General features: G+C 39.9%; 196 protein-coding genes, 5 tRNA genes and 1 other RNA gene (1 of these 202 cut by a window edge). 104 read left to right on the top strand and 98 right to left on the bottom strand.

Features of this window, described 5'->3' with window-relative positions; genetic code table 11:
- From HX021_RS12015 to HX021_RS11985, 7 genes are all read left to right on the top strand, one after another.
- Positions 1 to 502 carry the 3' portion of an RNA polymerase sigma factor gene (locus tag HX021_RS12015; protein ID WP_286590600.1) on the top strand. The gene continues 68 nt to the left of window position 1, outside the view, so only the last 502 of its 570 coding nucleotides appear in the window; its start codon lies off the left edge, out of view; its stop codon occupies positions 500 to 502.
- A 79-nt stretch (positions 503 to 581) separates the two neighbouring features.
- On the top strand, positions 582 to 1,739 hold the full coding sequence (locus tag HX021_RS12010; RefSeq protein ID WP_286590599.1) for a FecR family protein: 1,158 nt from the start codon (positions 582 to 584) through the stop codon (positions 1,737 to 1,739).
- A gap of 218 nt (positions 1,740 to 1,957) precedes the next feature.
- The gene (locus HX021_RS12005) at positions 1,958 to 5,269 is read left to right on the top strand and encodes a SusC/RagA family TonB-linked outer membrane protein (RefSeq protein WP_286590598.1); all 3,312 of its coding nucleotides are present in this window, start codon (positions 1,958 to 1,960) and stop codon (positions 5,267 to 5,269) included.
- A gap of 11 nt (positions 5,270 to 5,280) precedes the next feature.
- Complete coding sequence (locus HX021_RS12000) at positions 5,281 to 6,846, top strand: RagB/SusD family nutrient uptake outer membrane protein (RefSeq protein WP_286590597.1); 1,566 nt, start codon at positions 5,281 to 5,283, stop codon at positions 6,844 to 6,846.
- A 6-nt stretch (positions 6,847 to 6,852) separates the two neighbouring features.
- Entirely contained in the window at positions 6,853 to 9,432 is a 2,580-nt protein-coding gene (locus HX021_RS11995; protein ID WP_286590596.1) for a glycosyl hydrolase family 95 catalytic domain-containing protein, read from the top strand.
- A complete protein-coding gene (locus HX021_RS11990; RefSeq protein WP_286590595.1) occupies positions 9,429 to 10,826 on the top strand; it encodes a sialate O-acetylesterase in 1,398 nt (465 codons plus the stop codon). The genes HX021_RS11995 and HX021_RS11990 overlap by 4 nt, the downstream gene beginning before the upstream one ends.
- A gap of 35 nt (positions 10,827 to 10,861) precedes the next feature.
- Positions 10,862 to 12,676: an alpha-L-fucosidase gene (locus tag HX021_RS11985; protein ID WP_286590594.1), complete on the top strand. Its 1,815-nt coding sequence runs from the start codon at positions 10,862 to 10,864 to the stop codon at positions 12,674 to 12,676.
- Between the two features lie 82 nt (positions 12,677 to 12,758).
- Here HX021_RS11985 and HX021_RS11980 read toward each other — a convergent pair whose 3' ends face one another.
- Both HX021_RS11980 and HX021_RS11975 read right to left on the bottom strand, forming a co-directional pair.
- Complete coding sequence (locus HX021_RS11980; protein ID WP_286590593.1) at positions 12,759 to 13,085, bottom strand: DUF493 domain-containing protein; 327 nt, start codon at positions 13,083 to 13,085, stop codon at positions 12,759 to 12,761.
- A gap of 126 nt (positions 13,086 to 13,211) precedes the next feature.
- Entirely contained in the window at positions 13,212 to 15,494 is a 2,283-nt protein-coding gene (locus HX021_RS11975; RefSeq protein WP_286590592.1) for a GH92 family glycosyl hydrolase, read from the bottom strand.
- Between the two features lie 142 nt (positions 15,495 to 15,636).
- On the opposite strand from HX021_RS11975, the gene HX021_RS11970 reads away from it, so the two are divergent.
- Positions 15,637 to 16,647 carry a LacI family DNA-binding transcriptional regulator gene (locus tag HX021_RS11970; RefSeq protein ID WP_286590591.1) on the top strand — a complete coding sequence of 337 codons (1,011 nt, stop codon included), beginning with the start codon at positions 15,637 to 15,639 and terminating at the stop codon, positions 16,645 to 16,647.
- Here the strand turns inward: HX021_RS11970 and HX021_RS11965 are convergent.
- On the bottom strand, positions 16,637 to 17,017 hold the full coding sequence (locus HX021_RS11965; RefSeq protein ID WP_286590590.1) for a methionine-R-sulfoxide reductase: 381 nt from the start codon (positions 17,015 to 17,017) through the stop codon (positions 16,637 to 16,639). The genes HX021_RS11970 and HX021_RS11965 overlap by 11 nt on opposite strands.
- Before the next feature lie 426 nt (positions 17,018 to 17,443).
- Between HX021_RS11965 and HX021_RS11960 the strand changes: the two genes are divergently transcribed.
- The 16 genes from HX021_RS11960 to HX021_RS11885 all read left to right on the top strand — a co-directional run bounded on the left by HX021_RS11960 (position 17,444) and on the right by HX021_RS11885 (position 34,589).
- Positions 17,444 to 18,706 carry a cytochrome c3 family protein gene (locus HX021_RS11960; protein WP_286590589.1) on the top strand — a complete coding sequence of 421 codons (1,263 nt, stop codon included), beginning with the start codon at positions 17,444 to 17,446 and terminating at the stop codon, positions 18,704 to 18,706.
- 37 nt (positions 18,707 to 18,743) lie between these two features.
- The gene (locus HX021_RS11955) at positions 18,744 to 21,758 is read left to right on the top strand and encodes a TAT-variant-translocated molybdopterin oxidoreductase (RefSeq protein ID WP_286590588.1); all 3,015 of its coding nucleotides are present in this window, start codon (positions 18,744 to 18,746) and stop codon (positions 21,756 to 21,758) included.
- A 29-nt stretch (positions 21,759 to 21,787) separates the two neighbouring features.
- Entirely contained in the window at positions 21,788 to 23,272 is a 1,485-nt protein-coding gene (gene nrfD, locus HX021_RS11950) for an NrfD/PsrC family molybdoenzyme membrane anchor subunit (protein ID WP_286590587.1), read from the top strand.
- Positions 23,273 to 23,278: 6 nt separating this feature from the next.
- The gene (locus HX021_RS11945; RefSeq protein WP_286590586.1) at positions 23,279 to 23,815 is read left to right on the top strand and encodes a DUF3341 domain-containing protein; all 537 of its coding nucleotides are present in this window, start codon (positions 23,279 to 23,281) and stop codon (positions 23,813 to 23,815) included.
- Complete coding sequence (locus tag HX021_RS11940) at positions 23,799 to 24,437, top strand: c-type cytochrome (RefSeq protein ID WP_502959004.1); 639 nt, start codon at positions 23,799 to 23,801, stop codon at positions 24,435 to 24,437. The genes HX021_RS11945 and HX021_RS11940 overlap by 17 nt, the downstream gene beginning before the upstream one ends.
- 19 nt (positions 24,438 to 24,456) lie before the next feature.
- Entirely contained in the window at positions 24,457 to 25,692 is a 1,236-nt protein-coding gene (locus HX021_RS11935) for a quinol:cytochrome C oxidoreductase (RefSeq protein WP_286590584.1), read from the top strand.
- A 43-nt stretch (positions 25,693 to 25,735) separates the two neighbouring features.
- Positions 25,736 to 27,073, top strand: a complete 1,338-nt coding sequence (locus tag HX021_RS11930) for a cytochrome c oxidase subunit II (protein WP_286590583.1) — start codon at positions 25,736 to 25,738, stop codon at positions 27,071 to 27,073.
- Positions 27,074 to 27,101: 28 nt separating this feature from the next.
- Entirely contained in the window at positions 27,102 to 28,973 is a 1,872-nt protein-coding gene (locus HX021_RS11925; RefSeq protein WP_286590582.1) for a cytochrome c oxidase subunit I, read from the top strand.
- Positions 28,974 to 29,048: 75 nt separating this feature from the next.
- Positions 29,049 to 30,098, top strand: a complete 1,050-nt coding sequence (locus HX021_RS11920) for a COX15/CtaA family protein (protein ID WP_286590581.1) — start codon at positions 29,049 to 29,051, stop codon at positions 30,096 to 30,098.
- Between the two features lie 73 nt (positions 30,099 to 30,171).
- Complete coding sequence (gene cyoE / locus HX021_RS11915; RefSeq protein ID WP_286590580.1) at positions 30,172 to 31,077, top strand: heme o synthase; 906 nt, start codon at positions 30,172 to 30,174, stop codon at positions 31,075 to 31,077.
- On the top strand, positions 31,077 to 31,658 hold the full coding sequence (locus HX021_RS11910) for a cytochrome c oxidase subunit 3 (RefSeq protein ID WP_286590579.1): 582 nt from the start codon (positions 31,077 to 31,079) through the stop codon (positions 31,656 to 31,658). The genes cyoE and HX021_RS11910 overlap by 1 nt, the downstream gene beginning before the upstream one ends.
- A gap of 9 nt (positions 31,659 to 31,667) precedes the next feature.
- Positions 31,668 to 32,414 carry a cytochrome c oxidase subunit 3 gene (locus HX021_RS11905; protein ID WP_286590578.1) on the top strand — a complete coding sequence of 249 codons (747 nt, stop codon included), beginning with the start codon at positions 31,668 to 31,670 and terminating at the stop codon, positions 32,412 to 32,414.
- Between the two features lie 26 nt (positions 32,415 to 32,440).
- Positions 32,441 to 32,818, top strand: a complete 378-nt coding sequence (locus tag HX021_RS11900; RefSeq protein ID WP_286590577.1) for a cytochrome C oxidase subunit IV family protein — start codon at positions 32,441 to 32,443, stop codon at positions 32,816 to 32,818.
- 5 nt (positions 32,819 to 32,823) lie between these two features.
- Positions 32,824 to 33,552 (top strand): SCO family protein, encoded by a 729-nt coding sequence (locus tag HX021_RS11895; RefSeq protein WP_286590576.1) that lies wholly within the window; start codon positions 32,824 to 32,826, stop codon positions 33,550 to 33,552.
- A gap of 9 nt (positions 33,553 to 33,561) precedes the next feature.
- The gene (locus HX021_RS11890; RefSeq protein WP_286590575.1) at positions 33,562 to 34,107 is read left to right on the top strand and encodes a DUF420 domain-containing protein; all 546 of its coding nucleotides are present in this window, start codon (positions 33,562 to 33,564) and stop codon (positions 34,105 to 34,107) included.
- A 26-nt stretch (positions 34,108 to 34,133) separates the two neighbouring features.
- A complete protein-coding gene (locus HX021_RS11885; RefSeq protein WP_286590574.1) occupies positions 34,134 to 34,589 on the top strand; it encodes an ABC transporter ATPase in 456 nt (151 codons plus the stop codon).
- Between the two features lie 104 nt (positions 34,590 to 34,693).
- On the opposite strand, the gene mtgA is transcribed toward HX021_RS11885, so the two are convergent.
- Positions 34,694 to 35,458, bottom strand: a complete 765-nt coding sequence (gene mtgA / locus HX021_RS11880) for a monofunctional biosynthetic peptidoglycan transglycosylase (protein WP_286590573.1) — start codon at positions 35,456 to 35,458, stop codon at positions 34,694 to 34,696.
- A gap of 93 nt (positions 35,459 to 35,551) precedes the next feature.
- Between mtgA and mutS the strand changes: the two genes are divergently transcribed.
- Genes mutS through HX021_RS11865 form a run of 3 tightly spaced genes read left to right on the top strand, consistent with a single transcriptional unit; the run spans position 35,552 to position 39,391 of the window.
- Entirely contained in the window at positions 35,552 to 38,158 is a 2,607-nt protein-coding gene (mutS, locus tag HX021_RS11875; protein ID WP_286590572.1) for a DNA mismatch repair protein MutS, read from the top strand.
- A gap of 27 nt (positions 38,159 to 38,185) precedes the next feature.
- Positions 38,186 to 38,893 carry a tRNA1(Val) (adenine(37)-N6)-methyltransferase gene (locus tag HX021_RS11870; protein WP_286590571.1) on the top strand — a complete coding sequence of 236 codons (708 nt, stop codon included), beginning with the start codon at positions 38,186 to 38,188 and terminating at the stop codon, positions 38,891 to 38,893.
- A 3-nt stretch (positions 38,894 to 38,896) separates the two neighbouring features.
- Positions 38,897 to 39,391 carry a metallophosphoesterase family protein gene (locus tag HX021_RS11865; RefSeq protein WP_286590570.1) on the top strand — a complete coding sequence of 165 codons (495 nt, stop codon included), beginning with the start codon at positions 38,897 to 38,899 and terminating at the stop codon, positions 39,389 to 39,391.
- 3 nt (positions 39,392 to 39,394) lie between these two features.
- Here the strand turns inward: HX021_RS11865 and HX021_RS11860 are convergent, their stop codons facing one another.
- Both HX021_RS11860 and HX021_RS11855 read right to left on the bottom strand, forming a co-directional pair.
- The gene (locus HX021_RS11860) at positions 39,395 to 39,706 is read right to left on the bottom strand and encodes a cupin domain-containing protein (RefSeq protein ID WP_286590569.1); all 312 of its coding nucleotides are present in this window, start codon (positions 39,704 to 39,706) and stop codon (positions 39,395 to 39,397) included.
- A gap of 19 nt (positions 39,707 to 39,725) precedes the next feature.
- Positions 39,726 to 40,088: a DUF488 domain-containing protein gene (locus HX021_RS11855; RefSeq protein ID WP_286590568.1), complete on the bottom strand. Its 363-nt coding sequence runs from the start codon at positions 40,086 to 40,088 to the stop codon at positions 39,726 to 39,728.
- Positions 40,089 to 40,317: 229 nt separating this feature from the next.
- Between HX021_RS11855 and HX021_RS11850 the strand changes: the two genes are divergently transcribed.
- The 6 genes from HX021_RS11850 (at position 40,318) to HX021_RS11825 (ending at position 43,840) form a co-directional block, all read left to right on the top strand.
- Complete coding sequence (locus HX021_RS11850; protein ID WP_286590567.1) at positions 40,318 to 40,836, top strand: DUF488 domain-containing protein; 519 nt, start codon at positions 40,318 to 40,320, stop codon at positions 40,834 to 40,836.
- 19 nt (positions 40,837 to 40,855) lie between these two features.
- Positions 40,856 to 41,128 carry a hypervirulence associated TUDOR domain-containing protein gene (locus HX021_RS11845; RefSeq protein ID WP_286590565.1) on the top strand — a complete coding sequence of 91 codons (273 nt, stop codon included), beginning with the start codon at positions 40,856 to 40,858 and terminating at the stop codon, positions 41,126 to 41,128.
- A gap of 22 nt (positions 41,129 to 41,150) precedes the next feature.
- Positions 41,151 to 41,531, top strand: a complete 381-nt coding sequence (locus tag HX021_RS11840; protein WP_286590563.1) for a group III truncated hemoglobin — start codon at positions 41,151 to 41,153, stop codon at positions 41,529 to 41,531.
- Between the two features lie 17 nt (positions 41,532 to 41,548).
- Positions 41,549 to 41,986 (top strand): RrF2 family transcriptional regulator, encoded by a 438-nt coding sequence (locus tag HX021_RS11835; protein WP_286590562.1) that lies wholly within the window; start codon positions 41,549 to 41,551, stop codon positions 41,984 to 41,986.
- Between the two features lie 56 nt (positions 41,987 to 42,042).
- The gene (hmpA, locus tag HX021_RS11830) at positions 42,043 to 43,251 is read left to right on the top strand and encodes an NO-inducible flavohemoprotein (protein WP_286590560.1); all 1,209 of its coding nucleotides are present in this window, start codon (positions 42,043 to 42,045) and stop codon (positions 43,249 to 43,251) included.
- Positions 43,252 to 43,429: 178 nt separating this feature from the next.
- Positions 43,430 to 43,840, top strand: coding sequence for a 2-amino-4-hydroxy-6-hydroxymethyldihydropteridine diphosphokinase (locus HX021_RS11825; RefSeq protein WP_286590559.1), 411 nt, complete (start codon positions 43,430 to 43,432; stop codon positions 43,838 to 43,840).
- A 294-nt stretch (positions 43,841 to 44,134) separates the two neighbouring features.
- Here the strand turns inward: HX021_RS11825 and HX021_RS11820 are convergent, their stop codons facing one another.
- Entirely contained in the window at positions 44,135 to 44,740 is a 606-nt protein-coding gene (locus HX021_RS11820; protein WP_286590557.1) for a hypothetical protein, read from the bottom strand.
- Between the two features lie 373 nt (positions 44,741 to 45,113).
- On the opposite strand from HX021_RS11820, the gene HX021_RS11815 reads away from it, so the two are divergent.
- Together HX021_RS11815 and HX021_RS11810 are read left to right on the top strand one after the other, a co-directional pair.
- On the top strand, positions 45,114 to 45,656 hold the full coding sequence (locus HX021_RS11815; RefSeq protein WP_286590556.1) for a DUF4142 domain-containing protein: 543 nt from the start codon (positions 45,114 to 45,116) through the stop codon (positions 45,654 to 45,656).
- 6 nt (positions 45,657 to 45,662) lie between these two features.
- A complete protein-coding gene (locus HX021_RS11810) occupies positions 45,663 to 46,016 on the top strand; it encodes a plastocyanin/azurin family copper-binding protein (RefSeq protein WP_286590555.1) in 354 nt (117 codons plus the stop codon).
- Between the two features lie 75 nt (positions 46,017 to 46,091).
- Here the strand turns inward: HX021_RS11810 and HX021_RS11805 are convergent, their stop codons facing one another.
- The 5 genes from HX021_RS11805 to HX021_RS11785 form a co-directional block, all read right to left on the bottom strand.
- On the bottom strand, positions 46,092 to 46,379 hold the full coding sequence (locus HX021_RS11805; protein WP_286590554.1) for a hypothetical protein: 288 nt from the start codon (positions 46,377 to 46,379) through the stop codon (positions 46,092 to 46,094).
- 143 nt (positions 46,380 to 46,522) lie between these two features.
- A complete protein-coding gene (locus tag HX021_RS11800) occupies positions 46,523 to 46,930 on the bottom strand; it encodes a hypothetical protein (RefSeq protein WP_286590553.1) in 408 nt (135 codons plus the stop codon).
- Positions 46,931 to 46,962: 32 nt separating this feature from the next.
- Entirely contained in the window at positions 46,963 to 48,552 is a 1,590-nt protein-coding gene (locus HX021_RS11795; protein ID WP_286590552.1) for an efflux MFS transporter permease, read from the bottom strand.
- Complete coding sequence (locus HX021_RS11790; protein WP_286590550.1) at positions 48,545 to 49,609, bottom strand: HlyD family secretion protein; 1,065 nt, start codon at positions 49,607 to 49,609, stop codon at positions 48,545 to 48,547. Before HX021_RS11790 ends, HX021_RS11795 begins: the two co-directional genes overlap by 8 nt.
- Positions 49,610 to 49,649: 40 nt before the next feature.
- A complete protein-coding gene (locus tag HX021_RS11785; RefSeq protein ID WP_286590549.1) occupies positions 49,650 to 50,981 on the bottom strand; it encodes a TolC family protein in 1,332 nt (443 codons plus the stop codon).
- A 186-nt stretch (positions 50,982 to 51,167) separates the two neighbouring features.
- Here HX021_RS11785 and HX021_RS11780 point away from each other — a divergent pair, with 186 nt between their 5' ends.
- Positions 51,168 to 51,953, top strand: coding sequence for an AraC family transcriptional regulator (locus tag HX021_RS11780; RefSeq protein WP_286590548.1), 786 nt, complete (start codon positions 51,168 to 51,170; stop codon positions 51,951 to 51,953).
- Positions 51,954 to 51,961: 8 nt separating this feature from the next.
- On the opposite strand, the gene HX021_RS11775 is transcribed toward HX021_RS11780, so the two are convergent.
- Entirely contained in the window at positions 51,962 to 52,867 is a 906-nt protein-coding gene (locus tag HX021_RS11775; RefSeq protein WP_286590545.1) for a patatin-like phospholipase family protein, read from the bottom strand.
- A 128-nt stretch (positions 52,868 to 52,995) separates the two neighbouring features.
- Complete coding sequence (locus HX021_RS11770; protein ID WP_286590544.1) at positions 52,996 to 53,664, bottom strand: ferredoxin reductase domain-containing protein; 669 nt, start codon at positions 53,662 to 53,664, stop codon at positions 52,996 to 52,998.
- A 183-nt stretch (positions 53,665 to 53,847) separates the two neighbouring features.
- Here HX021_RS11770 and HX021_RS11765 point away from each other — a divergent pair, with 183 nt between their 5' ends.
- Complete coding sequence (locus HX021_RS11765; protein ID WP_286590542.1) at positions 53,848 to 54,474, top strand: carbonic anhydrase family protein; 627 nt, start codon at positions 53,848 to 53,850, stop codon at positions 54,472 to 54,474.
- Positions 54,475 to 54,494: 20 nt separating this feature from the next.
- Here HX021_RS11765 and HX021_RS11760 read toward each other — a convergent pair whose 3' ends face one another.
- From HX021_RS11760 to dprA, 7 genes are all read right to left on the bottom strand, one after another.
- A complete protein-coding gene (locus tag HX021_RS11760) occupies positions 54,495 to 55,058 on the bottom strand; it encodes a hypothetical protein (protein WP_286590539.1) in 564 nt (187 codons plus the stop codon).
- Between the two features lie 147 nt (positions 55,059 to 55,205).
- Positions 55,206 to 55,541 carry a MerR family transcriptional regulator gene (locus tag HX021_RS11755; protein ID WP_286590538.1) on the bottom strand — a complete coding sequence of 112 codons (336 nt, stop codon included), beginning with the start codon at positions 55,539 to 55,541 and terminating at the stop codon, positions 55,206 to 55,208.
- A 657-nt stretch (positions 55,542 to 56,198) separates the two neighbouring features.
- The gene (gene accD / locus HX021_RS11750) at positions 56,199 to 57,041 is read right to left on the bottom strand and encodes an acetyl-CoA carboxylase, carboxyltransferase subunit beta (RefSeq protein WP_286590536.1); all 843 of its coding nucleotides are present in this window, start codon (positions 57,039 to 57,041) and stop codon (positions 56,199 to 56,201) included.
- 226 nt (positions 57,042 to 57,267) lie between these two features.
- Positions 57,268 to 57,365, bottom strand: an RNA gene (gene ffs / locus HX021_RS11745) — signal recognition particle sRNA small type.
- A gap of 221 nt (positions 57,366 to 57,586) precedes the next feature.
- Positions 57,587 to 57,814, bottom strand: coding sequence for a DUF6814 family protein (locus HX021_RS11740; protein WP_286590534.1), 228 nt, complete (start codon positions 57,812 to 57,814; stop codon positions 57,587 to 57,589).
- Entirely contained in the window at positions 57,807 to 59,312 is a 1,506-nt protein-coding gene (locus tag HX021_RS11735; RefSeq protein ID WP_286590533.1) for an MFS transporter, read from the bottom strand. The genes HX021_RS11740 and HX021_RS11735 overlap by 8 nt, the downstream gene beginning before the upstream one ends.
- Positions 59,313 to 59,378: 66 nt before the next feature.
- Positions 59,379 to 60,488, bottom strand: a complete 1,110-nt coding sequence (gene dprA, locus HX021_RS11730; RefSeq protein WP_286590532.1) for a DNA-processing protein DprA — start codon at positions 60,486 to 60,488, stop codon at positions 59,379 to 59,381.
- Positions 60,489 to 60,593: 105 nt separating this feature from the next.
- Between dprA and HX021_RS11725 the strand changes: the two genes are divergently transcribed.
- The 6 genes from HX021_RS11725 to HX021_RS11700 all read left to right on the top strand — a co-directional run bounded on the left by HX021_RS11725 (position 60,594) and on the right by HX021_RS11700 (position 63,825).
- The gene (locus HX021_RS11725) at positions 60,594 to 60,746 is read left to right on the top strand and encodes a hypothetical protein (RefSeq protein WP_286590531.1); all 153 of its coding nucleotides are present in this window, start codon (positions 60,594 to 60,596) and stop codon (positions 60,744 to 60,746) included.
- Positions 60,747 to 60,748: 2 nt separating this feature from the next.
- A complete protein-coding gene (locus tag HX021_RS11720; RefSeq protein WP_286590530.1) occupies positions 60,749 to 60,982 on the top strand; it encodes a hypothetical protein in 234 nt (77 codons plus the stop codon).
- 67 nt (positions 60,983 to 61,049) lie between these two features.
- Positions 61,050 to 61,661, top strand: a complete 612-nt coding sequence (locus HX021_RS11715) for a hypothetical protein (RefSeq protein ID WP_286590528.1) — start codon at positions 61,050 to 61,052, stop codon at positions 61,659 to 61,661.
- A 190-nt stretch (positions 61,662 to 61,851) separates the two neighbouring features.
- Positions 61,852 to 62,301 carry a hemerythrin domain-containing protein gene (locus HX021_RS11710; RefSeq protein ID WP_286590526.1) on the top strand — a complete coding sequence of 150 codons (450 nt, stop codon included), beginning with the start codon at positions 61,852 to 61,854 and terminating at the stop codon, positions 62,299 to 62,301.
- A gap of 39 nt (positions 62,302 to 62,340) precedes the next feature.
- Positions 62,341 to 63,264, top strand: coding sequence for a ketopantoate reductase family protein (locus HX021_RS11705; protein WP_286590525.1), 924 nt, complete (start codon positions 62,341 to 62,343; stop codon positions 63,262 to 63,264).
- Positions 63,265 to 63,315: 51 nt separating this feature from the next.
- A complete protein-coding gene (locus tag HX021_RS11700) occupies positions 63,316 to 63,825 on the top strand; it encodes a hypothetical protein (protein ID WP_286590524.1) in 510 nt (169 codons plus the stop codon).
- Positions 63,826 to 63,925: 100 nt separating this feature from the next.
- Here the strand turns inward: HX021_RS11700 and rsmG are convergent, their stop codons facing one another.
- A complete protein-coding gene (rsmG, locus tag HX021_RS11695) occupies positions 63,926 to 64,561 on the bottom strand; it encodes a 16S rRNA (guanine(527)-N(7))-methyltransferase RsmG (RefSeq protein WP_286590522.1) in 636 nt (211 codons plus the stop codon).
- A gap of 22 nt (positions 64,562 to 64,583) precedes the next feature.
- On the bottom strand, positions 64,584 to 65,726 hold the full coding sequence (locus tag HX021_RS11690) for a glycosyltransferase (RefSeq protein ID WP_286590520.1): 1,143 nt from the start codon (positions 65,724 to 65,726) through the stop codon (positions 64,584 to 64,586).
- A 134-nt stretch (positions 65,727 to 65,860) separates the two neighbouring features.
- Here HX021_RS11690 and tgt point away from each other — a divergent pair, with 134 nt between their 5' ends.
- The 3 genes from tgt to HX021_RS11675 all read left to right on the top strand — a co-directional run bounded on the left by tgt (position 65,861) and on the right by HX021_RS11675 (position 69,188).
- The gene (gene tgt / locus HX021_RS11685) at positions 65,861 to 66,991 is read left to right on the top strand and encodes a tRNA guanosine(34) transglycosylase Tgt (protein WP_286590518.1); all 1,131 of its coding nucleotides are present in this window, start codon (positions 65,861 to 65,863) and stop codon (positions 66,989 to 66,991) included.
- 97 nt (positions 66,992 to 67,088) lie between these two features.
- On the top strand, positions 67,089 to 68,168 hold the full coding sequence (locus HX021_RS11680) for an LptF/LptG family permease (RefSeq protein WP_286590516.1): 1,080 nt from the start codon (positions 67,089 to 67,091) through the stop codon (positions 68,166 to 68,168).
- 108 nt (positions 68,169 to 68,276) lie between these two features.
- Positions 68,277 to 69,188, top strand: a complete 912-nt coding sequence (locus HX021_RS11675; protein ID WP_286590514.1) for a DMT family transporter — start codon at positions 68,277 to 68,279, stop codon at positions 69,186 to 69,188.
- A gap of 208 nt (positions 69,189 to 69,396) precedes the next feature.
- Here HX021_RS11675 and HX021_RS11670 read toward each other — a convergent pair whose 3' ends face one another.
- The gene (locus HX021_RS11670) at positions 69,397 to 70,857 is read right to left on the bottom strand and encodes a glutamate synthase subunit beta (protein WP_286590512.1); all 1,461 of its coding nucleotides are present in this window, start codon (positions 70,855 to 70,857) and stop codon (positions 69,397 to 69,399) included.
- Between the two features lie 17 nt (positions 70,858 to 70,874).
- Positions 70,875 to 75,389, bottom strand: coding sequence for a glutamate synthase large subunit (gene gltB / locus HX021_RS11665; RefSeq protein WP_286590511.1), 4,515 nt, complete (start codon positions 75,387 to 75,389; stop codon positions 70,875 to 70,877).
- A gap of 309 nt (positions 75,390 to 75,698) precedes the next feature.
- On the opposite strand from gltB, the gene HX021_RS11660 reads away from it, so the two are divergent.
- The 4 genes from HX021_RS11660 to HX021_RS11645 all read left to right on the top strand — a co-directional run bounded on the left by HX021_RS11660 (position 75,699) and on the right by HX021_RS11645 (position 79,461).
- Positions 75,699 to 76,796: a mandelate racemase/muconate lactonizing enzyme family protein gene (locus tag HX021_RS11660; RefSeq protein ID WP_286590510.1), complete on the top strand. Its 1,098-nt coding sequence runs from the start codon at positions 75,699 to 75,701 to the stop codon at positions 76,794 to 76,796.
- A gap of 303 nt (positions 76,797 to 77,099) precedes the next feature.
- Positions 77,100 to 78,080 (top strand): deoxyhypusine synthase family protein, encoded by a 981-nt coding sequence (locus tag HX021_RS11655; RefSeq protein ID WP_286590508.1) that lies wholly within the window; start codon positions 77,100 to 77,102, stop codon positions 78,078 to 78,080.
- 123 nt (positions 78,081 to 78,203) lie between these two features.
- Complete coding sequence (locus tag HX021_RS11650; RefSeq protein ID WP_286590506.1) at positions 78,204 to 78,851, top strand: hypothetical protein; 648 nt, start codon at positions 78,204 to 78,206, stop codon at positions 78,849 to 78,851.
- 34 nt (positions 78,852 to 78,885) lie between these two features.
- Complete coding sequence (locus tag HX021_RS11645; RefSeq protein ID WP_286590504.1) at positions 78,886 to 79,461, top strand: non-canonical purine NTP diphosphatase; 576 nt, start codon at positions 78,886 to 78,888, stop codon at positions 79,459 to 79,461.
- Between the two features lie 125 nt (positions 79,462 to 79,586).
- Here the strand turns inward: HX021_RS11645 and HX021_RS11640 are convergent, their stop codons facing one another.
- Positions 79,587 to 82,106, bottom strand: a complete 2,520-nt coding sequence (locus HX021_RS11640; RefSeq protein ID WP_286590503.1) for an OstA-like protein — start codon at positions 82,104 to 82,106, stop codon at positions 79,587 to 79,589.
- A gap of 99 nt (positions 82,107 to 82,205) precedes the next feature.
- Here HX021_RS11640 and tilS point away from each other — a divergent pair, with 99 nt between their 5' ends.
- The 6 genes from tilS (at position 82,206) to HX021_RS11610 (ending at position 86,785) form a co-directional block, all read left to right on the top strand.
- The gene (gene tilS / locus HX021_RS11635; RefSeq protein ID WP_286590502.1) at positions 82,206 to 83,537 is read left to right on the top strand and encodes a tRNA lysidine(34) synthetase TilS; all 1,332 of its coding nucleotides are present in this window, start codon (positions 82,206 to 82,208) and stop codon (positions 83,535 to 83,537) included.
- 152 nt (positions 83,538 to 83,689) lie between these two features.
- Positions 83,690 to 84,184, top strand: coding sequence for a hypothetical protein (locus HX021_RS11630; protein WP_286590501.1), 495 nt, complete (start codon positions 83,690 to 83,692; stop codon positions 84,182 to 84,184).
- Between the two features lie 89 nt (positions 84,185 to 84,273).
- On the top strand, positions 84,274 to 84,588 hold the full coding sequence (locus HX021_RS11625; RefSeq protein ID WP_286590500.1) for a DUF4834 family protein: 315 nt from the start codon (positions 84,274 to 84,276) through the stop codon (positions 84,586 to 84,588).
- A gap of 34 nt (positions 84,589 to 84,622) precedes the next feature.
- A complete protein-coding gene (gene recF / locus HX021_RS11620; RefSeq protein WP_286590498.1) occupies positions 84,623 to 85,726 on the top strand; it encodes a DNA replication/repair protein RecF in 1,104 nt (367 codons plus the stop codon).
- The gene (locus HX021_RS11615; protein ID WP_286590496.1) at positions 85,719 to 86,045 is read left to right on the top strand and encodes a DciA family protein; all 327 of its coding nucleotides are present in this window, start codon (positions 85,719 to 85,721) and stop codon (positions 86,043 to 86,045) included. Before recF ends, HX021_RS11615 begins: the two co-directional genes overlap by 8 nt.
- Before the next feature lie 305 nt (positions 86,046 to 86,350).
- Complete coding sequence (locus HX021_RS11610; RefSeq protein WP_286590494.1) at positions 86,351 to 86,785, top strand: SRPBCC domain-containing protein; 435 nt, start codon at positions 86,351 to 86,353, stop codon at positions 86,783 to 86,785.
- A gap of 375 nt (positions 86,786 to 87,160) precedes the next feature.
- Here the strand turns inward: HX021_RS11610 and HX021_RS11605 are convergent, their stop codons facing one another.
- The 3 genes from HX021_RS11605 to sucC all read right to left on the bottom strand — a co-directional run bounded on the left by HX021_RS11605 (position 87,161) and on the right by sucC (position 91,027).
- Positions 87,161 to 87,781: an L-threonylcarbamoyladenylate synthase gene (locus HX021_RS11605; RefSeq protein ID WP_286590492.1), complete on the bottom strand. Its 621-nt coding sequence runs from the start codon at positions 87,779 to 87,781 to the stop codon at positions 87,161 to 87,163.
- A 232-nt stretch (positions 87,782 to 88,013) separates the two neighbouring features.
- On the bottom strand, positions 88,014 to 89,459 hold the full coding sequence (gene asnS, locus HX021_RS11600; RefSeq protein WP_286590491.1) for an asparagine--tRNA ligase: 1,446 nt from the start codon (positions 89,457 to 89,459) through the stop codon (positions 88,014 to 88,016).
- Between the two features lie 374 nt (positions 89,460 to 89,833).
- A complete protein-coding gene (gene sucC, locus HX021_RS11595) occupies positions 89,834 to 91,027 on the bottom strand; it encodes an ADP-forming succinate--CoA ligase subunit beta (RefSeq protein ID WP_286590489.1) in 1,194 nt (397 codons plus the stop codon).
- A 173-nt stretch (positions 91,028 to 91,200) separates the two neighbouring features.
- Here sucC and HX021_RS11590 point away from each other — a divergent pair, with 173 nt between their 5' ends.
- The 4 genes from HX021_RS11590 to HX021_RS11575 all read left to right on the top strand — a co-directional run bounded on the left by HX021_RS11590 (position 91,201) and on the right by HX021_RS11575 (position 94,222).
- On the top strand, positions 91,201 to 91,851 hold the full coding sequence (locus HX021_RS11590) for an ABC transporter ATP-binding protein (protein ID WP_286590707.1): 651 nt from the start codon (positions 91,201 to 91,203) through the stop codon (positions 91,849 to 91,851).
- A 160-nt stretch (positions 91,852 to 92,011) separates the two neighbouring features.
- Positions 92,012 to 92,491, top strand: coding sequence for a hypothetical protein (locus HX021_RS11585; protein WP_286590488.1), 480 nt, complete (start codon positions 92,012 to 92,014; stop codon positions 92,489 to 92,491).
- A 76-nt stretch (positions 92,492 to 92,567) separates the two neighbouring features.
- Positions 92,568 to 93,098 (top strand): HAD family hydrolase, encoded by a 531-nt coding sequence (locus HX021_RS11580; RefSeq protein ID WP_286590487.1) that lies wholly within the window; start codon positions 92,568 to 92,570, stop codon positions 93,096 to 93,098.
- A 119-nt stretch (positions 93,099 to 93,217) separates the two neighbouring features.
- Entirely contained in the window at positions 93,218 to 94,222 is a 1,005-nt protein-coding gene (locus tag HX021_RS11575) for a LacI family DNA-binding transcriptional regulator (RefSeq protein ID WP_286590485.1), read from the top strand.
- 78 nt (positions 94,223 to 94,300) lie between these two features.
- On the opposite strand, the gene lpdA (HX021_RS11570) is transcribed toward HX021_RS11575, so the two are convergent.
- Positions 94,301 to 95,689: a dihydrolipoyl dehydrogenase gene (gene lpdA / locus HX021_RS11570; protein WP_286590483.1), complete on the bottom strand. Its 1,389-nt coding sequence runs from the start codon at positions 95,687 to 95,689 to the stop codon at positions 94,301 to 94,303.
- Between the two features lie 245 nt (positions 95,690 to 95,934).
- Between lpdA (HX021_RS11570) and HX021_RS11565 the strand changes: the two genes are divergently transcribed.
- On the top strand, positions 95,935 to 96,234 hold the full coding sequence (locus tag HX021_RS11565) for a DUF3817 domain-containing protein (RefSeq protein WP_286590481.1): 300 nt from the start codon (positions 95,935 to 95,937) through the stop codon (positions 96,232 to 96,234).
- Between the two features lie 43 nt (positions 96,235 to 96,277).
- On the opposite strand, the gene HX021_RS11560 is transcribed toward HX021_RS11565, so the two are convergent.
- The 7 genes from HX021_RS11560 to HX021_RS11530 form a co-directional block, all read right to left on the bottom strand.
- Complete coding sequence (locus tag HX021_RS11560) at positions 96,278 to 96,682, bottom strand: acyl-CoA thioesterase (RefSeq protein WP_286590479.1); 405 nt, start codon at positions 96,680 to 96,682, stop codon at positions 96,278 to 96,280.
- 70 nt (positions 96,683 to 96,752) lie between these two features.
- Entirely contained in the window at positions 96,753 to 98,159 is a 1,407-nt protein-coding gene (lpdA, locus tag HX021_RS11555; RefSeq protein WP_286590477.1) for a dihydrolipoyl dehydrogenase, read from the bottom strand.
- Between the two features lie 195 nt (positions 98,160 to 98,354).
- Positions 98,355 to 98,888, bottom strand: a complete 534-nt coding sequence (locus HX021_RS11550) for a plastocyanin/azurin family copper-binding protein (RefSeq protein ID WP_286590476.1) — start codon at positions 98,886 to 98,888, stop codon at positions 98,355 to 98,357.
- Positions 98,889 to 98,943: 55 nt separating this feature from the next.
- Entirely contained in the window at positions 98,944 to 100,548 is a 1,605-nt protein-coding gene (locus tag HX021_RS11545) for a hybrid sensor histidine kinase/response regulator (RefSeq protein WP_286590474.1), read from the bottom strand.
- A 19-nt stretch (positions 100,549 to 100,567) separates the two neighbouring features.
- On the bottom strand, positions 100,568 to 101,128 hold the full coding sequence (locus tag HX021_RS11540; RefSeq protein ID WP_286590473.1) for a chemotaxis protein CheB: 561 nt from the start codon (positions 101,126 to 101,128) through the stop codon (positions 100,568 to 100,570).
- A 19-nt stretch (positions 101,129 to 101,147) separates the two neighbouring features.
- Positions 101,148 to 101,984: a CheR family methyltransferase gene (locus tag HX021_RS11535; RefSeq protein WP_286590471.1), complete on the bottom strand. Its 837-nt coding sequence runs from the start codon at positions 101,982 to 101,984 to the stop codon at positions 101,148 to 101,150.
- Complete coding sequence (locus HX021_RS11530; RefSeq protein WP_286590470.1) at positions 101,972 to 105,397, bottom strand: GAF domain-containing hybrid sensor histidine kinase/response regulator; 3,426 nt, start codon at positions 105,395 to 105,397, stop codon at positions 101,972 to 101,974. The genes HX021_RS11535 and HX021_RS11530 overlap by 13 nt, the downstream gene beginning before the upstream one ends.
- A gap of 618 nt (positions 105,398 to 106,015) precedes the next feature.
- Here HX021_RS11530 and HX021_RS11525 point away from each other — a divergent pair.
- Together HX021_RS11525 and HX021_RS11520 are read left to right on the top strand one after the other, a co-directional pair.
- On the top strand, positions 106,016 to 106,534 hold the full coding sequence (locus HX021_RS11525) for a KdsC family phosphatase (RefSeq protein ID WP_286590469.1): 519 nt from the start codon (positions 106,016 to 106,018) through the stop codon (positions 106,532 to 106,534).
- A 39-nt stretch (positions 106,535 to 106,573) separates the two neighbouring features.
- Complete coding sequence (locus tag HX021_RS11520; protein ID WP_286590467.1) at positions 106,574 to 107,152, top strand: Maf family protein; 579 nt, start codon at positions 106,574 to 106,576, stop codon at positions 107,150 to 107,152.
- Positions 107,153 to 107,212: 60 nt separating this feature from the next.
- Here HX021_RS11520 and HX021_RS11515 read toward each other — a convergent pair whose 3' ends face one another.
- From HX021_RS11515 to HX021_RS11445, 15 genes are all read right to left on the bottom strand, one after another.
- A complete protein-coding gene (locus tag HX021_RS11515; protein WP_286590465.1) occupies positions 107,213 to 109,804 on the bottom strand; it encodes a TonB-dependent receptor domain-containing protein in 2,592 nt (863 codons plus the stop codon).
- 98 nt (positions 109,805 to 109,902) lie between these two features.
- On the bottom strand, positions 109,903 to 110,322 hold the full coding sequence (locus tag HX021_RS11510; RefSeq protein WP_286590464.1) for an HYC_CC_PP family protein: 420 nt from the start codon (positions 110,320 to 110,322) through the stop codon (positions 109,903 to 109,905).
- A gap of 263 nt (positions 110,323 to 110,585) precedes the next feature.
- Positions 110,586 to 111,347: a tryptophan synthase subunit alpha gene (trpA, locus tag HX021_RS11505; protein ID WP_286590463.1), complete on the bottom strand. Its 762-nt coding sequence runs from the start codon at positions 111,345 to 111,347 to the stop codon at positions 110,586 to 110,588.
- Positions 111,348 to 111,350: 3 nt separating this feature from the next.
- Positions 111,351 to 112,535 carry a tryptophan synthase subunit beta gene (gene trpB / locus HX021_RS11500; protein WP_286590462.1) on the bottom strand — a complete coding sequence of 395 codons (1,185 nt, stop codon included), beginning with the start codon at positions 112,533 to 112,535 and terminating at the stop codon, positions 111,351 to 111,353.
- Positions 112,532 to 113,158 (bottom strand): phosphoribosylanthranilate isomerase, encoded by a 627-nt coding sequence (locus HX021_RS11495; protein ID WP_286590461.1) that lies wholly within the window; start codon positions 113,156 to 113,158, stop codon positions 112,532 to 112,534. The genes trpB and HX021_RS11495 overlap by 4 nt, the downstream gene beginning before the upstream one ends.
- Before the next feature lies 1 nt (position 113,159).
- Complete coding sequence (gene trpD / locus HX021_RS11490; protein WP_286590460.1) at positions 113,160 to 114,149, bottom strand: anthranilate phosphoribosyltransferase; 990 nt, start codon at positions 114,147 to 114,149, stop codon at positions 113,160 to 113,162.
- A gap of 304 nt (positions 114,150 to 114,453) precedes the next feature.
- Complete coding sequence (locus tag HX021_RS11485) at positions 114,454 to 114,921, bottom strand: hypothetical protein (RefSeq protein ID WP_286590459.1); 468 nt, start codon at positions 114,919 to 114,921, stop codon at positions 114,454 to 114,456.
- A 143-nt stretch (positions 114,922 to 115,064) separates the two neighbouring features.
- Positions 115,065 to 115,286 carry a DUF2795 domain-containing protein gene (locus tag HX021_RS11480; protein ID WP_028072584.1) on the bottom strand — a complete coding sequence of 74 codons (222 nt, stop codon included), beginning with the start codon at positions 115,284 to 115,286 and terminating at the stop codon, positions 115,065 to 115,067.
- Positions 115,287 to 115,407: 121 nt separating this feature from the next.
- Positions 115,408 to 116,166 carry an ABC transporter ATP-binding protein gene (locus HX021_RS11475; protein WP_286590458.1) on the bottom strand — a complete coding sequence of 253 codons (759 nt, stop codon included), beginning with the start codon at positions 116,164 to 116,166 and terminating at the stop codon, positions 115,408 to 115,410.
- Positions 116,148 to 116,939, bottom strand: a complete 792-nt coding sequence (locus tag HX021_RS11470; RefSeq protein ID WP_286590457.1) for a lysophospholipid acyltransferase family protein — start codon at positions 116,937 to 116,939, stop codon at positions 116,148 to 116,150. The genes HX021_RS11475 and HX021_RS11470 overlap by 19 nt, the downstream gene beginning before the upstream one ends.
- A gap of 65 nt (positions 116,940 to 117,004) precedes the next feature.
- Positions 117,005 to 117,919 (bottom strand): substrate-binding domain-containing protein, encoded by a 915-nt coding sequence (locus tag HX021_RS11465; RefSeq protein WP_286590456.1) that lies wholly within the window; start codon positions 117,917 to 117,919, stop codon positions 117,005 to 117,007.
- A 23-nt stretch (positions 117,920 to 117,942) separates the two neighbouring features.
- Positions 117,943 to 118,413 (bottom strand): DsrE family protein, encoded by a 471-nt coding sequence (locus HX021_RS11460; protein WP_286590455.1) that lies wholly within the window; start codon positions 118,411 to 118,413, stop codon positions 117,943 to 117,945.
- 4 nt (positions 118,414 to 118,417) lie between these two features.
- On the bottom strand, positions 118,418 to 119,395 hold the full coding sequence (locus HX021_RS11455; protein ID WP_286590454.1) for a c-type cytochrome: 978 nt from the start codon (positions 119,393 to 119,395) through the stop codon (positions 118,418 to 118,420).
- An 80-nt stretch (positions 119,396 to 119,475) separates the two neighbouring features.
- Positions 119,476 to 120,378, bottom strand: coding sequence for a LysR substrate-binding domain-containing protein (locus HX021_RS11450; RefSeq protein WP_286590453.1), 903 nt, complete (start codon positions 120,376 to 120,378; stop codon positions 119,476 to 119,478).
- Between the two features lie 61 nt (positions 120,379 to 120,439).
- A complete protein-coding gene (locus HX021_RS11445) occupies positions 120,440 to 121,810 on the bottom strand; it encodes a dipeptidase (protein ID WP_286590452.1) in 1,371 nt (456 codons plus the stop codon).
- A gap of 338 nt (positions 121,811 to 122,148) precedes the next feature.
- Between HX021_RS11445 and HX021_RS11440 the strand changes: the two genes are divergently transcribed.
- Positions 122,149 to 124,872 (top strand): outer membrane beta-barrel protein, encoded by a 2,724-nt coding sequence (locus HX021_RS11440; RefSeq protein WP_286590451.1) that lies wholly within the window; start codon positions 122,149 to 122,151, stop codon positions 124,870 to 124,872.
- Between the two features lie 16 nt (positions 124,873 to 124,888).
- Positions 124,889 to 125,677 carry a GLPGLI family protein gene (locus HX021_RS11435; protein ID WP_286590450.1) on the top strand — a complete coding sequence of 263 codons (789 nt, stop codon included), beginning with the start codon at positions 124,889 to 124,891 and terminating at the stop codon, positions 125,675 to 125,677.
- 105 nt (positions 125,678 to 125,782) lie between these two features.
- On the opposite strand, the gene HX021_RS11430 is transcribed toward HX021_RS11435, so the two are convergent.
- Both HX021_RS11430 and HX021_RS11425 read right to left on the bottom strand, forming a co-directional pair.
- Positions 125,783 to 125,962 (bottom strand): BF3379 family histone-like protein, encoded by a 180-nt coding sequence (locus HX021_RS11430; protein WP_046674057.1) that lies wholly within the window; start codon positions 125,960 to 125,962, stop codon positions 125,783 to 125,785.
- 118 nt (positions 125,963 to 126,080) lie between these two features.
- Positions 126,081 to 128,219, bottom strand: a complete 2,139-nt coding sequence (locus tag HX021_RS11425; protein WP_286590449.1) for a S46 family peptidase — start codon at positions 128,217 to 128,219, stop codon at positions 126,081 to 126,083.
- A 176-nt stretch (positions 128,220 to 128,395) separates the two neighbouring features.
- Between HX021_RS11425 and HX021_RS11420 the strand changes: the two genes are divergently transcribed.
- From HX021_RS11420 to HX021_RS11405, 4 genes are all read left to right on the top strand, one after another.
- The gene (locus HX021_RS11420; RefSeq protein WP_286590448.1) at positions 128,396 to 129,766 is read left to right on the top strand and encodes a DEAD/DEAH box helicase; all 1,371 of its coding nucleotides are present in this window, start codon (positions 128,396 to 128,398) and stop codon (positions 129,764 to 129,766) included.
- Positions 129,767 to 129,773: 7 nt separating this feature from the next.
- Positions 129,774 to 130,019, top strand: a complete 246-nt coding sequence (locus HX021_RS11415) for a hypothetical protein (RefSeq protein WP_286590447.1) — start codon at positions 129,774 to 129,776, stop codon at positions 130,017 to 130,019.
- A gap of 99 nt (positions 130,020 to 130,118) precedes the next feature.
- Entirely contained in the window at positions 130,119 to 130,469 is a 351-nt protein-coding gene (gene gldC, locus HX021_RS11410; RefSeq protein ID WP_286590446.1) for a gliding motility protein GldC, read from the top strand.
- A 26-nt stretch (positions 130,470 to 130,495) separates the two neighbouring features.
- A complete protein-coding gene (locus tag HX021_RS11405) occupies positions 130,496 to 130,903 on the top strand; it encodes an EVE domain-containing protein (RefSeq protein ID WP_286590444.1) in 408 nt (135 codons plus the stop codon).
- 172 nt (positions 130,904 to 131,075) lie between these two features.
- Here the strand turns inward: HX021_RS11405 and HX021_RS11400 are convergent, their stop codons facing one another.
- From HX021_RS11400 to HX021_RS11370, 7 genes are all read right to left on the bottom strand, one after another.
- A complete protein-coding gene (locus HX021_RS11400; protein ID WP_286590443.1) occupies positions 131,076 to 131,603 on the bottom strand; it encodes an acyl-CoA thioesterase in 528 nt (175 codons plus the stop codon).
- A gap of 14 nt (positions 131,604 to 131,617) precedes the next feature.
- Positions 131,618 to 132,532 (bottom strand): SDR family oxidoreductase, encoded by a 915-nt coding sequence (locus tag HX021_RS11395; protein ID WP_286590442.1) that lies wholly within the window; start codon positions 132,530 to 132,532, stop codon positions 131,618 to 131,620.
- 9 nt (positions 132,533 to 132,541) lie between these two features.
- Entirely contained in the window at positions 132,542 to 133,486 is a 945-nt protein-coding gene (locus tag HX021_RS11390) for a M20/M25/M40 family metallo-hydrolase (protein WP_286590441.1), read from the bottom strand.
- 133 nt (positions 133,487 to 133,619) lie between these two features.
- A complete protein-coding gene (locus HX021_RS11385) occupies positions 133,620 to 134,270 on the bottom strand; it encodes a lipoprotein signal peptidase (protein WP_286590440.1) in 651 nt (216 codons plus the stop codon).
- Positions 134,271 to 134,323: 53 nt separating this feature from the next.
- Complete coding sequence (locus HX021_RS11380; protein WP_286590439.1) at positions 134,324 to 134,710, bottom strand: TraR/DksA family transcriptional regulator; 387 nt, start codon at positions 134,708 to 134,710, stop codon at positions 134,324 to 134,326.
- A gap of 3 nt (positions 134,711 to 134,713) precedes the next feature.
- A complete protein-coding gene (gene ileS / locus HX021_RS11375) occupies positions 134,714 to 138,127 on the bottom strand; it encodes an isoleucine--tRNA ligase (RefSeq protein ID WP_286590438.1) in 3,414 nt (1,137 codons plus the stop codon).
- 203 nt (positions 138,128 to 138,330) lie between these two features.
- Positions 138,331 to 138,681: a HesB/IscA family protein gene (locus tag HX021_RS11370; protein ID WP_286590437.1), complete on the bottom strand. Its 351-nt coding sequence runs from the start codon at positions 138,679 to 138,681 to the stop codon at positions 138,331 to 138,333.
- 283 nt (positions 138,682 to 138,964) lie between these two features.
- Here HX021_RS11370 and glyA point away from each other — a divergent pair, with 283 nt between their 5' ends.
- The 8 genes from glyA to purE all read left to right on the top strand — a co-directional run bounded on the left by glyA (position 138,965) and on the right by purE (position 146,820).
- Positions 138,965 to 140,236, top strand: a complete 1,272-nt coding sequence (glyA, locus tag HX021_RS11365) for a serine hydroxymethyltransferase (RefSeq protein WP_286590436.1) — start codon at positions 138,965 to 138,967, stop codon at positions 140,234 to 140,236.
- Positions 140,237 to 140,878: 642 nt separating this feature from the next.
- On the top strand, positions 140,879 to 141,469 hold the full coding sequence (locus HX021_RS11360) for an RNA polymerase sigma factor (RefSeq protein ID WP_286590435.1): 591 nt from the start codon (positions 140,879 to 140,881) through the stop codon (positions 141,467 to 141,469).
- Positions 141,470 to 141,730: 261 nt separating this feature from the next.
- Positions 141,731 to 142,426 carry a zinc metallopeptidase gene (locus HX021_RS11355; protein ID WP_286590434.1) on the top strand — a complete coding sequence of 232 codons (696 nt, stop codon included), beginning with the start codon at positions 141,731 to 141,733 and terminating at the stop codon, positions 142,424 to 142,426.
- Positions 142,427 to 142,562: 136 nt separating this feature from the next.
- Entirely contained in the window at positions 142,563 to 143,903 is a 1,341-nt protein-coding gene (gene ffh, locus HX021_RS11350) for a signal recognition particle protein (protein WP_286590433.1), read from the top strand.
- 128 nt (positions 143,904 to 144,031) lie between these two features.
- Positions 144,032 to 144,619 (top strand): NADH-quinone oxidoreductase subunit A, encoded by a 588-nt coding sequence (locus HX021_RS11345; protein WP_286590432.1) that lies wholly within the window; start codon positions 144,032 to 144,034, stop codon positions 144,617 to 144,619.
- A 2-nt stretch (positions 144,620 to 144,621) separates the two neighbouring features.
- Positions 144,622 to 145,125 (top strand): NADH-quinone oxidoreductase subunit B, encoded by a 504-nt coding sequence (locus tag HX021_RS11340; RefSeq protein WP_353621034.1) that lies wholly within the window; start codon positions 144,622 to 144,624, stop codon positions 145,123 to 145,125.
- Positions 145,126 to 145,156: 31 nt separating this feature from the next.
- Positions 145,157 to 146,299, top strand: coding sequence for a 5-(carboxyamino)imidazole ribonucleotide synthase (locus HX021_RS11335; protein ID WP_286590431.1), 1,143 nt, complete (start codon positions 145,157 to 145,159; stop codon positions 146,297 to 146,299).
- 5 nt (positions 146,300 to 146,304) lie between these two features.
- Positions 146,305 to 146,820 (top strand): 5-(carboxyamino)imidazole ribonucleotide mutase, encoded by a 516-nt coding sequence (gene purE / locus HX021_RS11330; protein ID WP_286590430.1) that lies wholly within the window; start codon positions 146,305 to 146,307, stop codon positions 146,818 to 146,820.
- Positions 146,821 to 146,866: 46 nt separating this feature from the next.
- Here the strand turns inward: purE and HX021_RS11325 are convergent, their stop codons facing one another.
- The 4 genes from HX021_RS11325 to bshA form a co-directional block, all read right to left on the bottom strand.
- Positions 146,867 to 147,850, bottom strand: a complete 984-nt coding sequence (locus HX021_RS11325) for a sugar phosphate isomerase/epimerase family protein (protein ID WP_286590429.1) — start codon at positions 147,848 to 147,850, stop codon at positions 146,867 to 146,869.
- Positions 147,851 to 148,077: 227 nt separating this feature from the next.
- Positions 148,078 to 148,641 carry a ribosome recycling factor gene (frr, locus tag HX021_RS11320; protein ID WP_286590428.1) on the bottom strand — a complete coding sequence of 188 codons (564 nt, stop codon included), beginning with the start codon at positions 148,639 to 148,641 and terminating at the stop codon, positions 148,078 to 148,080.
- Between the two features lie 27 nt (positions 148,642 to 148,668).
- Positions 148,669 to 149,373: a UMP kinase gene (gene pyrH, locus HX021_RS11315; RefSeq protein WP_286590427.1), complete on the bottom strand. Its 705-nt coding sequence runs from the start codon at positions 149,371 to 149,373 to the stop codon at positions 148,669 to 148,671.
- Between the two features lie 72 nt (positions 149,374 to 149,445).
- Positions 149,446 to 150,588, bottom strand: coding sequence for an N-acetyl-alpha-D-glucosaminyl L-malate synthase BshA (gene bshA / locus HX021_RS11310; RefSeq protein ID WP_286590426.1), 1,143 nt, complete (start codon positions 150,586 to 150,588; stop codon positions 149,446 to 149,448).
- A 9-nt stretch (positions 150,589 to 150,597) separates the two neighbouring features.
- On the opposite strand from bshA, the gene HX021_RS11305 reads away from it, so the two are divergent.
- The 7 genes from HX021_RS11305 (at position 150,598) to HX021_RS11275 (ending at position 155,536) form a co-directional block, all read left to right on the top strand.
- Positions 150,598 to 150,852 (top strand): hypothetical protein, encoded by a 255-nt coding sequence (locus tag HX021_RS11305; RefSeq protein ID WP_286590425.1) that lies wholly within the window; start codon positions 150,598 to 150,600, stop codon positions 150,850 to 150,852.
- Between the two features lie 85 nt (positions 150,853 to 150,937).
- Positions 150,938 to 151,336 (top strand): hypothetical protein, encoded by a 399-nt coding sequence (locus tag HX021_RS11300; protein WP_286590424.1) that lies wholly within the window; start codon positions 150,938 to 150,940, stop codon positions 151,334 to 151,336.
- A complete protein-coding gene (locus tag HX021_RS11295) occupies positions 151,308 to 151,535 on the top strand; it encodes a DUF1003 domain-containing protein (RefSeq protein ID WP_286590423.1) in 228 nt (75 codons plus the stop codon). The genes HX021_RS11300 and HX021_RS11295 overlap by 29 nt, the downstream gene beginning before the upstream one ends.
- Complete coding sequence (gene arfB / locus HX021_RS11290) at positions 151,532 to 151,936, top strand: alternative ribosome rescue aminoacyl-tRNA hydrolase ArfB (RefSeq protein ID WP_286590422.1); 405 nt, start codon at positions 151,532 to 151,534, stop codon at positions 151,934 to 151,936. The genes HX021_RS11295 and arfB overlap by 4 nt, the downstream gene beginning before the upstream one ends.
- A gap of 253 nt (positions 151,937 to 152,189) precedes the next feature.
- Entirely contained in the window at positions 152,190 to 152,558 is a 369-nt protein-coding gene (locus HX021_RS11285) for a BlaI/MecI/CopY family transcriptional regulator (RefSeq protein WP_286590421.1), read from the top strand.
- A 29-nt stretch (positions 152,559 to 152,587) separates the two neighbouring features.
- Entirely contained in the window at positions 152,588 to 154,636 is a 2,049-nt protein-coding gene (locus HX021_RS11280) for an energy transducer TonB (RefSeq protein ID WP_286590420.1), read from the top strand.
- Positions 154,637 to 154,639: 3 nt separating this feature from the next.
- The gene (locus tag HX021_RS11275; RefSeq protein WP_286590419.1) at positions 154,640 to 155,536 is read left to right on the top strand and encodes a hypothetical protein; all 897 of its coding nucleotides are present in this window, start codon (positions 154,640 to 154,642) and stop codon (positions 155,534 to 155,536) included.
- Between the two features lie 37 nt (positions 155,537 to 155,573).
- Here the strand turns inward: HX021_RS11275 and HX021_RS11270 are convergent, their stop codons facing one another.
- From HX021_RS11270 to HX021_RS11215, 12 genes are all read right to left on the bottom strand, one after another.
- On the bottom strand, positions 155,574 to 155,864 hold the full coding sequence (locus tag HX021_RS11270; protein ID WP_286590418.1) for a chaperone modulator CbpM: 291 nt from the start codon (positions 155,862 to 155,864) through the stop codon (positions 155,574 to 155,576).
- A gap of 4 nt (positions 155,865 to 155,868) precedes the next feature.
- Positions 155,869 to 156,804 carry a DnaJ C-terminal domain-containing protein gene (locus tag HX021_RS11265; protein ID WP_286590417.1) on the bottom strand — a complete coding sequence of 312 codons (936 nt, stop codon included), beginning with the start codon at positions 156,802 to 156,804 and terminating at the stop codon, positions 155,869 to 155,871.
- Positions 156,805 to 156,932: 128 nt separating this feature from the next.
- Positions 156,933 to 158,507 carry a M28 family peptidase gene (locus HX021_RS11260; RefSeq protein WP_286590416.1) on the bottom strand — a complete coding sequence of 525 codons (1,575 nt, stop codon included), beginning with the start codon at positions 158,505 to 158,507 and terminating at the stop codon, positions 156,933 to 156,935.
- A gap of 134 nt (positions 158,508 to 158,641) precedes the next feature.
- The gene (rpiB, locus tag HX021_RS11255) at positions 158,642 to 159,088 is read right to left on the bottom strand and encodes a ribose 5-phosphate isomerase B (protein ID WP_286590415.1); all 447 of its coding nucleotides are present in this window, start codon (positions 159,086 to 159,088) and stop codon (positions 158,642 to 158,644) included.
- Between the two features lie 13 nt (positions 159,089 to 159,101).
- Complete coding sequence (gene tatC / locus HX021_RS11250; RefSeq protein WP_286590414.1) at positions 159,102 to 159,962, bottom strand: twin-arginine translocase subunit TatC; 861 nt, start codon at positions 159,960 to 159,962, stop codon at positions 159,102 to 159,104.
- Between the two features lie 76 nt (positions 159,963 to 160,038).
- Positions 160,039 to 161,394 (bottom strand): acetyl-CoA carboxylase biotin carboxylase subunit, encoded by a 1,356-nt coding sequence (gene accC / locus HX021_RS11245; protein ID WP_286590413.1) that lies wholly within the window; start codon positions 161,392 to 161,394, stop codon positions 160,039 to 160,041.
- 71 nt (positions 161,395 to 161,465) lie between these two features.
- The gene (accB, locus tag HX021_RS11240; RefSeq protein WP_286590412.1) at positions 161,466 to 161,948 is read right to left on the bottom strand and encodes an acetyl-CoA carboxylase biotin carboxyl carrier protein; all 483 of its coding nucleotides are present in this window, start codon (positions 161,946 to 161,948) and stop codon (positions 161,466 to 161,468) included.
- 77 nt (positions 161,949 to 162,025) lie between these two features.
- Entirely contained in the window at positions 162,026 to 163,015 is a 990-nt protein-coding gene (locus tag HX021_RS11235) for a beta-ketoacyl-ACP synthase III (RefSeq protein WP_286590411.1), read from the bottom strand.
- A gap of 7 nt (positions 163,016 to 163,022) precedes the next feature.
- Positions 163,023 to 163,961 (bottom strand): phosphate acyltransferase PlsX, encoded by a 939-nt coding sequence (gene plsX / locus HX021_RS11230; protein WP_286590410.1) that lies wholly within the window; start codon positions 163,959 to 163,961, stop codon positions 163,023 to 163,025.
- Between the two features lie 106 nt (positions 163,962 to 164,067).
- Entirely contained in the window at positions 164,068 to 164,259 is a 192-nt protein-coding gene (gene rpmF, locus HX021_RS11225; protein WP_081818039.1) for a 50S ribosomal protein L32, read from the bottom strand.
- A 15-nt stretch (positions 164,260 to 164,274) separates the two neighbouring features.
- Positions 164,275 to 164,811, bottom strand: a complete 537-nt coding sequence (locus HX021_RS11220) for a YceD family protein (protein WP_286590409.1) — start codon at positions 164,809 to 164,811, stop codon at positions 164,275 to 164,277.
- A 102-nt stretch (positions 164,812 to 164,913) separates the two neighbouring features.
- Positions 164,914 to 165,564, bottom strand: a complete 651-nt coding sequence (locus HX021_RS11215; protein ID WP_286590408.1) for an epoxyqueuosine reductase QueH — start codon at positions 165,562 to 165,564, stop codon at positions 164,914 to 164,916.
- Positions 165,565 to 165,744: 180 nt separating this feature from the next.
- Here HX021_RS11215 and HX021_RS11210 point away from each other — a divergent pair, with 180 nt between their 5' ends.
- On the top strand, positions 165,745 to 166,938 hold the full coding sequence (locus HX021_RS11210) for an SMP-30/gluconolactonase/LRE family protein (protein WP_286590406.1): 1,194 nt from the start codon (positions 165,745 to 165,747) through the stop codon (positions 166,936 to 166,938).
- A 14-nt stretch (positions 166,939 to 166,952) separates the two neighbouring features.
- Here the strand turns inward: HX021_RS11210 and HX021_RS11205 are convergent, their stop codons facing one another.
- From HX021_RS11205 to HX021_RS11185, 5 genes are all read right to left on the bottom strand, one after another.
- Positions 166,953 to 167,804 (bottom strand): transglutaminase-like domain-containing protein, encoded by an 852-nt coding sequence (locus tag HX021_RS11205; RefSeq protein ID WP_353621033.1) that lies wholly within the window; start codon positions 167,802 to 167,804, stop codon positions 166,953 to 166,955.
- Between the two features lie 98 nt (positions 167,805 to 167,902).
- A complete protein-coding gene (locus HX021_RS11200) occupies positions 167,903 to 168,562 on the bottom strand; it encodes an ABC transporter ATP-binding protein (protein WP_286590405.1) in 660 nt (219 codons plus the stop codon).
- A 98-nt stretch (positions 168,563 to 168,660) separates the two neighbouring features.
- On the bottom strand, positions 168,661 to 171,063 hold the full coding sequence (locus tag HX021_RS11195) for an ABC transporter permease (protein WP_286590404.1): 2,403 nt from the start codon (positions 171,061 to 171,063) through the stop codon (positions 168,661 to 168,663).
- Positions 171,064 to 171,231: 168 nt separating this feature from the next.
- On the bottom strand, positions 171,232 to 173,673 hold the full coding sequence (locus tag HX021_RS11190; RefSeq protein ID WP_286590403.1) for an ABC transporter permease: 2,442 nt from the start codon (positions 173,671 to 173,673) through the stop codon (positions 171,232 to 171,234).
- A gap of 206 nt (positions 173,674 to 173,879) precedes the next feature.
- Positions 173,880 to 174,104: a helix-turn-helix domain-containing protein gene (locus HX021_RS11185; RefSeq protein WP_286590402.1), complete on the bottom strand. Its 225-nt coding sequence runs from the start codon at positions 174,102 to 174,104 to the stop codon at positions 173,880 to 173,882.
- 136 nt (positions 174,105 to 174,240) lie between these two features.
- Here HX021_RS11185 and HX021_RS11180 point away from each other — a divergent pair, with 136 nt between their 5' ends.
- The gene (locus HX021_RS11180) at positions 174,241 to 174,924 is read left to right on the top strand and encodes a hypothetical protein (RefSeq protein WP_286590401.1); all 684 of its coding nucleotides are present in this window, start codon (positions 174,241 to 174,243) and stop codon (positions 174,922 to 174,924) included.
- A 149-nt stretch (positions 174,925 to 175,073) separates the two neighbouring features.
- Here HX021_RS11180 and HX021_RS11175 read toward each other — a convergent pair whose 3' ends face one another.
- From HX021_RS11175 to HX021_RS11105, 15 genes are all read right to left on the bottom strand, one after another.
- Positions 175,074 to 177,470, bottom strand: coding sequence for an ABC transporter permease (locus HX021_RS11175; RefSeq protein ID WP_286590400.1), 2,397 nt, complete (start codon positions 177,468 to 177,470; stop codon positions 175,074 to 175,076).
- A gap of 26 nt (positions 177,471 to 177,496) precedes the next feature.
- On the bottom strand, positions 177,497 to 179,902 hold the full coding sequence (locus HX021_RS11170; protein WP_286590399.1) for an ABC transporter permease: 2,406 nt from the start codon (positions 179,900 to 179,902) through the stop codon (positions 177,497 to 177,499).
- Between the two features lie 188 nt (positions 179,903 to 180,090).
- Positions 180,091 to 182,496 carry an ABC transporter permease gene (locus HX021_RS11165; protein ID WP_286590398.1) on the bottom strand — a complete coding sequence of 802 codons (2,406 nt, stop codon included), beginning with the start codon at positions 182,494 to 182,496 and terminating at the stop codon, positions 180,091 to 180,093.
- Between the two features lie 34 nt (positions 182,497 to 182,530).
- Positions 182,531 to 184,921, bottom strand: coding sequence for an ABC transporter permease (locus tag HX021_RS11160; protein WP_286590397.1), 2,391 nt, complete (start codon positions 184,919 to 184,921; stop codon positions 182,531 to 182,533).
- 56 nt (positions 184,922 to 184,977) lie between these two features.
- Positions 184,978 to 187,362 carry an ABC transporter permease gene (locus HX021_RS11155; RefSeq protein ID WP_286590396.1) on the bottom strand — a complete coding sequence of 795 codons (2,385 nt, stop codon included), beginning with the start codon at positions 187,360 to 187,362 and terminating at the stop codon, positions 184,978 to 184,980.
- Between the two features lie 51 nt (positions 187,363 to 187,413).
- Positions 187,414 to 189,774 carry an ABC transporter permease gene (locus tag HX021_RS11150; protein ID WP_286590395.1) on the bottom strand — a complete coding sequence of 787 codons (2,361 nt, stop codon included), beginning with the start codon at positions 189,772 to 189,774 and terminating at the stop codon, positions 187,414 to 187,416.
- A gap of 51 nt (positions 189,775 to 189,825) precedes the next feature.
- The gene (locus HX021_RS11145; protein WP_286590394.1) at positions 189,826 to 192,216 is read right to left on the bottom strand and encodes an ABC transporter permease; all 2,391 of its coding nucleotides are present in this window, start codon (positions 192,214 to 192,216) and stop codon (positions 189,826 to 189,828) included.
- Between the two features lie 207 nt (positions 192,217 to 192,423).
- Positions 192,424 to 194,790, bottom strand: a complete 2,367-nt coding sequence (locus tag HX021_RS11140; RefSeq protein ID WP_286590393.1) for an FtsX-like permease family protein — start codon at positions 194,788 to 194,790, stop codon at positions 192,424 to 192,426.
- A gap of 58 nt (positions 194,791 to 194,848) precedes the next feature.
- Positions 194,849 to 197,251: an ABC transporter permease gene (locus HX021_RS11135; RefSeq protein ID WP_286590392.1), complete on the bottom strand. Its 2,403-nt coding sequence runs from the start codon at positions 197,249 to 197,251 to the stop codon at positions 194,849 to 194,851.
- A 63-nt stretch (positions 197,252 to 197,314) separates the two neighbouring features.
- On the bottom strand, positions 197,315 to 199,696 hold the full coding sequence (locus HX021_RS11130) for an ABC transporter permease (RefSeq protein ID WP_286590391.1): 2,382 nt from the start codon (positions 199,694 to 199,696) through the stop codon (positions 197,315 to 197,317).
- A 53-nt stretch (positions 199,697 to 199,749) separates the two neighbouring features.
- Positions 199,750 to 202,125: an ABC transporter permease gene (locus HX021_RS11125; protein ID WP_286590390.1), complete on the bottom strand. Its 2,376-nt coding sequence runs from the start codon at positions 202,123 to 202,125 to the stop codon at positions 199,750 to 199,752.
- Positions 202,126 to 202,259: 134 nt separating this feature from the next.
- Positions 202,260 to 204,677, bottom strand: coding sequence for an ABC transporter permease (locus tag HX021_RS11120; RefSeq protein WP_286590389.1), 2,418 nt, complete (start codon positions 204,675 to 204,677; stop codon positions 202,260 to 202,262).
- 92 nt (positions 204,678 to 204,769) lie between these two features.
- Positions 204,770 to 205,462 (bottom strand): ABC transporter ATP-binding protein, encoded by a 693-nt coding sequence (locus tag HX021_RS11115; RefSeq protein WP_286590703.1) that lies wholly within the window; start codon positions 205,460 to 205,462, stop codon positions 204,770 to 204,772.
- An 87-nt stretch (positions 205,463 to 205,549) separates the two neighbouring features.
- The gene (locus HX021_RS11110; RefSeq protein ID WP_286590388.1) at positions 205,550 to 207,916 is read right to left on the bottom strand and encodes an ABC transporter permease; all 2,367 of its coding nucleotides are present in this window, start codon (positions 207,914 to 207,916) and stop codon (positions 205,550 to 205,552) included.
- An 82-nt stretch (positions 207,917 to 207,998) separates the two neighbouring features.
- Positions 207,999 to 209,252 carry an efflux RND transporter periplasmic adaptor subunit gene (locus HX021_RS11105; protein WP_286590387.1) on the bottom strand — a complete coding sequence of 418 codons (1,254 nt, stop codon included), beginning with the start codon at positions 209,250 to 209,252 and terminating at the stop codon, positions 207,999 to 208,001.
- Positions 209,253 to 209,574: 322 nt separating this feature from the next.
- Between HX021_RS11105 and HX021_RS11100 the strand changes: the two genes are divergently transcribed.
- The 4 genes from HX021_RS11100 to HX021_RS11085 all read left to right on the top strand — a co-directional run bounded on the left by HX021_RS11100 (position 209,575) and on the right by HX021_RS11085 (position 214,791).
- Complete coding sequence (locus tag HX021_RS11100; protein WP_286590386.1) at positions 209,575 to 210,957, top strand: TolC family protein; 1,383 nt, start codon at positions 209,575 to 209,577, stop codon at positions 210,955 to 210,957.
- A gap of 350 nt (positions 210,958 to 211,307) precedes the next feature.
- Positions 211,308 to 212,669, top strand: a complete 1,362-nt coding sequence (locus HX021_RS11095) for a sigma-54-dependent transcriptional regulator (protein WP_286590385.1) — start codon at positions 211,308 to 211,310, stop codon at positions 212,667 to 212,669.
- A 3-nt stretch (positions 212,670 to 212,672) separates the two neighbouring features.
- Positions 212,673 to 213,992, top strand: a complete 1,320-nt coding sequence (locus HX021_RS11090) for a sensor histidine kinase (RefSeq protein ID WP_286590384.1) — start codon at positions 212,673 to 212,675, stop codon at positions 213,990 to 213,992.
- Between the two features lie 409 nt (positions 213,993 to 214,401).
- Positions 214,402 to 214,791: a hypothetical protein gene (locus HX021_RS11085; protein WP_286590383.1), complete on the top strand. Its 390-nt coding sequence runs from the start codon at positions 214,402 to 214,404 to the stop codon at positions 214,789 to 214,791.
- Positions 214,792 to 214,872: 81 nt separating this feature from the next.
- On the opposite strand, the gene HX021_RS11080 is transcribed toward HX021_RS11085, so the two are convergent.
- Entirely contained in the window at positions 214,873 to 216,036 is a 1,164-nt protein-coding gene (locus HX021_RS11080; RefSeq protein ID WP_286590382.1) for a BamA/TamA family outer membrane protein, read from the bottom strand.
- A 323-nt stretch (positions 216,037 to 216,359) separates the two neighbouring features.
- Here HX021_RS11080 and HX021_RS11075 point away from each other — a divergent pair.
- The 14 genes from HX021_RS11075 to rpoC all read left to right on the top strand — a co-directional run bounded on the left by HX021_RS11075 (position 216,360) and on the right by rpoC (position 229,838).
- Positions 216,360 to 216,432: transfer RNA gene (locus HX021_RS11075), tRNA-Thr, on the top strand.
- A 26-nt stretch (positions 216,433 to 216,458) separates the two neighbouring features.
- Positions 216,459 to 216,539, top strand: a tRNA-Tyr gene (locus HX021_RS11070).
- A gap of 49 nt (positions 216,540 to 216,588) precedes the next feature.
- A tRNA-Gly gene (locus HX021_RS11065) sits at positions 216,589 to 216,661 on the top strand.
- A 95-nt stretch (positions 216,662 to 216,756) separates the two neighbouring features.
- Positions 216,757 to 216,828, top strand: a tRNA-Thr gene (locus HX021_RS11060).
- Between the two features lie 72 nt (positions 216,829 to 216,900).
- Positions 216,901 to 218,085, top strand: coding sequence for an elongation factor Tu (tuf, locus tag HX021_RS11055; protein WP_286590380.1), 1,185 nt, complete (start codon positions 216,901 to 216,903; stop codon positions 218,083 to 218,085).
- A gap of 160 nt (positions 218,086 to 218,245) precedes the next feature.
- Positions 218,246 to 218,316 (top strand) — tRNA-Trp (locus HX021_RS11050).
- Between the two features lie 22 nt (positions 218,317 to 218,338).
- The gene (gene secE, locus HX021_RS11045; protein WP_286590379.1) at positions 218,339 to 218,533 is read left to right on the top strand and encodes a preprotein translocase subunit SecE; all 195 of its coding nucleotides are present in this window, start codon (positions 218,339 to 218,341) and stop codon (positions 218,531 to 218,533) included.
- Between the two features lie 17 nt (positions 218,534 to 218,550).
- Entirely contained in the window at positions 218,551 to 219,096 is a 546-nt protein-coding gene (gene nusG / locus HX021_RS11040; RefSeq protein WP_286590378.1) for a transcription termination/antitermination protein NusG, read from the top strand.
- 271 nt (positions 219,097 to 219,367) lie between these two features.
- Positions 219,368 to 219,811 carry a 50S ribosomal protein L11 gene (gene rplK / locus HX021_RS11035; RefSeq protein WP_028072660.1) on the top strand — a complete coding sequence of 148 codons (444 nt, stop codon included), beginning with the start codon at positions 219,368 to 219,370 and terminating at the stop codon, positions 219,809 to 219,811.
- Between the two features lie 22 nt (positions 219,812 to 219,833).
- The gene (gene rplA, locus HX021_RS11030) at positions 219,834 to 220,532 is read left to right on the top strand and encodes a 50S ribosomal protein L1 (protein WP_046672240.1); all 699 of its coding nucleotides are present in this window, start codon (positions 219,834 to 219,836) and stop codon (positions 220,530 to 220,532) included.
- Between the two features lie 2 nt (positions 220,533 to 220,534).
- A complete protein-coding gene (gene rplJ / locus HX021_RS11025; protein WP_286590376.1) occupies positions 220,535 to 221,053 on the top strand; it encodes a 50S ribosomal protein L10 in 519 nt (172 codons plus the stop codon).
- Between the two features lie 79 nt (positions 221,054 to 221,132).
- Positions 221,133 to 221,510, top strand: coding sequence for a 50S ribosomal protein L7/L12 (gene rplL / locus HX021_RS11020; protein ID WP_002992785.1), 378 nt, complete (start codon positions 221,133 to 221,135; stop codon positions 221,508 to 221,510).
- A gap of 168 nt (positions 221,511 to 221,678) precedes the next feature.
- Positions 221,679 to 225,488, top strand: coding sequence for a DNA-directed RNA polymerase subunit beta (gene rpoB, locus HX021_RS11015; protein WP_286590372.1), 3,810 nt, complete (start codon positions 221,679 to 221,681; stop codon positions 225,486 to 225,488).
- A gap of 72 nt (positions 225,489 to 225,560) precedes the next feature.
- On the top strand, positions 225,561 to 229,838 hold the full coding sequence (gene rpoC / locus HX021_RS11010; RefSeq protein WP_286590371.1) for a DNA-directed RNA polymerase subunit beta': 4,278 nt from the start codon (positions 225,561 to 225,563) through the stop codon (positions 229,836 to 229,838).
- The last annotated feature ends 848 nt before the right edge of the window (positions 229,839 to 230,686 follow it).

Raw genomic sequence — 230,686 nt, 5'->3', positions numbered from 1 at the left:
CTTGCAAGAGATTTATAAGCGATATCATGGTGTGTTATATAGTCATGCCTACAGACGGTATCCAGATAGGGAAGAGGTTCGTGATATCATTCAGGAAGTTTTTTTGCATATCTGGAATAATCGGGATCATCTCCATACTTCCATGCATTTATCGGCTTATCTATATACTTCCGTAAGAAATCGTATGCTCAATGTATTCCGTCATAAAAAGGTGAAGGAGCTGTACTTACGTTCTCTCCAGGATTTTATAGATAAGGGGGAAAATGTGATTGAGGCTCAATTACGTGAGAAAGAGCTGATTTGTTTGGTGGAACAGGAAGTCGCCCAATTGCCCAATCAAATGCGTATTATTTTCGAAATGAGCCGTAATCTCCATATGAGCCATCAGGAGATCGCGGCAGAACTGGACATCAGTCCGCATACTGTTCGTACCCAGGTAAGAAATGCACTCCGCATACTACGAGTTAAACTCGGAACCTATATCTTTTCAATCTTTTTTTAATTTTTTTTAAAATCATTTACCCCATATGTGCCGCATGCGTGTCTTAGAAGTATAACCAAGATAAACTTGAGAGGCTATCATGAGGAAGGCAAGCGCATTACTAAAGAAATATCAGGCAGGGGTGGCCAGTGAGGAAGAAAAGGCAATCGTGGAGAGCTGGTATCTCAAATATGAAACGAGGAAATCTGATCTCACAGCCGACGAATTGGTCAAGGAACAGGAACTTGGCCTGCGCCAGCTTCAACAGCGTATCCAAAAAAGGGAAACAAGCGTTGTCCGGTTCCGGCTGGTAGCAGCGGCAGCTGTTGTCGTGTTGGTTTTGGGAAGCCTGTTCTATTTTCAGGATACGCCTCAAAACATACAAACAGTCCATCAGCCAAAAAGAACGGCCCTAGATATTATACCTGGAGGAAATAAGGCCATCCTGACGCTTGCCAATGGACGTAAGATCAGTTTGACCGATGTTGCAGTTGGTGAAATATTCCAGGGGGCGGATGTCTACATAGAAAAAACGAAAGATGGACAGCTTGTCTATACTGCCAAAGGAAAGGCTGAAGGGGAGCCGAAAGGCTACCACAGTATTCAGACGCCGGTGGGCGGAGAATATCAAGTCAACTTGCCTGATGGAAGTAAGGTATGGCTCAATGCTACTTCCACATTACGTTTCCCCACACAGTTTGGCGATCGTGAACGTCGTGTGGAATTATTGGGAGAGGCCTATTTTGAAATTACCAAGGAAGCGCATGGAAACAGACGGGTGCCATTTACGGTCGTAAGTAATGGGCAGGAAGTTCGCGTATTGGGGACGGTTTTCAATATTAGTGCTTATCCTGATGATAACCAGACCCGTACGACTTTATTGAATGGGCTGGTCAAAGTTTCTTCCTTGGACAGCGGCGTTATGGCTAGATCTGTATTATTAAAACCTGGTCAGAAAGCAATAAAAAGAGGGAAGGAGATCGCCGTTTCGGATGCTGATATATATGAAGAGATGGCCTGGAAGAAAGGCTATTTCGTTTTTAACAATGAGAATATCAAGGTGATAATGAAAAAATTGGAGCGCTGGTATGACATGGATGTGGTTTATCAGGGTGATATGTCTGATGTTGCTTTTCAAGGTAACTATTCGCGGGAGCGAAGCTTATCCAATCTTTTAAAAAGTATAGCGTTAACCAATCAAGTTAAATTTAAAATTGAAGGAAGGAGGGTATTCGTTTTAAAACAGCCAACAGAATAATCTACACCAGTTGGGGTAGACTAAAGATGAAACAAGCTTATCAAAACCGAGGGTGTTGGAAGCGCCCCCGGTTGACCAGCCATTGCGTGCTGTAAGGATAGCTTAAACATTGATTTGAACAAAACCATTTATTAAAAAATCCTAACCAAATGTACAAAAATTATGCTGCATTTATAAATGCACAACAGTATCGATATGCCTTTAAATTTCTCCTAATCATGAAATTTAGTTTTATTTTTTTGTTGTTTTCCCTGCAGACATATGCACTGACCTTTGCGCAAAGGGTAAACATCCATGTAAGTAATGCTTCTATCAAGGAAGTGTTTTATCAGCTAACGGAGCAGACCGGCAGAAATTTTATCGCCGATGCAAAGCTGGTAAAACATTTGTCACCCATTAATCTACAGATCAAAGATCGGCCACTGAATGAGGTATTGGTGCAATGCTTTGGTGGTCAACAGATCGATGTGCTCATCAATGAAGAATACAATACCGTTGTCATACGCGAAAAGAAACGAAAGGAGGCCCCACTACAGCAAGACCTGATGATCAGAGGAAATGTAATGAATGAACATCAGGAGCCATTGCAGGGGGTCAGTATCAAGATCAAAGGGCAGCAACAAACTGCGGTTTCAGATGTACATGGAAATTATCAGATCGAGGTCCCCAATCGCAATGTGTTTCTGGTCTTTACTTATATCGGCTATCACCAACAGGAGAAGGCATTGACTGCGGGCAATAAGCTCGATGTGGTGCTTCGTATACAGGAAGCCGAGCTTGATGAAATTGTGGTTGTTGGTTATGGACAACAGAAAAAGACAAATTTAACGGGCTCCATCACGACGGTAGAATCCAAAGAACTTGTCAAGCGGCCTGCACCAAATACCGCCTTGCTGCTGCAGGGGAAGGTTCCCGGACTTCAGGTTGTTCAGAATTCTGCGCAGCCTGGAAAAGAAAATGCATCGATTCAGGTGCATGGTGTAGGGACTTTCAGTGCTGCGGGCAATGAACCCTTGGTGATTATTGATGGCGTGCAGGGGTCTCTTGCGAGTTTGAACCCGAATATGATTGAAAATATCACAGTGCTGAAAGATGCTGCCTCAGCTGCTATTTATGGTGTTCAAGGAGCAAATGGGGTTATTTTGGTGACCACGAAAAATGGCGTTAAAGGAAGGCTGAATATTGAGTACTCCTATAACTACGGAATTCAAAAACCTTCCGGAATTCCCGATTTGATATGGAACTCCACTGAATTTATGGAGTTAAGCAACGAAGGAATCAATAGAACGGGACAAAATATCAGTAAATTATATTCACAAGAGCAGATTGATGCCTATAAGCATGGTGCGGGATCTCCACAGTTTCCAAATACCAATTGGGTGGACTTAATGTTTAAGAATGCCAATATGCAACAACATTTTTTAAGTATAAATGGTGGCGAAGGGAAAACAACCTATAATTTTGGTTTAGGTTATCTGGACCAAGATGGTATTTTGATCAATACCGGCTACAAAAAATACAATGCTTCATTGAATTTAAAAACCCAGATGGGCAAGGTGGTAACCTTTGGAACCAATATTAATCTGATACAGGGCGATCGGTTAGATCCTGTGGACAATGCGGAAAACCTTGTGCTGAGTATTTATGCGCAGCATCCTTTATGGTCTCCTTATTTGCCGGATGGCAGTGGTCGGGTAAGCAGCAAAGCTTACGACTTTGAATCAACCAATCAGAATGCCTATGCGGTTATGCAGACCAGCAAAGATAAGAATAAGGAATACGGTGTTTCGGCAATCAGTTACCTGAATTTTAATATTGCCAAGGGCCTTACTGGTGAGATTCGTGGTGCTGCTCGTTTTAATACAGACAGGCAAACGGCCCAACGGGTACCTATCCCTACGTTTCTGTTTCAGCCAAACGCCAATGGGGTATACGGGCAGCAACAAAATTATTTAGGTACTTATATCACATTAAGAAAGACCCAGCAGCAGTTTGTCCATTATACGCTGTATTCTACCTTAACCTATGATGAGGTCTTTAACAATGTCCATCATATCACTGCATTGGCAGGCTATAATCAGGAAAATCATAATTACGAACAGCAATCAGGATTTCGGCGTGATTTTCCTTCTCCAGATCTGCCAGCGCTTGATGCGGGTGGTATAGAAGCTCAAACAGCAAATGGTTATGGTTATGAATGGGCATTACAATCATTTTTTGGGCGATTCAATTATGCGTATGATAACCGATATCTCCTAGAAGCAAGCCTGCGTTATGATGGTTCTTCTAAATTTAGAAAAACGAAACGTTGGGGACTGTTTCCTTCTATTTCTGCGGGATGGAGAGTTTCACAGGAGGAGTTTCTGAAAGATCAAAGCTGGCTTTCGGATTTAAAATTACGTGCATCATGGGGAAAGTTAGGAAATCAGAATATCGACAATTATCCTTACCAGAATTTGCTGGATTATGGAACCTATGTTTATGATAATGTAACCACGGGGCTAGTATACCAGAATTTGGTCGATACAGATATCAGCTGGGAAACAACGGAAGCGAGGGGCATAGGATTGGATTTTAGCCTTTTCAGCGGTAAACTGGTTGGAACCTTCGATTATTTTCATAAGGTTACCAAAGATATTCTTCGCAAAGCACAGGTGCCTGATTTTGTGGGATTGGGAGCCCCGACCGTAAATTCTGGTGAAATGAAAAATACGGGGTTTGAATTAAGCCTCAACCATAAGAATAAGATAGGCAACGTTAATTATACGATTGGTGCAAATTATTATTCTTACCGCAATGTTGTCACGAAATTTGGCCCTGATGAAATTCAGGGAAATAAAATCCGACGGGAAGGACTGCCTTGGAATTCCTGGTATATGCTGGACTGGATTGGTGTTTTTCAAAACCAGGAACAGCTTAATAATGCCCCTGTACATCAAAATAATCCGATTCCTGGTGACCTCATGTTTGCTGATCATAGTGGGGCAGATGGTATCCCGGATGGTAAAATTGATCCTTTCGACCGTATTGTAATCGATGGACAACATCCTTCATTTAATTATGGCTTTAATCTGGGAGCTGAATATAAGGACTTTGATATTTCTTTATTCTTTCAAGGGGTGGCTGGACGAAAGATCTATACCACAGATTGGGGCTATGGTGCCTTCAGACAATGGTCTCCGCCACCTACCTTTTGGCGCGACAGATGGACCCCGGATAATCCAACCAATAAATTGCCGGGCATGTATGTAGACCAGTACACACCTATCACTACGGCATCATCCTTTTGGTTGCAAAATGCTTCCTATCTGCGCCTGAAAAATTTGATGGTCGGCTATACTTTTCCGTCCCACCTTGTTAACAAACTAAAATTGCAGGGATTACGGGTTTATTTTTCGGGGGATAACCTATTCACGATCTCTGACTTTATTGGTGATCCTGAGCGGGTAATCGAAGATAACACGAGCGGGAGATTTGCTATTTATCCACAAGCCAATGTTTATTCTTTTGGCGTAAAAGTAACCTTTTAAATTAAACAATCATGCGTACAATAAATATAACCTGTAGATTAACCGCTGTGCTTGCAATCCTGTTGTTATGTCAAGCCTGCAAGGATGATTTCTTAGAAAAAAAGCCTATTGATAAACTGAGCAATGAGGTGTTTTGGAATTCCAAGGGAGATGCAACTTTGGCGCTTGCGGGATGCTATAGTTCCTTGCGTACACCAGCCTTTGCCATCGATGTCAGCTCATTTTCTTCCTTACAGCTGGAAGGCTTATCGGATAATGCCTATTGCAATTCAACAGGTGATAATTATACTTTAATCTCCAGAGGGGTGCTAAACTCTTCAACTGGGGGCATTCAGAAACGTGTATGGATAGATGCGTATAAAGGTATTGCCCAGACAAATTGGTTTTTAGGGAATATTGATCGGGTACCTAATCTGAGTACAGCAGAAAAAAATCTGATGTTGGGCGAAGCTTATTTTTTAAGAGCATTCTTCTATAATGAATTGACTATGCTCTATGGAGATGTTCCTTTAATTACTGAATCACTGGGTTTTGGTGAAGAGGTTTTTAAAACACCGAAGAGCAAAAAGGCAGATATTGTCAATAAGATTTTGAGTGACCTGGATTTTGCTGCGACGGCATTACCCAATACAGCGTATACCAATGGACACCCGGTCAGAGGTTCAGCATTGGCCCTAAAGGCCCGTATTTGTTTATATAATGAGCATTGGCAAGAAGCTGCAAATGCAGCAAAAACAATTATAGATGAAGGCCAATTTTCATTAGCGAGTAGTTATGACGGTATTTTTTGGGGCAAACAGGATAATAACCCGGAGATTATCTTTTCCATTAGAGCATTGAGTCCAAATGCTGTGCACAATATGGATTTGTTATATGGTTCGCGATTTTCGATGGTGCCAATACATAGTTTGGTTGATGCATATGAAATGCGTGACGGCTCAGCGCCAAAAGCACCTACTGTGCCATCGTTTTATGATCCAAATAATCGAATGCGGAATGACTTTTATCAAAATAGAGATCCTCGGCTTAAGCTAACGTTATTTACACCTGGTGATCCTTGGGCTTACAATACTACAATTGGTTTTAATAATGTGGATAAGGGCCGGGCAGAATCTCCTTCGGTCAATAATTTGGGGATTCGCAAATACATCAATCTGACGGTTAATGATGGTAATTCGGGGCTTTCAGGTAGTGATCAGGACCTGGTCAAGCTCCGTTATGCAGATGTGCTGCTGATGTATGCTGAGGCAATGACTGAACTGGGGCATGGCGTGACAACGGACGCTTTAGCATTGAAGGCGCTGAATGATGTTAGAGCAAGGCCCGGTGTCAATATGCCGCCCAAGAAAACGCTTACCCGAGAAATTGTACGCAATGAACGACGTGTTGAATTGGCCTTGGAAGGGCTGCGGTATTACGATATTAAAAGATGGCGACTTGCCAAAGGATTGATCAATGGTATGCGGGATCCAGGGAATGTGTTACGTGTATTTGAGGATAAGCATTATTTATGGCCAATTCCACAAGCTGAAGTCGATAAAATGGGAGCAGATTTTCAAAATCCGGATTATAGATAATTGATTATGCAGAATAAAATAGTGATCATAAGGATGGGCGTTTATTGTACTCTTGTCGTCATATTGGAATTGATGACTGTGATGCTTCAGGCCCAATCGCCACAAGATATTGCCCATACGCCTTTACTTCAGATAGATTATAAACGTCTAATTACCAGAGCTGACCTCCATTATAGCAAGCCTGTGAAGAAAAGTGAGGAAGGCCAGCCGATAGGGAATGGCCGGATGGGGAGTTTGGTGTGGACCAGTCCGGGGCAGATTAAAATGCAAATTAATCGTGTCGATGTCTTTAGCAATAATTCTAGATCGAATAATTTTTTTGAGCGCAATACCGAATATACCGGAGCTACGGCTTATGTTGATCTCGACTTTGGTGAACAGGTTTTTATCGAGCCTCATTATAGTCAGGAGCTGTCCTGTTATGAAGGGGTATCCACCATTCGTGGAAAAGAGGTGAAGGCGCAGGTGATGGCTTGGAATGAGCAAGATGTGATGCTGATGCAGGTAGAAGATCATCGGAAAGGACAGCAGGCGATCCTGGCCAATCTGCGAATGCTTCGTCTGCCATTAGTTGAACGGGGAAACCATAGCGCGGTATCGAAGCTTGAAAAAGTAGGCGATTATATTGTTCTTAAACAGGAGTTTCAGGAAGATGATTATTATTGTGCGTCTGCAGTTGTATTGGGGCTGACAGGAAGTCAAGCTGATGCAGAACAGGTAAACGAATCGACGCTGCGTTTAATAGTCAATGAAAATCGTAAGCCTTTTAGCGTTTTTATTGCCAGTGCAGCAACTTTTAACGCTAAAGAAGATGTCGTCCAGCTCGCTACCGATAAGTTAGTGGCAGCGCAGAAATTAGGCTATGAAAAGATCTATCAGTCTAACCGCATATGGTGGGCTGATTTTTGGAAACAATCTTATGTCAGTCTAACGAGTGCTGACGGAGAAGCTGATTATATCGAACAAAATTATACCTATTATCTGTACGTCATGGCATCAAGTTCCCGTGGAAAATATCCTACTAAGTTTAATGGTATGTTATGGGCTACTGGTGGGGATAGGCGACAATGGGGAAATGCATTCTGGGGAGCAAACCAAAGCTGTCTCTATAATGCGTTATTTGCGACTAACCATCTGGAGCTGTTGGATCCGTTGTTTAATATGTATTCTACTGTATACCCTACTTTTGAAGTGGCTGCTCGACAACAATGGGGGGCTAAAGGGATCTATATACCCGAAACCATGGGCTTCGATGGAGTGCCCGAATTGCCGGCAGCGATTGCGGAAGAAATGCGCAGCTTATATTTGATGCAAAAACCATGGAGGGAGCGATCGGCAAAGTTTATGGATTATGCCGAAACAAAACTACCTTTTTTGAGCCGATGGAACTGGAAGCACCTTGGGAAATGGCAAAAAGGTCGCTGGACCTATGTGGAGCGGGGCGATGGACCCTATGGTCCGGTCAATCATCTTTTTTCCCGTGGGGCCAAAATTGCCTATCAGTATTGGCAAAAATACGAGTATACACGCGATAAAAAGTGGCTGCGAGATAAGGCATATCCCATGTTGAAAGGCGTGGCTGAATTTTACCGTAATTTTCCAAATGTTAAACGGGAGCTGGATGGAAAATATCATATTTATCATATCAATGATAATGAGTCGATTTGGGGTGGTCACAACACCGCGGAAGAGATTTCATCGATGAGAGGTATTTTTCCGGTCGCTATTAAAGCTGCGGAAATTTTGGGTGTGGATAAGGAACTGCGGCCATTATGGCAGGAGTTTTTGAAGAACCTTGCCCCATTGACCACGAGTCACGATTATTCAGATATGCGGCAAGAAGCCGAAGTATGGGTCGGGTCTTTGCCGCCGACCAGTGCGGTCAGGGGAAATGGCAAAAGACTTCCTGATGGGAATACCATGCCAGTCTGGTTTTTTGATTTATGTAATCCGGGCGCAAATGAACAGGATTGGAAAATAGCAAATAGTACCTTTGATGGCTATTTCAAGGAAGGTATCAATAAGCAGGTTTATCCGTATGTATTGTCCAAATTACCTGTTGCGGGGGCCATTCTGGGCCGTGTGGACGCGGTCCGCTATCTATTGCCCAATCAACTTCGCCGAGCTCCGGAGCATGAAGTGATGCCTAATCGGATGGATGTAAGTGAAGGTTTTTATACCACGAATATTCAGCGTATAGGCCGTGCTGCAGAGGCGCTACAGGCTGCCTTATGTTTTAATAGCCCCGAATATCCTGGAGGTCCATCCATTGTCCGTGTTTTCCATGCCTGGCCCAAGGAGTGGAATGCTGCCTTTAATCTCCGTAGTAGAAATGGTTTTTTGGTCAGCTCAGCAATGAAACAAGGGCATATTGATTTTGTGGAGCTCCATGCACAGCAGGAGGGGACTTGTCTTTTACAAAACCCCTGGCTGGGTAAAAAAGCTATTGTTTTTCGGAATGGAAGGCATACCGGGCATCTCTCCGGTGAGCTTCTGAAGCTTCCAGCAAATAAAGGAGACCGTATTGTACTTGTACAGGAAGGGGGCGATCCAACGTGTTTCAGTTCAAAAGGGCAGGACTTATGAAAAAAATGATGATCTGGCTTTTTTTTCTTATTTCGACCTGCTTATTTGCACCCGTGCAGCTGCAGGGAAAGGTGAGGTTACCGGCTTTATTTACGGATGGTATGGTTCTGCAGCAGCGTCATTCGGTCGCTGTTTGGGGCTGGGCGGCTCCACATGAGGAAATTATCATTCATATGGGATGGACAAGTCAGCAGGCCGAAATCAGAGCAGATGATCAAGGAAATTGGCTGACCCATATTAGGACGCCAAGTGGGGGAGGTTCATACACGATGCAAGTAGAAGGTTCAAATACGGTCGAGATACACAATGTATTAATTGGTGAAGTGTGGATATGCTCTGGGCAGTCCAACATGGAGTTTCCTCTGGAGAATCAGGGGAAATGGAAAACAGGGGTTGTGAATCATGAAAGAGAAATAACACTGGCCTGTTACCCAAATATTCGTCTGTTTCATGTGCAGCATCATGCGGCACAGGCACCACAGCAGGACGTCACAGGAACTTGGACTGCTTGTTCACCCGAGACTGCTGGTTCATTTTCTGCTGTAGCTTATTATTTTGCCCGTAAACTCCATAAGGCCTTAGGTTATCCCATTGGTATTATTCATGCATCATGGGGGGGCACACCTGCAGAATCTTGGGTGAAAAAAGAAGTGTTAAGCGAGTCCGAGACTTTAAGACATCTGCTGGACAAGCAGCAGGAAGTGGCGTCTAGAAAGTCCAGTACCTTGTATAATGGTATGATTTCGCCTTTGATCCCTTTTACGGTAAAGGGATTTGTGTGGTACCAAGGAGAATCGAATTCAGATCGGGCAGAAGAATATAAAAAGTTGTTCCCGGCACTCATTGCAAATTGGAGAATGGACTGGAAGGAAAATCTACCTTTTTATTTTGTACAGATTGCACCACATGCCCAAAAGGGCCCTTTGATCAGAGAAGCACAGCTTATGACCCTAGGTCAGGTGGAAAATACAGGCATGGCCGTCATTACCGATGCGGCAGATTCATTGGATATCCATCCTAGAAATAAGCAGTTTCCTGGAGAAAGGCTTGCCTTGTGGGCCTTAGCAAATACCTATGGGCAAGAGATAACCTACTCAGGACCAATTTATCAGCGCATGAGAATTGAAGGGAATAAAATCAGGCTTTTCTTTGATCATGCTGATGGATTACAGGCTGACAAAGAACCTTTACGTGAATTTGTCATCTGTGGCGAGGATAAAGTTTTTGTTCGAGCCACTGCAAAGATTGAAAATAATACTATTTTGGTGTCAAATCAAATGATTGATAAACCTATTGCTGTGCGATTTGCCTGGAAAAATTTTCCACGACCTAATCTGTATAATCAAGCAGCCTTGCCGGCATCTCCTTTCCGTACAGACGCTTGGGATGATTAGGCATTACCGTACATATAAACTGTAAATTTTAACACATGAAAAACTTGAAATTTTCTAGAAGTGACTTATGGATTTGGATGATTTTAACCTGCATCTCATTACCTGCTCAGCTGCGGGGACAGACGATGGATGAAATGTGGGATAACCGTTCCACAGAGCAGGAGAGCAATAACGTCCAATGGTTTAAAGATGCTAAGTTTGGTCTGTTTATCCATTGGGGGCTTTACTCGCATTTAGCTGGAGAATGGAATGGGAAGCGCTATTATGGCAGTGGTGAATGGATTATGAACCAGGCTAAAATTCCGGTAAAATTATATGAGGAAGCAGCACGATCTTTTAATCCGGTGAATTTCAATGCGGAAGAATGGGCACAGTTGGCCAAAGATGCAGGAATAAAATATGTGGTGATCACGGCCAAACACCATGAAGGGTTTGCCATGTATGATTCAAAAGTAAGTACATTTGATATCGTTGATGCCACACCATATAAAAAGGATCCAATGAAAGCGCTTGCCACGGCTGTTGGGAAGCAAGGCATCCCCTTTGGGTTTTATTATTCGCAATTTCAGGATTGGCACGACCCGAATGGCGGAAAAAATACCTGGGATTTTGATGAAACTAAAAAAGATTATCAAAAATATTATCAGGAAAAAGCTATTCCGCAGCTTAAAGAGCTCATGACGAACTATGGCCCGCTAGGCATTGTATGGTTTGATACACCTGGGGGATTGACAAAGGAAGAAACCCAACGGTTTGTGGATGGCTTACGGAAATTGCAACCAAAGAGTTTATTTAGCAGCAGAGTGGGGCATGGCTTGGGGGATTATAAAGACTACGGTGATTCGGAAATGCCAGCACAACCTATAGCGGGCGCCTGGGAATCGATCTATACGCATAATGACTCCTGGGGGTATATCAAGCATGATCTGAACTTTAAGACTCCTGATGTCATCATTCACCTGTTGGCAGAAGCGGCATCCAAAGGCGGGAACCTGATGTTGAACGTCGGGCCTGATGGTACTGGAAGGATTCCGGAATATTCAGTTCAATTTTTGAGAGAAACAGGTAAATGGTTGAAGCAGAACGGGGAGAGTATTTATGGTAGCACGCAAGGACTTATTCCACAACAACCCTGGGGAGTGAGCACTTCTAAACCTGGTAAACAGTTTCTACACGTGTGGAATAGACCCCTGAATGGTAAATTACTAGTGCCTGAAATGGATGTTCATGTTACGAAGGTTTATGCCTTGGCAGGAGGGGAAGCAGTGAAATGGGAAAAGAGCGGTAAGGACATCGTGATTGAACTGCCTATTTTTGCTCCAAATGCCATCAATACAGTATTTGTAGTAGAATATACTGGAGCTTCACCGCGTTATGATGAGCAGGCACCGGTTACAATCTCCAGTCAATTTGCAGCAAATAATATCTATGCTGCCTCAGCTCAAACCGAGGGCAATGCCAGGATCGAAAGCTTAACGTATAGTCATTATTATGGTGATTGGAAACATACCACTTGTGTCGTTGGGATGAAGGATAGTAAGACTGATCAAGCGATATTCCACGTTCGGGTGACAGAACCTGGGGATTACCAGGTTGTGCTGGAATATGCCTGTGAACCGGGGAGTGCCAATCAGGAAGGTGTCCTGCAGGTGGAAGACAAAGCGTTTTTCTTCCGGACACTCCGGACCTCAAACTTCGACAAAAAATATCCACTACCTTTTATCAAGCACACGGTGGCGACCTTGACATTCGATCATGCTGGATCGTACCAGTTAAAAATCAAACCGCTGACCGGTAAAGAAGAACTGTTTAAACTCAAGGCTGTTCTTGTCAAACCCGTAGCGCGGTAAATTTGCATCGGCTTTAAGGAAGATAGGCATTGGTCGGGTTTTAACCATCATAAAAAAGGCTGTCGAAATGACAGCCTTTTTTTTATAGCATGATAACACCTTTTATCTTGGAAACTTCTTTGTAAAAGTAAATGACCTGGTCGGCATCTTTAACATGCAAGCTGACCGTAATGGACGTATACTTGCCTGTTTTGGAATCCTTAAAATCAAATCGTGCACCCGTATCATCAAACACACGTTGGATCTGATTGAAATGATCCTGGTCTTTCGGTAAGATGAACTTGTACGTATAATCTTTTGGAAAGGTTTCGAGATCTTCTAATCTTTCTTTGAAAGTGTCGTAAAAATCTTTTGGATCCTCACTTCCATCAGGGATGTCCTGTATATTGATGTTTTTGTAATCTGCCATTTTTGTTTCTCCTTAAATTATATATAAGGTGTTAACAAATATTAATCCATTTATGTTTTACTGACATTTTTTCATCACAATATAATTACTGTTCCATGTCCGTATTTTGATTGCTTCGTAATGCAATTAATTGTTGTCTACACTTGACGGCCAGTCGGCTTTGTTCTTGCCGAAGTTCTTATTTGGCTTGGCACTCATTTCGATTTCCATTTGGCCACCCTGCAACAGTTGTTCATGTGTAATAAATGTTTTGGAATAAGGTTTTCCGTTCAATTTGATCGTTTTGATGTATTGGTTTGCTTTACCTTGGTTTTTGACTGTGATCGCTAAGGTTTTGCCATTTGGCAAATTGATGTTGGCATGTTCCATCATCGGCGAACCAAATACATACACACCGCTCATCGCATTTAATGGGTAGAATCCCATCGCCGAGAATACGTACCATGCGCTCATCTGACCGACGTCATCGTTACCACAAAGTCCTGCCGGTGTATTTGTATAGAAATCGGTCATCGCTTTACGCGCCAGGGCAGCACCTTTCCATGGTTGTCCTGCATAGGCATAGAGGTAAGGGATATGGTGGTTGGGCTCGTTGCCTTGTGCGTATTGTCCGATCAGTCCTGAGATATCGGGAGAGGCTTCTCCACCGAGATCCGAAGACATGGTCGTGAAGTAATCCAGTTTCTTCAAAAATTGCTGTTCGCCGCCAAAAAGATTGATCAAACCGGTCACATCCTGCGGTACCAACCAAGTATATTGCCATGCATTTCCTTCACAGTAATCGTTTTCACGGTGCTTGGCCATTAATGGGTCAAAAGGTCTGCGGAAGTCGCCATTGGCTTTTCTACCAACAAAGTGACCTACTTCTTTATCAAAATATTGCTCGTATAATTTATACCGTTTTTTGAAATAAGCAGCATCTTCTGTCTTTCCTAATTTCTCTGCAATTTTATAAGCGCCAAAGTCGGCGATAGCATATTCCAATGCCCAGGCAACCGATTCATTCGGCATACTGTCGATAGGAATATAAGTCAGGTCGCGTGCAAACTTCAGCCCATGGTCATTGCCCATGGCCGTTGTTTTTACAGCTTCCCACACCAGAGGATAATCTTTCTCGTCAATAATTCCTTTTAAGAATGCATCAGCAATCACCGGAATGGCAGGTAAGCCGACCATCGTGTTGGTTTCATTACCCTGCAAATGCCACATTGGCAATTTACCTTGCTGTTGATAGATCGCCAGCATGGTTTTGATAAAATCCTGATTGATTTTGCGGTCTTCCAAGATGGTCATTAAAGGGTGAAGGCCCCGGTAAGTATCCCATAATGAAAATACGGTATGGTTGACAAAATCCTGTTTTTCATATACTTGTTTATCCGTACCCAGGTAGTCTCCATTGGCATCATTGAAAATGGTAGGTGCAAAATAGGTATGGTACAAGGCGGTATAAAAGATTGTTTTGGTGTCTTTATCGGCCTCAAACTGGATTTTGTTCAGGGTGTTATTCCAACGTTGATCAGCATCTGATTTTACTTTTTCGAAATTCCAGCCTGGGATTTCGGCACTGATGTTATTTAATGCATTGGTCGAACTTACAGGTGAAATACCCACCTTCAATTCCATGGTTTTATTCTTAGCGGCATCGAAGAATAGGGCTGCTTTGATCGCTTGTCCTTTGAATGTTGTTTGACCTAATTTTTCCTCTTTACCATCAAAGAAACGGACCTTTTGAATAGGCTGCGAAGTTTTGATGGCAAAATATAATTTTTGGTCACTTGCCCAGCCTGTTGAAAAACGATACCCCACGAAAGTAGAGTCATTGACCTGTTTGATGTAGGTATCGGTAGGTTTGTCCCAATTAATATGGTAACCTAAGTCGACAAGAATATGGGCATTATCTGTTTTTTCATAGCGATATTGGTGGTAGCCGACTCTTTCCGTAGCGGTAAGGTTGGCCTGAACCTGGTAATCGTCCAGATAGGCACTATAAAAACCAGGTCTGGCAATTTCATTTTCTTTTTTGAAGGCAGAACCATAACCTGTATTCATTTTGTTGAACTCAGCTGGTGTAAGCTGTAGTTTTCCATTGGCTGGAACGATCATCAGGTCATTGAGGTCTCCGATCCCGGTTCCGCTCAGGTGGGTATGTGTAAAGCCTAATATTTCTTGGCTTTTGTAGTTATAACCACTGCACCAATCCCAGCCGTTGAACTTATCCCACATCTGTGGAATTTGGGTGGGCCCCAACTGTACGGCGCCAAGCGGTACATTGGCACCAACAAAGACGTGTCCGTGATCTGCAGATCCAATAAAGGGGTTGACATATTGTGTTAAATTCTGCTGGGCCTGCACGCAAAATGGTAAAATTAACGCGCCCAGCACTGTTTTGAAAAGCTTATTTCCTGTCATAGGTATTTGTTCGGGTATTTGAAACTGCTTAAAATTAGTAAATAAAACCTTTTAGCGCAATTTTATTATTATTTTAGTAAATTGTCGTTAAATTTTTTACTTTAGTAATCTTCGAAATCAAAACTTAACAAACCTACTCTACATGAAGAAACGTATTCTGATCAGTGATATCGCTAAGGCTTTGGGAATTTCTGTAACTACTGTATCCTTTATTTTGAATGATAAGGCAAAAGAAAAGCGTATTAGTGAAGCTTTGACTAAGCGTGTATTGGACTATGTCAAAAAAGTGGGGTATAAACCTAATGAATTGGCCAAAAGCCTACGAACTGGCAAGACCAAGATTTTGGGTTTGATTATCGAAGATATTTCCAATCCTTTTTTCGGTAACATTGCCCGGCTGATCGAGAGTAAGGTCTATGAGCAGGGCTACCGTATTATTTATTGTAGTACAAATAATGATGTGGAGAAAGCAAAGGAGCTGATTCAGATGTTTTATGATCGTCAGGTGGATGGTTTTATCATTACCCCATCAGACGGTTTGGAGGACACTGTCAAACAATTGCAACAGAATAATATTCCTGTTGTGCTGTTTGACCGTTATTTTCCTGGGCTTGAAACCGACTATGTCGGGGCAGACAATTTTCAGGGGGCCTTTGATGCGAGCAATCACCTATGCCAGCAAGGCTTTAAGCGTATCGGCTTTGTGTCTTTGTATTCGGATCAGACACAGATGAAAGAACGTTCAGATGGTTACTTGAAGGCCATGGACAATAACAAGCAACAGAGTTTTATCCAGAAGGTTCAGTTGGATGCCTCCGATGAAGAAGCGATGGAGTCTTTGAAAGAGTTTATTTGCGATAACCGTCTGGATGCAGTTTTGTTTTCAACCAATTATTTAGCGATTTCAGGATTGAAGGCTTCCAAAAGTTATGGTTTTGCCATGCCAGCAATGATCGCATTTGACGATCACACGGTATTCAAATTGTTGGAGCCATCGATTACGGTCGTCTCCCAGCCGATCAAGGATATTGCTGAGAACCTGATCAATATTCTTTTACTTCGTCTGCAAGGCAAAATAAAAGCAACACGCAAAATGGTGCTGCCTTGTGAGTTGAAAATCCGAGAATCGACAAAATCAAAAGTTACTTTGTAGTATCTGCCACAAATTTCATGGAGATCGAATTGACGCAGTGACGTGTGTTCTTTGCGGTGAAACCTTCTCCAAGGAATACATGTCCGAGATGTGCGCCGCATGTATTGCAGAGAATTTCGGTACGACGCCCGTCCGCATCGGTGATCCGGGCAATTGCTCCTGGGATCTCATCATCAAAACTTGGCCAGCCACATCCAGACTCAAATTTTGATTCTGAACGGTATAACGGACTGTCGCAGCGTCTACAGATGTAGGTACCTTTTATTTTATTGTCCAAAAGCTCGCCTGTGAAGGGACGCTCCGTTCCTTTATGGACAATGACATATTCCTCTTCTTTACTTAGGATGTTGTATTTTTTATTCGTTTCCATCGCTGTGTGATTAGTTGTTTCTTGGCCCCGGCATGCATTGCCTAAATGGAACCAGACTTAGACCATATATAATAGGTTTTCCATCTTTATAAAGTTACGGAAATTAATAGGAAAAAATATGTTTTTGAAACTGTACAAAAGCGGGGTGTTGCCGTATTTTAAATTGTCATGGAATTGTCTTATATTTGACAAAATGCCGTAATGAAAAGTTGTAGCGATGTGACTACATGGCTAGCTTAATCGTGATTTTATCGTTGTTTAAACGTAATTGTTTAGAATGATTATAAATTGATATTAAAGGTCACAAAATTGTCAGCGATTTGTTAATAAATCATACTTTTGTGGCATTGTTAAGGGGGTAGTGGCTCCTTTAACCATAGGATTTAATTTTTTACATTCACAAATAAATAGTATAAAGTGCTAAATATGAGAACTATCTCATCCGTTTTGGGAAGCCTTGCGAGGGTGGTGTCAACGAGTTTGATGCTATTATTTGCCGTTACGACGTTGCATGCGCAAGATGTCAAGGAAGGTGAAAAAATCTTCAAATCTAAGTGTACATCCTGTCACGCAATCGACAGAAAAGTTGTTGGTCCTGCGTTGAAGGGAATTCCAGAGACTAAAGATGAAGCTTGGTTAATCAAGTGGATTCGTAACTCTCAGGCTTTAATTGCCTCTGGTGATGCAGAAGCTATTAAGATCTTTGAAGAGTACAATAAGTCTGTGATGACTTCCTTTACGGATTTATCTGACGATCAGATTAAATCTGTATTGGCTTACATTACTGACGCGTCGAAGGAAAAACCAAAAGATGCTGCTACAGGTGGTGCAGCTGCAAAAGATGATAATGCATCGACGTTCATGATTTTGGGCCTGATCGCTGTTGTTGTTTTGGCAGTTGTCGTTATCGTGGTGTTGAACCGTGTGATCCGTACCTTAGAAAATGTAATTGCTAAAAATCAGGCAGCTATCGAAGCTCAACAGGAGCCTGAAGACAACCAACGTTTTGTGAAATTTGCGAAAGCTTTTGTCAAAAACAAAAAATTGGTTGGATTTACTGTTTTGATGTTGGTGGCTTTATTGTCAGTGGCTGGTTGGAAGACCATGTGGAATGTTGGTGTTCACGAGGGTTATAAACCTGTTCAGCCAATCAAGTTCTCACACCAAATCCACGCTGGTGTAAATAAAATTGAGTGTCAATACTGTCACGGTGGTGCATTTAAGTCAAAAAATGCATCTATTCCATCGGCTAACGTATGTATGAACTGTCATAATACGGTAACAGCTTCTGAGCATTATGATGGTGAAATTTCTCCGGAAATTGCGAAGATCTACCGTGCTTTGGACTGGGATCCTGAGACGCGTACTTACGGTGATAATCCGAAGCCAATTCAATGGGTTCGTATTCACAACTTGCCTGATTTTGCTTATTTCAATCACTCACAACACGTTGTGGTGGCAGGAGTAGAATGTCAGACTTGTCACGGTCCGATCCAAAATATGGAAGAAGTATATCAATATTCTCCATTGACGATGAAATGGTGTGTGGATTGTCATAAAAAGACAGATATCAAATCAGATAATAAATATTATGAAGATCTGATCAAAGCACACGAAAGAATTAAAAAAGGTGAGAAAATGACTGCAGCCATGATCGGTGGTCTTGAGTGTGGTAAATGTCACTATTAATAATTATTTGAAATACGCAATCTTATATACAGCTTAAATGGATAGCAATAAAAAATATTGGAAAGGTTTGGAAGAGTTAAATCAAACTCCTGCTTTCGTTGAGGGAAGTAAGGGTGAGTTTGCCGAATCTATTCCCGTAGAAGATGTATTAAATGAAGCTGGCTTGAGTACGAAAACTCCTCGCCGTGACTTCTTGAAGGCATTAGGATTTGGTTTGGGTGCTGTTTCTTTAGCGGCTTGTAACCGTACTCCTGTGCATAAGGCAGTTCCTTATTTGATTAAACCTGAAGAAATAACTCCAGGTATCCCTAACTATTATGCTTCGACATTCAATGGTCAAAGTATTTTGGTTAAAACTCGTGAAGGTCGTCCGATCAATGTTGAACCTAATCCTAACGCAATCGGTTTAAACCAAGGTTTGGATTCAACGACTGCTGCTTCGGTATTAGATTTATACGATGAATCTAAATTGAAACAAGCGCAATTGAAAGGTCAAGATGTAGAGTGGTCTAAATTGGATGGGGAAGTTGTTAAAGCATTGACTGCGGCTGCATCTTCTGGTAAACAAATTACGATCGTTTCTAACACGGTAAACAGCCCTTCTACATTAGCAGCTATTGCTGCATTGGCAGCGAAATACCCAACCGTTAACCATGTACAATACGATGCTGTATCTTACAGTGGTATTATCGAAGCGAATAAAGCTTCATTTGGTAGAGCTGTTGTCCCTTCATACAACTTTGATAAAGCGAATGTGATCGTTTCAGTGGCAGCTGATTTCTTGGGAACTTGGTTGGCAGGTGAAGAGCACACACAACAATATGCTAAAAATCGTGACTACAAATCGTTGAAAAACGGAAAAATGTCGCGTCATGTGCAATTTGAATCTGGTCTTTCCATGACTGGTACCAATGCAGATGCACGTATTGCAATTAAACCTTCTGAAGAAGGTGCTACCTTGATCGCTTTATACAATGCGATCACTGGTCAGTCCCTGGCTGGTGCGACGGCAAACAAAAAAGCACAAAAAGGTGTAGCATTGGCAGCGAAAGAACTGGTGAACAGCAAGGGTGCTGCTGTTGTTGTTGCCGGTTCAAACGATGTGAATGTTCAGGTATTGGTCAATGCGATCAACGTTGCTTTAGGTGCATACGGTACGGTTATCGACTTGGACAACTATTCTAAACAAGTTCAAGGTTCTGATGCTGCATTCCAGGCTTTCTTAGCTGCAGCGAAAGGCGGACAAGTTGGTGTTGCATTCTTCCTGAATAGCAACCCTGTGTATGACTACTTCAAAGCAGATGATGTAAAAGCAGCATTGAAGCAAATTCCTTTTACCTTATCGTTTGCACAACGTGCTGATGAGACGGCTTCTGAATTGACGGCAATCGCTCCAGCAAGTACTTTCTTGGAGTCTTGGGGTGATGCTAATCCAAAAGAAGGATTGTATTCTATCATTCAGCCAACAATCAATCCTGTTTTCCAGACCCGTCAAGTTGAGCAAAGCTTATTGACTTGGGCAGGAAATAATACAGATATGTACAACTTTGTTAAGAACTTGTGGTCTACACAGATCTTAGCTGGTTCTACAAAAAACTGGGATGCTGTATTGCAAACTGGTTTTGAATATAAAGGTGCTAAAACAGCTACGGCTCCAGCGTTTACTGGAAATGCTGCTGCTGCCGCTGCTGCAATTGAAGCTTCGAGCAAAGCAATCACTGGTGAGTTTGAGTTGAAACTTTACGAGCCTGCGGGTCTTCGTGATGGTCGCTATGCGAATAACGCTTACTTGCAAGAATTGCCTGACCCAGTTTCTAAAGTAACTTGGGATAACTATGCTGCTCTTAACCCGAAAGACGCTGAGAAATTAGGGTTGGGTGAAGATGGCAAGGTTACTGTAAAAGCTAACGGTGTTGAGTTGGAATTGCCAGTTGTACAACAACCAGGTCAAACACAAGGAACTGTTTCCATCGCTGTCGGTTACGGTCGTACCAAAGTTGGTAAAGCGGGTAACGAAGTCGGTAAAAATGCATTCCCTTTTGCTTCTATCATCAATGGTACTGTTCAAGGTGTTGCTAAAGCAACAGTAGCGAAAGCTGCTGGAACTTACCAATTGGCCCAGACACAAACACACCACACCATCGAAGGTCGTAACATTATCCGTGAGACTACCTTTGCGAAATATTTGAAAGATCCTAACTCCGAGGCTGGACGTTTTACAGATAATCACAAAACGTACGATTTGTGGAACAAATATGAGCAGCCAGGACACAAATGGGTGATGGCGATCGACTTGAACGCATGTACAGGTTGTGGTGCTTGTATCGTTGCTTGTAACGTAGAGAATAATATTCCTGTGGTAGGTCGCGATGAGGTTCGTCGTCGTCGTGAGATGCACTGGTTGCGTATTGACCGCTACTATACCATCGAAGGCAAAGATCAAGATCTGACAAAAGAGAAAGAAATTGCGAAAGCTTCGGCTGATTTGGATTTCGAAAATATCACTGTTGTTCACCAACCGATGTTGTGTCAGCACTGTGGTCACGCACCTTGTGAAACGGTTTGTCCGGTATTGGCAACAGTACACTCTTCAGAAGGTTTGAATCATATGGCTTACAACCGTTGTTTCGGTACACGTTACTGTGCAAACAACTGTCCATTTAAAGTACGTCGTTTCAACTGGTTTGCTTACTGGAATGATTCACGTTTTGACAACTACTTGAACAATGAGTTCACACAATTGGTGTTGAATCCTGATGTAGTGACTCGTTCACGTGGGGTTATGGAGAAATGTTCAATGTGTATCCAACGTATCCAAGCAGGTAAATTGCAGGCTAAGATTGAAAATCGCAAAGTGAAAGATGGCGATATCCAAATGGCTTGTCAACAAGCATGTTCGGCAAATGCAATTATCTTTGGTGATGCGAATGATCCAGAATCTGAAGTATCTAAAGCATTGCGCAATGAGCGTGTTTATTACGTACTTGAGGAAATCAATGTTCAACCGGGTATCGGTTATATGACAAAAGTTAGAAACACTTTTGAGGCGTAATCTTGTACAATATTTGAAATAAAAATACTATGTCATCGCATAACGAATCAATATTAAGAGAACCATTAATGACCGGTAAAGACATCACGTATGCAAAAATTACGGATGATATCTTATTACCGGTTGAAAATAAACCAAATAAAGCATGGTGGATCGGTTTTACCGTTGCTGTACTAGGTGCTTTATTATGGGTAGTGAGCGTTAGTTATACCTTTTGGACAGGTATCGGCGCTTGGGGTCTGAATAAAACTGTAGGCTGGGCTTGGGATATCACCGACTTCGTATGGTGGGTAGGTATTGGTCACGCTGGTACGTTGATTTCAGCTGTATTATTAATCTTCCGTCAGAACTGGCGTAATTCCATCAACCGTTCCGCTGAGGCGATGACGATCTTTGCGGTAATCTGTGCGGCTACCTACGTTGTGGCTCACATGGGGCGTCCTTGGTTGGCGTATTGGATTTTCCCGCTTCCAAATCAATTTGGATCACTTTGGGTAAACTTTAACTCCCCATTGGTATGGGATGCGTTCGCGATCTCAACATATTTTACAGTATCGTTGGTATTCTGGTACTGTGGTTTGTTGCCTGATATCGCGACTATCCGTGACCGTGCTACTGGGTTGAAACAACGGATTTATTCTATATTATCATTCGGTTGGAATGGATCTGTAAAGACTTGGCAACGTTTTGAGATCGTGTCATTGATCTTGGCAGGTATTTCAACACCACTGGTACTTTCTGTACACACCATCGTATCCATGGACTTTGCAACTTCGGTGATCCCTGGATGGCACACGACGATCTTCCCGCCGTATTTCGTGGCAGGTGCGATCTTCTCCGGTTTCGCGATGGTACAGACTTTATTGTTGATCTTACGTAAAGTAATGAACTTTGAGAACTACATCACGATGTTCCACATTGAGTCAATGAATATCATTATCATGACGACTGGTTCTATCGTGGGTGTGGCTTACTTAACCGAGTTATTTATCGCCATGTACTCTCGTTCAGAATACGAAATGTATGCTTTCGAGAACCGTATGTTGGGTCCATACGCTTGGGCGTATTGGTCAATGATGACTTGTAACGTAATTTCTCCGCAGTTATTCTGGTTCAAAAAAATCCGTACAAGTATTCCGATCTCATGGATTCTATCTATTGTGGTAAATATCGGTATGTGGTTTGAGCGTTTTGTAATTATCGTGACTTCATTACACCGTGATTACTTGCCTTCATCTTGGGCAATGTTCTACCCAACTTGGACAGACGTAGGTATCTTTGTAGGTTCAATTGGATTATTCTTTACGTTATTCTTGTTGTTCTTACGTTTCTTGCCAGGTATCGCAATTGCCGAAGTTAAATTGTTGTTGAAATCATCGTCATTACAACACAAAACTAAATTGGCTCAAGAAGGCGCATTCCCTGCAGAGCAAGTTGAGTACTTCCAAGAATCATTGGAAAAATATGATTCAGTGACAGAAGAAGAGATTAAAGAATTATCAGTTAGAAAATAATCAGCAATGAGCAATACAAAATATATATTAGGTAGTTTTGCGGATCCCGATGAAATGATGCATGGGATCGACAAATTGCAAGCAAACAATATAAGTATTTATGACTGCTTTACTCCGATGCCTATCCACGGCATCGAAGCGAAGTTAGGTGTTAAACCTTCTCGCTTGCCTATCGCAGCATTTTGCTTTGGAGCATTAGGAACGACATTAGGTTTTAGTTTGTTGTACTATACCATGGTATACGATTGGCCGATGAATATCGGTGGTAAGCCATCTTTTGGTATGCCAAACTTTGTCCCTGTGACATTTGAGGTTACCATCTTATTGTGTGCTTTGGGTATGGTTGCTACGTTTTTCTTCCGTAACCACTTGTTCCCAGGCCGTGCACCTCGCGTAATGGACTTGAGAGCAACAGATGACCGTTTCATCCTTGCCGTAGATGCCAAAGAAAATACAGATCACGCTTTGATCGATAGTTTATTGAAAGAAGCTGGTGCTGTTGAAGTTAAGTACAATGATAGAAAATATGTTAGCTATGAATAAGAAGAATTTACTTGGAACTGTATGCGCAGCTGTGGCATTGACAGCACTTGTTTCTTCTTGTGGTGACAAAACAACTCGTAGTACAGGTTTGGAGTTTTCTCGTAACATGTACGATCCGTTAGCTTTTAACCCGGATCAACCTAATGCGAATTTTGCTGATGGAAAAACAGCACAAACACCTCCTAAAGGTACAGATCCTATTGGTTTCACTCGTTTTGAGTACGCCAATACATTAGAAGATTATGTACGTGCCGGCGCCGAAGTGAAAAATCCGTTGGTTGTCAATGCTGAAAACCTTGAAAAAGGAAAAGCTTTATTCACAACCTATTGTTCAGTATGTCACGGGGTAGAAGGTAAAGGGGATGGTCCGCTTACAAAAGATCGTAGCGTGACGGATTCAAGAGGTACTCGTCAATTAGAGAACTTCCCGCCGCCGCCATCTTATCATAGAACTGATGCGGCTAACTCCTCAAGAGGTGGTCTGATGGCTGACTTGACAGATGGTAAAATCTACCATACGATTTATTATGGTCATAACTCCATGGGATCTCATGCATCTCAATTGTCTCCTGAAGAGAGATGGAAAGTTGTTATGTATGTTCACGAATTACAAAAGAAATAATCTAACATCAGATATATAAATGGGAACTCACAGTCATCATCACGATTATAATTTCAACGAGCGATACGAGTTTGCTGGCAAAGCGAAATTGTTCAGTATTATCGCTGTTGTACTAGGTATAGCTGCTGTAGCTTTCGGATTGCTTTCGGGCGATTCGCATACTGTAGAGCGTACATATGCCAACTTGTTATTGATGGGTTATTACTTTACATGTGTATGCGCAGCTGGAGCATTCTTCGTTGCCTTGAAATATGTAACGCAAGCTTCATGGTCTGCTGGACTTTTGCGTATACCTCAGGCTATGGCGAGTGTTTTGCCGATTGCATCATTGATTTTATTGGTTATTGTAGGCCTAGGTCTAACAACACATAACCTATACCATCACTGGCATGCAGAGGGAATCACTGATCCAAATAGCCCTAATTATGACCCTATCATCGAAGGAAAATCTGCTTACTTAAATGTACCTTTCTTTTTGACTCGTCAAATCATATTTATGGGTATCTATAGTATTTTTGCAGTAATCCTTGCGAAACTTTCTTATAAAGAGGATTTAGAAGGTGGTTTGGCTTCTTACAAGAGATCATTCAAATTGTCTGCTATATTCTTGGTTATCTTTGGTTTTACAACTCCAATCTGGTCTTTTGATACGATTATGTCATTGGAAGCACACTGGTTCTCTACGATGTTCGGCTGGTACAACTTTGCTGCCATGTGGGTGAGTGGTTTATGTGCGATTACGGTCATCTTAATTGTATTGAAGAAAGCTGGTTATATGGCTTGGGTAAACGAAAATCATTTACATGATTTAGGTAAATTGATGTTCGGCTTCTCCATCTTCTGGACCTATGTTTGGTTTGCACAATTCATGTTGATTTGGTATTCAAACATTCCGGAAGAAACAGTTTACTTCTACAAACGTTGGGAACCTGAATACAAGCCTTGGTTTTGGTTAAGTATTATCATTAACTTTGTGGCGCCGTTGTTACTATTGGTGGATCGCGATGCTAAACGTAAACAAAATGTGATGTTGTTCGTAGCGATCTTATTGTTGGCAGGTCACTGGTTGGATTACTATATTATGGTTATGCCAGGAACTGTAGCTGAGCACAGAGGATTTGGTGTCATCGAAATTGGAACTGCACTTGGTTTCTTAGGTTTGTTTACATTTTTGGTAATGAGCAGACTGAGCAAACAAGGCTTGGTAGCTAAAAATCATCCGTTCTTGGACGAGAGTTTGCATCACCAAATATAGTTTCACTTTTAAAGGAAGGTTACGTAAAAACGTTATAAAAGAAATGAGCTTTAAATTAAATAATAGATTCAAATCCATCTCGGGTTTTGTGCTTGCACTAGGGTTGCTTTTTGCAAATCCTATCCTTGCAAGTCAACAAGATACAGTAGCATCTGATTCTGCTAAAGTGGCGACTACTGAAGTAGCAGCCCCTGCAGCAACGGATTCGGTTGCAAAAGATACAACAGCGGCAGCAGGTACTGCAGCTGTTGCATCTGCTAGTTCTTCTACTGAGGCTAGCGCAGCTGCTCCTGCTGTTGAAGAAGTGAAGCAAATAGACCCTCAGGTTTACAAAAACTTCACATATTATGTGTTGTTGTTCTTGGTTGTTTGTACCATTGTTGCCGTTATCGGTAAAGTACTTTCTATCTATGAATTGACACGCAAGATGAACGGTAAATACAATCCGTTTGCGAATAACACATTCCAATCAGTATTGTTCTTAATTTTCCTAGTAGCATTTATTTTTGGTGTTTATTGGACATATAAACATTGGGGTATTGCGTACTGGAGGTCAGCAGCTACAGAACATGGTGTTCATATTGATAATATGTTTATTATCACAACGGCGATTGCTACATTTGTAATGCTAGTTACCCATATCTTATTGTTATCCTTCCCATATATTTATAGGATGCGCCATAACCATAAGGCATTTTATTATCCACACAACAATACGATTGAAAAAATTTGGACAATTATACCAGCTATCGTTTTGACAATCTTGGTATTGTTTGGTTTCTTTACTTGGAGAACAATTACAAATGTTCCAGAAGATCTTCGGAAATCAGCTTTACAGATAGAAGTGTTGGGCGAGCAGTTCCAATGGCAAGTGCGCTATCCAGGTTCTGATGGAATTATTGGTAAACGTAACTATAAAATGACGACACCAACAAATTCTTACGGTATTGACTTTAATGATAAAAATTCTTGGGATGATATCCAGGGAGCAGATATTGTACTTCCAGTGAATAAATCAGTTCGTTTCCATATCATTTCTAAAGATATTATTCACTCTTTCTATATTCCTGATTTCCGTGTTCAAATCAATGCGGTACCAGGTATGACCAACTACTTCCAGTTCACACCGACTGTAACAACAGAGGAAATGCGTGAACGTTTGGGAGATTATAACTATGACTTTGTCATGTTATGTAATAAAATTTGCGGTCAGGGTCACTACAACATGCAAAAGAAAGTTGTTGTCGTAACTGAAGCTGAATACAAAGAGTGGTTAGCGAAACAAAATAAATATTTTACTGAGGATCTGCAAAAAGAGTTCAGTGGTAAAACAGCTAACATAAAAAAGGATAGCGTACAGGTTACAGCATCTTTGAACTAATTAAGAATTTTTGAATATAAAATCGAATATGTCAAGTACAGTAATATCGCATAGCGCTGAACATCACGATTCGCATGGACATCATCACGAGGAATCTTTCATCAGAAAATATATCTTTTCTGGCGACCACAAGATGATTGCCAAGCAATTTTTGATCACCGGTATCATCATGGCAGTTTTTGGTATGATGTTATCCGTCCTATTTCGTATCCAGCTAGCATGGCCGGATAAGGAGTTTCCAATTTTAGAAGTTTTTTTAGGTAAATGGGCTGAGGGTGGTCGGATCAGACCGGACTTCTTCCTATCTTTAGTGACTATTCACGGTACTATTATGGTATTCTTCGTGTTAACGGCGGGTTTATCGGGTACTTTCAGTAACTTATTAATCCCTTACCAAATTGGTGCACGGGATATGGCTTCACCAACGATGAATATGTTATCTTATTGGTTGTTTTTTGTTGCCTCTGTTATTATGATTGGCTCCTTTTTTGTTGAAAGTGGGCCAGCATCTTCGGGTTGGACAATCTATCCGCCATTATCGGCTGTTCCTACCGCTATATCTGGTTCTGGAACTGGTATGACCATGTGGTTAATTAGTATGGTTTTGTTCGTCGCTTCACAGTTGATCGGTGGTATCAACTACGTCAGTACGATCTTGAACATGCGTACAAAAGGGATGGATCTATGGAAAATGCCATTGACAATCTGGGCGTTTTTCTTAACTGCCATTGTAGGTATGTTGTCATTCCCAGTTTTGGTATCTGCCGTTGTTCTTTTGATTTTTGACCGTTCGGCCGGAACATCTTTCTATTTGTCGGATTTGGTTGTTCAAGGTCAAATTTTGCCAAATGAAGGTGGTTCCCCAATTTTATTCCAGCACTTGTTCTGGTTCTTGGGGCACCCTGAGGTATATATTGTTGTCATGCCAGCATTTGGTATAACTTCTGAAGTTATTGCAACCAATTCACGTAAACCAATCTTCGGTTATCATGCCATGGTTTACTCTTTGATAGGTATTAGTACTTTATCCATGATCGTGTGGGGACACCACATGTTTGTGACAGGTATGAGTCCATTCTTAGGTGGTGTATTTATGATCACAACGTTGATTATCGCCGTTCCTTCTGCAGTAAAAGCATTTAACTACATTGCAACATTATGGAGAGGAAATATTCGATTCACTCCTGCAATGATGTTTGCTATTGGTATGGTTTCTTTCTTTATTTCTGGTGGGGTAACTGGTATTTTCTTAGGAAATGCAACCTTAGATATCAATTTGCACGATACTTACTTTGTTATAGCCCACTTCCACTTGGTAATGGGATCGGCTTCGATTTTCGGTATGCTTTGTGGGGTTTACCACTGGTATCCTAAAATGTTCGGTCGTATGATGAATACAAAATTGGGTTATTTACACTTCTGGTTGACGTTCATTGGCGCTTACCTGGTCTTCTTCCCAATGCACTTTATGGGTATTGATGGTGTGCCACGTCGTTACTATGCATTTACGGAGTTTGCTTTTATGGAAAAATGGGTGTCAGTGAATTTATTGGTCACTTGGGCAGCGATTATTGCTGCATTTGGACAAGTAGCATTTTTATGGAACTTCTTCTCATCCATCTATAAAGGTAAAAAAGCGTCTCAAAATCCTTGGCAAGCAAATACCTTGGAGTGGACTACACCTGTGGAGCATATCCATGGTAACTGGCCTGGAGAAATTCCAACCGTACACCGTTGGCCATATGACTATAGTAAGCCAGGTCATGGTGAGGACTTTATTCCTCAACATGTTCCTTTCTCTGAGACCATGGGTTCTAACTTACCTCATGACTTTGAAGGAGATGAGGAAGCTGAGCGTATCCAAGCAGAATGGAATGCTCAAAATGGTAGAAAAGATTAATCATTTAATTAGGATAGAGTAGGGATGGTACCTACTCTATGCTATACGAGTTTATATTTAAGAGGTAGGGGTAGTATGATGTTTCCAGCTGCTGAGAAGCGATTTATAAAGACCAATTTTATAACGATCATCGTATTGTTTCTGGTCGTTATTGCTGGAGGGGTTGTTCGGAGTACTGGTTCGGGCATGGGCTGTCCAGATTGGCCCAAATGTTTTAACCGTATTGTTCCGCCAACGGATATTTCACAATTACCGCAAGGGTATGAACAACATTATATTGAAGGAAGAGCAAAGAAGAACGAACGATTTGCCAAGATTGTAGAATTTTTTGGCGACAAAGAAATGGCGTATAAACTCCGGACGGACAAAAGCATTTTGCAACATGAAGAGTTTAATGTCGCAAAAACATGGACGGAGTATATCAACCGTTTAGTTGGTGTCATTTCAGGATTCTGTTTGTTATTTACTGCAATTTATTCTTTCACCTATTTAAAATCAAAAGGTTCGATCGTTGTTTGGTCAGTGATTAATCTTTTTGTGGTGGTCATTCAGGCCTGGTTGGGTTCGATCGTTGTATCAACCAATCTAATGCCTTGGATCATTACCGTACATATGCTTTTGGCGCTTGTAATTGTTTGTATCAGTATATATACTTATTTCAAGGCTGTTACGCTACGCGACAAAACTGTATTGGTTAGTAATCGTTCTTTAGGTGTTTTAAAGGTGCTTGCAATAGTGTCAATTTTACTGATGTTGACACAGGTAATCGTGGGCACAGGTGTTCGGGAAGAAGTGGATCTATTGACGGATTCTGCTGTTGCCCGTACCGATTTTATCACGACTATTGGCCAACAATTCGAAGTACATCGATGGTTGGCATATTGTTCTTTGATTTTAGTTATTGTATTATTCTTTTTGGTCCGCACCAGCTTCAATAGCGGTTCTAGGCAATTTAAGTTTGCTCTGATCGCTTTGATCTTAGTGGGTATCCAAATGCTATCAGGAATTATCTTAGCTCGATATGCAATACCTGCATTTGCACAGACAACACATTTGGTCATTGGTACACTACTATTTGGTGCCCAGTTTTACCTTTTATTATTGTTGAACAAGCAAAGGCATTAATGTTGAAATTCGAGATGTTTATGTTTAAAAGTATGTGTTTAAGTACACTGGTAGTAGGAGGTCTCTTTTAATTATGAAAGAATTTATTTCGGATTTCAACAAGCTTGTTAAGTTAAGACTTACATTGACCGTAGTATTCTCCGCGTCAATTGCTTTTCTGATCGGATCAAAACAGCAAGGTGATATCTTTTGGTTTAATTGGTTGTTGTTGACATTGGGCGGGTTTTTGGTTACAGGGTCTGCTAATGGTTTTAATGAGATCATTGAGAAAGATTTGGATAAGTTGATGAAACGTACGGAAGACAGACCACTGCCTTCTGGCCGGATGACAACGGGACAAGCACTGGTATTGAGTGTCTTTATGGGGATTTTAGGTACTTTGGTTCTTGTTCGGTTAAATTTTGTCGCTGGCTTATTGTCGGTGTTTTGTATTCTACTTTACGCATTCATCTATACACCTTTAAAAAGAAAATCACCAATAGCAGTGTTTGTGGGCGCATTTCCGGGTGCATTTCCTCCATTGATTGGATATTATGCAGCTTTTTCACAGGATGATCTGGCCTATTATAGTGGACATAACGAAGCAGCTATTATTATTATTCCTTTCGTGTTGTTTGTTATCCAATTTCTATGGCAGTTTCCACATTTCTGGGCAATTGCTTGGGTGGTGGATGACGACTATAAATTGGCAGGATTCCGGTTGTTGCCGACTACAAAACGTGATAAGATATCGGCTTTTATGGTATTCATCTCAGGATTATTGATGATTCCAGCAGGTTTTATACCTTATTATTTTGGCTTTGGTGGAATTTGGTTTACTATCGTGTCCGTGATTGGTGGATTGATGTTTGGTTATTATGGCTATTTGCTATTTAGGAATTGTGATATTCCTTCGGCAAAGAAAGTTATGTTTACCTCGTTTATCTATTTGCCTGTGACACAGCTCGTATTATTACTTAACTTTATTCCTTTGAAATAATGTTAGATACACAAACAGAAACTGACGAGAAGTTAGTACAGAGAAAGGCCCAGAAATTCAGCCTATGGTTGGGTATGTTGGGGATGTTCATGATGTTTGCCGCATGGTCCAGTGGTTTCATTGTATATTCGGCAAGTGGCGTGGACAAGGGAATCAAGACTTTACTGCCAGATACGTTTATCTATAGTACACTAAGTATAGTGGTCAGTAGTCTGACGATGTTTTTAGCACATAAGGCGGCTAAAAATGATGATTCAACCAAACAGAGATTATTTTTATTGATAACTTTTGTTTTGGGTATCGTGTTTTTTGCATTACAGGTACATGCTTGGAGTGTTTTAACAGACAGAGGTGTCTATTTTGTGAATAACAATGCATCACAGTCTTTTATTTATGCATTTACAGGTTTGCACTTGGCACATATTATTGCGGGGTTGATCGTGTTGGTTGTCGCTATTATAGGAATAACTAAACTTCCTAAAGATGGCAATCTTTTCCGCATGGATCTTGCCAGTATTTTTTGGCATTTTCTCGATCTTTTATGGATTTATATATATGTTTTCTTACTTTTGAATCAATAATAGTAAACAATGAGTACAACAGTATCGCAATTGGACAAGGTAAAGACCGGACCATGGAATGGGGGTAAGTCACCTTGGAACTTAGAATATGGAAAAATCATGATGTGGTTTTTCTTGGTAGGGGATGCCTTCACATTTTCTGCATTTTTGGTTTATTACGGGGCACAACGTTTTTCACATGCTGTTTGGCCAGATCCGGATAAGGTTTTTCAATCTATTCCAGGAATTACTGATGAAGGTCAACCTTTGGTATTCGTAGGTTTGATGACCTTTATTTTGATTATGTCTTCAGTAACGATGGTTTTGGCCGTAGAAGCTGGGCATCGAAATTCGAAGCAAGAGGTTGTTAAATGGATGCTTTGGACAATTCTCGGTGGTCTTTGTTTTGTTGGTTGTCAGGCGTTGGAATGGACCCATTTGCACCATGAAGGTTTTTGGTTTGGACGTAACCCTGCTACTGATATTGCTACACATATGGAGGGTGGAAATGTAGTTGAGAAATTGGGACACTTCTTTACCGGAGATGTATCGTATACTTCGGCGTTACAATTCGCAAATCTTTTCTTTACAATTACCGGTTTCCATGGTTTTCACGTATCTGTTGGTATTATTTTGAACATCATCATCTTGTGTATGACCTTAAATAATACATTTGAGAAAAGAGGATCATATTTAATGATTGAAAAAGTCGGTTTATATTGGCACTTTGTGGATTTGGTGTGGGTATTCGTGTTTACACTTTTCTACCTTGTATAGTTAATAATATTAATTACAAAACAGCTATGTCACAATATCAAGATAATATCGCTCATGGAGAGCATGCTCACGAAGGTGGGATGGATAAAAAGGCTATATGGAGAGTATTTGGTGTACTTCTAGCCCTTACTTGTTTGGAGTTCTTAATCGCTCTAGGCTTTGTACACCACTGGCAGATTTTAGCGAAAGGAACATTGGTTAATACGATCTATATTGTTCTTACCTTAGTTAAAGCTTATTATATTGTTGCATTCTTTATGCACTTGAAATTCGAAAAATCAAGCTTTATTGTAACGGTTGGTATAGTCTTTATATTTATTATATATTTCATTATTCTATTATTGATTGAGGGTGATTTCTTGGGTACAGCATTTCAAGAGCATCTTATTTTTCCAAATAAATAACGTGAATGAGTAATAATACTGGACAAAAGAAAGGTATAAAAAAAGTAATAGTCCTGGTCGTAATTCTTTTATTGCCAGGATTTTTATATTTTATACTAAATAAAAGTGGTTCCAATAGCTATGCTTCCTTGCCAATTTTTGGTAAAAAGGAAGTCCCTGGAACAACACATCGTAAGTGGGGGCGGGATATCCCGGATACTATATATCATACTGTTTCTCCTGTTGATTTTGTTAATTACGATGGTAAGCCGGTGCATTTGTTGGACAATGATACAACACTTTCAGTTGTCCATTTGATGTATTCCAAAGATGTTTCTTTGTCTCGAACAATGGTTAAAAAGTTAGATCAGATTGCTATTCGTTTTATTCAGAATAAGAAGGTCAAACTGTATTCTATTACAGTTGATACAGCATTTGATACACCGGAGGTGTTGGCTCAATACGCGAAAGTTTACAAGCCGTGGACTAAATCTTGGTTTTTTGTGACAGATCCTTCTGTTGATATCTTTACCTTTGCCAAGGAAAGTTTATTGCAGGATGCACATGTTAACAAAGATGGGCGCAAACCGTTTATTATTAGTTCCAACTATCTTTTACTTGATACCAAAGGACGGATAAGAGGGGTGTACGATATTAATGCAAAAACTGATGTTGATCGTCTTGAAGATGAAATTAAACTATTGTTGGTGGAGGAGATACGAAACCATCCAGCTACAATTGAACAAAAGAGATAGTTAATACCTATGGAAGAACATCTAATTAAAGAAAAGAAATACAGCAAATGGATTTGGCTGTTGTCTATTGTGATCCCCTTAGTCGTTGCGGTTCTTTTTTCTGTGAATTTGCAAAAGTTGGGTTATCATGTTAAACCATTGACTTTTTTACCGCCAATTTATGCAACGATCAATGGCATTACTGCAATTTTATTGTTTTGGGCAGTTGCTGCGATCAAGAAGGGAAATAAGTCTTTACATGAACGTCTGGTAAAATTGTGCATTGCTTGTTCTTTGGCTTTTTTAGCGATGTATGTCGCTTATCATATGACATCAATCGAAACTAAATATGGCGGAGAGGGGATATTAAGACCGATTTACTTCTTTATTTTGATCACCCATATCCTGCTTTCAATTATTATTATTCCATTTGTCCTTTTTACATTTGTAAGAGGTATTTCGGGATCTTATGCGCGACATAAAAAATTGGCACGCATAACTTATCCCATGTGGCTTTATGTTGCTGTCACTGGTGTGATCGTTTATTTGATGATTTCACCTTATTATATCAGTTAGTTTTAACATAGGAAAGAAGTTTGCTCATGAAACGAATTTGGATCTATCAGGCGGACCGTATTTTGTCTGCCGAAGAAAGTCGGCAGATATCTACAGCATTGTTGGATTTTGCGGAACAATGGAAAGTCCACGGAAAACCCTTGTCTGCTTCGGCCGAATTACGGGACAATCTATTTATTATTTTGAAAGTTGATGAGGATGTTGCCGCAGCCTCGGGCTGTTCTATCGATAGCTCCGTTCGTTTTTTAAAAGGAGTTGAAGAACAATATGGTATCCAACTTTTCGACCGGATGCAATTTGCATATAAGTCAAGCAATGGTATCGAAGTAGTCGACCGTTCTGGTTTTAAAGAATTACTGGCTGGGGGAAAAATAGATGACAGCACCATTGTTTTTGATAATACGATTACTTATGAACATCAATTGGAAAATGCCTGGGAAATTCCTTTTAAGGAAAGCTGGCATAAAAGATTGTTTGCATAACGAACATCATCTCGCATAAATAAAAAAGCCATTTCACTAATGGCTTTTTTATTTATATGGATATTATAAAATGATCAGCATCCGTCGATGCCAATTATCATCTTTTATTCCGGAATGGTATAATGATGCATGTATTTTGCAATGGCATTTGCTCTTCTATTGACGTAAGCTGAAGGATGCCGGGCATCCCATTGACGTGGATTAGGTAAGATGGCAATAATCAAAGCAGCTTGTTTTCTTGAGAGCTTACTACCTGCTTTGTTAAAGTAGTATGTTGCAGCTGCGTCGGCACCATATACGCCTTGGCCCATTTCTATCACATTAAGATAGACTTCAAGAATACGTTTCTTGCTCCAAAGTGTTTCGATTAGAATTGTAAAGTAGGTCTCAAAGCCTTTACGAAGCCAAGAGCGTCCAGGCCATAGAAAAACATTTTTGGCAACTTGCTGACTAATCGTGCTACCACCCCGCAGTGTTTTACCTTGGGCATTTTTTTTGATGGCATTTTGTATACCTTTTAAATCAAATCCCCAATGTGTCATAAAATGGGCATCTTCTCCTGCGATAGCCGCAAGTTTTAGATTTGTTGAAAGCTCATCATAGTCTAACCAGTTCTTTTCCAATTTGAATCCTTTACCTTGCTCTTTTAGTTCAAAACCCCGTTGAATCATCAGCCAGGTAACCGGTGGATTGATGAATCGCAGACTAATCACCCAAAAAAGGCTGATGCCGATAAAATATAAGATTGCCCCGCTGATGAAGCGGAGAATAGGTGATTTAATTGACTTCAGTGGATTGAAGGAAAATTTCTTAAAGGTATTTTTTTTCTTACTGGAGATATTTCGTTTCCCAGATCTCTTGATGGCCATGACTAAATTTTTTCGGATACAAACTTAGTGTATATTCTTGTTTAATGGAAATGATTATCCTATTTTTACGCTTCACAAATTTGATTTTTAACGTTGGCAAAAGAAAAAAAAGTAACCCCGTTGATGCAGCAGTATAATGCGATCAAGATTAAGTATCCTGGTACATTATTGTTGTTCCGTGTTGGCGATTTTTACGAGACATTTGGTGAGGATGCAATTAAGGCAGCCCAGATTTTGGGCATTGTATTAACGAAACGGGGAAATGGTTCGGAATCGGAAACAGCTTTGGCGGGCTTTCCACATCATTCTTTGGAAACTTATCTCCCGAAGTTAGTTCGGGACGGTCAACGTGTGGCAATCTGTGATCAGCTGGAGGACCCGAAAACGACGAAAACAATCGTCAAACGGGGCGTCACGGAACTTGTTACACCTGGTGTTTCTTACAATGATAATATAGTCCAACAAAAATCGAATAATTACTTAGCGTCAATTTATATGGAAAAAGAGAAGATCGGTGTCTCTTTTCTTGATATTTCGACGGGTGAATTTCTGGTTGCTCAAGGAAGCCTCTCCTATATTGATAAATTGTTGCAAGGATTTAAACCCACGGAAGTTATACTTCCCAAAAGACAAAGTAAGGATTTTATTGAGCAGTTCGGTGCGCAGTATTATACCTATTTTTTAGATGAATGGCCTTATACCGGTGATTATGCATCTGAAACTTTGTTAAAACACTTTGAGGTGTCTTCGATGAAAGGTTTTGGTGTTGACCGTATGACTGCCGGAATTGTTGCCGCCGGAGTTGCATTGCATTACCTTAATGAGACGGAGCACCGTAACCTACAACATATCTCTACTCTTTCTCGTATTGAAGAAGATCGGTTTATGTGGCTCGATCGGTTTACCATTCGCAATCTGGAATTGATCGGTTCGATGAACGAGAACGCGATCACATTGTCCGATGTACTGGACCATACGGCCAGCCCTATGGGGGCAAGGTTATTAAAGCGCTGGATTGTGATGCCATTAAAAGATAAGAAAAGTATTCAGGAGCGCTTAAATGTCGTGGATTTCTTTTTTAATAACCCTGATTTGAGGGATGAACTGATTGTGCAGATCAGGCAGGTTGGAGATCTGGAACGTTTGATTTCAAAGATTGGACTCCAAAAAGCTAACCCGAGAGAGATTGTTCAGCTGAAGCGTGCTTTATATGCCATCGAAAAATTAAAGGAACTCAGCGACAAAAAGGATGTAGAATCACTACGAAGTATTTCAGATCAATTGGATGCCTGTATAAGTATTCGTGCGCGGATCGAGCAGGAGCTGCAAGCTGAACCTCCAGTCGCCATCAATAAAGGAAGTGTAATTGCTGATGGAGTTGATACTGAGTTGGATAGATTACGCAAAATTGCTTTTGGTGGGAAAGACTATCTGCTTGAAATACAAAAGAGAGAATCGGAACTAACTGGAATCCCTTCACTAAAAATTGCCTTTAATAATGTATTTGGTTACTACCTGGAGGTAACGAATACGCATAAAGATAAGGTTCCAACGGAGTGGATACGTAAGCAGACATTAGTGAATGCAGAACGTTATATTACGGAAGAATTAAAGGAATATGAAGAACAGATTCTTGGTGCCGAGGAGAAAATACAGGCTTTGGAAAATAAACTGTATGCAGAATTATTGCATGCTATTGCTGAGTACATCAAACCTATTCAGCTTAATGCCCAACTTTTAGCCAAGCTGGATGTCTTGCTCAATTTTGCTGTTGTTGCAGAGAAGAACTATTATACCAAACCAGAGGTCAGTGACAGTAAGGTCTTGGATATTAAGGGAGGAAGGCACCCTGTTATTGAGAAGAATTTGCCGATAGGTGAGGATTATATTACCAATGATACTTTTCTGGATCCAACGACACAACAGATCATTATTATCACAGGGCCTAATATGGCTGGTAAATCGGCTTTATTACGTCAGACAGGATTAATTGTACTTATGGCACAGATAGGTTGTTTTGTACCGGCAAAGGAAGCTAAAATCGGCCTGGTTGATAAGATTTTCACCCGGGTTGGTGCTTCAGATAACCTATCTTCAGGCGAATCTACGTTTATGGTGGAAATGAACGAAACGGCCAGTATCATGAACAATTTGTCTGATCGGAGCCTGATCTTGCTGGATGAAATTGGAAGGGGGACAAGTACTTATGATGGGATCTCGATAGCTTGGGCCATTGCAGAATTTTTACATAACCATCCTGCGGCCAAAGCAAAAACTCTTTTTGCCACGCATTACCACGAATTAAATGAACTGACGACCTCATTAGAACGTATCAAAAATTATAATGTAACGGTAAAGGAGGTCAATAACAAAGTAATTTTCCTGCGCAAATTGATGCCGGGAGGATCCGAACATAGTTTCGGGATTCATGTGGCCAAACTTGCTGGAATGCCCCCAAAATTGTTGAGTCGGGCCAATCAGATCTTAAAACGATTGGAACAGGAACGTACCGGAGGAGAGCAGATCAAAGACAGTATGCGCAAAATCCAGAAACAGGCCTATCAACTTCAAATGTTTGCTATAGATGATCCGGTGCTAAACAAGATCAGGGATATGCTGAACAATTTGGACGTGAATTCCTTAACTCCTGTTGAGGCTTTGATGAAGCTGGACGAAATTCAGCGTTTATTAAAGAATTAATTAGGTTTGATATTAAGTCTTTGACCCATGGCTTCGATATTTCGATTTAAACAATTTGAGATTGATCAGTCTGACTGTGCGATGAAGATCAATACGGATGGGGTCCTATTGGCATCATTGGTTGATATAGATACCCCTAAAAGAGTATTGGATGTGGGGACAGGAACAGGAGTCATTGCCCTCATGTTAGCCCAGCGCATTGAAAGCGGGCTTGTCGAAGCAGTAGAAATCGACCTGCTTGCAGCGAAAATGGCCGATAAGAATTTCAAAAACTCTGTTTTTAGAGAAAGACTTGTATTATATGCTACTTCATTTCAACAATTGGAAATGACAGGCCATTATGATCTTATTGTGTCAAACCCACCTTTTTATACAGACTCCCTGCATAACCCAGATGTACGGAAGAAATTGGCGCGGCATACTGACCTGGATTTCTTTCGGGAACTTTTGGATTTTGCGGTAGAGCGTTTGAGTGTGGATGGTAAGCTGGCTCTGATCCTGCCGACGCGCCTGGCTGAAACAGTCGTGCAATTGTCGGCAGAAAAAGGATTGCATTGCACCGGAGAAATTCAAATCAGTTCCTTTGAGGGGGAACCTATCATTCGAAAAATTGTGCTATTTGAACGTCAGCCTATTGAAAGCATCCAGCTACGGAAATTTGTAATCTATTCATCTAAAGGTGTTTATTCAGAATCATACAAGCAAGCTTTAGCAGCTTACTTTTTAGCTTTTTAAACGATGACAAAAATTGGACTTCTTTCGGACACACATTCTTATTTAGATGAATCTGTCTTCACCTATTTTGCTGATTGTGATGAAATCTGGCATGTCGGAGATTTTGGTGATGTGGATGTTGCGGATCGTTTGGAAGCCTTTAAACCTCTACGGGCTGTGTATGGAAACATAGATGGTAAAGATATCCGCTTACGATTTTCGGAGGACTTAAGATTTACCTGTGAAGAAGTAAGGGTATGGATGACACATATCGGTGGGTATCCTGGTAAATATGCGCCCCGCATCAAAAGCGAACTGATGCAAGATCCGCCCCAATTGTTTATTACTGGACACTCACATATCCTTAAAGTTATTTTTGACCCGAAGATTCATTGCCTTCACCTTAATCCGGGGGCAGCAGGTAAACATGGCTGGCATAAAGTCAGGACATTAATGCGTTTTGAGATCAACAAAGACAAGATTGAGAATCTGGAAGTGATTGAACTTAAAGAACGTTAAGCCCTATTTGGGCTGTTTTATGACCGAAAGACGGACAATACTCTCTGTTACCGCAAAAAGATCATGTGGTGTTTCCGGCTCCAAGGCGACAAGCATGCCTTTGGTCAATGTGGTTTTGCTTCCTTTTATCCCAAAGTCAATACAGCCATCAATAATTTCTACAATAATTGAAGCAGCAGTTTTATGCTCTTTCAAATATTGTCCTTTGGCAAAAGCCAGACGGTATTCTTTGCTGCTCTCTGTTTCCAATAAAAGATCCATTTTGGGATGCTTTTCATGATAAGTGATGTTTTGAAAAATAGAAGCTGTTTGCATAATGATTTGATAATTTATGTTAAACTTGTTGTTGATATAAATCTTGTAAATATTTTTGTAGGATTAGAGCGTGTGTATGTTCAGTATCGTGGGCTGCATATAATAAGGTAATTATCTCTTGCTGCTGATGGTGTACTAGGAATTCTTTTCCAAAATTACTCTGCTCGAGTTCTATCCTATATTTTTTTGAGAACTCATTCCACAATTCTGGATTATGGTGAAACCATACCCGAAGTGCTTCAGAAGGAGCTAGGTCCTTATTCCATTCAGACAAATTGGCCTTTTCTTTCGTAATTCCTCTTGGCCATAATCTGTCTACGAGGACGCGTAACCCGTCTGTCGGACTTGTTGGCGCATAGATTCTTTTTAGGGCAATCTTCATGATTATTGATTATTAATGCAACAATTTAATCTGATGCTTTTGTTGTTCTGTAAAAATGACCTACAGTTTTCATGGCTGATATAAAGTTAAAGAAAATTTAATGAAAATATATCGAATAATGATTAAGTGGTGGGAAGTTTAAAGGAAATTGGATAAAAACAAATGTATTTACTGCTTGTTTCTTTGTTAGGTTGAGTTCTATAAATTGGCGTTTGAATTGAAGAGACAGATGGGAAGAGTTATTTATACAATTGGTCATTCTAATCATAGTTTGGAAAAATTTTTGGAAATGCTGGGCTCATTTTATATTCAATTATTGGTAGATGTAAGACGTTTTCCGAATTCGAGAAAATATCCTCAATTTAATCAGCTATTTTTGAGTAAGGCGCTTCGGGAAGCTGGAATTGATTATCTCCATTTGATTGATCTGGGAGGACGAAGAGCGGTTCAGCCAGATTCGAAGAATTATGCTTGGAAAAATAAATCTTTTCAAGGGTACGCTGATTATATGGAAAGTAGCGCATTTGATAAATCAATAACGCGATTAGAATCTTTAGCCACAAAGCAATTAACTGTCTATATGTGTGCGGAAGCACTGTGGTGGCGTTGTCATCGATCCTTGATTTCGGACTATTTAAAAGTCAGAGACTGGGAAGTTTGGCATATCATGGGAGTTGGCAAGGTAAAAGAACACCCATACACAAGTGTTGCTCATATTGTGAACGGTGAGTTGACATACAATTTTTAAAATGATAATTGTAAATATAATGAAGAAAGAGTTTAAAATTGGTGATCATGTGAAATGGAATTCTGAAGCAGGGGAGGTATCTGGAGTAATTGTTAACGTACATCTTGAAAATTTTGATTACAAAGGGTATACTCATCATGCGAACCCCGAAAACCCCCAGTATGAAATTAAAAGTGATAAATCAGATCACATAGCTGCTCATAAGGGTAACGCTTTGATAAAAATAAAAAAAAATAGTAAAAGATGTTTTTATCTTTTATTTGTTTTTTATACCTTTGTTCTATCGCATTAGTGATTAGTTTATAGGATTGATAATGGATATTACAACTATTTCAGACATTCGGCTTTTAGTGGATTCATTCTATGCTAAAGTAAAAAATGATCCAACTATAGGTCCTGTGTTTAATGATCGGATTATAAATTGGGATACACACCTGCAAAAAATGTATCGTTTTTGGCAGACGATTTTGCTTGGTGAACATACCTACGGCGATAGCCCCTTTCCTGTTCATGCGCAAATGCCAATTGATGCTACCCATTTTAATCGTTGGATCTTTTTGTGGCACGAGACAGTTGATGAATATTTTGAAGGTGTGGTTGCAGATGAAGCGAAATGGAGAGGAGATAAGATGGCAACTGTTTTCTTATCCAAGATTACATACTATAGAACTAATCATATTAATCCGATGCTATAACAATCGGGGATCTAGCTATGGGAATATTTTCTAAAACATGTGAGTATGCAATGAGAGCAATGTTTTATATTGCGCAGCGATCTCAAGAAGGTCATCGGTCAGGTATTAAGGAAATAGCGGAGCATATTGACTCTCCAGAGCATTTTCTAGCTAAGATTTTACAAAAATTGAGTAAAGATGGTTTGGTTCAGTCTATAAAGGGGCCAAACGGCGGTTTTTATTTAGATTCAAAAGGGTTGGACCTACCATTGGCAGAGATTGTTGTTGCATTTGAAGGGGAGAAGCTGTTTACAGGCTGTGGTTTGGGATTAAGTTACTGTTCGGAGGAAAACCCCTGTCCATTGCATAACGATTTTAAGGAAGTAAGAAATAAACTGACTCTTATGTTGAATACTACAACGATAGGGCAATTTAATTATGAGCTAATTGCTGGGCAGTTGACATTAAACAAGTAAAATTTTTTCACTAAATAAAAGACAAAAATATCTTTTATTATTAATATTCATTTAAAATGACAGTAGATCAAAAAAATCTGGTAAAGGCTACAGTGCCAATTCTTAAAGAGCACGGTGTATTATTAACAAGCCATTTTTACAATCGGATGTTTGAGCACAACCCAGAACTGAAACATGTTTTTAATATGGGAAATCAGCGGAACAATAAGCAGCAAACAGCGTTGGCCATGGCCGTATTAGCGTACGCTGAACATATTGAAGATCCTTCTGTATTAATGCCTGTTGTTAATAATATTGGTCATAAACATACGAGTTTAGATATTCGGCCTGAGCATTATGCAATTGTCGGGAGACATCTTATCGCTTCAATCAGCGAAGTGTTAGGGGATGGTGCTACCCCAGAGCTTTTGGAAGCATGGACCGCTGCTTATCAGCAATTAGCTTCTTTGATGAGTGGTCATGAGCAAAAAATTTATGAACAACAGACTAGCAAACCTGGTGGATGGGCAGGATGGAGACCGTTCGTTGTGAAACATAAAATCCAAGAATCAACTGAAATCACTTCATTTTATCTATACCCATCAGATGGTGGTCCAGTAGCGGATTTTTTACCTGGTCAATACATCAGTTTGCGTCTATTCTTGCCTGAATTAGATCTTTTACAACCTCGTCAATATAGCATTTCATGTCAGCCCAATGGAAAATACTATCGTATTTCAGTTAAGCGTGAAGCAGGAAGTATTCACCCTGACGGAATGATTAGCAACCGCCTCCATGATCATATCAATGAGGGAGATCTAGTTGATCTGTCAGCACCTGCTGGTGTTTTTGTTTTGCAAAACGAGGCCGCTAAACCGAAGGTCTTTATTAGTGGCGGTGTTGGTCAGACCCCATTGTTATCGATGTTGGAAGAATTAGTAGCCAACAATAAAAATGTTGATGTGCCGATTACCTGGGTGCACGGTTGTCGCAACGAAGCAGTGCATGCATTTAAGGATCGTATCGCCGAGATTGCACATGCGAATACCAATGTCAATCAGCATATTTTCTATGATCAATTAGAGGTGGAAGATAGTTCATATTATGAGGGTTGGGTCGAATTATCCAAAATCAGAGAGGAAATTATACATCAGCAGGCAGAGTATTATATCTGCGGACCAGGTGCATTTATCGCAAAGCATTATAATTTTCTGATTGAGCATAATGTACCAAAAACAGCTATTCATTTTGAGGAATTTGGTCCGGCGTCACTTCAAGTCAATTAAGTTTAGTTTTCCATATAGTAGAGTTGTTTAGTAAATTTAAGCACTAGTGTTTTTGACGCTAGTGCTTATTCTGTTATATCTGAGGCCGTATTTAAGTTTTATTTAATGGTGTCTGCTAATTTTTTGTAACCTTTTTTATATTTAGGTACTCTATAGGAGTAGTTAACGCAATTTGACAATGGTCGTTTATTACACAGCTTTGATCGTATTGGGTACTAATACCATGCCTGCTACAAAATTAATTAAGATGTTGGGGTGTCTTAAAGACCTCGGTACGATGATAAAATACTCGGATATTATCTGTACAAAATTTTTGAGGCCTATCAATGAGGGAGACTTTTTAAATGAGGCAGTACTCATAAGCACAACGCTATCAAAGATACTTTTAGAAAATAAGCTTCGATGTATTGCAGATTTGATGAATATTGATTGCACAGCGAATAATGATAGTTCGCATGATATTGATTTAGATCTGGTGACTTATGATGGTACAATTGTTAATAAAAGTAAAGTTATTAAATATCCATTTCTATTTGATTTTATTAAACAATTACAACCCGCATTATTAACTTGGAGACCGAATACCTAATCTATACTTGTTAGCCGAGGAAATGGATAGTTTTGTCATTTAATTCCTTCATTTTTTCGTTCAAGCCGGGAATAGCACTAGTCAGCTCCATCATTGTTATTTTTAATACCTGTAACCAATTGTTGATTTACGAACTCTATTGTAAGAAAGAAGGGGTAGAATATAATTAATATAAAACTGCAATATGACAGAAAATGAAATAATAGACCGTGTACTGCGAGGTGATAAGCAGTTTTACGAATTGATCGTTCGGCGGTTTAACCCTGTTCTTTATAGAATAGGGCGATCCTATAATTATAACCATACATCTTCCCCATAAGCAACAAAGTCTGTTAAAGGAATACCTTGTTCATTTAATGCTTTTATGCAATAAGGCTTTTCCGTAACTCTTTTACCTGTTTCAAGTGAAACTTTATGACTTTGCATTCTTAGATCAGCATCGTGAAAACCAAAATATCGCTCTTCTCTTTTTATAGCTTTCCATTTTCCATATTTTTCCTTTTTTGGTTTAATACCTATTTCATACCATTCCGAAAGCGGTTTTACAATGTCTACATATTTTAAAATTTGTTTAGGAAGTTCACTGTAATTTCCAGTTTCTAAATAGATAGGTATTTCTTTAATTTTTTCAAATTCTTGTTCATTTTTCTTTTTCCTTTCTTCGGCTGGAAGGAATTGTTCTGGATAAGTCATTCCAGCAGATTGTTTTTCAGTCTCCTCAAATTGACCTGGGAGAAAACGAAAAGTTTTTTGTGCTATATTAAAGGTCAATCTTGGAGATTCTTCGCTCGCACCTAAATAAAATGGCTGAAATTTATCTTTGAATTTTTTGTATGTTGCTTGTGGCATATTTAGAAGCTGCCAGCGACTGATCTTTTCCCAGCCATGGGCTGTCTTCATGTAGGCAGTGAGCTTTGATTTTATCATTTATTCTACGTAAATATTTGGTGTAATAGTTTTTAATGTATTAAATGGTCATATTGCATAGCAAAAATAACTCCACTTTGTCGGGAAAGACTATTTTTTATTAGATCGTATAATTAAATTATCTTACCCTCGCGTTAAGATATCTTGTATTTATGGTCTGTTAACTCTACCTTTGTTTAGGTAAAATGCTAATTTAAATTTAGTAAGCCTTTTTAGTAAAAAGGTATGTTTTTAGTTTCATAGTTTGGGCCATGTCGTGAGATGTGGCTTTTTTTGTTTAGACTGTAATCTTTTGATTGATGCTCTCCTCTAATGAAATAGGTAAACACATTAAATTTTTTAAATCATGGAAAATACGAAAAAAGGTCTTTTTATGACGAGTCTGTTGCTCGCTGTATTGTTGTTCGTTGGGCTCGGTGCACAGGGACAAAATACACCAAAATTGAATGATGCACAGATTGCATCGGTTGCAGTAACTGCCAACCAGATCGATGTTGAATATGCGGAGATAGCGCAAAAGATATCCCAAAATGCCGATGTAAAACGATTTGCCCAAACGATGAAAGACGATCACAATGCCGTTATCGGTTTAGCGGTGGCACTGGCAAAGAAACTACAGGTAACACCAGAACACAATGCCGTTACCAAATCACTGCTTGATGGCGCTAAAACGACCAAAAGCCAATTGAACAAAAAGAAGGGCAAAGTATTTGACAAAGCTTATATTGATAATGAGGTAGGCTATCATAAAGCTGTTATAGACGCAGTTGAGAAAGTTTTGATTCCCCAAACCAAAAATGCTGAGCTGAAAACGCTTTTGGAAAAAGTATTACCGACATTGAAAATACATCTGAAACATGCAGAAATGATTCAGTTAAAATTTAAATAGAAAGCCATGAAATACCAAATATTGAAGAAAGTATGGAATATAATTGGTGTTGTTGCAAGCCTGATTATTTTGGGAGGCTGTGGTGGGAACTCGTCCGATCAAAGTAATGCAAGTCATGGTAACCATGAGGTGATCATCGAGAATATGGTGTTTAGCCCGCAAGACCTGACTATTAGCAAAGGCGATACCGTCACGTTCGTCAATAAAGATGTAGTCTCGCACAATGCGACAGAAATGGGAAATATATGGGCGTCACCCGATTTGAAACCTGGAGATAAATGGCAGTTTGTCCCCGATAAGACTGTCGAATATTATTGTACGATCCATGTTGTCATGGAAGGTAAAATCAATGTGAACTGATTAGATCCAATTTGGATATAGATGCTCCACTTCTGATGCAATTCGAAGTGGAGCATTTACAGTTAGAGCAGGATGCTAAAAATCATAGTTGAAGATATGCTTTAGATCGGCGGTTATGCTGTTGATATAAGCTTCGGCTCTGTTTCCATTTCCTTGTTCTTGATGCAGAGCTCCTGCTCTCAGCGCTCTTTTGTTAATAAAACTCCAGTCCTCAGGTGAAAAATCTGCTATTGTTGTCATCTTCAGTAAATCATTGTTATTGCGCGGATTCTCCTTGATATGATTGAACATAGTTTCGACCTTTTCCGCAGTTTCGTGCTCGGGAATCGAGGCAAGTATGGATATTAATAACTCATTGTTCATAATGTGACCATTTTAGATACGATACAAGTTACTAAATATATGCTGTCAAAGCTGATGTAAACCTCATATTTTGTTCGATATATCGTTAATAATTCGTGCTGATCTTTGGGCCAATTTCAATTGACTTCGGAAAAAAATCTTTATTATTGCCAGCTCCCTGATAGGGATATACCTAATTCTTCACTGTCTACTTCCATTTCTATAGGAAATATAATCTTATAGTTGTGCATATTAACTTCACATTCTCCTAAAAAGCCTGTCACATCGCCCCATAATTGTATCGTAAAGTTTTGTGCATATAGTGGTAATGAGAGCTGCGGGTGTACAATGAATCGTGCAGGAAGTGTATATTCACTTGGATATTGGTCCGTTTCAGCTAAGACTGTAGTACCATCATTCTCCAATACTTTGAGGTAGAGTAACTGTTTTGGAAGACCATGTGGTTTGTAATGATTAAGCTGAATGGTTTTTACCGTAAATGCTTTGTGCTCTTTGTCGCAAGCTATGCAGGTGAAAAGCAGAGTCAATATAAATAGTAGTTTAATACGCATTTTGTTTAAGTATGAGATATATGATAGTAATCTTATGCTGGTGACAATCGTCTTGATCGTAACCGTATAATTGTTTTCCCCAGATAAGGCGATAACGAAATCAGGAGTAAAATACCAACAATAAGCCAAGCAATTAATTCATAATAATCCATCGCGAACCGTAGTTGGTCCTGTTTATTTAACGTCGAGATCAATAACTTGTCGGTAGCTTTTGAGGATAGTCCAGGATGCAGACCCTTTGACAGCAAAATATTTGCTTGGGTCTGCATATGATGGACTACGGGATAATCTAAAACGGATAAATGGTCTTGGAAAGCATTGTAATGCTTACTTTTTCCGAACAGCTCAAAATAATTGATCAATGCTATACTGCCGCAGAAGCCAAGATAACGGATGGCTAAACTGATGGCTGCTGCAGATGTCCCGCGGGACACGGCAACAGATGAGATGGTGTAAATAATGGTAGGTACCATGATAATTCCCACACCAAAACCTTGTATGTAAAGCGGTATAAAATATTTGTATTCATCTGCCTGAACATCCGAATGGTAAAACATGATCAGGTGGAATATCAATAAAAGAATAAAGCCTATGCTCCAGATAAGTCGAATATTTTTCTTTTGAATAATTAAACAAGCCGCAATTATTGTCCCGGATATTAAACCAAAAAGATTAAAGGCATTGATATAGGAGACGTGCATCGGATCAAAACCCAAAAGGCTTGTAAAGTATCCATTGGTTATACCCGATACGAAACGACAGATATACATGATAAACAGAATCAGTAATCCGGCTTTGAAACTACGCGATCTAAATATACGCAGATCTATATATGGTCGTTTCATGGCGCGCTGTCGTATAATGAATAGTGCTGTTAAACCTATTAAGCTTAACATGCTGTATCGTATCCTTGGATCCCCAAACCAATAATATTCCTGACCGAAAATGAGTATATAACCAATAAGTGCCAGACCGATACTATATATGGCAAAACTCTGCCAGTCGAGTTTGTATAATGGAAATCTGATATTGAGCCTTATACGGTTCATGGTCAGCGGAAGAAAGATAAGACTGGGGAGATAGGAGAATAGTGCCCCCTTATAAACAATGTTGTAATTAAAATTGTCTATAAGATCAGCTGTGACGATATTGTTAAAGGGTAGTGCACAAATCAATAATCCAAAAAATACGGAAAAGCTAACTTCGCGCGCCCGCTCACTTTTCAATCTTGTAAACATTAAGGAGAGTGAGAGATTGACTGTACTGGCAAACAATAGTCCTTGAATAAACCGAATTGGAAAAAAAATGTAAACTTCGTGTGTGTTATAACATATCCATGATGTCAACATTAATAAAAATGTAAATAGGATAAAATATTCCCTAGCGGCTAAATAGTTGAAGAACCGGCGCTCTAAGCTGTAAAAACCAACATATCCCGCATAGAATAGGGCTACTGAAAATTGCATGTCTGCAGGCTCACTCCCGTAGTACCCCGCTGCCGCCTGTATATTTGTAATAGGTAGGAAAAATAAAACAATACTCGGTAATAACAAGATGAAGAGTACGATTTTGATCATCCATTCGGGAACCCAAGATTTAAAAATAGGTATGGTATTATCCACGATTTTGTTTCTTTGGTGTGTAAACATTGACGTTCATCCCAACTTTTAAAAGGTCGATTTCTTTACGTTGGCCATCCACGCGTATTCTGACAGGAACACGTTGAACAATTTTAACATAGTTACCAGTTGAATTGTCAGGGGGTAAAAGAGAGAAGCTAGATCCTGTTGCAGGTGATAGTGAAATAATAGTTCCTCTAAATTCCCTGTCAGGAAAAGCGTCCGCAATTATTTTCACGGTGTCACCAACATGCATGGTAGCGACCTGGGTTTCCTTATAGTTGGCAACAATCCATTTATCGGTTTCGTCATTGACGATAAAGGCCAAAGGCTGACCCACGTCGATCATCTGGCCAGGTTCGATAGTGCGCCGCCCCATCCGCCCGTCATAGGGTGCCACGATAACAGTATAGCTCACATCCAATTTGTGCCGATTCAAAAGTGATTTCAACCGGGCGATTTCCGCCAGAACAACGGAGCGCTCCACTTTAATATCTTCGATACGTAACAGGGAGGCGCCGTGGTTGTCTTTGGCTGATTGGTAATCGTTGTTATTGACATCAAGTGTCGCTTGTACTTCTTCTATTTTTTGCTTTGTAGCAGATTCTTCGGCATACAGTTTTTGATATCGGTCAAAATCTAACTGCTGTTTCCATAGTTTCGCTTTGTTGCTATTGACCTGTGCAGCATATGCACTAGCTGTTTTTGTCAGGGTTTCAATGTTGCTTTCCAGTACATGGAGCTGCGCTTCGGCTTTTTGTAAAGAAGCTTTGGTCTGTTCTTCTTGAAGTATATATTCTCTATTGTCGATTAAGAAAAGCGTATCCCCTTTTTTGACATGTTGGTTTTCTTCAAATTTGACGTCAACAACAAAACCGCCCGCTCTGGATATGACCGGATTGACATATTCTTGTACCTGGGCATCGTTGGTTTGCTCGTAGATGTAGTAGCCCCAAAGTGTATACACACCCCATATAGCCATAGCGACGACAATAAGGCCCGCAATCCAACCGGTGATCTTAGTGATCAGTTGATCTGTGACAGTGTATTTTTTTCTCATTTCTGTAATTTATTTTGTGTTGGTACATTCATTATAATCTCTATAGGATTCCAATAACGTTTTGGAGTAAGTAGTATTTGTCCTGTGCCAATATACGGGCTGCAGCAAGTTCAAAACGGGCCTGTAACAACTGAATATCGGCATCCAAAAGATCTGTTATCAATGATGTCTGATTGAAGTAGGTGTTTTTGATGATGCGGGCATTCTCCTGGGCCTGTTTGACGTCAACTTCAGAAACATCAATCTGTTTTAATGCTTCTTCGTAGCGTAGGTAAGCTTCCTTTACAGCTTGACGGACCATATCTTCTGTATGATGATGCGCTTCTTCCTCTTTATCCAGCTCTAACTTTGCGGCATTGACTTTATGGATATTGTGATATAATGCTGATAAAGGATAGGTTGCCTTTACCCCAATAACACCGAGTGAATACCAAGAGGGATTATAAGGCGCGAGAAAAATCTGCGGGTTAGCATAGTAGAATTCCCCATAAATGCCGATGTTGGGGCGCGTATTGGCCTTTACTTTTTTGAGATTAATGGCACTTAGTTCAGTTTGTTTTTCTGAAATGTGATATGCAAATGAATGTTTTAATGCTTGTTCTAAGTAATGTTGGTAAGGGAGTCTTCCTACTTTTTGGGCATCGATCATCAAAGGATAAACTTTTCGCTCATCAGGCTCACCTAAAATAATGTTGAGCTTCTGACTGGCAATGAGGATATCATTGTCAATAGTGACGAGTGCCATTTTCCTTTTGGAAAGATCAAGTTCAATACGTAAAACATCACTTTTTAGAACAACCCCATTTTTGTGAAAGCTTTTGATTTCTTTTAATTGCTCTTCTTGGTCCATTATATCTTTTACAATGAGGTCTTTAAATAGTAAACAGCGTTGTAGGTCCAGATAGAGTGAAGCGGTCTTGTAGCGGATATCGGACACGACCTTATTTTCCTGCACCTCGCTGAGCTGATGTGATGTTTTATCGGCTTTGATCTTGAGTCTATATTTATTGCCATGGTAAAGTATCTGATAAAATTCAGCGCCAATGTGATAGAGGGTGTGGATCACCTCATGCTGCTTGGGTTTTGAAAATAAACCGTTCTCATAAATCGGAATATTAGAGGCTTTTTCTGCTGTTCCCTTGACCGATACTTCAGGGAATAATAGCTCTAATTTTGCGTCTTTGTACTCTTCGAGTGCTATTGCGGTTGTCTTTCGTTGTATCTCAATCAACCTGCTGTGCAGCTCGGCTTTCTTCCATGCGTCAGGTAGTGTAAGGTAAAGTGTGTCACCTGTAGCAATGCCGGATTGGGGAGCTGCAAAGACAAGTTGTTGAAAAACTAGAAAAAATAATAAAACTATAGTTCTTTGCATTTGATATACGCTTGTTTTTTGATCGGGGACAAAATTAGATGTACCATTTTTTTTACAATGTATTATAAGAGCCATGTTTTTATTGAAACTAGCCAAAATATTTTTTTATTTTTTTATCTTAAATGATTTAAACAATTTGCACTGTTAACACAATGAAATAGGTGTTTTTTTTATAAAAAGATTTTTATGGGACTTATTGCTTTGCTGCCGGAGATTGACGAACAAGAAAGATCGGCCTTTGTCATGCATGAAAAATCGGAAAAACTAATTCCATTGCATACCCATAAGAAAGGTCAACTTGGGTATGTAGAGGGTGGAATTGCTTATATTAATATCGATGAGAGGACTTATGTTGTGCCAGCACGACATTATTTTTGGATACCACATGGTATCCCCCATATCTTACGTATCGGGCATTCAGGCACGGTATTGCGATCGATCTATTTCTATACACATGACGATGATAATGATCCTTTTTACGGTAAATTGGGGATCTATCCGGCAACGGAACTTTTGATTCAGATGATTAATCATACCGAACGGTGGGATGGTACTCATGTTAGTTATAAGGACTATAATTTCGAGTTTTTGGTTTCGATAAAGAAATTGTTGCCCTTGCTTGATACGCGAGCGTTACCAATTATTTTGCCGGTTAGTAGGGATAAGCGGGTAGCTCGAATAATTCAATATTTGGAGGGAAACATCGGCGAACCTATTAGCCTTAAATCTGTAAGTAAACAGTTCTGCATGAGTGAACGTTCATTGTCGCGGATTTTTCAGACCCAACTACATATTTCTTTCTTACAATACGTTAAAACATTACGCATGGTAAGGGCTATCGAAATGCTTTTAAAGACTAATAGCTCTGTTACGGATATTGCGTTTTCGGTTGGGTATGACACAATAGGTTCATTTAGCAATACATTTTATACTTTTACGCACTCCCGACCATCGGATTTACGTCGTTTATAAGATTACTGTTAGATTCTGAATTCATTGGTATTTTCATTCCGGGACTTAGCATATTGATATCCCATCGACCACCATTTGGCCATTAGTTTCTTGTCAAAAATCAATGAAGTAGCGACTAATTCGGTCGGCGTATAATAAAAATTTAACGTAACACCTTTGTTGATCGCTGCAAGTTTACCGATACGTATATTCTGTCGCTCTATACGCTCGGTCATGTAGAAATGTAGATTAGATAGTAACGAAAATACATTTTTGGATGGCATTTGGTTCCGTTCGTTGACCTCTGTTTCGAGAATAATGACATCGATGATTTTGGCGCCTTTATTAATGGCTTCTTCGATCGGGACCATTGAACCAAATCCACCATCTGCATATTCGTAACCATTTTTCTCAACCAAGCTCATAAAAGGAACATAGTTTGATGAAATCCAAATCCAGTCACAAAAATCTTCGTATGAAGCGTCTTGAATTGATTTGTATTCAATTTGATTGAGTGAAAGGTTAGAAACAGTCACGCAAATTTCTTTTTTTTGAATTTTAAGTACCTCAAATTCATCTTTTGATAATGTTTTTCCTATGAGTTTCCTTAAGTTTAGGCTCTCTCCAAAAGTTTTTTTACGTTCAATAAAACTTTTGATCATAATCAAATGGTTGATACTGATATGTTTATTGTGTTGCTTGTCTTCCCTGATTAGAAATGGATAGGCATCAAAGATATTGCTTTCGTCAACTGAAGTAAATATGCTTTTAATTTTGGATACTTTGTCTAATGCCAAATGTGAAATTAATAGACTACCTGTTGAGGTACCCATATAAATGTCATATTTGTATCTCATTTCATTGATCAGAAATTCAGCAACACCGCCAGCAAAAGCTCCTTTGCTTCCTCCCCCAGATATTACAAGTGCTTGCATCAGATTCTACTTGAAAATTGTTTATCAGAAATAGGTTTCATTGCTATAATTGAATTGCAAAGCCATTGTTTTTCCGATTCGGTTTGGTGGGCTGTAACTATAGCATATTTTTGCATAATTAAGTTGATTCAAAATTTTTCTTGGATGATTTGTTTTTTATCGATACCAAGTTCTAACAAACTATCGATTACCGATTTTATCATCGGTTCAGGTCCACAAATATAATAGTACTGTAGTCTTGCGTCAACGTGCTGTTGAATAAATTGTTTCGTTATATACCCGTATGCATAACCTTTACAGTGCTCTTCAGAAAGTATGTTGATAAAGTTGGATTCTAAGGCCTTGGATAGCCAGCCTTCGACGATGATATCATTTCTTGTTTTATTGGCGAGAATCAATTTATTACCGCTAATTTTATTTTCTTTATATAAATCTTTCAGTATGGATAAGAAAGGTGTGACTCCTGCCCCCCCTGCAATGAAAATACCATCTCCTTTATATCTGATCGTCCCAAAGATATTCTGAATGATCAATTCATCACCCGGAACGAGCGTGAGTAGTTCTTTGGTCACTCCGTTGTGTTCGGGGTATATTTTGATGGTAAATTCAAGTGTGTTATCTCCCGGTAACGAGGTAAAGGTAAATGGGTTTTTCCATTCTGTCCACCCTGGCTTATTAATTGAAATATCTGCAGCTTGCCCAGGTAAGAAAAGAAGACAATCAGGTTTTTCTGTCGTAATATGTAATACATCATGTGTCAATTTGTTTGTAGAGATTATTTTTACAATAGAAGCCATTTGTTTTAGGGATATGAAAAATATTTAGATGCATTAATGCACGGTTAAACGGAAGACAATTTACAATTTATTATTAATAATTTGGGTGTTGAATTGTTCCTGTTTTTGTTTTAAATATTAGAATTGCTTGGAACCTAGTAATATTCATTGTTATCTTTGTGGCTAATTAAATTTATACCCATTATGAGAACGCATCAAATCAATAATCGGGAGTCTGTGACTCCAAACTTGGCTTTAACCTTCTTAAAAGAGGGCAACCAGCGGTTTGTCAAGAATTTGAAGTTAAATAGAAATTTGTTAGAACAAGTGAATGAGACCAAAGATGGCCAATTTCCCTTTGCTGTAATTTTAAGTTGCATTGATAGCCGTACATCGGCGGAATTGATTTTTGATCAGGGGTTGGGAGATATTTTTAGTATTCGTATTGCGGGAAATGTCATTAATGAGGATATCATCGGTTCGATGGAATTTTCCTGTAAGCTAGCCGGCTCGAAATTGGTTGTGGTAATGGGGCATTCCCGCTGTGGGGCAATTACAGGTGCTTGTAAGAAAGTAGAACTTGGGTATTTAACTAATTTACTTGATAAAATAACGCCCTCAATTACTCATACTAAGAGTATGTACAATGATCTTGATATATCTTCGTCTGCAGGTGTTGACTTGGTTGCACGCCGACATATTGAGTATACAATAAAAGAAGTATTGAACAAAAGTAAAGTACTTCGTGAGATGTATGATAATAATGAAATAAATATCATTGGAGCATTTTATAATGTTGAGAGCGGAATTGTTGATTTTATTGAGAAATAATAATATTTTTATTTACTGTGTTAATTTATAGTTGGTAAGGAGGTTATAAGCTGTGAGCTAATTGAGGTAGCATTCTCTTTAAACATATAGCAGTTGTGCCCCATGTTTACATATATTTGGGGGATAATGTTCATGCGATCGAACCAAGGTTTCTCAGGACGATAAGGATCTGTTTGACCATAAAATAAATGTATAGGAATAGCAGGACATAACTTCTCTTTTCTTAATCTGGTTGATGATACAGCAAAGAGGGATTTGGCTTTTAAACCTGCTAAGCATGCTTTCCAAGCAATATATCCACCTATGCTAAAACCTAATATATAGTTGTCTGACGGTGATATGTCGATCAAGTTACGAACTGCTAATTCTACTCCACCATCAATAAATCGTTGGTGAAGTTCTTGGTCATTTAAATTATAGTCATTGATTTTAGCGATATTGATACAATCAATAAGCATAATGTCAAAAGAGTCATATAACTGCTCTAAGTAATCGGAGATCCACGCTGACCGCTTTATTCCCCACATATCAGAAAGTATAATTAAGCTTGGCTTTTGGAGTATGTTTGTTAATGTTTTTGACATATTAGTTTTGTTTATAGTGTGGAAGGTATTTTATTATCAAGAAATAAAAATGGTTACCCAAGAGGGTAACCATACTTGTACCGATTTTATTACTATATAGAAATAGTTACTCCGAAATCTGGAATATTGTGGTAAACATATAAAAAATTATAAAGAATCGCGCACCTCTAATAAAAAATCTTTTAAACGCAATAATGAATCCACAACACGTTGATTCTCTTTGGCCTCCGACTTGTTGTCGCGCAGGTAATCCCGTGCGCCTTGAAGAGTATATCCTTTTTCTTTCACGAGATTGAAAATGATTTTCAGATTGGCAATATCCTCCTGGGTAAAAAGACGGTTCCCTTTTTTATTCTTTTTGGGTTGAAGAATATCAAATTCACGCTCATAAAAACGTATTTGGGATGCATTGACATCAAACATCTCTGTAACTTCTCCCATTGTATAATACAATTTATTTATTTCACGCTCTTTGTACGGCATATTTTTCGCAGTTTATCTATAGCAAACTTAATAAAAATTCCAATTCAAAAAGAAATTATTACAATCTCTTCTCTCGTTGGGCAGAAAAGATGCTGTAACTTTTCGAACTGGATAAACTGGATCTGATTTGGGATACCTAGAGAACTATGATAAACAGATGAGCAGTCCTACGAGTAATGATTGTTATTGTGTATACTAGCAAATTTATCTAAGTTTGAATATACTCGTAAAAGATTTTTGAAAGATCAGATGATTATAGTTAGCAAGTTTTGGACAAATTTATTTTCTTTTGGTAGAGCAAATGCGATTACTATTTTTCCAGTGATATTTCTCAAATATGCTTTTTTTAAGAACAACGCGGATTTGATCCGTCATGAACGTATTCATTTGCGGCAAGCACTGGAATTGGGGATTATATTCTTTTACATCTGGTATTTAGTTGAATTTGTATGGCGTTTTGTTCATTTCAGAGACTTTGAAAAAGCTTATCGGCGTATATCGTTTGAATGCGAGGCATATACGCATGAGCATGACCCGGAGTATCTTTCTCGGAGAAGGATATGGGCATTTTGGCATTATTTGTAAGAAATTGAACAAAAAAAGCACTTAAGGTATTGCCTTAAGTGCTTTTCAATTCAATATATCCTTGTTTTATCGTTATTTGACCAGCTTGAGATAAGTAGCGACTTTCTCCTTTAGTTGTCTACGATCAACAATGAAATCTAAAAAACCATGTTCAAGGACAAACTCAGATGTCTGAAATCCTTTTGGAAGATCTTTTTTAATTGTTTCTTTGATAACACGGGGGCCGGCAAATCCAATCAATGCGCCTGGTTCAGCAATGTTAACGTCGCCTAGCATGGCATAGGATGCCGTCACACCACCTGTAGTTGGGTCTGTTAGTAGACAGACATAGGGAAGGCCTGCCTGTGCCAATAAAGCCAGTTTTGCGGAAGTTTTTGCCATTTGCATTAGCGAAAATGCCGCTTCCATCATGCGTGCACCACCTGATTTCGAAATTAACATAAATGGAATTTTATGTTCAATACAATAATCGATGGAACGGGCTATTTTTTCACCAACAACCGATCCCATAGAACCACCGATAAAGCTAAAATCCATACAGGCAATAACGATATCCTGGCCATTCATCTTTCCATGACCAGAACGTAAGGCATCTTTAAGACCAGTTTTGGCTTGACTTTCCTTTAGGCGTTCGGGGTATGGTTTGGAATCAAAAAACTCGAGTGGATCTCCAGAATTTAGATTAGGAAATAGTTCGGTAAATTCGTTATTATCAAATAAAATTGAAAAATATTCCTTGGAGCCAATTCTGAGGTGATGGCCACAATATTGACAAACGTAGTCGTTTTCTACTTGTTCAAGATGCAACAAAGGTTTTTTACATGTGGGACACTTGTTCCACATACCATCTGGTGCTTCTTTTTTATTAGCGGTAGCTGTGCTAATACCAGCTTTTTCTCTTTTAAACCAACTCATACGATAGTTCTTATTCGATTACAAACTTAGATAAATTTGCTTTTATATACAATTATAATTGTGTTGAATGTAAATGTCAGCGATTCAGTAGTTTCCATATAATGGACCAGTCAAACATAGGGGATGTGGGCCAAAATGGAATTTGAGATTAAGTATTGCGTTGAAAAAACATGGTTCAGATTAAGAGGTCAGAATAAGCGTGCTTTCCAAAATTTTAGGCATAAAAAAAGGGTAAGCTACTCCTATCGCACCGCTCAACCAAATACCCTTGCTTTGTTCCCAACCTGGGGGAGTCAATGGGAGCTGGTCGTAGAAGACTTACCCGCCACAAAAGTAGAAAAAAAAATAGTTTTAGGAAAGAAAAAATGCGCTTTTATTCTAGTGGGCTGATTTTCATCGGAATAATTATTGAGGCCAAGGTATATTGCGGCCTTATTTGATTTATTTGTCAGATGAAACTATGGAGGAAGGACAATGTCCATTATTAGCCTTCTATAGATATCCAGCTATAGAAGGCTAATGCGGTTTTATGGGAAAGTACTGTTCTACATTTTTTCCCTGCTATATTCGCCCAGAAGGGAATAATATCCAAAAAGCCCCAGGCCCAATGAAATGATAGGTGTCAAAATACATAGAATGATGATGCCGAATACCAGATCCTCCTGATGACCAGTTACTAACTTCGGAAGAGCGAGTTCGAAAATGCAAAAATAGGCTGTATAGATGGCCAAAATGATCCAAAGTATACCGAGAAGTTTTTTGAGACTATTCATGGTTAGTGGGATTAGATGTGTTATTGATGTAGATACTGCCGATGACAAAGCATACAATTGCAATGATGATGGGGTACCATAAACCTGCTAAATAAAATTGAGGGGCATTGGATACTTCAGCATTGGTGGTTAAGTAAGTGGAAACAGCGGGAAGAAGACCTCCAAAAATACCATTACCGACATGATAAGGTAGGGACATCGAAGTATACCTAATTTTTACAGGAAACAGTTCGACTAAAAATGCTGCAATGGGGCCATAGACCATAGTGATATAGATGACTTGGATGAAGATCAGTGCAATCAGAAATGCATAGTTTTTACCGGCCAGGTGTACGACTGTTTTTGCTGTCTGTTGCCCTTTGAGCTCCCCCTGCTGGTGTGTAATCTGGGTGCTGGTCATTTCAGTACCATCATCGTATTGAGTTTTGGTGATAGAAACAATTTCAGAACTTTGACCTGATAATGGCGAGTCGGTGGTTTCGCTAAGCTTGATTTTTTGCTTGGTATTGGAAAGCTGATACATGGATTCATAAATGGGGCGGTAGGTCAGTACGGCCAATAGCATGCCACCTAGCATGATCCACTTGCGACCAACTTTGTCACTTAGCCACCCAAACACTACAAAAAATGGAGTACCCAGCAATAATGCTATGCCCAATATGGTATCGGCTTGATCTGATTGGAGATGCATCACCGTTTTCATAAAGCTCATGGAATAGAATTGTCCTGTATACCAAACTACTCCTTGCCCCATGGCAGCACCAAATAGGGCAAGTAAGACAAATTTGAGATTATAGCGATTTCCAAAACTCTCCTTTAATGGGTTCGAACTTGTTTTACCTTCAGCTTTGGCTTTACTGAATTCTGGAGATTCTTTCATTTTCTTACGGATAAGATAAGAAACGTAGACCATGACCAGAGATAGTAGAAACGGAACACGCCAGCCCCAACTATCAAATTGGGACTCACTGAGGAAACTTTTGGTCAAGAGAATAACAACCAAGGATATAAATAGCCCAAATGTTGCTGTTGTCTGGATCCAGGAGGTCCAGTATCCGCGTTGTCCAAGCGGAGCATGTTCGGCTACGTAGGTTGCTGCTCCACCATATTCGCCTCCCAAAGCAAGGCCCTGTAAAAGCCTTAATATCAAAACGATCAATGGTGCCCAAAAACCGATACTATCGTAGCTGGGAATACAGCCAATGAGAAATGTAGCACCACCCATCAACAGGAGCGTCACCATGAAGGTGTATTTGCGGCCTATAATGTCGCCCAACCGCCCAAAAAATAAAGCACCGAAAGGTCGTACAACAAAGCCTGCAGCAAAGGTGGCCAGGGTCGATAAAAAGGCAGCTGTTGGATTGTCTGCCGGAAAAAATTTTGTCGAAATTACAATGGATAAGCTTCCGAAAATAAAAAAATCATACCACTCAATCAGTGTCCCCATGGAGGAGGCTCCGATGACTTTCCAGATACTCTTTGTGTTGTTGTCGTTCATCAATAATTGGTTTAGTGTTTGCTTTTATAAGGTTTAGTCAAAAAATATTTAGTGTATTGTTGGTGGTTAAACGATTGGCTGTCCAAGTGATCGATAGACTTTGCCCGGAAGTACCTGCACCAATGATTGCATTTCGAGCTCCAGTAAAATTAATGCCAATTTGCTCTGTGACCAAGGCAAGTGGTCGAGCATTTGATCGATCTCTAATTGACCCGTTTCATGAATGAGCTGCAACAGTGTCCGTTGCTCTTCAGTGATACTGGAGTGCTGCAATTGCGGTTTTTCTTTATCGGTTTTACTGATTTTCCAATCCATGAGGTATTCCAGGTCCTGTACCTGCCTGATCATATGGGCACGGTTGGTCTTGATCAGGTGGTTTGTTCCTTCGGAGGCTCTTTCATAAATGGATCCAGGAAAGGCACAGACATCCCGATTATAACTGTTTGCTATTTCAGCCGTAATCAAGGCGCCGCCTTTAATAGCCGCTTCGACCACGATTGTTACATCGGCCAGACCAGCAATAATCCGATTCCGCATTGGAAAGTTAGTGCGCTCGGGGAGCGTATCGGAAGTGAATTCTGTCAATAAGCCTCCATTGGCTACCATCTTGGAGGCTAGCTCACGATGCGATGCCGGATAGATCCTGTCTAATCCATGGCCCAGTATAGCAATAGTCGGAATATTGTTTTTGAGCGCATGACGATGTGCCAGCGCATCAATACCATAGGCCAGCCCACTGACAATTAAGATGTCTTCCGCATCACTGAGATCCTGGATAAAGTCTGCACATATTTTTTGACCATAAGGAGTCGAATGCCTCGTCCCCACGATACTGATTATCTTTGTTGCATTGAGGGAGCTGCTTCCCCTGTAATACAACATGAGGGGAGCGTCGTTACATTGCCTGAGCCTGTCGGGGTAGTCTTTGTCTTCAATCCACAGTGCTTTAATATGATGTTTTTCAATAAAAGCAAGTTCCTTTTCACATGCATTCAGATAGGTTTTATCCCGTATAGCATCTGCAATTGATTCGCGAATACCAGGAATCTGCATCAGTTCTTTTTTTGAATACGAAAAAAACTCTGCTAGATTCGGGCTATGCGCAAGGATAGTACGTGCTGTTCTAGGGCCAATGCCCTTGATTTTAGTCAAAGCTATGGAATAGAGTAGTTTCATAATTGGATCCTTTAAATATAGTAAATATTATAACTAACTGTATTACTTTTTATTAGAATTTATTTAGGTTCTGTACTTATAATAGAATGAGAAAAAGTATATTACATGGTAATAGCTCAGGGAACTATAAAAGTCATTAATCAAATGGATAAAATTTTTGATATACAGTTTTGGGAATGGCTTGACGATGAAATTCTGCCTCATTTTGAAAAGAACCAGGAAGAATTGGTAACTTTGATTGGATTAATGATATTGTAAATATGAAAATGAGAGAACCTTTTGATATCGAATTGGGTGATGTAGTATATTCCGTTTTCCCCGAGGAAGAAGATACGTATGTCATCTTTAAGAATGGTGTTGAATATGTAAAGATTATTAAAGACAACGATACAAACTGGCTAAAATTGAACCCAGAGACTGAACTTCCTATGTTCGGTATGGATGAAGAAATCAATTTAATTGGCTTGGAAATTAAAAAAGAGTTGGAGCTCTAGTACTATAAGTTAAAGATAGTTAAAGTATTTAACATTGTTTGTAGTTTGTTAATTTAGTTTGTCAATTATGAATATGATACGTATTGGTCTTCTATCTTTATTGTTTTTTTGTCTTTATTTTGCATATAATCGACAGGTACTTTTCGCTTTTCCAATTGGGCTTGATCAACAAGACACAATTGGAAAAGAGATAAAAGATACTTTGCAACTTGATATAGCTTTGATCACTCGTAAAAAGCTTTCTGCCAAAGATAAACTTGATCAAAAGAAAGAGGAATATAGATCTATCTATTTCTGGGGGGATACCAAGAATATGGTCACATTGCCACATCAAGGGGGCATTGCGGTCAATCTCAATAAATTATATAATAAATTTAGTCGAAAAGGTCGTAATTCCAGAAAAATGCAACGGGATTTTGAAAGGGAATATGAACTTGATTTGATCTATGAAGAGTGGCTGCCACTAACGCAAACCTATACGGCGCTTTCAGGAGATTCGCTCGAAAAATTTAGGATCTATTTTCGGCCCTCCCTAAAATGGCTTAATGAAAAGACAAACTATGAAAAAGTGGCTTATATTCAAGAATGTTTAAAGAGTTATAAGGATTCTGTAGATATTATCCACCATATGATTTCTATTCCTAAATCAACTAATTTTCGTGATGGCGAGTATGAATAAAAACATGTCCATAACAGAATAAAAATAAATAACAACGGTGTATAGCTTTGTCAAACGGAATAAATAATTGATCCGAATTTTACTTCCATCTGTTTTTTTTACACAAACGCCCTTGGTCTTTTTTGGTGGAATACAATAAAAATGACTAGGGGCGTCTTAACTGATAGGGAATTCATAAATGACAGAAACATTGGAAACTACTATTCCTTTAGATAGGCTTTATAGAGAACATCATAGTTTATTAAAATTGAGTTGGAGAATTAGACAAGGACAGGAGAAGGGAATAGATCTTGCTCGCATTAGATCTTATATAGAGTATATGTGGATATCGTCATTAAGTCTTCATTTTGAAATTGAGGAGCGTTATGTTTTTCCGATGTTAGGAAATGAAAATAAACTTGTACAACGGGCGTTAAGCGAGCATCGATGGATTCAAAAACTTATTCTCACCCAAAAAGATTATTCTTTCAAAATGCTGAACAGAATAGAGGAACGCTTGGAAAGGCATATCAGATTTGAGGAAAAAATTCTCTTCCCTGAATTTCAGAAATTAGTATCAGAAGAACAGTGTGAATGGTTAGAATCCTTATATAATGACGGGGATCAGGGGCAGCAATGGGATGACCAGTTTTGGCTATAATGGAGAGATAACAGATCATTTGGAGATAAATTATTTGTGATGGTTAATATTCTTTTTGTGGGCGTTGGTGGAGTTGGTGGGTATTTCGGGGGATTAATGGCTCGTACATTTGAAAATGACCCCTATGTCAATATTAATTTTTTAACTAAACAAAATCATGTGGAGATTATTCGAGATCATGGCATATGTGTTCAAACTTTATCGGAAGGATTCACAGCGATGCCAGCTCGTGTATCGGATAATCCGACGGATTTAGGTGTCATGGATTATATTATTTTATGTGTAAAAAATTATGATCTTGCGGAGGCCTTAGGTGTGCTTGCTCCATGTATAGGAGATGATACTGTGATTGTGCCTCTTCTTAATGGTGTTGATCATCACAAAGATATCAGTGTTTTTTTTCCTAATGCATTAGTTGCTGAGGGCTGCGTCAATGTTATTGTTAGATCCATCTCTACAGGAAAAATAACCTGCAATAGCGATTTTGCAGACCTTCATTTTGGTGTTCAGGGAATGCAAGATATTCGTTTAAAGAAATTGGATTTATTATTCAAACAGGGGGGGATTTACTCTAAACTAACTAGTAATATTTCAACGTCAATCTGGCAGAAATTTATGCTTATATCTACTGTTGCTACAGCAACTTGTTTTTATAATAAAAATTTTGGACAGATTAGGATGGATCCGAGCTGTCTGGAAGGATTTGGCGCTTTGGTGCAAGAAATAAGCTGTTTAGCATCTAGAAAAGGTATATTGTTGCCGAAAGATAATAAAGATAAAATATGGAAAGTTTTTAGGAAAATGCCCGCCTGTTCTACTTCTTCCATGCATAGTGATTTTTTAAGCCTTCGTAATAAAACAGAATTGGAATCACTAACAGGGTATATTGTTAGAGAAGGTGATAAATTTCAGTTGGCATTACCAACTTATAATTATATGTATTCGGCCCTTTCTATAGTATAAAATTTATCTTAAGAATTGGATTTTAAAAGGGGTAATTTTAACCATAAAAAAATGTTTCAAAAAGGTATAATACTCACAAAACAACCAAAAACTATCGTACAGACATTTTGGCTATTTACGATTATAACTCCAGTTTTGATCGTTATATCAGGATCACTTTGGCTGAAAGAAAATACACTTTCTACAGTTTTTTGGGATAATCATCCTCCGATAATTTATGGCTTGGGAAACATAAGGCTTCTTACTGTTATGGAGATGATTATAGTTGCCGTTGTCTTATGTTCGCTCTTTTATATTGTAAAGATAATTGTTAATGCATGGAAACCGAAGCCGATTATATATAACCTATGTGTCCAGTTTGGCTATATTTATGTAATCATGTTTATTTTTGTTTTTGACCGTGTAAATGATTCTAAATATACTTCGGGGGGATTTCGAAACTTTAGATTTTTTGATCTAATTGAACCTATTTGTTTGACCTTTGTGCTATTTATTATTTCTGTACTAGGATTCTATATTGCAGAATCAAAAATTAAAGGTCGGGTGGGCGTTGTAGAATGAGAAAGAGAAGACAGTAGAATATGAAATAAATATTGCCAAGTGTTTATGCATTGTTTGTAGGAGGTGGGGAGATAAAGCCTGAACACACCTCCTTTTTTGTTTACATAGGTACGTATACCAAAGATTTCGTATCAAAGAAATCTTCTTTAAAATAACTTGAAAGCGGATGTAATTCAGCTTTTAATTTGGACTCTTTGATTTCTTCACTCAAATCCCCTCCCTTCAGGTAAAGGATGCCATTTGGGATGCCATTTTTATCTTTTTTTGTAAACTTGTTGCGGATCCAAGGCGTAAACTCCCCGAGTCTGGTGACAGCGCGTGATATGACAAAATCATATTTGTCGTCTAATTGTTCTGCACGGATATGGTCTGCTTCTACATTGTTGAGTCCAAGTCCAGCGGCCACTTCACGAACAACTTTGATCTTTTTTCCGATCGAATCCACGAGATGAAATTTGACCTCTGGAAAAAGGATCGCCATTGGAATCCCAGGGAAGCCCCCCCCGGTACCAACATCCAGAATTTGCGTTCCGGGCGCTAGTTCCTGAACAAATTTGGCAATGCCCAAGGAATGCAATACATGGTGTAGGTATAGGCTATCAATATCTTTGCGTGAAATGACATTGATCTGGCTATTCCAATAGGTATAGAGCTCAGCTAATTTAGCAAATTGCTCTTTCTGTGTATCCGTTAGTTTCGGAAAATAAGTATAGATGATATCGACTGTAGGATTCAAAACTTCATGTTTTAAAGGTGAATTATTTCCAGCTTATTTTTTTCTTTTTTCGGCTGAACAAACCATTGATGCAAATATAGAAATAGTAGATGAAGTCTACCACAGGCAGCCACCAAATCAATTCTTTTACTTCTAATTTTTTGTATATACGTGTAAATATTGCCCATTGTGCAAGTAGTCGTAGCAGATAGGATGCCAGTGGTACATACCAATAAGAGGGGAATACGAGTGCAACAAGGATTAGTGTCACATAAAATAACACAGCAGATACCAGTTGAGTGCCCAACATCCGCTGGTGCCTCTTTTGATAGATGGTAGATGCTCCCGAATGCCTCGCCTTTTGCTTATAATAGCTTTTCCAGGTCATTTTTGGAACTGAATACAGGATGGATTCTGGTGAAACAACGATGTTAACATTCCGGGGCGTAGCGTTTTGATTGACGAAAAGATCGTCATCCCCGGATTTGATGTGCATATGGGCGGCAAATCCCTTGTTCCGAAAAAAAAGATCCTTTTTATAGGCTAAATTACGACCAACACCCATGTACGCATTCCCCTTAAGTGCATAGGACAGATAGCTCATGGCTGTGTGGCTGGTTTCAAATCGAATCAATAGATTCAAGAGGCCTTTATGTTTAAAATAGGGTGAATAGCCCAATACAATTTCAGTCTCTGGTCTGAAGGCTGTAGCAATTTCTGTGAGCCAATGGTCAGACTGAGTGACACAATCAGCATCAGTAAAGACCAAGATTTGATGCTTTGCGGCCTTAATGCCCATGGTTACGGCGAATTTTTTCCCATGCTTTAAGCGGATATGTTCTTTGATATCCACGATTTTTAAGTGGCTATATTGTTCACTCATTTCCTTCAGGACCCACCGGGTATCATCTGTAGAAAAATCATTAACAACAATCACTTCGAAATCAGGATAATGCTGGGTGAGAATACTAGGTAGAAATTGACGCAGGTTGTCCTCCTCATTATGTGCACAAACGATAACTGATACAGGTGGAAGATCGGTCCCATCCTTGGATTGTTCAACCCGATACCGGCTCAATTTGCTGTATACAAATAGGATATAATAGAGTTGTACGAAAAGAAAAAGACCTAATATTCCAAAAGCAATGTAAGGAAGATTGGTCAAAAATACGTGGAGGTCAAGCATAGCTTACAAAGATAAGCGCTTGTTTTGAATATTTGATAAGATTGTTTTTAAATCAAAATGATAATTTATTCTCGAAACATCCTGTTTGCAAATCTTTTTATAGTATTTTTGCAACATATTTTAGGGAAATATTAATGAAATTTACGCTACAAGCACAGGATAAATTCTCAAAAGCACGTGCAGGTGTTGTCGAAACTGCACATGGTCCTATTCAAACACCTATTTTTATGCCTGTAGGTACGGCAGGTACAGTGAAGGCTATCCATCAGCATGAATTGAAGAATGATATTGAGGCCCAGATTATCTTGGGCAATACCTATCATCTTTATCTGCGTCCAGGACTGAATGTCTTGAATAAGGCTGGGGGCTTGCATAAATTTAATGGTTGGGATCGTCCCATCTTGACTGATTCTGGTGGCTATCAAGTATATTCTCTGACAGAAGTAAGGAAAATTAAGGAAGAAGGTGTCACCTTTCGTTCTCATATTGATGGATCAAAGCACCTTTTTACACCTGAAAATGTGATGGACACGCAGCGTATCATTGGTGCAGATATCATTATGGCATTTGATGAGTGTACACCTTATCCTTGTGATTATGGTTATGCACGTCGTTCTTTGGATATGACGCACCGTTGGTTGAAACGTTGTGTGGACCGTTTTGACAGCACAGACCCTCTTTATGGATATGATCAAACATTGTTCCCCATAGTGCAGGGATCGGTATATAAGGATTTACGGATAAAATCTGCAGAAACTATTGCTTCCTTTAACCGGGATGGTAATGCGATCGGGGGCCTTTCAGTTGGTGAACCTGCTGAGGAAATGTATGCAATGACTGAAGTCGTCTGTGACATTCTGCCAAAAGAAAAGCCTCGTTATTTAATGGGAGTGGGAACGCCGGTGAACATTTTGGAAAATATTGCTTTGGGAGTGGATATGTTTGATTGTGTCATGCCGACGCGTAATGCACGTAATGGGATGCTCTTCACACAAAATGGTATTATCAATATCAAAAATGAAAAATGGAAAGATGACTTCTCTCCGATTGAAGTGGAAAGTGATCTGCATGCAGACCAATTTTACAGCAAAGCGTATTTACGTCATCTAATCAAATCTCAAGAAATTTTGGGAGCACAAATTGCTTCATTACATAATTTACATTTTTATCTTTGGTTGGTCAATCAGGCCAGGGAGAAGATCATAGATGGTACATTCTACGATTGGAAAAATAAAATGGTTAAAATTTTGGATCAACGTTTGTAATATAGTTACTTAAAATAAAATATAGATAAAGTATGCAGCTGTATGCTTGCAGAAGTAGAGAATTAAATCTCATATCTTAATACGCAAATCTACATATATGCTTTCGTTAATTGATCGTTACATCATCAAGAAGTATCTGACCACCTTTGTGTTCACAATGGCCATATTTACTGTTGTGATGGTGGTATTTGATGTATCTGAACGATTGGATGACTTCCTGAAATATAAAGCGCCCCTAGATAAGATTATTTTCGAGTATTATGCTGGATTTATTCCGTTCTATCTCAATTTTCTTTGTCCATTGATCAACTTTATCGCCGTTATCTTTTTTACATCGAAAATGGCCGATCAGACTGAGATTGTCCCGATTTTGAGTGCGGGTTATAGTTTCAATAGACTGCTGCGGCCCTATATGATTTCAGCGACCCTGATTTTTGCGGTTTCATTGGTGTTCAACATTTTTATTATCCCTCATACCAATAAAATGAAGGTGGATTTTGAGAATATTTATGTAAAGCCATTAAAGGATAATTCTCGGATATCAACACATATGCAGCTGGATAAAAACAGTTATGTTTATATTGATAACTTCGACAATTCCACCAAGACAGGCTATGGTTTTGTCCTTGAAATCTTCAAGGGAGATACGCTTAGAGAAAAAATGATGGCGGATCGTATTACCTGGGATTCCGTATCAACAAAATGGAAAATTGAAGGGTATACTAACCGTGTCATCAATGGTCTACGGGAACGAATGGATAAAGGGGCTGTGAAAGACACAACCTTGGATATGAAACCTTCTGACTTTGAACTGCGCGATAATATGTTTACGGCAATGGATACAAGAGAGCTTAATATCCGTATCCGCAAGGAAGAAACCAGAGGAACAGGAGTCATGAACGACTTATTGTTGGAAAAATATAAACGTTATGTTTATCCTTTTTCAGCTTTTGTGCTCACCTTGATGGGGGTGGCTCTTTCATCCAAAAAGGTAAGGGGAGGAATTGGACTGAGCTTGGGTATTGGTATCGGTTTAAGTTTTACTTATATCGTCTTTATTCAATTTGCCAATATGTTTTCGTTGAAAGGGGGATTACCACCATTAATTGCTGTATTGATCCCGAATGTTACCTTTCTTTTGGTCGCTTTGTACCTGGCGATAAGGGCGCCGAAATAATTGCTGTCGAAACGGTCGTGAATGCAATCTAGCCTATTTACAGACGAAATAAACAGTATTCACGAACGTTCCATTTCTGTTAAAAGTTAACTTATATTCAAAATACGAATGGCTAAAATTCATCTAAATCGGAATATATTAATTCTGCATTTAACAATACTTATTTGGGGATTTACCGGGATTCTGGGCAGTTTGATAGCTGTGTCGGCTATTCATTTGGTTTGGTACCGTGTCGCGATAGCCTCGGTATCTTTGCTGGTGTATTTTTTGATGACCAAACAGACGATGTTAGTTTCGTGGAAACAGTTTCTTCAATTTTTTATGGTTGGAGCCGTTGTTGGCCTGCATTGGGTGTTGTTTTTTTATTCCATTAAAGTTTCCACAGTGTCGGTTACATTGGTGACACTCTCTGCTGTAACATTGTTCACCGCTATACTGGAACCTATTATCAATAAGAAACGGATCGCTCTGTTGGATATCATTGTAGGCCTGGTGATTATTTTGGGAATCTATACCATTTTTTCTTTTGAAACACATTACCTGGTTGGACTGCTTGCTGGTCTTGGCTGTGCTTTTTGTGCCAGCATATTTTCAATTGCCAATGCACGGATGGTCAAGAAATCCAGTCCCACACTCATCACCTTCTATGAAATGGTGGGGGCTTGCTTCTGGATCAGTGTCCTGATGTTATTTACCGGTGATTTTAATGCCGAAATGCAATTGGGAAGACAAGACCTGATATACCTCCTTTTATTAGGAGTAATCTGCACTGCAGTGGCCTACGTGATGGGTGTTGCAGTGATGAAAGAGCTATCTGCATTTACGGTGGCCCTGACTACTAATCTGGAGCCTGTCTATGGAATCTTGCTGGCCATGTTGATTTTTGGACAGAAAGAAACAATGAGTGGCGGATTTTATGTGGGAGCCTGTATCGTGCTGGGGGCCGTATTTACGTATCCATATGTAAAAACAAAATTAGAGAGAAGACAAAAGGATCTAGTGATCCGTAGGTTGCATTAGTGGTGAGTATGTCACGGAGGCGCTACAGATATTTCCGATGCAAGCAATGGTGAAAGAGGAAATTGTTTGATGGAAAGACTATAGAAGAGCGTAATTATTTGTTGCATTACAAAGTTAAAAAGCATGCAGCACAAAAGAGCCGGTTGAAATTTCAACCGGCTCTTTTGCTGTTCGATAAGAACTATATTCGGGCTTTATCTGCCGGAAATTAATGTTGTTCTGCTACCAGGAAATCTTTACTTTCAAGTTCAGAATAGCCCATAAGGAATTCATCTACTTTACGCGCACATTCACGGCCTTCGGAAATTGCCCATACCACTAACGATTGACCTTTCCGACAGTCGCCAGCTGTAAAGATATTGTCTATCGTGGTTTTAAAGTCCTTGTCATTGGCCAGGATATTTCCTTTTTCGTCAACACGGACCCCCAACTGCTCCAATAGCGTATGTTCAGTGTGCTGATAACCGATAGCCAGAAGAACAAGATCGGCAGGAATCTCTCGAACTTCGGATTCCCCTAAGCGTGTCCTACGCCCAAAATCATCGACTTCGTATTGGACTTCCTTGATTTTAAGTCCTTTGATATGGCCATTTTCATCTTTTACAAACTCTTGAGTTTCTGTAGCCCAAAGTCGCTCACATCCCTCTTCCTGTGAGGAAGAGGTGCCAAAGGTGACTTTGTCTAACGGCCAAGGATTGTTTTTTAAGCGTTCCTTTGAAGGGGTAGGTTTCCGGGCAATTTGTGTAATGCTTTTTGCCTGCTGACGGTTGGACGTACCTATACAGTCAGATCCCGTATCACCGTCACCAATGACCACAACATGTTTGCCTGTGGCTAAAAGGCGTTCTTGCTCAATGGAGATCCCGCTAACCTCTTTATTTTGTTGTGTTAGAAAATCCATGGCAAAATGTATACCTGTGGCATCATGTCCGGGCAATTGCATATGCCATGGTACAGTAGAGCCTGTTGCCAGCACAATCGCATCGTATGCTTTTAACTCGTAAATACTGCTATTTTTCCCAACTTCAGTGTTTACCCTGAATTCAATTCCAGATTCTTTCATCAGGTCAATTCGACGATCGATGACCGATTTTTCTAATTTGAAATCTGGAATACCATAACGCAGTAACCCTCCAACCTGATCATCGCGTTCAAAGACGACAACATCGTGGCCTGCTTTATTGAGCTGTGCTGCAGCAGCAAGTCCTGCAGGTCCTGATCCTACGATTGCAACCCGCTTCCCTGTTTTTAAATAGCTTTTATGGGCTTTGACATATCCCTTTTTGAATGCGATTTCAATGATATGCTTTTCAATTTCTTCAATTGTAATGGGATTGCTGTGGATCCCTAATACACAGGCTGACTCACAGGGGGCCGGGCATATTCTACCTGTAAATTCAGGGAAGTTATTGGTAGAGGATAAGATCTGATAAGCTTCCTCCCATTTTCCATCATATACGGCATCATTGAATTCAGGAATAACATTGCCCAGTGGGCAGCCTGAGTGACAAAATGGAATACCGCAATCCATACAACGTGCAGCCTGTTTATTCAGCTCATTTTCGGAATATCCTTTATTAAATTCCTTGAAATGCTGTACACGGCCTTCAACAGCTTCTTTCGTTGGAAGCACGCGCTCAAATTCTTTAAAACCTGTAATTTTTCCCATAATCTGTGCCTCCTATATTATGCTTCAACTAATTTTTGACGAATGACATTTTTGTATTCTCTTGGGAATACTTTAATGAATTTGTTTTTCTCTCGCGACCAGTTCTGCAAGATGAAATCTGCTCTACGACTATTGGTAAGCAAAATATGACGCTTTAATAAGGCGATAATAGCTGTTTCATCCTCACTTTCCAGCGGATCTAAATCGACCATTTCTTGATTGCAGTTCTCCCGAAAATCATGATTGATGTCGTAGATCCAGGCGATACCACCACTCATTCCGGCAGCAAAGTTGCGTCCTGTTGCGCCAAGGATCAGTGCACGGCCACCGGTCATATACTCACAACCGTGATCACCTACACCTTCGACTACAGCCGTAGCGCCAGAGTTACGGACGGCAAACCGTTCTCCGGCCTGTCCATTCACAAAAAGGTGGCCTGATGTCGCTCCAAATAAAGCCACATTGCCGATGATGATGTTGTCTTCGGGTACAAGCGAGCTTTCAGCGACAGGATAGATCGCCAGTTGGGCACCTGACAGTCCTTTGCCGACGTAATCATTGGCCTCTCCCTGCAATTCAAAGGATAGTCCTTTGGTTGAGAATGCACCGAAACTCTGTCCGGCAGACCCTTCAAATTTGAAATTAATGGTGTTGTCAGGCAATCCTTCGGAACCATATAGCTTGGAGATCTCATTGGATAACATTGTCCCGATGGTGCGATCTGTATTTTTTACTTTGAAAGTGCCAAATACAGGTGTTTTGCTTTCCAGTGCCAGTTTGGACTGTTTCAATAATCCCCAGTCTAGAATCATGGCCATACCATGATCTTGTTCCTCGGTATTGTATAGTGATTGTCCTGGTTCATTGCGTTCAACATGTAGAATATCGGTGAAGTCGATCTTTTTTGCTTTCCAATGGTCGATATTCTCCCGTTTTTTGAGGAATTGGGCACGGCCTACCATCTCATTGATGGTGCGGAAGCCAAGGTATGCCATGGTCTCGCGCACTTCTTCGGCAAGGAAAGTAAATAGGTTGACGATATCTTCCGGTTTTCCAGAGAATAGTTTACGCAATTCAGGATCTTGTGTGGCCACACCTACTGGACAGGTATTTAAGTGACATTTGCGCATCATAATACAACCTCCAGCGACCAATGCAGCTGTGGATACACCCCACTCTTCGGCGCCTAGGAGGGTTGCGATAACAATATCCCGGCCTGTCTTTACCTGGCCGTCAGCCTGTAGGACAACCCGACTGCGCAGTTTGTTCTTGACCAGTGTCTGATGGGCTTCGGCAAGACCCAGTTCCCAAGGCAGTCCGGCATGTTTGATCGAACTAATGGGCGAAGCTCCGGTACCACCATCAAAACCTGCGATGAGGATGACGTCAGCATGTGCTTTGGCTACACCTGCAGCAATGGTACCTACGCCAGCTTTGGATACCAGCTTAACATTGATTCTTGCCTGTCGGTTGGCATTCTTTAAATCAAAGATTAACTGTGCCAAATCCTCTATCGAGTAAATATCGTGGTGCGGTGGAGGCGAAATTAAGCCAACACCTGGTGTTGAGTGTCTGGTTTTTGCGATCCAAGAATCGACCTTAGGGCCTGGTAATTGACCTCCTTCTCCTGGTTTTGCCCCCTGCGCCATTTTGATCTGTAATTCATCGGCTTGTGTCAGATAATTAGAAGTTACACCAAAACGGGCTGAGGCAACCTGCTTGATTGCAGAGCGCATGGAATCACCATTTGGAAGAGGTTGATAACGAAGCTCATCCTCTCCGCCTTCACCGGTATTTGATTTTGCTCCAATACGGTTCATGGCAATGGCAAGTGTGCTGTGCGCTTCGTGAGAAATGGATCCAAAGGACATTGCTCCAGTGGCAAAACGTTTTAAGATTTCACTAGCCGGTTCAACTTGTTCCAATGGAATGGAGTTGCGATGTTTGGCAAAATCTAACAATCCACGAAGTGTAAATAGATGTTCTTTTTGCGCGTTAATCTTGGTTGCATACTTTTTATAAGTGGCATAATCCCCGGTACGGCAGGCCTGTTGTAATAGGTGGATTGTATCCGGATTCCAAAGGTGACCTTCGCCACGACGTTTCCATTGGTAGATGCCGCCTTCTGGTAATAAGTTTTGTGGTGTGCGGCTTTTTTCAAATCCACGCCAATGCTTTGATAACGCTTCTTTGGCTAGATCATCCAAGGTCATCCCTCCAATGCGTGAAACGGCACCACAGAAGAATTTGTCAACAACAGACTTGTCTATACCCAGGACCTCGAAAATCTGGGCGCCATGATAAGACTGCAGTGTTGAAATACCCATTTTGGAGAAAATTTTCAATAAACCATTGTTGACGGCCTTGACATAGTTTTTGGACAATTCCGGCCAGGTCAATTCGGTATCCAGTATATTTTGTTCTTTCATGGTCCGAATACTCGCCAAAGCCATATATGGGTTGATCGCTGTCGCACCAAAGGCCAACAGGCAGGCAAAATGGTGGACTTCCCAGGCATCACCGGCTTCAACGACAAGGCCTACTGCACCACGGTTCCCCGTTTTAATCAGATGATGGTGGACTGCTGAGACAGCAAGTAATGACGGGATCGCTGCATGTTTGGAGTCTATGGCTCTATCGGAAAGGATCAAGACTTCAAAGCCATCCCGGACTGCATCGTCGGCATATCTGCATAAACGCTCCAGGCCAGCTTCTAATGATCCTGGCTTACCATCCGAACGGAAATAGGACTGAATGGTTTTGGCCTGAAACAGTCCAGTATCGATTGATCGTAATTTTTCGAGCTCTTTGGAGGTCAGGATTGGATGTGGTAAAGTCACACAATGACAGAACTTCTTGTCTTCGATCAAAATATTGCCGGCATTACCAATAAATGTCGCTAAACTCATGACCAGCCGCTCACGAATCGGATCAATTGGTGGGTTGGTAACCTGGGCAAAAAATTGTTTAAAGTAGCTAGAGATGTGTTGTGGTTGATCGGAGAGAATAGCCAAAGGAACATCCGAGCCCATTGAACCTGTTGGTTCGTACCCGGTCAACGCCATTGGGGTTAAGATGGTCTCCAGATCTTCCCTGGAGAAGCCAAATGTCTTTTGATATTTGAAAACGGATTCTTTGGAAAGGTAAGTGTAAGTAACACGAGGCTCTTCCAGTTCTTCCAGCTTAATTTTATAGTTGTCCAACCAATCGCTGTAGGGTTGTTGGTTGATCAATTGATCTTTAACTTCTTCATCGGTCAAGATACGGCCCTGTTCCATGTCGACCAAAAAGATCTTGCCAGCTTGTTGGCGACCTTTTTTGATAATGGTAGACTCCTCGATCGGAAGTGCACCTGCTTCAGAGGCAACGACAACGCGATCATCGGAGGTTACAGCATAACGTAGTGGCCGTAATCCGTTGCGGTCCAGGGTGGCTCCAATGTGCTTACCATCTGTAAAACAAAGTGCCGCAGGACCATCCCATGGTTCCATTAATGTTGCATGATATTCATAGAAGGCGCGCTTCAGTGGGTCCATCTGTGTATTGCCATCCCAAGCTTCGGGCACCAGCATCAGCATGACATGCGTCAGGCTGCGACCGCTGTGCAGCAGAAGCTCTGCGACATTATCAAGACAGGCGGAATCAGATTGCCCCCGGTCCACAATAGGAAGCAATATTTCCATCTCTTCTTCAGTAAAATAAGGCGATGAGAGTGAACGCATTCCTGCATAGAACCAGTTGAGGTTACCTGTCAAAGTATTGATCTCCCCATTGTGTGCCAACATGCGAAAAGGTTGAGCAAGAGACCATGAAGGAAAGGTATTGGTTGAAAAACGGGAATGGACCAGGCCGAAGGCGGATACAACCCTTGGATCCCGTAAATCCAAGTAATACGTGCCGACTTGATAAGTTGTTAATTGACCTTTGTAAATGATTGTCTTGCAAGAAAGCGATGCAAAGTAAAGTGGGAGAGGGTATTCTTGGTGTTGTTTAACTTTTTGGATGATCAGGCGACGTAAAACAAAAAGCTTGCGTTCAAATTCTTCAGTGTTTGAAACGCCGTCCGGTCTGCTAACAAAAAACTGGACGATCTCGGGTTCCGCACTGAGTGCTGTTGGTCCAATACCTTCACGATTGACTGGTACTGGACGGTAGCCAAGGAATTTCATGCCCCTTTCTACTGTCGCTTCCTCAATCAAATCTCGACAGATCTTGTTGATAGCTTCTTCTTTTGGAAGAAACACCATTCCGGTTCCATAATATCCAGGTTCCTCCAATTGTATGCCCAAGTTGATGCATTCTTCCCATAGAAATTCGTGCGGTAGTTGGATCATGATACCAGCTCCATCACCACTCTCTGGATCACAACCACAGGCACCCCGATGCTCCATATTTTCCAACATGGTCAAGGCGTCTTTTACTTGTGCGTGTGATTTATTCCCTTTGATATGGGCGACAAAGCCTACCCCACAGGCGTCATGCTCAAAATTAGGGTCGTAAAGGCCCTCCGTTTTCGGTCTTTGTTCGATCATCTTTCCTTTTCAAATATTTTATAATTGCTAATATAGGAATAAAAATGATAAATATTATAAAATTTTTAATAAAAATATGTTTATGTTGATTTTATTGTTTGTTTTATTTGCTTTTGTTACAGATATTGTATTTTTTGCTTTTGCTTTGCTGAGCTATCTGGTATCAGTGGACTGGAGCTGATGAACAATTGTGTTTTTTTGTGGAAACTGGAAAAGACTGGTTGTGTTCGTAATAATATACCTACATTAGATAAATGATTTTATTTGGTTCTTTTAGAACCGGCAGGTTGGTTAATTTAAGACAATGAGATGAAAATAACTGAAATCGAAATTTACCGATTAAGTATTCCCATGGAACCTTTTGTTATCGCGACAGGTACCATGGATTATGCACAAAATACGTTTATACGTATACGGACAGACACAGCACACTATGGGGTAGGGGAATGTTCTGCTTTTCCCATGATTGTTGGGGAAACCCAGGATACCTGTTTGGTCTTGGCGAAAGATTTTGCCAAAATGTTAAAGGGGAAAGATCCGCTGGCTATTGCTGACCGGCTGGCTGAGCTGGATTTGTATATTGCAGGCAATAAAACAATTAAATCAGCTTTTGATATGGCATTGCACGATCTGGCCGCAAAACATGCAGGAGTTCCGCTCTATGCGTTTTTAAAAGGAACCAAACGAGCGATCACCACAGACATTACCCTGGGGATTGCATCTCCGGAAGAGATGGCCATAAAAGCCAAACGATTGCAAGATGAGGGTGCCGTGATGCTGAAGGTCAAATTGGGCAAAGACCCGCAGACGGATATCGCACGTATCCGTGAAATCCGAAAAGCAGTAGGTTTTGAAATGCCAATCCGTATTGATGCTAATCAGGGCTGGTCATATGAGGAAGCTGTAGAAGCACTGCAAGGCATGGAACCTTTCAAAATCCAGTTTTGTGAACAACCTATGCGTACTTGGAGAGATGCACTCTTACCACAATTACGGGCCGAAACAATTGTTCCTGTTATGGCTGATGAATCTGTTTATTCACATTATGACGCGGAGCGTCTCTGCCAGATGGATGCTTGTGATTATATCAATATTAAGTTCTCAAAATCCGGCGGCATTCAGGAGGCTTTAAAAATCAGTGCGGTGGCTGCGGCGTATGGGGTTACCTGTATGATCGGTGGGATGTTAGAATCCCGATTGGCGCTTGCTGCAAAAGTGCATTTTGCCTATGCGGCACCCAATGTTAAGTTTTATGATCTGGATACCTGTATGGTGGGACATTTAGAAGATCCAGTGATTGGAGGGATTCAATACGAAGGTTACAGCATCCATATCTCAGATGAATTAGGCATTGGTGCTGATATGGATCAGGCATTTCTGGACCAATGTGAGCATTGGACAATTTAACGCTGTTGATCGTTTTTAAAAAACTATCATAGTCATTTTGATATTACGGATAAAACAAAATATATGAATAGTATGAATTGGGGGATCGGTATTCAGGAAATCGTGGTCCTTCTTATTATTGTCGTTGTTTTAGTGGGAGCTTATCTGTTCTTCTCGAAATTGTTGAAGAAGTAAAACTGCTATTTCTTTTACATTTGTTAAAAAATAGCAGGTATGAGTTGTTTTGCGTGAAGGGAGAAGTTAAAATAGATATTATTCAGTACCTTTGCGGTACTTATTATTTTATAAAAGTTAGAAAATATCATGAGTACTCAAAAAGGACCTATTTCTCAATTTATTGAGCATAATTACCGTCACTTTAATGCTGCAGCACTTGTCGATGCTGCAAAAGGTTACGAGGAGCATCTTTTAGATGGTGGAAAAATGTTGATCTCCTTAGGAGGTGCCATGTCTACTGCTGAGTTAGGTGTTTCTTTGGCAGAAATGATCCGTCAAGACAAAGTACATATTATTTCTTGTACAGGAGCCAATTTGGAAGAAGATGTGATGAACCTTGTGGCTCACTCGCATTACAAAAGGATTCCAAATTATAGAGACTTGACTGCAGAGCAAGAAAGAGAATTATTGGACAACCATTATAACCGTGTTACGGATACTTGTATTCCAGAGGAAGAGGCTTTCCGTCGTTTACAGAAACATCTTGAAGATGTATGGCATGCAGCAGAGGAAAAAGGCGAGCGCTATTTGCCGCATGAATTCCTTTATCAAGTGGTGAATTCAGGTGTTTTGGAGCAATACTATGAGATTGATCCAAAAGATTCATGGATTGTTGCTGCCGCAGAGAAAAATTTACCTATTGTATGCCCGGGATGGGAAGATTCTACAACAGGTAATATTTTTGCGTCCAATGTGATCAAAGGTAATTTGAAAGCCAGCACAGTAAAATCAGGTATTGAATACATGATTTATCTGACAGAATGGTATCGTGCTAATTCGGCTGGTAAAGGTGTAGGTTTCTTCCAGATTGCAGGCGGTATTTCCGGTGATTTCCCAATTTGTGTGGTTCCAATGATGTATCAGGATTTAGAATGGGAAGAAGTTCCTTTCTGGGCTTATTTCTGCCAGATTTCTGATTCAACTACTTCGTATGGTTCATATTCAGGTGCTGTTCCTAATGAGAAAATCACTTGGGGTAAATTAGATATCGATACACCTAAATTTATCGTTGAATCTGACGCTACGATTGTAGCCCCACTGATCTTTTCTTATATCCTGGGACATTAATCTTGTCGATATAATCGAGGAGCAAAGCATAGAGAATTCGGTTGAGCTGCGTTCTTTCTGCTTTGCTCCTTTTTCTTTTACTCTTTTTCTTCTTTATCTTTACTGCTAATATCCTCTTTTCGAATGATGAGTAATCTAACAACTGATAATCCGGTGGCACTTCAAACATTGATGGACGAAACTATTTTTGGAAATGGATTTGATTTTCAATCAGATTTACAGCAACAGAGTCTATTGGAAAAAGAGCAAATAGATACAACATATGTTGCTGTAGGTATTCCTGCCGACGTTACGACTACCCCACCGTCGGTAGCGAATATATCAGGTTCAGCACCTGTTCAACAGAAGGAACTTATAAATGCGCTTGAAGTCCTGGGCGGAGAGTTTATCTACCAAGGCAATAAAACTACGGGTATACTTTTTATCTTACGTTATGAACAGTATCCATATTTTTCTCCAGCAGCACTGGATGCCTTTGAAAAGACAATAGGTGCCCTGAAATTAACCCAGGAAACTGTTGCGGTAGTCAATTTAGCTAATCCAGAAAACCCAAATGACTTCAAACGTATTATGCAGTTTTTTCAACCAACAAAGATTATTCTATTGGGGGTGGAACCAGCTTCACTAAAACTTCCTCCGATCGAACACAACTCTTATATGAAAGGCCGTATAGCGACAGTGTTCAATACCTTCAGTTTTGAAGAAATGTTTGCTGATGTCAATAAAAAGAAAATGTTTTGGAATGAATTCAAAACATTCATTGCTTCCTAGATTATCTATTTTGTGATATTAATTTTTTAGAAAAATGCTAGAACTTGTATTTGCCACGAATAATGCCCATAAGCTGGAAGAAGTCCAAGCGATTGTGGGAAATACTTTTATCATTAAAAGCCTGAGCGATATCGATTGCCAGGACGACATTCCTGAAACAGGCCTGACATTTGAGGAAAATGCACAGCAAAAAACCGATTATTTGGTCAATAAATATGGTTTATATTGTTTTGGTGACGATTCAGGATTGGAAATTGATGCTTTAAATGGTGAGCCTGGCGTTTATTCCGCCCGTTATTCAGGTTCGAGAGATATGGAAAAGAACATTGACCTGGTTTTAGAACGCTTGGGGGATAATCCTCAGCGTACAGCAAGATTTAAGACAGTAATCTCCCTCTACCTGAACGAGCAACAACATTTTTTTGAAGGCACTGTGGAAGGGCGAATTATTGAGCAACGCCGGGGAATAGATGGTTTTGGATATGACCCAATTTTTATCCCCGATGGATATGACAAAACCTTTGCGGAGATGACTGCGGATGAAAAGAACCGCATCAGTCATCGTGCTATTGCTGTTGGCAAGCTTGCTGACTATCTCAAAGCTAAATAAAAACAGCCATAGAAAACTCGGGACCTGATATCACATGAGCTATTGAAGATTGGCTCTTCAGTACCTATCAAAAAAGGCAGCATCATGATGCTGCCTTTTTTGATAGGGGGTACCCTAAAAAGTTCTTATTTATTGGTTTCTTTCTTTTTGACTGATGATTGGGTGCTATCGCGTACAGCCTCTGCAGGAATTGCAGTGCGGACAGAGTCTGCTTGCGTTGTCATTTTACTGAGGGCAGGGGCTGCAGTTTGTTTTGTTTTTTCTGTGTCTTTTGTGTTTTTGTCCCCCATGGCTGCTTTATCAGTGGCTTCTTGGGCTTGTGGTGCTTTTGTCTGTTCTTTTGTTTTGTCTCCATTACCCGTTGCTTGTTCTGCTGTTTTTTCACCCTTGGGCGTAGCTTTCATGGTTCCAGTATCTTCACCTTCTTTTGCAGTGGGCGCTGTAAAAGATGATTTTGAAAGATCCCGCTTTCTATTTAATAGATCGTCTTTGGATTTAGGACGGTCTTCTGGTCGCCAGATAAAGTTAGGTAGAAATTCTTTGTCTGCGGTAACTTCTGCAATGGGGTAAACTTTACCATCAACTTTCCGAATTGAAACATATTCTTTCAACTTGTTGTTTTCCATCAGAATCTTAAACCTGCTGCTTCTATCGTGGACAAGTTCAGTCGTTATATTGGTTTTTTCGTCGATATTATAGAATATATTTTCGGCATTACCATCAACAAACAGACGCTCCATACGGTTATCAGTAAAGAATGTGGTTATTTTTCGTCCCTTAATCTGATTGAATTTTAACGAATCACTTGTCGCGTTGACCATAAATGCATTTCCGATCAGTAGGGAATTATCTAATTTCTGATTTTTCACCTGTAAGAATATGGTGTCGCCTGATATCTGCGAATTTTCTGCCCACATCATGGGTTTTCCCATTAACCTAAACATAGAATCCTGCATGCCATAGTACATGGAGTCTGCAACTGCCTGTAAGTCCGATTTAAACAGTCTGGCATTATAGTATGCTTTTATAATACGTGTTTTGGCAGTATCTTGTGGGAGGGAGTCCCTTTTCCCTTCTTGTGCATTTTTCAAGGCAGCGCCCATGAGCTTGTCGGATTCTCCTCCCTGGGGGATTATTGCTTTTTTACGCAAGACACTATCGGCCTTTAAGTTTTTCTCAATCTCAAGCCTATTTTGATCGCCGACAACAAGTGGTTGCTTTTTCTGTAGTTGCTGTTTGTTGGTCACCGTATCTTGTACTTTTTTGACCTTATTTTCAGGAGTAGACTGCTTGATATCTTTTTTCTTAAGGCTGTCTGTATGTTTTTGAAGGCTATCCGCTGCCAGTGTTAATGTAGCGGTCGAGTCGATGTCTACTGAAACAGAATCCGGATCGCCATAATCCACCTCGTTCTCTTCCTCAATGGCCCCTCCCTCACGGTCCAATTTGAAATCCCGGGCGATATAGTCTTTTCGGAAGATCAGCTGTGAGAACAGTGTGTCAGCAGTCATAAATACAGAATCCATTGCTGTATCATTGTCTAGCTGTGGATTTGTACTGACCGGGACTTGGTTGTTTTTTTCAATCGTTTTTTTATCTACCAGGGCAGTTTGGCTCTCTGTTTTTAAAGATTTCTTCTTTTCTTTCTGTTCTTCCTTTTCAATTTTCTTGAGCTCCTTCTTTTCCTTTTTTAATTCCTCTTCGGATTTTTGCTGTACTGGGGAAAATGATGAAACGGAGTCCTTTTTGGTCGAATCTTTTTTTACGACAGATACAACCAAGGGTTTATCGGTCATGGTAATGGATTCGTTTTTCCCATTATATAACCCGTACCCACCGTAGGCATAAAACTTATCTAGGGTATCTACAAAGACAACATTTTTGACTGCTTTACCTATGCCTATTTGTCTATCATAGAAGAGACTATCCCCTTTAAGGAATTTGGTTCCTTCTGTATAAAGGTTATTTTTTGAGAAATAAGCTTGACCAGTAGCCATGTGGTACTTACCTTTCTCCGTATACAGATTCTCTCCCTTGTTGCCTTTGATATTGGTGGGACCATAGAAATCGGTAATTCGGGTATTACCATTGTATTTCATGGAGTCAGTATAAACCTTGACATTGGTTGAGCGGACAATGACTTTTTGGTTGAAATAAGATTCGCCTGTATTTTCAAAATACGTTGCGCGCTGACTCGTGATCGTATCACTGCCTGAAAGAATACGCCCTCCACTATAATAATTACCAATTTTACTCCGCATATTATAAACCAGGTGATCGGTTGTCAATACCGATCCATTGGTACTGACCATCCGCACAGCGCCCGTCAATGTGGCCAGTTGCATGGCCGCTTCGTAATGCAGTTTATTCGAAAATATTTGCGTTCCATCAGGTTGGGTGATGATTACATTGCCATAAGCCTCGAAATATTGTCGGTCTACTTTATCATTATGGAGGTAACCACTATCAGAAGATAAGGTTGAACCCAAATGCTCATACACAGGACGATAAAACATGGCATTGCCAGTTTTGGAATTAAAGACACTATAAGAGGATGAAATCAAACGCAATTCATCCTTCTTCTGTGCTTGGATCGTCAAGCCAGTAAAGATAAATACAATCAGTGTAAAAATGTATTGTTTCACAGCAGCAAAAATATGGATTTTAATTGCTACTTTATTGGATTTCACAAATTTTAAGATCTGAATTTATCATTCAGACAAAATATACCGTAACTTTGTTGTATGAATGTGCTGGAAAGATTATTGGGTTATATTGAAAAGGAGCATTTAATGATGCCTCAAGAGAAAATATTGCTTACAGTAAGTGGCGGGAAGGATTCGATGCTGATGGCACATTTATTTGCAAAGGCAGGTTTCACAATTGCAATCGCACACTGTAATTTTCAATTGCGGGGCGAAGATTCCGAACTTGATGAAGCTTTAGTCCGGCGGTTTGCAGCAGAAAATGGGATTCCAATATTTGTGAATCACTTCGACACGATAAGCTATGCCAGGGAAAGACAGATCTCCATTCAGATGGCTGCCCGTGAGCTTCGTTACACATGGTTCGAGCAACTGCGAGATGAATTGCATTTTGACCGGATTGCTGTCGCTCAACATCTTAACGATCATATTGAAACAGTATTACTTAACCTTTCACGTGGAACTGGTCTTCAGGGCCTTCAGGGCATCCTTCCTGTGCGTGACCGCATCATTCGCCCGCTTTTATTTTTAAAAGCCAGCGAAATCGAATACTATGTTAAAGAATACGCCATCACGTATCGGGATGACCAGTCTAATTTTTCCACCAAGTATGCCCGAAATAAAATAAGGATTGATATCATTCCACATTTTAAAAAACTACAGCCAGATTTTGAGCAAATATTCGAGCAGAATATCACACATTTTAAAGAATCGTACCAGCTATTGCAGCAATTTATTGAACCGATTCGGAAGAAGCTCTTTTTGCCCATGGATGAAGGATGGCTCGTTCGCAAAGAAGACCTGGAAGAATATCTGGATAATCTGCCGCTGTTGTATGAGCTGTTTGCCGCGTTTAATTTTTCCAAAGCTGTGCTAAGTGATTTACAACAGTCCTGGACAAAAGAATCGGGACGTATCTTTCAATCGGATTGTTATCATATGCTTTTGGATAGAAATGAGCTTTTTATTCGGGAAAAAGAGTTTATTTCTTCCGACGAAGCCCTGGTGACTTCAGAAACATCTACAGTTGAATGGAAGCAGTATTGTTTCCATGCTGCAATATCCACAGATGTCTCGATTGTCCGTAATAATGCAACAGCAAAATTTGATTATGACCTACTCGTGTTTCCATTGACCATACGCTCCTGGAAGATCGGGGATAGCTTTTATCCTTTAGGTATGGAAGGAAGGAAAAAGTTGAGTGACTTTTTTATTAATAAAAAGATCAGTTTATTTGAGAAGGAAAATATTCCAATTGTTGTCAACGGAAATGGCGATATTTTGTGGGTGGCCAATTATCGTATGGACAATCGTTATAAGATTACCGCCAATACAAAAAAAGTCCTTACTTTAGTTTGCAAAACTGATTAAGTAATCAAAAGTAGCCTCCAATAGGGGGACATTAATTGACAAGAGGCTATAAAGATAGTGGATATGCAATCAAGTTATAAAATCATATTTGAAAAGTAAACTGAAAGCTTGTAAGGCCCAGTCTCCATGCTAAAATCTCAATATTAAAATAAATGAAAGAAGGTGTACTTTATTCGGAAAATCAATACCTGGGACGTGACCGTGTTTGGATAAGCGTCCGTTTGGTGCTTGTCCTGTTCTGTTTTACGGCATTTTATCTGAATTTGGATCATTTAATCTCGAGCCAGCTGTTCTTTATTGTGGGCGTTGGTATCATCATCACATCCATTATCATGATGTATATGGTGTTATTTCGAACGGAGGTATTGCAAGATCATATCCTGATCAGTGGACTATGGTCAACCCGGGTTGTAAAAATAGATTTAGCATCCATTACGCAGGTTGAAATAGCACCTTATAGTACATTCTTTTTTAATAACCCGGTCTATAACCTTCACAGCAAAGGGAAAATAAAATTCTTTGCTGGGGGCAAAAACGCAGTATACTTAACCGATAAAGATGGCTTGACTTATGTCCTGGGAACACAACGTCAGGAGGAACTGTTTCGGGTGATTATGGAAGCCAGAGGAAAATTGGGAAAGTCTTAAAAATTGTTAATAATTTCTTATCTGACAATTTAAAGACAACATTTTATCGAGTTATTGGTTAAATTTGAGAAAATAGCAACGAATTCATTATGGCATTTTTAAAATTTATACTTATTACATTTGCTGTTTACTTTGTAGTAAGATTCTTATTTCGATTATTTTTACCATTTGCAATGCGTAAGGCTGCTGAGAAGCTGATGAAAAAAGCGCAACAACAAGGTGGAGCATATAGTGGGCAAGGGGGGACTTTTTATTATGAGTTTACCGGACAGGGACAGCAAGAAAGTAAAAGATCTCAACCTGAAGGCAAAATCAAAGTTGATTATGTTCCACCTAAAGATGCACCGGAACGTAAGGGCACGGAAACAGCAGGTGAATTTGTCGATTTTGAGGAAATAAAATAATTTTTTAGCATCCCAAATAGCGTATCTTTGTGCTATGTGGCTTAAGCAACTTTCTGTTCTAAATTTCAAAAACTACACGGAATCATCCTTAGAATTTCTTCCTGAAGTAAACGCTTTTACGGGGCACAATGGGGTTGGCAAAACTAATCTTTTGGATGCCATTCACTATTTGTCATTGTGTAAGAGCTATTTTAATCCTATTGATTCACAGCATATCAAATCAGGTAATGACTGGTTCATGGTCCAGGGTGAATTTGATAAAGAGTCAAACAGTGATGTGATCTCCTGTAGCCTAAAAAAAAACCAAAAAAAGCAGTTCAAAAAAAATAAAAAGGATTATCCCCGATTGGCTGACCACATCGGTTTATTCCCACTGGTCATGATATCACCTAATGACAGTATCATTGTTACGGATGGTAGTGAGGAAAGAAGGAAGTTTGTGGACAATGTAATTTCGCAGACGGACAATAAGTATTTAGATACCTTAATCATTTACAACAAGTTCCTGAACCAAAGGAACAGCTTACTTAAGCAGGCCAGACAGACAAGCGTATTGGATCTCGGTTTAATCGAAATTCTTAATTTTCAATTGGAAGAAGTAGGAAATACGATCTTTCAGAAAAGAAGTACGTTTATGGAGGAATTTCAGCCAGAATTTGAACGGCACTATCAATTTTTGACGGAAGATGCTGAGGCCGTCCAGCTCCAGTACGAATCACCATTGATGGTAGACTCCTTTCTGAATATTCTTGAGAAAAATCTGGAGCGTGACCGTATCCTGGAACGTACGAGCCAAGGCATTCATAAAGACGATCTGATTTTTACCATCCATGGTGGTATGCCTTTGAAGAAGTTTGGTTCTCAGGGGCAACAAAAATCATTTTTAATTGCTTTAAAATTAGCTCAATATTCCTATTTACAGCAGAAAAAAGGTTTTAAGCCTTTGTTGTTGCTGGATGATATTTTTGATAAGTTGGATGACCGCCGGACGCATAAATTAATGCAGATGGTCTCTGCGGATGATTTTGGGCAGATTTTTTTGACTGATACGGACTCAAAAAGAATTCAACGAATCTTTGACGAAATCAACCGTCCTGTGCGTATCTTTGAGATCGAAGGAGGACATGTGAATGTATAAGAAACAACCCAAAAAAGGTCTGGAATTTATTCGGTCAAGTGATGATATGACTATTAAACAAGGAGTAGAACGTCTTTTAGAAGCATATAAGCTTCGCCGTAAATTTGATGAGACTTCAATAGCTTCTGTTTGGCCCCAGCTGATCGGTAAAGCAATTGCCAATCGTACCCAGCAATTATATGTACGTGATAAAAAACTTTTTGTGCGGGTAGAATCCGCAGTTATCAAAAATGAGCTTGCCCTGATGCGTAAGCAGATCTTAGGAAGAGTGAATGAATATGTGGGTCATGTCATTATTGAAGAAGTTGTGATCTTATAGAATTTTTCTAAGCCTATGTTTAACCAGTTATTTTAAAACCTATTCCCATTGCCCGAAAGCGTTAGTGCTAAATTATCTGTAAGTTTTGAGCAGGTTGAATTTAAGAAAGGGGAATTTACACCATCCTCTTTACATAGAGGCTGAGTCAAAATATCTGCTTGCATATGGACATGTTTATTATGATCTCCACGCTGAAACTACCTCTTATGAGGTATAGTTTATTTCATGTTATTAAACATGCATAGATTAGCAAACATCATATTTTGCCTTTGGAAAAATGTATTATCTTAAATAATTTTTTGTCAATGAAGAAGATCGAAACAATGATTACGCTAGATGCATCCCTGGAACAGGTTTGGAACGTATTGGTGGATTTCAGCGCTTATCCATTATGGAGCCCGACAATAAAAGCTTTTGATGGAAAACCGGCGGTAGGTAAACGGTGCAAAGTTAGGCTGGAACAACCGAATGGTTTTAAAATAACAATGAATCCACGCTTTTTATGCATTGATGCTGATCGTGAGCTGCGCTGGAAAGGGAATCTGATTCTTCCGGGAATTTTTGATGGCGAGCATTATTTCAGATTGGAGCAAGCAGGGGCGGATCAGGTAAGGTTGATTCAGGGAGAAATTTTTTCGGGCCTGCTCATTCCTTTCTTTGGTCAGTTACTATTAGAAACTAAAAAAGGATTTGAACTTTTTAATATGGCTATCAAGCAACGTGTTGAAATGGTTGCTTGAGTTTCCACATATATATGTTAATATGTGAACAGTTATCAACATAAACTGTAGGTTGGAAAGTACTACGTTTAAGTTGTTCACATTTATATGTTGATAACACTGGAGTTTTGCACAATTCCCTTTGGGTTTTTGAATATTGTCAAGTACGTTATCCACATCTATATGTTGATAAGTGTGTTTTTATACACAGCCCAGTAATCGGTTTTTTGAAAATAAGGGTACTTATCCACATTGCCAATGTGTATAAGTGCTATTTTTTGTGAGTAAGTTGCTGGTAAACCCAAGGGATGGTGAACTTATACACAAATTATTAACATGGTCAGCCCAGAAAATAGCTGCGGCACGCAATAATTTGTGCATTTAGATTTCAGTAGGCTATAGGTATTGTTCTAGATCACCTTTTCCTTCACGGATAACTTCGAACGTTCCTTCGGTAAGATCAACCACGGTTGAAGCAACATTATCGCCATAGCCACCATCGATAACCGCATCCACAAGATCCTGATATTTTTCGTAGATCAATTCGGGATCCGTGGAGTACTCAATGATTTCATCTTCATCATGGATAGAAGTTGTCACAATAGGGTTTCCTAGTTGTTTTACGACCTCCCGAACAATATTATTGTCGGGAACACGAATACCCACTGTTTTCTTTTTGGAGCTCAGTAGTTTTGGTACTTTTGTGGTTGCATTGAAGATAAATGTAAAAGGCCCTGGCAGCGCTTTCTTTAATACCCGGAATACAGCAGTGTCAAAAGATTTGGTGTATTGCGAAATATCTGTCAGGTCATAACAGATAAAAGAGAGGTTTGCCTTTTCAGGTTTTAAGCCTCTGATTTCACACACACGTTCAATCGCTTTTTGTTGTGTGATATCACATCCTATACCGTATACGGTGTCGGTAGGGTAGATAATAACCCCACCGCGTCGAAGAATGTCGACAGCTTGCGCTATTGCTTTTGGATTAGGATTGTCGTTATATATTTTGATAAGCATTTTTCAGTATTGAGTAAGATGATGAACAGTTTTGTACTTCCTATTTAATATATGTGCATAAGTTCGGTTCAAGAGATGTGATTTAGTTTTCAATCCTCAGCAGGAATTGTTCCTATGGTTGACTATCCATTAGGCCACAGGTCCAACCTATTTCCGCTACTTATATATCTAAAAGAACAACAGCCAAAATATTTTGTTTTGGCTGTTGTTCTTTATCTTAAAATTCAGGATATTAAAATTCTGCATTTTTTGGTGTACGTGGGAATGGGATTACATCGCGGATATTCGTCATTCCTGTCGTAAACAATACCAATCGTTCAAATCCTACACCAAAGCCTGAGTGTGGTACCGACCCAAAGCGGCGAGTATCCAAAAACCACTCCATTTCTTCTGCTGGGATACCTACTTCTGCCATACGGTCCAATAAGCGATCGAGATTTTCCTCTCGCTGTGAGCCGCCAACCATTTCACCGATACCTGGGAAAAGAATATCCATTGCACGCACTGTATTACGTCCTTGTGCATCAGGGGCATTCTGTTTCATGTAGAAAGATTTGATCTCTCTTGGATAATCCGTTAATATAACCGGTTTTTTGAAGTGCTTTTCCACTAAGTAACGCTCGTGTTCCGATTGAAGGTCAGCTCCCCAATCATCGATCAGATACTTGAATTGTTTCTTTTGGTTTGGCTTGCTGCGTTTTAATATTTCAATTGCATCTGTATAGGTGACCCGCTCAAAATTGTTTTCCAGGACAAAGTTTAACTTCTCTATTAAGTTTAATTCAGAACGCTCTGCTGCTGGTTTTGATTTCTCTTCTTCCAGTAAACGGTTTTTTAAAAATTCAATTTCCTCAGGACAAGCTTCCAGGGCATATTTGATCACGTACTTCAACAAGGCTTCAGCCAAGTCCATATTATCCTCCAATTCATAGAAAGCCATTTCTGGTTCAATCATCCAGAATTCGGCCAAATGACGGGTCGTATTGGAGTTTTCAGCTCTAAATGTCGGGCCAAAAGTATAGATATTTCCAAATGCCATGGCTCCTAGTTCCCCTTCCAGTTGACCAGATACAGTCAGGTTGGTGGATTTGCCAAAGAAATCTTCTTTAAAATCGATGTCGCCATTTTCTTTACGTGGTGGATTGTTTAGATCCAAGGTCGTCACCTGAAACATTTCACCTGCACCTTCAGCATCTGAACCCGTGATGATCGGCGTATGCATATAGACAAAGTCGTTTTCCTGAAAAAATTTATGTACAGCAAAAGCCAGTGCATTACGTACTTTAAATACGGCATTGAAAGTACCTGTACGGAAACGCAAATGGGCTATTTCGCGCAGAAATTCTAAGCTATGTTTCTTAGGCTGCAAAGGATATTTTTCTGGATCTGAATCTCCGATAATACTGACTTCTGAAGCCTTCACTTCGACTTTTTGTCCCTTACCCAATGATGCTATTAATTGACCTTTTACACGAACTGCCGCTCCGGTAGTGATCCGTTTTAGGACATCTTCAGGTGTATTTTCAAAATCTACTACTGCTTGAATATTATTGATTGACGAACCGTCATTGATTGCTATAAATTGATTGTTACGGAAAGTTCTTACCCAACCTTTAACAACGACCTCTTTGCCAAATTCTGTGGCATTCAATAATTCTTTTATTCTTGTGTGTTCCATCTTACTTTTTGGAGAATGACTTGTAAAAGATGCTTTGATAAAAAAGCAATACAAAAATAAGCTATTCTGTTGGTTTATTGGGTATAAATGTTGATTTAATTCATTGAAATGAGGATCTGCCGGAGGACCAGGGGCCCAGATCCTGCCCTGCAATCAAAAGTCCTCAGGTGGTGGTGAGTCCCAGGCTGCTTAGTATGATCTACCATGAACAGCTTAGGATCGTGTAGGGTAGCGGGGGCCCGCTTGTCCCCAAACGGAGATAAATAGCTGATGATTTGTAGCACACAGCAAGGGAAATAAATGTAGGATCAAAAAAAACGCGGATTGACTAAGTCGATCCGCGTTTAAACTTTATGGTGACTGAAAGAATGGAATTATCCTTTCAATACTTTAGTTACTAATTCAGCAGCTTCTTTTAATAAGATTGCAGAATAAACTTGTAAACCAGACTCATCGATCAATTTTTTTGCTTCCTCGGCATTGGTACCTTGAAGACGAACGATGATAGGCACAGGAATATTACCGATTTCGCTGTAAGCATCAATCACACCTTGAGCAACACGGTCACAACGAACGATACCCCCGAAGATATTGATTAAGATTGCTTTTACGTTAGGATCTTTCAAGATGATATTGAAGCCAGCTTTTACAGTTTCAGCATTTGCTGTACCACCCACATCCAGGAAGTTAGCAGGTTCACCACCAGCTATTTTGATGATATCCATGGTCGCCATTGCTAAACCGGCACCGTTTACCATACAACCTACGTTACCATCTAATTTTACATAGTTAAGATTTGATTCACCAGCTTCAACTTCAGTTGGATCTTCTTCTGTTACATCACGCATAGCTGCGTAGTCAGCATGACGGTATAAAGCATTCTCGTCAAGATTTACTTTTGCATCAACAGCCAAGATCTTGTCGTCAGAAGTTTTTAATACCGGATTGATCTCAAACATCGAAGAGTCTGTAGAATCGTATGCTTTGTAAAGTGCAGCAACGAATTTTACCATCTCCTTATGTGCAGCTCCAGAAAGACCAAGGTTGAACGCAATTTTACGTGCTTGGAATCCTTGTAAACCCACTTTTGGATCGATTTCTTCTTTGAAAATCAAGTGCGGTGTTTTTTCTGCAACTTCCTCGATATCCATACCACCTTCTGTAGAGTACATAACAATGTTACGTCCTTTAGCACGGTCCAATAATACGGACATGTAGAATTCTTTTGTTTCGCTTTCGCCTGGATAGTAAACGTCTTGTGCAATCAAAACTTTGTTTACTTTTTTACCTTCAGGTCCAGTTTGAGGCGTTACTAATTGCATACCAATGATGTCAGTTGCTCTTTGTTTGACTTCATCTAAGTTCTTAGCTAACTTGACACCACCACCTTTACCACGGCCACCAGCGTGAATTTGAGCTTTGACAACAACCCAGTCAGAATTGAAGTCTTCTTTCATTTTTTTAGCCGCTTCCACAGCTTGCTCTGGAGTATCTGCTACGATACCTTCCTGTACGCGCACACCAAAGCTCTTTAGTATTTGTTTTCCTTGATATTCGTGAATGTTCATTTGCAAAAATATTTGGCGTAAAAATATAATTTTTTGGGGGATAAGACAAGGGTTATGTTGCTCTTTTATCTATTTTTTGACATTTGTGAAAAATAAAATGGCTGAAATCGAGAAATAACAGGTTATTTATTCAAAAGCTGTGATATCGTAAAATTATTTATCTTTGCCTTATGATGTTACAAGCCAAAGGAATTCACAAAGCCTATGGGGCATTACCCATTTTAAAGGGGGTTGATATTACTGTGGAAAAAGGGGAAATTGTCAGTATAGTTGGGGCTTCGGGAGCAGGTAAAAGTACACTTTTACATATTATCGGAACATTGGACAAGCCCGATCAGGGATCTATATTGATTGACGGTGTGGATATCCATAAGCTGAGTGCCAAAAAATTAAGTGCTTTTCGAAACGAGCATATCGGTTTTGTTTTTCAGTTTCATCATTTGTTGCCTGAATTTACCGCATTGGAGAATGTATGTATTCCAGCATTCATTCAGGGACAAGGGCGCACTGAAGCTGAAGCCAAAGCCAAAGAACTGCTCGACCTGTTAGGCGTATCGCATCGCATGGATCATAAACCCGCTGAGATGTCAGGTGGCGAACAACAACGTGTTTCTGTGGCCCGGGCGCTGATGAACGATCCTTCCATTATTTTGGCCGATGAACCGTCAGGTAATTTGGATTCGGAAAATGCCGCAGCCCTGCATCAATTGTTTTTTGATCTTAGAAATAAATTTCAGCAAACATTTGTCATTGTCACCCATAATGAAGAATTGGCACGGATATCAGACCGGACGATCCATATGCGTGATGGACTGGTCGTCTGATTCCTTTCGCTGCTTTGGCCGGAAGGATAAAATGCCTAAGACTGTATATCTTTGGAAAAATGCTTTCAGCGCTGAATCGCATCATAAGCAAATGCCATGAAATACATTCATTATGATGCTTGTTGAACTGTAGCATGGCTTCCCTAAATAATTTAGTTTAATGAAAAAAATATTGATCACATTCGGAACGCGGCCCTTAGCGATGCGCATCGCTAAGAAACTTTCGGATCATTTTGAAGTTTTATATGCGAGTTCGGAGGAAATTCCTGATTTACTTTTAAAATCAGCGAATTATGTGAAAATTCCAAAAGGACTCCTCCCGACTTATGCACATGAAATTCTCAAACTCAGTCTTGACCGGCAGGTAGATTATGTATTGCCTTTGGGAGGGTTTGAGCTGAGCCCCTTGGCGGAAGCTAAAGTACTATTTGAAGAATACCAGATCTCAGTCCTTGTGCCAGATAAGGATATTCTTGATACACTGCCTATAATCGAAAATCCACCGGCCGACCTTTCTTATACTTTACTTTCGAAAGGTGAAAACTTATTGGATGGCCGGACCTTTGGTTCTACGCTGGACGGGCTTCTGTCCGCATCTGATTCGGGTGAGGAGCTCGCCTTAATCTGTGTTGCCAAATAACGTAGCTTTTCTAAGCTAATTGATCATGAGCATCCGCTAAAATAGGGGATAGCTTTTAATATAATATTTCGTTGTGATGATGTTTCCAGAAGAAAAAAAGGTGTATGTCTTTGAATTGGATGATGTTATTTTCCCTAAAAAAGATTACTTACTCCAGGTTTATTATCTTTTTGCAAATTTTATTGAATTTACGGAGACCTTTCCTCCACAGGGGGATCTGGTGAATTTCATGAAAAACCATTTGGAAAATCGGGGGGAGGAATTGTTATTTGAGCATGCACAGGAAACGTTCGGATTTGACATGAAATATAAGGAAAATTTTGAGCGGCTTCATGTGAACGCAGTGCTGCCGCTAAGGTTGCATCTGTTTGATCATATTGTTACATTATTCACGCAGTTGAGGTCCGAAGGCAAGTGTATCTGTATTTTGACAAAGGGAAATCCCTTAGAGCAGCTGAACAAAGTTAAGTTTGTGGAATGGGCCGAGTTTAGTGATCTGATCAAGATTTATTTTGAGGATGAACTTGTTTTCAGGAAGATTGACCCGCTTGAATTTCTCGCCAATGAATTTGACGTAACGACAGCTGCAATTCAATTTGTGGACTAAGCTTACAGTGAGTATCTTTGTAGTGTCTACCAGCAAATTGGTCATGCAATCAATATTGTTGAAAAAAATTATGATTAGGGATATAAAAGCCCTATTTTTATACGAAAGCCCTTGGATTTATGAATAAAGTGAACAAGCCTGCCACGATTAAGGAAATTGCCAAGAAGCTGAAGATCAGTCCTTCCACGGTGTCTAGAGCATTAAATGATCATCCAAGTATTGGATTAGTAACTACGATGCGTGTAAAAAAAATGGCTGAAGAGCTAAATTATGAGCCGAATCAGACAGCCATATTCTTTAAGCAACGTAAAACATTTACGATAGCTGTTATCTTACCGAGCCTATCTGAACCGTTTTTTTCTTTTGCGATCAGCGAAATAGAAAATATTGCTTCAGAACATCGGTATACGGTTTTGATGGGACAATCATTGGACGATCCAGATCGAGAAGAGCAAATCCTAAAAACATTTAAAAACCATCGAGTGGATGGAATTTTGATGTCGATAGGGAAGAAAACGACCAATTTGGAGTTTATTGAGAAACTGGAGACATCCGGCATTCCTGTTGTCTTTTTCGATTGCGTTCCCAGTTTACCCCATATCAACAAGGTACAGAGTGATCTTTCTACAGGGATGAATGAAGCTGTCGATGCTTTCGTGGCAAGAGGACATAAAGTAATTGCTTTAGTGAATGGACCAAAGACCTTACCGGCAAGTGAAGATCGAAAAGTCGCTTATCTCTCTGCGATGAAGAGAAATGGGATGGACATCCTTGAAAAGAATATCATCGAAACAGATTTGAGTACCGAAGGAAATGAACGTGCCATGGAAAGTATTTTTTCAATGTCTGAACGTCCTTCAGCGATTATTTCTTTCAACGATTTTGTCACATTGGACTTGATGAAAGCTGCCCGACAAAAGGGGCTGGTTCTGAATCAGGATATCTTTTTTATCAGTTACGCCAATTATCCGCTCTGGCAATATATGGAAAATCCACCCATGGGACGAATTGAACAGTTCCCAGGCATGCAGGCCCGTAAAGCCGCAGAAATTTTATTTGAACGTATCCAAGATTCAGAAGCCAAAGATCAGCAGATCATCTTCAAATCAAGGTTGGTTATGTAATGTAGCCCTATCGTATGAACATAAAAAAAGGCTAATCCCAGGATTAGCCTTTTTTTATTATGTGATATTTTAACGATCTTATAAGTGAATAACTTCACCATAAGCATCAGCACATGCTTCCATAATGGCTTCACTCATGGTTGGGTGAGGATGAATGGTTTTGATCATCTCATGTCCTGTCGTTTCCAATTTACGGGCTACAACCACTTCCGCGATCATTTCAGTTACATTTGCACCAATCAGGTGGGCTCCTAAAAACTCACCGTATTTAGCATCAAAGATAACTTTAACAAAACCATCTTTTGCTCCGGCAGCAGAAGCTTTTCCAGAAGCAGAGAACGGGAATTTCCCAACTTTGATTTCATAACCTGCCTCTTTTGCAGCTTTTTCTGTATATCCTACGGAAGCAATTTCAGGAGAGCAATAGGTACAGCCCGGGATGTTGTTATAGTCAATAGGTTCAACATGAAGGCCTTTGATTTTTTCAACACAAGTAATACCTTCGGCAGAAGCGACGTGCGCTAAGGCTTGACCTTTCACAATATCTCCAATAGCGTATACGCCTTCAATATTGGTTTTGTAGAAATCGTCGACAACAACACGTCCACGGTCGGTTTTTACACCGACTTCTTCTAAGCCTATATTTTCAATGTTCGGAGCAATACCAACCGCAGAAAGGACAACTTCAGCTTCGATCACTTCTGTACCTTTTTCAGTTTTGATGGAAACTTTGCTCAACTCACCTGAAGTATCCACAGATTGCACTTCAGATTTAGTCAGAATATTGATGCCTTGTTTCTTTAAGCTTTTTTCTAATTGTTTTGAAATTTCTTCATCTTCAACAGGAACGATTCTATCCATAAATTCGACGATGGTAACTTTGGTACCGATTGCATTGTAGAAATAAGCGAATTCTACACCGATAGCACCTGAACCTACTACCACCAAAGATTTTGGTTGTTTTGGGAGTGTCATTGCTTGGCGATAACCAATGATCTTTTTACCGTCTTGAGGTAAGTTGGGCAATTCACGAGAACGTGCACCTGTCGCCAAGATGGTATGTTTTGCCGAATATTCTTTGGTAGAACCATCTGCACCTTTTACATCGATTTTACCACCTTTTTTAATTTTAGCAGTTCCATTGATGACATCGATTTTATTCTTTTTCATCAAGAACTGAATACCTTTACTCATGCCTTCAGCAACGCCACGACTTCTTTTGACGATTGCTTCGAAATCAGCCTCACCACCTTGAACATTGATGCCGTAATCTGCGGCATGGTTTAAATATTCAAATACCTGAGCACTTTTTAATAATGCTTTTGTAGGGATACAGCCCCAGTTTAGACAGATTCCGCCTAATGATTCGCGTTCAATAATCGCTGTTTTGAACCCTAACTGAGCGGCTCTAATGGCAGCAACATACCCGCCTGGACCACTACCGATTACAATGATGTCGTAATTCATATAAATAAATATTCTGTAGTTGAGTGTTATAGCTTCAAATACCAAGGTATGTGAACCTTATATTCATTCAAAAGTACGTAATTTTTCTGATGAATCTGAACTATTTATTGTAAAATTGGCGGTTTTTAATAAAACGATGTCATTCTTGATACCTGAATGTCACGTCTTGGTAAAAGGGGTAAAAATAATGCATAAACAGTCATGAGAGTCTTATTTTTGAAGTTCACAATACACAGTTTATCATTATGTTAAGAATATTTAGACAGATTGCCCTGTGGGAAGCGATTTCCACGATTTGCTTATTTTTCATTGCCATGCCCCTGAAATATTTTGCGGGAATACCTGAGGCGGTAAAAATTGCCGGATCCATTCATGGCTTTTTTGTCGTGATTTTCGTTGTCATGCTGATCATGTGTACAGTGGAATATAAATGGCCTATCCTCCGGGCGATAAAGTACTTTTTGGTTTCTTTAGTCCCTGTATTTGGATTTTGGGTAGAATTGGATCTTAAAAAAGAGATCGAAGGAAAAAGACAAAAGTCTTAATATTGAATATTTAGATATATCCTAAAAAAACGGGGCGTGATAGTTAATTATCCCGCCCTGTTTTTTCAATGCCTGTATACGCATAAGTAATGCTATCTTTTCCATGTGGAATGGGATTTCCATCTTCGCCCAGGTTCACAAAAACTAACTTTTCAATGGAAAGGATGGTTTTTCTTGAAATTTTATTCCTGACTTCACAGCGCATGGTCAAGGATGTTGTTCCAAAATGGATAGCCTCAATCCCTAATTCCAAGATATCACCTTGCTTCGCTGAACTTACGAAATTTATTTCCGAGATAAATTTGGTGACTACTTTTGGATTTCCCAATTGGACAATGGCGTAGATCACAGCTTCTTCGTCGATCCAACGCAATAATGTTCCTCCAAATAATGTCCCATTGGGGTTAAGGTCTTCAGGTTTGACCCATTTTCTTGTATAAAAATTCATGGTGTATAGGTATTGATTGATGACAAAGGGGAAAAGCTTATTGTTCCCCTTTGTTTATAATATTGACCGACTAAGCGTGTATTGCTCTATTTGCGGTTGCTGCTAGGGCAGCTTCTTTGATCGCCTCTGTATAGGTCGGGTGTGCATGGCAGATACGTGCGATATCTTCAGCAGAAGCACGGTATTCCATGGCAACAGTTGCTTCACCGATCATGTCAGCTGCACGTGGACCAATCATGTGAACACCTAATACTTCATCTGTGGTGGCATCAGCCAATACTTTGACGAAACCATCTGTGTCACCTGATGCTTTGGCGCGGCCAGAAGCCTTAAAAGAGAATGATCCAGCTTTATATTTCACACCTGCTTCCTTAAGTTGTTCTTCCGTTTTTCCAACTGAAGCAACTTCAGGCCATGTGTACACAACACCGGGGATCAAATTGTAATCAATATGTGGTTTTTGTCCGGCGATATATTCAGCGACATATACTCCTTCGTCTTCGGCTTTGTGTGCTAGCATCGCACCAGCGACAACGTCACCAATAGCAAATACACCTTGTACAGGGGTTTCTAGGTGCGCATTAACAGGAATTTTCTTGCCTCTTTCTTCCAGGGTGATGCCTATGTTTTCTAAGCCCAAACCTTCAGAATAAGCAGTACGCCCAACGGCTACAATACAGTAATCTCCATCCAAAGTGATTTCCTGTCCTTTCGGATCTTCAGCTGTTACTTTAACTGTTTTGCCTTTGGCAGCAGCACCTGTTACTTTATGGCCCAAGTAGAACTCCATGCCCAGTGATTTTTTCAAAACACGTTGTAATTCTTTACCTAAACCCCCATCCATGGTTCCGATGATAGATTTAGCAAATTCAACGACAGAAACTTTTGAACCCAGGCGAGCATATACCGAACCTAATTCCAAACCAATAACACCACCGCCAATGACAATCAGATGTTTGGGAATCTCTTTTAAATTAAGGGCTTCAGTAGAAGTAATGATTCTCTTTTTGTCAATGGGCAAGAAAGGTAAAGCGGTTGGTTTTGAACCTGTGGCAATAATGATATTTTTTGCTGTGATTTGCTCTGTAGAACCGTCCTCTTTTGTTATTTTGATCGTGTTTTTGTCCACAAATGAACCCACACCTTGGAAACTGTCAATTTTATTTTTCTTGAACAAGAAAGTAATACCGGCAGTATTTTGGGCAATGACATCATCCTTACGGGCAATCATCTTTGCCATGTCTACTTTTAAGTCTTTTAAATTGATACCAAATGCATCAAAATTATGGGCTGCATTATGATAATGCTCCGATGAATCTAAAAGTGCTTTTGAAGGAATACATCCAACGTTAAGACAAGTACCACCAAATGTGCTATATTTTTCAATAACAGCTGTTTTTAATCCTAATTGGGCACAACGGATAGCTCCTACATATCCGCCTGGACCACTTCCGATTACAATTACGTCGTATTGCATTGATTACGTTTTAATTTTTTGTACCACAAATTTAATGATTATTAATGGGATAGGAAATCAAAACTTACGATTTGTGGCCGAAGAGGCTTACTTTACATTTTTTTGATAAAAGTCTTCGTTATCCGATTGGATAGACGAAAGAGAAGGGGAAATAAAAAAGGATATTCATTTTTTGAATACCCTTTTTATGTTCGATTACTCTGCAACAATTTTGCCTTGCATCACACCGTAGTGGCCAGGAAAGCTACAGATGAACGGATAAACTCCTTTTTCAAGTGTGAAAGTGATTTTATCTGTTTCTCCGGGACCTAATAATTTTGTATGGGAAATGATTGAAGACAGCGCTGATTTTGGGATATATTCATCCGCTGCTGCACCTGCTGCCTCAGCACCAAAAGTAGGAAGGTCCACACCCGGCTTTAGGATCACAACATTGTGCCCCATTGACTCTTTCGGCATGGTACCTGCATTTTTGAAAGATAATTCCACTGGTTCACCAGCTTTAACACGGAATAGATCTTTGTCAAATTTCATTTGATCATTACCTTCTAAAGATAAGCTGTTGGAAATAGCTACATTTTCTATTCCAGGGACTGTTTCTGTCGCTTGTTCTTCAGTTGAACTTGCTGATTCTGTACTAGCTGACTGGCCAGACTTCTCACTGTTTCCGCCACAAGATGCAATTGATAAGGCAACTGCAACTGCTGGTATCATAAAAAGTTTTTTCATTATTACGTTTTGTTAATTCTTTAAAATTAAGGATTTCATTGCGAAATAGAAAGTATCATTTCAATTTTGACAATAAACTACCAATTGTTTTGTATAATTTGATAGGATCAAAAGGTTTCCCCACAACTTCATTTGCTCCGGCGTCCAATGCTTCCTGTTGTTCAGCTTTTAATACCGAAGCCGAAATGGATATGATGGGCATGTTGGCAATCATGGGATCTGGATGTTGACGGATTTCCTTGATCGCTTCAAAACCACTCATCAGTGGCATATGGGCATCCATAAATACCAAGTCGATCTTTTTTCTATTGATCTCCTCTAAAGCGAGATGACCATTGGTGGCAAGAGTGATATCACAATTCCAGCTTTTTAGAATATTTGACAGCATAAAACTGTTCAACTCATTGTCTTCGGCAATCAGTACCATAGGTGAATCGAACTTTGGCAATTCGGTATAGAGCACCTGGACTTCCTTTTCAATAGGTTTGTCCGCTATTTTATCAAAGGCGCATTCAAAGGAAAACGTACTTCCTTTGCCGTAATCACTAGCAGCAAATACTTTTCCCTGGAGCAAAGCGGCAATGCGCTTGACAATGGCCAAGCCTAATCCAGTGCCACCAAATTTTTTGGTAATACTGTCTTCTCCCTGTTCAAAGGCAATAAATATCTTTTCCAGGGCATTTTCTGCGATACCTATACCCGTATCAACGACCTGAAAACGCAGGCAAATATGCTGGTCACTCTCTGATAACAATTGGATTTTTAAGCCTACCGAACCTACGGATGTGAATTTGAAACTGTTGGAAATAAAGTTGGTGAGTATCTGTTTCAGGCGCAGTGGATCCGTTAGAAAATAACTCGTAATACGTTCGTCCACATCGATGGAAAAATCAAGACCTTTGTGTCTGGCTTTGTCGATAAACAGATTGTTCAGGTCGTCTATAATGTCATATACGGAGGTGGATTCCATGGTGAGTTTCATCATGCCCGAATCGACTTTCGACAGATCTAATATATCATTGATAATGTTGAGCAGATTTTGTGAAGCGGAGTCCAGTTTATTGATCCAATTCTCCTGTTCGGCTGTGAGCTTGGAGTTCTTTAACATTTGGGTGATTCCCATGATCCCATTAATGGGGGTACGGATCTCGTGGCTCATGTTGGCCAGAAATGTCTCTTTTGACTTTCGGGCAAGATCAGCTTCTTCCTTTGCTTTGAGAATAGCCTGCTTCGATTCCTCGAGCTGTACGTTTTTGTCTTTGATTTCCTGTTGAATGAGGAGCTGCTGAACAAAAGATTTCACTTTGGCGATAGTCGCTTCAGGGTTGAGTGGTTTGTATAAGTAATCTACAGCACCACTGTTTAAGCCTTGAATAAGATATTTATCTTCCTTTGAGATCGCTGTTACCATGATCGGAATGATATGGTTTGTCTTTGGGTTTTCTTTTAAAAGGGTAACAAATTCAAAACCATTTATTTCGGGCATCTGAACATCGACCAAGGCTAAGTCAATCTCTTCTTTCCAACAAATTTTTAATGCTTCATTGGGATCTATACTACTCATTATATGGATATGTTCGATATCTTCGAGCAATGCTGTGAGACTGATAATATTTTCAATTTTATCATCGACGATCAATATGTTAATCTTCTTCATCATCTCAAATCTTAATACAATGTTAGGTTAATTGCATAATATAATCCTTTATTTCCTGAATGCTCAGGATTTTATCATGTGCATTCAGTTGTATGGCAGCTTCGGGCATGACCGGAACTTCAGCGGATAGCGGATCTTGTACAAAGGTTTTACCTCTATATTTTTTGATCATCAACAACCCCCGGGCCCCATCTTGATTAGCTCCTGAAAATAAAATAGCCGTGCAATTTTGTTGATAGATTTCAGCCGCAGATTCGAAAGTAACATCAATGGAAGGCCTTGAGTACTGGACAGGTTCAGAAATGTCTAATGAAAAACTATAATCAGGTTCCACGAGTAAGTGGTATCCTGCAGGAGCAAAATAGATTGTTCCATTTTCGATGTTTTCCTTGTCATCAGCAGTTTTTATTTTCTGTAGCATTACTTTGGACAATGTCTCTTCGATACTTGATGCGTATTTTGGATTTCGGTGAACAATGACGACAACCGGGATACGAATTGGACGTTCCAGTGACTTTAGGATGTTTAGAATAACGCTAAATCCCCCTGCCGATCCTGCCAATAAAAGAATCTTCCTTTCCATTTTCGTATTTAAGCTGTACCTAACCAATTTTCTGATAAATATTGTGTTTTTTGTTCACAATTTTAAATTTCGCTGCATGCTTATAGTTGATCAGCGATTCTTTAGATCCCAGGCATAAAAAACCCAGGTGACAAAGTGAATGATAGAACAGGTCCAGCACCCTGTCCTGAAGATCAGTATCAAAATAGATGAGTACGTTACGACAGGTGATCAGCTGAAATTCATTGAATACACCATCGGACACCAGGCTATGCATCGAGAAAAGAATATTCTTTTTGAGGCTGTTGTTGATCGTAGCGGCATTATACATCGCGGTATAATAATCCGACAATGAGCTTTTAGGGTCTGTCTTGATAAAGTTTTCAGAGTATTCCCGTACTTTTATCAATGAATAAATACCACGCTTGGCTTTTTCCAATACTTTTGAATTGATATCAGTGCCATAAATAAAAGACCGCTGGTAAATCTCGGCTTCCTTTAGTAAAATTGCCAAGGAATACACTTCCTCACCCGTGGAACAGCCTGCACTCCATAACTTAATATGTGGGTAAGTGGCTAAATAGGGAAATACATCTGTTTTTAATGCTTTATAGAATTCAGGATCCCTAAACATCTCAGTCACATTAACGGTAATCTCCTGCAAAAAATAAATACTGAACCCGGGCTGGTTTATGAGCTTGGCTTTGAGCCCGGACAAGTTGAGCTTGTTGAGCTCCATAATTCTGGTGACGCGCCTTTTTAATGATGATCGTGTATAGCCAGATATATCATAGCCATGGAGATTCTTGACAACAGTAATAATTTCCTCCAATTCCTCAAAAGTAATCATCGTTATTTTACGGGTTAGCTCAGCCATACGCGCATCAGGGATATCAGTTTGTCTACATCAACCGGTTTACTAATATAATCGTTTGCTCCTGCAGCAATGGTTTTTTCTCGGTCACCCTTCATCGCTTTTGCGGTAACAGCTATGATGGGAAGACCTGTAAATTTTTTGTTTGCTCTTATTTTTTCGATCGCTTCATATCCATCCATGACAGGCATCATAATATCCATCAGCACAATATCAATATGCGCATTGCGTTCCAGGATATCAAGCGCTTCTTGACCATTATTGGCAATTTCTATCTTCATATCATAGCTCTCAAAGACGGTACTAAGAGCGAAAATATTACGCATGTCATCGTCAGCCAACAGTACTGTCTTGGCTGACAGATTATTTTCAGCTAATAGTGATGAACCATTGGCCTGAAATGAATTGTATTCATTTTTACTGCTCCGGATTTTATTCAAGAATAAGTTGACTTCATCAATTAGCCGATTATTTGATTTGGCAGATTTCAATACCATGGCCTGGCTATGGTGTAAGATGTCTGAAGTTTGCTCAGGGCTCAGTTCCATGGCCGTATTTATGATAATCGGTAAATCTTTAAATTCATGATTTGATTTTATCTCATTGAGCAACTCAATCCCTGACCTGTCCGGAAGGTTTAGATCCATAATGATGCAATCGAATACCTTTTCCTTGGTTAAAAGGTCAAGCGCCTGTTTGGCATCGAAAGCCTGAAATATTTGAATATGCTGCTCCTCCAGCGATTGTTTGATGAAATCACTCTGGATCTCCTGGTCTTCCACCAACAGAATTTTTTTCAGTGGATGATCTGTTGAAGCCTTAATTTTCAAAAAAGTCTCCGCTAAAGATTCTTCGGAGACGGGTTTGGACATAAAACCAATGGCACCAGCCGATATGGGTTCATCATGGAGAAAGGTGCCAGCAGACATCATATGGACAGGGATATCTTTGGTAAGAGGAGTCTTTTTTAGATTGCGCAGCACTTCCCATCCATCCATCTTCGGAAGCATAATATCCAATATAATGGCTGCGGGCATTACATGCTGAGCTTTCATTAAACCATCCTGTCCATCATAGCTAATGAAAACCTCATAACCATTCTGAATAGCGTAATCCTTAAGAATGTCAGCAAAGATAAAATCATCCTCGATAATGAGCAGCTTATTGTTTTTATGCTGATGATCCACCGCGACCACTTTTTTATTTGTGGAATTCACTAAAGGCGGCGTGAAGGTGGAAATGTTTTTGTCTGCCGAAACAGACTCTTCAGTCGTGTTTTCCAAGCTTTCTTCTAGCGGCAAACTGAAAATAAAAGTACTACCTTCCCCAACTTTGCTGGATAAGGTAATTTTGCCTTTTAATAAATTGGCTATTTCACGACATATGGACAAGCCAAGCCCTGTGCCGCCATATTTACGACTTGTAGAACCATCTTCCTGTTTAAATGCATCAAAGATAAGTTCTTGTTTCTCAGGTGAGATGCCTATGCCATTATCATGAACGGTAAAATAAAGCTGCTTGTCTTGAAGGCTTATTTTTAAGGAAACCTTCCCCTGTTCACCCGTAAATTTAAAAGCATTGGATAATAGGTTTTTTAGCACCTGCTGGATTCGCTGCTCATCGCCGATAAATTCTTTAGGGAAAAATTCGTCAACTTCTGTACTAAAGAGGATGTGTTTTGATGCTGCGGTATCGCTGAAGAAATCCTGGATGTAATTGATGAGGGCTGCAGTGTCGATATAATCCTTGTGAACTTCAACCTTCCCGGATTCAATTTTTGCCAGATCCAATAATTCATTGATCAAATGGAGTAGATCAGATCCCGCACTGTGGATAACAGTAGCGTACTTGACCTGATCGCTATTGAGATTTTTCTTTTTGTTGTCTTGCAGTAATTTGGCCAGAATGAGTATACTATTGAGAGGAGTACGCAATTCATGACTCATATTGGCCATAAATTCAGATTTGTACTTGCTGGATAGTTCGACTTCTTCTATTTTTTGTGCGATCGCTAAACGTGCTTTTTCAAGGTCCTCGTTCTGGGCAAAAAGTAATCTTGCTTTTTCGTCCAATTCATTGTTGGTCTGAATCAATTCCTCTTGTTGTACCCTAAGCTCTTCCTCTGAAGCTTCTAATAGATGTGTCTTGTGGATCAACTCCTCATTGGTGGTGCGTAGTTCCTCTTGTTGTGCTTCAAGCTCCTCCGTCTGTTGTTGGAGCTCTTCATACAGGTCGGCCAGTTTGCCATGGGTCTGGGCAACCTTAAGAAGGACAGCAATATTACCTTTTACCTTATCCAGGAAATTGAAACGCAATTGTTCGGTTTTCTCGTCAACGATTGGGCAGCATATTTCCATTATGCCCACACATTGATCTTCATAAGTAAAAGGAATGATATAGATCTCTGTTTCAATACGGCTTGTAAGTGATGTCTCTAGCAGGAGATATTGGTGATCGACATCTCTGATTTTTAATACTGATTGTCTATTGACCACTTCACCCAGGAGTCCATCAGCTTCTTTAAACATTTTCTTGATTTGTTGGGTGGATGAAATCCCGATCTTGTGACAGAGTTGATATTCCTGATAATTGTCGTCAAAAATATAGACTGTTCCGCCCAATGCTTTTGTTGTATCTGCGATGGAACATAGGCTGATTTCAGCGATTTTCTTAGCGGTATAATCTCCTCGTAATTGCTCGTCGATGTGATTAATGGCATTTAAAATCCAATTATCACTATTGGTTTGATGCTGTAAGAGTTGAAGTTGCTCATGAGATTCCTGCTGGCTTTTGACGGTCGTTCTTAAGACTTTTGAAATAGAAAAAATTTTAGCAAGAATGTAGAAAAATCCGCTTAAACCGATGGCTATAAAAAGATAAGCGATATTTTGTGCCCGTTGAAGGTCATTTCTTGACTTCTCCAGCAGATCAGCTCGTTGACTTAATAAATCTTGGGACAGGATATCAATTTGGTTTAAGATCGCGGCTTTTTGCTCGTGAATATATCGAGCAGTTTGATTTGATCTGACATATTCCATATCCTTTTCGAAATTATAGAATAAGGTGATCTCTTTGCGTAAAATTGTTAAGGATTGTGTTGGAACAGTATAAAGTTCATCCCTTACATGTAACGATGCCAATAGTTTATCCGTTTCTTTTTGCTCTTGCTGATAGGGAATAAACAGTGTAGCATCCTTTTTTGTAAAATAATCAAGTTTAATGTCATTGACATGGTCGATGTTAGACCTAATATCATTGATGATATTAAATCTATCTTCGGCAATGCGAACAATGTCCCGCTCATGATCAAGAATATTGTGCAGCGAGATAAAAAAGTAGAGAGCAGAAAGAAAAATAAGAGAAAAAGAAAATATCACTCCTATGGTAATTTGCTTTCTATAATTTTTTCGATCCATGTGAGAATATGTTTAGTGAATTTTGACCGCTAAAAATATCGTGTATTTTAGTGATAATTCTTTTGATATGACCAAGAAAAAAAGATAAGGTAAAATAACAAAAAAACTTGCTATTCCTAAAATAATGAAAAGTAGGGACTGGCGCAAGGTAATGTGTTACTGTAAGATAGATTAAGAGCTTGAACCGCGACGCTTCATAAAAACAAAACCCTGATGATGGGCACCAGGGTTTGTTACTAACCAATTATAAACCTAAATTATGAAAAGACTTTTTAATGGGCCCCAAACGCATGTTAGTTGCCTCCTTTTATGCTTGAAAAACTAAAATGATTGTTTTTGTAATCTTACACAACTTTCAATAAGATATGTTGTTTGAAAGTATGTTGTTAGTGTTTTCATAGCGAGATAACCTTTAATTATCTTCTACAAAGATACAGTAAATACCAAGTTCCCTCCAAATATTTTTTGCAATAAGTTGCTAATACAACTATGTTGTGACATATAAATGATATTTTGGCTTAAATGAATAATTAAATGACACAAATAGTTTATTTGCCCTGATTTCTTGATGCTCGCATTATTAACTGAAATGCCTTATTTTTACAAAAATATATTTCGATGGTATTGACAGAGTTTAAATTAATCAAAGGATTTGTATTGGATGTCGACGGCGTGTTGACCGATGGCACAGTGCAGGTAAATGAAGGCGGGGAGCAGCTGCGAACGTTTAACATCAAGGATGGGTATGCGATGCAGCTAGCTATCAAGAAAGGTTATCCCATCTTTATCATTACTGGTGGGGCTTCACAGGGAGTAGAACGGCGGTTGCAGGGACTTGGTATTAAAGAGATTCATTCCAAAGTTGTCGACAAACTCTCAACGATGAAAGCTGTTGCCCAAGCGTACGATTTGGATCTGAATCAATTGATGTATATCGGTGATGATATTCCTGATTTTAGCTGTATGAGAGCAGTAGGGCTTGCTGTTTGTCCTGCAGATGCTGTAGAGGATATCAAGAAAATCTCACATTACGTTTCCGGTTTTAACGGTGGAAAAGGTGTTGTGCGCGAACTTATTGAGAAGGTCTTAAAAGTACAGGGAAATTGGTACGGAGACGAAACGATAAGGAGTATTTAAAGGTTTAAACAAGAATAGCCGGTTAAACAAAAAATAAAAATGTTGAAGAATTTAAAAAATATTAAGGTCATCTTAGGATCTCAATCTCCTCGTAGAAAACAGCTATTAAAGGAAATGGGGATTGAGTTTACGGTAGAAGTCAGGGAAACCGATGAATATGTAGATCCTAAGCTTTCCGCTCAGGAAGTTGTCCGTCAGATTGCCCTCAATAAAGTCGAGGTATTTGGAGACAAATCTGATAGTTTGGTCATCTGTGCCGATACCGTTGTTGTTTCCGGTAAAGGTGAAATCTTGGGAAAACCCAAAAGTGCAAAGGAAGCTATGCTGACTTTGGAAAATTTATCTGGAGAGCCACATGTGGTGCTGACTGCAGTGGCGATGCTTTGGAGAGGAGTGGTGCGTTCTTTTGTGGAAACAACGACAGTCTATTTTTATCCCTTGGATCCTGATGAAATAGACTATTATGTGACTAATTTTTCCCCCTTAGATAAAGCTGGCTCTTATGGTATCCAGGAATGGATTGGTTTGATTGGAATTGAAAAGGTCGAAGGAGAATATAATACTGTTGTTGGTCTTCCAACAGCTAGATTGTATCAGGAGTTGAAAAAGATACATTAAAAAGGTGGTCATTGACCACCTTTTTAATAATTGCTTTTGAACTAGTTGTAGTAAAAGTTGCTATTTTATAAAATAGCGAACCCCTGTATAAAACATGCGCCCAGTTAGTGGCCCCCAGAGTAGGGAGGTGTCAAAATAGTTTCCAAAGGGCTGGTCTGCAGCTAGGATTGGTGTTTTTTGGAAATAGTTTGACAGATTTTCACCACCAACGTATACTGTAAAGTTCTTATCCTTGCCAAAAGCTTTACTGATTTGAGCATTCATTGTTGCATAAGTGTTTGACGTCGCTGGCATTTGATATTCGACCGGATTTTCAATGGTCGAAGGAATACGTTTCGATCCCACGACATTCAGGGTATAGTCTAAACTCCATCCTGAATGGTGATTGTAAGCAAGGTTAACAAAACCACGGTGCTTTGCCAGAAGTGGTTTGGTTTTTCTTCCACTTTCAAAGTCAGTTTGTACGTCTAAGAAGCGATAAGCCATCCGCGCCTCAAAATGCGGTGCCGGCATAAAACGAAATTCCGTCTGTAAACTATTGGAAAAAGATTTCCCTGTTAGGTTATAGAAGCTGATTTCTCTTGGGTTTTCGTAATCCACCACGACCTGATTGGAGAAACTATTGTGGAAAAATTCAATTGAAGCGGAGGCTTCTCTTCCGAATATGCGGATATTCTGATCTATGGAGATGCCACTGTTCCAGGAAACTTCAGGTTGTAAACCGTATGCTTTGTCGTAAGTATCCGATGAACGGATAAGCAATTGTCTGCTACTGGCCAGGACAGCCGTGTTTTCGGCGAATATGTTTGCTGTGCGTTGCCCTCTTCCAGAGCTCGCACGGATTGTTGTCCCTGCAATCGGAGCATATCGTATGTTCAGGCGCGGTGTGGTAAACCAGCCGTACAGCGAGTTGTAATCCTGACGGAGGCCTACCACTGCATCAAATTTTTCCGATGGACTGTAGGTATATTCTGCGAATGCACCTGAAACCACCTCTTTGCGTTTGAAATTTTGATCTTTTAGGTACCACTCATCGTAGTTATCGTAGTTGATCGATGCCCCCACGCGGTATTTGTGGGCCACCGTGCCGATGATATCCTGAAACAATAGGTTCGCGTAACCATTTTGTTGTTCGGAATCGTAATTATTTAATCCGAAATAACTTTTTTGATTATAGTTGGACCCTGCAAGCTGTAAGCCGATGCTACGATGCTTATTTTCAGGGAAAACATAGCCGATTTTTGCAAAACCTTCAATCCGTTCGATATCAAATCCTAGTCCATAACGATTTGTGGTGCCCTTGTCTGTTTTTTTGTTAAAGTCGACCTGCCCACCGGTACGGTCATCGTTTAAATATTTTACACCAAATTGTACCATCAGACCTTTACCATTTTCATATAACCATCGGTTAACGCCGGAGAAGAGGTTTCCGACCGGAATATCTCTAAATCCATTGTGGCTAAAATTCATGGACTTATTGTACATAAAATTGTCGTGCAAAAGTACCGATGTAGACCAGTGATGTCCTATTTTTTGTGACAGATTAAGATTGACATCCGTCCGTCCCATGTTGTTGGCATAGGCATTAAAAAATAGCCTTTCCGAATTTTGTGGTTTTTTCAGTTCAACATTGATCTGCCCCGCCATATTTTCGAATCCATTAGCGACGGAACCAACACCTTTAGCGATCTGGATAGACTCTATCCAAGTACCTGCAATGGAATTTAATCCAAGTGGCGAGGCCAAGCCTCGTGGGCCGGGCAGGTTCTCAACGGTCAATTGTGTATAGATGCCACTAAGACCTAGCATTTGAATCTGTTTACTGCCTGTTACGGCATCGGCACTGACGACATCAACTGAAGCGTTCGTTTCAAAGCTTTCACTTAAATCACAACAAGCTGCTTTAAATAATTCTTTTCCTGTAAGGACTTCCAATCGGGCTGGTGTCATCCGGTCGATGTAATTTGAGCGGCGTGTTCCTTTGACCTCAACCTCCATAAGGACATTTCCTTTGGCAGTAATCATGACGACCTCGTGAAGATCAGTGACGGTAATCGTGTCAGGCTGCATGCCGACATAACTGACAACCAGCTTGTTAAAACCTTCTTTGTGTGCTATCTTAAAGACACCATTTTCATTGCTTTTCGCATTTTTGGTGGGAAGATTGGCCCAATGTACATTGGCACCAATGATAGGTTTTAGATCTCCTTTTTCATTTTCTTCAACTACCACACCCGTAACTGTATGTGGGTGGTTATGACTGTCACCTTCAGTGGTGGATAGTGCTTTTTTGTCTGGAACTTTTCCATCCACAAGCCTTGGGTACATACAACATTCATGAAGCTTGGAATAAGATTCTTCACTGGCAACCAGGTTTTCCACATCGTGGCCTGCTTCAGCAATATTCTTTTTGATGGTTTCCAGGTTAACCTTTGCCGCATCATAGGTGAGCTGTAATAAATTATCACTTGCATTCCAAACAGCATGCTCCACACCGGTTACTTTAGCTGCGGTTTCAATTCTCTTTTTACACATGGCACAATTGCCAGCAACAGTGAGGGTTCTTGTACTGTCCACTTGCGCTTGCACAAATGCCAGCGAAAATAATAAGAGCAGGGTCGTTATATATATTTTCTTTAAAATTTGATTCATAGTTTTTTAATCATGTACGGCCTAAAAAAAATCGTGCATAGCATCTATAGTCGATGATGAAATCATCGCTTTTCATTGAAAATTAAAAAAGAAAGAAATCAAATTCTAAAATTCTGATTCAGAATAAATACAGGTGGGTTATATCGTTTTGTGAACGAGCTTTCATTTAATTTTAAATCGGAAGAGCCATCCTCTTCTGCCGAAAAATGATAGTAATTAAGGATCCAATGGAGTGTAATTACCGCCGGAGACAAGCCATTGAAATCAAGGTGCTGAGAAACCCTGTTGAAATGATCAACCTTTTGGGCTTCTACCCGAACATCTTTACAGTTGCCTGTTTCATGACAATGTTTTCGCTGTTCCTTATCTGGCTTGGAACATAAGGGGCAAGCTATATGCTGTTCTTGGGATAAGGACACACTTTGTGCTTGACCCTGGCAAAAATGTAAATGCAATGAGGCACCACTTGCTGCGAGCAAATAGAAAAATAAGCCGATAAACAGTGCGATCTTTCTCATTTCCACAAATGTAGAAAAATTTTATTTTTTTTTGTTGTAATATTTTGGATAAATGTTATAACTTGTACATGACAAATGAAAAACCAAAAATACCATTATTATGTGTCTATTATTTATTAGTCCCATCAGCTTATATCTGCTAGCCATGTTTCTGATTCTTGGCGCAGTGCTCTTGTACAAAGGGTTCAATCATATCGTTCGCCGCATACAGGAGTAGCTGGTAGAAATAATGGAGTTATTTCATCATAACTCCATCCATATTCTTAGTCTTTAATTGACTTTATAAACTCCGGGATTTTTTCCAGATAGTCCTGTTCATTTAATCGTTTTACAAAAGCACTACCGATGATCGCACCTGTGGTATAGGTACTTGCTTTCTGAAAGGTTGCTTTATCGGAGATTCCAAATCCCACAATTAGCGGATTTTTCAATTGCATATCGTGAATGCGTTTAAAATAAGCATTGGTATTTTCTCCAACATCAAGTGTTTTCCCTGTCGTTGCGTTTGAAGATAACAAGTAGATAAAACTATTGGAAAGGTTATCTATTTTTCTGATGCGTTCTTCAGAGGTCTGCGGTGTAACAATGAATATATTGGCAAGGCCATTTTTTTCGAATATTTCTTGGTAGAGTTCTTCGTATTCATACATCGGTAAGTCTGGTATAATTACGCCATCGACACCTGCATTTTTACAGGCTTCACAGAACTTTTCTACACCAAATTGGAGTACAGGATTTACATAACCCATCAAAAAGACCGGAATGCTAACCTGTTCGCGCAGGTGACGGAGCTGTTCAAATAATATAGTTAAAGTCATTCCATTGCCAAGCGCAACCTCTGAGCTATGCTGGATGACAGGGCCATCTGCTACAGGATCTGAATAAGGGAAGCCAATTTCGAGAAAGTCGGCACCAGCATCCTCCAATTTTTTGGCTATATGGAGTGTACTGTCCAAGTCAGGGTAGCCAGCAGTAAAATATATCGACAGAAGCGGAGTTTCTTCTTTTTTTTCAATTTTATTCATGAGTTAAAAATCAAAGTATTTCATATAATTGTCCAAATCCTTATCGCCACGTCCGGATAAACAGACCACAACGGTTTCATCACCTTTAAATGGAATTTTCTCCAAATAAGCCAAGGCGTGCGAACTTTCGATCGCGGGAATAATACCTTCTAGCCTTGTGAGCTCCAGCCCGGCATGCATCGCTTCATCATCCGTAATACTGACATAATTACCTCTTCCAGATTTGAATAACCAAGCATGCTGAGGACCTATTCCTGGATAGTCGAGCCCAGCAGATATGGAATACGGTTCTATCACTTGGCCATCTTCCGTTTGCATCAAGATTGACCGGCTTCCGTGTAATACGCCTTCTTTTCCTAAGGCCGTTGTGGCTGCCGATTCACCGGAATCTACTCCGTGTCCTGCTGCTTCGACAGCATATAGTTTGACTGATTCATCATCCAGAAAATGATAGAACATCCCAGCAGCATTAGAACCTCCGCCCACACAAGCCAATACGATGTCGGGATTTTCTCTACCTGTTTTTTCGAGTAGTTGTTTTTTTGTTTCTTCCGAAATAATTGACTGAAAACGGGCAACCATATCGGGGTAGGGGTGTGGACCGACTACCGATCCGATGATATAATGCGTGTCAACAGGATTATTGATCCAGTCACGAAGAGCTTCATTGGTGGCATCTTTTAAGGTCTTGGAACCAGAAGTAGCTGCAATGACTTCAGCCCCCATCATTTTCATGCGGGCGACATTGGGTGCTTGCCGCTGTATATCAATCTCGCCCATGTATACGGCACACTGTATTCCTTTCAGTGCGCACACGGTAGCTGTTGCCACCCCATGTTGTCCGGCGCCAGTCTCTGCAATGATCCGTTTTTTTCCCAAGCGTTCTGCCAAAAGAATCTGGCCTATTGTATTATTGATCTTGTGGGCTCCAGTGTGATTGAGATCTTCCCGCTTTAAGTAGATCGTAGCACCATATTTTTCAGACAAACGTCTCGCGTGATATAATGGGGAGGGGCGGCCAACATAATCACGGAGCAGTTGATTGAATTCCTCCTGAAAACTTTTTTCTGCCATGATTTTGAGATATTCTTCACGCAGCTCTTGGACATTGGGATAGAGCATCTCAGGGATATAAGCACCTCCAAATGGGCCATAATATCCTTTTTCATTAACTTGATATATACTCATTTTATAATACTATTTATGCTATGGGTTAATAGATTGATATCTTTTAATCCGGGTTCTATTTCAAATTTTGAATTTAAATCCAAGGCGTATAGCCTGGGATCATTTATTGCTAAGGCTTGTTGGATATTGTCCGCATCCAAACCTCCACTGAGAAAATACGGATCTTCTAGCTTATACTGATTCAGTTGAGACCAGTCAAAGGCGACTCCCGTGCCGCCATAGGAACTGCTTTTTGTGTCAAACAAAAAATAGTCAATGATACCCGTATAAGGGTTTAATATAGACCAATCAAAGTCATGGTCGATGCCGAAGGCTTTGATAAGGGGCAAGTTGGTCTGCCTGCTTAATTGTTTACAAAATTCGGGACTCTCATTTCCGTGCAATTGGATCATATTGAGATTGAATTCATCAATTTTTGTACAGATCTCCGTTAAGTCCGCATTCACAAAAACACCAACTTTTATTGGTTGTTTTAGGCTGCCAATATATTGTTTGGAATCATGTCCTACATACCGCTTGGACTTATCATAAAATATGAAACCAATAAAGTCCACATCAAGTGAAGAAACAGCAGCGATATTGTCTGGGTACTTTAGACCACAGACTTTAACTTTGATTACCATATTATTGTTTGATTATCTTTTGGAAACTTTGCAGTGCCTTCCCGTTTAGGAGAGATTCCTCCGCCTCATAGAAACAGTCACCAAAGGATTTTTCCGGATGGAATGTTTTTATGGCAAAAGCGGCATTCGTCAGTACAACATTATTTTGGACATCAGTACCGCTGTTGTTCAATATCGCTAAAAATGTCTGTGCAGCTTCGGCGACTGTATCTCCACCCGCCAGCTCCTGAGGATGTATTGGCGTAAAACCCAACTCTTCCATGCTGTAGTAGTTTTCGCCCTGATTGTTGATCACCTTGAAATCTCCGGTCATCGATATCTCGTCATAACCATCCAGGGCATGAATAATAGCATAATGCTTTTCGGTATGCTGATAGAGGTAACCATAGAGCCGGGCCAATTCTAGGCTGAATACCCCCACAGATTGAAATTTAGGGTTAGCCGGATTTGTCAGTGGGCCTAACATATTGAAAAATGTTTTCACTCCTAAAGCACGACGAATGGGGGCAACAGTTTTCATCGCCGGATGAAACAATGGGGCATGGAGGAAACATATGTTTGCTTCATCAAGCTGTCGCTGCAAGGTAGTTTTGTCATTGCTGAACTGATAGCCTAAATATTCCATTACATTGGAAGATCCACAGCTCGAGGATACACCGATGTTACCATGTTTTGCCACTTTGTAGCCTGCACCAGCTGTGATGAAGGATGCAATCGTTGAAATATTGAAGGTGTTTTTACCATCTCCTCCAGTGCCGCAAAGATCAATTAAATCGTAACCATTGAAATCAAGCTGGAGGCACAGATCATACATGGCATCTCGGAAACCACCCAACTCCTCTACCCGAATGCTCCGCATGCCATAGGCAGTCATGAAAGCTGCAATTTGATGACTGTCGTATTTACCTTTGGCAATGTTTGTCAAAATCTCATAAGCCTCTTGCCGTGAGAATGTTTTGTATTCAAATAAATGAGCTAAAATTTCTTTCATGGTATTTTAAATAAAAAAAGGGCTTACCTTATTGGCAAGCCCATCATATCTTGATGTATATCAAATAATGCAATAGGAGTTTGCCACAACGTTATTCGTCATGCCACCACCAAGCTTTATTTAATATAGTTGCTATCATTTGTTCTTTGTTTTTACAAATATGGCTGATAGAATTTTAAAATGCAAGTGTTTTTATTGAAAAAATTTTAAAAAACCACCTAAGTGTTTAAATAGCGTAAGGATAAATGGAATATCTACCTTGTAGATCAGCTTATGCTCCGTAAAGGTATTTATACCTGAAGGATTAATAAAAGACAAAATGGGCCTGATTATTCCCTTTTGAGACTAAGGTAACCGAAGCTATTTTTTTGTCTTGAATGACTGCCGCAAAAACAAAGCGCTTGAGGTATCGAACAAAATAAACCTGTTTGGGATCGATTCCTTCAAGGTCAATATCATTTGTTTCCCTTCGTCCAGCCTGCATAAAATTGATGTACTCGAATTTTCCGATATCTTTACTTTGTACATTGATGCGTATCTCATCAATGCTGGCCAAAAGATATTCCTGTAGATCAGCATCAAGATTCTTTGCTGTCAGCAGATCCTGACTTAAAATAACGTCAGTCGCCAATTCCGTATCATTTAAGCGAAGGACAAAGTTTTTTAAGACGTTGACATGTTCATCTGCCTCCAATGTTTCTTGAGCAAATATAGGTGTGAGCATGAGCGTACTGACTATTGTTAATAACAATAACTTTATTTTTATCTTCATACGCATAAGACTAGTCTATGATGAAATAGATTAATTTCCAGAAGTAAAATCTACATGAAAAGCTGTGCCAAGGGACCTGAACCGATGGGATGGAAGAAGTTTGCAGAAAAAAAAACGCCTTTGACCAAAGGCGTTTTTTATTTCTAGTATTCATCTTCATTGAAGAAGAAGTCATCTTTTGTTGGATAGTCGGGCCAAATTTCTTCAATATTTTCATATGGCTCACCGTCATCCTCAAGAGATTGTAAGTTTTCAATCACTTCAACTGGTGCACCCGAACGAATAGCGTAATCGATTAATTCATCTTTTGTTGCTGGCCATGGTGCATCTTCTAGATGCGAAGCTAATTCTAATGTCCAATACATATAAAAACAATTTAAGTTCTCTATTTTCGCAAAACTATCAATTAATTTAACTTAAGCAAGTAAATTGCCTGTTATTTTTGTGTAAATAATGTAATTTATTGATTATTAATGAAATAATATTTTATATATTCTCAAAGTCGCTTCCTTTTTCATTTAAGGCATTCAGGCGTGGGGATACAGATTTGATATCTGGATTAGGGTAATCATCTTCAATCAGACCATCCCGCATGCGTACGATGCGGTGGGCGTGTAAGGCGATATCCTCTTCGTGCGTGACTAAGATAATGGTGTTTCCTTTGGAGTGGATCTCTTCCAGCAGCCCCATAATTTCGATGGAGGTCTTGGTATCCAGGTTACCTGTTGGTTCATCGGCGAGGATAATGGAAGGGTCATTGATCAATGCTCTGGCGACAGCTACGCGCTGGCGCTGTCCCCCTGATAGCTCATTTGGTCTATGGTCCATACGGTGCCCAAGGCCGACACTTTCCAGGGCAGCAGTGGCCTTTTCTTCACGTTTGATTTTGCTATGGCCAGCATAGATTAACGGAAGTGCAACATTCTCCAGCGCAGTACTTTTGGGCAGCAAGTTGAATGTTTGAAAGACAAAGCCTATTTCCTTATTTCTTACTTCGGCGAGTTCATCATCGGACATGTCGCTTACGTTAATCCCATTGAGGATATACTCCCCCCGACTGGGTGTATCTAAACAGCCTAAGATATTCATTAAGGTCGATTTTCCAGATCCCGAAGGCCCCATGAGTGCCACAAACTCCCCTTTATGGATGTTGAGTGTAACAGAACTGAGTGCATGGATTGTTTCCGAGCCAATCTGGTACTCTCGGGCAATATCCTTAATTTCGATTAATATCTTTGCTGACATATTTTTTGGATGTTCTCTGGGTCATGAAAATACGATTTATTCTTCATAATCCAATAGGAATGCATTTTGTCGTATACAATTTTCTCCAATGCTGCGGTATTGTGGTCATCAAAATCTTCCGTCTCTATAGGGCTAAAAACATGTATTTTGACGATACCAGGATGCGAACCTCTTTTTGCACCATCATCAAAAAAGATATCCCAGGCATTCTCAATGACAATAGGTACAATGGCAACGTTGTTTTGGACAGCAATCCGAAATGCCCCGGATTTAAAAGGATGTATCTGTGGGGGAAAACTGTCATCAATTTTTCCTTCGGGAAAGATGACGACGCTTCGCCCATTTTGAACAAGCTCATTTGCCCGTTGAAAGGCTTTGAATGATGAAATCTTACTTTTTCTAGTGACAGGGATATCGATGGTTTTAAAAAAGATGCGGGTTACTGGATTCTTTAACAGGGAGGCTTTTCCAATAAATGAAAAAGGAAGTGGACAGAGGTAAGTCAGTGCAGTGATATCGAGGACTGAAGTATGATTGGGACATAGGACCATGGGACGGTCCCATGGCAATGCTGATTCATAGGTAACCTTAAAAAATATTCCTGCCAGTGCTGATCCACCTACTGAAACCCATCGCCGCATGCGTGCGATTCGGGCATAGTTTTTTTCCGGATCCTGAGCTAAAAGATAGATGTAAGGAAAGAAGAGGACAAAAACGAGTAGAACGCTTATAAAATACCAATAACGATGGAGTTTTTTGAGCAATAGAACCATACAATCCAACTAATTTTGACCTAAAGTAAAAAAAGAAAATGGATAATTAATTATCCATTTTCTTTTTAGTCTATCGTAAAACCGTATTTTTTGTAGATCTGTTTGGCGGTTGGGGAATCCATAAATTTAAGAAAATCATCAGCAGCCTGGCCATGAGGGGCATTTTTGAGCTTTGCAGCGACATAGGTGGCCGTTGTATTCTGCTCAGTTGGGATATTGACTGCTTCGACAGGGTGACCAATCAATTTCTGGTAGACCACCTCAGATGTCCAGACAGGTGCAGCGTCGGCTTCTCCATATAGGATACGCATAGGGCTTTCCCGATGATGTATCTTTGTGAGGTAAGTGCTGCCATCTTTTACCTTATCTTCCATTATTCTTGTGACAAGTTGCTCGCCACCAGCTTTTTTATAAGATGCTTTGATCTGCTCACCTATACCTTCCCATTGTGGGTTGGGCATGCTGACCCGGACTCTGGGCTTACCAAGATCATTTAACGTCCTGATATTTGCAGGGTTTCCCGCCGGAATCATCAAGCATATATTGTTATGGCAATAGACCTGGGTATGACTAAAATAATCATCCATTTCACTGATGGCCCGTTTACTTGCGGTATAAATGTCAGGTTTATGCGTAATACGCAGATTGCCCACAGTGATGGAACCACCTTTGATCTGTTTAGCCAAAATACCCGGCGGCAATGTTTCCACAAAGATACGTTCATATTGTGGATATTCTTTTTTGAACGAAGTGAGCAGGTCATCAACGACCATGAATTGATTGCCCGCGAAGAAAATCGTCAACTGAGGATCTTCAATGTCGCCATATAAGTCTGGAATATTATCGATCCCTGGTACTGTAAAATTAAGAGCCGATGCTGGAGGACTGTTCCACGGCGGGTCAAAGCGATGTTCCTGTGCCTTGCCCTGTTGGAAGGCAAATACCGTGATGACCAGGCTAAGTATGCTAAGTTTATTCATATTTATCTTGTTGTCAGTGATGATTATGGTTTGACAATGACCCAGCCTTCGTTCGCCCTAAGTATCAATTCCCCATTGCCACTGGGAACATAGCCTATGAAGTCAAATAGCTCTTCCTTTGCAATATGTTTTTCCTCTAATGTGTTGAGACATTGTGCGACGATGACTCCTTTCTCAACCAGCTCGCGTAAGGGTTGTTGGTATTGGCTGTTCTTTTTTAAATAAGCCTCTGTACCGCCTGAAAAAGCTACCAGTTCAATTTGTAAATGACCTTTTAGCCTGGGGTCTTTTAAGACATTATTGATGTTTCGGATAGCCTTCTCAATTGTTTTAGGATCGTTACTATCCAATTGATAAATTGCCTTGTAGGCTTTTTTTTGTGCTACAGCACCTGTATATTGACGGTTTTGCAGCAATAATTTATTGTCTTGTGCTTTAGCTCCAAGGGTGGCTATTGCGACAAGGAGGCAGGCAATTGTCAGTTGTTTTTTCATCACTTTAAAAATTATAAGGTCCGTGTTTGTGTTGTTCTAAACTAATATTATCCGCATAAGGTGGGTACGGACTATCCTTTGGTTTTTTATGTAAATTGGGATAGTCAAGTTCCTTGTTTGCTTTTTTTGGTCGGTCAAAAGAATTGATGTAGGCCGCCACGTCATAAGCTTCATCATCACTGAGCTGTGGTGCATCATAAGTTGCGCCTAGGGGCATATTGGCTTTGATAAAGCGGGCCGCAGTCAGCAGACGGGCCATACCGGCCCCATCATTGTAACTATCTGCTCCCCATAAAGGCGGGTATAGGTATCCCTTGCCTTCGGGCTGCCGCATTCCCTGTCCATCTTTTCCATGACAGCTGGTACATTTGCCCTCAAAGACCAACTGGCCATGTTTTAGGTCGGCGGCTCGTTTAGGGACATCGAGTTTTATAAAACCTTGTCCCTCCAGTCGGCCTTTATTGACTGTATTTATACTGATATTTTTGATGTAAGTAACGATAGCACGCATTTCCCTGCTATTTTCTGGAATCGCACGGCCGTTCATACTTCTTTCAAAGCAACCATTGATCCGCTCTTCCAGTGATTCAATTTTGTTTTCACGACCGATATAAGTGGGGAAAACATTGATCAGCCCAACATAGGGTGCAGCAAAGGCCTTCGTGCCACCATTGAGATGGCAGCTTCCACAGGCTAGTCTGTTCCCAATCTTTACCTCACCATCGTAAAAATACTCGTAGGTGTTTTTGATGAGCTTTTCGCCGTAGCTTGCCATTTCACCCTCGGCATTGTCTCCAAAAGAAATCTCTTTGAATTGTGATACATGACTGATCAGTGAATCACCAACAACAGTGGAAGAATCCGAAGAATTGTCTGCGCTATGTTTGAGTGGGAATACACAGAGTGTAGCACAGGTAATGACCAAGGCAACAATAATCCAACTTAAGGCTTTTAAATAATTTGTTAGTTTTTTTAATTCCATACCACTGATTCGTTTGTACAAATCTACCCGCTAAAGAAGATGGATTAAAACGAAGTTTACTTATGAGTTATAACCAAATGTTATACCTTGGCATGCTGGCGGAGGCAAAATTGCAGAAATTGATTCGGGGTACCTGTAAGCCCACCATAAAGATGCGTGAAATGAAAATAACGCTCAATGCTTAATTGTGGGATATCGACAATGGTAAGTTGATTGTTCAAGACTTCTTTCTGGATGGTATGGATGGATAAAAATGCAAAGCTGTTGCGGTGGACCAAATAGCCTTTGATACTTTCTGTAGAGGGAAGGATCATGTCTATTTGGATTTCAGAGAGGTTGATCCGGTGGTCTTTTAACGTATTTTCAATAATTGTCCGGGTACCCGAACCTTGTTCTCGGAGAACTAATGGCAAAAGCAAGATATCCGATAGCATAGGCTTCTTCAGCTGATTTAAAAGGGGGTTATTGCTATTGGTGACCAAAACGAGTTCATCCTTCATGAAAGGGATATATTTTAGAGCCCTATTGTCCGTAGAGCCTTCGGTGATGCCCAGGTCCAAGGTCTTGTCTATCAGCTGTTCTTCAATACTTCGGCTATTGGATTGAAAGGATTGAATTCGGTTGTTTGGATATTGGGCCAGAAAACCCGCAAGTAATGTAGGTAGCACATATTGAGATATCGTTGTGCTGGCGCCCAGGACAAGATTTCCCTTGCGCCCTAGCTGCAATTCCTGGATCTCCTGTCCGGCTTGGTTGTAGAGATTAATGATCTGCTGCGCATATTTATGGAGTATCTGACCTGATTCCGTCAGATTGAGGTTATTGCCCTTTCTTTCAAAGAGAGGTATGCCGAGTTTTTTTTCCAGTTCTTGGATATTTTTACTCACCGCAGGCTGGGAGATAAAGAGTGCCGAAGCAGTCTTGGTAAAATTAAGATGTTGTGCTGCGGTATAAAAAACAAGTAAACGAAAGTCAAAATCCATAAAAATATAAAGGGTTATTTCTAAAATTTAAAAATAACCCTTTAAGTATAGAAAAACTAAATTATTTGCTTAGTTCTGCGTAATATTTATGAAATAAAGGAATAGTAGAAATACCCATCAGGTAGTTTTCAATTCCATATTTTTCGTTTGGTGAATGCAAATTGTCGCTATCCAGACCAAAACCAAGAAGAACGGTCTTCAGTCCGAGTACTTCCTCAAATAAAGCAACGATCGGGATTGAACCGCCGCCACGTGTTGGGATTGGTTTAACACCAAATGTTTCATGTAAAGCTTTTTCGGCAGCTTGGTAAGCAATGCTGTCGGTCGGTGTCACAACAGGTTCGCCGCCATGATGTGGTGTCACCACGACTTTTACATAGTCAGGAGCGATTTGCTCAAAATGTTTTTTGAATAATGCTGTAATGCGGTTGGAATCCTGGTTGGGAACAAGACGCATGGAAATTTTTGCATTTGCTTTTGCCGGCAATACAGTCTTGGCCCCCTCACCGATATACCCGCCCCAGATGCCATTGACTTCCAATGTTGGACGGATTCCTGTGCGTTCCAAGGTTGTAAATCCCTTTTCTCCCCAGATATTTTGAATGCCTAGATCTGATTTATAGGCCTCGATATCAAATGGTGCTTCATTCAATGCTTTGCGTTCCTCGGCAGTTAATTCAACGACGTCGTCATAAAATCCAGGAATGGCAATGTGATTATTTTCATCATGTAAGGAAGCTATCAATTTGGCAAGAATGGTCGCCGGGTTGGCTACCGCGCCACCATACACACCAGAGTGCAGGTCTCTATTGGGACCAGTGACCTCAACTTCAACATAAGAAAGCCCACGCAGGCCAGTTTCTAAAGATGGCTGAGCCATACTGATCATGGATGTATCAGAAATGACAATAACGTCCGCCTTAAGTCTTTCAGTGTTCTCTTTGACAAATGTTCCAAGATTAACAGAGCCCACTTCTTCTTCACCTTCGATCATAAATTTGATATTACATGCCAAAGCATCGTTTTTCATCATGTATTCGAAAGCTTTTACATGCATGTAAAACTGTCCCTTGTCATCCGCAGATCCCCGGGCATATATTTTACCGTCACGTATTGTTGGTTCAAATGGAGGGGTATCCCATAGCTCATATGGATCAGCAGGTTGTACATCATAGTGACCATACGTCAATACGGTCGGTAATGCCGGATCGATAATTTTTTCACCATAAACGATTGGATTTCCAGCAGTAGCACAGACCTCAACATTGTCAGCTCCGGCATCACGTAATTTTTGGGCGACAAATTCAGCTGTTTTTTGTACATCACCTTTGAATTTAGGATCGGCACTTACTGATGGCAAACGCAATAAATCAAACAACTCATCCAAAAAACGTTGTTTGTTTGCTTCTACATATTCTTTAATGTTTTGCATATTGTTTGTATTTGAAACAAATTTACACAAATCACTATACTTAACTCAATTTGTTGTAACCTTTTCAGAAAAGAACTTATCTCATGCCTATTCGTAATGGAAATAAATCCGCAAGTGGAGCTATTTATTCAAATGTAAACTACTGAAGTTATCACTGACTTCTATTTTTTTTATGGAATATGTTTCTTTAATGTGTCCTTATTTTAACTTTTATTTTCTTAATAAATATAGTTTGTCATTAAAAGGTGTTTTGTGAAATAAAATTAAATTTACTGTAACAAAACATTGGTTTTATATACTTATGCTATATTGATGTTAAAATACTATCCAACAATTTTATGAAAAGAGTGTTACCGATTCTCTTATTTTTTGTTTTTGGTCTATATGGGGCGACCTTGGGTCAATCCAAAATTTCCGGAAAAGTAAGTGATGTTAAAGACCAGTTAAAGTTAACGAATGCGACCGTCATGCTACTGACCGCTAAAGATTCCATGTTGACAAGTTTTACACGGTCTGATGAGCAGGGTTTATTTTCTTTACCCAAGCCAGATACAGGGGCTTATGTATTGATCGTAAGCTATCCAAAGTATGGCGATTATTATACCGAGATTCTTCCGGAGAGAGACTATACGAATCTAGCCATTGGACTGACCAATACGGCAACTTTACTTGAAGAAGTCATCGTGACGGGGCGTATCCCCATTACCATCAAAGGGGATACGACAGAATATGATGCCGGAAGTTTTAAAGTCGAAAAGAATGCAAAAGTAGAAGATCTACTGAAAGTCCTGCCTGGAATAACTGTCGATGCCTCGGGAAAAATTACCGCACAGGGTAAAACAGTCAAAAAGGTCCTTGTCGATGGAGAAGAGTTTTTTGGTGATGATCCCACCCTGGTTACCCGGAATATTCGGTCAGACATGGTGGACAAAGTTCAGGTATATGAAAAGAAATCTGAACAGGCTGAACGTACAGGTGTGGATGATGGGCAGCGCGAACAGACCATCAATGTCAAGCTAAAGGAAGGGTCTAAAAACGGTATGTTTGGAAAGGCATTGCTTGGAGGCGGCACAGACGATTATTACATGGGGCAATTGATGTTAAACAAGTTTAAAGGTTCTCAAAAGATTTCTGTGTATGGTCTGTTTGGGAATAATGGCACCACAAGTATGAATTGGCAGGATGCACAGAAATATGGCGGTGATTCAGGTGTATCCTATGGTGATGATGGGTCCATGTCCTGGACCAATTTTACTGATCCTTTCTCGGGACAGGGGGTTATTGGTATCCCTCAGGCTATTAATTCAGGCGTGAATTTTTCGGACAAGTTTGCTAAAGACAAGCATAATGTCAATCTCAATTATAAATATGGACGATTGAGCAGTGAGGGGGAAGACGAAACGATTAGCAGTGGTTTGATCAATAATCGTTCTGTCAAATCCGTAGATACGGAAAATGACCAGCATCGGGCTAATCTAAAGTATGACCTGAACCTTGACTCACTCAATGTACTGACGATCCGGGCTGGAGCTTCCAGGAAGAATCTTTGGTCAGACAATAGACGTGAGGCTTATCAGTTTTCTCAAAATACAGATACAACGATTGCTGAGAATACGCGTGAGCTGATCGAGAATAAGGTCAATGAATTGAACTTGAGTGCAATATTTACCCATAAATTCAGGAAAAAAGGGCGGTCCCTGACCATTGATGGGCAATTTAGAAAAAATGAAATGTTAGGTACCGGACATCTGAACTCTATGCTTAAAAACTATGACCTAAAGACTGATTCGATGACCGACCAGCGGAAGGACCGTACAAACAGGAATGATGTGCAAAGTGCCTCTGTTTCTTATACGGAACCTCTGTCTAAAGTCCTGAACCTCGTAGTTGGAACCGGGATAGAGAGAAATAACAATACCTCAGTGGTCGAATCCTTCAATAAGGACAGTAAAGGTGATTACGAGCAGCTTGACCCTCGGTTCAGCAATAATTATACTTTTGATCGAAGAAGCAGTAGCTATAAATTGGCGATTGTCCATACGACAGACAAATTTAAGTTTACCATAGCCAACAATTTTAATAACGACAGGCTCAAACAATATAATAATTATACGGATCAGGGACTGTCTCGAAGCTACTTTACCTATAATCCCAATGTTAGTGCTGGGTATTCCTTTACCAAAACGAAAGGGCTTTGGCTGAACTATACCGGCAAGAATCAGTTGCCATCAATGCGGCAGATTCAGCCTATCCTAGATAATTCAGATCAGATCAACCGTTATTTGGGGAATGAAAATCTAAAGCCTTCCTTTAAGAATTCGCTGAACATTAATTACAACTCGTTTCGTGTCCTGACGGGTAACTATGTCTATGTCGGTGGAAATATTTCGCTGGAGAAAAACCCAATTACCCAAAATATAGATACACTGAAGGGGATTAATACCTATACCTGGAATAATGTGGCGGGTAAGACAAATACTTCAGTTAATATTTGGTCGGGCTATCATTTCAAGTTGAGCAAAAAACTTGGATTGTCCAATACACCGCAGTTTTATCTGAATATGAGTGATAATTACAATATGTTCAACAAGCAGTTGAATCAGGTCAATACGACAAATTTTAATTTTGTCTATAACTTTAGAAGGGATACCAAAACAGGATTAAATTTTGATCTCAACCTGAGTCCGCAGTACCGGCTGATGAAATCTAGCCTGGAACAGCATACGAATAGTAATGGCTTCGTGTTTGGATCATATGGCAGTGTGGAGTACTTTATCAGTAAAACATTTAAAGTCTATACGAATTACAATTATACTTATGAGGCCGCGACCAAGGCTTTTGATGAGAAGTTTGAGCAATTTCTGCTGCATCCCGGTGTAAGTAAGAAATTCTTGAAAAATGAATCGCTGGTGTTGGACTTTATGATTAACGACGTGCTCAATCAAAATAAGGGTTTTAGCCGTTCGGCATCAACTTCGATCTTTACGCAGCGGCGCTATGATACCATACGCAGGTATTATATGCTAAAGTTATCCTGGGATTTTACCAAAATGTTTTTATAAAATTTAAGTTATTACCATGTTAAAATATATTGTTTTTCTTTTTTTATGCTGTATAGCAATGGGGCTGAAGGCACAGTATACGTTATTCGCTCGCTCAGGTCATATCTCCTATGACAAGACCATGTATATGAAGAATATTGTCAGCAAACAATTTGTGGCGAAAGCCGACGCTAATTCAAAACAATTTTTTGAACAGATACTTCCCAAATTACCGGAAAATGCCGTATTAAAAAAATCATTAAAATTCAATGCCGATGAGACCTTGTTTGAGCCGGTGAAGGATGATAACCTGGATCAGATGGTAAAACAGTATATCATGATGTTGGCATTGGATTTTGAATCGATTACCCTGTCAAATATGTCAACCCGATCTTTTCTGAGGTATAACGATATCGTCGGGGAGAAGATTATTGTTGAAGATACCATGAAACGGATTAAATGGAAAATTACTGACGAATACCGCGAAATAGCGGGATACAATTGTAGGCGGGCTAATGGCGTAACACCTGATTCACTTTATGTGATCGGATTTTATTGTAATGAAATCCCTATTAGTGGCGGGCCCGAATCAGTTAATGGGCTTCCCGGGATGATCCTAGGGTTGGTTGTGCCGAGTCAGCATGTCTCTTATTTTGCAACCAAAGTAGAGCTTAGCAATACGGTGGTGATGGACAAAAAGAAATTTGAAAATAGCAAAATGAAACGTATGACAAGGAAAGCAATGACCGATCAGTTAACCAGTGTACTATCTCAGCATATGAATAAGGAAACCGTCCGCTTTATTATGGAACTGGGTAATATGTAAGATAATTGCCCACCGTTAGGTTTACGGTTTGGCATCGATGCATGGCATATCACATAAAAAAGGCCCTTCGCTGAAAGGGCCTTTTTTATGTGAACTGAGGAAATATTATTTTCCGTCGTTTTTCTTAGCAGTAACTTCGTTACGAATTTCTTGAGCTAAGGTTTTGATTTCTTGTAATCCTTTACGTACACGTGTACCAGCAGCAGAATTACCATTGTTGAAGAACTTGTCTGCATCAGCTTCGATAGAAGCTACTAACTCTTTTAATTTTACGTAGTTTTCCATTTTTTTATAATTATAATTTTAGTTTTTATGGTTTTTCCTAAACACTCCTTAAATATACAAAAACGAATCAAATAGAAAATAAATTTCGTTTTTTTTTATCGAAAAAGCTTAAAAAAAACTATTCAACAATCTTAAGTTCGTCAATAATGTTGGTTGCGCCAGCAAATTTATCAATGATAAACAATACATAACGGATGTCAACTGAAATTGTACGTTGCAGCTTATGGTCGAAGATGACATCTCCTGCCATGGCCTCAATATTACCATCAAAAGCTAGGCCAATTAATTCGCCATTGCCATTTATGACTGGTGAACCGGAGTTTCCTCCAGTTATGTCGTTGTCACTTAGGAAGTTTACCGGTAAATACCCCTTTTTATCTGCGTAACGGCCATAGTCCTTATTATTATACAGATCGATCAAACGTTGTGGCAAATCGAACTCTTCGTCACCTTTTTTGTATTTGGCGATCGTACCTTTTAAAGTTGTGTAGAAGTTCTTGTCAGCGTCGTTACGAGGGTCTTTCGGTAAGCCCTTGATTGAGCCATATGAAAGACGTAAGGTGCTGTTTGCATCCGGATAGAATTTTCCTTTCGGATTGGAAGCCAATACTCCAGCCACATATTTACGGTAAGCCCCCTCAAACTTGTCATGCTCAGCTTTTGCGCTAGGGTCTTCTTGGCGGTATTTGTTGATCAATGCCGAGGATAATTTATACAATGGATCATTGGCCAAAATTTCAGCCTTTGGATCTGCCAGGTAATTGTTTAAGCGTTCAGCAGAAGCAAAAATGCTGTTTTTTACCGCTTCTTTGATATAAGCCGTGAAATCGTTATTGTTCTTCGCAGCTAACTCTGCAACATAAGGCGCGATATTTCCAGCTTTTTTCGCGTAAAGATTCAATTCATCGATCAAGACCTGTTCTTCCAAAGGCATATACATTTTTTCGTAGCCAGCATCGATCGCAGACTTTAAGCGTGGAAGGATCTCTTTTCTGCGTGCATCATCACCTGCAGCATAGATTTCTAATCCCGAACCGATCGAATAGGGCAATGCGGCGATAGCACTTGAACGCAACATACCCATCAGGTAATTGTCGTGTTTCGCTTTCTCATTGGTCGCGGTATAGTATGCATTGATCGTTTTGATGACATCACCATACGTCGCTTTATTAACAGCTTTGTTGGCCCATTTATCAAATTTAACCTCATCTTTTGCTTTGGATTCCGCTGTTTTATGTAAAGTCAAGGCGTCAATCATACCCTGACGGTTTTTCCAATAGTTAGCTACCTGAGAATATTTAGATGCATAGTTTAGTTTTACGGCTTGGTCTTGATCCATGAATTTTTTCATGGCATCCATACCTGTTTTGGAGGCCTCTACCCAAGCCGGATAGGCAAACTTCACGTTTTGATTGATTCCACCTGAAGGCATCCAACGATTGGTACGGCCAGGATAACCCAAAATCATGGCAAAATCCCCTTCTTGTATACCTTTTAAGCTAACTGGTAGGAAATGCTTTGGTTTTAATGGAACGTTCTCCTTGGCGTACTCAGCAGGGTTTCCATTTTTGTCAGCATAAACCCGGAAGATTGAAAAATCTCCGGTGTGACGTGGCCATTCCCAATTATCTGTATCACCACCAAATTTACCGATGCTATTTGGCGGTGTACCTACCAAACGGACATCATTGTAATCCTGATATACAAAATAATAATATTCATTTCCTTGATAGAATGATTTGACTTCAACTACATATTTGCCGTTTTCACTATTTTCCTTTTGGATTTTAGCGATTTCAGCAGCAATGATTTTGTTGCGCTCATCTTCCGGCATGTTGTTGTTTACCAAACTTAAGATTCGTTTAGAAACATCATCCATGCGGACAAAGAATCGTACTGATAGGGATTTTGGCTTTAGTTCCTCAGCCTTGGTTTTGGCCCAAAAACCATTTGTTAAGTGATCATTTTCTGGTGTAGAAAGCTCAGCAATGGCACCATATCCACAGTGATGGTTGGTGAACACTAAACCTTGATCAGAAACAATTTCAGCTGTACAACCACCATTGAACTGTACGATAGCATCCTTTAAGCTTGAGTGGTTAATGCTGTAGATCTCTTCGGCACTGAGACGAAGTCCTTTTTTCTGCATATCAGCCTCATTCAGACGCTTTAGATACATTAAAAACCACATTCCCTCATCGGCAAATGCAGCAAAGCTTGTTGTCAATAACAACAAACACATCCATAATTTTTTCATATCAACCTGATAAAAAGTTTGTTTATACCTTACAAAAATGCTTTAATTCTGTCAAAAACCAAAATATTAGACTTTATAATACACTTTTGCCCAACTTTTATGTCAATTAAAAGTAAATGTGTACTTGAATGCATATCAAAGAAAGTCAAATGGACTCTTTTCCTTATCTTTGTCGGATGCAGCAATCATTTGAAAATTTTAAATTCAATAGACAGATCTTAAATGCGATAGCGGAAGCAGGGTATGAGCAGCCGACGGAGATCCAACAGAAGGCGATTACGCCTATACTGGCGGGACAGGATGTGATGGGAATCGCTCAGACAGGAACTGGAAAAACTGCTGCATTTGTATTGCCAATGCTGATGAAATTAAAGTATGCGCAGGGAAATGATGCGCGTGCATTGATTTTGACACCTACTCGGGAGCTGGCAATGCAGATCGAAGAGCATATTAAACTCTTTTCTACTCATCTGGATCTTCGTTCTGTTGTGCTCTATGGAGGATTGGGGCCGAAGACGCAGATTGAGGCCCTGGAAAAGGGAATAGATATCATTGTGGCTACACCAGGCCGCTTTCTCGATTTATATCTAGAGGGACATATTGGTGTGAAATCACTCAAATTTTTGGTTCTGGATGAAGCTGATAAGATGATGGATATGGGCTTTATCAGTAAGATTCACCGTGTTTTGGAAATAGTACCCCGAAAACGACAGAACCTATTGTTCTCGGCAACAATGAGTGAACTCGTACGGAAAATTGCCGGAGATTTTCTGGCATTTCCTACCGTGATTGAAGTATCCGAACAAGCTACACCTGCCAAGACGGTGAGTCAATCCTTATACTTTGTGCCAAACCAAAAAACAAAACTGAATCTACTGCAGCATCTGCTGAAAGATGATGCGGCATTTAACCGTTTGATCATTTTTTGTAAAACGAAACAAGTGGCAGATAATGTTTTCCATTTCTTGGAACGTAAGTATGGGAAGGAAGAGGTACGGGTTATCCACGCTAATAAAGGGCAAAACACCCGGATCAACTCGATCAATGCTTTTAAGGAGGGCAATATCCGGATCTTGGTAGCGACAGATGTTGCGGCCAGGGGGCTTGATGTTTCCAATGTGAGCCATGTGATCAACTTTGAAGTACCTATTGTCATCGAAGACTATGTCCACCGGATCGGACGTACAGGCCGCGCTTTCAATGAAGGTGATGCAATCACTTTCTGTAATGATGCCGAGAAATATTACATCCGAAAAATTGAAAAGCTGATCAAACAGAGTATTCCAGTTTATCCCATTCCAGAAGAGGTTTTTGTTGAGAAAACACCTTTCCAGGAAAAACAGGATATAGCCCGCGATATTGATAATCAAAAGAAAAAAGACAATCCGGATTATCAGGGAGCCTTCCATGAAAAGAAGTATGTGATCAAACAAAAGGAAGTACGTGAAGCACAACGGGCCTCTGGTTTTAAACCGAAGGCCAAGAGCAAAGGGAAGTCTGGAGGTGGAAAATCAACAGGATCAAATCGTAATTTCAAGAAACGATAGTAAAAAAATGCGGTTTACCCCAATAAATATTGCCAGTGCATGCTTGGTCGCCTGGTTTGTTATGGAAAATCCCAATGACGAAAAGGCACTATTTACATGGGGAGCATTTGTGGCCTTGATGGTACTACTGGTGGTAATCGATATTTTATTTAGAGTACTTATCAAAGAGAATAAAAAAATGTGGATGTTACAGTTGGCGTTTTTGGTGGTGGTCTGCGTTGTCAGCCTGATCGTTAAAGTGACATTTGCGTAGCAGAAAATTAAAAAATAAGAAGAGATACGATGTATGCCATGGGCTTACAAAACTGAAATCTCAATATTAAATACTCATATCTCAATACTCAATATTAAAATGAAAAAAGCAGAAATAAAATTACAGGTAGAACTGGACGAAAACAATGTGCCTGAAAATATCCTGTGGTCGTCCACAGATGGAAACAATGCAGAAGAGTTACCCGCGAAAGCGATGTTTTTGGCTTTATGGGATTCACATTATAAAAACTCCATGCGTATAGACCTGTGGACCAAAGACATGCCGTATGACGAAATGAAAAGATTTTTTTATGAGACTTTGCAAACATTGGGCGACTCTTTTATCCGTTCTTCGGGTGGGGATCCAATGGCTGAAAAGGTTATCGGTGATTTGCGTGACTATTGTGCGCATTTTGCAGACAAAATGGAAGTTTTAATGCCACAGCAATAGTTTTAACGTTTAACAAAAAATTGACGATGCAATATTTCTTAGTAAAATCTGAACCGTTTAAATATAGTTGGGAACAATTTAATAAAGATGGAAGGACGTTTTGGGACGGTGTTCGCAACTACCAGGCTAGGAATAATATAAAAGCGATGAAAGAGGGGGATATGGTGCTCTTCTATCATAGCAATGAGGGTAAGGAGGTGGTTGGTATCGCTAAAGTGGTCAAGGAATTTTATCAAGATCCGACTACTGATGATGAGCGTTGGGTCGTAGTGGATCTAGCTCCAGTCGAAACATTGAAAAAACCAGTGACACTGGAAACGATCAAGGCTGATGAGCAGCTGCAGGATATTGCTTTGGTAAGACAGGGACGATTATCCGTCATGCCGCTTAAAGCAGCGGAATTTGACAGGATCCTGGCCCTTGGCAATGAATGATTGATCCCTTTGACAGGGTATTTATCCTGTTTGTTAGAAAAATTAACCTCTGGTGGATATGGTGATTTGAGGGCGAGAGCTACCTTGATGAGCGGCAGTATCCTAAAAATGGGCGAATAAGCCAGCTTATTCGCCCATTTTTAGGATTGTCTTCCAGCAGAAGGACAGGGTATTAATTTTTTTGACTGAACAAGCTAACTAACGTCTTGAGCTTCTTAGCATTTTCTGGTTTTAATTTCCCAGCAAGGATTAATCGCAACTCTCGGCGCTGTAAAGCATCTTCATAGGCTTTTTGCTCAGATTCGGTTTCAGGAACCAGTACCGGGACAGCTTTGGGGTTATTGTCGGCATCCACAGCCACAAAGGTATAGTATGCTTCATTGGTTTTTACACGCGTGCCCTCAGGTAAGTTTGATGCAAAAATCTCCATCCGCACCTCTAACGAGCTGTTAAAAGCACGGGTAACCTGTGCCTGGATCGTGACGACTTCCCCCAATTTAATGGAACGTTTAAACGATACATTATCGACCGATACGGTGACAACGACATTGCTACAGTGTTTTTGAGCCGCAATGGCCGAACAGATATCCATCCAGTACAATAAGCGCCCCCCCATCAAATTCCCAAAAGTATTTGTGTCATTGGGAAGGACCAATTCGTTCATCTCTGTGTACGACTCTCTCGCAAATTTCTTTATCATATCATTTTTTGTCATTATCTTCCAAAGGCTTTGAACTGTCTGTCAATGACTGCCAAAGATTCTATAAACGATGTTGGCACATAGCCCAGTTCGTTTTTGGATTTGTTGAGATCAAAGCCTGTCTGGCGCGGTCTGTTATCTGCTTGTCCAATACTTGCCGCAGAGATTTCTGAGATCAATGTGCTGTCCAGTTTCCAATAGTCCGCAACCTTATCGACAGCTTCCTTGATGGACATCAGTTCCGCTCCGGAAATATGGAATAGGCCTTGTGCCTTCCGCTCAATAGCCAGCTGACAGGCCCGAGCTAAATCATCTACAAATGTAGGCATTCTCCATTGGTCATTGACGACTTTTATAGGCTCATTTTGTGAAAGCTTTCCTTTGGCCCACAGGACCAAGTTTGACCGATTAGGATCAGCGTTAACACCATAGACTAGAATAGTGCGTAGAATGGCAAAGTGGCAGTTGCTATGTTGTAAGACCTGTTCTGAGGCATATTTACTCTTCCCGTATTCACTTTGGGGGTTGGCACTGTCTTCTTCGTTGTATGGCGTGCCTTTTTTTCCATCAAATACAAAGTCGGTCGAGAGATGTACCAGCTGAGCTTGATTTTTTTCACAGTAGGTAGCCAATACCTGCACAAGGTCTACATTGATCAACTGACAAGCGACTTTATCCGCTTCACAGGCTTCAACACTTGTCATCGCTGCAGTATGTACAATCACATCAAATGTGTGCGTCGATAAAAAATTATTTAGTGCCTCCCGGTCTAATAAATCAACTTGGTTAAAGACATAATGACCTTGGTTGGGATTCCTATTTGGGCTCTTCGAAATGGCCACAATTTCATAGTTATCATTTGGTGCAAGTAAATCAACGACTTTCTGACCTAAAAAACCATTTGATCCAGTGATAAGAACTTTTTTCATGTCAATTGTTTAGTTTGTCCAGATAAAATCCATTTTAGCAGGTTGTTTCATAATATTTTTGATGACAGCCTGTTCCAAATCAAGAATTGATTTTAGGGCATCATAATCGATTTTATCTGCATCATCTGTTGGCATATGATAATCAGGGTGGCCTCCGGTATGGAAGAATAGCACTGGAATATTCTTTTTGTAGAAAGAAGTTTGATCAGATCCGCCATTGCCATCCTTGCTTAAGTTGAACTTGATGGGAGCTTGTATATCTTTGAAGATATTGGGCCATTGGCTGCTTGTGCCATACCCGATGACGGCAAGCCCATTCGCTGGATTGTAGCGGCCGATCATATCCATGTTAAGCATTGCCGTGGTTTGCTCCAATGGAAGGGTCGGGTGTTCTGTATAATATTTGGAACCCACGAGTCCAAGTTCCTCCGCACCGAAGGCAATAAACAATAAGTTATAAGGTTCTTTTTCGTTGTTGGTACTGAAATAACGTGCAAGTTCCAGTAATCCCGCTGTCCCCGAAGCATTATCATCAGCACCGTTGTGAATTTTTCCTACACCCAATGAGTCTTTTGAGCTACCCTGATGGCCGGTTCCCAGGTGGTCATAATGTGCACCTATCACCACGGTTAAATCGGCCCCATTGTTAATAAAACCAATGATATTATCCGCATTACGGATACTATCTGCTACTTTTACTTTCCACACCTTTGCTTTAAACGATTGACGGTAGCCTTTTTCACCCCGGGGCTCCAATTTATATTTTTTAAATTGCTTTTCAATATAATCAGCAGCTTTGAAGACTTCTTTACTACCTGTTCCTCGACCTTTCATTTTATCATCGGCGAGGTAATGGATATGTTTTTTTAGATTGGAAATTTCAATCTGTTGTGCTTGCAAAGATTTGATTGCAAGTAAACTGCAGAGAGTTAGGAGTAAGCTTATGTTTTTCATTTTTTAGTATTGAGATATGAGTATTGCGAATCGAGATTGAGCCCTTATACGTCTTCAGCTGGCCTGTTTTCGTTGTCTTTGTGCTAAAGAAAAAAGCCTTGGGATTAACAAGGCTTTTTATGGGGTATCATCGTTAATCTTCGAGAATTTCACTATGAATACTTGATTTTTCTTCTCTTTCATGTTTAAAATATCGTTTTTGGAATAACAATATCAGGACAACACCCACTGAAATCGCGGAATCGGCAATATTGAATACCGGGCGGAAGAACAGGAATTCCTCACCGCCCCAAAAGGGTACCCAGCTAGGAAATGTACCTTCAATCAAAGGGAAATAGAGCATGTCAACAACCTTGCCATGTAAAAAGGACGAATAACCGCCATCGGCAGGGAATAAACTTGCTTTATCGTACCAGGTACTTTCACTAAAGATCACACCGTAGAATGCCGAATCAATGATATTGCCTAATGCACCGGCGAGAATCAGCGCAACATTTAATATGAAGCCCCGGTTATACTTATTTTTGATCATGTAATGTAGACCATAGCCGATACCAGCTACAGCCAATATCCGGAACACAGTTAAGAATAATTTGCCGTAATCACCGCCAAATTCCATTCCATAAGCCATTCCATTATTTTCAATGAAATGAATCTGAAAAAATTTGCCCAAAACGTGATGGCTCTGTCCAATTGTCATTGAGAGTTTAACCCATATTTTGGACAGTTGGTCTATTAAAAGAATCGCTACAATGAGTGCGACTGGTTTAGTATAACCCTTCATGGTGCTATAAAAATGGTCCTTGCCCACGCAAAGACCATATATTTTTACCTAAATTAATATTGTTTATTTTTCGCTTCGATACTCAACGTTGTATGTGGAACAGCCTTCAAACGTTCTTTTTGAATCAGTTTGCCAGTTTCTCTACAGATACCGTATGTCTTGTTCTCGATGCGCACCAACGCTGCTTCCAGGTTGTCGATAAACTTCTTCTGACGTGCAGCCAATTGGTTGGTCTGTTCCTTCTCTAAGGTTGCAGAACCATCTTCCAATGTCTTGTACGTTCCCGCAGTATCATCTGTCCCATTCGCATTGCTATTATTGAGCGTTGCGGTCAACGAGGAAAGCTCTTCTTTTGCTATTCGAAGCTTTTCCAAGATAATATCCTTGAATTCTTGTAATTCTGAATCGCTATAACGTGTTTTCTCGTTGTTGTTTGCCATAATTTAATTTTTTTGGATTAATGCCTTAAGTTCTTTGCCATCGATCTCGATGGTCTCTCCTTCAGTTAGTGAATCTTCAAATACCAACGTATCGGCTAGAATTTCGGTGCAAATATACGATAAATTTTCATTGGCAGCATTGGCCACTTCCGGCACCCTGGTTAACTTTACGTTAATTCTATCGGTGACTTCAAGCCCTTTTTCTTTCCTCAGATTTTGTAAACGGTTGATCAGTTCTCTTGATAAACCTTCCTTTTTCAATTCTTCGGTGATATGGATATCCAATGCTACGGTCAATTTACCTAAATTCGCGACTTGCCATCCTTCAACGTCTTCTGCTATAATTTCTACATCGCTCAATAGAATAGTATATGGCGTGCCTGCTAAGGCTAGTTCACCAGCTGATTCCAATGTGCTTATTTGATCTATAGTCAACGATTGGATAGACGAAGAGACTAACTTCATATCCTTACCAACTTTCGAGCCAAGAGCTTTAAAATTGGGTTTTATTTTTTTCTTGATAATGCCTGTTGTATCTGTAATAAACTCAATATCTTTGATATTGGTCTCCGAAAGTATCAGATCTTTTACCTTTTCTACTTTTTCTTGGAAGGCACTATCCAGTACGGGAACAAGAATTTTGTTCAATGGCTGACGTACGTTGATCGATGTTTTCTTCCGTAAGGAAAGCGTCAGCGACGAAATATCTTGCGCTAGGGCCATTCGTTCCTCAAGATCTTTGTCGACCAGATTTTCATGATATACGGGGAAGTTAGCCAAATGAACAGATTCAACTTGCTCTTTGTTTGTTGCTGTGTTTAAATCCAGGAACAATCGATCAGAGAAGAATGGAGATATTGGCGACATTAACTTCGCAATGGTATCAAGACAGGTGTATAAAGTTTGATAAGCCGAAATTTTGTCCTCTGTGTATTCGCCTTTCCAGAAACGGCGACGGCATAAGCGAACATACCAGTTACTTAAATGTTCATCGACAAAATTTTGGATTGCACGGGCAGCTTTTGTAGGCTCATAATCTGCCAAGTATTCATCAACCTCCTTGCTGAGCGAATTCAACAGCGATATGATCCAACGGTCAATTTCTGGACGTTTTTCTAAAGCGATATCAGGTTCGGCATATGAAAATTTATCAATATTGGCGTAAAGTGCAAAAAATGCATAGGTATTGTACAGGGTACCGAAGAATTTACGGCGCACCTCGTCCAAGCCCTCCATATTGAATTTCAGGTTGTCCCATGGGGCAGCATTGCTGATCATGTACCAACGTGTTGCATCGGCACTGTATTGGTCAATTGTTGAGAATGGATCGACACCATTACCCAGGCGTTTGGACATCTTGTTGCCGTTTTTGTCCAATACCAACCCATTGGAAACAACGTTTTTGAAAGAAACCGATTTATACATCATGGTAGAAATCGCATGTAGTGTAAAGAACCAACCACGTGTTTGGTCAACACCTTCAGCGATGAAGTCCGCGGGATAGGCATGATCAAATCCTGATTTAAATGGAAACTCTTCACCTTTTGCCAATTTCTCGTGATCCAATCCCCACTGTGCGTAAGGCATTGCCCCCGAATCAAACCACACATCAATCAGGTCTGGTTCACGGAACAGCTTTTGCCCGGCATCAGAAACAAGGACGATATCATCGACATATGGGCGGTGAAGATCCAATTGTTCCGTATCAAATTTTTCCAAATATGCTTTATTCTTGGCCTTTTCATCTGCAGACAGAACAGATGAAGCCAAAGAAGCTTCCAATAAGGATTTCAGTTCAGGCAATGACCCGATACAGATCTCTTCATTTTCATCTTCCGAACGCCAGATGGGAAGGGGAGTCCCCCAGTAGCGTGAACGTGAAAGGTTCCAGTCTACCAAGTTCTCCAGCCAATTTCCAAAACGCCCGGTTCCAGTAGCTTCCGGTTTCCAGTTGATCGTTTTATTTAAAGCTACCAGATCCTCTTTCACTGCGGTCGTCTTGATAAACCAGCTATCTAACGGATAGTATAAAACCGGTTTGTCGGTACGCCAACAATGTGGATAGGTATGCTCATATTTTTTGACATCAAAGGCTTTGTTGTCCTCTTTCAATTTGATGGAAATCAATACATCCGTAGGTTTGAAGTCCTCTTTGGCACGTTCTTCAGCGCTATAGTATTCCTCTTTTACGAATCTTCCCGCAAAATCGGTGATTTCATTGACGAAACGTCCAGTTCGGTCCACAGTAGGAACATCTTTTCCGTTTTCATCTTTTACCAAAATACCCGGTACACCATGTTCTTTTGCTACACGAAAGTCATCGGCACCATAGGTAGGAGCTGCGTGGACGATACCAGTACCATCTTCTGTGGTCACAAAGTCGCCCGGGATTACGCGGAAGGCATTTTCCTGTAAATCTTCATTGGTGATATAGGGCAACAATTGCTCGTAACGTAAGCCAACAAGTTCCTCGCCGATAAATTCGGCGGCAACTTCCCAAGGGATAACTTTATCACCCAACTTGTAGTCTTGGAAAGAGGCGTCTTGTCCCTCCGCTTTAAAATGTTTGCTGATCAGATCTTTTGCCAACACAACAGATACTGGTGCACCTGTATACTTATTGAAGGTTCTGATCTTGACATAGTTTATTTTCTTACCAACAACCAAAGCCGTATTGGAAGGCAATGTCCATGGAGTGGTTGTCCAAGCAATAAAAGCTACATCTTCAGCTTCGTCTTCGACCAATTTTTCGATTGCAGGATGGAGCTGATCTTTGATCAGTCTGAATTGGGCAACGATCGTAGTGTCTTTAACATCTTTATACGTTCCCGGCTGATTGAGCTCGTGTGAGCTTAATCCTGTACCTGCTGCAGGAGAGTATGGTTGTATGGTATAACCTTTATATAAAAGGCCTTTTTTGTAAAGCTCTTTTAACAAATACCATAACGTCTCTATATATTCATTTTTATAAGTAATATAAGGATGCTCAAGGTCCACCCAATAGCCCATTTTTGTGGTCAGGTCATTCCATACATCTGTATATTTCATGACCTCCTTGCGACAAGCCGCATTATATTCTTCAACAGTAATTTTCTTGCCGATATCTTCCTTCGTTATGCCAAGTGCTTTTTCGACAGCAAGTTCAATAGGAAGACCATGGGTGTCCCAGCCTCCTTTACGTTTTACCTGATAGCCTTTCAATGTCTTGTAACGACAGAAAATATCCTTAATTGTACGAGCCATCACGTGATGGATCCCAGGCATTCCATTTGCAGAAGGTGGCCCCTCAAAAAATGTATATGACTTGCTCTCAGGGCGATTATTGATACTTTTTTCGAATATTTTTTCCTGTTCCCAACGGGTCAAAATCTCTTTACCAATCTCCGGTAAATTTAACTGCTTATATTCTTTGTACATCAGACTGTTGTATGCTTCTTTTCTAAAGGTCGCTAATTTAGTGAATTATGATGGAAAAAGAAAGAGGGGGAAAGCTGTAATCGTACTCTCCACGTGAAACCTGATCCAAAGAAATGGGAGGCCCGATATAAAAATATGTAAAACAGAAAAAGGACTGTTTTAACGCAGTCCTTTTTCTGTTGGAATATATTTTAAATTTCAGCTTATGCCGAAAAGCTACTTCCACAACCGCATGTGCTCGTAGCATTCGGGTTGTTGAATGTAAATCCCCGTGCATCAAGACCTGATTTGAAATCAATTTCCATGCCTGCCAGATATAAACCATGGGCTTTGTTCATAAAGATGCGAATTCCTTCAATTTCGTATTCATTATCACCTTCTTTCTTTTGATCAAAGCCAAGGATATAACTCATGCCGGAACATCCACCGCCTTCAACACCGACGCGTAGACCAAAATCATCAGAAATTTCTTGTTGATCCTTTAATTTATGGAGCTCCTTAATAGCACCTTGTGTTAAGGATACCGGAGCAATAGCTGTATGTTCTGTACTCATCTTGTTCATGTTTTAGCCAAATCCTATACAAAAATACATATTTTTAACGGCAAATTGGCAGTGTCGGATTTTTTGACATTTACAAAACATTCAATTGATGCTTCACTGTGGCCTATAAAATAGGCATGCGAATGAATTGTTCAATTAGCTAATTTGCATAAATAAAGCCATTTTTCTAGTAAGATCGAATAAAATATGGCTTTTTGTCGATATTCTTTATGGAATATGCTATCTTTGAGGCATTAAAATAAAAACAAAATTTACTTTACAACATTTAAAAACAATGGAAAGAGATCAAGCCATTTTTAATTTGATAGCTGATGAGCTGAAACGCCAAGAAGAGGGTATTGAATTAATTGCTTCGGAAAACTTTGTGTCCAAACAAGTGATGGAAGCTGCTGGTTCAGTGTTGACAAATAAATATGCAGAAGGCCTCCCAGGAAAACGTTACTATGGAGGTTGTGAAGTTGTGGATCAGATCGAAAGTATTGCAATTGATCGCGCGAAACAATTATTTGGTGCAGAATGGGTGAATGTTCAACCCCACTCTGGAGCTCAGGCAAATGCAGCTGTTTTTTTGGCGACAATCAAACCTGGCGACAAAATCTTAGGTCTTGATCTATCGCATGGTGGACACTTGACACATGGATCCCCAGCAAATCTTTCCGGAAAGATCTATCAACCCTTATTTTATGGTGTAAAAGAAGATACTGGCCTCATTGATTACGAACAATTGGAAGAAACTGCACTTCGTGAAAAACCAAAAATGATCATCTGTGGTGCTTCTGCTTATTCGCGTGACTGGGATTATGCACGTATCCGTAAAGTGGCTGATGAAATTGGTGCAATTGTTATGGCGGATATCTCCCATCCAGCAGGTCTTATTGCCCGTGGTTTATTGAATGACCCTCTTCCACATTGTCACATTGTGACAACAACAACCCACAAGACACTACGTGGTCCACGTGGCGGTATGATTATGGTCGGTAAAGATTTTGAAAACCCTTGGGGAATCAAGACACCTAAAGGCGAAATCCGTACGATAACTCAATTGCTAGATTTAGCGGTTTTCCCAGGTACACAAGGTGGTCCTTTGGAGCATACCATTGCAGCGAAAGCCATTGCTTATGGAGAGGCTTTATCGGATGAATATATGGAATATATTGTGCAGGTGAAAAAGAATGCGGCTGCATTGGCTAAGTTCTTTGTTGATAGAGATTATAAAATTATTTCAGGCGGTACAGATAACCATTTGATGTTAGTGGATCTGCGCAATAAGGATATTTCTGGTAAGGAAGCGGAAGCGGTATTGGGTAAAGCGGGAATCACAACCAACAAAAACATGGTTCCTTTTGATACACGTTCTCCATTTGTAACCTCAGGAGTGCGTTTTGGTACTGCAGCGATCACATCACGTGGTATCAAAGAAAATGAAATCATCCAAATCGGGGAGCTGATCGATGAAGCATTGAAAAATGCAACAAACGATGCTGAGCTGGATAAAATCCATGGCAAAGTGAGAGCCATGATGGCTGAATTCCCTTTGTATAAATAAGATAATTATTCAGCATATAAAAAGCGGTATGCCTTACACTGGGGATACCGCTTTTTTTGTTTGATCTTTTCACCGAAGCACCATCCTTCATGATTACTTATGCTACATGTCTTGCTGTTGCATACACATTCGCCGGCGGATTAACCTTGTTGTTTTTAAGAGCTCTTGGTTGTAGTTAGCGCCTTATTGTAACCACTTTGTAAGAGGTTCTAATCAAGCCCTTTTATAGTTCAGATTTAACAGGTAATTTATCCGTACTTTATAGGTACTTTATACGGTTTCATCCGAATGAGGTCCCTATAAGGTCCCTATAAAGTCCGTATAAGCTCGGTATTAATCCAGACGATTTATCGACATGAGTAGGGGGCTATAGTATTGGTTTTTGAAGGTACTGGAGAATCGAAGGGCTCGTGATGGTTAAGAAAGTTATTGATGCCGTTTTGAACAAGGACAACGCTTTTTAAATGTTAAAAAATCTTAAAATCAAATGTAAAAATTTGATTACTCGATAATTTTACGGTAATTTGATCTATCATTAATTAATTGTTTTACAATAAGAAAGGACATTTATACGATAAACATTTACATTTTAACACAGAACTGATAATTTATTTTGCGAACTGCTAAAAAAGTAAGTGACGTATGAGACTTTTAAAAAGTAAGAGCGATCAAGAATTGATCCAAATGTATGTCGGTGGCCAAGAGTCCGGTCTAGAGGCATTGTTGAATCGATATAAATCGAAAATCTATACCTCTATATATATGAAAGTGAAGGATGAATATCTTGCCGAAGATATCTTTCAGGAGACTTTCATCAAAATCATCAACACACTTAAATCTGGAAAGTATAATGAGGAGGGTAAATTTCTACCTTGGGCCATTCGTATTGCCCATAATATGATCGTTGACTTTTTTAGGAAGGCAAAACGTGCCCCCAATATTGTTAATGCGGATGGTTTTGATATTTTCGAAGTATTGGAATTTAGTGATGAGAGTGCTGAATCGAAAATGCTAAAGCAACAGGTAGATGTTGATCTAAAGAAAATGATCCAGAAACTCCCTGATGACCAAAAAGAAGTGCTTATTATGCGCCATTTTTGTGATATGAGCTTTAAGGATATTGCGGAGATCACCGAAGTGAGTATTAATACAGCCTTGGGCCGAATGCGTTATGCCTTGAGCAACCTGCGCAAAATGATAGAAGGTTCGGATTTAGTATTTCAACTTGGATAGAAAGAAGGCCATCCCATGGGAACCTTTTGAATGAAACAACAACAGTAATTAGATAATAACAAGGAAGGGAGTGATATTTTTCACTCCTTTTTTATGCAATACTGTCATGCTGGCATCAGAAAAAACTGTTGTTTTTGTCAGTTTGGGACTTTTTATTATCTTAGAATTCGTGCCTTAGCCTATTTTTTGTAATTGGAATAAGGTTTGCTAGTCCTATAGAAAAACGATTAAAGATAATAACGATAAAAATATAAAATAGCTATGTACTTGATTTTATTTATTGGCATCATGGTGGTGAGCCTGATTGTCCAGACAAGATTTAAAAACAAATTTAAGAAGTATTCCGAGATGCCATTGGGGAACGGCATGTCAGGAGCTGAGATTGCACAGAAGATGCTGAATGATAATGGTATATATGATGTCAAAGTGCTATCTATCCCTGATCGCCTGGGGGATCATTATAATCCGTCGGATAAAACCGTGAATTTGAGTCCTGAGGTATACAGTGGACGCAGTGTAGCAGCTGCAGCAGTGGCAGCCCATGAATGCGGTCATGCCGTTCAGCATGCTAAAGCCTATAAATGGTTAGGTTTCCGTTCGGCGATGGTCCCCATGGTGAATGTGGCATCTAAATTAACTTCGTGGGTATTAATGTTTGGTGTCATGTTGTTTGCCTTTTCAAAGGGTGGCAATCCATGGCTATTGGCTGTGGGCGTAGGAGCTTTGGCCATTACGACCTTATTTTCTTTTATTACGCTTCCAGTAGAATTTGATGCCTCAAACCGTGCTCTGGAATGGTTAAATCATGCTGGGGTAACCTACCATGGCGAAGAACATGAAGGTGCAAAAGATGCATTGAAATGGGCCGCCATGACCTATGTGGTTGCTGCTTTGAGTGCTTTGGTGACACTGCTGTACTATGCCTCCATTTTATTTGGCGGCCGTCGTAGCGAGTAATCTTAGGACTGATTTGCCGAGTAACATAGAAAAATGCGATTATTTTTGATAGTCGCATTTTTTATGGGGTGTTAATGAGGTTACTACAGACAATTTTTTTAACTTTGCTGTTTATATAGAATAAGACTCAGATTTTATGTTTTCAAATCTTCAAGATAAGTTAGATAGGGCCTTTAAGGTATTAAAAGGACAGGGTAGTATTACAGAAATCAACGTTGCGGAAACGATGAAAGAAATTCGCAAAGCATTGTTGGATGCCGATGTGAATTACAAAACTGCCAAAACCTTTACAGATGATGTTAAACAGAAAGCCCTAGGCCAAAATGTATTGACAAGTATTTCTCCAGGTCAGTTGTTGACTAAAATCATGAATGATGAGCTGACAACATTGATGGGGGGGACTGTGACGGAGCTGGAGACTGCGAAAAATCCGACAGTCATTCTGATAGCAGGTCTAAATGGTGCGGGGAAAACAACGTTTTCCGGTAAGTTGGCTCTCTATCTGAAAGATAAAAAGAATAAAAAACCGTTATTGGTTGCCGGTGATGTGTATCGTCCTGCGGCAATCGATCAATTGGAAGTGTTGGCCGAGCAGGTCGGTGTCCCTGTATTTGTAAACCGGGAATCTACCGATCCTATTGCGATTGCCAAGGCTGGTGTTGAAGAAGCGAAGCGCAATGGCAACAACATTGTTATTATTGATACGGCGGGTCGTTTGGCGATTGATGAGCCTTTGATGGTGGAGATCACGGCCGTCAAAGAAGCCACTAATCCAGACGAGATCTTGTTTGTGGTGGATTCCATGACCGGCCAGGATGCCGTGAACACGGCCAAAACGTTTAACGACCGATTGGATTTCACCGGTGTGGTATTGACCAAATTGGATGGTGATACACGTGGTGGTGCGGCATTGTCCATTAAGTCCGTTGTCAATAAACCGATCAAGTTTATCGGTACCGGTGAAAAGATGGATGCACTGGATGTATTCCACCCAGATCGGATGGCATCCCGTATTTTGGGGATGGGAGACGTTGTATCTTTGGTAGAGCGTGCACAACAACAGTTTGACGAGAAACAAGCGGCAGAACTCCAAAAGAAAATTCGTAAGAATAAGTTCGATTTCAATGATTTTAAATCACAGATCCAACAGATCAAGAAAATGGGTAACATGAAGGATCTAATGGGAATGATACCGGGGGTAGGGAAGGCGATGAAAGATATTGAAGTGGATGATAATGCATTTAAGCCCATCGAAGCGATCATTGATTCCATGACACCTTTCGAGCGGGAAAACCCAGATGTGATTGATCAAAAACGCCGACTACGTATTGCTAAAGGTTCGGGCACAGATATCAATGAAGTGAATAAGCTATTGAAACAGTTTGGCGATATGCGGAAAGTGATGAAGCAGATGTCCAACCCAGCAATGGCGGCAAAGCTGATGCGCAACATGCCTAAAATGCCAGGAAAAATGTAGTTTTTAAAGATAAATATCCAAATGCTGGGGCATCGTATCAATACGATGCCCCATTTTTTAATAAAAAAATCCGTAATTTCAAGTTCCTCACTGGAGTAAAGGAAATAATTGTTAAATTTGTAATCATTATGGATGACCCCGCGCAATTATCGGAATACGGCAAAATCCTTATCATTCTTCTGATAGGGGCGCTGTTAGTCTGTGCGACCATTTTTTTAGCGCGTTTTATTTCTCCTAAAAAAAACAATCCCATCAAATCTGGTACTTATGAATGCGGGGAAGACCCGATAGGATCCTCATGGGTACAGTTCAACCCGCGATTTTATGTTATTGCCTTGGTCTTTCTACTTTTCGATGTAGAACTTATTTTTATTTTTCCTTGGGCCACTGTGTTCGGGCAATCGGAATATATTGCGGCAGACTCGAGGTGGGGATGGTTTACCATGATTGAGATGGCGATGTTTATCGGTATTTTGATCCTTGGATTGATCTTCGTATGGAAGAAAGGCGATCTGGAATGGGTAAAACCGCAGGTATCACGGCCCAAAGTTCCGGTAAATATTCCCGAACATGCTTATTCAGCTTTAAACAACCGTAATTATCCGCTAAGAGATTATACACAACCTGCAGAACCAATGGTGGCAGATGCTGCTGTGCAAGCAGCCGTTACCGCGCCTAAGGTTGCTTTTAAACCCCGATTTAAAAAACCAGAGTAAGCATGAGTTTAGACAGTCAATTGCAAAATAATGGTGTAGTTGTTGCCAAGTTGGATGACCTACTAAATTGGGCGCGACTTTCCTCGATGTGGCCAATGAGTTTCGGGATTGCCTGTTGTGCAATAGAAATGATGGGAGCTATGGCTTCGACTTATGACCTGGACCGCATGGGCGTATTTCCCCGGCCTTCACCAAGACAGTCAGATGTTATCATCATTGCTGGCACGGTAACCTTTAAAATGGCCGATCGCATCAAAAAGCTCTACGAGCAGATGCCCGATCCAAAGTATGTTATTTCCATGGGCTCATGCTCGAATTGTGGCGGACCGTATTGGCAACACGGTTATCACGTGGTAAAGGGTGTGGATAAGATTATTCCTGTGGATGTTTATGTACAGGGATGTCCACCGCGTCCAGAAGCGCTGATCGGTGCTTTTATAGAATTACAAAAAAAGATAGATAATGAAAGCCTATTGGGAGAACAATTGTTCAAAGGAAAGGCTTAAAGAAATAAATTTATAAGATTTTAAAATCAATATGGCAAAAGATTTCTATGGTGAACTGCAATTGGGCATTCTTGGCGGCGGCCAGCTTGGAAGGATGTTAATTCAGGAAGCTATTAATTACAATGTAAACGTTCATGTATTGGATCCGGATAAGAATGCACCTTGTCGCAAGCTGTGCAATAAATTTGAATGTGGTTCATTGGGTGATTTTGAGACAGTGTATAATTTTGGCAAAGATCTGGATCTGATTACCATTGAAATCGAGAAGGTGAATGTAGATGCATTGGAAAAGCTAGAAGAGGAGGGTGTAGTCGTCTATCCTCAATCACGTATCATTCGCTTGATTCAAGATAAAGGTTTGCAAAAGCAGTTTTTTAAGCAAAATGATATCCCAACTTCAGCGTTTCAATTGATATCCAATAAAGAAAATCTTCATCATGCCACATTAAGCCTTCCGTATATCCAAAAATTACGTAAAGATGGGTATGATGGAAAAGGTGTTAAGAAAATGGTGACTGAGTCAGATCTTCAGGAAGCTTTCGAAGAACCGAGTTTGATTGAAGAGTGGGTTGATTTTGAAAAGGAGATCGCTGTTATTGTCGCCCGAAACGATAAAGGTGATGTGTCAACATTCCCCATGGTGGAGATGGAATTTAACCCGCAGGCTAATCTGGTTGAATTTCTGATTTCACCCTCTTTATATGGTGTTGATATTCAGCAGCGTGCTGAGGCAATAGCCAAAAAAATTGCCGATGATCTACAGATTGTCGGTCTGCTTGCTGTAGAGATGTTTTTGACTAAGTCGGGTGATATTTTGGTGAATGAATTAGCCCCACGTCCACATAATAGCGGACATCAAACAATCGAAGGGAATTATGTCTCTCAATTTGCACAGCATTTAAGAGCAATATTCAATTTACCCTTAGGTGATACAAGGTGCCGCAGCAATGCCGTCATGATCAATCTCCTTGGTGAGGATGGCTATGAGGGGCTTGCGAAATATGAGGGAGTCGAAGAAGTACTGGCCATGGATGGTGTATATATCCATTTATACGGTAAGAAATATACCAAGCCTTTCCGTAAAATGGGACATATCTGTATCATTAATGACGATCGGGATACCGCGATTGCCAATGCGAGGAAGGTGCAGGAAATATTGAAAGTTAAAGCTTAATGAATATGTTGTCAGACAATAATAATACAGCCCTTGTTGGGATTATCATGGGGAGTAAATCGGATCTTCCTGTTATGCAGGATGCCATTGATGTCCTAAAAGTTCTTGGAGTAGCATTTGAGGTTTCGATTGTCTCTGCACATCGTACTCCCCAGCGTATGTTTGATTACGCTAAGGATGCGGCATCTCGTGGCCTGAAGGTGATTATCGCCGGAGCTGGTGGTGCTGCACATCTACCAGGTATGGTCGCATCCATCACACATTTGCCTGTGATTGGCGTGCCCGTAAAATCTTCTAATTCTATTGATGGATGGGACTCTGTGCTTTCCATTCTTCAGATGCCAAATGGAATCCCTGTGGCGACAGTAGCATTAAATGCTGCTAAGAATGCAGGTATCTTGGCGGCTCAGATTCTTGGAACACAGGATGAGGCCATCAGTAAGAATATTATAGATTTCAAAGAAGAGCTGGCTAAAAAAGTGATCGAAACGGCGGTAGAGGTGGAGGATACTCAGTTCTAAAAAGATCTTATCAAATAAAAAAGGGAGCATGTTCATGCTCCCTTTTTTATTTGATAAGATTTGCCTGAACATAATCGTAGCTTTTTTTAAGGCTTTCCATTTTATTCGGCATATAGATATCGTCCTGTTCGACGAAGGCATATTTTAAACCAGCTTTATTCTTCTCCCGGACAATTTCATTGAAACTGATGCTACCTGTACCGACCTCAGTATACCTGATGTCCTTAAAAATCTGTTCGACAGGTAATTTTCCGTCTTTTGGCCATTCGATCGGATTGGACTTCGTTTTATCCATATCTTTGACATGCCAAAGTTTAAATCTATTTGGAAATTTTTCGAATAAAGCGATGGCATTCTTCCCCGCTTTTTCAGCCCAAAAGAGATCCAGCTCAAAATCTACCAGTTCAGGTTCTGTGAATGCCAGCATTACTTCTTCACCAACGGTATTGTTTCCAAGATCCCTAAACTCCCAAAAATGGTTGTGGTAGGCAATCTTCAGTCCTAATTTTTTTGCCTCTTCGCCTGCTTTGTTGAGCTGTTCGGCAGCATAAAGATAGTCGTCTTTTTTTAATGCATTGATATCAAACATTGGCGTCACAGGTGCAATAACGTATTCTTGACCAAGTTCCTTTGCAGCCTCAAAATAAACTGATAAATCTTCTTTGTCGGTATGTGACTTGCTCAGATACTTGGACATATCATAATGTCCTGAGTATGTCTTCAGGCCATTGTCATCCAAGATCTTTTTCAGCTCTTTGTAAGGCAATTTCCAAAACTGCTTGGCTGCCGGATCGATACCATAAAGTTCGACATGTTTATAGCCGATTTTTGCAATTTGTTCTAAAGAACCCTTCGGATCTTTGTCCATTAAATCGCGGACGGAATAAAGCTGTACACCGATATTTTGTAATGGATTGTCACTGACGGCACCCGCTTTATTTTGACAAGAGATAAAATTGGGCATCAGATAAGCTGCTGAAAGACCTATTCCAGCTTGCTTTAAAAATTGACGGCGAGAATTGTTCATCATATAATTGATTACTTGTTAGTGTACAATGTACAAGTATTTGTTCAAAAATCAATAAAATCTGATTAGAATATTTTCAGAATATGATCAATGGCGATATAGGACTATAAAAACTGGAAAGGTCGTGGAATGGAACGGGGGCAATAGCCGCATGATGGATGTAAGGAAAGGCCCGAAATTTTGTGTATTCCAAAATTTCGGGCCTTTTATATTTTGATAAGGAAAAAGAGTTAGACCGTCATAATATCTTTTTCTTTGAGCTCAGCAAGCTTGTCAACTTTTGCAATAAAGGCATCAGTTAATTTCTGTACTTCACCCTCAGCTGTTTTGATCTCATCTTCGGAAGCACCATCATTTTTTAGCTTTTTGATGGATTCATTGGTATCCTTACGGATATTACGTACAGCTACACGTCCTTTTTCTGTTTCCTCTTTTACCTTTTTTACTAAGTCACGTCTTCTTTCTTCAGTTAAAGGAGGAACATTCAATCGGATGACGACGCCGTCATTCTGAGGGTTGATACCAAGATTTGCATCCGTAATTGATTTTTCAATTGCATTGATGAGCGATTTTTCCCAGGGTTGGATAACAATTGTCCGTGCATCAGTTGTATTGATATTGGCCACTTGTGAAAGTGGAGTGGCGCTACCATAATAGTCTACTGAAATACCATCTAACATGGATGGTGAAGCTTTACCGGCGCGAATTTTAGTTAATTCTGATTCGGTGAAAGCAACTGCTTTGGACATCTTGTCTTTACAATCGTCCAATTCAATTGAAATTAGTTCGTTCATATAAGATTACGTTTTTACAGATTTTAATTATTTTACCACAGTTCCGACATGTTCACCATTGGCAAGTTTCAATAAGTTGCCCGGCTTGTTCATGTCAAAAACGATGATTGGTAATTTGTTTTCTTGACAAAGGGTGAAGGCTGTCATGTCCATGACATTTAAACCTTTTTCGTACACCTCAGTGAAGGAGATCTCATCAAACTTGGTGGCATTCGGATCTTTTTCAGGATCAGCCGTATAAATACCATCAACACGGGTTCCTTTCAATACAGCGTCAGCATTAATCTCAATCGCACGCAAAGAAGCTGCTGTATCCGTTGTGAAATAAGGATTTCCTGTACCGGCTCCGAAAATGACAATACGGCCTTTTTCTAAGTGGCGTACTGCTCTTCTGCGGATGAATGGTTCACAGATCTGTTCCATTTTGATGGCAGTGAGCAAACGTGTCTTTTTACCAACTTTTTCAAGAGCATCTTGAAGTGCCATGCTGTTGATCACAGTAGCAAGCATGCCCATATAATCTGCTTGAACACGGTCCATGCCTGATTTTTCAGCACTTAGACCACGGTAGATATTACCACCTCCGATAACAATTGCAATTTCTAAACCTTGATCGTGAAGTTCTTTGATATCATTAGCGTATTGTGATACACGGTTAATATCGATACCATAGCTTTGGTCACCCATTAAGGATTCACCGCTAAGTTTTAATAAGATACGTTTGTATTTCATAATGTTCTTTTGGAAATTTTCCAAAGGTCAAAGATAAAATATTTTTTTTATCCCTAAGGTCAAAAGTGATATTTATTGTGCTTTTATTGTCTGATCAATTACTTGTTGGTAATATTGTTCATATAAAGGCATGATATTGGACAGCTGGAATTTTTTTGCATGATTTAATGCTGCTTTTTTAAACTTTTCGAGTCTACCAACATCTTCCAGAATATAAATGGCATTTTTGGCCATGTCGTCCACATCACCAATGGCACTGAGGAACCCGGTAACGCCATTTTCATTGAGTTCGGGCAGTCCGCCAGTATTGGATGAGATCACAGGAACTTGGCAGGCCATGGCCTCCAATGCTGCAAGGCCAAAGCTTTCAGAACTTGAAGGCATGAGAAAGAGATCGGAAACAGAAAGTATTTCTTCAACTGCATCTTGTTTTCCTAAAAAGCGTACATCACCACAAACATCCAGTTCTCTGGATAGCTCCTCAGCATCGCGACGCTCAGGACCATCACCAACCATTAATAACTTAGAAGGGATGACATCATGGACTTTTTTGAAAATACGGATAACATCTTCGGTCTTTTTTACCTTTCTAAAGTTGGAAGTATGGACTAAAATCCTTTCATTGCCGGGGGCGATTGCCTTTTTGAAATGTGAACGATCTTTATTGCTAAATCTGTCAAGATCGATAAAGTTTGGTATGACTTTGATATCCCTGGAAATATCAAAATACTGAAGGGTCTGATCCTTGAGATTTTGTGATACTGCAGTTACCCCATCCGACTGATTGATTGAAAAGGTAACAACGGGACTAAAGCTTTTGTCTTTTCCTACTAAGGTGATGTCAGTACCATGTAGGGTAGTGACCACCGGGATATTGATGCCGTATGTGGTTAACAGAATTTGTTTGGCCATAAATGCCGCTGAAGCATGGGGAATGGCATAATGTACATGAATCAGATCCAACTTTTCGAAACGTACGACATCAACCAGTTTACTGGCCAGCGCAGACTCATAAGGCAGGAAGTCAAAAAGGGGATATTGTGATACATCGACTTCATGGTAATATAGGTTTTCTGAAAAGAAATCCAGGCGTGCCGGTTGTCGGTAAGTTATAAAATGGATTTCATGTCCATTGGCAGCCAAAGCTTTGCCCAATTCCGTTGCTACAACACCACTGCCACCGAAGGTGGGATAACAAACAATTCCTATTTTCATCTTATAATCATGTATGAGTGTCTGTTCTCAACGGCTAAAGAGCCCTTTACACTCGGTTATCTGTTTATTTTCTTTTATGCTTTAGGGGCATTTACGCTGCCTCTGGCGATATTTTTGAAATCATTATTTGTCGCTGGACAGCCTGTTGTCCGGGACGGTAGCCGGGTGGAAGTCTACGAAGACCATTGTCACACCATAGCCCTGGAGGATCTGATGGTTCTCCGGTTGTTTTGCGTGTTGCAAATTTCGACTATTTATGCGTAAAATAACAAAAACTAATTGCCATAGTTTTGTGAATTTTTTGATTACTTTAAAAACATTATCTTTAAGCAGATCGTTTAATCGCTATATGGACAGCTTTATAAGTGATATTTCGGGACAGCAGTTTCCTATGGACCAGCGTATTCTGGGCACTTCCATCAGACAGCCTATTTTTAAGCTGATCAAGAAGGAATATCCTGATTTTAGCAGAGATAAGTATATTTCAGCCCAGGAACTGACCCAATTTAAAGAAGCATATATTACGGAATTTTTAAAGGATGAGTCTGGTGGGCTTAGCCAATTGGACCAGGAGGTCATTCGGAGCTTTAAAGATAATAAGGTCATCAGTGCCAGCCTGGATAAAGAACTAGGGGCTGCCAGAGTGGGTGACAAAATTGCGGATAAGGTTGCTGAATCTCATTTTATCCTGTGTGGCTGCCTTACAGGCTCCTGTTATTATGATGAGCCAGAACCGACAGGAAGATAAAGATCGGGAAAGGGCCCGAAATGATTACATGATCAATTTAAAGGCTGAGCTAGAGATCAGGGAATTGCATGAGAAAATAGATCACCTGATTATCCGGAAAGAGCAAGAGCTCATTGAAGTACAACGTGACCAGGTAGAAAAATTACATGATCTATTGAAAAGAATGGAAAAAATAGAGGCGGCATTCAAGAACAAATGAATATAGAAAATATAAGCGGAGAACTTACGTTTAAGTTCTCCAGATCGGGTGGAGCTGGTGGACAGCATGTGAATAAGGTCTCGTCAAAAGTCTTGTTGCAGTGGGATGTGGAGAAATCGCTCGTTCTTTCAGCGGAAGAAAAGGCCATCATTATGACCAAATTGTCTGGTCGCATCAACAAAGAAGGCCTGTTACAGTTGGAATCTGATACGGACCGTTCACAGATCAGGAATAAGGAAATTGCCATTAATCGTTTGCTTCATATACTGAAAGAGGCATTGGCTCCTGTGAAATCCCGGAAAAAGACAAAAGTACCCTATGGAAGTATTTTGAAAAGACTGGATAGAAAGAAGCAACAGTCTCAGCTAAAGGCTTCACGGAGAAAGAATTTCGATGATTAGTCTGTTATAAATTCTGTTTTTTTAAAAAATTATTTGACTGTAAATCAGTTGTTTGATTGTATAACTAAAAAAATAGTTGTTAAACTATTTTTTTAGTTATACAATTGTAGTGTAATCGATTACAACAGTACTGTTTTATTGAATGTGTCTGTTTCCGGACATCGGCTTGTTTTCAGCGTTGCGCTGAAGGCGATATAATGCCCTGATACGATGGATACTGCAGACTTCATGAAGTTTTTATTATTTAGGAGTTATGGAAGATTTTAAGGAATTGACTAAAGCAGAAGAACAGATTATGCAGGAGCTTTGGGAAATGGAACGTGGTTTTGTCAAAGATATCATTGAGAGGCTGCCCGAACCAAAACCTGCTTACAATACAGTTTCAACGATAGTGCGGATTCTCGAAACCAAGGGTTTTGTAACGCATGAATCATTTGGTAAAAGTCATCAATACTTACCAAGGATCTCAAAAGAGGAGTATAAAAAAGGAATTACAGGTAAGTTGTTGAACAATTATTTTGATAATTCGCCCAAGAGTATGCTTTCCTATTTTCTGGAAGAAAACAAATTGGATGTGAAGGAGCTGGATGATATTTTGTCTATTATCCAACGCAATAAATAATAACAACGACCTCTTATAAACTTTTGATTATGATTTACTTATTGATTGTCAATATTTCATTGATTATCAGCTTTGTGCTGTATACGCTCATTTTTCGAAAACTTACTTTTTTTCAATGGAACCGGTTCTATCTGATCGGGATGATGATTTTTTCGGTTTTGGCCCCGGTTGGCATTTTTATTGAATTGCCAAAAACAGAAATCATAGGCAATTCGATACCAATGGTTGACTTGAGTGGATATTTGAGCATTGCCATCAGCAACCCGAAGGAACAGACCGTTTACTTGGTGGATATCTTGACCTATGTATATTGGACGGGCGTTGCGATAACATGTGTTTTACTGTTATTTCGGCTGATACAACTGCTGCGGGCATTAGGTCATGAGCATGATTATCTAAGTTTCTCATTTTTCAATAAAATCATCATTGGCGGATCTATTATAGACAGGGGCAGTATAGAATCACATGAGCGTGTTCATGTCGAGCAGGGCCACACTTATGATTTGCTTTTGATGGAACTGTTGAAAATTTTCAACTGGTTTAATCCGATTTTATATTTCTTTCAAAAGGAGTTAAAATTTCAGCATGAATGCATCGCGGATGATATCTGTTCAACAGATAAAGTAGCTTATGCTGAAATGTTGGTCGCTCATGCATTGCAGGTGGATAACCTGCCACTGACGCATGAGTTTTCTAATCATTCATTTTTAAAGAAAAGAATCATGATGTTATTTAAGAATAAATCGACGGGTCGACATAAATTGCTGTACGTATCCATTTTGCCCATGTTGTTGGTGGTAGCGGGTTCAACATTGGTATTTAATACAAGCCGGGCTAAGGGTATCGTTTCTGAGGTGGAAAGTTCAATTAATCAGGTGGAGATCTCAGGTTCAAAAGGAGATGCAGGAAGTTTTGAAGCCCGAAAGAATGATGATCATGTACTTGAATCTACATTGGGACCAGAGCAGCTTCTCCAATTTGAGGCGGTAGAGAATACGATGGTCAATGAAGCGACCGGGAAGTTGATCGTGCGAGATACCATAAATCCAGGTCCGAATACCGTTTTTACAAAGGTGGAAATAGTTCCTGAACCTGTGGGCGGAATGAGGAAGTTTATGAGCTGGGTATCGACCAATTATGAATATCCATTAGCGGCTTTGGAAAATGATGCAAATGGAATTATTGAAATTTCCTTTGTTGTGGAAAAGGATGGAAGTTTGGCGGATTTTAAAGTGAAGAGAGATCTGGGGTACGGTACAGGGGAGGCAGCATTGAAATTAATGCGAGGTGCAAGTAAATGGAATCCGGGCGTACAAAATGGTAAAAAAGTACGTGTGGCCTATACGCTACCGATCAGATTAACCGCGCGTCAGGAAGGGAGAAATAAGGAGACAGCACCTAAAGCAATGGCCACACCCAAGCTTGGTTCTGAGGGACTACGAGCTTGGTTTGCCCAAAATTTTAAAATGCCTCGGAAAATATCCAGTGACGATGTCGACCCTGTAATTGAAAGTTATTTCATTATCAATTCCGATGGTACGATAAAGTCTTTAATTGTACGGTCGGATCTTGGCAAGGAATTTCAGGACCGGGCGAGCCAATTGTTGTCTCAATCCATATGGAATCCAGCTTTGGAGAATGGCGATCCGGTGGAATCACGGGCTGCCTTTTTTTTCAAATTTAAAGCAGGTGGTGGTTATGAGAAGAATTATACACGGGTAGATGTGACACCAGCGCCTATTGGTGGGATGCGTGCGTATCAGAGTTACATTGTCTCGAACTTTGACCCTCCAAAATTAGGGAGTAATGGCAATGTGACTATTCGCTTTCATTTGGACAAGGAAGGCCAGCCTCATGAATTTAAAATCCTAGATGAACCCCAAGCAGGGGATGGGAAGAAGTTAATTGGATTGATCGAGCAGAAAGGGAAATGGCGTCCAGGAATATTGGATGGGAAGAAAGTTGGTGGAATATATGAACTCACTATTGCTTTAGAAGACCGTTCACAGAATAATGGAGGCAAATCTTACTATGTAATTAATTGGAAGGGGATGAAATATCAGCAGGTCAAATCTTAACTTATGACGGAAAATCGTAGACAGTGGACATGGCTCCTAGTTTTGTTATCGGCCATTCTTTTATTTTCGTCCTGTAAATCCTATCAGATGGCCACCAATGGTTACGCTATTAAAGGAGATGAGTATTTCGTCAATATTGATAAAGAGCTTTCTGTATTTTTGGGTGATGATATTTTGTTGGATGGAAACTGGTCCGCTGGCCGGCGGCCCATCAATGTCAGTAAGGTTGATGCCAAATTTGGCAAGATACTGAAGTATCTGCACTATTCGGATACTGCTTATAAGGTACTTTTCACAGGCCATTTAAAAGGAAGGTACGGCTATGATATGCTAGCGGTGATCAATAATTACCCGAATGTAAAAGGACAGAGAAACCATTTATTGGACCTGACATCTTTTCAGCGGGAAGAGCATCCAGAAGGACGGTATTTTTATCGGATCGATGAATTTAAGGGGCAGAAAGTACTGCATTTTGTACTGCCGTTTGATGACCGGCTTTGGCATGAAAAGATGGTCAGCCTGATTTTTCTGTTACCCGCCAATTTTAATGATTTGGACTGGGCCAAGGATATTGTGCTATCCAATGTGTCCATGTATCGTGACAGCTATAAATTTAACCCCACCCGTACGGAGATATTATGCCCGGATGATGGCAGCCGTTCGCATTTGGATTATAAGATCCCGGAAGATAAGATCAACAGGACGGGGTATATGTTAATGAAGGCTTATGGAAATGTGAATGGCAAGCGGACCCTGGTGGTGTATCGGTTGATGCAACCAAACGATTTTTATGGATCTTTTGTGGCCTGTAAAGGTAATTATGAGATTCTTTATACCACACTGCAGGATAAAATCGTCTGGCAGACGAAAGTAAACACGGAAGAGGATATTGTTTTTTAACAATAGGGATAACCGTTACTATACTAAAAGCCCTGACTTAATAGTCTAGGGCTTTTAGTTTATTTTTCAGCTGTAGAATTTCATGCTGCAGCTGTTCCACTTTATCCAATAGGTGGCTTGCCACTTGAATTCCTTGCGGATTGACCTCCAATTCATAGTATAAGTTTGAAAAACGTTCCAATTTTTTGAGCTCATCCTCATCGATATATTGTTCTTCTTGTTCAATGACGATATGAATGAGTCCATATTCCTGCATGGTCTGTAGAAAGGTTGTTTCAACTTTTCTGGACTGGCAGAAGTCGATGACTTTGATAAGTGTCGTTTCCATATGGTTATTGTTTTAAATCCTTCAACTGTTGAAACAGCGCTTTTTCCTCCGCAGATAAGTTAGTTGGCATTTTGATGTTTAAGCTGACGTATAGATCCCCAAACTGCCCTTCTTTTCGGTAGATTGGAAAGCCTTTACCCTTAAGTCGCATTTTTGCACCATTTTGGCTTTCGGGCTGTATCTTTAATTTGACTTTGCCTCCAAAGGTATCCAACATTGCTTCTCCGCCCAATACTGCGGTATAAAGGTCTATATCAAGGTTGGTGTACAGGTCATTCCCTTGACGTTTAAAACGGTTATCGGGTGTAATATTTATTGTAATGTATAGATCACCTTTGGGACCACCATTGATCCCCTCACTACCATAACCTTTTAATTTAATCTTCTGGCCATCCTCTACACCGGCATGGATGGTGATGCGGATACTTTTCCCATTGATGTTAAATGTTTGCTGATGCGTTGTATAGGCTTGTTGTAAGCTAAGGCTAAGTTCTGCATTGAAATCTTGGCCCCGGAACGTGCTTTGTCGGCCACCACCACGTCTACTGCCAAACATCTGTTCAAAAAAATCAGAAAATTGCCCATCATCGAAGTTTCCCGTGTATTCATACGAGCCACTGCCGCCGCTAAAGGGATTTCCTCCACTTCCAAAGGGATTACCACCAGCAGATTGTGACTGTCGATACTGCTGCTGTGCTTTTTCATATTCCTCTCCATGCTCCCAATGTTCACCATATTGGTCATATTTCTTCCGTTTTTCGGGATCGGATAATACCTCATTTGCCTCGTTGATCTCCTGAAATCGTTGTTTGGCCTCATTGTCATTCGGATTGACGTCAGGATGATATTTACGGGCTAGTTTTCGATATGCTTTTTTGATATCATCAGCAGAGGCGGTTTTATCGATGCCGAGCACGTTATAATAGTCTACAAATGCCATATGTATTTTGCTGTCTTATAATAAATATAACAAATTTTTAAAGGCTTTGTTCTGAATTTTGACCCTAAAAATAAAAAGTCCAAGGCTTGAATACCTTGGACTTTTTAAATGGATAACAATTGATCTTGTTATTCCTTGTTGCTGTCAATGACCAAACGATTATCGCGATTGGCGATTTCCCATACGGTAAAGAAAACCAGTTTTTCTCGTTTGACCATCAGGGGGAAATCAATTTTTTCGAAGGTGTCTGCCGGGGTATGATAGTCGGGATGCAGACCCGAAAAATAAAAAATAGATGGTATTCCTTTTTTTGCAAAGTTATAATGGTCTGAACGGTAATAAAGACGCATGGGGTCTTTCGGATTATCGTACATATAATCTATTTCTAATTTTGTATGTTTTTCATTTTCATCTTTGTTGATCTGATACAGTTCGGAGCTCAATTTGTCGGATCCGATTGCATGGATATAATCGTGATTTCCTTTTAAATGTTTATCGTCGACACGGCCGATCATATCGATGTTGATACAGGCAACGGTATTTGCCAAAGGAAAGATTGGGTTTTCGGTGTAAAATTTGGACCCCAGCAGGCCTTTTTCCTCTGCGGCATAGGTTATAAATAATATGCTGCGTCTGGGGCCCATGCCTGCGGCTTTGGCATTGGAAAAAATACGGGCTAGCTCGAGAACCGCTGTTGTGCCCGAAGCATTGTCATCTGCACCGAAAAAGATATTTCCTTTGGAGTCTTTTCCATCATGGTCGTAATGGCCCCCAATGACAATTACTTCATCCTTTTTATCTGTTCCCTCAAGGTATCCAAGAATATTTGGGTCGGAAAGAGGGGCGGCATTGGTGCCAAACTCAGCTTTAAAATTGGTTGGAATAGTAAACGAATTTGCCTGTCCGGAGCGATTGATCTTTCCGACAACAGCAGCTAAATTTGTTCGCGCCAGATTCAAAATATAGTTTGCCGCATGATCGGTGATATTGACCACCGGAATCATGGGGGACTTTTCTGGGGCAGGCTGGTCCATGGCTAAGTTGTAACGGCCTTCGGTGGCCCGGTCTCCCGCTTCTTCCAATAACTTGGCTAGCTGACTGTTGACGGCCAGCACCATTTTTGGTTTTTTCTTGAGAATTTCTTTGATTTTCTTATTTCTGCTGGTGGACCAATCAGATTGTGTTTCTTTTCCGGTAAGCCAGGAATTTCCCTTGTCGTCTGTAGGTTCCCCTTCGTTTAGCAGCAGCACAACTTTGTTGGTTAATTCGAGCCCCTGGATATCTGAATATTTCGGATCATCGATACCGTAACCAATGAAAACAATCTCATTGCTTTCAAAGAACTTGTTTTCATTGTTGCCAATGACAAAGATATCCTTCCCGTTCAGAAATGGCCGGTCATTGATACTGAACTCCTTGACTTTAAAACTATTGTGTATCAACTTCAGGGGTTGAAAATACGAGCCGTTAACGGGGGCTGTGAGGCCATATTTTTTGAATTCATTTGCGATATAATCTGCAGCCAGACGGCCTCCTTTCTGTCCTGTCCCCCTTCCTTCGAAATCGACAGAAGCTAAGGTGCGTATGTGCTTTTGGGTAGTTTCTACCGTAATTTCATTCGCATATTTACTACTTGCATCCTGTGCCTTTGCGCAGCTCATCAATGAGAACGCAATCCAAATCAGGTTATATATTTTTTTCATTTAATATTGAGTATTTAATATGGGGTATTGAGATCGCCCTATCATATGTAGCACATCATTTATACAATATAACTAAAAAAGCGGATGAAAAGTATATTTGCTTTTTCATCCGCTTCTTAAAATATGTTAATTTATTAACAGCTGCAAGCTATTTTATTGACCCGATTAGCATGACGTCCGCCCTCGAACTCTGTATTCATAAAACTTGAAACTATTTTCTTGGCTAAATCGAGATCGATGAAACGCGCAGGAATACATACGACGTTTGCATCGTTGTGCTGACGTGCCAGGGCAGCGATTTCTTCCAGCCAGCAGATTGCTGCACGAATATTCTGATGCTTGTTGGCGGTGATCGCAACACCATTGGCACTACCACAGATCAAAACGCCAGCATCAGCCGTTTTATTTTCAACTGCGGATGCGACAGGATGTGCAAAATCTGGGTAATCTACTGAATCTGGAGAATTTGTTCCAAAGTCTGTCACTTCATATCCCAATTCATTCAAAAAGCTAACCAAAGCTGTTTTGTACTCAAAACCGGCATGGTCACTTCCAATCGCAATTTTCTTTACACTGCTCATTTCTATTGTTATTTTAATTTTCTTGTGCTAATTTTTTTCTTTTGACATCTGCCGAGACCATGATACTTACTTCATAGAGCAAGAACATCGGTGCGGCCACAGTCAGCATCGTGATAACATCCGCCGAAGGGGTAATGACCGCTGCGATCACCAAAATAATGACTGTTGCATAACGACGGCTTGCACGCATAAATTCTGGTGTCATGATACCTATTTTGGAAAGAATGAAAACCAAAATAGGAAGTAAAAAAACAATTCCACAGCCTAGGGTCAAGGTAGCGATAGTCGATAGATAATTGTCTATGGTAATCTGATTGACAATTTCATCACTCAAGGATACATTGGCTAGGAAGTTGATGGATAGCGGTACAACAATAAAATATCCAAAAAGTGCCCCTAAAAGAAACAATACTGTTGCATAAAAAACGAATCCACGGGCAGAACGTCTTTCCACATCGGTCAAAGCGGGTTTTACAAATAACCAAATTTCGAATAGCAGATAGGGGAATCCCATCATCAAGGCCATCAATAAACAGGAGTTGATCTGGAGCATAAACTGCCCTGCCAATTCGGTATTAATGATATTGAAAGGAATCTTCTTAACGCAGAAATCGGCCAGATTGAAGGCATCTGCTGCTTTGCACATCATACGGTAGGTCCAAAAATCTAAATTTTTAGGTCCCATGATGATATCATTGAATACGAAATCATAGAATGTGAAAGCGATACCAGCAAAGATACAGATAGCGATGGCAGAACGGACCAAATGCCATCTCAAGACCTCTAAGTGATCGAAGAAAGACATTTCCGCTTCGATATTCTTTCCTTTATTTTTAATAGCTTGTATAAGATCTTTCGAATTAGGTGTACTCATAAAAATTGTTTGGAAACAAAAATACCATTCTTATTGTAAAGAATGGTATTTTTTATGTATGTAAAGATAATTTTATTTAATCTTCTACAGGATATTCAGTTAGGTCAAAAGTTTCCATAAACTTTGTTGTGAAATTGCCGGCTCTAAAGTTAGGGTCACGCATCAATCTCAAATGCAAAGGAATGGTTGTTTTGATTCCTTCAATCACGAATTCGCTCAAAGCACGCTCCATGGTAGAGATCGCTTCTTCACGTGTCTGTGCCACACAGATCAATTTAGCAATCATGGAGTCATAGTTAGGCGGAATGGTATATCCAGCATATACGTGGGTATCAACACGTACTCCATGCCCACCTGGAGAATGGAAATAGGTGATTTTTCCCGGAGAAGGACGGAAATTATTGAATGGATCTTCTGCATTGATGCGGCATTCAATCGCATGCATTTCCGGTTCATAATTTTTCCCGGAAATCGGAATCCCTGCGGCAACTTTAATTTGTTCTTTAATCAGGTCAAAATTAATAACTTCTTCTGTAACAGGATGCTCTACCTGAATACGTGTATTCATCTCCATAAAATAGAAGTTACGATGTTTATCGACTAAGAATTCGATTGTACCAGCTCCTTCATAGTTTACGGCTTTAGCACCTTTTACAGCAGCTTCACCCATGGCAGCTCTTAATTCAGGCGTCATGAATGGAGATGGAGATTCTTCGATCAATTTCTGATGGCGGCGTTGGATAGAACAGTCGCGTTCTGAAAGATGGCATACGGTGCCGAATTGGTCACCGACAATCTGAAATTCGATGTGACGAGGTTCTTCCACATATTTTTCGAGGTAGATACCATCATTACCGAAAGCTGCTGCAGCTTCCACACGAGCCGAGTCCCAAGCAGGTTCGAACTCTTCGTCTTTCCAGATAATCCGCATACCACGGCCACCGCCTCCGGCAGTAGCTTTAATGATGACCGGATAACCGATTTCTTTGGCTAAGGTGATACCTTCCTTGACAGTGGAGATTAGACCATCAGATCCTGGGACTGTAGGCACACCAGCCTGTTTCATGGTATCTTTAGCTTGCGATTTGTCGCCCATTTTCTCGATTTGTGCTGCTGTTGCACCAATAAATTTGATGCCATATTCAGCACAGATCGCTGAGAAGCGAGCATTTTCAGATAAGAAGCCATATCCAGGGTGAATTGCATCTGCATTAGTCAATTCAGCCGCCGCAATAATATTTGGAATGTTTAAGTAAGAATCTTTACTCGGTGGCGGACCAATACAAACTGCTTCATCGGCAAACCTTACGTGTAAGCTATCTCTGTCAGCAGTTGAATATACTGCGACACTTTTGATGCCCATCTCACGGCAAGTACGAATGATGCGCAAGGCAATTTCTCCTCTGTTTGCAATTAATATTTTTTTAAACATTGTCTTGAATTATGAAGTTTGCTAAAATGTAGCTTTTACAGCTACATGGTATTCATTTACGTTATTGTAAATTACTTAGGCTCAACCAAGAATAATGGTTGATCGAACTCAACAGGTTGAGCATCATCCACCAAAATCTTAACGATTTTACCAGAAACTTCAGATTCAATTTCGTTGAATAATTTCATTGCTTCAACAATACATAGTACTGATCCTGTATTGATGTCATCACCAACATTGATAAAAGATGGCTTACCAGGGCCAGCAGAACGGTAGAAAGTACCGATCATAGGCGATTTGATTGTGATCAGGTTAGCATCGTTGTTTGCTGCAGCAGGCGCAGCTGGAGTAGCTACAGGTGCTGGTGCAGCTGCTTGTGCTACTGGAGGAGCGGCAACGGGTGCAACAGTTGGAACTGTAGCTGTAACATACGTTGGCTCTTGATTTGTTTTTATTGTAATTTTAAAATCTTGCTCTTCAATTGAGACTTCATTCACACCTGATTTTGAAACGAATTTAATCAAGTCTTGAATTTGTTTGATATCCATACCCATAGTATTCTAGGTTTTGTTTGTTTCTAAAAAAAATTCTAACTGTCAAAAGTAATAAATTATACCATAAAATGGTGTAATTAATACGCCCATTTTAAATAGATGGATCCCCAAGTGAAACCACCACCAAACGCTGCAAGGATGAGGTTATCTCCTTTTTTCAATTGAGATTCCCATTCCCATAGACATAGGGGGATTGTACCACTGGTGGTATTGCCATATTTTTGGATGTTTACCATGACTTTTTCTTCTGGGAGGCCTACTCGTTCTGCGGTAGCGTCAATAATGCGTTTGTTGGCCTGATGTGGAACTAACCAAGCGATATCTTCAGATTTCAGGTTGTTTTTCACCATCACTTCATGGGCAACATCTGCCATATTGGTAACCGCAAATTTGAAAACGGTACGTCCTTCTTGATAAGCATAATGCAATCCTGCATCTACGGTAGCATGTGTTGCAGGGTTTAACGACCCACCCCCCTTGATGTTAAGGTACTGTCCACCTGAACCATCGGTTTTTAAGATGGCATCTTGTATGCCCAATCCTTCTTCGTTCGGTTCCAGTAAAACACAACCACAGCCATCACCAAAAAGGATACAGGTGTTGCGGTCCTGATAATTGATGACTGAAGACATCTTATCTGCTCCAATCACCAGTACTTTTTTGTGTGTACCGGCCTTGATAAATTGTGTTCCGGTATTGAGGCCAAATAAAAAACCTGAGCAAGCGGCTTGAAGATCAAATCCCCAAGCATTTGTCGCACCGATCTTGTCCGCCAAAATATTTGCTGTAGCAGGAAACAACATGTCTGGCGTACTGGTACAAAAGATAATTAAATCGATATCTGTCGCCTCAATGCCTCTCTTTTTCAATAATCCCTGAACAGCGGGAACTGCAAGATCTGAAGTAGCTAAGCCTTCCCCTTTTAAGATGCGTCTTTCTTTGATCCCTGTTCGTGATACAATCCATTCGTCGTTGGTATCGACCATTGTTTCCAATTCTTTATTGGTAAGGATGTAATCTGGAACGTAACCATTTACAGCCGTAATTGCAGCGTGAATCTTTGACATAAATATTCTAATTGAAAATAGATCTGATACTGTCAATGAATTTCGACTCGATCATATCTCTTGAAAATAAAACCATATTTTTAATGGCTTCCGGTGTTGAAATACCATGGCCAATAATGACAGGAGCATTCACTCCCAAGATTGGACTACCACCATATTGCTCGTAGTTGAAACGATCGAAGAAATCATCTTTGAAGCCTTTTTTGAGGGTTACAACATAGAATGATTCTGCGAGTTTCAGTACGACGTTGCCCGTGAAACCATCACAGACGTAAACGTCAGCATGGTCGGTGAACAAGTCACGGCCTTCGGCATTTCCGATAAAGTTAATCTTGTCGTTGGCTTTAAGTAGGGGGTAGGTAGAGGTTGTTAGGATGTTTCCTTTTTCTTCTTCTTCTCCAATGTTCAATAGCCCTACTTTAGGGGAAGGTACATTGAAAACGTGTTCGGCAAAAAGGCTGCCCAATATTGCAAATTGATTCAGCATCTCAGGTTTGCAGTCTGCATTTGCGCCGACATCCAATAAGATTCCAAATCCTGATTTCAATTTTGGAACGATTGATGCTATCGCAGGACGCAAGACACCTGGAATTGCTTTAACGCTGAACATCGATCCCACGAGCATAGCACCGGTGTTGCCAGCAGACGCGAATGAGTCGATCTCTTTGTTTTTTAAATATTCAAATCCCTTTGCAATACTTGAGTTGGGTTTTTGAGTGATTGCTTTGGTTGGATGTTCACCCATTGCAATGACTTCTGGAGCTTCCACATATTCGAAGTCAGATGAATTTCCTCCGGCTTGATCGATTAATTGTTTAGTCTCTTCAGTTTTACCAAAAAGGACTATCTTTTGGTCTCCAGTAAGCTGTTTTTGTGCTTCAATAGCACCTGTTATCGTCGCTTTAGGAGCATAATCTCCTCCTAAAATATCTAAACCAATCTTCATCCGTTATTATTTAGTAAATCAATAATACGCAAAAAACATCCCAAAATGAAGCAAATTTCTAAAATATTGCTTGTTTGGGATGTTTCGGTGTTATGAAAGGTTTACCTTAGACAACAGCTGTATTTTCAATGATCAATTTACCGTTGTAGTACAAATTGCCGTCTACAGTATATGCACGGTGAGGTAAATGCACTGCACCAGTTTCTTTACATACTGTCAAGCTCGGTCTTTCAGCTTTATAATGTGTTCTTCTTTTGTCTCTTCTTGATTTAGAAGTTTTACGTTTTGGATGTGCCATCTCGTATTTTTGTTTTTAGTTATTTTTAATATTTCTCAATGCTTCCCAACGTGGGTCGATAATTTCTTCTTCATTTTGCTCTTCTGAACCAGGCTCATTCGTAAACAAAGCCAGCATTTCAGGATCGCATTGTATGCCTTTTCCCTGTTCCTCACATTTGACGATATAGGGAACCGCTAAGTTGATGTATTCGTACAACAGCTCAGCAATATCCAATTCATGATCACTTTTAGACAGGATCAACACTTCTTCGGTGTTGTCAGTCCAATCTTCATCGGTGAATTTAACCAATATCCGTTCTTGAATTGAAATCGGTGACATAAATTCTTTCAAGCAAGTATCACAGGTTAATTGAATTTCACCTTGGATATCAAAATGCAAAATCAACAGATTTTCTTGTTTTTGCAATTCGACTTCTGCTTTCAGGTTGCCATCTTTTACAATCGAATGTTCGTAGCAGTCAAAGAACTTTTTATTAATGTCAAACTCAAAATTGTGCTTTCCAGCGTTGAGTCCCGAAAAGGGAATTCTGTATTGTTTTAGATGTTTCACAATCTTGCATTTGAGCCTGCAAAGGTATGTATAAATTCATTAGGATCGAAATATTTTTTTAAATATTCCGATTGAATGCCTTACATATACCAAGAGCACGACTTATTCATAATAATTTTTACCTAACTCTATCTTTTCACGGCCATTTGCCATACGCCATTTATTGGTGTCACGTAGTGAATAAGCACAACCACAGTATTCCTGCATATAGAATTTCTCTTTTTTGGAAACTTCCAACATACGGGCTGAGCCACCCTTTTTGCGCCAGTTGAAGGTCCAGTATTCCATACCCTCGTGACGGGAAGCTGCTCGAAGACCGCAGTCGTTGATCTGCTCCATGTTTTTCCAACGCGATATGCCCAATGAGCTCGAAATTACATCAAAGCCATGTGCAGCGGCATACTCTGCTGTTTTTTCAAAGCGCATATCGAAGCACATGGTACAACGGATGCCGCGCTCAGGTTCCTGTTCCATGCCTTTGGCGAGCTCAAACCAATGGTCCACATCGTAATCCGCATCAATAAATGGAATATTATGCTTCTCCGCAAACCGTATATTTTCATCCTTGCGGAGATCATATTCTTTGCGTGGGTGAATGTTTGGGTTGTAGAAATAAATCGTAAAATCGATATCTGATGCAATCAGTGCTTCCATCACCTCACCGGAACAAGGGGCACAACAGGAATGTAAAAGCAATTTTTTGCCTTCTCCTGGTAATGTCAGCTTCTCCCGTACAAATTCCTTATTTTCCATAATCGTATGTGATGTCAAAAACAAAGGCAATTTTAATCAAAAAGTAGCGAAATGACAAATATTTCCGTTCTGGATAGTATGGTTTGCCGCCAAAAGTATGATTTAAATTCATTGATATTCTGCATATATTAGTAGATTTGTATGTTTAGTGCAATAAGCTATTTATAATTAAAAAATTATATGAAATTTTCATTTCAATCCTATGTTGTTCTTTTCTTTATCAGTTTGCTGGGTTTTGCATCCTGTAAAAAACTCGATGATGAGCCAGCAAGAGAAGCAACACTGATTTCCAGACTATACGTTTCTTTTTTGGAATATGATGGTTCCGGTGAATCAAGCATCAAGAACCTGATGATCGTTGACCCTGCAGATACGAATGATATGAGTAATATCTATCAATACCTTTCACCGGCGAAAGGTGGAGGGCCAATTATCTTTGATCCACGGATCAAGGCTATTTTTCAGGGCAGTGCAGGTGATAATGCACTTCAGGATACCTTTATCCGGATGATTCCTTTTCAAAGTGATGCGTATGGTATTCCAGGTACGGCAGGCAACATTGGTTATCGTGGCTTTAGCAATGTGAGGGGATTGGCCTATTATATTTATTCGCAGAGTACAGGCACTGGTGGGACGGCAGCGAATACCGAATTTATTCTTGCTGCGACGAATAATGGTACCAACTCCACCTTGTATGCCATTAGTTCACCAAGTGGAAAGGTCGGATCAAGGGGAGGAGCCAAGATTGTGGATAAGCAGATTAATTTGGGTAATATCCGTCCAACTTCCATGACCCTGATCAATGGTACAAGTGATAACGATAAACTGCTGGTGATCGGGTTTAACCAGGAAGGAAGTGAACAGAAACCGGGTTTTGCAATCTACAAGGGGCTGATGCAGGAATTGATCGAAAGACCGCGAGATACGATAGTCGCAGCAAATAGATTCCAGCCTGCGATGAAATTATATGTCAAAGGAAAATCGAATTTAGGGGCGATATCCTACGCGCCACAACGTAAATTATTTGCTGTGACTGCTTATAGTGGTACTGCAAGTAATCCGAGTGCAGGTGAGGTGCTGTTTTTTAATGATCCTGATAATTTATTTAAGCCTGATGGTACTGCAGAGAGGGATATCACTGCAGACAGAGTGGTCGGTGGATTGCAGACAGGGCTGGTGCAGCCTCAGAGTGTCGCCATCGATGATCGTAACGAAGAAGGAAAGTTTTTTTATGTCTCGGATAGAAATACCCGCAAAATATCGCGTTTCCCATTAAACGCTGAAGGAAATGTAAGCCCGGATATAGCGCCTACATTTGGTAACCTGACTCCAAATTATATCTTTTTGGATGCCCGGTCTGCCAATAATTTTTAAGAATATAGCAGCTCTCAGGCAAGCAATTCGAACAGTGCTCTGATTTCCTGTTGTTTGCCTGAGCTTTCGTGTTCCTCATAAGCGGACATCAGATTGCGCAGGGCCCGTTTCAGAATAGTCACATTATCACATGGGTAGGTGAATTCGCGATCGGGATTAAGGTTCAGCTGCTTCAAGAATGAATTGACATCACTTTTTTGCATCACCTGCCCACGATTAAATGCATTGATGTAAAACAACACACTTTCATTGCCTTCCTCATCAGCATCCATATAAGCTAGGATAAAATGTTTGGGCAGGTTAATGCCATATATGGGGATATCCAGTTTTTGTGCAATAATGCTGTAGATACAGGATAAAGTCAATGGATTGCCCTGCTTGGTGTCGAGTACCTGTCCGATGTAAGAGTTCTGTGGATGGTGGTAATCTTTGGTGTTTCCAGAAAGGCCAAAAGTGCTAAAAAGCACATGGTTCATGAGGTTGACCTTTTCCAGCGGACTCATATCATATTGTAAGCCGCGCCATACCTCCGTTTTGAGATCTTCGATCGCAAGTACAATCTTATGGTCTTCATAAGAAGGATATTGATAGTTATTGAGGATAATCAGCCCTTCCAAAAGATTGAATGAATTGCTCAGGTTCCAGATCTGTAGTTCATTTTTGGTCTGGTCAAATTGAATTTCATGGATAATATTTTCCAATCGTCCTTGTATCCGCGGATCAAAGCTAGATTCCCAGAAACGCTCCAAATAGGGAACAATCTCAGGACCTTGACTTTTTAACTGATGTTCCACTTCCTGAATAATCTGTTGGTCGGTGTCGTCCAACAAAGATATTAACGATTTCAGCTCTCTCTCATTCATCATAACGAAGTTAAAAAATAGATCTGAGAAATGGACATAAAAAAATCCCTACAGTCATTCATGTACCAAGTAGGGATTATTTAGGTTAAATTGGTTTATAATTATTTGAGCTGTCCATCCAGCATATTGATAATTCTTTTGCCGTATTCTGCATTTTTTTCGGAATGTGTCACTTGTATGATCGTGACACCATCCTCATTCAATTGTTTGAACAGGTCCATGATTTCCTCTCCCTGTTTGGAATTGAGATTTCCGGTAGGCTCATCGGCCAACAGCAGTTTGGGCGAACCCGCCAATGCACGGGCGATGCCGACAATCTGTTGCTGCCCTCCGGACAGCTGCGCTGGAAATAGATCTTTCTTACCTACAATGCCGAAACGGTCAAGCATATCGGCCACAATGGCTTTACGCTCTTTGCTGGAAATGTCTTTATAGATCAGTGGGGTTTCTATGTTCTCATATACTGTCAATTCATCCAAAAGATGATAAGCCTGAAATACATAGCCAATATGTGACTGGTAAAGCTGTGTCCTTTTTTTTGCTTTCATCTCCAATACATTTTCGTCCATAAAGATATATTCACCTTCATCCGGTTCGTCCAACATACCGATAATATTCAACAGGGTTGATTTCCCTGAACCTGAAGGCCCCATAATGGATATGAAATCACCTTCTGCTATATCTAAACTGACATCTTTGAGTACAAATGAACGAGTACCACCTACGTTATACCACTTGAATAAATGTTTTAATTGTATCATTTTCTAGTATTGAGATTTTAGTATTGCGTATGGAGATTTTGGTTGTACAAGCCTGGGCTTACCTATATCTCTTTTTTATTTTGTCTTTTAATTTTTACTTATTCATCCCGCAGGCTATCTACCGGATTTGTTTTGGCAACTTTCAACGATTGGAAGCTAATGGAAATCAATATTAGGATAAATATGCAAAATATCGGGATCAAAAACGACCACCATTTTATATTGACATGGTATGCAAAATTGGAAAGCCATTTGTCCATGAGTAAATAAGCTAAAGGAAGGGCTAGTCCGGTGCCGATCAGAAATAACCTGAAAAACGGTTTATTCAATTGGAAAAAGAGCAGCTGTGTCGAAGCTCCGAGTACTTTGCGGATACTCATTTCTTTTTTGCGTAATGCGGCCTGATAAGCGGCCATGCTGAACAGGCCCAATGCGGCGATAATAACCGAAAGGCTCGTGAAGCTATTAAAAGCAACCTGTAGTTCTTGTTGTTTTTTATGCTGTAACGCATATTGCTGATCCATAAAGGAGTAGTCTAAAGGCAGATCTTTTGCAGATGTATTTTTTATCCATTCTTTCTTGACTGTCTCAATTGCCCTGTCGACCATTCCCGGTTTTGTTTTCACCATCAGTGTCGTTTGGAAACGCATGTTCCCACACTCATTTTTAAAAGAATAGAGGGTGGGCTGAACGGCATTTTCAAAGCCATAGGCTTTACTATCTTTGACGAGGCCGACGATTTCGAACTTTGCGTCACAGCCACTGATTCTAGCGCCAATGGGATTTGAAAGTCCTAAATTTTTAGCGGCAGATTCATTGATGACCGCATAGTGGGAAAGGGAGTCACGGAGTAACTGATCCATTGACAGATTGCTACTCCCTTGTAGATTAGGGATATTTAATGTTTTGAAATAGCCCGGATCGATACCGACATGAGCAAAGGAAACATTCTTTTGTGCATAGGAGAATTCCATTTTGGGCGGTTGTTCCCCTTCTCCTGGGATATTTGTTGCGGAAGCCACGGCCGCAATGCCCGGGTCATTTTCTAATCGCCGCTTCAATTGGTGGAAAGAACCATCAATTTTGGAGTCGTAATACATGCCCACTCCCTTGAAATTGACTACTTGTGCTGGTTCAAATCCTTTATCTGTATGCTGCATATACTGAAGCTGCGCCCGAATGACCAACATACCTGAAATAAACAGAATCGCCATGCTGATCTGGAAAGTTAGTAAGGCATTTCGGAATGTTCCTTTTTTAAGTATTGAGGATAATCCACCTTTGAGCAGATTGACGGATTTAAAACCTGAAAGGACTATGGCAGGGTATATTGCGGAAAGGATTGTTGTTAATAATACTGCCACACAGAGCTGGATAATGGTTTCAGAACTTAAAATATAACTTCTCAGATCATCATTGAACCATCTTTGTAATATGTTGCCGGTAAGTGCCAAGGTCATGAAGCTCAATACTGCCGCACTGCTGGTCAATATAAATACTTCTAGTAATAATTGCCTTACGATAGCCCAGCGCGAACTTCCCAATATTTTTTTGAGGGCAAGTTCTTTCAGGCGTTGATCGGCTTGTGCCATAATCATATTCGCAAAATTGGCGGATGCAAGTAGGAGGATCAATAGGGAAAGAATACCGATAATCCACGTAATGATATAGGCGGTGTTGCTTCCGGTTTTCGGTCGCAGGTGCAGGTTGGCCAATGGATCCAAATAGATCTTGCCTTTGGCATAACCGGAAGAACGTATTTTATCTTTTGGAGCGATTTGTTTGTGATAAATCGTGTTGATCTGATCGGTCAGCTTAGCAATATCTGTCCCCGGTCTGACCTGAATAAAAGTCTGGTATAAAAAAGGATTATTTTCAGCAAAGAGATCCTGTGGTTCACGGATAAAAAGAAGGTCGTAATCAATCATCGAAAGACCTTGCTTTTTGATGATACCGTAAATCATCTCCTGTACACCCAGATCAAGGCTCATAGACGGAATGGAATGGGGGCTGTCAAATGTTAAATCCTCCTTTTTGAAAAGCTGTTCGGCGATAGGACTTTTGACCATGGTCGCATCCTTTTGATCTTTGTTTTTGTAGAGCGGTCCGTTGGCATTTTCTACCTGAAAGATCCGGGCGGCAGAAGAATCTATTAATGCAGCATTTTTGATCAGTACCGTCTTCTCCCCAAAGAGTGGATAGCTACCATAGTTGTACACGATTTTTCTACCGGCATAGATGATATCTGGTAAATTTTGTTTTAGCAATGGAGCTAGGGAAGGAGACGTTTCGTCGGTAAACGAACCTTCAGCTTCAAGGCCAATTTGATAGATATCCCTATAGTGCGGATTCCATTTATCGTAGCTCGTCTCTCGATTGATGTATTGATACGAAAGGATAAAACCTGTAAAACCCAAGGTCAACCCAAGGATATTTAAGATTGTGAAACCTTTATTTTTTAAAAGTTTACGCCAAGCTAGTTTGAAATCATTTGTTGCCATTTTTACAGGATATTTATGTTAAAACCAATCCGAATCAACTCCTTTGATGAAAATACAAACCCCTTGCCATTGTTTTAACGGTTTTATTATAAGAGTTTTAACTTGGTTTAATTTTGTTCGTCTGTTCGATTTCGGACATTTTACGTCCACAATCGAACATGTCAACAGTTATTCATCGCGTAAACTATCTACTGGATTGGTGCGAACGACTTTCCAGGTCTGATAGCTGATGGTCGCCAGTGCGATCAAGATCGCACTGATGCCAGCAAGTAGAAAGTAGAGCCAGTTTATCTCTATTCTATAGTTGAAATCGGTAAGCCATTGGTTCATTGCCCACCACGCAACAGGTGTGGCAATGACCAAGGCAACAAACACCAGTTTTATAAAATCTCCGGAGAGCAGCCTAAGTAACCTGATTGAACTCGCACCTAGTACTTTACGTACACCGATCTCCTTGGTACGCTGCTGTGTGACGTAGGTGGCCAAACCAAATAGACCGAGGGCAGCAACAAAAACGGCGACTAGGGCGAAACAGGTAAAAATATTCTTGGTACGCTGTACATCTTGATAAAGACTTTCGAAACCTTCATCCAGGAAACTATAGTTTATTTTTTGGTTTGGTGCAAACTTGTCCCACACTGCCGTGATATGGGCCAATGTCTGTTTCAGATGTCCGGGTTTTACTTTAATGGATAGGAGCGAAGGGCTGCCCCTCAATACCATACAGAGACCACCAAATCCGTCACCCTTTAAGGATTCGAAGATAAAATTGTCTACAACACCGACGATGGTCCATGTACTGCCATTGGTAATTTTCGCCCCTAATGGATTTTTTAATCCGAGATTATCGGCCATCTTCTGGTTGATGATGGCTGCGGTACTATCGGTGGCCATTTTAGGATCAAAGTTTCTACCCTTGTTCAAGTGGAGCCCGAATGTTGAAAGGTAGTCCTGGTCTATTTCCCAGAATTGTCCCTGTGAGGCCATATCCTGCTCTCGCCTGCCTTCGATCCAAAAAGGGTTGCCATTTCGTTTAGCCCCATCAATGGGAACAGGCAGGAAATCGCCCAGGGAAATTGAAGTGACATTGGGAATGGTCTTTAGTTCTTCTTTCAGACTCGGAAGCTTATCCCCCAATGAACCAATGCCTCGCAGTACGAGGACCTGATCCTTATTAAACCCCAGGTCTTTCTCTAATATGTAACGTATTTGCTGATTGCTGACGAGAGCACCCACAATCAGGATGATTGAAATAGCAAACTGAAAAATAACCAGACTATTTCTGAAAATAGAAGATTTCGTACCTGTAGCATTACTTTTTAATGCAGAGATTGGTTTAAAGCGGGAAAGATATAATGCCGGATAAATACCCGCGAGTCCCCCGATAATAAAAATGGAAGCTAAAAGTGATGGGAAAAAGTAGATGGAGGTCCAAGGGATTGTCAAAGCTTTATTAGCCAGGTTGTTGAACAATGGAAGAAGCAACCAGCTGAGTAATAGTCCAGCGATTAATGACAGCAGACTATAACAGATCGCTTCAACAAGAAATTGTCCGATCAGGAGCTTTCTTGAGGAACCGATGGTTTTGCGGATGCCGATTTCTTTGGCTCTTGTCACGGCGTTGGCCGTCGATAAGTTGATAAAATTAATACAGGCGATCAACAAGATGAATAAGGCAATGGTAGCAAAGGTCCAGACCATGCGATGATCTCCCCTGTTTAGCGTACTGACCTTATCGTCGTTGATATCCGAAGATTCTAAATGAATATCCAAAGCATTTTGTAAGGTAACTTTTGCCTGTTTGAACAAGGGGTTGAGTTTACGACCGGTCTTGAGGTATTCGGGTAGATAGTGGATTTCCAGATAATTTTTTGAGATTTCTCTTTCAGCTGCGACAACGTTCACTTGCGGTTTTAACTTGACATACACCGTGTAATTGTTATTGATCCAGGCCATTTGCTCACCCGGATAAAAAGGTTCGCCAGCAAGTGACATAAAGAAGCTGTATCCAGCTAATGTTGAGTTTTTTGGCATATCTTCAATAACCCCAGTAATGGTATATACTTTGGATTTATTGTTATTGAGATAAATGGTTTGTCCGATTGGGTTGCTATTGAAATATTTTTCCGCTTTACTTCTGGTAATAACTAATGTATTGGGATTATCAAGTGCATGCGCCAATTGACCGGAAACCATGGGCATCGGAAACATATCAAGTATGGACTGATCAACATAGACAAAGCCCTCATCATAATAGCTTTCGGGATTGTTGTTTAGCGAGAGTTGATTGCTCCCGGCCCCAAATAACGGGGTTGGAAGAATGCGGCCTGTTTGTTCAACAGCGGGAACCTCAGCTTTCAATGCAGGTGCCACAGGCGCTGAAAGAGATACCCAGCGCTCGGTCTTGTTTTCGATGGGCATCTGAACGATCAGGCGATAAATTCTGTCCATATCTGGATAGAATTTATTATAGCTTGTCTCGTGTTTAATATATAAAATGATGAGTATACAGATGGCAATACTAAACGCAAATCCACCGATCTTGATGAATGAATATAGCTTATTTTTTGCCATATTCCGCCAAGCGATTTTGAGATTATTTCCTATCATGACAGAAACTTTTAAATGTCTGGTTGATTGGTCCAAATTATAATCAAACAGACGCTTACGCCAAATTCAATAGTGTTGCCATTTATTTAATGTATTGATGTTTAGTCTTTTATGTTTATATCGCTTAGTTTCATCTGTACGATATCGAACAGTTTGACGTTCAGTATCGTACAGGCATGCTGGGGTGCATGTCGAAGAAGAAAGGACTACTCCTCAATCGCTTTCAGCTGGAGATGTTCACAAAGTTCGAACATCATTTTTGCGGGATCTGTATCAATTGCCAAAGCAATCAAATACATTTCGTCCAGGCGCAGTTTAGCTGTTTCTGTCATGGTCAGTTCGTTGATCCTTGCCTTGCTCAACCCAGTTTTACGGGCAATCTGAGATTTATTTACAGACTTCTTTGTTAAAAATTCACCTAGTTTGGTCATTGCTATATTTTTAAATACCTATCTTTTGTATAGATAAATATATAAAATGTAATTTTTATTTATACAAATATTTTTGTTTTTAAAATATTTTCTATTATTTTGTATTGAAAATCTATACTGTCTAAATGTGCCGAAGATGAAAATACCGAAACTTCAAAAAACAAAAGTGTATAGGAGAAGATGTGAAGAGTTAGATATACTAATCTATTATCGCATGCTGCTACAACGTATTTCGCGGCACCTGTCGCCTGAGGAAGTTTCCTTTTTAATGGGGAAACCATTGGATTTTGTGCGAAAAATTGAGGCGTTCAAAATCAATCGAATTTTTGTTCATGATTTGGTTACCATGTATCATGTACTAGAAATAAATAGTATGAGTGCCATGATGCCTTCTGGAGTAGAAATATCATCACAAAAAAACTTATATGAATTGCATGTGACTGCATTTGCTGACCGGGTTATTTATGAGTTGTATAAAGTTGATGTTGAGCAGGATCAAAAAGTAATCGAATTTAAGTTAATCGATATACGTCATGATATTGATCATTATAAAGTTTCAACAGCAGACGAGCTTGAAAAGATAAGGATCTTATTGAATGAGCAAATTGATGCAGGATTTTTTAATGAGGAAAGACAGCCGTATGAAATCCATAACTTGTGTTGTACGGAACTCAGACAATACATACATCCTAAAAATCTGATGTTAGTTTTAGATGAATTATTTCAACGCAATGATGAGTCAAGGATTGTTCGTAAAGAAACTGGATACGGATTCGGCTATGTTTTAGCTGCTCACGAAAAATCGACTGAAAAGAAATAAGCAATTTTTAGCTGTTCACTGGGAACAGCTAAAAATTGCTTCAAAGATCCTAAGCCGTAGGTACACCAATTATAAACTTTCATTCCCAATCTGTCAATAATAAATGCACTTTTTGCGAGCGTAAGACAACACCTACGGCTTATTTCTTCTTATTCGTCTCTTAAACTATCGACCGGATTAATACGTGCCGTCTGCAATATCCGGACAGCGATAATCGCCAAAGTCGTCAAACTGATAAACATTCCTGTGAAAACAAATAGTGCGATCGGCATATCAATATGGTAGAAGAAATTTTCCAGCCATTTGTGTGTAAACCACCATGCTATAGGGAAAGCTATTAGGATAGCGATCAGTAAGAGTACGATAAAGGATTTGGAAATCATATAGGTAATCGTATTTACTGAAGCACCAAGCACTTTACGGATACCGATTTCTTTCACCCGTCGCTCTAACGTATAAATAGCAATGGCGACGATTCCTAAGATAGCAATCAGCATACTGGAACCTGTAAACAGTGCCAATTGTTGGTATTGTTTTTTCTCTTTGTTATATTGATGCTGTACCTGATCTTCCAGCCAGTTGACCTGCGCTATCCGGTTGGGAAAAAATTTGTTCCAGGTATTGTTTACCAAGGCTAAAGCTTCCTTTTTCTTTCCTTCTTGTACGCGGATAAGCATACAGCCTCCTTCCCATTCTTTTTGAGCCTTAATCGCAAAGGGACCGATGGGAAATTTTAAGCTTGCCCCGTTAAATTCTTTAAATATGCCCACAGGTGTATTGTGCAGGAGCTCTGAACTTTTATTGAGTTCCAAAGACAGGCTCCGAGCGGTTGGTTCGGACACGAGCATGTTTGTAAAGACCGGACGTCCTGCTTGTATCGAATCCGTAAACGGTCTATCCAGGGCATAATCGGGGCTTAAGTGCCGGCCATCAAGCAGCTTCATGCCCATCGTTTTGATGTAATCATAATCCGCAGTGACAAATACAACCGCGAGATCTTCGCTGGGATTATTGGGGTCTTTTACCGTTTTGAAATCTACAGAGCCACTAAAGGGAGTCCATGACGTAAGGCTGACCGATGTGATGTATGAATTTTTTAACAGTTCCTGTTTGAAGTTCTGATCCTTTCCCTCCCAAGAGGTATAATTGATGGCTAAAAGGTTTTTAGGGTCGTAGCCCAGATCTTTGTTGTACAGATAATGCAATTGGGCACGCATGGACATCATACAAATAGCAACAACAATGGCAATGGTAAATTGGAGAATAACCAACACTTTGGTAAATCCAATATTCAGTGGAAGTTTTAAAAAAGAAAGCTGCTTACGTAACTCCAAAGTTGGTTTTGTTTTTGACAAGGATAAAGCTGGAAATAGACTGCAAAGCAAGCCCAGAGCTATCCAAGCGGATAGTAATCCTACAGACATCAATAGGGAATGCTGGTAACTCATCGTCAATGGATGTTCTAAATAGTGTTCGAATGCAGGAGTAATAAGTAAATAACTGAAAAATGCAAGAAGAAAAGAGCTCATAAAGAGTATGGTGCTCTCTATGCCCATTTGCAAGATTAAATTTTTTCGGCTTGCCCCCAATACTTTACGGATACCTATCTGCTGGGCGCGCTTTAGGGCATGGGCAAAGCTTAGGTTAATGTAATTGATACTGACCAATATCAGAATAAGGATCGCTATTCCCGCCAGAAGATAAATATCTTGTATGGGATTTTCCCAGCCCGTTATACTTTGTAAGTGTATATCTTTGATTGGTTCAATGAAAAGATTGTGCTCTTTGGCCCAATCATTCAGATTTTGTGCGTTGTACCACTTATTTATTTTGTTTGAAAAACTGTTAACATCGGTTGTACTTTTGAGCAATAGAACTTGATTTTGCAGAGAACCACTTTTTTCCGGATTGAATGCATTGACCTGAGTCATCAGAACAAGAGCTTCTGCCTGAAAGGATGAATTGTGCGGCATATCCTGAATAATGGCATTGACATAATAAGTTTCAGGTTCTCCCTCTTGAGGTCTATTGTAGAATGTCGTACCAAGTACATTTTTCCCACCGAAATATTTTTGCACAGCGGAGGCTGTTAATGTGATGTTTTTTGCCCCTGCAATCGCTTGTCTAGGATTTCCAGCTATTATTTGTATGTCGAAAAGATCGAAAAAACCCTTATCTATTTCCAGCGTATTAATCTCGGTAAATTGCTTTGAGCGCTTATCTATTGTTAATTTTGGGGAAAACGTGTTGATGGAGGTATAGCCAAGGACTTCTGGAAAATTAGTTTTTAATGCTGAAGCAATACCCTCTGGAGCACCTGTGATACTATTTGTGAAATTTTTTTGCTCTTCTTTGGGTACTATTCGCATTCGATAGAGTTCATTTGAATTCCTCCATTGTCTGTCGTAGGAAAGTTCATCAACGACAAGTGAGCTGATCAACATAAATACAAGTAAAGCGACAGTTAAACCAATAAGATTTGAGAATGAATAGATGCGGTTGTGTGTCAGTGTCCTCCAGGCGGTTTTAAAATAGTTTTTTGCCATGTTGTCTGTGTTGAATAGTTAATACATTATTCGTCTCTTAATTTCTCTACCGGATTAAACCGGGTGGTATGAAATACGATAAATCCGACCAATAGGGTCAGTAGGCCCACCAGCATTCCGAGCGGCAGCAGATAGGTAATAGCAGTAATCTCAATTCGGATGATGTAATTTTGTAACCAATATTGCATCAGCATATAGCTCAGAGGTACAGTAATGAGTGTTGCCAACAGAAATATGCCATAATATTCCCTTGAAAATAATAGTATTAACTGTGACAACGAAGCGCCAAGTACTTTACGAATGCCAACCTCCTTATTGCGTAAATGGATCGATAAGGAAATTAATCCTGTTAGTCCCAATGCAACAATCAACAGGGAAACTCCCGTTGCAATCTGTGATGCACGATGCAGCTGAAGTTCGGTTTCATATAAGGTTTTGATGCGCTCATCCATAAATTGATATTCAAATGGAGCGTCTGGCATCAATTCTTTCCATTTCTGCTCAAGCTTCTGCACAGACTTAGACAGGGATGCCTGTTGTAGGCGAATGCTAAGGTATCGGTATTGCAAGCTTTCATGGACATCTGTCCATATCATAGGAGGGGAGGCCTGATGAAGGGAATTAGCGATAAAATTGTCAGTAACTCCTACAATGGTCATTTTATCTTGTGGATCACCAATGGCAATCTGTTGCCCAATGGCCTGTTCAGCATGGTTAAATCCGAGATCTTCCATTGCTTTCTTGTTGATCACAATGGGTCTGTAATCCTTATTGACCAGGTAGTTCTTTGGTAGGAATGTTCCGGCCAGTAATGGAATTTCATAGGTTTCCAGAAAATGGCTATCACTTGTAATTCGTTGTACTTGGATCTCGTTGTCACCAGAAACACCAAATGCAGGTTGCATATTGGAGCCTAGTAAGCCAGGAGTTTCATACGACAGGCTCACTGATTGCACTTCAGGTTGCTGGGAAAGCTCGTGCTGAACTGTTTCCATTTTTCGAATTCCATTTTCAGACCAGTCTCTTGGTACCTGAACAGTCAAAAGGTAATCTTTGTTGTATCCCAAATTGCTGTGAATAAATAGGTCAACTTGCTTAGCTATAATTAAGGTACATACCAGCAATAATAAAGCGACAGCAAATTGAAAAAATAGCAGAACTTTTCGTACGAGCTGTTTACTGTCTGAAGTTGAAAGCTGCTTTTTGACTGAGGATATGATGTTAATACTGGAAAGTTTAATGGCTGGATACAAGCCTGCCACTATGCCGATCAATAGGGTCAGTACACCCAATAGCGCAAAAAAGTAAACCGGTAATTCGATCAAAGAAGGTAGCTTTCGCATCAGTACATGTTCAAATATCGGACTGATAACGATATAGATCGGTAAACTTATTAAAGCTGATATCGATACAATAAGAATATATTCAGTCATCAATTGTCTCACAAGCTGTAATCTGGAGGATCCCATAATCTTACGCACACCAATTTCTTTTAATCGCGTAATATGCTGGGCAATACTAAAATTGATGAAGTTAATGATTGCCATGGATAGGATAAAAATAGCAATCCAAGTCAAAGTTTGGATCATTTTGCGGACAGCCCCTTGATTGTCGTCTAGGTAATAGGTTTTCAAAGGCTTTAGATTGGGACTATATTGACTAGCAAATTCCTTATCAGTATTTTTTCTGACAAGGGCCTGTATAGCTGAGTCAATCTGTTGTGGGCTTATCCCGGCATTCAATTCGATATAACCTGCAATATAGGGATTGTTCCAATTGTCTATGGACCGTCCGAAATATTGCTCGTTTGCGATAGGCAGGAATATGTCTGCGTGCATATTCTTGGTTAAATCCATAATGGCGTTTTGTACGCCAGTTTTAATGATTGCCGTAATTTCAAAATCATGCTTTTCACCCTTAAAATTTTTGATTTGCAGAGATCTGCCAAGCACATCGACCTGTCCAAAATATTTTAGGGCTGCCTTATCACTGATGACAACTGAAAAAGGATTGTTCAAAGCAGTATTGGCGTTTCCGGCTAAAATGTTAAAGCCAAACATGGTCAAAAGACTGGGATCGCCAAGCGACATACCCTCTTCATGGATGGTGGAGCCGTTGGCGACAATACCTGTCAATCCGTCAAGTCGGTAATAGTTGGCGACTAAATCTGGGTAGTTCTCGTGTAAAGCTTTGGGTAGGGCTCCTAATGTAGTTAAATCAATCCCAAATCCTTCTTTTTTATATTTGCTTTGCAGTAAAAACTGACGGTCAATATTTTTTATGTTACTATTTACCTGGTGGACATCCCATATATAAGCTCCTACAAGCAATAGAAAAGTAAAGCTACAGATCAGTCCGATCAGATTGATCAGGTTTTGAATTTTTTTCTTTTTAATATTTCGCCAGGCAATCTTAACGTTTGTAAAGTTCATTTCCGATTTAATAAGAGGTTTTTACCATCGTTGTGCTATATGATGTATTAAGCATTGAGTTGAATTGGATGATACAAATGTTTAGCCAATTGATTATTTTGCTGATAATTAGTTTCTTGTCTGTTTTGTCATTTTGATTGCTGTTCGATATCGGACAGTGTTTGTCCATCATTGGACAGCATCAATGTCTATTCGTCTCTTAGGCTGTCAACAGGTTTTGTCAAGGCAGCTCTTACAGCTTGTGTGCTTACGGTTGTTAACGCAATGAAGATAGCGACTAATCCTGCCAAAGCAAACATCCACCATTGGATTTCGATGCGGTATGCAAAATTCTCGAGCCATTTGTACATGATCCACCAAGCAATGGGGGATGAGATGATGATCGCAACAAGAACGAGCTTAATGAATTCGGTAGAAAGCATGCGTGTAATATCAGGAACTGTGGCACCAATGACCTTACGGATTCCTATTTCTTTTTTACGCTGATTAGCAGTAAAAATTGCTAAACCAAACAAGCCAAGGCCTGCTACAAAGATGGTCAGCCCGGCGAAGATACTCAGTAATTTACCTGTTTTAACTTCCGCTTGATAGGTTTGTGCGTAGCGGTCATCCAAAAATGAATAGCTGAATGGAATGTCTGTCTGAAAAGAACGATACAGTGATGCTAGTTTTTGCACGAGTTTTTCCATGTCGTTCGTCTGTGTTTTGAGGATTAAACTTCCTGCCTGATCACTGAGTACCATCACAAGCGGTGAGATTTGCTCATGTAGTGATCGAAAGTGAAAATCTTTCACTACCCCAACAACACGATAGCTCTTATTATCCTTGTTCGTCAATATTTTGCCAAGACTATGATCTTCCCAACCTAAATCTTTAGCTGCACTTTCATTGATAATAACAGATAGACTATCATTGCCAAAAGCTTTTTCAAAGTTTCTTCCCTCCTTGAGTTCTATACCCATAGTCGGTATATACTCTTCGTCCACCTCATAGCGGATTGTTTTTATCCATTGATCTGAATTCCCTTCGGGATAGATAAAGAAATTGTTATTGTTGCTTTCTCCTGCAGGTAGATATGAAGAACGGGAAATGTGTCTGATCCTACTATCTTGGGACAGTAGTGTTTGATATGTTTTCTCGTTCTTTCCCAGTGGCCAGCTCGGTATAATAAGCACATTTTCCTTGTCATATCCAAGTTTGATATGACGCATGTAATCAAGCTGCTTAACCACAACGACTGTACCGAAGATAAGGCCAACAGAAATGGTAAATTGAAAGATAACAAGTCCGCTTCGTAAATTAACCCCTGTTTTTGAACGACTTATTTTTCCTTTTAATACCCGTAATGGATTAAAAGATGATAGGTATAAGGCTGGATAACTGCTGGAGAATAGGCCGACAACTAAACCAAAAGCGAGTAAAAACGGGATAATTTTAACGAGGTCAAGCTTTTGAAATGTGATCTCTTTGCCCGAAAGCTGATTGAATAAGGGAAGGGCAAGAAGCACAATTGCCACAGCGATTATTAATGCGATATAGGTCAAGAGGATACCTTCTAGCATAAATTGCCGCATGACATTTTGTTTGGCAGCACCCAATACTTTTCGTACACCAACCTCTTTACATCTTGTAAAGCCACTAGCTGTAGACAGATTCATGAAGTTAAATGTTGCCACCAACAACATAAAGAGTGCAATAACACTGAATATATACACATAGCGGAGATCACCTGGAGGGCTGAGATCATAGTTGAAATTCGAATGTAGGTGGATATCTGTTAGCCGCTGAAGATAGAGACCAATTTTATTGCCTGACTTTTTGTAATCAGAATAGCTCATTCCAAAACCTGACATAAACTGAGAGGCTATATGTTTGTCAAATAACGCAGCTAAATTCCGCTCTAATTTTTCAGGAGATGCTCCTTCAGCGAGTAAAGCATAGGTATAATATTCTGAGGTCATCCATGAATCAGATCGGGCATCGTCCACGGCTTCTAAGGAAGTGAATAGGTCGAAATGAAAATGGGAGTTAGGAGGAATATCCTTCATAACTCCTGTAATTTTCAGTATGGTTTTGTTGTCTTTAACGGATAGATTTCGCCCGAGTACATCTGTTGTGCCGAAGTACTTGCGTGCTGTGGATTCGGATATTACTGCGGTATTGGGTAAAGTGAGCGCAGTAGCCATGTCTCCCTTGATAATGGGCAGTGTAAATATTTTAAAGAAAGAAGCATCGACGTAGGCCATCCGTTCTTCATGGAAAATTTTGTTATTGACAACAAATAAGGGAGAACCACCGATTCTCAGCCGTGCTGTTTCTTGGATTTCAGGTAACTCGGATTTCACAGCGGCTGCAACAGGAGGCATCACATGGGCTTCATTGATTGTCCCTCCTTTTACAGTCCCCCTAAAAACTATACGAACAATTCGATCTGCATTTTCGTTAAAACGATCAAAACTAAATTCATCCGTTACATATAAGCTTATCAATAGGCAAGTCGCAATTCCCAGTGCCAGGCCTGTGGTGTTGATAAGTGAAGTGGAGAAATTACGGGTCAAATTCCGCCACGCTATTTTTAGATTGTTCCGGATCATATCTGAAGTTTGCTAGTTATTTTTAATTCATCATTTACTCCTCTCGTAAACTGTTTACTGGATTGATTAAAGCTGCTCGGATTGTTTGAATATTTACGGTGATCATGCTGGTTAAAAATATAACAAGTGCAGCTAGAATAAAAAACCACCATTGCATACCAATATTGTAGGCGTATTCTTCAAGCCATTTTTGAGCGAAGTACCAGGCTATTGGACTGGCAATAAGGACGGCTATTGTTATTAGTATCAGGTAATCTTTTGAAAAAAGATGGGAGATATCGCCCATTGTTGCCCCTAGAACCTTACGTATTCCTATTTCCTTTGTACGCTGTTCAAGACTTTGCATGATCAATCCAGTAATCCCCAAGGCGGAAGTCAATAAAGTCAATATGCTGAACATAACGAATAGCTGCACCTGTTTACTTTCTTTTTCATATTGTTTCGCAATTAAATCATCTGCCCATTCCAATGCAATCAGTTTATTCGGATAGGCTTTTTGAATGATGTTCGAAGCTGCTTGTAATACTTGCTGTTCTTGTCCTTCTCTCACTTTTATTAAGATGTTGCCATAGCTCGTGAATTCTTTGGCCAAGATTACCGTAGGTACCATTTTCTTATGAAAGGATTCACTGTGAAAATCTTTAATAATTCCCACCGGAACGATTTGGAGATCTTTGTACAGTATGTTGAGCTTGTGTATTCCCAGTTTTTTTGCCGTACTTTCGGTAATAAGTGCATTGTTAACCTCTTCTTCTTTGCCCGTACTAGTTTCAAAAGTTTTATAGTCTTCCGGAGCCAATAGTCTTCCCTTGATCAGCTGCATGTTCAGTATCTTCGGTAGTTCGGCATCACCAGCAATAAAACTCACTTGAATATTTTTTTCGGGGTTATCTTTGTCAGCGATATTTTTAGCCATATAGCCTGAACCTACACTTGGCGTCCATGCGGCAATGCTGACTGCCTCAATTCCAGTGATCCGGTTGAGTTCTTCTTTAATAGGAATACTGCCCGCGCCCATATTAAAATAAGCAACATTGAGTACATTGTTGACTTTGATCCCTAATGAGGAGGACTGCATGTAGTTTAACTGTGATTTAATGGTTATTAAACCAATTATAACGACAATGGAAATACTGAACTGAACTGTGATTAATATTTTCTTGATGAATACTTCTCTATTTGGGACTTGTGATAGTTTGTTTTTAAGCCCATCAGTGCTTTTGATCCTAGAGACCAACCAGGCAGGATAGAATCCAATTATGGGACCCAATAGAATCGATAGCATCAGAAAGGATGCCAGTAGAGGTAATTGTATGGATCTAATATAAGTGAGCGCATAGCCTAAAAAGTTTTCAAGCTGGGGCAGACAGAGCTTGAAGAGGATTATACTAATTAACGCAGAAACAAAAAATATCAATATTGTTTCGAGTAATAAACGCTTGATAATCTGTGCCCGACTAGCACCAAGAACTGTGTGGATATGGAGGCTTTTCAATTTTTTGATTGTCCTAACGGCATAGATGTTAATGAAATTGATGCAGGAAATGATCAATACCAAGAGGGCTACGCCGACAAATATTTTGGTTGTTTTTGGATTGCCACTGATTTCACTGCGTTGTAAGGGCTCCATGTATATCTCATGGATAGGCTGCAATCGAAAGGAAGTCACATTTTTTACCCCCGGATTGAGAAACCCGCTGTACCAGCGATTTATTTTTCTTTCGAGATCCACTATGGATATTCCTGATTTCAGCTGTAAAAATTGCTGCCTATAGTAGCCCGATCCATCTTTACTAAGTTTCATGGGCATTTTAGGAAGTAGGGCAATAATAGAAGTTCTCAGCGTAGAGTTATAAGGGAGCTTATCCATGACACCTGTAATCACGTAATCATATGTTTGGTTTGCAAATGGATCTGCACTTTGAATGATTTTACCGATGACATTTTCATCTTTAAAATATTTTTCTTTGAACTCTTTATCAATGAGCAGATTGGTTTTTCCTTGAATAAGCTGGCTGGGGTTTCCTTCAAGAACATTGATGTCCAACATATCCAATACGCTTGTCTCTGCCTCCAAGGCAGGTATGCGGATGGATTGTGTAGACCTTGCATCTACTTTTAAATAGAGCTTATTTGATTCAATCGTTGTCTCCTTTTGAATCTCCGGAAATATGTGCTGGAGCTCGGAACTTAAATTAACGAATGCTCCTGCTATCTGGCGTTCGAGTCCTGCAGTTGAATCAATAGTGACAATGCGAAAAAGATGGTCTTTATTTTTCCAGCTTTTGTCGTAAGAATTTTCTTCAATGACAACAGCAAATACGAGAAGGCACAATGTCAATCCAATACTTAATCCTAAGACGTTTATCCAGGTATAGCGTTTGTTTTTAATGATACTTCGTAAGGCAAATTTGAATGTGCTCATTCTTGTTTGTTAATTTAAAAACTTATATTTCCATGGTATAGCAGATAACATAGGTATTATTCATCCCTTAGACTTTTAACAGGATTGGCTATGGCTGCTTTAATAGCCTGGTAGCTGATGGTTGCCATACTGATTAATATGGCCATCAATCCAGCGAGTACAAAGAAATACCAATGCATTTGGATGTGGTAACTATAATCCTGAAGCCAGTTGTCCATGGCCCACCAAGCGATAGGTGAAGCAATTAGGATGGCTATAATCACTAATTTTACAAAGTCTATGGAAAGCAAGGTCGTAACTTGAGTCACGCTGGCTCCTAAAACTTTACGAACAGCAATCTCTTTCATGCGTGTCTCGGCCATGTAAGCGATGAGGGCGAGTAAGCCCAGACAAGTGATAAAAATAGTCAAAACGGCAAATAACATAGAAATCGTTCCAATGGACCTGGTTTCCTTGAATTTTGCTTCAAAATTCTTATCAACAAATTTATAGTCAAAAGGATAGTCAGGATTAAATTTTTTAAAAACTTTTTCTATCGTTTTTAGGTTTTCAGCGATATCGTTGTCTGGATTCAAACGATAATGTATCGTCGTAAACCAACTTCGGGGACCAAGTATGACCATTGGCTCAATATTATCATAGGGTGAATCAATGATAAAATCTTTAATAACACCTACAACAGTCCACTTGGTGCCATCGCCTTCAATAGTTTGTCCGATTGGATCCTCTAAACGCATCCTTTTGACGGCTGTCTCATTGAGTAACATGGCGATACTGTCTGTCGCATATTGATATACATCGATGTCTCGGCCTTTAATGAGTTTAAAGCCTAAAGTTTGTATGGTATTGGCATCTGTACTGAAACGGCCGAACAATGCTTTTTTGTCACTCTCAGTTGCGCCAGACCAGCTGAACCCCCATCCATTACTATAGCTCTCCGTAATTGGGGACATATTTTTGGATACGGAAATAACAGCATTGCTATTGAGCAATTCGTTGCGCAAACTGATATAATTTTTCCCCAATGCGCCTGATATTGGAGTAAATAATAGCCCGTTATCCGCATAACCTCGTTCACGATCTTTGGTGAATTGAATCTGTTTGGAGACGACAATGGTTGCGATGGTCAGGATAATGGCCAAAGAAAATTGTATAATAACTAATATGGATCTGATGCTAAGCCCTTTAGTGTAGGAGTTTGCCTTGCCTTTTAGGGTTTTTAAAGGCCTGAATGAAGAAAGAAAAAATGCAGGGTAACTTCCAGCAAGAATGCCTGTGATTAATGTGAAGCCAATTAGGAATAACCAGGTAGGAGCTGAAAGGAGCGAGAGAGTTAGGTTTTTCTGTACCAGATTATTAAAAGCAGGAAGCACGACAATAATACATAGGATGGCGAGTATCATTGCACAAATGCTGATCAGTATACTTTCAGTAATAAATTGTATAATCAGACTTTTACGACTGGCTCCAACGACTTTACGGACTCCGACTTCCTTGGCTCTTCTTTCAGAGCGGGCTGTGCTCAAGTTCATGAAATTAATACAGGCTACAAGTAAAATGAAAGCCCCAATCCAAGAAAACAAGTGGACCAACTGAATGCGCCCAGTGCTATAATGGCCTCCTTCACCTTTGTTGTAAAGATAGGTGTCTTTGAAGGGAAATGCAAAAATTTCAATCGTGGACTTCAGCTCATTATTACCGATATTTATATGATTTTGACTGGTCAATCTGATTTTATCATTAAATGCCTGTAGTGAGGTGCCTGGTTTTAATAATATATAGGTGTAAGTGGAATTATTGTTCCAGTTGGTGTCTACGTAGCCTATTTTTTTTGCATAATCCCAAGATACCAAAGCATCAAAGTTGATAGAGGTATTATTTGGAAGATCATGGAGGACTCCGGTAACTGTGACCAAATTGACTGAATCAATTTTAATGGTTTTTCCCAGCGGGTTTTCATTGCCGAAGAGTTTTTGCGCATATTTTTGTGTAATTACGATTGAATTAGCATCAGTCAGAAGTTTGTTGGTATCGCCACTCAAGATTGGAAAGCTGAATATGCTGAAAAAGCCTGGATCAGCGAATCCGATCTGTGAAGTTATTTTTTGATCGCCATATGTTGCCAAGAATTGGTTGCCAGAACCATCGTCAAAACGGGTAAAATGCTCTATTTCGGGGAAATCGTTTTTTAGGGTGGGACCTAAAATCTTTGGTGTATTTAGCCAAGCCCATTTTTTGTCGATACGAGTATCCCGATTGCTGATTGCGTAAATCCGGTCACCCTTTTCATGGAAGCGGTCCATTGTCAACATGTTCTGCAGCCAGAGGGTGATAAGTAATGCTCCTGCCATACCAATAGCTAGGCCAAAGATGTTTATGGCAGAAAATGCCTTATTTTTCAATAGATTTCGCCAAGCGATTTTTATATAGTTATTAATCATTGTTCTAGTGTTGAGTAAGAGACGTTGGCTACTATGCTTTTAGGTTGAACATCATTCATCCCGCAACGTTTTTACTGGATTGCTATTAGCGGCTCTCACAGCCTGCGTACTGACAGTAAAAAAGGCTACAAGCAACGCCGAAATTCCTGCTAATGCAAAGAACCACCATTGTATTTCAATGCGGTAGGAAAAATCTTGCAGCCATTTATTCATGGTCCACCAGGCAATTGGTGAGGCAATTAAGATAGAAATAATAACAAGTTTGATAAAATCCTTAGATAGCATTGCGGTAATTCCACTTACGGATGCACCAAGTACTTTACGAATACCAATTTCTTTGGTTTTTAATTCGGCAATATAAGATGCAAGCCCAAATAATCCGAGGCAAGAGATAAAAATTGCCAATCCCGAAAAGATGAATGCGAGTTGAGCGGTTTGTTGTTGATCTTTAAATTTCCCTGCGAATTTTTGATCCACAAATTGGTATTCGAAAGGATAGGCTGGATTGAATTTTTTTAGAATCTGTTCAATTCGATTGAGTTGATCGTGCAGTGGAGCAGCAGGATTTGTACGGATTACTAAATTGAATAATGCTGTTTTGTTAGCATATATAAACATAGGTTTTACCGGACTATATGGGGAACCAATGATATAGTCTTTAATAATACCAACAATAGTATAGGTTCTGTCTCCCCATTTAAGATAGCTTCCTATAGGGTTTTCTAATTTCATTTCTTTAATGGCTGCTTCATTTAGGAGTACGGCAGCACTGTCCGCAGCAAATTTGGTATAATCGATATCACGGCCGGCAATCAGTTTTAATCCAAGTGTTTTGACAAAATCATTTTCTACTCTTCCAAGATCAAAACCCATTTTTTTTGCTTGTTCAGGAGTCGCTCCCGCCCAGGAAAAGCCCCCCCATGAGCTTCCAGATCCTCCGGTAATTGATGTTCCTATCCGTGTGACGGCGGTAGCTATACCATTGTTGATCAGTTCTGCTTTGATTGCTTCATAGTTTTTTCCTATATCACCTTCCATGCCGACTTCGATGAGCTGGGAAGTATTATAGCCAACATCTCGCTGTCCCGCACATTCAATTTGTTTGCGTACGACAATGGTTGCTATGATAAGAATAATCGCAATACCGAATTGAAAAACAACCAGTATCTCACGGAAATTCAGGGAAAACTTCTTTGCCCGTCCAAATATTTTCAATGATTTTATTGGTTTAAAAGCAGATAGTACAAATGCGGGATATAATCCAGCTAATAGCCCCGTTAGTAAGATAAAGCATACCAATGAAAACCAAACTGTTGTATCCGAGTATAAGAAAGCTAAAGGTTTATCCAAAATCTTATTGAATATAGGTAATGTAAGTATGGTTAGTGCAATAGCACATATCCCTGAGATAATAGCCAGTAGCATAGATTCTGTAAGAAACTGGCCAATCAGGCTGGAACGTTGAGCCCCAACAATTTTTCGTACAGCGACTTCTTTTGCTCTTTTCTGGCTGCGGGCAGTGCTGAGATTGATAAAATTGATACAGCCAATCAACAGTATTAATAGACCGATCCCTGCAACCAATCTGACCTGGTCGATCTTTCCGCCGACAGGGATACCTTGCTCAAATTTTGAATACAGGTGCATTTTGGATACAGGATAGAAGAATAGAGATCCTTTTAACTCGTTATTGGATCTTTTTGCAATCATGTTGACGAGTTTTTTATTAAAAACATCTATATCAGTTCCTGCTTTGAGTTGTACATAGGTTGAGAATGTGATAGTATTCCAATTTGGGGAATATTTGCTAGCATCGGCTAAGGGGATCAGATAGGTGAAATCAAAGCTTGTATTGCTGGGGAGGTCCTGCATAATAGCAGAAACCTTATAAGGTTCTTTATTGTCGAGCACAATAGTTTTATCTAACGGATCGATGTCACCGAATATACTTTTTGCCAAGCTTTCTGTTAAAATAATATTCTTTGTTTCTGCCAGGGCCAGTTGGCTATTACCCCGCTGCAGTTTAAAATCAAATAGCTGTACAAATGATGGGTCAACTTCATTTCCCCTTGATTTGATTTTTTTGCCTTCAAACGACAGCAGCTTGTTCGTACTAAAAAATATGCGGGCTGCACGTTCTACTTCTGGATAATCCTCCAGTAGAGCGGGAGCAGCTCGCCCTGAGGTGACGTCTATTAAACTTACTTTCCCCTCATCTTCATATTTATTCCAGACCTTATATAGGTTCTCCTTATTGCTGTAAAAATTGTCGAATTGCAATTGATTTTTTACCCATATCCCGATAATCAATACGGCTGTCATGCCAATGGAAAGCCCAGTAATGTTAATTGCGGAGTAGCCTTTGCTTTTCCAAAGGTTGCGCCAAGCGATTTTTATATAGTTATTAATCATTGTTCTAGTGTTGAGTATGAGACTTTGGCTACTATGCTTTTAGGTTGGACATCATTCATCCCTTAAACTATCAATTGGATTTGTTAGTGCTGCCTTTATTGTTTGAAAGCTGATCGTCATAAAAGATACCGACAATGCACTGGCGCCAGCAATCATAAATATCCACCAGTCTAATGTGATATGATAGGCGAAATTGTCCATCCAATGGTGCATGGTATACCATCCTACAGGAATACTGATCAGCAGTGCAATAGCTACGAGTAACATAAAGTCTACACTCAGTATCTTAACGATTCTGAATATCGATGCACCTAATACCTTGCGAATGCCTATTTCCTTGACACGTTGCTGTACCGCATAAGCTGATAAGGCAAATAAACCCATACAGGCAATAACAAGGGTAATCATGGAAAATAACTGCATGACTTTAGTTGTCTGCTGATCTTTAAGGTATAATTTACGATAATCATCATCTAGGAAATGGTATTCAAAATTACTCTTTGGTTCAATATCCTTAATTACCGATCGCACTTGCGTCAAGGCGTCCTGAGTTGGGGCTGATGGATTGATACGAATGAAAATATTGCCAAAATAATTATACTCAGGAAAGAGTACGACAGGTTTGATCTCATGATGAAGAGAGGCAAAATTGAAGCTGGCAACAACCTGTTTGATGCTTCCATGACGACCATTCAAATTGATTTTCTTCCCAATAGCTTGTTGCGGTGTAAAACCCATGGCAGATGCCGCAAGTGTGTTGATCACAAAACTATATTCAGGGGAGACTGTATCCCGGGCACGTAAAATATCCACATCGGTAAGTGGAGCTCCTGCAACGGACTGGATGTGAAAGACAGATATAAAATCTTTTTCGATAGGAATCGCGGTAACATTCATTTCGAAATCTGCTGGCTGCCCTTCAACGGTATTGATGCTATATCCCCCTTGGATATTGACCGGATTATCATATGAGGCGGTAACACCCTGTATACTATTTAACTGCATCAATTTGTCTTTGAGCAATTGACGCTCTTTATCCTGCCACCCCCGGCCATCAATGACCAATATATCGGAGCGATCCAATCCTGTATTTTTGGATTGGATAAAATGCATTTGCCTGCTTGCGAATAAAGTACAGATGATAAAGAATATGGATATACTAAATTGAAAAGTGACTAATATTTTACTAAAGGATATTCCTGTCTGTTTTTCTGTTAATTTTCTGCTGAAAATAGAGATTGGTTTAGAGCTTGCAATGGAATAAGCGGGCCAGCCCCCAGAAATGAGTGTTAGCAATACAAAAAATAGAAACAATAGGGTATAAAACCTTGGATCCGTCCAGATTGCCAACCGCATTTCGCTGCCCATATAGCTGCTGAAAACAGGAAGCAATAGAAAAGTCGCGAACAAACTGAGCGACAATGACAGCGAAATCATGAGACTGCATTCTAGGAAAAACTGAAAGAATATGGTTTTCCGAGCTGCTCCTAAAACTTTTTTTACACCGATTTCTTTTTTACGCGCTATGGCATGTGCTAAAGTCAGATTGGTAAAATTGATACAGGTCAGCACAATTAATGCTGTCCCTAAGGCCATCAGAATATAGATATACGTCATATTTCCAGAACCTGCAGTCTTTGAATGCAGATGGATGTCGGTCAGTCTTTCGATAAAGAAATTGAACTGGTAGCCTTGTTTTGCTGCCTCAGCAAATTTTGTTCTGGTCATTTGATCCAATTTTTGCTGGACCGAGGCAAAACTGCTCTTATTTTTTAACAGAGCTATTGTCATATCATTGGCCGAGGACCATGCTGGTTCTTTATAACGCTTCAACCCCTTGTTAGAAAGAAGTGCAGTAAAATTCAGCTGTGTATTTGTGGGTAAATCCTGAATTACACCGGTTACCTTCCAGTTGACCTTATCGATTACGACTATTTTTCCTATGGCAGTTTGATTGGGGAAATATTTGGCAGCCAGCTTTTGCGTTAATACAATCTGATTAGGCTCGGCTAATGCATGTTTGGGATCTCCTTCAATAAAGGTATATCCCATTGTGTTGAAAAAGTTTGCGTCAGCATACATAAGCTTTTTCTCGCTCATGAATGCATCTTTGGATTCTATTTGGCCTGCTTTAATGTAGGAATAAAGTCTTGTAGCTTGCTCTACTTCAGGAAATTCGGTCTGTAAGGTCGGAGCCAATCCAGTGGGAGTAGTTGCTGAATTAACGGCTTCGGTACTGTTGGGGGCTTTATAACTAAGGCTCAAGTAAGCTAAACGGTCGGCATGGGGCAAGAACCGTTCGTAGCTTGATTCATGGTATATATAAGCTGAAAGAAGTAAGAAACATGTGATGCCTAAACTTAGGCCAAACATATTCAGCAAAGAGAATCCTTTGTTTTTTCTGATGTTCCGCCATGCGATTTTAAGATAGTTTTTTATCATCGTATTAAGATTTAAACGATTTCATAATTCACAGGCTTTACCGCAAACAGATATATTGTTTAGTTGGTCAAAGCGTTGTGAAAGTAAAATAATTCAATTCGTTTGCCATAAGTGTAAGTTTTTGATTTTTAGGTGTTTTTGTGTTGTTGTGGTCGCGTGGTATGTTCGGAAACGGACAGTCTGCTGTCCGTCGCCGAACAGGTAGATCTACTCGTTCCGTAATGTGATCACGGGGTTAGTCAATGCTGCTTTAATGGCTTGATAACTAACTGTTAGGAGGGTGATGACCAGTGCAGTTAATCCTGTAAAAGCAAATACGGTCCAGCTAATTGAAATGCGATAAACGTAATTGTCGAGCCATGTTTCCATTAATAGATAGGCTAGAGGAGCGGCAACAAGAAAACCGATCAATGTCAACCAGACATACTCTGTGCATAATAATTTCCATAAGCCAACTTCTGATGCCCCAAGGACCTTGCGGATACCAATTTCTTTTTCGCGTTGTTCGGTTAGGAATGCGACCAAAGCATATAGCCCAAGAGAGGAAATCAGTATGGCAAGCCCTGTAAAAATACTGGTCAGGCTTTTGATCATTTCCATTTGTTCAAATTGCTTCGCATATTCTTTATCTGTAAATGTGTAATCGAAGATGAGATCCGGATCAAAACGATTGAACTGTTGGGCGATTGCTTTCATGGTTTGGCTAATATCTTGCTGATCATTCAATTTGAGGGTTATTTTGTTTTTGGGTAGAAAATCAAGAAAATAAGCAGTAGGTGTAATCGACTTAAACGGTGATTCGGATAAAGTGTTCTGTATAATACCGATAATCGTATAGCTGATTCCTCTTTTAGATAATTGTTTGCTCGTCAAATCTGTAACTCCCATAAATTTGGCGGCTGCTTCATTGATAATTACGGCAGTTGAATCAGTCTTGAAATCTTTGGAGAAATTTCTTCCTTTCAGAAAATTCCATTGTACAGTTTTAGCAAAGTTTTCGTCGATGGTGAAAATTCCCATAATAGCCCCTTCTTTTGTTTCATTCCCCTGCCAATTGAAACCACCGCTCGTCAAAGAGAGGCGATTAATCGGACTCGAAGAAAGGGAGGCATCCTGCACCAAACGCTGATTGATGAGTTCTTTTCTCAGGATATCAAAGTTTTTGACAATTAACTCGCTCCGACTGTTGATGTTGACCAGGTTTGAACTTTTGTAACCAATCGGACGATCTTTTGTATAGCGCAATTGTTTTATGACCAAATAGGTTGCAATCATCAGAAAGATGGAAATCGCAAATTGTACGATAACCATTCCCTTTCTGGCACTGAATCCTCTTTTGCCGATGTTCATCTTTCCTTTAAGCGCAAGGATCGGATTGAAAGAGGATAAGAATAGTGCAGGATATAGTCCGGCGAGAACGCCAATAGCGAGAACTCCCAAAAAGGAATATAAGTAGAATTGAATACGCGTAAATGGAATTTGCAATGTGGTATGAGTGATGGTATTTATCCAAGGGAGAAGCAACATTGCTAATATAACCGCTATCAGAAAAGCACAGCATACAGATAGGATGGATTCAACCAGAAATCCAGCAATCAGTTGCCGGCGATTTACACCAACAGATTTTAGAATACCAATTTCCTTTCCTCTTTTTAAGCTTCGGGCTGTACTGAGATTAATAAAATTTATACTGGCCAACAAGATAATAAATATACTGATCCAGGCAAACATCCACACATATTGAATCTGTCCACCTGCATTTTTACCATTTTTGAATGAATCATAAAGATTCCATTTGGACATGGGGTGCAACAGAATCTCAGGGTTGATATCTGTAAGATTTGTTCTAAAGATGCTGGTTAGCTTTTGTTCGAGTCCCGGAATATTTTGGGGGTTCTCGATCTTGCCATACGTGCTAAAAAAGCAGTTTGACCACTTTTCTTCGATACCCTTATTTTTATGGAGATAATCAACAAAGGGCAGGATATATTCCAGTTCGTGAAATGTATTATTTTCAGGAATGTTTTTAAAAATACCCTGTATCGTATATTGTTCTTTTCCGTTGAGTTGAATAGTCTTCCCGATAACATCGGTAGTCCCCAATAGCCGGTTGGCTAATGATTCCGAAATAATCATGGTGGATGCTGCGGTTGGGGTAGCGATATTTCCCTGTACAGCTTCGAACGAGAATAGTTCCGAAAACTTGCCCATCGCGTAAAATCCTATGGCATTCAATTTTTTTTCACCCATTTTAATGGCAATGCTTTCAGCATCTGTAATCAATGTGACATCTTGGATTTCATCCCTAAAATCAGATTCCATCAACTTTGCTAAAGGGATAGGAGTGGAAGTTCCATCTGTGGATTTTTCATTGTTGAAAGTACCGGTCATCATCAGCTGATGGATCGTATCATAGTTCTTGTAATGCTGATTGAAGGAAAACTGTTTTAAGATCCACAGGCTGCTCACCAAAGCAACCGTAAATCCCAAAGACAAACCGAGAATATTGATTGCCGTATTTAAGGGGCTGCGTTTAAGATTGCGTAAAGCGGTTTTCAAAAATAATTTAATCATGGTGATCTGTATTAGATTCAAAATTAACTGTATACTAATTTCGTCGCCATCCCCGGACCTATTCGTCTCTTAGACTATCTACTGGATTTAATAGCGCGGCTTTAAATGTCTGGAATCCTATAGTGATAAGTGCGACCAGTGTTACTGTTAATATCGCAATCAGGTATGCCCACCAAGGCATCTCAATATGATACACAAAATCATTTAACCAATGACTGAAAAGATAGTAAGCGATCGGTCCAGCAATAAGAAAAGCAAGTAGAATCAGTTTGAGATAATTCGAGGATAGTAAATGAATAATACCCGGAACACTGGCTCCAAGAACTTTTCGGATGCCGATTTCTTTGCTTCGGGCTTCAGTGGTGTAGGCTGCTAAGCCCAATAGACCTAGACAGGCAATAAAAAGTGTCAAGAATGAAAACATACTCATCACATTGGATGACCGGATTTCATTTTCATATTGGCTTTGGACATGTTGATCTAAAAATGAAAAATCGAATGCAGCTTCTGGAGCAACAGCCGTATATATCTTCTTTATTTGTTCGATATATCCTTGAACATCTGTTGTTTTATAACGGATCAATAAGTTGCGTGGTGATTCCGAGGGATCATTCATGCTGTAATAGCTGTAACCTCCGATTTCGGATTTAAGGTTTGTATAATTAAAATCCTGAACAACACCGGTGATGATCGAGTTGGTCGGACTCATCTCGGTGACAATATGTTTTCCAATGGCTTCTTGCGGTGATTTATACCCTAAAAATTTCAGTACTTTCTCGTTGATCAATACATAGCAGGTGGAGTCTGGACGTCCCCAAATGTCCGGTAAATCTGTCCCGGCGAGTAGCTTTAATCCAAGTGTATTTACTGTTTTTCCATAAGTAACACAGCTTAGTGTGGGCAAGCCATGTTTATCTGTAACGAGTTGATACGTTGTTTTTCCGCTTTCATTACTTCCCGGTATTGACTGTGCGAATGTGGTGGACAGCGTATGTGATAAGCTTTGGACCTGTTGATTGAGTGTGCTGAGTTTTTCCAGACTCCGGAAAGAACGGATAGGGATAGAGACCACATGTTCAGGTTGATAGCCCAGGTCTTTATTTCGGATAAAATTCATTTGGGTGAGCATCACAGAGATGCCGATGATCAATATAATCGAAATGGTAAATTGGCATATCACCAATACTTGTCTGATCAGAACTGTTTTCCCCTGTTTGTTATAACCTTTATTCATCAATGTGATCGATTTGATTTTCGATAAGAATAAGGCTGGGTAACTGCCTGCAACAAGCGTAATCATAAACCAGGATAGCGCCAATATCCCTAACATATCCCAGTTCAGCAATTGTCGAATGGTAATGTTCGTACTGCCAATGGTATTAAATAGCGGGATCAAAATAATGGCCAGAACGACACCGATTGTCATCGCAAATAGGCTAATCGTTGCGGTTTCGACAAAAAAGCGGACAATGAGTTGGCCTCGAGTAGCTCCAAGCACCTTATTTACCCCCACCTCTTTAGCATTCTTTTGTGACTTTGCCGTGGCCAGGTTCATGTAATTGATACAGGCAATCGCAATGACGAGAAAAGCAAGGACAGATAGTGTTCGAATGGTGTCAATGTTTCCGATACGTTTGGTAACTCCCTTTCCAAGACTTGATGAGTAGAGATGGACCTTTAATAGTGGTTGTAAGAAAAATTCGGTAAAATATCGGTTGTCTTTTTCGACGTATTTATCAATCAACTTTGTTGCTTCTTGTGCAACAGCAGCTGGATCGGATCCTTTCTTTAGTAATATATACGTTTCATAGCTGGCATTGCTCCAATAGACATTTTGCCCCATCCAGGAATCCATAATATTCATGATCATATTACAATCAAGGGTACTATTTGCAGGAAGATCTTTGAATACACCGGTTACCTGTACGGTATCCCTTTGGTTGACGGAAATGATTTTTCCAAGTGCTTCACTCTTACCAAACAATTTCTCTTTTGTTGATTGAGAAAGGACAATACTTTTTTTATTTAGAAACGCAGTATGAATATTCCCTTCTATAAATTGGAAATCAAAAATGGAGAATAATGTAGAATCGGCAAGGTATAATTGTTTCTCATTAAAATTTTCTTCTCCCGCGCGAATGGAAGCCGTTGCTCCAAAGCCATCTTTTACCAGTCGCACCATATTGTCAACCTGTGTAATATCTGATTTCATTGCAGGCCCCACTGCATTGGGCAGGTTGATCATTTTCTCCCGGTTGTATTCTGCCGACAGCTGCATGTGCAAACGATAGATATTATCGGCTTTTGAATACATCGTATCAAAACTCAGTTCCTGACGAATAAAAGCAAATAGCAGAAGGGACACACAGATACCAATCGCTAACCCGCTAATATTAAGGATACTGAAAAATCGGTTGGCCCGAATACTTCGCCATGCTGTTTTTATGTAGTTCTTGATCATGATTGTACTGTTTGTGTCGTGCTGATATATTAAGTTTGTTCTTGATTATAGATTATATACTATTTATTCGTCTCTTAGGCTATCTACTGGATTGGCTTTAGCGGCTTTAAACGTTTGGAAGCTAACAGTAACCAAAGCGATGAGAACAGCTGAAAATCCGGCAAAAGCAAACATCCACCATTTCGGTTCAATATGGTAGGCGAAATTGTCCAGCCACTTGTTCATTGCTATCCATGATAATGGCGTAGCGATACAGAGCGCGATGACTAATAATCTGATAAAATCGGAAGAAAGCAGTAGCACTAAATTGTATGTGGAAGCACCAAGGACTTTGCGAACCCCGATTTCTTTGGTACGCTGTTGCGCCGTATAGGTCACCAATCCCAGTAAACCCAAACAAGCAATGAAAAGAGCGAGGCTTGAAAAGGCTGTAAAGAGTCTTCTAAAATTAAAATCGGCTTCGTATTGACGGTTAAAATTATCGTCTAAGAAACTATATAGAAAAGGACGGTGAGGGGCGAGTTCAGTCCATAGTTTGCCAATTCGTGCGATAGTTTGTTGATTGACATTTTGTAGATTCACGGCCAAATAACGGCTGCTACTTGGCTCAAGGCGTAATGCTAATGGCTCAATTTTGCGATGCAGGGACAGGTAATTGAAATCTTTTACAACGCCGATGACTGTACCTTCTTTGCCCCATTGTCTAAATTGTTTTCCGATGATATCCTGTGGGTTTGAATAGCCCCATAATTTGGCTGCCGATTCATTGATCACAAGGGAATGGGCGGTATCTGCTGGAAAATCGCGTGAATAAGTCCTTCCTGCTGCCATCTTGATGCCCATATTGGGGATAAAGTCTATATCTACTTCATATAGTGAAGGGGCGAAATTGATCATTTTACCATCTGTCGACATAATCTCTGTCCCTGCATTTGGAAAGAACGCTCCCGGTACGGTGCGTGAAGCTGTCACCGACTGTACATCTTTATCTTTTGCGAGTGTATTTTTAATGGCCTCTAAGTTATTGTTGACTTTTTCGTCAAAATTATAGTCGATGATTAGGCGTTGAGCTTTTTGAAAACCAAGGTCTTGCTGTTGCAGTTGATTCAATTGTGAGAATACAATCACAGTTCCTGCAATCAATGCAATGGAAAGGCAGAATTGAAAGACGACAAGACCCCGACGTAATAATGTCCCGCTTTTACCGTTGCTAAACGTTCCCTTCAGAACTTTAATCGGTTTGAAATTTGCTAGGATCAATGCAGGGTAGCTGGCGGCTAATATTCCGGTTATCAGCGTTACTAAAAGGAAAATCGTCCAGGTCTTGCCGTTAAGAAGGGTTGAATAACCAAACTGTTTACCGGAAAAAGCTTCCATAAAAGGAAGAAATGCAAGGACCAAAGCGATAGCCAATATCCCACTGATAAATACGAGTACCAGCGACTCCGACATAAACTGTAGAATCAGATTGCTTTTATTGGCACCAATGGCTTTTCGGACACCGACTTCCTTGGCCCGTTCCATGGATCTGGAAGTGGCAAGATTCATAAAGTTAACACAGGCAATCAGCAGGATAAATCCGCCGATAATCGCGAAAATGTACAGACTTTGAAAGCTACCTGTTGTTCCGGGTTGGCGATCTGCAGTGGAATGCATATATGCCTGAAGCATGGGCTCGAGATGGAAACTGTATTTTGAATTGGCGTTTACTTGTACCGGGACATTTCGTTTGAGAAAGTCAGGTATCTTCTGATTGAATTTTGTAGGATCAAATTCTTTCGATGTTAAAAAATAGGTGTAAAAATCGACATAGTCCCAACCCTCTTTTTCGAAGACATCAGGTCTTGCTTTCCGAAAGGTACTCATGGATAATAAAGCATCGAAGGTAAAATGTGAGTTGGCCGGAACATCTGCCATCACGGCTGTTACGGTATACAGGCCGGCATCTGCACGACCTGCTGCTAATCCTCCTTCAATGGTTCTGCCAATGGGATTCTGGTCACCGAAATATTTTTTAGCGGTGCTTTCTGTCAATACAACAGAATATGCATTTTTTAACGCTGTATGTGGATTTCCGGCAAGGATTTTCCAGCTGAATACATCGAATGCCGTAGAATCCATGAAAAATACATTTTCTTCCTGGAATCTATTTTCTCCCTGTTTAAGTAAGATCGACGTTTGCCCGGAGAATTGAACGACCTTCTCTATCTCCGGGAAATCAGCTTTCAGGGCATCTCCAATTGGAGCATTCCCCCATATCTGATGCTGTTCTGTGCTACCGACTTCTTTATAGTCATGTACGACGCGGAAAATGCGGTCTTTGTTGACATGATACTTATCGTAGGAGAGTTCATGCTGTACATAAATAACAATTAATAAACAGCAAGCCAAGCCAATGGCGAGGCCTACGATATTTATGGTGGCATAACCTCTATTCTTTAGCATATTGCGCCAGGCTATTTTAATATAATTTTGTATCATGGTTTGCCGTGTTAATTTTATTCGTCTCTTAAGCTATCGACAGGGTTACTCAAAGCCGCACGAATGGCCTGATAGCTGACCGTGGTAATTGCAATCAGAAAGGCCAGCATGCTGCCGAAGATAAAGGTCTGTATATCCAGATCTGTTTTATAGGCAAAATTGCTCAACCATTTATTCATTAAATAGACCGCAATGGGGCAGGCGATCAAAATGGAAATAAAAACGAGTATCACGAAATTTTTGCCCAATAGTCTTACAACACCAAAGATGCTTGCTCCTAGGACCTTACGGATTCCAATTTCTTTTATACGCATTTGAGCTTCGTGAGTTGCCAGCGCAAATAAGCCTAAAGCGGATATAAAAATCGCAATACCTGCAAAAATGTTGAATAGCAGTCCTGTTCGGTGCTCCGACTTATACAGATTGTCAAATTGCTGATCGATAAATGTATAGTTAAAAGGAGTATCGGAAGGGTAACGGTTATAAATCTTGGCCAAAGCTTTAATGGCCTCCGGTGCTTTTGTGGTACTGGTCTTAACATAAAGCGTGCCTGATCCCCAACGTGTCCAGAAGACCATCGGACCTATTTTATCTTTGATTGATTTGAAATGAAAATCTTTTACCACTCCAATAATTTGTCCGGGAAAATCGTGGAAACTCATATTGGATCCCACATATGGTGGATTTAGCCCCATTTGTTTAGCCAATGTTTCGTTAATGATATATCCAGAAGAATCGGCTGGCATACCAGTAAAATTTTTCCCTTCGAGAAATTGTATGTTCATCAATGGAATAAAATCCTTATCAATGGTAGCCTGAGCTACAATCAGTTTATTGTCTTTAGACTTACCGGGCCAATCTATATCCCCAGTGGCATTTCCGAAGTCGGTCATGTTGTAAACACCGGATAAGGAGACAGCCTGTATAGCGTTGTTATTTTTGAGTTCGGTCCGTATTGCATCAATGTGCTTATAGGCTTCTTCTGGAAGGCCCAGGGTGATGACATGATCTCTGTCATAGCCCAGGTTGATCTTTTGGATAAAAGCCAATTGGTTTCGGATTACCAGTGTACATACAATTAACGTCACGGAAAGGGTAAACTGGAAGACCACCAATATTTTACGCATCGTATTGGATGAAACGCCTTTTACTGATTTCCCTTTTATGGATTGAATTGGATTGAATGAGGAAAGCTGAATTGCGGGATATATACTGGACAGCCCGAGTGTTCCTAGAATTGCTGCCCCAATATACAGCCATACTGCGGTATTATGGAAAGAAAAGCTGATTGATTTTTGCGCGATCTGGTTATATCCTGTATGAAGGGTCAGGATCAGGATAAAAGCGATCAATAGCGAGCAAAGAAATACAACAACTGTTTCCGTGATAAATTGTAGGAATAAATGGAGACGATTGGCACCAATAATTTTTCGGATACCTACATCTTTGGCGCGATCCAAAGCTCTTGCGGTGCTTAGATTCACATAGTTTACCGCACCGATTACCAGCAACAATAAGGCTATGATTCCAAAAATCTGCACCATGCGAAGCGTCGATTTATTGCCGTCCGGCGCAATTAAATGCATGGTTTTTAACGGTTCTAAAACAAATATGGTCGAATTTTCACCGTCGCGTGCTTTGGTATAGGAGTTCGTAATGGATTTTCCAATGAGCGTTAAAGAAGCATTAGGCTTAACTTTAACATAAGTTGAAAAGCTATAGTTTCCCAAATCTTCATCGATTGTTTTCCATTTTCCATTACCACCCCAGTTTGTAAATCGCTGTGCATGGTATCCTAATGGAATAACGACATCGAACTGCATGGAGGAGTTTTGGGGGAGATCTTTTAGGATACCGGACACAGTAAAGAGATCTTTTTGGTAACGAAAAGTCTTTCCGATAACCTGCTGACTGCTAAAAAGTTTTTCGGCTGTTGATGCAGTGATAAATGCCTGCTTGTAATTGGCCTGAAAACCTGCAAGAGAGCCTTCTTGCAGTGGAAAATGAAACATGTTGAAAAAATTGCCGTCCACATAATAGATGTTCATATCAGTTACAGGACGTTTCAACTTGTCATTGACCAATGTTGTATTGTAGTCTTGTGAAACACGCGTTGCATAATCAACCTCAGGCACATTTTGTGCATAATTTCCAATAGGACCTGGGGAAGATCCCCATATAGAACCGTTGTGTTCGGGATCTAAATGAGAATTGACCGTGTATATACGTTCATAGTCTGGGTGGAATCTGTCGAAGCTCCGTTCATCCTGTACCCAAAGAATAATTAATATCGAAGCCGTGAGACTGACGGACAACCCTAAGATATTGATAACGGTATAGAACTTCTTTTTCTTTAATTCTCTGATGGCAGTTATTAAATAATTCTTTATCATATGGTTAGGTGTTTGTGGTGTTGATTAATTTTGCTGTGTTCTCTTGCGGTTCGTTCTTCAAAAGCAAGGATTGTGATGGGAACATTGCTGAATCCCATCATTTTCCTTGATCACTATTGAGCTTCTTTACTGTTCTATTCATCTCTTAAACTATCTACAGGATTTGCACGGGCGGCACTAACGGATTGATAGCTCATAGCTAAAAATGCTACGCCAATAGTTACTATCGCTGGAATAATAAACATCCACCAGCTGAGTTCTATTTTAAAGGCAAAGTCGGTTAGCCATTTATCAATCGCCAGCCAGGCAATCGGTGTAGCAATTAGTATCGAGATAACAATTAGTTTGATATAATCTTTTGAGAGCAGTAACACAATTCCACTGACCGTGCTACCCAAAATTTTTCGGATACCGATCTCTTTTGTCCGCTGATGCGTAGTTAATGTCACTAAACCAATCAATCCCAAGCAGCTTAATAAAATGGTAATTGACGTTGATAAATTGATCATTTTATAAAAACGATAGTCTTTCTCATAGAGTTCCTTGATCCTCTCGTCATAAAATTGGTAGGTAAACGGTGCATTTGGATATACGTTTTCCCATTCGGTCTTGATGGATGCAATCGCCTGGTGCCATTTTTTAGGATCTCCATTTAATTTGATATTAATATTCTGCAGCGTGCCCTTGTTGGTTGATATTTGCATAGCAAGAGGCTCTAATGGGGCGTGGAGATTAAAGTTGTGGAAATCGGCCAGTACGCCGACAATTGTCGTTGGACGATCGCTTACGGTAACAATAGTTCCGACTGCTTCGGCTGGGGATTTAAATCCAAACTTGCTAATGGCTTTTTGATTGATCAGTATTCCTGAAGTTGTATCCGAAAGTTTGAGGGCCCGCCCAGCCAGCAGTTTCATTTTAAATACATCTAAATAATTTTCTTCGATATATTTAAAGGGCATATTGACCAAGATCTGACCTGTATCGCTCTGCATTACGATATTATTTCCCCATTGGTCGTTATTCATGGGGAGGTGGCCTAGCGAAACCTGGTCAATTTCAGGATATTTTTGAAGGAGCTCTTTCAACAGAAATGGACTTTTACCTGAATCTTCTGCTTTCCTATAGGGAAGTTTGAGTGTAATAACAGCATCATCCTGAAAACCAACATCGCTATTTAAAGCATGTTGTAGTTGCAAACCCATGATCACTGTCAGGACGACAAAAGCCTGAGCGATGATAAATTGAAAGACAATGAGAATCTTTCTGAACGAAATGCCACCAAACGAAATTTTGTCTGTTGCATGTATTTTGATGGCCTCCACGACATGTACTTTATTGATGAGATAAGCTGGATACAGACTGGAAATCAACGTCAATAGGATAATAAGTCCCAATAGAAAGATAAAGACAGGTAGACTATCTGAATAGGTGTTTATATTTTCCGGAAGATATGAACTAAAGGTAAGTTCAAATATCTTGACAAATGGCCAAGAGAATAATAGCCCAAATAGACAGGTAAAAAAGGTTTCTCTGATAAAGGACAGTGTCAAGTGTCTAGGTTGTTCACCCAATGTTTTCCGAATACCGATTTCCCGAGCCCGGGCAGGAACACGGGCGGTGGTCAGGTTTATATAATTGATACTAGCCAGTATAAGGAGAAATATTGCTATACCTATAAGTCCAAACAGCACCTGTTTGTCACTTCCGTCCAAGATGAATTTATTGAAATGCAAGTCCGTAAGCGGTGCTAATTCATAGCCGGGCGTTATATTGTACTGTTTAAATTCTTCGCCAGCCATCTCCTGAAACTTCTTGGTAGCTAGTTTAATTACTTGCGAAGGCAGCCCATTTTCAGTTAATTTAACATACACATGGAAATTTGAACTTGAATTCTGCCAATTTTCTGCTTCTTTAGGATCAGGGTTTACACGGATAAATTCTTTATTGACAAAACTGCTCGGATAGTCTAAGTCGGCAACAACCCCGGTTACCGTAAGAAGCTGATCATCGTATAGTATTGTTTTGCCAAGAAGGGATTTTATATCTGCATCGGGGAAATATTGTTTTGCGCGGGAGGCCGTCAGGATAATTTCATTGTTGTTTTTGAGCGCGGTATTCGGATTACCAACGATCCATTTGTAGGGCACAAGCTTAAAATAGTCCGTAGTGGCCGCAACAATTTTGTCCTGCGCATTGAATTCCAATGTTTCGTTGTTGGAACGCTTTACCTTAATGCTTTCAAATGATTTATTAGCGATAGGTACAACCAATTCCAATCCGGTCAGATCTTTCTTTAAGTTAGCACCTAAATAAGCACCAAGAGGGTAGGGTGTCCCATCAAAACGATGGATATTTTCTCCTTCCTTAAATGCCGAGTAAATTTTATAAATACGTTCCTTGTCGGGATGATTCTGGTTAAAACTGAATTCGTAGTTGACAATTCGAAATACAATCCAGCTTGCGCTGATCCCGATCGCTAGACCGATGATATTAAGGAATGTAAACAGACGGTTACGTCCCCATTGTCTCAGAATTAATTTTAAATCTTTCATCGTTTTATACTTTAAACTCGTTTAACAGCTCTTGGTCTTCATAGGTAAGCGCTTTAGATGTTTAAGAACATTTCTTGTCTTAAAATGGGCCGCTAGCTTTGCTGGGATCCTAATGATGTCGTTTCCATAATAACCTGACCGTCCAGCATACGGATCACGCGATCAGAAAATTTTGCATCGTGCTCACTGTGGGTTACCATGACGATGGTTGTACCCGCTTCATTTAGTTCGGTCAGGAGCTGCATGACTTCGTTACCATTATTGGAATCGAGATTACCTGTTGGCTCATCGGCCAGGATCAGTTTGGGATTATTGACCACGGCGCGAGCAACGGCTACACGTTGTTGTTGACCTCCGGACAGCTGTTGTGGAAAGTGGTTGCGACGATGCATGATCTGAACTTTTTCCAAAACTTCTTCCACCCGTTTTTTACGCTCTGCGGCAGGCACATTGGTATATACCAGTGGAAGTTCCACGTTTTCAAAGACGGTTAGCTCGTCGATCAGGTTGAAACTCTGGAATACGAAACCGATATTGTGCTTGCGAAGATCTGAACGACCGCGTTCCTTGAACTTGGCGACTTCAATATCGTTGAACAGGTAGCTTCCTTCATCCAGGTCGTCCAACAGCCCAATGATATTGAGTAATGTTGATTTTCCGCAGCCCGAAGGGCCCATTACAGCAACAAACTCACCCTCTTTAACATGGATATTCAGGTTATTTAATGCTACGGTTTCCACTTCTTCAGTGCGGTAATACTTTTGAAGATTTGTTATTTTAATCATATTTTTTGCGCTCATGGTTTTATGTTTTGGGCCTTGGCAGTTGCTTTGGGCAGTTATTATTTTTATTGTTGAACTCTTTTTAATTGTTTATTGATCTCTTAACGTTTTTGTCGGGTTGGCAATAGCTGCTTTAAATGCTTGTGAACTTATCGTCAATAAAGCAATGATAATCGCCGTTAGACCACTGATGACAAAAATGGTCCATGAAATCTGGATGTGATGAGCATAGTTGGTCAGCCATTTGTTCATAATTATCCATGCAATCGGAAAAGCAATGATACATGAGATGGCTACAAGAATGACAAATTCACGATTGAGCATCTGGATAAGCTTCGACACAGAAGCCCCCAATACTTTGCGGATACTGATTTCTTTTGCGCGTTGTTCAGTTGCATAAGCGGCCAGTCCAAATAATCCCAAACAGGAAATAATGATTGACATCAAGGCAAATACACTGGATAGTTGTTGCACAAAAAGCTCAGCTTTAAATTTATTGTTAAAGCTATCATCCAAAAAATTATAATCGAATGGGAAGCCAGGATTATTTTTGGCAATAACCTTTTCGATTTGTTGAATGGCACTTGTCAAATCGACTCCAGCTTTCGTTTTGATTGTCATGATGCCATTATCTTTATTCATGGGGAGAAACAGCATAGGCTCAGGATCGGCATACACGTTGTTATAAACAAAGTTCTTGACGACACCAGTAATGGTGAATTTTTCTTCACCGTAACTGATGAAGTTACCGGCGACATGACCATCTTTTCGGATAAGTTTTGCAAATGCTTCGTTGATGATGACTGAGGTGCTATCGCCAACAAAATTTTTATGAAAGTTTCTACCGTCAAAGATCTTTAAGTCCAAAGCAGGTATAAGTCCCTCATCAGCACGTAGCATACCAATCAAAATACTGGCATTTGGATCTTTTCCATCCCAGCTAAAACCGGAAGTATTGGAGTTGATACTAAGGATACTCATGTCACTGACACCGACTTCTTGCACGACTCCGGTTGCCAATAATTGATTTTTGATCAGCGGCAGATGTTTGGCCATATTGCCTTGTAATGCTGTTGTTAATACTTGACTCTTATCAAATCCGAGATCCCTGTCTTTGTTGTATTGAATCTGTTGGTAAATAATAATGGTACAGATAATCAATACAACTGAGGCTGTATATTGCAAGACCACTAACCCTCTACGTATAAGACTCCCGTTTCCTGCTTTCTGTTTAGTCCCTTTGATCGTTGATAGTGGCTTGAACGCAGATAAGAAAAATGCAGGGTAGCTCCCAGCAAATAGACCACAGACAAGTGTTACAGCTAGCAGAAATAAGATGTGAGAAGGGACTAAAAGATTAACCTGAAGTTCTTGGCCTATCATTGTGTTGAAAGGTCCGATAAAGATGTATATCAGCAATATAGCCACAAGGGATGAGATAATTGCCAATACAAGGGATTCACCCAAGAATTGCATGATCAGGGATTTGCGGTTTGCACCAACAACTTTACGCATACCCACTTCTTTTGCTCTTTTTTCGGACCTTGCGGTTGCAAGATTCATAAAATTAATACAAGCAATCAATAAAACAACCCAGGCGATAAAAGTAAATAAACGAATGTTTTTAATACCGCCTTCTTTTTCGATGCCGCTGTTGTCAAACTGATTGTAGGTTATCCAACGTTCCATTGGATAAAGGTAATTTTGAGAGAAAGTGACTTCGCCTTTTGTCTTGTTTTTGACGAAATTCATCATCAGCGTGTTGATCTGCTCAACGTTGGCATTTTTCTCGGTTTGAACGAGTGTTTGGAGGCCATTGTTTCCCCAGGTTTTCAACCACTCCTGTCCAGCTTCGAACTTTTTGAAGGGAATAAGCCATTGAAAATCATAGCTGCTATTTTTCGGAAGATCTTTTATAACGGCTGTGACTATAAATGGCTCGTTATTGTTTGTTTTGACAGTTTTTCCCAATGCAGGACGATTGCCAAATAATTTCTTTGCTGCAGTTTCTGACAGTACAATATTATTGACCTGATCAAAAGCCGTTTTTCGGTCTCCTTCGAGAAATTCTAACGATAGAACATCGGCAATGCTGCCATCTGCGTATACACCGGTTTGAAATATATTATTGTCACCGACAGAAAATAGCATGGGTGAATTCGAACTTATGCGCACAGCATGTTTGATGCCGGGAATTTCTTTCTCTATGCTTTGGGCTAAAGGACCAGGGGTCGATTGGAAAACATAGGTGGCTCCATCGTATGTCTGTTTTGATTTGACAATGTAGATATCCTTTTTGTGGGCAAAATTATCGTTGTAACTCAACTGGTTTTCAACCCATAAAAAAATCAACGATGCCGCAGCAATTCCCACCGCCAGGCCAAAAATATTGAGAAAGCTGTAACCTTTGGTTTTCCAAAGATTACGAAGTGCGGTTTTAATGAAGTTTTTGATCATAATTATCGTGGTATGATGATAGTTGCTATCGAAAATATTGGCTATTTTTCGTACCTCATCTTTTCAATAACCGCCATGGTATTTATTTTTTAATATTTAGTTCCTGGACCTTATCGTAGGTCTCATAGCTTGATACGATGACTTTATCCCCGGGTTGTAGTCCTTTAATGACTTCATAGTATTCTGGGTTTTGTCTTCCAAGTTGGATATCTACACGATATGCCGTACTTCCGTCTTTATCTAATTTGAAAATCCAGTTACCCCCAGTTTGTTGATAAAATCCACCTTTTGCTAACAATAATGCCTTTGTCTCGTCACTTAATGCAAGACGTATCTGAAGGGTCTGACCACGTCTTATACCCTTGGGTACGTCATTGATAAACTCCATATCCACTTGGAATCGGCCATTGGTGACTTGGGTATAGACCTTTTTGATCCGCAATTTGTAGGTTTTGTCACCAATGGAAAATTCGCCCTGTAAATCTGGGAAGATGCGATTGATGTAGTGTTCATCGATATCAGCCCGTACTTTAAAGCCTGTCAAAACGTCAATTTGTCCCAAACGTTCACCTGCATTTTTGTTTTGACCAATTTCTGCATCAAATGATGTTAATTGCCCATCAACAGGAGCTCTTACAATCAAGTCCCCGATTTTTCTTTTCATCAGTTCCAATGCACTTTGTGTACGTTGATAGGTCTGTTTGTCCTGATTGGTTTTTTGTGCATTGGATATCTCGTCTTGTTTTAGGATTTGTTTGGTGAGATGTACTCTTTCCTTTTGATAGTTATATTCATTTTTTGACTTTTCAAATTCTTGTAATCCAATTGCTTTTTCGGCAAATAGTTTTTTATTGAGATTAAAGATACGTTCAGCTTCTCTAAAAGCCTGTTCAACATCAGCCATTTGGTTACGGTTGTTAATGGATGCTTGTTGAGCATTGGTTTGTGCTATCTGGGATTGTGTCAATAGATTCAATACCTGTGTTTCTTGTTGTACAAGTTGGAGTTCCTGATCAGTATTGGATAGCCTCATGATCGGATCGCCCTTTTTTAGAACGGCACCATCTTCAACAAATTTCTCTTCCACCCTTCCTCCGACTGAAGCATCTAAATAAATACTACTGATGGGAAGTACTGTTCCGTTGATCGGGATAAATTCTTGAAAGTTACCATTTTTTATTTCGACAATAGAGATGCGGTCAGCTTCGACATTGAGCTTGCTTTTACCAGATGTAAAATAAAAGCTGGCACTGATCAACCCCACTAAACCAGCTATTCCCACAATGGTCATAATCCGTTTGCTATTCCACTTCTTCTTTTCTAAAGGTCTGTCCATAATTTAATATCAATTTCGTATCTAACTATGAAAGCTGTGCCAATAATTTAATGTACTGATTATTAGTTTTTTATTTTATTTTTATTGCAGTTTGGTGTTCGATAGCGGACACTTCTTGTACGATGCCGTACAACATAAGTTTTGGCTTTCATTCATCTGCTATTTTTTTATCGTTTTTTAATAAGTATTTAAGGTGTTCAATATCGGACAGTTGATTGTACGAACTTGGACATCAAGTCCTATTTGATTTATTTACATTGTTGATATTCAGTTGCTTTTCTGTTTGGCATGGGGATGGTCTGCATGAAAAACAAAAATGGATATGAAGAGAATCTATATATATAGTGTAATGTGTTTTTTATTGAACTATACTAAGGTTCATGCACAAGAAACCGAACGAATTAGCAATGATCGTACTGATGTGCCTATAGACACTGGTAATGATGGAAGTCGGCAAATAGCTAAACGTACACTGGCCGAATGTGTTCAAATGGGCATTAAAGCCAATCCCACATTATTACAGAGTGCGTTAGAGATGAAACGTGCTGATATCGATCTTTCACAGGCAAAAGCAAATCGTTTACCTGATGTAAATGCTAGCCTTGGCCATAGCCTTACCTCGGGACGATCGGTAGACAATTCTACAAATCAGTACATTACTACGAATAACTCTTCGGGGTCTTTTTCTTTGAATGCGAGTGCGCCTGTGTTTAATGGATTAAGGATCTTGAACGACATCCGAATGAAGGCTGATGCGAAAGCTGCAGGAAAGCTGGAATTTGATTCCAGGATCAATGACCTGAAGCTCGATATCATCACTAGCTTTATCCAGGTGCTCACCGCACAAGATGTTTTGAAACAATCTGAATTACAAACAGAAGTGACACGTGAACAAGTGAGACGTGCAGAGACCATGCAGAAAGAAGGTGCTATTAATCCAGGAGATTATTATGATTTTAAGGGGCAACTTGCGAACGATCTAAATATGATCGAAAACAATAAGCAGGTCTTGTATACAAGTCGTGTGAAATTGGCTAGTCTGTTGAATATCGAGGAAAATCAGTTAGGGGAATTAGTGCCTCTAGAACTAGTGGCGGATAGCCAAAACCTAGGTGCTGAACAGCTTTATAAGCTAGCTTCTGAAAATCTGCCAAATATTCCGGCACTGGACTGGCGTATCAAGGCCGCAGAAAAAAATATCAGTATCGCAAAATCATCTTATTGGCCTTCTTTGTCCCTAAATGCGGGATTGGGATCAAATTATTCAAAAAATGGAATGAGTGGGGATTATTGGTACCAGATGAAAAATAATGTTGGAAAATCGATCTCTTTAAATCTTTCAATTCCTATCTTTAACCATTTAAGGACCTATAATGATGTTAAACTGGCCAAATTGGGATTGGAATCTGCCAAGTTCCAGAAGGAGATTGCATTAAATAATCTCAGAACCGAAACTTCGAATGCTGTTTTCAATTTGAAGAATGCAAGTAATATTATTGTGCAATTGCGTGAACAGAATATAAATTTTGCTGAATCTTTTCGCATAGCTAAAGTAGTCTTTGAACTTGGAAACAGTAATTCAGTGCTATTCTTGACTGCTAAGAATAAATATGACAATAGTCAGATTCAATTGGTGGTAAAACAATATGAATGGTTACTGCAAAAATATATCAATGATTATTATGCAGGCGCTTTGAATTTATAGTTATCTTAGTGTCGTGTAAAACAATATATAGCATGAACATGCTGTATATTGATACAGTCACAACCAAAATGAACCGAATCTAAGATTGAGGAAGGTTCCTAAATGCGAATAAGACGCTTATTTAATGAAAGAATAGCTTGCTTATGGTGCTTTTACCATTTAAAAGCTGACGGTGTAAAAAGGATTTATATATGTCGATATAATATATATACTCATGCCAACTTTATTCTAATGAATATCCCTTTTAAAAAGTATAACACCGATTGCGGGGCATGAGTGTCTTAAAAATGATAGACGAATACGATGGGCAGGATATTCCATATGGCCTTTAAATGACAAATTATTTACACATGAAAAAAGCCTCTATTTTAGTCGTTGATGATGACCAGGATTTACTGACAGCAGCAAGGATCTTGCTTAAGCCTAAAGTAAGCCATGTTCAAGTCGAGCCTAATCCTGAAAACTTAATTGGACATTTGGAAAAAACAGCTTATGATCTGGTGCTTTTAGACATGAATTTTAAAAGTAAGATCAATACAGGCAATGAAGGGTTATACTGGCTGTCGCGCATTAAAGAAAAATTCCCGCAAGTTCATGTTATTATGATTACAGCTTACGGAGCTGTCGACCTTGCTGTGAAATCGTTAAAACAAGGGGCATCGGATTTTGTAGTGAAACCTTGGGAGAACGAGCAATTGTTGGCGACAATTGATGGTACTCTTGCTGAAACCAAAAATAAGGAAAAGAAAAATAAGGGTTCACTGTTAAGTACAAGCAGCAGCCCAGATCTCATTGGCAACTCGGTTGTCATGGATGAGCTCCAATATAAATTGGATAAAATCGCACCTACAGATGCGAATATTTTGATACTTGGAGAAAATGGGACAGGTAAAGATTTAATTGCCCAGGCGATACAGCGTAAGTCGCTGCGGTCAGACCGGGTCTATGTTAAAGTTGATGTGGGGGCATTGACGGAAACTTTGTTTGAGAGTGAACTTTTTGGATATAAAAAGGGTGCGTTTACTGATGCTCGTGAGGACCGCCAGGGACGTTTCGAGGCAGCGAACGGGGGAACACTGTTTTTAGATGAAATAGGAAACATATCTTTGCAACAGCAAGCAAAACTATTGACAGTATTACAAAATCGGCAAGTTACTCCGTTGGGTTCTTATCAATCTATACCCATTGATATTCGTTTGATATCCGCAACAAATGTAGCTTTAAAGCAATTGGCGGATGAAAGCCGTTTTAGAAAAGACTTGATCTATCGGATTAATACCGTGGAGATCCAAGTGCCACCATTACGTGAACGGGGAGAAGATATTAAGCTATTGGCTGAGCATTTCTTAGTTGTCTATGCTAAAAAATACAATAAAAGAATAGAAGGATTTGAACCTGATGCCCTGAAAAAGCTCTTTGGGTATTATTTCCCTGGAAATGTGCGTGAATTACAGTATAGCATTGAAAGGGCAGTAATTATGGCTGATCAGGTAAGTATTGCTGGTAATGATCTTTTTTTCTCTCCAATTGAGCAGCAAACCGAATCAGTCTTTGCGGAATCTACATCTGCCAGTCAAAATCTCGAAGAACTGGAGCGAAAAGCCATAAAATCAGCGATTGATCGCTACAACGGAAATATCAGTAAAGCTGCCAAAGAGCTGGGATTGACACGCGCGGCCCTTTATAGACGCTTAGAGAAATACGATATTTAGTCTATGAGACAAGGAAAGGGTTTAAATGCAATTAAGATCATCATGCTGTTGGCAGCAACTGTAATAACAGCATATTTATTGCTTAAGCAGGAATATGTACAAGCTGCTCTGCTATTTTGTGTGATGTTTTACCTTGGCTTTAACCTATACGCCCAGTACAATTTTTTGGCCCGGCAACTGATCGAATTTTCCGAAGCGGTTAAATATCGGGATTTTACAAGACGTTTCTTGGTGAAAAATCCAAAATCTGTGGAGGGACAACTGTTTCTTGCTTTTAATCAGATCAACGAAACTTATAAAGAAATTAGTATTAAGCAGGAGATTCAACATCAATATTTGGATCGCGTGATTAATATGCTGAACTCTGCTATTATTTTTTATGAGCAGGATAGCGGAAAAGTAATGTGGGTGAATGATGCGTTTAAACAACTCTTTCACTTACCACATCTGGGAAACATTACGGGACTGAAAAAGAAAAATCTGGATCTTTACGAAAAGACCATGCTCCTTGAAAATGGTCAGCAACAGATGGAAGCCGTTCAATCGAACAAAGGAAAAATTAAATTATTGATTCAGAGTTCGAGCTTTGATACGCAAGAGGGCGTATTTCGCATTGTTGTGTACCAAAATATCAATGAGGCCATAGACGAAACTGAAACAAAAGCCTGGCATAAATTACTGCGTGTACTTACCCACGAAATCATGAATTCTATTGCACCCATTAGTTCGTTAGCTGAAACATTAAATGGACGGTTGGATCATTTTAGGGGACATGAAGATATCGAGGACCTAAAAACTGGGATATCAACAATTAAACGTAGGAGTGAGGGCTTATTGCATTTTGCAAAAAGTTATCGGATGATTAATAAAGTGGATCAACCTCAAGTACAACCGATTCAAATTGCACAGCTGTTTGAACATATCTATCAGTTATTGGAACCTACTTTAATCCAGAAAAATATTGATGTTGATATTATCCTGAAAAATACCCGTTTGGTACTCTATGCTGATGTTAATTTGATTGAGCAAGTCATAATTAACTTGATGTTGAATGCTATTGATGCAGTAAAGACAAAGGAAGAGGCTTATATCAGTTTGTCTGCAATGGAGGTGGACCATAGGGTACAGGTTCGGATTGAAGACAACGGATCGGGAATTCCTGCTGATCTTCAGGAACAAATATTTACACCGTTTTTTACCACAAAGAAAACTGGTACTGGCGTGGGGCTAACACTAAGTAAGCAGATTATGTTGCTCCATAAAGGTACCATTTTTCTGAACAGTATCGAGGGGGCAGGTAGTGTTTTTGTCCTTCAATTCTAATAGGTTTTGCCAAATAAAGCCGTTTGCTGAATAGACCATATGAGTTTAGGGGAGTGAAATATACGATGTTCCATGTGGAAAAAAATTATTATACAGATGGGATTTTGGTAAAAACAGAGGTAAAGGAATGAGGATGCAAGTGAACTGAATATGTATCTAGGAGGTTAGGTCGTTGGCTTGCTGTACCTAACGAAGAAAATTTAGGTTATACATAATAATAAAGGCGGGTATCATTGTGCCTAAAAATAAAATTTTCGATTTTTGCAGCAAAATGATCTATTTCCTGAAATATTTGAGTCATTATTTTATATCCCATAGCCGACATGGGACACACTCTCCATTTGTTTACAAATTGGTAGATGAAGTAATCTATCGGAAAGATACATTAGAAGCCATATCAAATTTACCAATGGAAATTAAATTTGGGAGAAAGATTGAACAAAAGAAGTATCTACTGATCCAGCGTTTATTGAATGCATTTGATTATGATGACTATGAATATTTGGCTGATATACCAAATGAAAGTTATGCGTTCTTATTAAAGAATAGACGTTTTGCCGGTGTTTCGAGTAAGATTTATTACATTGATCGCCAAAATCTTAATCTGGATTTCCTGACAGGAATGAGAGCCAGTGATATGCTAATTGTGAATGAGCCACATTTGGACAAGGAAAGGACGTCCTATTGGCGCAAATTGAAAGCAGATAATCGGGTGGTAGTTACAATCGATTTGTTTCGTATAGGCCTGGTTTATTTTAGGGAAGGGCAACGAAAAGAGAATTTTCTGATCAGATTTTAATATAAAGGGATTTAGGATATGGAGGTTATATTCTTTTGATGAATTTTAATCTCCATATGTATGACTTTCTGCCATCTCTTATTAAAATGATTCACTTAAAGAGAGATAGAAACCCGATTGACGTTTTTCGCCTTTTCTTTGTTCGCCATAGGAGTAGTCAAAACGAATACTGCTATTATGTTCGAGACTAAAAAAGTAACGTAGGCCACCACCATAGCTTGGCACATAGCGGCTACTGTTTTCCTTGGAGAATGTTGATCCTAGTCCTGAAAATCCTACGATACCGAAGCGAGGATGGAAACGATAGCGCAGTTCTGCTTGTGATGCCAAATAATTCTTGTCTCTATAACGTCCCAGGTAATACCCACGCATCATCATATCCCCTCCCATTTCTCGATAGTTATAGAACGGGATTGTTCTGCCAAAGGTCGAACGAAATATTCCTTGAAGTGCTAAGGTTAACTGTCTATGGAGTGGGATAAATCCCCGGAGATCGATATCTAGATTAGCTCCTGTAAAATCAGTGCTTGTCCATAGCTTGGGGGCATAGGCCAGTCGTAATTTAGCATAGTAACCGCGTGTGCTATAGGAAACATTGTCTCGGTTGTCAAATAACTGAGATACTCCTAATAAGAGTTGTTGTCCACCATCCTTTCCGATAAGATCAGATGTGTTGAATATGCGATCATTGCTATCGCTGCGAATCGTAAAATTATCGTACTGAATATTTATACCAGAATATAGATTATTGGCAATTTTTTTTTCGGCATCAAGTTTTACACGAAATAATTTCTGATCTATACGTTCCTCATCTGCCTTCCAAGTATCCATACCAATACCATAATAATTAAAGGGCCAATTTCGATAGCGGATTTCACTTACAAAATGATAATCGTTATTCGTTGTCCAAAGATCAGTTTGAAATTTGAAATTTGACTGATGCTTGGAGGTAAATGTTCCCATCAGCGTCATTGTAGAAGTTCTGATTTGAGGATCTGATTTATCAATATAAAAGTTATATGAACTGGCTAATCCATATTCAACGCCTGTTTCCTGTGCATAGCCTACAGCTGGCAACACCATAAAACTGCCAGCGCGCGTAGAATCTTTCTCTGAAGAGAGAAATTTTTTGCTCAGTTTTTGAATAATATTTTGAGCTTTCAAATCATTCGATCCTGCTATAATCAGCGCTAAAAGTGCTGTATAGCGTGTCAGTTTTGAAAGTGATTGCGGTAAAATTTGCATGCCCAAAGATAGTATATTAGCCAAATAACCAAAATAGGTAAATACACAATGGAAAATTATTGTGCTGCATATCAGTATAATTGCTAAAAACTGATGTTTTTTTTTGAGAAATATTTTTGTAAAGTGAGTTTTGTGTCTATCTTTGCATCAGCAAACAAGGGAACAACGGTTCAAAATAACGAAGTTTGTTTAGTTCTTTAAATGAAAAAAAAAGTAAAAAATAAACTTGCAAAAATCAAAAGTAAATTCGATATTTGCACTCGCTGAAAAGATAAAGTGTCTGATTAGGCGTTGATAGAACGTAAGTTTAAAAGATATTAGAAGCCTCTTTAGCTCAGCTGGTAGAGCAACTGACTTGTAATCAGTAGGTCATTGGTTCGATCCCGATAAGAGGCTCTAAATGTAACGGAAGTTACAGGTCTGGAGGGGTTCCAGAGCGGTCAAATGGGACGGACTGTAAATCCGTTGCTTCGGCTTCGAAGGTTCGAATCCTTCTCCCTCCACACTTTTTTTAATTGGAGTTTTAGATTTACTCTAGTTTCTAATTATTAAGCGGAAGTAGCTCAGTTGGTAGAGCGATAGCCTTCCAAGCTATAGGTCGCGAGTTCGAACCTCGTCTTCCGCTCAAATTTTTCAAGTATTAAATTTAGTCTCTATCTTCTTTGATAATAATGTATCTAAAGGTGGGGGCATTAATACGTAAATAAGGTTTTTTAGTAAGCCGAAGTAGCTCAGGGGTAGAGCACTTCCTTGGTAAGGAAGAGGTCGTGGGTTCAAATCCCATCTTTGGCTCGTACTTGTGTAAAAGTTAAGCAAGAGTATATAACAAATAGAAATAATTTATAATTACTAATTCGCATAAACATGGCAAAAGAGAAATTTGACCGTAGTAAACCACACTTAAACATTGGTACTATCGGTCACGTTGACCACGGTAAAACTACAACTACAGCTGCTATCACTAAAGTATTGGCTGATAAAGGTTTGTCAGAAGCTCGTTCATTTGATTCAATTGACTCTGCTCCTGAAGAAAAAGAGCGTGGTATCACAATCAATACTGCACACGTAGAATATTCTACAGCTAACCGTCACTATGCACACGTTGACTGTCCAGGTCACGCTGACTACGTTAAGAACATGGTAACTGGTGCTGCTCAAATGGACGGTGCTATCATCGTAGTTGCTGCGACTGATGGTCCTATGCCTCAAACTCGTGAGCACATCTTGTTGGCTCGTCAGGTAGGTGTTCCTGCGTTAGTAGTATTCATGAACAAAACTGACTTAGTTGATGACCCTGAGTTGTTAGACTTAGTAGAAATGGAAGTTCGTGAGTTATTATCATTCTACGAATTCCCTGGTGATGATATCCCTGTAATCAAAGGTTCTGCTTTAGGTGCATTGAACGGAGAAGAAGTATGGGTTGAGAAAATCATGGAATTAATGGATGCTGTAGATAACTACATTCCAATTCCTCCACGTTTGACTGACTTACCTTTCTTGATGCCTATCGAGGACGTATTCTCAATCACTGGTCGTGGTACAGTTGCTACAGGTCGTATCGAAAGAGGTGTGATCAACTCTGGTGATCCAGTTGAAATCTTAGGTATGGGTGCTGAGAACTTGAAATCTACAGTAACAGGTGTTGAGATGTTCCGTAAAATCTTAGATTACGGTGAAGCTGGTGATAACGTAGGTTTATTGTTACGTGGTATTGAGAAAACTGATATCAAACGTGGTATGGTTATCTGTAAACCAGGTTCAGTAACTCCTCACGATAACTTCAAAGCTGAGGTTTACGTATTGTCAAAAGCTGAAGGTGGTCGTCACACTCCATTCTTCAACAAATACCGTCCTCAATTCTATTTCCGTACAACAGACGTAACTGGAGAAATCTCTTTACCAGAAGGTACTGAAATGGTTATGCCAGGTGATAACGTTACGATCTCTGTTAAATTGATCGCTCCTATCGCAATGGAAAAAGGTCTACGTTTCGCTATCCGTGAGGGTGGTCGTACTGTAGGTGCTGGTCAGGTAACTGAAATTTTATAATCTGTAACAGGTTATTCTGAATAAAATAAGCTAATTGACTGAGGTTGATTAGCTTATTTTTTCACTATAGTTTTTTATCGATTTTTAATACAAAAAAAGTAAAAAAAAGTTGTGTTAGATTGTTTAAAACACTATATTTGCATCACAAAATAAGAAATACACGGGCATAGTTTAAAGGTAGAACGAAGGTCTCCAAAACCTTTGGTCTGGGTTCGAGTCCTGGTGCCCGTGCTTAATAAACAGATAAACTAAAATGGCAAAAGTACTTGATTTTTTTAAAGACTCTTATGTTGAGATCACTGAGAAAGTGACTTGGCCTACATGGTCTCAGTTGCAAAGTTCAGCTGTTATTGTGCTTGTTGCGTCTCTCATTATTGCATTGGTTATCTTTGCGATGGATAAAGCATCAAGTGTAGGGTTGGAATTCTTGTACGGTATTGCTTCTTAATTTTCAATAGTATATTTATGGCAGATCAAGGTTTAAAGTGGTACGTAGTTCGTGCTGTAAGTGGGAAAGAAAAGAAGGTAAAGCAGTATATTGATGCCGAGGTTAGTCGTTTAGGTATTGAACATTTGGTTCCTCAAGTGTTGATCCCTATGGAGAAATACTATTTGATGCGTGATGGTAAAAAAGTTGCCAAAGAGCGTAATTATTATCCTGGGTATGTTTTGTTGGAAGCTGCTTTGGATGGTGAGTTAGAGCATGTCATTAAGAATATCAATAGTGTTATCGGTTTCTTAGGTGATAAAGCGGGAAATGCTGTTCCTTTACGTCAGTCCGAAGTTAATCGCATTTTGGGTAAAGTGGATGAGATGGCAGAACAAGGTGAAACGATCAATGTTCCTTACTATGTTGGTGAAACGGTGAAAGTGAACGATGGTCCTTTCAATGGATTTACGGGGGAGATCGAGGAAGTTCACGAAGATAAGAAAAAGTTGATCGTCATGGTCAAGGTCTTTGGACGTAAAACTCCGCTCGAGCTAAACTATATGCAAGTTGAAAAAGAGTAAGATTAGTAATTAACGATAGTGAAAAGCTTTCCATGTAATTGGGAAGCTTTTTTTTGTAAATAGGGATGATTGTTATATTGGATCTACTTTATAGGGAAATGTAACAAAGTATAAAAAATATAATATTTTCCTTTATACTTTTTGGAGTTGTAGAAATTCTTGTTATCTTTGCACCTCAGTTAGCAGTAGTTACACTGTCTTAACTGATAAATGTTACGTTATTTGCTTCCAACTTACTAACAGACATTTAACATATTAAATTCAAAACAAAATGGCAAAAGAAGTCAGTGCGTTAGTAAAATTACAAGTTAAGGGCGGAGCTGCGAATCCTTCACCTCCAGTAGGACCTGCATTAGGTGCTAAAGGTGTGAATATCATGGATTTCTGTAAGCAGTTTAACGCTCGTACGCAAGACAAACCAGGTCAAGTATTACCTGTTGTCATTACAGTTTACGCGGATAAATCATTTGATTTTATCATCAAGACTCCACCGGTAGCCGTTCAATTAAAAGACGCTGCTAAATTAAAAAGTGGATCTGGCGAGCCTAACCGTAAAAAGGTTGCGGCTATCACTTGGGAACAAGTTGAAACCATCGCTAAGGATAAAATGCCTGATTTAAATGCATTTACTGTAGAGGCTGCTATGAGAATGGTGGCAGGTACAGCACGTAGTATGGGTATTACTGTATCCGGTAATGCTCCTTGGAACAATTAATTAAGAAATCAATTTAAGAAAAGTGGCTAGATTAACAAAAAATCAAAAAGCGGCACTATCCAAAATTGAAGCTGGTAAAGCATACTCTTTGAAAGAAGCTTCGGCTTTAGTTAAAGAAATCTCATTGACCAAATTTGATGCTTCTGTGGATATCGACGTTCGTTTGGGCGTAGATCCTCGTAAAGCAAATCAAATGGTGCGTGGTATTGCAACATTACCTCACGGTACTGGTAAAACTGTTCGTGTTTTAGTTTTGTGTACTCCTGACAAGGAAGAAGAAGCTAAGGCGGCAGGAGCGGACTACGTAGGTTTAGATGATTACATCAGTAAAATTGAAGGTGGTTGGACTGACGTTGATATCATTATTACTATGCCTAGTGTTATGGCTAAAGTTGGTAAATTGGGTCGTATTTTAGGTCCAAGAAACTTGATGCCTAACCCTAAAACTGGTACAGTTACAACAGAAGTTGGTAAAGCTGTAACAGATGTAAAAGGTGGTAAGATCGATTTCAAAGTTGACAAAACCGGTATCATCCATACTTCTATTGGTAAAGCGTCGTTCGATGCAGATAAGATATATGATAACGCATTAGAGGTATTACAAACTCTAGCTCGTTTGAAACCATCTGCAGCTAAAGGAACTTACTTTAAAAGTATTCACATTTCCTCAACTATGAGTCCTGGTATTCATATTGAGACTAAATCAGTAGCAGGTATTTAATCATGAGAAAAGAAGAAAAACAAGAAATTGTTCAAGCTTTGGCCGAACAGATTAAATCTTACGGTAACTTCTATATTACCGATACTGCTGATTTGACAGTTGAGAAAGTGAATGGCATTCGTCGTAAATGTTTTGAGCAAGGCATTGAGATCAAAGCGGTTAAAAATACGTTGATCAAAAAGGCATTAATCGAAGCAGGTGTTGATTCAGAGGAATTGTTTGATACGCTTAAAGGCGCATCTACATTAATGTTCGCTGAAACAGGTAATGCACCTGCCAAATTAATCAAAGAGTTGCGTAAATCTGGTGAAAAGCCAATTTTGAAGGCAGCTTACATTGATGCAACGGCATTCGTTGGAGATGATCAATTAACTACATTAGTTAATCTTAAATCTAAAAACGAGCTTATCGCGGACGTTATCGCATTGCTTCAATCACCTGCGAAAAATGTTATTTCAGCTCTTCAATCAGGAGGAAATACAATTTCAGGTTTAGTAAAAGCTTTAGAAGAAAGAGGCTAACGAATCCTCTCGAACAGAAACATTCGTTACTATTTAATTAACAATTTTTATTAAAGTACATTCAAAAATTCAAAATAAAATGGCAGATTTAAAACAACTTGCTGAACAGTTAGTTAACTTAACAGTAAAAGAAGTTAAAGAATTAGCTGATATCTTAAAAGACGAGTATGGCATCGAGCCTGCTGCTGCTGCTGTTGCTGTAGCTGCTGCTCCAGCTGAAGGTGGTGCTGCTGCTGCTGAAGAGAAAACTTCATTTGACGTTATCTTGAAAGAAGCTGGTGGTCAAAAATTAGCTGTAGTTAAATTGGTTAAAGATTTAGCTGGATTAGGCTTGAAAGAAGCTAAAGATTTAGTTGACGGAGCACCTAAAGAATTAAAAGCTGGTGTATCTAAAGACGAAGCAGAAGCTTTGAAAAAACAATTAGAAGAAGCTGGTGCTGTTGTTGAGATTAAATAATCTCAACTAATTAGCCCGAAAAGGTTTAGACTCTGACGATTTTTCGTCAGAGTCTATTCCTATTTATATCAATAAGCCACTATGCTGTGTATATGCTGGGCACAGTGGACATGTGGTTTACAGCATACATGTAAGCGCAGTTTTTTTAAAACTAAAATTCATATTCCCTTGGCAAACAATAATATTCAACAAGAAAGAGTAAACTTTGCGACAAGTAAGAAAGTGTTGGAATATCCGGACTTTTTAGATGTGCAATTGGAATCTTTCAAGGAGTTTTTTCAATTAGAAACTACTTCTGACAACCGCCATCAGGAAGGGCTGTTCAAGGTATTCTCGGAAAACTTCCCTATTTCTGATTCAAGAAACATTTTTGTGCTAGAGTTTTTGGATTATTTTATTGATCCACCCCGTTATGATATTCAAGAGTGTATCGAGCGTGGCTTGACTTATAGCGTTCCTTTAAAGGCTAAGTTAAAGTTATCTTGTAATGACGAAGAACACGAAGATTTCGAAACCATTGTTCAGGACGTATATTTAGGGACTATCCCTTATATGACTCCTAAAGGTACTTTCGTGGTAAATGGTGCAGAGCGTGTAATCGTATCGCAATTACACCGTTCACCGGGCGTTTTCTTTGGTCAAAGTAGACACACAAATGGTACTAAACTTTATTCTGCAAGGGTAATTCCTTTCAAAGGGTCTTGGATCGAATTTGCAACTGACGTAAACAACGTTATGTATGCTTATATCGACCGTAAAAAGAAATTCCCAGTTACTACCTTATTGCGTGCTATCGGTTACGATTCAGATAAAGATATCTTGGAATTGTTCGATTTAGCGGATGAAGTAAAAGTTAGTAAATCTGGTCTTAAGAAATATGTTGGTCGCCGTCTTGCGGCTAGGGTATTGAAAAAATGGGTAGAAGATTTCGTGGATGAGGATACTGGTGAAGTAGTGTCAATCGACCGTAACGAAATTATCCTTGAACGTGAAACTGTTCTAGAAGAAGATCACATTGATTTGATTATTGAAGCTGGCGTTAAGTCTATCATTTTAGCAAAAGACGATGAGTCAAACAATGCGGACTATTCTATTATATATAACACTTTACAAAAAGATACATCCAACTCAGAAAAGGAAGCGGTAGAACACATCTATCGTCAATTACGTAACGCTGAACCACCAGATGAGGAAACTGCTCGTGGTATTATCGATCGCTTGTTTTTCTCTGATAAACGTTATGATTTAGGTGACGTAGGTCGTTACCGTATTAATCGTAAGCTTAAGTTGGATACTCCAGATGATACGAAAGTATTAACTCGGGAGGATATCATTGCGATTGTGAAGTATTTGATCAATTTGATCAACTCTAAGGCAGAGGTGGATGATATCGACCACTTGTCAAACCGTCGGGTTCGTACTGTAGGTGAACAATTGTATGCTCAATTTGGTGTAGGCCTGTCTCGTATGGCGCGTACAATCCGTGAGCGTATGAATATTCGCGATAACGAAGTGTTTACACCGACAGATTTGATTAACGCACGTACACTTTCGTCGGTAATCAATTCATTCTTTGGTACAAACCAGTTATCTCAGTTCATGGACCAAACTAATCCTCTTGCTGAAATTACACACAAGCGTCGCTTGTCAGCTTTAGGCCCAGGTGGTCTTTCTCGTGAGCGTGCAGGTTTCGAGGTTCGTGACGTTCACTATACACACTACGGTCGTCTATGTACAATTGAGACACCGGAGGGACCAAACATTGGTTTGATCTCTTCTTTGGCTGTACATGCGAAAATCAACCACTTAGGTTTTATCGAGACTCCTTACCGTAAGGTGAAAGAAGGTAAGGTCGTGGTTGATGAACCAGTGGTATACTTATCGGCTGAAGATGAAGATGGCAAGACGATTGCGCAAGCGAATGCTTTGTATGATGACAAAGGAAATTTCGAAGATGCGAAAGTAAAAGCCAGATATGAAGGTGACTTCCCAATTATTGAGCCTGAAATGCTTGATTATATGGATGTTGCTCCAAATCAAATTACATCTATTGCTGCTTCTTTGATTCCTTTCTTGGAACACGATGATGCTAACCGTGCATTGATGGGATCGAACATGCAACGCCAGGCTGTGCCTGTATTGCGTCCACAGGCTCCTATCGTAGGTACTGGTCTTGAAGGTCGTGTTGCGAAGGATTCACGTACCTTGATCAATGCTGAAGGTCATGGTGTGGTAGAGTATGTAGATGCTGATGAAATTAAGATCCGTTACGACAGAAACGATGATGATCGTCTTGTATCATTTGATGATGATGTTAAAACATATAAATTGATCAAATTCAAGAAAACTAACCAGAATACATGTATGAACTTGAAGCCTATCGTTAAGAAAGGTCAACGAGTTGAACCAGGACAGGTATTATGTGAAGGTTATGCTACTGAAAATGGTGAATTAGCATTAGGTCGTAACTTGAAAGTTGCATTCATGCCTTGGCAAGGATATAACTTTGAGGATGCGATTGTAATTTCTGAGCGTGTAGCGAAAGAAGATTGGTTTACTTCTCTTCACATCGAGGAATTCGAACTTGAAGTTCGTGATACCAAACGTGGTGAGGAAGAATTGACCGCTGATATTCCTAACGTGTCTGAAGAAGCGACAAAAGACTTGGACGAAAATGGTATTATCCGTATTGGTGCAGAAGTGGGGGGTGGCGATATCTTAATCGGTAAAATCACGCCTAAAGGTGAGTCTGATCCTTCTCCAGAAGAGAAATTATTACGTGCAATCTTTGGTGACAAAGCTGGTGATGTGAAAGATGCTTCATTGAAAACTCCACCTTCATTAAAAGGTGTTGTGATCGACACGAAGTTGTTCTCCCGTGCGAAGAAAATGTCTAAAGAAGTTGAACGTAAAACTTTAGAAAAACTTGAGGTTGCTCACGATAGAGCAGTTAAATCATTGAAAGACCGTTTGGTAGAAAAATTATTCACTGTAGTGAATGGTAAAACAAGCCAAGGGGTATACAATGTATACAAAGAGTTGTTGGTAGCTAAGGGCGCTAAGTTTACACAAAAGATCTTAGCTGAGTTGGATTACAACAACATCAACCCAATGGGATGGACAACTGACGAAGATAAGAACGAGTTGATTAAAATGGCCCTTCATAATTATAATATCAAAATTAACGAAGAGTTAGGTTCGTTCAAACGTGATAAATTTGCAGTTTCCGTCGGAGATGAGCTTCCATCAGGAATTGTGCAGATGGCGAAAGTTTACGTTGCTAAGAAACGTAAATTGAAAGTAGGGGATAAGATGGCAGGTCGTCACGGTAACAAAGGTATCGTTGCACGTATCGTACGTGATGAGGATATGCCATTCTTGGAAGATGGTACTCCGGTTGATATTGTGTTGAACCCACTAGGGGTACCTTCACGGATGAACTTGGGTCAGATCTATGAAACCGTATTAGGTTGGGCCGGTCAAAAATTAGGTGTTAAATTTGCTACACCGATCTTTGATGGTGCTGAGATGGATGAGGTACAGGAGTGGGTTGCGAAAGCCGGTTTACCAAAATCAGGTCGTACATATTTGTACAACGGATTGACCGGTGACCGTTTCGATCAACCAACAACAGTAGGTGTAATCTACATGTTGAAATTAGGTCACATGGTTGATGATAAAATGCACGCACGTTCAATCGGTCCTTACTCATTGATCACACAACAACCTCTTGGTGGTAAAGCACAATTCGGTGGTCAGCGTTTTGGTGAGATGGAGGTTTGGGCATTGGAAGCATTTGGTGCATCTAACATCCTTCAAGAGATCTTAACCGTGAAATCGGATGACGTAGTTGGTCGTGCCAAAACTTACGAAGCAATCGTTAAGGGCAACAACCTTCCGACACCATCGGTGCCAGAATCGTTCAACGTATTGGTACACGAGTTGCGCGGATTGGGTCTAGATATCACATTGGATTAATTAAGCAATTAGGGCTTTGAAGGACTGCGGTTCTTCAAAGCTTCTCTATAAAGCTTTAACTTTTGAATAAGTATGTCTTACAAAAAAGATAATAAAATTAAAAGCAACTTCACTTCGATTACGATCAGCTTGGCTTCTCCAGAGACTATTTTGGAACGTTCAAGTGGTGAAGTTACAAAACCAGAAACGATTAACTATCGTACCTACAAACCAGAACGTGATGGTTTATTCTGTGAGCGTATTTTTGGTCCTGTAAAGGATTACGAATGTCACTGTGGTAAATACAAACGTATCCGTTATAAAGGTATCGTATGTGACCGTTGTGGTGTTGAGGTAACAGAGAAAAAAGTACGTCGTGAGCGTATGGGGCACATCAATTTAGTGGTTCCTGTAGCGCACATCTGGTACTTCCGTTCTCTTCCTAATAAAATCGGTTATTTATTAGGACTTCCTACCAAGAAATTGGATATGATCATTTACTATGAACGTTATGTCGTTATCCAAGCTGGTATTAAAGAAGAAGATGGTATCAACTTTATGGACTTCTTGACTGAAGAAGAATATTTAGATATTTTAGATACCTTACCAAAAGAAAATCAATATTTAGACGATACTGATCCTCAAAAATTTGTCGCTAAGATGGGTGCTGAGGCATTGGAAGATTTGTTGAAACGTATTGATTTGGATCAATTGTCTTACGATTTACGTCACCAAGCTGCTAATGAGACTTCTCAACAACGTAAAAATGAAGCATTAAAACGTCTTCATGTTGTTGAAGCTTTCCGTAGTTCACGTGAAAATATCGAGAATCGTCCTGAATGGATGATCGTGAAGATTGTTCCTATCATTCCACCGGAATTGCGCCCATTGGTGCCTTTGGATGGTGGTCGTTTTGCGACTTCGGATTTGAACGACTTATATCGTCGTGTTATTATCCGTAACAACCGTCTAAAACGTTTGATCGAGATCAAAGCACCAGAAGTAATCTTACGTAACGAAAAACGTATGCTTCAAGAGGCAGTGGATTCTTTGTTTGACAACTCACGTAAAGTGAATGCTGTTAAGACTGAAGGTAACCGTGCATTGAAGTCGTTATCTGATATTTTGAAAGGTAAACAAGGTCGTTTCCGTCAAAACTTATTAGGTAAGCGTGTGGATTATTCAGCTCGTTCGGTCATTGTTGTTGGCCCTCACTTGAAATTACACGAGTGTGGTCTTCCTAAAGATATGGCGGCTGAGCTTTACAAACCATTCATCATTCGTAAGATGATCGAGCGTGGTATTGTAAAAACAGTGAAATCCGCTAAGAAAATCGTAGATCGTAAAGATCCAGTAGTATGGGATATCCTTGAAAATGTATTGAAAGGCCACCCTGTATTACTTAACCGTGCACCTACGCTTCACCGTTTGGGTATTCAGGCTTTCCAACCTACTTTGGTAGAAGGTAAAGCGATCCAGTTACACCCATTGGTTTGTACAGCGTTCAACGCCGATTTTGACGGTGACCAGATGGCGGTTCACTTGCCTTTAGGTAACGCTGCAGTTTTGGAAGCCCAAATCTTGATGTTGGCAGCACACAATATCTTGAACCCTGCGAACGGTTCGCCGATCACAGTACCATCTCAAGACATGGTATTGGGTCTTTACTATATTACTAAAGGCCGTAAAACTGCTGGTGACCATATCGTTAGAGGTCAAGATATGACTTTCTATTCGGCTGAAGAGGTGATCATTGCTTTAAATGAAAAGCAGATTGATCTTCACGCTTGGATTAAAGTAAAAACAAAAGTTAGACAAAAAGATGGTAGCATCGTTGATACCTTATTAGAGACAACTGTAGGTCGTGTGATCTTCAACCAAGTTGTTCCTGAGGAAATGGGATTTGTCAATGAATTGCTTACCAAAAAATCTCTGCGTAATATCATCGGTGAGATTGTGAAGACTACGGGTATGGCTCGTGCAGCACAGTTCTTGGACGATATGAAAGAATTGGGATATCAAACCGCCTTCAAGGGTGGTCTTTCTTTCAATTTGGAAGATTTGAACATTCCTGCTGCGAAAGCTGAATTGATTACTCAGGCAACGAATGAAGTTGAAGAAGTAATGAACAACTATAATATGGGATTCATTACCAACAACGAGCGTTACAACCAAATCATCGATATCTGGACGCGTATCAACAACAGGTTGACTGCTCACGTTATGGATATCCTTTCGAATGATAACCAAGGTTTCAACTCTGTTTATATGATGTTGGATTCTGGGGCCCGGGGTTCGAAAGAGCAGATCCGTCAGTTATGTGGTATGCGTGGTTTGATGGCTAAACCTCAAAAATCAGGTACTTCTGGTGGTGAGATTATTGAAAACCCGATCTTGTCAAACTTTAAAGAAGGTTTGTCTGTATTGGAATACTTTATCTCTACCCACGGTGCGCGTAAAGGTCTTGCCGATACGGCGTTGAAAACGGCCGATGCGGGTTACTTGACGCGTCGTTTACATGACGTAGCACAAGACATGATCGTTGTGGAACAAGATTGTGGTGGTTTACGTGGTATTTACACAACAGCATTAAAAGATAATGATGATGTTGTTGAGCCATTGTTTGATCGTATTTTAGGTCGTACACCATTGCATGATGTCTTCCATCCGGATACAGAGGAGTTGATCGTTTCCGCAAACGAAGACATTACAGAAGAAATTGCTGAAACTATCGAAAAAGCTGGTATCGAAGGAATTGAGATTCGTACGGTATTAACTTGTGAGTCTAAGCGTGGTGTTTGTGCTTGTTGTTACGGTCGTAACTTGGCCTCTGGTAAGCGTGTTCAGTTAGGTGAGGCTGTGGGTGTTATCGCCGCTCAATCAATTGGTGAGCCAGGTACACAGTTGACACTTCGTACATTCCACGTGGGTGGTACGGCATCGAATATTGCTGCTGATTCAAGTATCATTTCTAAATACGATGGTAAAATCGAATTTGAAAACGTACGTACAGTTTCGCAAACAAACGATAATGGAACACATCAGGTAGTCCTAGGACGTTCTGGTGAGGTTAAGATCATTGATGCACATAATAAAATTGTTTTCCAACAAAATATCCCTTATGGTTCACAGTTGTTTGTTGAAGATGGCAGCACCGTGTCTAAAGGTGATAAATTGGTAGAATGGGATCCATATAATGCGGTAATCATTTCTGAATTTGCCGGTAAAGTTGAATTTGATGCAATTATTGAAGGTGTTACCTTCCGTGAGGAGTCAGATGAGCAAACTGGTCACAAAGAGAAAGTGATTATCGAAACGCGTGATAAAACGAAAAACCCATCCATTAAGATTTTGGATAAATCAGGAGAAGTTATTCGTACGTACAACATCCCGGTAGGTGCACACGTTGCAGTAGCTGATGGTGTTACCGTGAAAGAAGGCGGTATCTTGGTGAAGATCCCTCGTTCTACTGGTAAAACGCGAGATATCACGGGTGGTCTACCACGTGTAACAGAGTTGTTCGAAGCTCGTAATCCTTCTAATCCTGCTGTTGTAACGGAAATCGACGGTGTGGTAACGTTAGGCGGTGTTAAACGCGGTAACCGTGAGATGTCTATTGAGTCTCGTGACGGTCAAATCAAGAAATATTTGGTACCACTTTCTAAACACATCCTTGTTCAGGATAATGACTTCGTGAAAGCTGGTATGCCATTGTCAGACGGATCTATTTCTCCAGCAGATATTCTATCGATCAAAGGACCTTCTGCAGTACAGCATTACATCGTGAATGGTATCCAAGAGGTATACCGTCTTCAAGGTGTGAAGATCAACGATAAGCACTTTGAAACTATCGTTCACCAAATGATGCAGAAAGTTAATATCGAAGATCCAGGAGATACACGTTTCTTAGAAAAAGAAGCCGTGAACAAATGGGATTTCATGGAAGAGAATGATTCTTTGTTTGACAAGAAAGTTGTTGTTGATGCAGGAGACTCCAATAATTTGCGTCCAGGACAAATTGTCTCTTTACGTAAGTTAAGAGAAGAGAACTCTAGTCTGAAACGTCGTGACTTAAAACTTGTTGAAGTTCGTGAAGCAATTCCAGCAACTTCAAGCCCATTGTTACAAGGTATTACCAGAGCTTCATTGGGTACGAAATCGTTTATCTCTGCAGCCTCTTTCCAAGAGACTACAAAAGTGTTGAACGAAGCTGCTATCGCAGGTAAACGTGACAATTTATTAGGTTTGAAAGAAAACGTAATCGTTGGTCACTTGATCCCTTCTGGTACAGGTATCCGTCAATACAGCAACTTAATCGTGGGCTCTCGTGAAGAGTACGATCAATTGTTGGCTTCGAAAGAAGAAGATTAATCGTTATAGATTATTTCATACTAAAAGGTCCAAGTGTACACTTGGACCTTTTTTGCTTCATGGAAACTCGGTGGTCTATATTCTTCAAGATGGACGATTCACTAATATGATCGTAATCAAAATAAGGGGAGGTTTTGCTTTTCACACAAAAGGAAAATAATAATTGATATTTTCTTGTCCATTTTAGTTACGGATTTTGTCTGTTAATGGATTTGCTGATACTGAATACTGGAAGAAGCAGATCGGTAATTTAGTTTGTTAATTTGATGTGTTGGGATCTTTATTGAATATCTTTCTCAAATGGATCATTCAATATTACAGTAAGTTAAGGTTAATATTAAAAAATAATAAACAAAAGGCTTGCAACTTTGTTAATAATCTCCCTATCTTTGCACCACTCCGCAAGGGAGGTAGGGTTGCTTCGAAAGAAGGGATCATGAAAAAAGAAGGGTTTAAGTGAGCCGGGCAGGATTTAAAATCCCGCTGAGTTTATTTTAAACGCAGAAATCGGGAAAACAGAAAAGAAAAAAAACTTGAGAAAGTTTTTTGGAATTCCGGAAAAGATTTCTACCTTTGCAGTCCCGACGGAAACGGCGGGAAAACAGAAAAGATAAAGAGGGGCCTGGTGTCCATCGGAATATAGCGGATACGGAAGTTGAAGCGGAGAAAGTTCTTTAAGAAAACACAATCATGTAGCGTGACGAGTAGACAAAACGAAAGTCATGAACAAATTCAACGAATAGTTCAATTCGATCCAAGATCAGAGATATAAAAAAAGAATTCTGATTATTATAAATAGTTGGAATCAAAAACTTCATTTTACAATGGAGAGTTTGATCCTGGCTCAG

The sequence above is a fragment of the Sphingobacterium sp. N143 genome, assembly GCF_030325625.1.
Taxonomy (GTDB): domain Bacteria; phylum Bacteroidota; class Bacteroidia; order Sphingobacteriales; family Sphingobacteriaceae; genus Sphingobacterium.
Note: the sequence above shows the minus strand (reverse complement) of the source record. Positions and strands in the feature narration are given on the sequence as shown.

Excerpts from the sequence above, each read along its gene's own strand:
- HX021_RS12010 (WP_286590599.1), top strand. The coding sequence starts at position 582 with ATGAGGAAGGCAAGCGCATTACTAAAGAAATATCAGGCAGGGGTGGCC.
- HX021_RS12005 (WP_286590598.1), top strand. The coding sequence starts at position 1,958 with ATGAAATTTAGTTTTATTTTTTTGTTGTTTTCCCTGCAGACATATGCA.
- HX021_RS12000 (WP_286590597.1), top strand. The coding sequence starts at position 5,281 with ATGCGTACAATAAATATAACCTGTAGATTAACCGCTGTGCTTGCAATC.
- HX021_RS11995 (WP_286590596.1), top strand. The coding sequence starts at position 6,853 with ATGCAGAATAAAATAGTGATCATAAGGATGGGCGTTTATTGTACTCTT.
- HX021_RS11990 (WP_286590595.1), top strand. The coding sequence starts at position 9,429 with ATGAAAAAAATGATGATCTGGCTTTTTTTTCTTATTTCGACCTGCTTA.
- HX021_RS11985 (WP_286590594.1), top strand. The coding sequence starts at position 10,862 with ATGAAAAACTTGAAATTTTCTAGAAGTGACTTATGGATTTGGATGATT.
- HX021_RS11980 (WP_286590593.1), bottom strand. The coding sequence starts at position 13,085 with ATGGCAGATTACAAAAACATCAATATACAGGACATCCCTGATGGAAGT.
- HX021_RS11975 (WP_286590592.1), bottom strand. The coding sequence starts at position 15,494 with ATGACAGGAAATAAGCTTTTCAAAACAGTGCTGGGCGCGTTAATTTTA.
- HX021_RS11970 (WP_286590591.1), top strand. The coding sequence starts at position 15,637 with ATGAAGAAACGTATTCTGATCAGTGATATCGCTAAGGCTTTGGGAATT.
- HX021_RS11965 (WP_286590590.1), bottom strand. The coding sequence starts at position 17,017 with ATGGAAACGAATAAAAAATACAACATCCTAAGTAAAGAAGAGGAATAT.
- HX021_RS11960 (WP_286590589.1), top strand. The coding sequence starts at position 17,444 with ATGAGAACTATCTCATCCGTTTTGGGAAGCCTTGCGAGGGTGGTGTCA.
- HX021_RS11955 (WP_286590588.1), top strand. The coding sequence starts at position 18,744 with ATGGATAGCAATAAAAAATATTGGAAAGGTTTGGAAGAGTTAAATCAA.
- nrfD (WP_286590587.1), top strand. The coding sequence starts at position 21,788 with ATGTCATCGCATAACGAATCAATATTAAGAGAACCATTAATGACCGGT.
- HX021_RS11945 (WP_286590586.1), top strand. The coding sequence starts at position 23,279 with ATGAGCAATACAAAATATATATTAGGTAGTTTTGCGGATCCCGATGAA.
- HX021_RS11940 (WP_502959004.1), top strand. The coding sequence starts at position 23,799 with ATGTTAGCTATGAATAAGAAGAATTTACTTGGAACTGTATGCGCAGCT.
- HX021_RS11935 (WP_286590584.1), top strand. The coding sequence starts at position 24,457 with ATGGGAACTCACAGTCATCATCACGATTATAATTTCAACGAGCGATAC.
- HX021_RS11930 (WP_286590583.1), top strand. The coding sequence starts at position 25,736 with ATGAGCTTTAAATTAAATAATAGATTCAAATCCATCTCGGGTTTTGTG.
- HX021_RS11925 (WP_286590582.1), top strand. The coding sequence starts at position 27,102 with ATGTCAAGTACAGTAATATCGCATAGCGCTGAACATCACGATTCGCAT.
- HX021_RS11920 (WP_286590581.1), top strand. The coding sequence starts at position 29,049 with ATGATGTTTCCAGCTGCTGAGAAGCGATTTATAAAGACCAATTTTATA.
- cyoE (WP_286590580.1), top strand. The coding sequence starts at position 30,172 with ATGAAAGAATTTATTTCGGATTTCAACAAGCTTGTTAAGTTAAGACTT.
- HX021_RS11910 (WP_286590579.1), top strand. The coding sequence starts at position 31,077 with ATGTTAGATACACAAACAGAAACTGACGAGAAGTTAGTACAGAGAAAG.
- HX021_RS11905 (WP_286590578.1), top strand. The coding sequence starts at position 31,668 with ATGAGTACAACAGTATCGCAATTGGACAAGGTAAAGACCGGACCATGG.
- HX021_RS11900 (WP_286590577.1), top strand. The coding sequence starts at position 32,441 with ATGTCACAATATCAAGATAATATCGCTCATGGAGAGCATGCTCACGAA.
- HX021_RS11895 (WP_286590576.1), top strand. The coding sequence starts at position 32,824 with ATGAGTAATAATACTGGACAAAAGAAAGGTATAAAAAAAGTAATAGTC.
- HX021_RS11890 (WP_286590575.1), top strand. The coding sequence starts at position 33,562 with ATGGAAGAACATCTAATTAAAGAAAAGAAATACAGCAAATGGATTTGG.
- HX021_RS11885 (WP_286590574.1), top strand. The coding sequence starts at position 34,134 with ATGAAACGAATTTGGATCTATCAGGCGGACCGTATTTTGTCTGCCGAA.
- mtgA (WP_286590573.1), bottom strand. The coding sequence starts at position 35,458 with ATGGCCATCAAGAGATCTGGGAAACGAAATATCTCCAGTAAGAAAAAA.
- HX021_RS11870 (WP_286590571.1), top strand. The coding sequence starts at position 38,186 with ATGGCTTCGATATTTCGATTTAAACAATTTGAGATTGATCAGTCTGAC.
- HX021_RS11865 (WP_286590570.1), top strand. The coding sequence starts at position 38,897 with ATGACAAAAATTGGACTTCTTTCGGACACACATTCTTATTTAGATGAA.
- HX021_RS11860 (WP_286590569.1), bottom strand. The coding sequence starts at position 39,706 with ATGCAAACAGCTTCTATTTTTCAAAACATCACTTATCATGAAAAGCAT.
- HX021_RS11855 (WP_286590568.1), bottom strand. The coding sequence starts at position 40,088 with ATGAAGATTGCCCTAAAAAGAATCTATGCGCCAACAAGTCCGACAGAC.
- HX021_RS11850 (WP_286590567.1), top strand. The coding sequence starts at position 40,318 with ATGGGAAGAGTTATTTATACAATTGGTCATTCTAATCATAGTTTGGAA.
- HX021_RS11845 (WP_286590565.1), top strand. The coding sequence starts at position 40,856 with ATGAAGAAAGAGTTTAAAATTGGTGATCATGTGAAATGGAATTCTGAA.
- HX021_RS11840 (WP_286590563.1), top strand. The coding sequence starts at position 41,151 with ATGGATATTACAACTATTTCAGACATTCGGCTTTTAGTGGATTCATTC.
- HX021_RS11835 (WP_286590562.1), top strand. The coding sequence starts at position 41,549 with ATGGGAATATTTTCTAAAACATGTGAGTATGCAATGAGAGCAATGTTT.
- hmpA (WP_286590560.1), top strand. The coding sequence starts at position 42,043 with ATGACAGTAGATCAAAAAAATCTGGTAAAGGCTACAGTGCCAATTCTT.
- HX021_RS11825 (WP_286590559.1), top strand. The coding sequence starts at position 43,430 with ATGGTCGTTTATTACACAGCTTTGATCGTATTGGGTACTAATACCATG.
- HX021_RS11820 (WP_286590557.1), bottom strand. The coding sequence starts at position 44,740 with ATGAAGACAGCCCATGGCTGGGAAAAGATCAGTCGCTGGCAGCTTCTA.
- HX021_RS11815 (WP_286590556.1), top strand. The coding sequence starts at position 45,114 with ATGGAAAATACGAAAAAAGGTCTTTTTATGACGAGTCTGTTGCTCGCT.
- HX021_RS11810 (WP_286590555.1), top strand. The coding sequence starts at position 45,663 with ATGAAATACCAAATATTGAAGAAAGTATGGAATATAATTGGTGTTGTT.
- HX021_RS11805 (WP_286590554.1), bottom strand. The coding sequence starts at position 46,379 with ATGAACAATGAGTTATTAATATCCATACTTGCCTCGATTCCCGAGCAC.
- HX021_RS11800 (WP_286590553.1), bottom strand. The coding sequence starts at position 46,930 with ATGCGTATTAAACTACTATTTATATTGACTCTGCTTTTCACCTGCATA.
- HX021_RS11790 (WP_286590550.1), bottom strand. The coding sequence starts at position 49,609 with ATGAGAAAAAAATACACTGTCACAGATCAACTGATCACTAAGATCACC.
- HX021_RS11785 (WP_286590549.1), bottom strand. The coding sequence starts at position 50,981 with ATGCAAAGAACTATAGTTTTATTATTTTTTCTAGTTTTTCAACAACTT.
- HX021_RS11780 (WP_286590548.1), top strand. The coding sequence starts at position 51,168 with ATGGGACTTATTGCTTTGCTGCCGGAGATTGACGAACAAGAAAGATCG.
- HX021_RS11775 (WP_286590545.1), bottom strand. The coding sequence starts at position 52,867 with ATGCAAGCACTTGTAATATCTGGGGGAGGAAGCAAAGGAGCTTTTGCT.
- HX021_RS11770 (WP_286590544.1), bottom strand. The coding sequence starts at position 53,664 with ATGGCTTCTATTGTAAAAATAATCTCTACAAACAAATTGACACATGAT.
- HX021_RS11765 (WP_286590542.1), top strand. The coding sequence starts at position 53,848 with ATGAGAACGCATCAAATCAATAATCGGGAGTCTGTGACTCCAAACTTG.
- HX021_RS11760 (WP_286590539.1), bottom strand. The coding sequence starts at position 55,058 with ATGTCAAAAACATTAACAAACATACTCCAAAAGCCAAGCTTAATTATA.
- HX021_RS11755 (WP_286590538.1), bottom strand. The coding sequence starts at position 55,541 with ATGCCGTACAAAGAGCGTGAAATAAATAAATTGTATTATACAATGGGA.
- accD (WP_286590536.1), bottom strand. The coding sequence starts at position 57,041 with ATGAGTTGGTTTAAAAGAGAAAAAGCTGGTATTAGCACAGCTACCGCT.
- HX021_RS11740 (WP_286590534.1), bottom strand. The coding sequence starts at position 57,814 with ATGAATAGTCTCAAAAAACTTCTCGGTATACTTTGGATCATTTTGGCC.
- HX021_RS11735 (WP_286590533.1), bottom strand. The coding sequence starts at position 59,312 with ATGAACGACAACAACACAAAGAGTATCTGGAAAGTCATCGGAGCCTCC.
- dprA (WP_286590532.1), bottom strand. The coding sequence starts at position 60,488 with ATGAAACTACTCTATTCCATAGCTTTGACTAAAATCAAGGGCATTGGC.
- HX021_RS11725 (WP_286590531.1), top strand. The coding sequence starts at position 60,594 with ATGGTAATAGCTCAGGGAACTATAAAAGTCATTAATCAAATGGATAAA.
- HX021_RS11720 (WP_286590530.1), top strand. The coding sequence starts at position 60,749 with ATGAAAATGAGAGAACCTTTTGATATCGAATTGGGTGATGTAGTATAT.
- HX021_RS11715 (WP_286590528.1), top strand. The coding sequence starts at position 61,050 with ATGAATATGATACGTATTGGTCTTCTATCTTTATTGTTTTTTTGTCTT.
- HX021_RS11705 (WP_286590525.1), top strand. The coding sequence starts at position 62,341 with ATGGTTAATATTCTTTTTGTGGGCGTTGGTGGAGTTGGTGGGTATTTC.
- HX021_RS11700 (WP_286590524.1), top strand. The coding sequence starts at position 63,316 with ATGTTTCAAAAAGGTATAATACTCACAAAACAACCAAAAACTATCGTA.
- HX021_RS11690 (WP_286590520.1), bottom strand. The coding sequence starts at position 65,726 with ATGCTTGACCTCCACGTATTTTTGACCAATCTTCCTTACATTGCTTTT.
- tgt (WP_286590518.1), top strand. The coding sequence starts at position 65,861 with ATGAAATTTACGCTACAAGCACAGGATAAATTCTCAAAAGCACGTGCA.
- HX021_RS11680 (WP_286590516.1), top strand. The coding sequence starts at position 67,089 with ATGCTTTCGTTAATTGATCGTTACATCATCAAGAAGTATCTGACCACC.
- HX021_RS11675 (WP_286590514.1), top strand. The coding sequence starts at position 68,277 with ATGGCTAAAATTCATCTAAATCGGAATATATTAATTCTGCATTTAACA.
- HX021_RS11670 (WP_286590512.1), bottom strand. The coding sequence starts at position 70,857 with ATGGGAAAAATTACAGGTTTTAAAGAATTTGAGCGCGTGCTTCCAACG.
- gltB (WP_286590511.1), bottom strand. The coding sequence starts at position 75,389 with ATGATCGAACAAAGACCGAAAACGGAGGGCCTTTACGACCCTAATTTT.
- HX021_RS11660 (WP_286590510.1), top strand. The coding sequence starts at position 75,699 with ATGAAAATAACTGAAATCGAAATTTACCGATTAAGTATTCCCATGGAA.
- HX021_RS11655 (WP_286590508.1), top strand. The coding sequence starts at position 77,100 with ATGAGTACTCAAAAAGGACCTATTTCTCAATTTATTGAGCATAATTAC.
- HX021_RS11650 (WP_286590506.1), top strand. The coding sequence starts at position 78,204 with ATGATGAGTAATCTAACAACTGATAATCCGGTGGCACTTCAAACATTG.
- HX021_RS11645 (WP_286590504.1), top strand. The coding sequence starts at position 78,886 with ATGCTAGAACTTGTATTTGCCACGAATAATGCCCATAAGCTGGAAGAA.
- tilS (WP_286590502.1), top strand. The coding sequence starts at position 82,206 with ATGAATGTGCTGGAAAGATTATTGGGTTATATTGAAAAGGAGCATTTA.
- HX021_RS11630 (WP_286590501.1), top strand. The coding sequence starts at position 83,690 with ATGAAAGAAGGTGTACTTTATTCGGAAAATCAATACCTGGGACGTGAC.
- HX021_RS11625 (WP_286590500.1), top strand. The coding sequence starts at position 84,274 with ATGGCATTTTTAAAATTTATACTTATTACATTTGCTGTTTACTTTGTA.
- recF (WP_286590498.1), top strand. The coding sequence starts at position 84,623 with ATGTGGCTTAAGCAACTTTCTGTTCTAAATTTCAAAAACTACACGGAA.
- HX021_RS11615 (WP_286590496.1), top strand. The coding sequence starts at position 85,719 with ATGTATAAGAAACAACCCAAAAAAGGTCTGGAATTTATTCGGTCAAGT.
- HX021_RS11610 (WP_286590494.1), top strand. The coding sequence starts at position 86,351 with ATGAAGAAGATCGAAACAATGATTACGCTAGATGCATCCCTGGAACAG.
- HX021_RS11605 (WP_286590492.1), bottom strand. The coding sequence starts at position 87,781 with ATGCTTATCAAAATATATAACGACAATCCTAATCCAAAAGCAATAGCG.
- asnS (WP_286590491.1), bottom strand. The coding sequence starts at position 89,459 with ATGGAACACACAAGAATAAAAGAATTATTGAATGCCACAGAATTTGGC.
- sucC (WP_286590489.1), bottom strand. The coding sequence starts at position 91,027 with ATGAACATTCACGAATATCAAGGAAAACAAATACTAAAGAGCTTTGGT.
- HX021_RS11590 (WP_286590707.1), top strand. The coding sequence starts at position 91,201 with ATGTTACAAGCCAAAGGAATTCACAAAGCCTATGGGGCATTACCCATT.
- HX021_RS11585 (WP_286590488.1), top strand. The coding sequence starts at position 92,012 with ATGAAAAAAATATTGATCACATTCGGAACGCGGCCCTTAGCGATGCGC.
- HX021_RS11580 (WP_286590487.1), top strand. The coding sequence starts at position 92,568 with ATGATGTTTCCAGAAGAAAAAAAGGTGTATGTCTTTGAATTGGATGAT.
- HX021_RS11575 (WP_286590485.1), top strand. The coding sequence starts at position 93,218 with ATGAATAAAGTGAACAAGCCTGCCACGATTAAGGAAATTGCCAAGAAG.
- lpdA (WP_286590483.1), bottom strand. The coding sequence starts at position 95,689 with ATGAATTACGACATCATTGTAATCGGTAGTGGTCCAGGCGGGTATGTT.
- HX021_RS11565 (WP_286590481.1), top strand. The coding sequence starts at position 95,935 with ATGTTAAGAATATTTAGACAGATTGCCCTGTGGGAAGCGATTTCCACG.
- HX021_RS11560 (WP_286590479.1), bottom strand. The coding sequence starts at position 96,682 with ATGAATTTTTATACAAGAAAATGGGTCAAACCTGAAGACCTTAACCCC.
- lpdA (WP_286590477.1), bottom strand. The coding sequence starts at position 98,159 with ATGCAATACGACGTAATTGTAATCGGAAGTGGTCCAGGCGGATATGTA.
- HX021_RS11550 (WP_286590476.1), bottom strand. The coding sequence starts at position 98,888 with ATGAAAAAACTTTTTATGATACCAGCAGTTGCAGTTGCCTTATCAATT.
- HX021_RS11545 (WP_286590474.1), bottom strand. The coding sequence starts at position 100,548 with ATGATGAAGAAGATTAACATATTGATCGTCGATGATAAAATTGAAAAT.
- HX021_RS11540 (WP_286590473.1), bottom strand. The coding sequence starts at position 101,128 with ATGGAAAGGAAGATTCTTTTATTGGCAGGATCGGCAGGGGGATTTAGC.
- HX021_RS11535 (WP_286590471.1), bottom strand. The coding sequence starts at position 101,984 with ATGGCTGAGCTAACCCGTAAAATAACGATGATTACTTTTGAGGAATTG.
- HX021_RS11530 (WP_286590470.1), bottom strand. The coding sequence starts at position 105,397 with ATGGATCGAAAAAATTATAGAAAGCAAATTACCATAGGAGTGATATTT.
- HX021_RS11525 (WP_286590469.1), top strand. The coding sequence starts at position 106,016 with ATGGTATTGACAGAGTTTAAATTAATCAAAGGATTTGTATTGGATGTC.
- HX021_RS11520 (WP_286590467.1), top strand. The coding sequence starts at position 106,574 with ATGTTGAAGAATTTAAAAAATATTAAGGTCATCTTAGGATCTCAATCT.
- HX021_RS11515 (WP_286590465.1), bottom strand. The coding sequence starts at position 109,804 with ATGAATCAAATTTTAAAGAAAATATATATAACGACCCTGCTCTTATTA.
- HX021_RS11510 (WP_286590464.1), bottom strand. The coding sequence starts at position 110,322 with ATGAGAAAGATCGCACTGTTTATCGGCTTATTTTTCTATTTGCTCGCA.
- trpA (WP_286590463.1), bottom strand. The coding sequence starts at position 111,347 with ATGAATAAAATTGAAAAAAAAGAAGAAACTCCGCTTCTGTCGATATAT.
- trpB (WP_286590462.1), bottom strand. The coding sequence starts at position 112,535 with ATGAGTATATATCAAGTTAATGAAAAAGGATATTATGGCCCATTTGGA.
- HX021_RS11495 (WP_286590461.1), bottom strand. The coding sequence starts at position 113,158 with ATGGTAATCAAAGTTAAAGTCTGTGGTCTAAAGTACCCAGACAATATC.
- trpD (WP_286590460.1), bottom strand. The coding sequence starts at position 114,149 with ATGAAAGAAATTTTAGCTCATTTATTTGAATACAAAACATTCTCACGG.
- HX021_RS11485 (WP_286590459.1), bottom strand. The coding sequence starts at position 114,921 with ATGAAGATAAAAATAAAGTTATTGTTATTAACAATAGTCAGTACGCTC.
- HX021_RS11480 (WP_028072584.1), bottom strand. The coding sequence starts at position 115,286 with ATGTATTGGACATTAGAATTAGCTTCGCATCTAGAAGATGCACCATGG.
- HX021_RS11475 (WP_286590458.1), bottom strand. The coding sequence starts at position 116,166 with ATGTCAGCAAAGATATTAATCGAAATTAAGGATATTGCCCGAGAGTAC.
- HX021_RS11470 (WP_286590457.1), bottom strand. The coding sequence starts at position 116,939 with ATGGTTCTATTGCTCAAAAAACTCCATCGTTATTGGTATTTTATAAGC.
- HX021_RS11465 (WP_286590456.1), bottom strand. The coding sequence starts at position 117,919 with ATGAATAAACTTAGCATACTTAGCCTGGTCATCACGGTATTTGCCTTC.
- HX021_RS11460 (WP_286590455.1), bottom strand. The coding sequence starts at position 118,413 with ATGAAAAAACAACTGACAATTGCCTGCCTCCTTGTCGCAATAGCCACC.
- HX021_RS11455 (WP_286590454.1), bottom strand. The coding sequence starts at position 119,395 with ATGGAATTAAAAAAACTAACAAATTATTTAAAAGCCTTAAGTTGGATT.
- HX021_RS11450 (WP_286590453.1), bottom strand. The coding sequence starts at position 120,378 with ATGGATTTTGACTTTCGTTTACTTGTTTTTTATACCGCAGCACAACAT.
- HX021_RS11445 (WP_286590452.1), bottom strand. The coding sequence starts at position 121,810 with ATGCAAAACATTAAAGAATATGTAGAAGCAAACAAACAACGTTTTTTG.
- HX021_RS11440 (WP_286590451.1), top strand. The coding sequence starts at position 122,149 with ATGAAAAGAGTGTTACCGATTCTCTTATTTTTTGTTTTTGGTCTATAT.
- HX021_RS11435 (WP_286590450.1), top strand. The coding sequence starts at position 124,889 with ATGTTAAAATATATTGTTTTTCTTTTTTTATGCTGTATAGCAATGGGG.
- HX021_RS11430 (WP_046674057.1), bottom strand. The coding sequence starts at position 125,962 with ATGGAAAACTACGTAAAATTAAAAGAGTTAGTAGCTTCTATCGAAGCT.
- HX021_RS11425 (WP_286590449.1), bottom strand. The coding sequence starts at position 128,219 with ATGAAAAAATTATGGATGTGTTTGTTGTTATTGACAACAAGCTTTGCT.
- HX021_RS11420 (WP_286590448.1), top strand. The coding sequence starts at position 128,396 with ATGCAGCAATCATTTGAAAATTTTAAATTCAATAGACAGATCTTAAAT.
- HX021_RS11415 (WP_286590447.1), top strand. The coding sequence starts at position 129,774 with ATGCGGTTTACCCCAATAAATATTGCCAGTGCATGCTTGGTCGCCTGG.
- gldC (WP_286590446.1), top strand. The coding sequence starts at position 130,119 with ATGAAAAAAGCAGAAATAAAATTACAGGTAGAACTGGACGAAAACAAT.
- HX021_RS11405 (WP_286590444.1), top strand. The coding sequence starts at position 130,496 with ATGCAATATTTCTTAGTAAAATCTGAACCGTTTAAATATAGTTGGGAA.
- HX021_RS11400 (WP_286590443.1), bottom strand. The coding sequence starts at position 131,603 with ATGATAAAGAAATTTGCGAGAGAGTCGTACACAGAGATGAACGAATTG.
- HX021_RS11395 (WP_286590442.1), bottom strand. The coding sequence starts at position 132,532 with ATGAAAAAAGTTCTTATCACTGGATCAAATGGTTTTTTAGGTCAGAAA.
- HX021_RS11390 (WP_286590441.1), bottom strand. The coding sequence starts at position 133,486 with ATGAAAAACATAAGCTTACTCCTAACTCTCTGCAGTTTACTTGCAATC.
- HX021_RS11385 (WP_286590440.1), bottom strand. The coding sequence starts at position 134,270 with ATGAAGGGTTATACTAAACCAGTCGCACTCATTGTAGCGATTCTTTTA.
- HX021_RS11380 (WP_286590439.1), bottom strand. The coding sequence starts at position 134,710 with ATGGCAAACAACAACGAGAAAACACGTTATAGCGATTCAGAATTACAA.
- ileS (WP_286590438.1), bottom strand. The coding sequence starts at position 138,127 with ATGTACAAAGAATATAAGCAGTTAAATTTACCGGAGATTGGTAAAGAG.
- HX021_RS11370 (WP_286590437.1), bottom strand. The coding sequence starts at position 138,681 with ATGAGTACAGAACATACAGCTATTGCTCCGGTATCCTTAACACAAGGT.
- glyA (WP_286590436.1), top strand. The coding sequence starts at position 138,965 with ATGGAAAGAGATCAAGCCATTTTTAATTTGATAGCTGATGAGCTGAAA.
- HX021_RS11360 (WP_286590435.1), top strand. The coding sequence starts at position 140,879 with ATGAGACTTTTAAAAAGTAAGAGCGATCAAGAATTGATCCAAATGTAT.
- HX021_RS11355 (WP_286590434.1), top strand. The coding sequence starts at position 141,731 with ATGTACTTGATTTTATTTATTGGCATCATGGTGGTGAGCCTGATTGTC.
- ffh (WP_286590433.1), top strand. The coding sequence starts at position 142,563 with ATGTTTTCAAATCTTCAAGATAAGTTAGATAGGGCCTTTAAGGTATTA.
- HX021_RS11345 (WP_286590432.1), top strand. The coding sequence starts at position 144,032 with ATGGATGACCCCGCGCAATTATCGGAATACGGCAAAATCCTTATCATT.
- HX021_RS11340 (WP_353621034.1), top strand. The coding sequence starts at position 144,622 with ATGAGTTTAGACAGTCAATTGCAAAATAATGGTGTAGTTGTTGCCAAG.
- HX021_RS11335 (WP_286590431.1), top strand. The coding sequence starts at position 145,157 with ATGGCAAAAGATTTCTATGGTGAACTGCAATTGGGCATTCTTGGCGGC.
- purE (WP_286590430.1), top strand. The coding sequence starts at position 146,305 with ATGTTGTCAGACAATAATAATACAGCCCTTGTTGGGATTATCATGGGG.
- HX021_RS11325 (WP_286590429.1), bottom strand. The coding sequence starts at position 147,850 with ATGATGAACAATTCTCGCCGTCAATTTTTAAAGCAAGCTGGAATAGGT.
- frr (WP_286590428.1), bottom strand. The coding sequence starts at position 148,641 with ATGAACGAACTAATTTCAATTGAATTGGACGATTGTAAAGACAAGATG.
- pyrH (WP_286590427.1), bottom strand. The coding sequence starts at position 149,373 with ATGAAATACAAACGTATCTTATTAAAACTTAGCGGTGAATCCTTAATG.
- bshA (WP_286590426.1), bottom strand. The coding sequence starts at position 150,588 with ATGAAAATAGGAATTGTTTGTTATCCCACCTTCGGTGGCAGTGGTGTT.
- HX021_RS11305 (WP_286590425.1), top strand. The coding sequence starts at position 150,598 with ATGTATGAGTGTCTGTTCTCAACGGCTAAAGAGCCCTTTACACTCGGT.
- HX021_RS11300 (WP_286590424.1), top strand. The coding sequence starts at position 150,938 with ATGGACAGCTTTATAAGTGATATTTCGGGACAGCAGTTTCCTATGGAC.
- HX021_RS11295 (WP_286590423.1), top strand. The coding sequence starts at position 151,308 with ATGATGAGCCAGAACCGACAGGAAGATAAAGATCGGGAAAGGGCCCGA.
- arfB (WP_286590422.1), top strand. The coding sequence starts at position 151,532 with ATGAATATAGAAAATATAAGCGGAGAACTTACGTTTAAGTTCTCCAGA.
- HX021_RS11285 (WP_286590421.1), top strand. The coding sequence starts at position 152,190 with ATGGAAGATTTTAAGGAATTGACTAAAGCAGAAGAACAGATTATGCAG.
- HX021_RS11280 (WP_286590420.1), top strand. The coding sequence starts at position 152,588 with ATGATTTACTTATTGATTGTCAATATTTCATTGATTATCAGCTTTGTG.
- HX021_RS11275 (WP_286590419.1), top strand. The coding sequence starts at position 154,640 with ATGACGGAAAATCGTAGACAGTGGACATGGCTCCTAGTTTTGTTATCG.
- HX021_RS11270 (WP_286590418.1), bottom strand. The coding sequence starts at position 155,864 with ATGGAAACGACACTTATCAAAGTCATCGACTTCTGCCAGTCCAGAAAA.
- HX021_RS11265 (WP_286590417.1), bottom strand. The coding sequence starts at position 156,804 with ATGGCATTTGTAGACTATTATAACGTGCTCGGCATCGATAAAACCGCC.
- HX021_RS11260 (WP_286590416.1), bottom strand. The coding sequence starts at position 158,507 with ATGAAAAAAATATATAACCTGATTTGGATTGCGTTCTCATTGATGAGC.
- rpiB (WP_286590415.1), bottom strand. The coding sequence starts at position 159,088 with ATGAGCAGTGTAAAGAAAATTGCGATTGGAAGTGACCATGCCGGTTTT.
- tatC (WP_286590414.1), bottom strand. The coding sequence starts at position 159,962 with ATGAGTACACCTAATTCGAAAGATCTTATACAAGCTATTAAAAATAAA.
- accC (WP_286590413.1), bottom strand. The coding sequence starts at position 161,394 with ATGTTTAAAAAAATATTAATTGCAAACAGAGGAGAAATTGCCTTGCGC.
- accB (WP_286590412.1), bottom strand. The coding sequence starts at position 161,948 with ATGGGTATGGATATCAAACAAATTCAAGACTTGATTAAATTCGTTTCA.
- HX021_RS11235 (WP_286590411.1), bottom strand. The coding sequence starts at position 163,015 with ATGTCAAAGATTCACGCTGCAATTACGGCTGTAAATGGTTACGTTCCA.
- plsX (WP_286590410.1), bottom strand. The coding sequence starts at position 163,961 with ATGAAGATTGGTTTAGATATTTTAGGAGGAGATTATGCTCCTAAAGCG.
- rpmF (WP_081818039.1), bottom strand. The coding sequence starts at position 164,259 with ATGGCACATCCAAAACGTAAAACTTCTAAATCAAGAAGAGACAAAAGA.
- HX021_RS11215 (WP_286590408.1), bottom strand. The coding sequence starts at position 165,564 with ATGGAAAATAAGGAATTTGTACGGGAGAAGCTGACATTACCAGGAGAA.
- HX021_RS11210 (WP_286590406.1), top strand. The coding sequence starts at position 165,745 with ATGAAATTTTCATTTCAATCCTATGTTGTTCTTTTCTTTATCAGTTTG.
- HX021_RS11205 (WP_353621033.1), bottom strand. The coding sequence starts at position 167,804 with ATGATGAATGAGAGAGAGCTGAAATCGTTAATATCTTTGTTGGACGAC.
- HX021_RS11200 (WP_286590405.1), bottom strand. The coding sequence starts at position 168,562 with ATGATACAATTAAAACATTTATTCAAGTGGTATAACGTAGGTGGTACT.
- HX021_RS11195 (WP_286590404.1), bottom strand. The coding sequence starts at position 171,063 with ATGGCAACAAATGATTTCAAACTAGCTTGGCGTAAACTTTTAAAAAAT.
- HX021_RS11190 (WP_286590403.1), bottom strand. The coding sequence starts at position 173,673 with ATGATAGGAAATAATCTCAAAATCGCTTGGCGGAATATGGCAAAAAAT.
- HX021_RS11185 (WP_286590402.1), bottom strand. The coding sequence starts at position 174,104 with ATGACCAAACTAGGTGAATTTTTAACAAAGAAGTCTGTAAATAAATCT.
- HX021_RS11180 (WP_286590401.1), top strand. The coding sequence starts at position 174,241 with ATGAAAATACCGAAACTTCAAAAAACAAAAGTGTATAGGAGAAGATGT.
- HX021_RS11175 (WP_286590400.1), bottom strand. The coding sequence starts at position 177,470 with ATGGCAAAAAACTATTTTAAAACCGCCTGGAGGACACTGACACACAAC.
- HX021_RS11170 (WP_286590399.1), bottom strand. The coding sequence starts at position 179,902 with ATGAACTTTACAAACGTTAAGATTGCCTGGCGAAATATTAAAAAGAAA.
- HX021_RS11165 (WP_286590398.1), bottom strand. The coding sequence starts at position 182,496 with ATGATCCGGAACAATCTAAAAATAGCGTGGCGGAATTTGACCCGTAAT.
- HX021_RS11160 (WP_286590397.1), bottom strand. The coding sequence starts at position 184,921 with ATGAGCACATTCAAATTTGCCTTACGAAGTATCATTAAAAACAAACGC.
- HX021_RS11155 (WP_286590396.1), bottom strand. The coding sequence starts at position 187,362 with ATGATTAATAACTATATAAAAATCGCTTGGCGAAATCTATTGAAAAAT.
- HX021_RS11150 (WP_286590395.1), bottom strand. The coding sequence starts at position 189,774 with ATGATTAATAACTATATAAAAATCGCTTGGCGCAACCTTTGGAAAAGC.
- HX021_RS11145 (WP_286590394.1), bottom strand. The coding sequence starts at position 192,216 with ATGATAAAAAACTATCTTAAAATCGCATGGCGGAACATCAGAAAAAAC.
- HX021_RS11140 (WP_286590393.1), bottom strand. The coding sequence starts at position 194,790 with ATGATTAAATTATTTTTGAAAACCGCTTTACGCAATCTTAAACGCAGC.
- HX021_RS11135 (WP_286590392.1), bottom strand. The coding sequence starts at position 197,251 with ATGATCAAGAACTACATAAAAACAGCATGGCGAAGTATTCGGGCCAAC.
- HX021_RS11130 (WP_286590391.1), bottom strand. The coding sequence starts at position 199,696 with ATGCTAAAGAATAGAGGTTATGCCACCATAAATATCGTAGGCCTCGCC.
- HX021_RS11125 (WP_286590390.1), bottom strand. The coding sequence starts at position 202,125 with ATGATAAAGAATTATTTAATAACTGCCATCAGAGAATTAAAGAAAAAG.
- HX021_RS11120 (WP_286590389.1), bottom strand. The coding sequence starts at position 204,677 with ATGAAAGATTTAAAATTAATTCTGAGACAATGGGGACGTAACCGTCTG.
- HX021_RS11115 (WP_286590703.1), bottom strand. The coding sequence starts at position 205,462 with ATGATTAAAATAACAAATCTTCAAAAGTATTACCGCACTGAAGAAGTG.
- HX021_RS11110 (WP_286590388.1), bottom strand. The coding sequence starts at position 207,916 with ATGATCAAAAACTTCATTAAAACCGCACTTCGTAATCTTTGGAAAACC.
- HX021_RS11105 (WP_286590387.1), bottom strand. The coding sequence starts at position 209,252 with ATGGACAGACCTTTAGAAAAGAAGAAGTGGAATAGCAAACGGATTATG.
- HX021_RS11100 (WP_286590386.1), top strand. The coding sequence starts at position 209,575 with ATGAAGAGAATCTATATATATAGTGTAATGTGTTTTTTATTGAACTAT.
- HX021_RS11095 (WP_286590385.1), top strand. The coding sequence starts at position 211,308 with ATGAAAAAAGCCTCTATTTTAGTCGTTGATGATGACCAGGATTTACTG.
- HX021_RS11090 (WP_286590384.1), top strand. The coding sequence starts at position 212,673 with ATGAGACAAGGAAAGGGTTTAAATGCAATTAAGATCATCATGCTGTTG.
- HX021_RS11085 (WP_286590383.1), top strand. The coding sequence starts at position 214,402 with ATGGAAATTAAATTTGGGAGAAAGATTGAACAAAAGAAGTATCTACTG.
- HX021_RS11080 (WP_286590382.1), bottom strand. The coding sequence starts at position 216,036 with ATGCAAATTTTACCGCAATCACTTTCAAAACTGACACGCTATACAGCA.
- tuf (WP_286590380.1), top strand. The coding sequence starts at position 216,901 with ATGGCAAAAGAGAAATTTGACCGTAGTAAACCACACTTAAACATTGGT.
- secE (WP_286590379.1), top strand. The coding sequence starts at position 218,339 with ATGGCAAAAGTACTTGATTTTTTTAAAGACTCTTATGTTGAGATCACT.
- nusG (WP_286590378.1), top strand. The coding sequence starts at position 218,551 with ATGGCAGATCAAGGTTTAAAGTGGTACGTAGTTCGTGCTGTAAGTGGG.
- rplK (WP_028072660.1), top strand. The coding sequence starts at position 219,368 with ATGGCAAAAGAAGTCAGTGCGTTAGTAAAATTACAAGTTAAGGGCGGA.
- rplJ (WP_286590376.1), top strand. The coding sequence starts at position 220,535 with ATGAGAAAAGAAGAAAAACAAGAAATTGTTCAAGCTTTGGCCGAACAG.
- rplL (WP_002992785.1), top strand. The coding sequence starts at position 221,133 with ATGGCAGATTTAAAACAACTTGCTGAACAGTTAGTTAACTTAACAGTA.
- rpoC (WP_286590371.1), top strand. The coding sequence starts at position 225,561 with ATGTCTTACAAAAAAGATAATAAAATTAAAAGCAACTTCACTTCGATT.